Below are 230686 nucleotides of genomic sequence, written 5' to 3' on the forward strand. Positions count from 1 at the left end.
ATCCTGCGCAGCTTCCGCGGCGTGATCGACACGATCCTGAGCGCGCTCTTCGACATCACGGTCGGCGTCTTCGCCGGCAACCTCGCGAACCATGCCGCGGTGGCGCAGGCGATTTCCGCCCGCGATCCCGCAGGGGCGCGCCGGGCGATGGAAGAACTGCTCGGCTACACCCAGCACCACCTTCTCTCCGGCAGCCTGAAGCCGGCGCGAACCGAGAACGACAAACCCTAGGGAGAGCAAGATGAAACTGAAGAGCCTGATGATGGCGGCCGCCTTCGCGGCCACGAGCTTCTCGGCGAGCGCGGCCTGGCCGGAGCGGCCGATCACCCTGGTCGTGCCCTGGGCCGCCGGCGGCGGCACGGACGCGGTCGCGCGCATCCTCGCCGCAGGGCTGGAGAAGGAACTCGGCAAGCCGGTCAACGTCGTCAACCGCACCGGCGGCGGCGGCGTCGTCGGCCATACCGAAATGGTCCACGCCAAGCCGGACGGCTACACGATTGGGCTCGCCACGGCCGAGGTCACGACCTTCTACTGGTCGAACACCGCGCCCTTCACCTATGAGAAGCTGACGCCGATCGCACTGGTGAACTTCGATTCCGCCGCCTTCAACGTCGCGGCGAACTCGCCCTGGGGCGATCTGCGCGCTGCGCTCGACGACATCAAGAAGCAGCCGGCAGGCAAGTACAAGCTCTCCGGCATGGCAGCGGGCGCCGCCTATCACCTCGCCTTCGCGGGCCTGCTCCAGCTCGAGGGTATCGATCCCAAGGCGGTCGTGGTCGTGCCGAGCCAGGGCGCGGCCCCGGGGTTCCAGGAGTTGGCCTCGGGCGGCGTGCAGATCGTCCCGTCCTCGCTGCCGGAAGGCAAGCCGATGTTCGATGCCGGGCGGGTCAAGTCGCTGGCGGTGATGTCGAAGGAGAAGATCGGCGCGTTCCCGGCAGTCCCGACGGTCAAGGACGCAATCGGCAAGGAGTATGAGGGCGGCACTTGGCGCGGCCTTGCGGCGCCGGCCGGCGTTCCGGCCGAGATCGTCGCCAAGCTGGTCGAGGTGGCCGACAAGGTCGCGAATTCCGAGGAGTACAAGAAGTTCCTCGCCGAGCGCGGCTTCGGCCATGCCTATGCCAAGGGCCCGGCCTTCGGCGAGTTCCTGGCCACGCAGCACAAGAACAACGGCGAGATCATGGGCGCGCTCGGCCTGCGCCTGCGCCAGTAGCAGCGAGACCCGCTCGCCTTATCCCTCGCGGAGCGCCGTTCCGGCGCTCCGATCGCTCACCCGGGCAAGTACGCATGAAGTTCAATGATCTCGTCGCCGGCCTCGCCTTCATACTCATCGCCGGGCTGATTGCGGCCGGGGCATGGAGCCTGCCCAATCCCTCGCAGCAGCCGCTCGGCCCTTCGGCCTTCCCGTTGATACTGGCCGGGTTGCTGGCGTTCTGTGCGCTGCTCCTCGCCTGGCAGGGCGCGCGCTCCGTGGAGCGCGGCCCGGCGCTGGCGCTTGCCGACTGGGCCCGCAACCCGGCGGCGCTCGTCCGGCTGCTGCTCGTGCCCGCCGCGGTGCTGTTCTACATCGCGGCCGCCGAGACGCTCGGCTTTCTGCTGACGGCGCCGCTGATCCTGGCGACGTTGTTCCTCGCCGGTGGTGTCCGGCCGCAGCTTGCCCTGCCGCTGGCGCTGGCCGCCGCGCTGGTGATGCACTCGATCTTCTATCTCGGCCTCGGGGTGCAATTGCCCTGGGGGCCGCTCGAACCTTTCCGTTGGTGAGACCATGCTCGACGCCTACATGACCGCGCTGGGGATGGTGCTCGATCCCTATGTGCTCGCCGTCATCACCGCCTCTGCGATCTACGGGCTGGTCGTCGGCTGTATTCCCGGGCTTTCGGCGACGATGGCGACGGCGCTGCTGGTGCCGCTGACCTTCTTCATGCCGCCAGTGCCGGCGATCGCCGCGATCGTCACCACCTCGACCATGGCGATCTTCTCCGGCGATATTCCGGGCTGCCTGCTGCGCATTCCCGGCACGCCGGCCTCCGCGGCCTATGTCGACGATTCCTATCAGATGACGCTGAAGGGTCAGCCCGAGCTCGCGCTCGGCATCGGCCTCTGGTTCTCGGTGCTGGGGGGGCTGTTCGGCACGGCGGTGATGATGGCGGCCTCGCCGGCGATCGCTGATTTCGCGCTCGGCTTCGGCTCGGTCGAGTTCTTCTGGATCGTCATGCTCGGCCTCGGCGGCGCCGTGTTCATCGGCTCGTCGACGCCGCTGAAAGCCTGCATCGCCTTGCTGCTCGGGCTGCTGATCGCGATGGTCGGGATGAACAACCCGGCCGGCCAGCCACGCTTCACCTTCGATTCCACCGAGATGCTCGGCGGCGTCTCGCTGATCCCGATGATGGTCGGCATGTTCGCCTGCTCGGAGGTGATGCGCCACATGATCGCCGACGGCAGCGCGCCGCCGGTCGTGGTCAAGAAGATCGGTTCGATCTTCGCCAATATGTGGCGGCTGACCAAGCAGTATCCGGTGCAGCTGCTGCGCGGCAGTGCACTCGGTACGATCGTTGGCATCCAGCCCGGCAGCGGCGCCGACATGGCGGCCTGGATGTCCTATGCGATGAGCAAGCGCTTCTCGAAGGAGCCGGAGAAGTTCGGCACCGGCCATCCGGAAGGGCTGATCGAGGCAGGTGCTTCCAACAACTCTTCGCTGGCCGGCGCCTGGATCCCGGCTTTGGTCTTCGGCATCCCCGGCGATTCGATCACCGCCATCGCCATCGGCGTGCTGATGATGAAGAACATGGCGCCGGGGCCGACGATCTTCGTCAGCAACCCGCAGAACGTCTATGCGCTCTTCCTCGTCTTCGTCATCGCCAATTTGATGATGCTGCCGCTCGGCTGGGCGATCATCAAGGTCGCGTCGAAAGTACTGACGGTGCCGCGCAAGGTGCTGATGCCGATCATCCTGCTCTTCGCCATCGTCGGCTCCTACGCGATCAACAACTCGCTGTTCGATGTCGGGCTGATGCTGGCCTTCGGCGCGCTCGCCTTCGTGCTGGAGGAGAACGGTTTTCCGGTCGCGCCGGTGATCCTCGGCGTCGTGCTCGGGCCGTTGCTGGAGGAGTACTTCATCAACTCGATGATCAAGTCCGACGGCAGCCTGCTCGGCCTCGTCGACCGGCCGATCGCTGCCGTGCTGGCCGCGATCACCATCGGCATCATCGCCTGGACGATCATCAGCTCGATACGCGGCGGGCCGCGCCGCGAGGTCACGGCGCAGGACCTGTAGGTGGCGCGGGTTGACCATCTCGACCTAAAGCGCGGCGCCGCCCGAACGACGTGAAGCGAGGTCGCTTTTGGTAAACTGCACGGGACCGGCGGCACCGCCCGGTTACGATATCGTGAGTAAGGCCCAGAAATCGGTTCGCGATCTCCGGGCCTTAACTTGTCATGCACCATAGCCGGGCTCATCCTCGTCGGCACTTGCCTTGATTCTGAGTGGGCCTTTCTGGTCCGGGATGTTGCTCCCGCCCTGAGAACCCAGAAGGGTATCGGCACGACGACCGACAGAGGCGGTCACGCGGGAGCAGAGGCGTCCCCGGTCGGAAGGTTCCGGAAATGGAGCGTCCGATGGTTCGCTGGCCTCTGTACGCAGTCTCGGCTCTCTCGGTGTCATTGTATTTGAGCGGCCCCGCCCGCTCGCAGGTCTGTCCTTCTCCGATCGTCGTCAATGGCTCGCCATGCACGGTGACGCCGGGGACGGTGGTGACCGTCACACCCGCGAACGCGATTGGCCTCAGCGCCACCGGAGCGGGCGGACTGATCACCGGCAACGGCATCACCACGAACCTCGCCGCTGCCACGACGACCGGTGCGCGGGCTCAGAACACAGCCGCGATTCTGTTCAACGGCAGCACGCTCGCGACGACCGCGATCACGACCGCGACGGCAGCCGGACAGATCGGCCTCCAGGCTACCGGGACGGGCAGCTCCGTCAGCGCCACCGGCTCCAGCGTTACGCTCGGTCCGGCGAACGGCACGACCGTGGCCAACAACCTGATCGGGGTGAGCGCGCTCTCGGGAGGCGCGGTCACGCTCGTGAACACCAATGTCACGACACTGGGGGCGGCCGGTGGGCTGAACAATAACGCGCTCGTTTCAGATGGTGCCGGAAGCCTCATCAACGTCACGGGCGGAACGATCGCGACGCGCTCGAGAGCGTCCTTCGGTGCCTTCGCCCAGAATGGCGGCAGTATCCTTCTCGACGGCACAGCGATCTCGACGACCGGCGTCGGCACGGCGGTGATCGCCGGAGGCCATGCCCTGTTCGCGACCGGAGCGGGCAGCCAGATCACCGGTACGAACCTCACCCTCGGCACGACGGGTAACTTCTCGAGCCCGGTCCGCATCGAGAGTGGTGGCGCGGTCTCCCTGACCGGCGCGACGATCACGTCGAGCGCCACCTCCGCCGCCGACACCGATCCCGCCGCGGGCGCGCGCGTGCTCAGCGGGGGGCAGCTCAGCCTCACCAGCAGCACCATCACGATGACCGGGCAGCGGGGTACCGGCATATCGATCCAGGGCGCTGGATCGACCGCGACGATCGCCAACACCGGCGTTTCGGCAGCGGGCAATCGTGCCAACGCGCTGTTCGTCGCCGGTGGGGGGCAGGCGAATGTCAGCGGCGGCACGTTGTCTTCTGCCGGGCCAACTTCGGTCTTGGTCCAGGACGCCGGCTCCGCGGTCACGCTGACGAATACGGCGATACAGGGCGTCAGCGGCCCGACGCTGATCGGCTATGGCCTGCGTGTGAATTCTGGCGCGACCGCGACCATGACGGGCGGGTCCTCGACCACGGATGGCCGCGACAGCCCCGGCATCGCGGCCTCGGGCGGCGGCAGCGTCAATGCGACGAATGTCACGGTAACGACCTCCGGCAACGACAACGCCATGGGCGTCATCGCCGACCTCGACGGGACGATCAACCTCACCGACGCCGTGGTCACCACCACCGGAGGCGAGGTCCGGTCGGGAGCCCGTCCGCACGCTCTCACGGCGCGCAACCCCAATGGCATCCTGACCGCGACCGGGACGACGGTGACAACCTCCGGCCTGCTCGCGATGGGTGTCGTCGCGGACGATGGCGGCGTTGCGACCTTCTCCCAGGGCCGGGTCACGACCTCCGGGACCAGCGGCATCGGGCTTTTCTCCGTGACCGAGCAGACGGGGGCGCAATTCGCCGCAAACCTGACGGCCAGCGATCTTTCGATCACGACCAGCGGCAATCTCGCGCATGCCGTCGCGGCCCAGTCGCGCAACGACATTTCCGCGCCGCTGGCCCTCGCGACGGTCAACAGGGCTGTCGTCCTGACGACCGGAATCAATGCCGTGGGCCTGCGCGCCGTGCTCGGCGACTACGGCACCCGGCCGGTCACCGGACGCGGCGAGGCGCGGGTGGTCGCCAACGATTCCCAAGTCCGGACGCAAGGTGCCGGCGCGCATGGCGCGCTTTCGCGCGACAATCCGACTTCGGTGACGATGAACCGGACGGATGTCGTGGCGTCCGGCCTGGCGGCGCATGGCTCGGTCGCCGAAGCGGGCGGTCTGATCGTGGGCAACAATGCAAGCGTGGTCGCAACGGGTGGGGCTTCGGCGGCACTCTTCGTCATCGGCGCGCCCGATGCGGTGTCCAATGCCCGCTTCACCGATAGCAGGCTTGCCAATCTCAGCGGCCCGACGATCGGCGTCGCGGGGAACGGCAATGTCTCGCTGACGAACTCGACGGCAGGCGGAAGCGGGGAGTGGCTTCGCGTCGGACAGAGTACGGATTTCCCGCCACTGATCCAGTCGCCGCCGCAGACTGGCGTGCCCGACCCGCCTGATCCCGATCTTCCGCCTCCGATGGGGCTCCCGCCAATCGGGGCGCCGCCCGGTCTGCCGGTTGTCCCCGGCCTCGCCAATGTGACGCTGACCAACTCGACCGTCATCGGCTCGGCCTTCACCGCGCCCGGCAGTGTCTCGAACGTGACGCTGGTCGACAGCACCTGGATCATGACGGGCAACTCGAATGTCACCAATCTCGTCAACGATCCCAGCCTGATCCAGTACACGCCGCCGACTGGCGACCCGGCGCTGCTCGCCAGCTACAAGACTCTGACGGTCGTGAACTACGTCGGCATCGACGGCCGCATCGGCCTGAACACCTTCCTCGGCGCTGACGCATCGCCATCCGACCGCCTGATCATCGATGGCGGGCAGGCATCCGGACGTTCGCCGCTCCTGATCGCCAATACGATTGGCCCTGGCGATCTGACCATCGCCAACGGCATCCTTGTGGTGGACGCGATCAACGGGGGCACCACGGTGCCCGGCACCTTCACGCTGGGGCATCCGGTGGTCGCAGGCCCTTATGAATACCTGCTCTTCCGCGGCAGCGTCGACACGTCGGGGCCGCAGAACTGGTATCTGCGCTCGCATATCGCGGTGCCGCCGGAGCCGCCGACCCCGACTCCGCCCGAGCCGACCCCGCCGGATCCGGGGCCCGCACCGACGCCGCCGACCCCGACACCGCCGACACCGCGGCCGGCGCCCGTGGTGATCCCGAACTACCGCCAGGAAACCTCGCTCTACGCGGCGCTGCCGGCGATGCAGCTGATCTATGGCCGCACGCTGCTCGACAGCCTGCACGAGCGGGTCGGCGAACTCAGGCCGCCGGAGGCTGTGCCGGTGACCGAGGAACGGACGATCTGGTGCAAGAACCCCGAGAAAAACTTTCGCTGCACTACGATCGTGCAATTGCCGGCGAGCGCGATCGCGCCCGGACGCTCCTATGTCTCGTCGGGTTGGGCCCGGGTGATCGGCCGGCGTGGCGAGCAGGATGGCGGGGCCTGGGGCATTCTGCGCAACGGCCCGAACTTCGACTACGACCTCTATGCCTTCCAGGCCGGGCTCGACCTCTACCGCAGCTACAATGCCGACGGCTCGCGCGACCATGCCGGCATCTATGGCGGGGTCGGCCGGATTGAAGGCGACGTCACGCATTTCAACGGCATCAGGGCCGGGCGCAACACGATCGACGCCACGTCGCTCGGCGCCTACTGGACGCATTTCGGCGCCGCGGGTTGGTATCTCGACGGCGTGGTCCAGGGCACATGGTACGATGCCAAGGCCGATTCCCGGCGCGGCTTCGTGCTCAACCGGGACGCCTTCGGCTTCGCGGCCTCGCTGGAAGGCGGCTATCCGATCGCGCTCGGCCAAGGCTGGATCATCGAGCCGCAGGCGCAGATCGTCTACCAGACGATCTCGAGTGGAACCGCGGCTGATGCCGCGGCCTTGGTCCGCTTCTCCGACGCCGACTCGCTCGCCGGCCGGATCGGCGGGCGGCTCGCCAAGAGCTGGACGCTGGAGGAGCCGGCAACCGGCGGGCGGCCGCGGATGCTGACCGCCTGGCTGAAGGCGAGCCTGTGGAACGAGTTTTTGGGCAACCCCAAGACCTCCTTCTCCTCGGCGACCGGCTTCATCCCCTTCCGCTCCGATCTCGGCGGCAGCTGGGCCGAGCTCAAGGCGGGCGTCGACGCCCAGATCGCCCGCAATGTCGCGCTCTACGCCTCGGCGGGCTACTCCGTCGGCCTCGATGGCCGTTCCCACGCCTATGACGGAAGGCTCGGGGTGAAGGTTTCGTGGTGAGGGCGCTTCGATGTCTTTTCACGGGGCTGCCAAAGTGCCCGGCAGCTGGGCTGCTTTGAAGCCTGCGACAGGTCTCCCTTCGCTCGCAGGCCGAGTCTGTAAGCCTTGCCGTTTGGTGGCGCTCGCCATTGAGAAAGGGGCCTTGAGCTCCGTCGGCTTTGACGCTACAGGGCTGGCATCAGCAGAAGGAAGTTAATGCGCAGAGGCCTCATCTGAACCGCATCTCGCGGTGTCATTAGCCCCCTTGAGGGCTTCTCTGTTTGCATTCCCATCTGCGGAAACATCATGAAAAACGTGGAAACGACGATCCGCGCCTATGAGACGTCGACGGATCTCGAAGCGCTGTCGGCCATCTGGTTCGAGGCTTCGCTCCTGGCCCACCCCTTTATCGGCGAGGAGCGCCTGCGCGAGCAGCGCGTCCTGATCGAGACGAGATATCTCCCCGAGGCCGAGACTTGGGTGGCCTGTCGCGCGGGCGAGCCGGTCGGCTTCGTCAGCTTGCTCGAGCATTTCATCGGCGGCTTGTTCGTCGCCTCCGGCCAGCAGGGGAACGGCATCGGCCGGACCCTGGTCGCCCATGCGCTGAAGCTGAAGGGCGAGCTCATGCTCGAGGTCTACACCGACAACAAGCAGGCCTACGCCTTCTACGAAGCGCTCGGCTTCAAGGAGCTGTCGCGGCGGGCGCAGGACGATGAGGGCCTGCCGTTCGAGAACGCGCAGATGCGCCTGGGGGCCTGACGAGCCGGCAGGGCGGCGCGCGTCGTCCTGCCGAGCCCTGCGAATGCGGCTTCGGCCGCATTCGCTTCCGGCGCGTATCAGCGCTCGGTGATCTTGAACTCGATGCGGCGGTTGCGGCGCCAGGCCTCGTCATTGTTGGCGACGTCGAGCGGCTGGAACTCGCCGAAGCCGGTCGCGGCGATGCGGTCGGCCGGAATGCCCTTGGTGATCAGATACTCGACCACGGCGACGGCACGGGCGGTCGAGAGGTTCCAGTTCGAGGGGAACTGGGCCGAGCGGATCGGCCGGTTGTCGGTATGGCCGTCGACGCGCAGGATCCAGGGCAGGTCGGGCGGCATCTCGCGGCCGAGATCGGCGATGATCGTGCCGAGCTTGTCGAGCTCGGCGCGGCCTTCCGGCTTCAGCACCGCCTGACCGGCGTCGAAGAAGACCTCGGACTGGAAGACGAAGCGGTCGCCGACGACGCGGATGTCCGGCCGCGTACCGAGCACCTGACGCAGGCGGCCGAAGAAGTCGGAGCGGTAGCGCGCCAGTTCCTGGACGCGTTGAGCCAGCGCGACATTGAGGCGCGAGCCGAGCTCGGCGATGCGCGTCTGCGCTTCCTTGTCCTTGGCTTCGGCGGCGCCGATAGCCTCCTCGAGCGCGGCGAGCTGGCGGCGCATGGCGAGGATCTGCTGGTTGACCAGCTCGACGGTGGCCTGGGCCCGCGCCGAAAGCTGCTTTTCGGCCTCCAGCGCCTTCTGGCTCTCGGCGAGCTGGGCCGGGGCATTGCCGTTGACGCTGTCGAGCATGCCCTGGATGCGGCCGCGCTCGGCCTGCTCGGTGGTCAGCGTCGACTGCAGCAAGGCAAGCGAATCCTTGGCATCCTTGCCGGCGGCGCGTTCGAGCGCCAGGAGGTCGGTGAGCTCGGAAAGCTGGCGATTCAGCCGGTCGAGCACCGTGTCCTTGCCGGAGATCTCCTGCGACAGGAAGAACTGCCCGAGCACGAAGACAGACAGCAGGAAGACGATGCCGATCAGCATCGTCGAAAGCGCGTCGACGAAGCCCGGCCAGAAATTGACGTCCTCGCGGCGGTGGGAGCGGGACAGGGCCATGCGCTCAGATGCTCCTCAAGCGGATGCTTCTATACCCCGGTCGTCCCGGCCGGAGCAAAGCGAAGAGCCGGGACCCATGCCTGAACCTCTTTCGGTAAGGCTCCGGCATGGGTCCCGGGTCTCCTTGCAGTCGCCCGGGACGACCCGCGGGAATACGAGCAGGAGATTCGTCATCGCTATCTGTGGCGTGCTCATGGCTCCGCCACCGTATCGGCCGCGAGGCGCTCTATCAGGCGCTTCAGATCCTTTTCGCGCGCGGCCTGGGCCTCGACCCAGTCGCGAATCAGCTGCTGCTCGGAACGCATGTGCTGGACGAGGCCCTGAATGCCCTCGGCGAGATTGGCCATGGCCTGCGCGGCGGCGCGGCTGTTGGCGCCTTCCTGGATCGCGGCATGGAGCTTGTCGAAGCGCTCGCCGAGCCCGTCGAGGCTGGCTGCCTGGCTCGCGGTGGTGCTGGCGCCGAGATAGCCTTCGATCTCGTTGCGGAAGCGGCGCTGGGCCTGCGCCACCTGGAGTTCGAGGAAGCCGAGTACCAGCGAGCCGGCGATGCCGAAGAGCGAGGACGAGAAGGACAGGCCCATGCCGGCGAGAGGCGCAGCGAGGCCGGCCTTGAGCTCGTCGAAGAGAACGCCGGACTCTGCACCGGTGCGCAGGCTCTTGATGACGTTGCCGACCGAGGACACCGTGTCTAGCAGGCCCCAGAAGGTGCCGAGCAGGCCGAGGAAGACGAGCAGGCCGGCGAGATAGCGCAGCACTTCGCGGCCATCGTCGAGCCTGACCGCGATCGATTCGAGCAGGCTCGCGGCCTGGTCGGAGGCAAGGCTGCGGCGCTGCAGCGCCGGCAGGACGGAGGCGAGCGGGCTGATCACCTGCGAGCGGCGAATGGCGGCGTCGGCCGGGCTGGCGGCCAGCCGCGTCGCGGCACGGGCCTCGCTGTCGACGCGCCAGAGCTCGCGCAGTGCGATCAGGACGCCGACCGCGAGCGCGCCGACGATCAGGCCGTTCAGGCCCGGATTGGTCATGAAGGCGGAGCGCAGGCCGGCCTGGAGGATGAAGATCAGGAAGCCGATCAGCGCCAGGAAGACCAAAGCGCGAATGAAATAGCGCAGCGGCCGCGAGAAGCGGAGCGTTTCGGAATGCAGCGCGGACATCGGGGCCGCAGCCGCATTCTCCCGCGCCACGGCCTCCGGGGCCGCTTCGTCATTGGCCATGCGTGGTATTCCGTTCCGGTTTCTCCGCCTCCGGCAATGTCGCCTCCCGCCACGCCGGGATCAAGCGCGAATGCGGCTCGTTCAGATGAAGTTCCTCGGGCGTGGAGTCAGGGGGCTGTCGAGGGTGAGATTGCCTCGGCCCCGCTCTTCATGGGCTCACTCATCAACCAACCTTCGACGGCGTTGCGCAGGTCGCTATAGGCCGCCTTTACAGCAAGTTGCGACGCGATTTGTAGTGCAACGGTAGCCCAGAGCAAATTCGTTACAAGATTTGTTTTCGAGCTGTGAATTTCAGCCAGTTTAGATATTTTGTCCCACTGTCCGGATGCTTGGTTTTGAATCAATTCAAAGACTGAATTGTGATAGTTGAATCCTATTATTAACCAGACAATAATCATAAAAGAAAATGGAATCATGTAAAGAAATGATAGTGTGGTGTATTTTCCAAACAATTCATCAATTTTATGGTTGATATGTGTTCTAGTTTCTTTTTTGGGTAGTTTTTTGGCAGTTTCGATTTCCGTGATTATTGCGTTCTCAAGGCGACCTGCCCGCACCCGCCTGGAGGCGCGTCCTGGCGATGCCGACAGGAAGAAGCGGGCGGCTTTGTTGATTTTCCACAGTTGTCGTACGGCTAAAATTGGCAGTATCGCAAAAATGAATAATGTCGAGTTGAGTAATATGTCAAAAATTCGTATTGGATGAGCATCGAGAATTGTAGGGATGTTGCTTATTATTACAATATGGATTACGGCAAGAGATATAATTACATATTCGTAGAATTGCTGATTTTTGTTATTTCTGCTGTAAAATGCGATGATTTTATCCAGCATATAGGTGCCTTCTGCCCATCTGAGGCAGACAGCCCGGCAAATTCTTGCCGGGCTGTCTTGCGCAACTCAAGATTGAGCAGAAACTCGTTGCAATCTGTTTAAAGCACGGTTTTCAGCGCGGCGCGCAGGGCTGGCTCGCCGGCCTCGTTGCCGCAGATCACGTCATGGGCCGAGGTCGGCTGCTTGCCGTCGAGCGTGCCGAAGGTGCCGCCGGCCTCGCGCACCATCACGGCTGCTGCGCCGAAATCCCAGGTGTTGAGGCCGCGCTCCCAATAGGCGTCCATGCGTCCGGCGGCGACATAGGCGATGTCGAGCGCGGCCGAGCCCATGCGGCGGACATTGGCGAAGCGGCTCATCACCGCGCCGAGCTCTCTCAGGAAGAGCGGGTGGCCACCCTTGCCGATATGCGGCACGCCCATGCCGATCAGCATGTCCGCCGACTCGCGGCGGCCGGAAACGCGCATGCGGCGGTTGTTGACATAGGCGCCCTTGCCCTTCTCGGCGATGAAGAGCTCGTCCTTGGCGGCGTCGTAGACCACGCCGGCGATGAACTGGTTGTCTCGCTCCAGGGCGACCGAGATGTTCCAGTGCGGAATGCCGCGCAGGAAGTTGTGGGTGCCGTCGAGCGGATCGATATGCCAGCGGTTGCTCTCGTCGGTGCCGACGACGACGCCGCTCTCCTCCATGACGAAGCCGTAGCCCGGGCGTGCCTTCTCCAGGGCCGCGCGCAGGATCTCCTCGGCCTTGTGGTCGGCCTTGGAGACGAAGTCGCCCGGGCCCTTGGCCAGAACCTGCAGGTTCTCGACCTCGCCGAAATCGCGCTTCAGCGAACGCGACGCCTTCATCACGGCGTCGGTCATCACGGTCATAAGCGGGGAACGGATCATCTTCAGAACCTCAGGGCGCGGCGGGCGCTACGAAAAGGGGCAGGCTATCAAAGAGCGAGGATGGTCGGCGCCGCCTGCGCGGCGCGCGTTCGGCCGTCACTTGCTCGGTTGGCTCGGCGTCGTCAAGGCCGTGGCCTCGATCCGGTCGGCGGCGAGGCGGGCGACGCGGGCGAGCTGCTCCGGCGAAAGCCGCTCCAGCAGATCGTCGAGTGCCGCGTCGGGAAGGCCTTGGGCGCGGGCCGCCAGGTGCCAGGCGGCGGCCTCGGCGAGGTCGGGCGGCACGGTGCGGCCGAACTGGTAGAGCTTGGCCAGCCGGTTCTGGGCGATGGCGTTGCCCTTGTTGGCGGCGCGGATCAAGAGCCGCGAAGCGGCGCGCTCGTCCTTGGCGACGCCGTCGCCATTGAACAGCATGATCGCGTATTCGACCTCGCCGGCGAGATTGCCACTGGCGGCGGCCTTGGCCATCCACTGTGCCGCCTTCTGGGCGTCGGCGGGACCGCCGCGGCCGAGCTTGCTGAGCACCGCGAGCGCGTGCATCGCGTCTCCGAGCCCGGCACCGGCGGCGAGTTCGAGGCTGGCGATGGCGCGCTTGTCGTCCTCGGGCTTGCCGGTCGCGAGCAAAGCGAGCGCGAGATTGTAGTTCGCGGCCGGGTGGCCGGCGGCTGCAGCCTTTTCCAGCAGGGCGCCGGCCTTGGCCGGATCGCGCGGCGCGCCCTGGCCTTCCAGGGTCGCCATGGCGAGACCGAAGACGGCGTTGACGTCGCCCTTCTCGGCGGCGAGCCGGTACCAGTCGGCCGCGGCGGTCGCGTCGTCGCGCACGCCTAGGCCCTGGCGGTAGATCTCGCCGAGCAGGGTCATCGCGGCGGCGTCGTTCGGGTTGGCCTCCAGCCGCTTCAGCGCTTCCGTCTGGGCGCGGCGATAATGGCCGGCCTGATAGGCGCCATAGGCGAGGTCGGGCTCCGCCGCCCGGGCCGGCAGGGCGAAGGCCAGCGCCAGCAGGGCGAAGCGCAGCCTCATCGGACCCCCTTGCGCGCCGCGTGATCGGCAATCGCGGCATCGGCGGCGCCGACTTCGGCGCGGATGTCGACATCCTCGGCGAAGAGCCATTCGCCGAGCGCGAGGAATTCGGCCCCGGTCTCGACCAGCGCCGGCACGGACTCGGCGTCCGGCGCATAGGCGATGCAGGGCGTCTCGAAGATCTCGGCCCACCAGGAGGCGCGCTCGATCACCGCCGGCAAAGGCGGCAGCGAGCCGTCCGGGCGCGGCTCGCCGAACATCACATAGTCGACACCGGCCTCGCCGGCATCCATGGCGTCATGGCGCGCGCGCAGGCCGCCGACGCCGATGATCCGTTCCTGTCGCAGGCTGGAGCGCGCTTCGGCGATCGCCTCGATGCCCTCGGTGATGTGGACCCCGTCGGCGCCGCCGCGGCTGGCGACCTGGGCCGAGGCCTCGACGACGAGCGCGACGTTCTGGGCCTGCACAGCAGGAGCGAGCGCCTTGACGCGCTCGGTCAGGCTGCGCTCGTCGCCGGGCGCGAGCCGCAGCAGCACGGCGGCGACATCGCCACCGGCGAAGGCCTGCATCAGGCGAAAGGAGATCGCGCCGGGGTCGAGGACCGGAGGCGTGACCAGCATCAGGCGGGTGCGGGGCGGTTGTGTGCTCATGATCGGCTGCGCAAACGGCCCGCGACGTGGTCCAATGTCAAGACCGCGAGGCCGGCAACGAGGCTCCAGAAGGCCGAGCCGACGCCGAAAAGCGACAGGCTCGAGGCGGCGACGGCGAAGGTGACGACCGCGGCGAAGCGCTCCTTGTCGCTGCCCATCGCCTGGCCGAGCGCCCCGGTGAGCGAACCGACGAGGCCGAGCCCGGCGACGGCGACGATCAGCGCCTTCGGCATGGCGAGGATCAGCGCCAGCAGGAGGCCTGCGGTGGCGGCGATGGCAAGCCAGAAGAAAGCATACCAGATGCCGGCCTTCCAGCGCTCCTTCGGATCGGGATGGGTGTCGGCGCCGGTGCAGATCGAGGCGCTGATCGCGGCCATGTTGACCATATGCGCGCCGGTCGGCGCGGTCAGGAAGGACATCAGCCCGGTGACGAACAGGCAGGAGGCGGTCGGCGGGTGATAGCCGGAGGCGCGCAGCACGGCGAAGCCCGGCAGGTTCTGCGCGGCCATGGTGACGAGATAGAGCGGTATGCCGATGCCGAGGATCGCCGTCAGGTCGAGATGCGGGACGATCAGCTCGATATGGGTGAGCGCAACCGGTCCGGCCGGCAATGTCGCGGTGCCGGTGGCGAAGGCAAGGGCGAGGCCTGCGCCCAGCGCCGCGATGACGCCGAGGAAAGGGTTCCACAGCCGCGCCAGCAGGAAAACGACGAGCAGGGTCAGCACCAGCGCCGGCTGCAGGCGCATCTCGTCGAAGACCGCGACGACGAAGCGGAAGATCACGCCGGCCAGCATCGCCGCGGCGATGCTCATCGGGATGCGCTCGACCAGCGCGCCGAGCGGGCGGAAGGCGGCGGTCGCCATCATCAGCGCGGCCGCGGCGAGGAAGGCGCCGACGGCCGAGGCCATGTCGACGCCGCTCGCCGCCGCGATCAGGGCTGCGCCCGGCGTCGACCAGGCGCAGATGATCGGCATGCGGTGCCGCCAGGACAGGATCAGGCTGGCGAGCCCCTTGGCGATGGCAAGGCCTGCGAGCCAGGAGACGGTCTGGCCCGGCGTCGCGCCCAGCGCCTGCGCCGCCGCCAACACGACCGCGACCGAGGCCGCATAGCCGACGAAGACCGCGACGAGGGCCGAGAAGAGCTGCGACATCGGCGCGCCCTTACGAATCCCAGGCGGTCGGCCAGGCCTGATCGAGCTCGGGGCCGATCCTCACCGCCGAAACCGATTTAGCGAGGCCGCTGACGTCGTCGGTCTCGACGGCGATGCCGGAGAGCGTGCCCTGGCCGAGAGCGGCCTCGAGCCTGGAGCCCGGCGTCTTCTGCAGGAAGCGGCGGATCGACTCGTCCTTCTGCATGCCGAGGATCGAATCATAGTCGCCGCACATGCCGGCATCGGACTGGTAGGCCGTGCCGCCCGGCAGGATGCGGGTGTCGGCGGTCGGGACATGGGTGTGGGTGCCGACGACGAGGCTGGCGCGGCCGTCGAGGAAATAGCCCATGGCCAGTTTCTCGCTGGTCGCCTCGGCGTGGAAATCGACCACGACCGCATCGGCGACGTCGCGCAGCGGGCAGGCGGACAGCTCGCGCTCGACCGCGGCGAAGGGGTCGTCGAGGGGGTCCATGAACAGACGGCCCATGACGTTGACGACGAGGACGCGGGCGCCGTTCCTGGCTTCGACCACGGCGGCGCCGCGTCCGGGCGTGCCGGGCGGGTAGTTGGCGGGTCGGATCAGCCGGGGCTGTCGCTCGATGAAGACCAGCGCCTCGCGCTGGTCCCAGGAATGGTTGCCGAGGGTGACGACGTCGGCGCCGGCGGCGAGGATCTCGTCGCAGATCGCCTCGGTGATGCCGAAGCCCCCGGCGGCGTTCTCGCCATTGATGACGACGCAGTCGAGATTCCAGCGCTGGCGCAGGCCGGGGAGGCGATCGAGCACGGCCTGGCGGCCGGCGCGCCCGACGATGTCGCCGAGGAAGAGTAGACGCATTGTCGGGGTCTCTGTGGCAGCAGCGGTCGCTTTCACTGCCGCGATTGCGTCGGCAAATCAACCGCCGTGCGGCTCAGGCGCAGCGTATGGTTTCGTTCTCGGTGACGATCCAGTCGAGACTGCGATCATGCGACTCATCGGGGACGGCCGGGATTTCCTGGGCGGCATAGCCGATGCCGACAGTCGCTATCGGGCGCAGCTCGGTGATGGCGCGGTCGTAATAGCCCTTGCCGTAGCCGATGCGGTAGCCGCGCCGGTCGAAGGCGGCTAGCGGCACGATCAGCACGGCCGGCCGAGCCTCGGCCTCGGAAGGGTGCGGCACCAGCGTGCCGAAGCCGCCGGGGACGATCGGCTCCCAGGGCGCCCAGCGCCGGAAATGCATGCGTCCGCCGACGATCGCCGGCAGGCAGAGCGTCAGGCCGCGTTCATGCAACGCTTCGAGGATCGGGCGCGGATCGGCCTCGGAGCGCATCGGCCAATAGGCCGAGACCGGGCCTTGCGGGAAGGCCGGCAGGGCCAGCACCCGTTCGGTGATCGCCTCGTCCCAGATCAGGCGGTCGTCGAGTTCGAGCGCGTCGCGCCGGGCCAGGGCCTCGGCACGCAGCTGGGCCTTGCGGGGGGAGGGGGCGGGAGAGGCGGCTTCGGTCATGGAAAGTGCGGAGCCACCTCGGCCGTGGAGATTTCGATCCCGGGACACCTACAAAGTAGGTGGGCGCCGTGTGTCCGGGTCCAGGGACCCAGTCAGGGACAGCTCCCTAGGGAGTCGTATGGGCCCGGGAATACATGACTCTCACGCACCAGGCAGCCCCGCACGGACAAGGTAAGGCGCATGCCGGCAAAGCGCCAGAGGGTTCATGCGATCACCCCAGAAATTGTGCGGCGAGCTAAGCTTGCAGCTCAGGCCCCGCGGGCCAGTCCGTGGCGGATCACGCGGTCGATCAGGTCGGGATAGGCGACGCCGCTGGCGGCGAGCGCCTTCGGGAACATGCTGATGTCGGTGAAGCCGGGGATGGTGTTGATCTCGTTGACCAGTACGCTGCCGTCCGGGCGCAGGAAGAAGTCGACACGGGCCATGCCGTCGCAGCCGAGTGCGTAAAAGGCGCGCTTCGCCAGGAGCCGGAGGTTCGCGATCGTATCCTGCGGCAGATTGGCGGGCACCTCGACGCGGGCGCCATCCTCGTCGATGTACTTCGCCTCGTAGGTGTAGAAGCCGTGGCTCGCGGCGGCGGCGATCTCGCCCGGCAGCGAGACGATGGTCTCGCCATCGACCTGTTCCAGCACGCTGAGCTCGATCTCGCGGCCTTCGATGAACTCCTCGACGAGGACGACGCGGTCGTAGCGGAAGGCCTCGCCCAGCGCCACGGCGAAGCCCTCTGCGGTCGTCGCCTTGCTGACGCCGACCGAGGAGCCCTGCCGGGCCGGCTTGACGAAGAGCGGCAGGCCGAGTGCTTCCGTGGCCTGATCGAAGCTCAGCATCTCGCCCAGCCGGACGGTGAGCGAGCGCGCTACGCCCAGCCCGGCCTCCCGCAGCAGCCGCTTGGCAATGTCCTTGTCGAGCGCATTGGCCGAGCCGACGATACCGCAACCGGCGAGCGGGACGCCGGCGACCGCAGCCAGCCCCTGAACCGAGCCGTCCTCGCCGTCGAGCCCGTGCAGCACCGGGAAGAGCACGTCGATCTTCGGCAGGGTCTGCGGCGCGGCGCCGTCCTGCAGGCGCAGCAGGCGCCCGCCGCCGCCGGGCAGCAGGCAGAGCTCGGCGCCGTCCTGCGGGATCGGATCGGGCAGGACGCCGTTCTCAAGTTCGAGTTCGCGCCACAGGCCGGTCTTGGTGATCAGGATCGGCACGACGTCGTAGGCCGCCTTGTCGATCGCCTTCACCACATTGGCGGCGGACATCAGCGAAACCTCGTGCTCGGCGGATTTGCCGCCGAGGAGAATTGCCACCCGGACCCTGTCGCTCATCATCATCGCCCTTATCGACTCGTTCAGCTGCGAGCCTCAGTCGGGGATGATTGAGGAATTGCAAAGGCGGCAGGCTGCTCGCGACGATAGTCCGATCAGCCTGCCGCGGTCGGAAGCAGGCTTCGCGCCACGCCCTCGATGCGCTCGGCCGCTGCCTCGAGCGCATCGGCCGCGCGCTGCTCGATCTCGCCGGCGCGCTGGTCGGCCGAGCCGGCGTCGCCCTGCAGGGAGGCGAGGTGGTCTTCCAACCTGGCGACCTTCCTCTGCAACTCGCTGACCTCGTCGGCGACCATCAGCGCCGCCATGACATGCAGGCGCATATCGCCGATCTCGCCGAAGGCCTGGCGCATTTCCTCGATCTTACCGTCGTAGATGCGAGCGAGATCCTCCAGATGGGGCTCCTCGCCCTCGCCGCAGGCCATTCGGTAGGCCTTGCCGGCTATGGTGACGTTCACCTGCGGCATGTCTTTGTCTTTCTTCAGCTTTCGGCGTCGCCCGGCGCTTCGGCGCGCGCGACCATTTCGTGCAGGGCCGTCATCGCCTTGTCGAGCCGCCGGTCGACCTCCTCGGCGGCGCCCTGGACATGGCCGAGCTTGGCCATGGTACCGTCGAGCTCGACGGCGAGGCGGGCCCGGTCGTCCTGCATCAGCGTCAGCTCGGTTTCGAGATTGGCACGACCGCGCTCGGCTTCGAGCCGCCGGCGGGCGGCCGCTTCGAGCTGGCCGAGCGCGCCTTCGAGGCGCGACAAGGCGTGATCCAATGCTGGAAACGCCACGTTTCTTCCTTTTCAGGCCGGACAAACCGGCTCAACCGATTCGGAATCCTAGTGCATGTCGCCGCACCCCGAAAGATCGGCCTGCGCCATGAGCCATCCCTAAGGCTCTGAACGGCTGGGCGATTCACAGGATTTGTCGGGGTAAGGCGGGTGATCCTTCCCACGCGTAGCGGTGGATTGCGCCGAAATCGCCTGCGCTGATCGAATTGACTCCGCTCGCGGCGAGGGCCTATCGAACGCGCGCCTTTTTCTGCAACCGTTTCCCGCTCGCCGGCCTGTTTTCACGCGTGAGCGGATGTCCCATCCCCCGGAGTGAGCCAATGACGATGCCAGCGATCGACCGCGCCCAACATGAGCGGCTCGCCAACGCCATTCGCTCGCTCGCCATGGACGGCGTCGAGCAGGCCAAGTCCGGCCATCCCGGCCTGCCGATGGGCGCAGCCGACATCGCCGCGGTGCTGTTCTCGCGCATCATGAAGTACGATGCGGCCGCGCCGACCTGGCCCGACCGCGACCGCTTCGTGCTCTCGGCCGGCCATGGCTCTATGCTGATCTACGCGCTGCTCTACCTGACCGGCACGGGCGGCCTCGAGCTCGACGACCTCAAGAAGTTCCGCCAGCTCGAATCGAAGACCCCGGGGCATCCCGAGAACTTCATGACCAAGGGCGTCGAGACCACCACCGGCCCGCTCGGCCAGGGGCTCGCCACCGCGGTCGGCATGGCGATGGCCGAGCGCATGCTCGCCGCCGAGTTCGGCAAGAAGCTGGTCGACCACAAGACCTATGTGCTGGCCTCCGACGGCGACCTGATGGAGGGCATCAGCCAGGAGGCGATCGCGCTCGCCGGCCATCACAAGCTCAACAAGCTGATCGTGCTCTGGGACGATAACGGCATTTCGATCGACGGGCCGCTGTCGATCTCCGATTCGGTCGACCAGGTCGCCCGCTTCAAAGCCTGCGGCTGGAAGTCCGAGCGCGTCGACGGCCATGATCCCGATGCGATCGAGGCCGCGATCCGCCGCGCCCAGAAGTCCAACAAGCCGACCATGATCGCCTGCAAGACGGTGATCGGCTTCGGCGCGCCGAAGAAGGCCGGCACCTCCAAGGCCCATGGCGAGCCGCTCGGCGCCGAGGAACTCGCCGCCGCCAAGAAGGCGCTCGGCATCACCGGCGGACCGTTCGAGGTCGCCGCCGACGTGCTCAAGGCCTGGCGTGGCCTCGGCGCCGCCGGTGCCGCCGCCCACAAGGACTGGCAGGACCTGCTCGCCGGCCTCTCCGAGCGCAAGCACGGCGAGTTCGAGCGCCGTCTCGGCCTGACCCCGCCGGCCAAACTCGGCAAGGCGGTCACCGCCCACAAGAAGGCGCTCGCCGCCAATCCGCAGGCGGTCGCGACCCGCAAGGCCTCGGAGCTGGCGCTCGACGCGATCGTCCCGGTGATGCCGGAGCTGGTCTCCGGTTCCGCCGACCTGACGCCGTCGAACAACACCAAGGCCAAGGGCCTCGAGGACTTCACCCCGAAGACCCCGAAGGGCCGCTACATCCGCTACGGCATCCGCGAGCACGCCATGGCGGCGGCGATGAACGGCATCACCCTGCATGGCGGCTTCCGCACCGCCGGCGGCACCTTCCTGGTCTTCGCCGATTATGCGCGCCCGGCAATGCGCCTCGCCGCACTGATGGGGCTGCCGGTCGTCTACGTGATGACGCATGACTCGATCGGCCTCGGCGAGGACGGGCCGACCCACCAGCCGGTCGAGCATCTCGCCTCGCTGCGGTCGATGCCGAACATGCGCGTGCTGCGCCCGGCCGACGCGATCGAGACCGCAGAAGCCTGGCAGATCGCGCTGGAGCGCACCGACGGCCCGACCGTGCTCGCCCTGTCGCGTCAGAACCTCGCGCCGCTGCGTCAGGACGGCACGGCGACCAACCGTTCGGCCAAGGGCGGCTACGAGCTGCTCGCGGCCGAGGGCGGCAAGGCGCAGGTCTCGCTCTTCGCCTCGGGCTCCGAGCTCGAGATCGCGGTCGCGGCGCGCAAGCTCCTGGCCGAGAAGGGCGTGCGCGCCCGCGTCGTCTCGGTGCCCTCGCTCGAGCTCCTGCTGGAGCAGGACGAGGCGGTGAAGGCGGCGATCATCGGCGAGGCGCCGGTCAAGATCGCGGTCGAGGCGGCGGTGCGCTTCGGCTGGGACGCCGTGGTCGGGGCCGATGGCGGCTTCGTCGGCATGTCCTCCTTCGGCGCCAGCGGCCCCTACAAGCAGGTCTACGCGCATTTCGGCATTACGCCGGAAGCAGTGGCGGAAGCGGCGATCAAGCGCCATAACGCCTGAGTTTCTGTGGTCAGACCATGGATCTGCCATGGTTTGGCCGATTTGCCCGCACTAATGGCGCTGGCTGCGCCGCCGAACGGCGAAGGAGAGGATTGAGATGACGGTCAAGGTGGCGATCAACGGCTTCGGCCGCATCGGGCGCAACGTTCTGCGCGCGATCATCGAGTCGAAGCGCAAGGACATCGAGGTCGTGGCGATCAACGATCTCGGCCCGGTCGAGACCAACGCCCATCTCTTCCGCTTCGATTCGGTGCATGGCCGTTTCCCCGGCACGGTCACCGTCTCGGGCGACACGATCGATGTCGGCCGCGGGCCGATCAAAGTCACTGCCGTGCGCGATCCCAAGGACCTGCCGCACAAGGCGCTCGGCGTCGACATCGCGCTTGAGTGCACCGGCATCTTCACCACCAAGGAGAAGGCGGCCGCCCATCTCGCCGCCGGCGCCAAGCGCGTGCTGGTCTCGGCTCCCTGCGACGGCGCCGACCTCACCGTGGTCTACGGCGTCAACCATGGCGAGCTGACCAAGGACCACCTCGTCGTCTCGAACGCCTCGTGCACCACGAACTGCCTCGCGCCGGTCGTGCGCGTGCTGCAGGACGCGGTCGGCATCGACAAGGGCTTCATGACCACGATCCATGCCTATACCGGCGACCAGCCGACGCTCGACACCATGCACAAGGATCTCTACCGGGCCCGCGCCGCAGCGCTCTCGATGATCCCGACCTCGACCGGCGCCGCCAAGGCGATCGGCCTCGTCATCCCCGAGCTGAAAGGCCGTCTCGACGGCACCTCGATCCGCGTGCCGACGCCGAACGTCTCGGTCGTCGACTTCAAGTTCATGGCGAAGCGCAAGACCACGGTCGAGAAGATCAACGAGGCCATCATCAAGGCCAGCAAGCGCGGGCCGCTGAAGGGCATCCTGGCCGTCACCGACCAGCCGAACGTCTCCATGGACTTCAACCATGACCCGGCCTCGTCGACCTTCGCGCTCGACCAGACCAAGGTGATGGACGAGAAGTTCGTCCGCATCCTCACCTGGTACGACAATGAGTGGGGCTTCTCGAACCGGATGAGCGACACCGCCGTCGCCATGGCCAAGCTGATCTGACCCAGAAGGGTCCCTGAATGGCCGCGCCCGGCGCGGCCATTCCACTTTCACGAACGGGAAAGCCAGAGCCCATGAACAAGATCGAGCCTACCGTCGCGAACCCGTCGCCCGCTCCCGAGGCGATTATTCCGCCCGCCCCGACCATGGCGGAAGCCGCCGCGGCCCGCGCCGCCGAGATCAAGGCCGCCGAACCAACCGTCGCCAGCGATCCGCGCAAGCTCGACCAGCTCTCGCGGATCGAGGAGAAGGCGGCTCGGATCGAAGAGAAGTTCGCCCGCTACGAGGCCGTGTTGACCCGTGCCGAAGCCTCGCTCGAGCGCAGCGCCCAGAAGGTCGACCTCGCCGCCGGCACCATGGATTTCGCCGGGCTGCGCGAGGAACTCTCGACGCTCCGCCAGCGCGTCAACGCGACGCCGCGTTTTGGCGCGCTGTTGCTGACCGGCATCGTGACCGCCGTCCTAACGGTGATCCTCACCGTGATCGTGCTGAAGAACGGCGTCCCCGGCATCCTGCCGCCGAGCCTGCCGCGCTGACGCTGTCACGCTGACCCTGCCACGCCCCGACCTTCGGAAGAGACTGCGATGCCTGCTTTCCGCACCCTCGACGACGCCGACCTCGCCGGAAAGCGCGTTCTCGTCCGCGTCGACCTCAACGTGCCGATGGAAGACGGCAAGGTCAGCGACGCGACAAGGATCGAGCGTGTGCTGCCGACGATCCGCGAGATCTCCGAGAAGGGGGGCAAGGTCATCCTGCTGGCGCATTTCGGCCGGCCCAAGGGCCGCGATGAGAAGAACAGCCTGAGGCAGGTCGTTCCGGCGCTCGCCCATGCGCTCGGCCAGCCCGTGATCTTCGTCGGCGACTGCATCGGCGAGGATGTCGCCAAGGCGGTCGCTGCGGCCAAGAATGGCGAGGTGCTGCTGCTCGAGAACACCCGCTTCCATGCCGGCGACGAGAAGAACGATCCGGAGTTCGTTAAGGCGCTCGCCGCCAATGGCGATGTCTATGTCAACGACGCCTTCTCCGCGGCGCACCGGGCGCATGCCTCGACCGAGGGGCTGGCGCATGTGCTGCCGGCCTATGCTGGCCGCACCATGCAGGCCGAACTCGAGGCGCTCTCTGCCGGCCTCGACAGCCCGGCGCGGCCGGTGCTGGCGATCGTCGGCGGTGCCAAGGTCTCGACCAAGCTCGAGCTGCTTGGCAACTTGGTGAAGAAGGTCGACCTGCTCGTCATTGGCGGCGGCATGGCCAACACCTTCCTCGCGGCGCGCGGCGTCAATGTCGGCAAGTCGCTCTGCGAGCATGATCTCGTCGCGACCGCCCGCGAGATCGAGGAGAAGGCCAAGGCCGCCGGCTGCGAGATCCTCCTGCCGGTCGATGCGCTGGTGGCGCGCGAGTTCAAGGCCAATCCCGGCCACCGCGTCGTCTCGATCGGCGAGGTCGCCGATGACGAGATGATCCTCGATGCCGGCCCGCTCAGCGTCGCCGAGGTCGTGCTGCGGCTCGACAAGGTCAAGACCGTGGTCTGGAACGGCCCGTTCGGCGCTTTCGAACTGCCGCCCTTCGACACGGCGACGGTGACGGTCGCCAAGGCGGTGGCCGAGCGCGCCCGGACCAACCGGCTCGTCGCGGTCGCCGGCGGCGGCGACACGGTAGCGGCGATGAACCATGCCGGCGTCGCCGACGACCTGACCTATGTCTCGACGGCGGGCGGCGCCTTCCTCGAATGGATGGAAGGCAAGGCCCTGCCGGGCGTCGAGGCGCTCCGCAAGGGCTGAGCCCTGCCGCAGCCTGCGGTTGCGTGGCGGAATGTTTATGCTATGTTCTCGTTCATGAGCGAGAACATCAAAGACGTTGTCCCGCAAATCCTGATGAAAATTCAGGAAGATCTTGCTGCGTTTCGTCGCGATGTGACGGAACGCCTCGATCGTCTCGAAGTGATCCAGAAGCAGGAGCGCCGTAACACGGCTGCCATGCTGGTAATGATGCGCGGGACGGCGGGCGTCTATGAGGAGCGACTGAACCAGCTCGAGATCGACCGTATCGTCAAGCTGGAGGACCGGATGGCGGCTGTCGAAGCGCGACTGCGCTGAGCCGGATTCACGCTTTCGTCGGCTTTCGCTTTGCGTCCGCCACAGTTCGATTCTAAACCCTCCGGGTAAAGCAGAGTCCAACCGGAGGATCATCGTGGCCCGTATCACGCTTCGCCAATTGCTCGACCATGCCGCCGAGAACGACTACGGCGTTCCGGCCTTCAACATCAACAACATGGAGCAGGCGCTGGCGATCATGGCGGCTGCGGACGCTACCGACGCTCCGGTGATCATCCAGGCCTCGCGCGGGGCGCGCTCCTACGCCAACGACATCATGCTCAAGCACATGATGGACGCGGTCACCGAGATCTACCCGCATATCCCGGTCTGCGTGCATCTCGACCACGGCAACGAGCCGGCGACCTGCATGACCGCGATCCAGGCCGGCTTCACCTCGGTGATGATGGACGGCTCGCTCAAGGCCGACGGCAAGACCCCGGGCGATTGGGACTACAATGTCGGCGTGACCAAGACCGTCACCGACATGGCCCATCTCGGCGGTATCTCGGTCGAGGGTGAGCTCGGCGTGCTCGGTTCGCTCGAGAGCGGCGAGGGCGAGAAGGAGGACGGCCACGGCTTCGAGGGCAAGCTCAGCCACGACCAACTCCTGACCAACCCCGACGAGGCGGTGAAGTTCGTCGCCGAGACCAAGGTCGATGCGCTCGCCATCGCGATGGGCACCTCGCACGGCGCCTACAAGTTCACGCGCAAGCCCGACGGCGCGATCCTGGCGATGCATGTCATCGAGGAGATCCACAAGAAGCTGCCGAACATGCATCTCGTCATGCACGGCTCGTCCTCGGTGCCGCAGGACCTGCAGGACATCATCAACCAGTATGGCGGCAAGATGCCCCAGACCTGGGGCGTCCCGGTCGAGGAGATTCAGCGCGGCATCAAGCATGGCGTACGCAAGATCAACATCGACACCGACAACCGCATGGCGATGACCGGCCAGATCCGCAAGATCCTGTCCGAGAACCCCGGCGAGTTCGATCCGCGCAAGTATCTGAAGCCGGCCATGGAAGCGATGACCAAGCTCTGCAAGCAGCGCCTGGAAGAGTTCAACACCGCCGGCCAAGCCTCGAAGATCAAGCGCGTCATCACCCTGGCCGACATGGCCAAGCGCTATGCCAAGGGCGAGCTCGACCCGACCTTCGGCGCCAAGAAGGCGGCCTGAGCCCAGTCGCAAGTCCTTGGGCTGCCGCTCGCCGTGGCAGCCAACTCAGTTCCAGCGCCGCCGGGTTTCCGGCGGCGTTTTTCTTTGGCCGATACAAACCCTTGACGATTTAGGTCGTTTGTCCTAATTGAGATTTAGGACGGGTGACCTAGCGAGATGTTCGGTCCGCAGGGAGAACGGGGAGGTCCGGCGTGAGGGCAGCCGCCACCAGGCAGCAAATCGTCGCTGCGGCCGATCAGCTCTTCTACGAGCGCGGCTACGAGCCGACCGCCTTTGCCGACATCGCGGCGGCCGTCGGCATTTCCCGCGGGAATTTCTATTATCTTTTCAGGGCGAAGGACGAGATTCTCGCGGCCGTGATCGCATTGCGGCTGGACCGGACGCGCAGCATGCTGGAGCGCTGGCAGGGAGAGGTCGAGACGCCGCGCGCGCGCATAGGTTGCTTCATCGGCATGTTGACCGCCAATCGCACCAAGATCATGCGCCATGGCTGTCCGGTCGGCACGCTCTGCAACGAGCTTGCGAAACTCGACCATCACGCACAGCAGTACGCGGCCGAGATCTTCACCCTGTTCCGGGACTGGCTCGCGTCGCAGTTCGTCGCGCTCGGCTGTGCGGCCGAAGCGGACAGGCTGGCGATGCATGTGCTGATGCGCAGCCAGGGCGTCGCAACCTTGGCGGCCGCCTTTCACGACGAGGCTTTCATCCAGCAGGAGGTCGAGGACATGTCGGCTTGGCTAGAAGGCCTGAAACCGCTCGAAAACACCCTGTCAGTCGCCTGATCCATTCGCCGGAAAGGTAGCCCTATGTTTGTCGTCGCGCTCCGCTTCTCCGCCAACAAGTCCCGTGCGGCAGTCCTGATGCCGGCCCATAACGACTGGATCAGGCGCGGCTTCGATGACGGCGTCTTCCTGCTGACGGGCAGCCTGAAGTCGGGAGGCGGCGGCATGGTTCTCGCGCACAAGCTGTCACGCGAAGAGCTCGATGCGCGCCTGCGGGAGGACCCCTTCGTCGCCGAGGATGTCGTCGGCGCCGATGTCCTCGAGATCGCTGCCGGACGAGCCGATGATCGGCTCGCCTTCCTGCTGAACTGACGGGCAAGGCGCCGGCAGGATCAGACGCCGATCTTGCCGCCGCCCTTGCGGGTGATCGCGACCACCGAGGGGCGCACCGGCATGTCCGGCTTGAAATCCGGCCAGCGGGTCGAGAGATCCTCGTAATAGGAGCGGCGGCCGAATTCCGGCCAGTCCGGGCCGTCGTCGCCGGGGTGCTGGACCGCGACGAAGGCGGTGGTGTCGTCGGGCGTGAAGCAGGGGCCGCAGAGCTCGGCGCCGTGCGGCACGCGGTAGAACAGTTTTGAGGTGCGGCGTGCCGCGCCCTTCGTATCGACCGCCCAGAGACCGTCGGTGCGGCCGGTCTCCTTGGGGCCGTTGCCGTCGGTCGCGACCCATAGGCGCCCGGCGGAATCGACCACGGCATTGTCGGGCATGCCGAACCAGCCATTCTTGCTGGTCTCGGTCGAGAAGCTCGCGCCGACGGCGGCGACGGACGGGTCGCCGCATTTCAGCAGCACTTCCCATCTGCCTTTGGTCGCGGTGAAGTCGCCGCCATCCTCGATGATCTCGATGATGTGGCCGAAGGCGTTTTTGGCGCGCGGATTGGCGGCGTCGACCTGCTCGTCCTTGCGGCTGGTGTTGTTGGTCAGCATCACATAGACGCGGCCATTGACGCCGTTGGGCGTGATGTCCTCCGGCCGGTCCATCTTGGTGGCGCCCAGCAGGTCGCCGGCGCGGCGGGTTTCGATCAGCACGTCGGCCTGGCTGGCGAAGCCGTTTGCAGCGGTGAGTGGCCCCTGTCCGAAGACCAGCGGCATCCATTCGAGCGTGCCGTCGGCGGCGAATTTCGCGACATGGAGCGTGCCGGAATCGAGCAGGTCCATGTTGGCGGCGCGATCGTTCGGATCGAAGCGCCCGGCGGTGACGAATTTGTAGACATAGTCGAAGCGCTCATCGTCGCCGAGATAGGCGACGACGCGGCCGTCCTTGGCGACGATGTTGTCGGCGCCCTCATGCTTGAAGCGGCCGAGTGCGGTGCGCTTCTTCGGGACCGATTTCGGATCGAAGGGGTCGATCTCGACGATCCAGCCGAAGCGGTTGGCCTCATTGGGCTCGCTGGCGAGGTCGAAGCGCTCTTCGAAGCGGCCCCAGGCATAAGGTGAGGAGGGGATGGCGAGGCGCTTGTAATTGGCCTCCTCGCGATGGCCTTCCGGCAGCTTGCCGGAGAAATAGCCGTGGAAGTTCTCCTCGCCGGAGACGAAGGTGCCCCAGGGCGTCATCGCGCCCGCGCAGTTGTTCAGCGTGCCGAAGACCTTGCGGCCGGAGGTGTCGGCCTTGGTCCTGACGCGCTCCGTGCCGGCGACGGGGCCGGAAAGCTGCATCTCGGTCGCCACCGTGATCCGGCGGTTCAGCTTTGAATCCTTGACCAGCGCCCATTTGCCGTCGGTCCGGCGGATTTCGGCGACGGTCGCGCCATGGGCCATCGCCTCGATGGAGTAGCGCTCCTTGGTCGCGTTCTTCATCACCGGCTTGCCGTCCTTGATCTCGACGACGCCGGGGAACATCAGATGCGGGTTGGTGTATTCGTGATTGACGAAGAGCACGCCATGGGCGGACGGGTCGGCCGCGCCGGGCAGGGGCAGGTAGCCGACGAAGTCGTTGTTGTAACCGAACTGCCTGGCCTGGGCTTCGGGCGTCTGTTTGGCTGGATCGAACTGCGGCGCATCGGGAAAGAGCGGGTCGCCCCAGCGCAGCAGCACGTCGGCGTCGTAGCCTTCGGCGACATGGTGGTCGGCGTCGACGCCGGCCGCGACCTCCTTGAAGGCGAAGGCTGAGCCTTCGCTGCCGCGCGCTTCCGCCCGTTCGGCGGTCGCCAAAGCGGCAGTGCCGACCGTCGCCGAGATCGCCGAGACGGCAAGCGCGCCCTTGAGCAGGCCGCGACGCGAGAAGCGCTGGCCGATCAGCTCACCCATCGTCGGGTTGTCGGTCAGGTTCTGCGGGGCTGCGTCCTCATGCTCGAGCAGGCTCGCGCCGAAGGTCGATTCATATTGGGTATCGTCGCCCATCACCGGCTCTCCATGCCCTAAGCTCGCTTCCGATTGGAACGGTTGCAAGCTAGCTGGAGCGGTTGACAGGCAGGTGACGTCGCGAGCGGCCGGTGCCGGTTCTCAGGCCACGCGGCTGCGACGGGTCAGATTCTCGAAGGCATCGGCCAGACCCTCTGCCTGGCGGGTCAGCGACTGGGCGACGCCGAGAACGTCGCCGACGCTGGCGCCGGCGGCCTGGGCCGACTCGTTCACGGCGCCGATGGTGTGGGCGACCTCCTGGGTTCCCTGCGCGGCGAAGCTGACGCTGCGGGCGATTTCCTCGGTTGCGGCGCGCTGCTGCTCGATGGTGCTCGCAATGGTCAGGGTCGTCTGATCCATGCCGGAGACGAAGCCGGCGATGCTCTCGATGGCGAGGATGGCCTCGCGGCTATGGGCCCGCATCGTCGGAACCTGGGCAGCGATCTCGTCGGTCGCCTTGCCGGTGCGCTCGGAGAGCAGCTTGACCTCCTGGGCGACGACGGCGAAGCCTCGGCCGGCCTCGCCGGCGCGGGCGGCCTCGATCGTCGCGTTGAGGGCGAGCAGGTTGGTCTGCTCGGCGATGTCGCGGATCAGGTCGACGATCGAGCCGATGGTTTCCGCCGACTGCGCCAGGCTCTTGACGATGACCTCGGTCGTTTGCGCTGCTGCACTGGCGTCATGGGTCTTGGTGGTGGCGCCGGTGACCTCCGCCGCGATGTGCCGGAGCGAGATCGAGAGTTCCTCGGCGGCGTTGGCGACGTTGCGGACATTCTCCGACGCCGCATCGGAGGCGCTGGCGGCGGCGAGGGCTTGCATCCCGGTCTCCTGCACGGTGTCGTTCATGGTGCGCGCGAGCGTCTCGATCACACGGGCGCTGCCGGCGACCGAGGCGACGACGTCGCGTACCGTGACCTCGAAGGCGGCGATCTCACCCTGGGACGTCTCGCGGCTCTGCTTCTGCACGAGCGTGTAGGTCTCGAGCAGCAATTCCAGGTCGAACTGGATGGCCTTCAATAGCGCGGCGCGCAGGGCGATGCGCCGGTTGAGTTCCTTGCGTTGCCAGAAGCGCAGGCGGCCGAGCCCCTCGCGCTGCAGCCCGAGTTCGGCGCCGATCGCATTGCCGACGATGGCATGGCAGATGGCGACGCCATGGACGGGTACGCCATGGTCATGGAAGGCGGTGGCGAGCGTACGGGCCGATGCCAGGAAGTCGTCGTCGAGTTCCCCCGAGACCAGCCTGATCCAATGGGCCAGCCGCAGCGCATGGACCTCCGGCTGCTGCATGGCGCGGTGGATCTCGGGCCAGGCTTCGAAACGGTCGTGCAGCCCTTGCAGCAGACCGGGCATGCGCTCGCGCGCAAAGTCACGCTGGCCGTGCAGCAAGGCGAGGTCGTATTCGTCGATACGGAAGGTGCGCAGACGCGCGTCGTGCTGGGCGATGGCGTTGCTCATACGCAACTTCTTGCGATCTCGGCGATGGGCTGACAGGTTCGCGAGGACATTGCGAGGAGTTCGAAAACAAAGGCTTAAGCACGCGCGAAAGGCAGTGCGTCATCGCGAAAAAGCAGTGGCGCGTGCTTGCTTCCTGCCGATCCCGCTGACTATAACCCGCGCCTGCGCGCGGCGCCGGGCTGCCGCAACGATCAGAGCGGAGGCGACCAAGCCATGGCCGGGCATTCCCAGTTCAAGAACATCATGCACCGCAAGGGCAAGCAGGACGCGGTGCGTTCCAAGCTGTTCTCGAAGCTGGCCCGTGAAATCACCGTCGCCGCCAAGATGGGCATGCCCGATCCGAACATGAACCCGCGCCTGCGCATGGCCGTGCTGGCGGCGCGCGCGGAAAACATGCCGAAGGACAATATCGAGCGCGCGATCAAGAAGGCGATCGGCGGCGAGGGCGAGAACTATGACGAGGTCCGCTACGAGGGCTACGGCCCGGGCGGCGCGGCCGTGATCGTCGAGGCGCTGACCGACAACCGCAACCGCACGGCCTCGGCGGTGCGCTCCTACTTCACCAAGTCCGGCGGGGCGATGGGCGAGAGCAATTCGGTCTCGTTCATGTTCAACCGGGTCGGCGAGGTCAGCTATCCCGCCGAAGCCGGCGATGCCGACAAGGTGATGGAGGCCGCGATCGAGGCCGGCGCCGACGACGTTATCAGCGACGAGAACGGCCACACCATCCTGTGCGCCTTCGACGCGCTCAACGAGGTCTCCAAGGCGCTGGAAGCCGCGCTCGGCGCGCCGGCCTCGGCCAAGCCGGTCTGGCGGCCGACGACGACGGCGCCGCTCGACGAGGAGAAGGCGGCGTCGATGATGCGGCTGATGGAAGCGCTCGACAATGACGACGACGTTCAGAACGTCTTCGCCAATTTCGAGATCGCCGACGATGTGATGGCGAAGCTCAGCGGCTGAGGGCCGGACAGTCAATCGCGTCATTGTCGGGCTTGTCCCGACCATCCACGCCTCCTCTCTGAAGGGCGGTGGTCAAGACGTGGATGCTCGCCACAAGGGCGAGCATGACGGCTCTGGCCCGTTATCGCCCGAGCCAGGAATCCCAGAGCGGCAGGCCGGCGATCGCGCTGAGGAAGATCGTCAGATAGGCGATCCGCCGGAAGGTCTGCTCGGAGGCGAGCCCGAAGGCGTGTGTGCCGATCCAGAGGCCGGCGCCATAGATCAGGAAAAGCGGCAGCGCCATCAGCAGGCCGGCGGCGCTGAGGATGCCCTTGATCCAGAGGATGGTGCCGCTGACGATCGTGCCCAGGCCGAAATAGGTCTGCATGTTGGCGCGCGTCTTGTGCCGGTCGTTGCGCTGGGCGCCGAGCCAGAACACGGCGAGCGGCATGCCGCCGATGCTGGCGAGCCCGTTGCAGAGTCCGGACAGGGCGCCGACGCCGAGCGAAAGCGGAATGCCCGGCTGGCCGTGATAGCGCCAGCCGGAACCCAGCAGCGCCACCGTGCCGAGCACGAGCGCGGCGAGGAGCCAGCGCATCGTCGTCTGGTCAAGCCAGATCAGTAAGGCGAGGCCGAGCGGCAAGGTCAGCGTCGCCGCGACCAGGAGCGGAACGACCTCGCGCCATTCGGCCCGCTTCGCCGAGCGCGCTGCCAGCGGCAGGGCGAAGGGCATGTCGATCAGCCAGATCAGGCCTAGCGCCGCGACCGGGCCGAGCACGACCGAGGCGAGCGGCATGAAGACCATGGCGAAGCCGAAGCCGGTGAAGCCGCGCACCAGCCCGCCGAGAAAGGTTGCGAAGAGCAGCGTGGCGATGCCCGAGGCAGAAATGGCGGGAAAGAAGGGGGCTAGGAGTTCGAGCATGGCCTCGGGCGCAATGGCGAAGGCTTCACCTCACCCCAAGCCGTGGCGCGATCAACCCCCGTTGCAGTGATGGCAGCGATGAGCGGCAAGCATCGATCGTCCGGTATCGATCGCCCGGCACGGTTCCACCGCAGGCGGCGGCGCTCTAGTTTGCCGCGATGAATCTGATTCGCATCCTCGGCATCGACCCCGGCCTGCGCAAGACCGGCTGGGGCGTCATTCTCAGCGAGGGGACCAAGCTCAGCTTCATCGCCTGCGGTGTCGTCGAAAGCGAGCCGAAGGCCACGCTCGCCGAGCGGCTACGGCAATTGCACGACGGCATCGCCGGCGTGATCGCCGCCCATGCGCCGGGCGAGGTCGCGGTCGAGGAGACCTTCGTCAATCGCGACCCGCAATCGGCGCTGAAGCTCGGTCAGGCGCGCGGTGTCGCGCTGGTGGTGCCGGCGCTGGCGGGGCTGGAGGTCGCCGAATATGCGGCGAACCTCGTCAAGAAGACGGTGGTCGGCGTCGGCCACGCCGACAAGAAGCAGGTGCAGGCGATGATCCGCGTGCTGCTGCCCAAGGCGGAGACCAGGAGCGCCGACGCCGCCGATGCGCTGGCGGTAGCGATCTGCCATGCCCAGCATCGCGGTGCCCGGGCGATGCTGGCGAAGTATCAGGCCCGGTAGGCGTAGAGCTCGGCATCCGGGTCGCCCTTGCCGGTGAGGCCGGCCCGGACGATCTCGGCGCCGATGCGGCTATAGGTGATGCCGTTGCCGCCAAAACCCATCACGGCCCAGCAATTCTTCCGCCCGGGCATCTCGCCGATCGTCGGCAGCCCGGTGGTCGACGCGCCGAAGGTGCCGGCCCAGGCGAAGTCGACTTCAGTGTCGAGTTCGGGGAAAAGCCCGGCGAGCTTCTTCTGGAGCGTTCCGGTCTTGGCCGCGATCAGCCGGTCGCGCGCCTCTTCATCGACGAAATCTTCGTCCTCGCCGCCACAGATTACGCGGCCGTCGGGCGTGGTGCGCAGATAGAGATAGGGTTCGGACGCTTCCCAGATGAAGCAGCGCTCCGGCCAGAGGCGCCGCGGTTGCGGGACGGTGGCGATCGCCCAGGTCGAGATCGCCTGATGCCCCTTCGGCTCGTGTCCGAAAGGGATCTCGTAGCCGGTGCAGAACACGACATGGCGGCTGCTGATGCGGGCGCCGGCCTTGGTGCGCAGGACGACGGAACGCGGCCTGGCATCGATGTCGACGATCTCGACCGGGCTGGCGAGCCGCGCGCCGCGGGCGATCGCTATGCGCAGGAACGCGGCGGCGAGGGCGCGCGGATCGACCTCGACATTGTCATAGCCGAGCAGGGCGGCCCGGCGCCTGATGCCGAAGCGTTCCTCGAGCGCTGCGGCGTCGAGGAAGGCGGTCTCGAATCCGGCGAGGCGGCGTGCCTCGCCCTCGCGGGACAGGGCTTCGGCATCGAGCAGATTGCCGGCGAGGTAGAGCGAATCGCGTTGGCGCATCGGGGCGAGGGACAGGGCGCGGATGCGGGCGCAAAGCCCGTCCAGCGCCAGCCGCGAGCGCCGCCAGGCCCGGATCGCCGCCTCCTCTCCGATCTGGCGGGAGAGCTTGGTCAGGGGCTGGTCGATCTCGTATTGGAGGAGGGCGGTGCTGGCGACGGTCGAGCCACGGACCGGGCCGCGCCGGTCGACGATCAGCACGTCCAGCCCGGCTTCGCTGAGCATATCGGCGACCATCGCGCCGGAGATGCCGGCGCCGATCACGACGACATCTGCGCTCGCATCGCCCGTAAGCTGCCAGCCCGGCACGGAAGGCGCCCGCTTCTCCTGCCAGACCGAGCGGCCGGTCCGCAGGTCCCTCTTTTTCGTCAGCACGCGGCACTCCCCAATCCTGGTGGAGAACGCATGATCGCCGCGAATGATCCGCGCTGGCTGGAAGGGGCGATCATGCTAACAGGATGGCATGATCGGAAAGCTAAAGGGCCTCATCGATTCGTATGGCGAGGACTTCGTCATCGTCGACGTTCAGGGCGTCGGCTATGTCGTGCAGTGCTCGTCGCGCACGCTGCAGCGCCTGCCCAAGACCGGCGAGGCCGCGGCGCTCTCGATCGAGACGCATGTTCGCGAGGATGCGATCCGGCTCTACGGCTTCCTGTCCGATACCGAGCGCGACTGGTTCCGCCTGATGCAGACGGTGCAGGGCGTCGGCGCCAAGGTCGCGCTGGCGATCCTCTCGACGCTCGAGCCCGGGGCGCTGGCGACGGCGATCGCGACCGGCGACAAGGCGGCGGTGGCCCGCGCATCCGGCGTCGGGCCGAAGCTGGCGCAGCGGATCTGCGCCGAGCTCAAGGACAAGGCTCCGGCCTTCGGCCATATCGATGCCGGCGTCGCCGAGCTCGCCGGTGCGCTCGATGACAAGCGCCTGCCGCAGCCGGTCGCCGATGCGGTCTCGGCCCTGGCCAATCTCGGCTATCCGCAGGCGCAGGCCGTGGCAGCGGTCGCGGCCGCTTCGCGGGCTGCCGGGGAGGGCGCCGGGACGGCGCAACTGATCCGGCTGGGCCTGAAGGAACTGGCGAAATGAGCCGCGCGCCGGAACTGGTCCGCGAGATCGAGGACAAGAGCGCGTTCCTGGCGCTGATGATGCGGCATTGGGGCTCGCATCGCATGATGATCGGGCTGAAGACTTATGACTGTGCCGAGATTCCGCTGCTCGGCCTGTTCACGCCCGCCGGCGAGCCGCTGGCGCTGGCGAGCTGGGCGCCTGATGGCGACACCGCGGTGCTTTGCGCGCTGCATGCGCTGAAGCCCGGAGAAGGCGCGGCCGAGCGGCTGCTCGATGCGGTCAAAGCCGCGGCGAAGGCGCGCGGCGCCGTCAGGCTGCGGGCCATGCTGACCAATGACAACATGCCGGGCCTGGCGTTCTACCAGAAGCTCGGATTCCGCTTCTCGGGGCTTTATGTCGAAGCGATCGATGCCTACCGCTCGGTGATCCCGACGATCATCAAGACCGGCTATCAGGGCCTGCCCGTGCGCGACGCGCTCGAATTGGAGATCGCGTTGTGAGTGAACCCCGCCGATTGGTGACGCCAGAGCGCCGGGACGACGACAGCGAGAGTTCGCTGCGGCCGCTCTCGCTCGCCGATTTCACCGGCCAGGCGGCGGCGCGGGCCAATCTGCAGGTCTTCATCAACGCCGCGCGCACCCGCGGCGATGCGCTCGACCATGTCCTGTTCGTCGGGCCGCCCGGCCTCGGCAAGACGACCCTGGCGCAGATCGTGGCGCGCGAGCTCGGCGTCAATTTCCGCTCGACCTCGGGACCAGTGATCGCCAAGGCCGGTGACCTTGCGGCGCAGCTCACCAATCTCGAAGAGCGCGACGTGCTCTTCATCGACGAGATCCACCGGCTCAATCCGGCCGTCGAGGAAATCCTCTATCCGGCGATGGAGGACTACCAGCTCGATCTGATCATCGGCGAGGGGCCGGCGGCGCGCTCGGTCAAAATCGACCTGCCGAAGTTCACCCTGGTCGGCGCGACGACGCGGGCCGGTTTGCTGACGACGCCGCTGCGCGACCGCTTCGGCATTCCGGTCCGGCTGCAATTCTACACGGTCGAGGAACTGCAGGGCATCGTCGCGCGCGGCGCGCGGGTGCTCGGCGTGCCGATGTCGGATGACGGCGCCAACGAGATCGCGCGGCGCTCGCGCGGGACGCCGCGCATCGCCGGGCGCCTGCTCCGCCGGGTGCGTGACTTCGCGATCGTCGACGGCGATGCGATCGTCACCCGCAAGGTCGCCGACAAGGCGCTCAGCCTGCTTGAGGTCGACGGGATCGGCCTCGACCTGATGGACCGGCGCTATCTGACCATGGTCGCGGTGAATTTCGGTGGCGGCCCGGTCGGCATCGAGACCATCGCGGCGGCACTCTCCGAGCCGCGCGACGCGATCGAGGAGATCATCGAGCCTTTCCTGCTGCAGCAGGGCTTTCTGCAGCGCACGCCGCGTGGGCGCCTTTTGACCGCGCATGCCTTCCGGCATCTCGGCATGGCCGAGCCCAAGCGCGATACGGCGCAGTTCGGATTGTTCGGCGACGAGGACGACGAGGCGTGACCGGCAGGGGTAAGACGCTAACGCTGGCACTCGCCCTTTCCGGGCAGATCGCCATGTCGGCCGCCCCGGTGCGAGCGGACGATGTCTCGCCACGCGGGCCTGTCGCAGAGGCCTACGCGATTACCATCAAGACGCTGAAGGGGGCCGGCAAGCCTGCCTGGCGGCCGCCACACCGGGACCGGCTGATGAGCCGGGAACTTGCCGCACTCTTCGCCCGCGACGATCTCTATCAGGAGGAGAGCGGCGAGATGGGCCAGATCGGCGCCGACCCTTTCCTCAATGGTCAGGACGGCGAGATCAAGAAGCTGAGCCTGGACACCATCCCGGTCGCGCCGGGCAAGGCGACGGTCATTGCCAGCTTCCGCAGCTTCGGCAAGCCCGTCGCCGTCCAGTTCAGGATGGTGCGGGAGAATGGCGGCTGGCGCATCGACGACATCATCGACCAGTTCGACGGCAAGGACTACTCGGTCCGCGAGGCCCTGGCGCAGCCCTATGACTGCGGCTCGTTCATGGGCAAGCCCTGCAAGCGCTGAGACGCGCGGCGGCTTCGTCTACTGGCGCGCGAATTTGGATCGCTGCATGGCCGGAAGCTGGCCGGCATGATCGAGTGCGCCGGACGGCGCTTCGCGATCGCTCTCGATCGGCTGCATGCCCTGGTCGGGGTTGCGACTTTCCGGCCGGGCCGGCTCGGTTTCCGCCTTGCGCTTCCGATCCAGCGCCTTGCGGGCCTTGGCCTGCTGGGCCGCGTGTCGCAGCTTCTCCATCGACTTGGTCTCCGTCCGGTTGCCCGGTGATAACCTGTAGGGATTGGCGAGGTTCCCTTGCGGGCAGGAGCGGGCGGTTGTGGTCGCGCTGCCTTCGGGGCTAAAGCTCGCGGCACGCCCGCGAAAGGAAGCGCGGCTGTGCTCTCTGGAGCCGGCCGCCCGAGAGCCTCAATGACCGAATCGAACGCTGCGCCCGCCGGCCACCGGATTTCCGTCCGCGTCTATTACGAGGACACTGACTTCTCCGGCGTCGTCTATCACGCCTCCTATCTGCGTTTCATGGAGCGCGGCCGCACCGAGCTGATCCGCGCGCTCGGGATCGAGCAGCGCGAGCTGTTCGACGGCGACCAGGCGCTCGGCTTCGCTGTCCGGCGCATGACGATTGATTTCGTCAGGCCGGCGGTGATGGACGATCTGCTGACGGTGGAGACGCGCCCGACGCTGGCGCGCGGCGCCACCATGGAGCTCGACCAGCGCATATTGCGCGGCGAGGAAGTGCTGATCACGGCACAGGTCAAGGTCGCCTGCGTCGGTGGCGGCAAGGCGCGGCGCATCCCCGACGTGCTGAGGCACCGGCTGGGGCTCGAGATCGTCTGAGCGGGGCTGCTCGGACTGGCATCGACCCGGTCCGAGCGCCATGTTAGTGCCCGTAACATGAGCTGGAAACGCGACGAGCCCGGTCAGCCGCGGGGCTATCACCACGGCAACCTCAAGGAAGCGCTGATCCGCGCCGCGCTCGGCCTGATCGGCGAGAAGGGGCCGAACGGCTTCACCTTCGCCGAAGCGGCCCGCATGGCCGGCGTCAGTCCCGCCGCGCCCTATCGCCATTATCGCGACCGCGACGAATTGCTGGCCGATGTCGCGGTGCGCGGCTTCATTGCCTTCGAGGCCGCCCTGGCCAAGGCCTGGGATGGCGGCAAGCCCGATCCGGAAACCGCCTTCCACCGGCTCGGCCGGGCCTATCTCGCCTTCGCGCATGACGAGCCGGCCTTCTATTCGGCGATGTTCGAGGCCGGCGTGCCGCTCGATGCCAGCCCGGAATTGCGGGCCGCCGCCGACCGCTCCTTCCAGCAATTGCGCCAGGCCGCCGAGACGCTGATCGCGGCATTGCCGCAGGGTAAGCGGCCGCCGGCCCTGATGATGGCGCTGCATATCTGGGCGATGTCGCATGGCGTCGCCGCCCTGTTCGGCCGGGCCGATGGCGGCAGGCGGCCCTTGCCGATGTCGGCCTCCGACCTGCTGGAGGCCGGGATGCTGGTCTACCTCAAGGGCCTCGGCCTGCCGCCCGAGCAGGCTGGCTGAACGTTCTCCTCACTTCTTCGGTTCATCGTCATCCCGGGCGCAGCGAAGCGGAGAACCGGGATCCATTCCGGAGCCTTTCTCGGAAAGATTCAGGCATGGATTCCGGATCAGCACCGCTGACGCGGCCTGTCCGGGATGACAAGTCAGGGAAGGTGTCTGCCCAAAAAATTGGAGCCCTCCGTCTTGAAACGCTTGGCAGCTGCGGCCAGATATGTGAATGTGATTTACATTCACACCGTCGGCATCCGCCGATCGGGGAGGTTGGCCGGCAGCGGCATCCGCCGCCGCCATTCAGTTTCGAGAGGGAACGATGCCGATCGTCGCCAAGCTTGACGAATATGGGAAAGGAGCCTGGCTCGCATTCGCAGTGCTCGGTTTCATCATCTTCTGGCCGCTGGGTCTGGCGACCCTGGTCTTTCTGTTTTGGAGTGGACGCATGGGACATGGTTGCGGACAAGAGCGTTACGAGCACCGGATGAGCCGCCTGCAGGACAAGATGGACCGCCTGCGCGATCGCATGGGCGGCGGGCAGGGCTGGGGCCGCTCCGGCTTCGGCGGTTGGGGGCGTGGTCCCTCCAGCGGCAACCGCGCCTTCGACGAGTACCGCGAGGAGACGCTGCGTCGCCTCGAGGATGAGCAGCGCGAATTCCAGGATTTCCTCGGCCGGCTGCGCATGGCCAAGGACAAGGCCGAGTTCGACGAGTTCATGGGCGAGCGCCGCCGGGCTGCGCCGGATGCCGAGGCCCCCGGCAACGCCTGATCGCATCAGCGACCCCACAGCTTTCGCGGCCCGCTTCCCTCTGGGAGGCGGGCCGTTTTGCTTTGGCGACTCGCTAGCCGGCTCCGCGTTCCTGCAACGCCTCGTCACGAGCAAGATCAGGCTGAAGGCGCCTTGGTCGGCAGAGCAGTATCGCCGCAGGCAGGCCGGGTCGGGTGCTTGCCTGCCGGGCGCGCGGCGTCACCTTTCAGCGCTTGGGGCAGGGCGGCCAGGCGTTTGCACCTGTGCATTTACGCCCTTGCGCGCGCCGCCGCTGTTCGCCGCAGGCCCGGCGCCATAACCCGATGTTAACCACGAGGGCTGTTAAGGTTGATCGGGCCTTAATCCGAAACAAGGCCTTTGGCGCGCCGAATATCGCCGTTTGGCCCATCTTTCGCCGGATTCAGCGGCGATTGGTTCTGACGGCATATCCCCGGAGCGCAGATCGGGCGGCGGCGCGAACTTCGCGACGCGTCTAGCGGGCTGTGCGGAGTCGGTCGGATTTCGCATCGGCCAGGCAGAAGGATGACAGGATGAACCCCGCCGCGGAGGTCGCGCAGGTCGCGCCGCAGATCGACATGTCGTTCTGGTCGCTGTTCTGGCACGCCCATTTCGTCGTCAAGATCGTGATGATGGGCCTGCTCGCCGCATCGGTCTGGTGCTGGTCGATCATCGTCGACAAGACCCTGCTCTACCGCCGCACCCGCCGCGACATGGACGCCTTCGAGGAGGTGTTCTGGTCTGGCCGGTCGCTCGAAGAGCTTTATCGCGAGCTCGCCAACCGGCCGGTCAGCGACATGGCGGCGGTCTTCGTCGCGGCGATGCGCGAATGGAAGCGCTCCTTCGAGAATGGCGGGCGCTCGGTCGCGAGCCTGTCGCAGCGCATCGATAAGGTGCTCGACGTCACTATCCAGCGCGAGGCGGAGCGGCTGGAATCGAAGCTGCTGGTGCTTTCGACCATCGCTTCGGCGGCTCCGTTCATCGGCCTGTTCGGCACGGTCTGGGGCATCATGAACTCCTTCACCGCGATCGCGGTCTCCAAGAACTCCTCGCTCGCCGTCGTGGCGCCGGGCATCGCCGAGGCGCTGTTCGCCACCGCGATCGGCCTGTTCGCCGCGATCCCGGCACTGATGGCCTACAACAAGCTCCAGGCCGAGGTCGCCAAGGCGCAGAACCGGCTCGAAGCCTTCGCCGACGAGTTCTCCGCGATCCTGTCGCGGCAGATCGACGAACGGCTGGCGGCTTAAGGGGCGGCGCGGATGGGCATGTCAGCCGCAGCCGGCGCCAAGGCCGGGGGACGTCGCAGCCGCCGCAGACGGCACGGCGCCATCGCCGAGATCAACATGACGCCGTTCATCGACGTCATGCTGGTGCTCCTGATCATCTTCATGGTCGCGGCGCCGCTGATCGCGTCCGGCGTGCCGATCGACCTGCCGCAGACCGGCGCCAAGCCGATCAATGTCGACCAGAAGCCGATCACCATCGCCATCGACGACAAGGGCCAGATCTTCCTGCAGGACCAGCCGACGCTGGAGCCCGATCTCGTGCAGAAACTCCAGGCGATCGCCAAGCAGGGCTTCGACGACCGGATCTATGTCCGTGGCCACAAGCAGGTCGACTACGGCCGCGTCGCCTCGGTGATGTCGACGATCACCAGCGCCGGCTTCAAGCGCGTCGCGCTGGTCACCGAGCCGAGCGCGCGGTGAACGGGGGAGTCTGACGGCGTTGAAGATCTCCAGTTCCGAACCGGGCATGGCGATATCCGCCCTTGGCCACGCGACCTTCCTGGTCGCGGGGCTGCTGGCGTTTTCCTCGCCGAACCCGCTGCCGGAGCATATGGAAGCGATCGCCGTCGAGGTCATCGATCCTTCCGCGCTGAACCAGGTGACGCGCGGCGAGCGCCAGGCCGAGAAGGTGCAGGAGCAGCCGCAGCAGCGCGCCGAGCGCCAGTCCGAGATCGTCGAGCGCAAGGAGGCCGGCGAGGCTAAGCACGACACGCCGGCGCCGCCCTCGCGGCCGGCCGAGCTCAAGGTCGCTGATGAGAATGTCGCGGCACCGTTGCCGCCGTCGCGGCCGACCCCGAAGCCGACGCCGCCGGCCGAACCGGTGAAGCAGCCGCCGCAGAAGACCGAGCAGGCCGCGGCCCGCGAGGCCGAGCAGCGCCGCGAGGAGCTGGCGAAGCTGGCCGAGGAGGCCGAGCGCGAGAGCAAGGCCAAGCAGGCCGAGGAAGAGGCAAAGGCGGCCGCCAAGGCGAAGGCCGAAGCGGAGGCGCAGGCCAAGGCGGAAGCCGCCAAGCTCGCCAAGGCGAAGGCGGAAGCCGAAGCCAAGGCCAAGGCGGAAGCCGAGCAGAAGGCGAAGCTCGCGGCGGAAGCCAAGGCGAAGCGCGAGGCTGAGGCGAAGGCCAAGCGCGAGGCCGAGATCGCCAAGAATTTCAATCCGAACGACATCGCCAAGCTGCTGCAGTCGAAGGAGCAGGCGCAGTCCTCGGGAGCGAGCGCGCCGCAGGTCAACCGCACGGCATCGCTCGGCACCCAGACCGGCTCGTCGCAGAAGCTCTCGCCCTCGCTGCGGGCTCAGCTGATGGGCATCATCCAGGACCAGCTGCAGAAATGCTGGAACGTGCCGATCGCGCTGCAGAGCTCGCCGCGTCCGGTGGTCCCGCAGGTGCGGATGAAGCTCAACACCGACGGCTCGCTGCTCGGCCAGGCGAGCGTGACCAATTCCTCGTCCGACCCGCTCTTCCGGGTCGCGGCGGATTCGGCGCTGACGGCGACGCGGCGCTGCTCGCCGCTGCGTATTCCCGCTCAGTTTGCCGCGTATTATGACGATTGGCGCGATGTCGTCGTCAATTTCGACGCAAGGGACGTGCTGTGACCGCGATCGACCGCTACTCTCTCCCCCTTATCCGGACGGCGCCGCGCGCATCCGGGCTGACGCGCCGCCATGCCCTGGCTCTCGGCGGTGCCGCGCTTGCCGGCACGATGCTGCTGCCGGCCGCGGCTCGGTCCGAGCTGGTCATCGACCTGCGCAAGGGCACCTTCCAGCCGATGCCGATCGCGATCGCGGATTTCGCGGGCGAGGGGGGCATTCAGGTCTCCGGCATCATCACCAACAACTTGAAGCGCTGCGGCTATTTCCTGCCGATCGAGAAGGCGCGCCACCCCGAGAAGAACCCGCCCTTCGACAGCGTCCCGCAATTCGAGGCGTGGAAATCGGCCGGCATCCAGGCGCTGGTGACGGGGCGCGTCTCGCGCGACGGCTCCGGCCGCCTCAAGGCCGAGTTCCGGCTCTGGGACGTGCTGACCGGCGAGCAGATCGACGGCCAGCAATACTTCACCGACCCCAATAATTCCCGCCGCGTCGGCCACATCATCTCGGATGCGGTGTTCAGCAAGGTCACCGGCGTCGGCGGCTTCTTCGACACCCGCGTCGTCTTCGTCGACGAATCCGGCTCGAAGGAGAGCCGGCGCAAGCGGCTCGCGATCATGGACCAGGACGGCGCCAATGTGCGCTACCTGACCGATGGCGCGATCTCGGTGGTGACGCCGCGGTTCTCGCCGGTGGCGCAGGAAGTCACCTACATGGCGCAGCGCACCGGCGAGCAGCCGCGCGTCCATGTCTTGAACATCGAGACCGGCCAGCGCCAGGTCGTCGGCAACTTCCCGGATATGACGACGAGCCCGCGCTTCTCGCCGAACGGCGCGCGCATCGCGCTCAGCCTGCAGCAGGGCGGCAATGCCAATCTCTACGCGATCGACATCGGCTCGCGCACCACGACGCGGCTGACCTCGACCCCAGCGATCGACACCTCGCCCTCCTATTCGCCCGATGGCGCGCAGATCGTCTTCGAGAGCGATCGCGGTGGCTCGCAGCAGCTCTATGTGATGGGCGCCGGCGGCGGGGAGGGCAAGCGCATCTCCTTCGGCCAGGGCTCCTATTCGCAGCCTTCCTGGTCGCCGCGCGGCGATCTCATTGCCTTCACGCGTCAGGGCGGCGGCGCCTTCTCGATCGGCGTGATGCGGCCCGACGGCTCGGGCGAGCGCATCCTCACCGAGGGCTTCCACAACGAGGCGCCGAACTGGGCGCCGAACGGCCAGTACATCATGTTCTTCCGCGACCCCGGCGGCCAGTCGGGCGGCAAGCTCTACATGGTCGACATCACCGGCCGGGTCGAAATCCCGGTGCCGACGCCGGCCTTCGCCTCCGACCCGACCTGGTCGCCGCTTTTGACCGCAGCGCGCTGAGGCTCTGCGGCCGGCCTCGTTCACGAGCCGGTGAGCGAGGCTTCCGCTTCGCGGCCATGACACGTTCTCCTTTCACCGTCGGCGTTGCAACGCCCCGGCCTTGAAGGGAGAGCGGATGGCGCAGACGAGTCCCGACCGCGACGATGCCGAAGACCTAGCCACGCTGCCGTCACGGCGCGGCAGGTGGATCGTGCTCGGACTGCTCTTCGCCATCGTGCTCGGCTACTGGCTCTCGCCCTATGTCGGTGCGGCGCGCCTTGCCCAGGCAGCCAATGCCGGAGCGACGGACGAGGTCCTCACCCGCATCGATCTTCCGGCGCTGCGCATGTCTTTCGCCCGCCAGATCGTCCGCACCTATATCTCCCGCAATCCGCAGGCGCGCGGGCTCGATCCGCTCGCCCGCCAGGTCGTCGCCGGAGCGGCGACGGGCTTCGTCGATGCGATCATTGCCGAGCATCTCACGCCTGCGGCGATAGCCGCATTGCTGACCGAACGAGGCTCGGCGACATCCGCGGGCGAATTCCTGGGGCCGGGGCTGGCGCTGCCCCGGGCCGGTGGGTTCGGCGATGCCTGGACGCTGTTCTGGAATTCCGGATTCGACGGTCTGGCGAGCTTCGCGGTGACGGTGCCCCCGAAGGCTGCGTCCGCGGACGAACAGGACGCCTATCGGCTGCGCTTCGGGCTTTCCGGAATGTACTGGAAGCTGCGCGCGCTCGAGCTGCCGAGGGCGGTGCTCGCCCGGCTCGCGGACGAACTGAAGAGCCGCACCGACCGCGCCTCTTGATGCAATTCTGTCACAGCAACGGGAATGCGGTCATTCGAGAGATTTGGTTAACCATGTGCCGCAATGCCGCCACTTCGCCTTGGTTTGGCAAGGTCTCGTTTAGGTTGATAGATCATTTCTTACTGCACGTGCGATGCCGCCAAGGCGCGCTCTCGCCTTTGAAAGTCCGGAGAACAGACATGCTCGCGTCCCTCGCCGCCAGCGCCCGCACCACGCGCTTCGCCGTCGCCATTCTCGGGGCGCTCGCCCTCGGCGCCTGCGCCAAAGACCAGAATGCCGACGGCTTCGGTGCCGGCGGAGCGGCGACCCCTGGCAGCGCCCAGGATTTCGTCGTCAATGTCGGCGACCGCGTCTTCTTCGAGACCGATTCGACCGATCTGACGCCGACCGCCGTTGCCACCCTCGACAAGCAGTCGGCCTGGCTTGGCCGCTATCCGCGCTACACCTTCACCATCGAAGGCCATGCCGACGAGCGCGGCACCCGCGAATACAACTATTCGCTCGGCGCCCGCCGCGCCCAGACGGTCCGCGACTACCTCGCCTCGCGCGGAATTCCGGGCAACCGGATGCGCACCATCTCCTATGGCAAGGAGCGCCCGGTCGCGGTCTGCAACGACATCTCCTGCTGGTCGCAGAACCGCCGCTCGGTGACAGTGCTCGACGCCGGCGCCGGCGTCTGACATTCTCGATCGATCACGCAAGGACCGGCGCTTCCCGAAAGGAAAGCGCCGGTCCTTTCATATTTTGGCCGTGGTATCGGGGTGTGATAGTTTCCGGTTCCGAATAATGCGGTTTGCTTGATGATGACTGGTTCGAAGCTCTTTGGTTCCGCCTCCAAGCGGCTCGGTGCTCGTTGTGGCGTTGCCGTGACGGCATTGCTGCTGGCGATCGGGGCGGCGGCGCTGCCCGCGTCGGCGCAGGATGCGGCGGACCTGCTGGTGCGTACGACACGGCTCGAGAACCAGCTGCGTCAGCTGTCGGGGCAGATCGAGCAGCTCCAGTTCGAGAACCGGCGGCTGACCGAGCAGCTGCGCAAGTTCCAAGAAGATGTCGATTTCCGCCTTTCGGAGCGCGGCGGCTCGCGCTCCGGCGCGGCGCCGGCCTCTCCGCCGGCAGGCCAGCCGCCGCAGCCGGCGCGCCAGCGTCGCGGCGATGCCTTCGATCCCGCCGCCAATCCCGGCTCCGCTGGCGCTCCGCGCCAGATCGGCGAGGTGATCGACGATGATTTCGCGGGCAGCTCGACCGCAGGGCAGGGGCCGCTCGACATTTCCGGCGTTGGCCGTCCGGGTCCGCAGGGCGCGCTGTCGCCGACCGCGCCGCGCGGTCCGAGCGTCGCCGCCGCAGGCCAGGCTGCCAGCTCGCGCGAAATTTACGACGTCGCCTATGCCCATGTGCTGCGCAAGGAGTATGAGCGGGCGGAGATGGGCTTTCGCGAATTCCTGCAGAGCTATCCGCGTGACCGCCTCGCGCCCGACGCCACGTTTTGGCTTGGTGAGAGCTATTTCCAGCGCCAGCGCTATCGCGAAGCGGCCGAGCAGTTCCTGAAGATCTCGCGCGATTATCCCAAGGCCGGCAAGGGCGCCGACAGCCTGCTGAAGCTCGGTATGGCCCTGAACGGGCTCGGCGCGCGCGACCAGGCTTGCGCGACCTATGCTAAGGTCGGAGTCGACTTCCCGTCGGCCTCGAACGCGGTGCGCAAGGGCGTCGAGCGCGAGCAGAAGCGCGCTCGCTGCGCTTGAGCGCGGTGCAGCCTGCAGCCGCCAAGGCGGTCGCGCTCTCCGAGGCCGAAGCCGAGGCGCTGTTCGCGCCGCTGGCCGCCGAGGAGCGCTTGCTGGTCGCGGTTTCTGGCGGTCCCGATTCCGTTGCCCTGCTCGTTCTGCTCACCGACTGGGCGCGCGCCTGTGCCGGACGGCCGGCAATCCATGCCGCAACCGTCGATCACGGCCTGCGATCTGAGGCCGCTGCCGAGGCGGCGGCGGTCGGGCTCATATGCTCTGGCCTCGCCGTCCACCATGCCGTGCTCCGCTGGGAAGGCGAGAAGCCTGGCTCCGGTTTGCAGGAGCAGGCGCGGCTGGCTCGCTATGAATTGCTGGCCGGGCAGGCGAGGGTGCTCGGAGGCGCCGTGATCGTCACCGCCCATACGCTCGACGATCAGGCCGAGACCCTGCTGATGCGGATGGCGAAGGGCTCCGGCCCCGCAGGGCTCGTCGGCATGCGCGCGCGCACCGTCAAGGAGGGTGTGCCGCTCGCCCGCCCGCTGCTCGGCGTGGCGAAGCAGCGCCTCGTCGCCACCTGCCTGGCGCGCGGGCTCGATCATGCCAGCGATCCGTCGAACGAGGATCCGCGCTTCATCCGGGTGCGCTGGCGCGCGCTGATGCCGCAGCTCGCCGAGGAAGGGCTGACGCCGACCCGGCTCGCTCAGCTGGCTTCACGCCTGGCGCGCGCCGAACAGGCGCTCGACCAGCGGGCTGCGGGCCTGCTTCCGGCCTTGTCGACGCGCGGCGGCGACGGTTTGCGGCTCGATTTCGTCGGCCTGTGCCGCGAGCCCGACGAGATCGTGATCCGCGTTCTGGCGCGCGCGCTGGCGGTGTCGCAGCCGGAGGCCGAGATGCGTCTCGAACGGCTGGAAAGCTGCGCCCTTGCCCTGGCCGAGGCCGCACGACGCGGCGCGGCTCTCCGGCGTACGCTCGCCGGCTGCATGCTCCGGCTTACCGGCGACGGGGCCCTGATGGTTGCACCAGAACCGCCGCGGCGACGCGGTGTTCACCCTGAGGGGGAATGAGGCGAGCAAAACGCAGCCTTCCCTTGGCAAGAAGGGGATAGGCTCCTAGATTAGACCGTGAAAATCTCAGGCTCGTCCGGCATTTCCGCTGGAGAGCGGATCGGAACCCTGATGAATCCGAACTTCCGAAATTTCGCCCTCTGGGTGGTGATCTTCCTGCTGGTCCTGGCGCTCGTCACTCTGTTCCAGAGCCCGAGCCAGCGGGTCAGCACCAACGAGATCCCCTACAGCCAGCTGATCAACGAGTCCGAGGCCGGGCGCATCACCAATGTCGTGGTCGCCGGGCAGGAGATCACCGGCACCTTCACGGATGGGCGCAGCTTCGTGACCTATGCGCCCTATGGCGATCCGGCGCTGCTGAAGACGCTGGCGCAGAAGGGCGTTCAGGTCTCGGCGCGGGCTCCTTCCGAGGGCACGCCCTGGTTCATGGCGCTCCTGGTCAATTCGCTGCCCTTCGTCATTTTCATCGGCCTGTGGATTTTCATGTCCCGCCAGATGCAGAACGGCGCCGGCCGGGCGATGGGCTTCGGCAAGTCGAAGGCGAAGCTCCTCACCGAGGCGCATGGCCGCGTCACCTTCGAGGACGTCGCCGGCATCGACGAAGCCAAGGAAGACCTGCAGGAGATCGTCGAGTTCCTGCGCGATCCCCAGAAGTTCCAGCGCCTGGGCGGCCGCATTCCGCGCGGCGTGCTGCTGGTCGGCCCTCCGGGTACGGGTAAGACCCTGACCGCGCGTGCCGTCGCCGGCGAGGCGAACGTGCCGTTCTTCACGATCTCGGGTTCCGACTTCGTCGAAATGTTCGTGGGCGTCGGCGCCTCCCGCGTGCGCGACATGTTCGAGCAGGCCAAGAAGAACGCGCCCTGCATCATCTTCATCGACGAGATCGACGCTGTCGGCCGTCATCGTGGCGCCGGCCTCGGCGGCGGCAATGACGAGCGCGAGCAGACCCTCAACCAGCTGCTGGTCGAGATGGACGGTTTCGAGCCGAACGAGGGCGTGATCATCATCGCCGCGACCAACCGTCCGGACGTGCTCGACCCGGCGCTGCTGCGCCCCGGCCGCTTCGACCGCCAGATCGTCGTGCCGAACCCGGACGTCGCCGGCCGCGAGAAGATCCTGCGCGTGCATGTCCGCAAGGTCCCGCTCGCTCCGGATGTCGACCTCAAGGTGCTGGCCCGCGGCACGCCCGGCTTCTCCGGCGCCGACCTGATGAACCTGGTCAACGAGGCCGCCCTGCTCGCTGCCCGCCGCGGCAAGCGCATGGTCACGCATCTCGAATTCGAGGACGCCAAGGACAAGGTCATGATGGGCGCCGAGCGCAAATCGATGGCGATGTCCGAGGAGGAAAAGAAGCTGACCGCCTATCACGAGGCCGGTCACGCCATCGTCGGCCTCTATGTCCCGGCCGGCATCCCGGTCCACAAGGCGACGATCATCCCGCGCGGACGTGCGCTCGGCATGGTCAAGTTCCTGCCGGAAGGCGACCGCTACTCGATGAAGTTCAAGGAGTTCACCTCGCAGCTCGCGGTCGCCATGGGTGGACGCGTCGCCGAGGAGATCACCTTCGGCAAGGAGAACATCACCTCCGGCGCCACCGGCGACATCCAGCAGGCCACCAAGATGGCGAAGGCCATGGTCACACAGATGGGCTATTCGGAGGAGCTCGGCCTGGTCGCCTATGGCGACAATCAGGAAGAGGTCTTCCTCGGCATGTCGATGGGCCGCAGCCAGAGCATCTCGGAGTCGACGGCGCAGAAGATCGACAGCGAAGTTCGCCGCCTGGTCAACCAGGGCTATCTCGACGCCAAGGAGATCCTTAGCAAGCACCATGACGAGTTCGTCGCGGTGGCCGAGGCTTTGCTCGAGTTCGAGACGCTGACAGGCGACGAGATCCGCGACCTGATCGCGGGCAAGCGCCCGTCGCGCGACGCGGACGACACGCCGCATGCCCCGCGCGGCTCGGCCGTGCCGAGCGCCGGCAAGGGTCGTAAGCGCGGTGAGCCGGATGCCGGCCTGGAGCCGCAGCCGCAGGCCTGAGGGGCTTCGGAGGCGAGAGATCGGGCGGCCCCACGGGCCGCCCTTTTCTATTGAAGGCGGGGTTTTCCCGCGTTCGCGCATCGCATTCCGCTGCAGAAGCTTGCTGCGGCGCTCGACGGATACGTTTCGTCACAATTTGTGAGAAGCTGGCCGGGCTTTCAGCCTGTATGACCACGCAAGGTAATGTCGAGCCGGCAAGGCTCAAGGGAAGAACTTCGACCATGACACGCAAATACTTCGGCACTGATGGCATTCGCGGCCGCGCCAATGGCGTGATCACGCCGGACCTCGCACTGCGGGTCGGCCAGGCGACCGGTCTTGCCTTCCGCCGCGGCGAGCATCGCCACCGTGTCGTGATCGGGAAGGATACGCGCCTCTCCGGCTACATGATCGAGAACGCCCTCGTCGCCGGCTTCACTTCGGTAGGCATGGATGTTCTGCTCCTCGGGCCGATGCCGACGCCGGCAGTCGCCATGCTGACGCGCTCGATGCGTTCCGATCTCGGGGTGATGATCTCCGCCTCGCACAACGCCTATGAGGACAATGGCATCAAGCTGTTTGGCCCGGATGGCTACAAGCTCTCCGACGAGGTCGAGTCCGAGATTACCCGCCTGATCGATTCCGACCTCGGCAAGCAGCTTTCGGCCTCGCCGGCGCTGGGCCGGGCGAAGCGCATCGAGAGCGCGGATGCCCGCTACATCGAATTCGCCAAGCGCACTCTGCCGCGCAATCTGAGCCTGGAAGGGCTGCGGATCGTCGTCGACTGCGCCAATGGCGCTGCCTACAAGGTCGCGCCGGAGGCGCTCTGGGAGCTGGGGGCCGAGGTCATCGCCATCGGCGTCGAGCCGGACGGCTTCAACATCAACCGCGATGTCGGCTCGACCAAGCCTGATGCGCTCAGCCAGAAGGTGCGTGAGCTGCGCGCCGATGTCGGCATTGCGCTCGACGGCGATGCCGACCGCGTGCTGATCGTCGACGAGAACGGCCAGGTCGTCGATGGCGACCAGCTGATGGGCGTGATCGCGCGCAGCTGGCAGGAGGACGGGCTGCTCTCGGCGCCGGGCATCGTCGCCACCGTGATGTCCAATCTCGGCCTGGAACGCTATCTGGCCGGGCTCGGCCTGTCGCTGGCGCGCACTGCCGTCGGCGATCGCTATGTGCTTGAGCATATGCGCGCCAACGGCTTCAATCTCGGTGGCGAGCAGTCCGGCCACATCATTCTCTCGGACTACGCGACGACGGGCGACGGGCTGGTCGCGGCACTGCAGCTGCTTGCCGTGGTCAAGCGCAAGGAGAAGCCCGTCTCCGAGGTCTGCCACTGCTTCGAGCCGCTGCCGCAGATCCTCAAGAACGTCCGCTACAAGCAGGGCCGGCCGCTGGAGGAGAAGCCGGTGGTCAGCGCCATCAAGGCGGCGGAGCAGATGCTCGGCGAGAGCGGGCGCCTTGTGATCCGGCCTTCCGGCACCGAGCCGGTGATCCGGGTGATGGCCGAGGGCGACGACCGCGATCTCGTCATGCGCGCGGTCGACGAAGTCGTCGACGCCGTGGCGAAGGCTGCGGCCTGATCGCAGGCGTCCGTCCCGCGGGTGCTCCGCAGCTGACCGGCAGTACGGGAAATCATCGCAGCGCCGGAACCTTGCGCAGGGTTCCGGCGCTTCTTCGCAATGCTGGTCGCCCGATCGCGGGTTTTCGATGTCGCCTGATCTGATCAAGGTGAAGTGATCGGGCGCTTAACCTTCCAGTAACCACAGTGCTCTCGTTCATGCAAAAGTAGGGTTAGGTTTTAAGGTTAAGTGTCATTTAAGAAATCAATGGCAGGGTCTTCCCATCGGTAACTCGCGCGAGCTGCGTCCCGCCTGCGCAAACACGAAGGAACCCTGCCATGGGCAGCCTGAAAACCCTTGCGCTTGCCGGCGTCATGGCTCTGGGTGCATCCGCCGTCGCCAAGGCTGCCGATTTCCCGATTGCGGCTCCGCCGCCTCCGCCCCCGGCACCGGAGCTACGCGGCTCGGTCGGCGGCGGCTGGTATCTGCGCGGCGATATCGGCGTCGGCTCGCAAGGCTATGACGAGCTCGATGTGAAGGTGAACAATGCCCCGGTCATCCAGACGGCGGGCGTCACCTCCTTCAGCACGATCAACCCCGATCGCAGCTTCGCCGCCTTCGCGGGCATCGGCATCGGCTACCAGTTCAACAACTGGTTCCGCGTGGATCTGACTGGCGAGTATCGCGGCGCTTCCTTCACCGGCCGCGACCAGCTTTCCTACAATTTCGGCATCCCGATCAACCAGACCAACAATTACCGCGCGGACATCGCGACCTTCGTTGGCCTGGTCAACGGCTATATCGATCTGGGTACCTGGAACTGCCTGACGCCCTATCTTGGTGTCGGTGTCGGCTTCGCCAATCACAGCGTCAACGGTCTGACCGACAACGGCATCAACCAGGCCGTTGGTGCGCCGTTCGCCAACGTCTCCTATGCCTATGGCAACACGGCCAGCGAGACCAGTTTCGCTTGGGCGCTGATGGCCGGCGTCGCCTATGACGTGACCTCGAACCTGAAGCTCGACATCGGCTACCGCTACCTGAACATGGGTGATGGCCCGACCATCGGGCTCGCCGGCGCCAACGGCCTGCTGGTCAATCCGAGTTCGTCGGTTCGCTTCAAGCAGATCGACAGCCACGATATCCGCATCGGCATGCGCTGGAACTTCAACGATCCGAACTGCTGCGGCCCGAAGGAACAGCCGGTCTATGCGCCGGCGCCCCACGTGGTCCGCAAGTACTGATCAGCAAGTACTGATCCCACTCGACATCTGACGACGAGGCTGCGCGAACTCAATTCGCGCAGCCTTTTCGTTTGCGCGGCCGGCCGCACGGCGGCGAGACCGTGGAAACGCTGCTGCCGGCGACACCCAGGCCGGGCGGACTCAGGAGGTCAGCCGGCCTCGCAATGCCGCTGCAACCCCCTCCAGTTCCCGTGCCGGCGGCTGGGCCGGCAGCGTGAATTCCTCGACGCCCTGCTCGAGATAGACCGCGGAGGTGATGTCGTGCCGGTGATGCATCGGTACGAGGTGGGCATGGGCGTGGTTCATATGGATGCCAGTGTAGAGCATGGCGACCCGCTCGACCGGGTAGAGCGCTTTCATCTCGCGGGCGAGGCGCTGCGAGAGCGTCATGATCTTGCCGGCGAGCGCGGGCGGAATGTCCTCGAACCAGGGAAAATGGGCGCGCGGGATCACCAGCGTATGGCCGGGCCGGATCGGATGGATGTCGAGAAAGGCGAGGACATCCTCTTCCTCATGGACGGCGTGGCAGGCGATCTCGCCGCGTGCGATCCGGCAGAACAGGCAATCGTTGGTCATCCCGGCCTCCAGCACACGACCTGGCGAGCGGGTCTGCAGGCCGGGACAAGCTCAAGATTGACATACTCCCCTACAGTATTCTAGGCCTAGGGAATGAAATGCCATGCCGCATAGTCCGGAAGAGAAGAAGCGTGCTGTCGCGCGCCTGCGCCGGATCAGGGGGCAGGCCGAGGCGCTGGAGCGCGCCGTCGAGGCCGGCACGGATTGCAGCACATTGCTGCAGCAGATCGCGGCACTGCGCGGCGCCGCCAACGGGCTGATGGCGGAAGTGCTCGAAGGCCATCTGCGCGAGACCTTCGGCCATGCGCGCGGAGGCTCGCTGGGCGGGCAGGGGGCGGCAGGCTTCGATGCCGATGCCGAGATCGACGGCATCATCAGGACATTGCGTACCTATCTGAAATAGGCGCGCCGGAACCAGTTGAAGGAGGATTTGAGATGAAGACACGCGCCGCCGTCGCCTGGGAGGCCGGAAAGCCGCTGACCATCGAGACCATCCAGATCGGCGGCCCGAGGGCCGGCGAGGTGCTGGTCGAGGTGATGGCGACCGGCATCTGCCATACCGACGCCTACACGCTGTCCGGCCTCGATTCCGAGGGCAAGTTCCCGGCGATCCTCGGCCATGAGGGCGCCGGTATCGTGCGCGAAGTCGGCGCGGGCGTCACGACGCTGAAGCCCGGCGACCACGTCATCCCGCTCTACACGCCGGAATGCCGCAGCTGTAAGTCCTGCCTGTCGCGCCGGACAAACCTCTGCACCTCGATCCGTGCGACGCAGGGCCAGGGCCTGATGCCCGACGGCACGTCGCGGTTCTCGTGCGATGGCGGCGAGGTCTTCCACTATATGGGCTGCTCGACCTTTGCGAACTTCACGGTGCTGCCCGAGATCGCGCTGGCCAAGGTCCGCGAGGACGCGCCCTTCGACAAGATCTGCTATATCGGCTGCGGTGTGACGACCGGCATCGGCGCGGTGATCTACACCGCCAAGGTCTGGCCCGGCGCCAATGTCGTGGTCTTCGGGCTCGGCGGCATCGGTCTCAACGTCATCCAGGGCGCGCGCATGGTCGGCGCCGACAAGATCATCGGCGTCGACATCAACCCCGGCAAGCGCGCCATGGCCGAGAAGTTCGGCATGACCGACTTCGTCAATCCGCGCGAGATCGGCAACGACAAGGTGGTGCAGGCGATCGTCGACCTGACCGGCGGCGGCGCCGACTTCTCGTTCGACGCGACCGGCAACACCGACGTGATGCGTCAGGCGCTCGAGTGCTGCCATCGCGGCTGGGGCGAGTCGATCATCATCGGCGTCGCCGAGGCGGGCAAGGAGATTGCGACCCGGCCGTTCCAGCTGGTCACCGGCCGCGTCTGGAAGGGCACTGCCTTCGGCGGCGCGCGTGGGCGTACCGACGTGCCGAAGATCGTCGACTGGTACATGGAGGGGAAGATCAACATCGACGATCTGATCACCCACAAGCTGAGCCTGGACGAGATCAACCACGGCTTCGACCTGATGCATGAGGGCAAGTCGATCCGCTCGGTGGTGGTCTACTGAGCGGCCGTCTTCTCGCCTCATCGGGCGGGCAAGGAAGTAGGACGTCATTCCGGGACATCGCGCAGCGATGGGCCCGGAACCCAGAAGCGATGTCGTTCGTCTAAAGGCGGATCCCCCACGCCTGCCCGGTTCCGCCTGCGGTCCTGGGTTCCGGGCTCGCCCCTGCGGGGCGCCCCGGAATGACGGCGCGGCCATTCAGAACGCGGGACTGCCCTATGGAACTCGTCTCCTCCTCGAAAGCCTTCGGCGGCCAGCAGCGCGTCTACCGCCATGACAGCTCGGCCTGCGCCTGCCCGATGACCTTCGCGGTCTTCCTGCCGCCGCAGGCGGAGGCGGGGCCGGTTCCCGTACTCTGGTATCTCTCGGGCCTGACCTGCACGCATCAGAACGCGATGGACAAGGGCGAGTATCGCGCCGCGGCGGCGGCCAACGGCGTCGCCATCATCTGCCCCGACACCTCGCCGCGCGGGGAGGGCGTGCCGGACGAGCCGGAGAACTGGCAGTTCGGCTCGGGCGCCGGCTTCTATCTCGACGCGACGCAGCCGCCTTATGCGACGAACTACCGGATGGAGAGCTATATCCGGGACGAGTTGCCGGAGCTCGTCGCCCGCGAATTGCCGCTCGACATGTCGCGCCAGGGCATCTTCGGCCATTCCATGGGCGGCCATGGCGCGATCACGCTCGCGCTGAAGAATCCCGGGCGCTACGCCTCGGTCTCGGCCTTCGCGCCGATCACCCAGCCTTCGACCGCCGGCTGGTCGCGGCCGGCCTTCGAGAAATATCTCGGCCCGGACGAGGCGGCCTGGCGCGCCTATGACGCGACCCTGCTGATCGCCGATGGGCATCGCGTCCCCGACCTGCTCGTCGACCAGGGCACGGCCGACGGCTTCCTGCAGGAGGGGTTGCGGCCGCAACTGCTCGAACTCGCCTGCACAACGGCCGGCATCCCGCTGACGCTGACGATGCGGGAGGGCTACGACCACTCCTACAACTTCGTCTCGACCTTCATGGCCCAGCATATCGCCTGGCATGCCGAGCGGCTGACCGGCTGAGGAACGCTGCCCCTGCTGCGGCGTTGCATGGCTGCATCAGCGGGGGATCGGGCCATGGCATCGGCAGTCTCGCCCGGGAGCGGCAAGCGCTCCCTGTTCACGCGGCTTTCGCAGGCGACGGCGCATTGGGCCGGCAAGCCGCAGACCTTCTTCGTCGCGCTCGCCATCATCCTGGTCTGGGCCGCGTCGGGGCCGTTCTTCGGCTTCAACGACACCTGGCAGCTCGTCATCAACACCTCGACGACGATCGTCACCTTCCTGATGGTCTTCATCATCCAGAACAGCCAGAACCGCGACACCGCCGCGATGCAGATCAAGCTCGACGAGCTGATTGCCAAGGTCGAGGGGGCGCGCGAGGAGCTGCTCGATCTCGAGGAACTCGACGAGGACAAAATCGAGGCGATCCGCGGGGAGTTCGAGGCGATCGCCCGCAAGGCCCGCTCCGGAAAGCGCGGCTAGAGGCCGTGTCGGTGAGGCGCGCGAAGCCCCTGGAGGCAGCACCCGCTGCCTCCGATGGCATCCATGACATTGCCGAGCCCGAACTGCATGCCGAGCTTTGGGTCGAGGACGGTCTCTAGAAACCCTTGGCGGTACGCGAGCTGAGTGCGAGTTTCTCGACCAGTTCGTCAGTGATGGGCTTGCTCAGGGAAAACGTAACTCCGGTCTTGGTCGCCCTTAGCTTCAAGGCGGCGATCTCGTCGGCATGGGCGGCAATTGCGCCCGGGTCGACATAGAGGCCACATTGTTTGCTGAAGGCGGCATAGCCGGCGATGATCGTCTCCTCAATCTGGAAGCCTGGCATGTCGTATTTCATGATTTCCTTGGCGTCCGGCAGCGCCTGCGACAGCTGTGCACGCAGTCGATCCAACATGGCGCGAAACGGTTCCGGGGCTGTGGCAATGTAGGCATCATGGTCGTCGATCTTCGTCATGCTGACACCGTGCCTGTCTGCATGCCCATAAGCAACGAATGGGCGCGAAAACTCCCAATGCGCGCGATCGAGATCTGTCCGCGACGGCCAGCCCCGTCGCCGAGAAGCAGGAATCGCTAGCCCGCCAGCACGAAATCGAAGCGGCCGAGCTGGCCGCCCTCGGCCGGGCGCAACTTCATCAGCAGCCTTGAATCGAACAGGCCGTCGCGGCGATTGCCGGGCTCGTCGGGGAAATAGAGCTGTGTCGTCAGCACCGGGCCCTGCGCGCCGCCGCGCAGCTTGACGTGGAGATGGCGGGTGCGGCCAGGATAGAGCCCGGGGGCGCGGGTGATGAACTGGTAGCGGCCCTGCGCGTCGGCGAAGAGATGGCCGCGGAAGCGGAAGCCACGATTATCGTACTGGCCGGACGGGTCGGCCTGCCAGAAATCGAGCAGCGCACCGGGGATCGGGCGGCATTGGCGTGTCAGCACGAAGCCGCTGAGGACGAGCAGCTCACCGGCCCCATCCTCGCGCAAATCTGAGCGCTGCGGCGACGACGGCGTGAAGTAAGGTCCTTCGGTCTGGCGCGGCGTCGCGGCGGCCTGCGCATCGCAAGCTGGTGTCGCCGGGAGCTCGGCGCCCTGCGCCAGGGCCTCCTCCGGCAGACCGAGGCTGGCGAAGCCGGCGGCCGACAGGCTCGTAATGATGAGGTCGCGGCGGCTCGGTGCATCGGTCATGGCTGGCTCTTCCCTCGCTCTCGTCAGCTTCGCTCTTGCGCCCATTCTTGCAATGCGGCTTCCGGCGGATTTCGGGCAGGAGGCCCAGGCTCGCCGAACCGTGATGCGTGGCACCGACAAGCTCCTGTCCACCACGCGGGTCGGGTCCCGGACGCGGGCGCTGGCGGCGGCTGCGGTTTTTCGGCACAGTCGCGCCAAGGGGAATCGGCCGGCAAGGCGTCCCGTTCGAGACAAGATCAAGGGGACGACATGCCGACCGATATCGAGATCGCCCGCGCGGCGAAGCTGCAGCCGATCGGTGCGATCGCCGCCAAGGCCGGCATTCCCGATGCGGCGCTGCAGCCCTATGGCAAGTACATCGCCAAGGTCGATACCAGCGCCATCGGCGACTTCGCCTCGCGGCCGGACGGCAAGCTGATCCTCGTCACCGCGATCAGCCCGACGCCGGCGGGCGAGGGCAAGACCACGACGACGGTCGGCCTTGGAGACGGGCTGTCGCGGCTCGGCAAGCGCACCATGATCGCGCTGCGCGAGCCCTCGCTCGGCCCCTGCTTCGGCCAGAAGGGCGGCGCGGCCGGCGGCGGCCATGCCCAGGTCGTGCCGATGGAGCAGATCAACCTGCACTTCACCGGCGACTTCCACGCCATCACCAGCGCGCACAACCTGCTCGCGGCGATGCTCGACAACCATGTCTACTGGAGCAACGAGCTCGGCTTCGATGCCCGCCACGTCGCCTGGCGGCGCGTCATGGACATGAACGACCGGGCGCTGCGCAGCCTCGTCACCTCGCTCGGCGGTGCGACCAACGGCTTCCCGCGCGAGGACGGCTTCGACATCACCGTCGCCTCCGAGGTGATGGCGATCTTCTGCCTCGCCACCGATCTCGCCGATCTCGAGGCACGGCTCGGGCGCATCGTCGTCGGCCGTCGGCGCGACAAGAGCCCGATCACCGCCGCAGACCTCAAGGCGCCAGGCGCGATGACCGTGCTGCTCAAGGACGCGCTGATGCCGAACCTGGTACAGACGCTGGAAGGCACGCCGGCCTTCGTCCATGGCGGCCCCTTCGCCAACATCGCCCATGGCTGCAACTCGGTGATCGCGACCCGCGCCGCCCTCAAGCTCGCCGACTATGTCGTGACCGAGGCTGGCTTCGGCGCCGATCTCGGGGCCGAGAAGTTCTTCGATATCAAGTGCCGCAAGGCCGGGCTGAAGCCCGACGTCGCCGTGGTGGTCGCGACCGTCAGGGCGCTGAAGATGCATGGCGGCGTCGCACGCGACGCGCTCTCGGCCGAGAATCTGCCGGCGCTGGAGGCGGGCCTTTCGAACCTGGCGCGCCATGTCGAGAACCTCCGCAAATTCGGCGTGCCGCCGATCGTCGCGATCAACCATTTCATCAGCGACACGCCGGCCGAGCATGCGCTGATCCAGAATTTCTGCCGTAATCATCTCGGCGTCGAGGCGGTGATCTGCCGGCACTGGGCGCAAGGTGGCGCCGGCACGGAAGAGCTCGCGGCCAAGGTCTCTGCGCTGGTCGAGAGCGGCGAGGCCGATTTCGCGCCGCTCTATCCCGACGCGCTGCCGCTGCGCGAGAAGCTGGAGAAGGTGGCGCGCGAGATCTACGGCGCCGCCGGCATCTCGGCCGATGCCAGGGTGAGCGCGCGCTTCGCCGAGCTCGAAGCCGCGGGCCATGGCGACCTGCCGATCTGCGTGGCGAAGACCCAGTATTCCTTCTCCGCCGACCCGACGCTGCGCGGCGCGCCATCCGGCCATATCGTGCCGGTGCGCGAGCTCAGGCTGGCGGCGGGTGCGGGCTTCGTGGTGGCGATCTGCGGGGACATCATGACCATGCCGGGGCTGCCGCGGCAGCCGGCGGCCGAGCGCATCCATATCGACGCGAGCGGGCAGATCGAGGGGCTGTTCTAGGCTGCTCGGGCTTGCTTCCAGTGCCGCTGCGTAAACAAAGCGTAAACTATATCGCCCCATCATCTTCCTTGCCTTCCCATCTCTGGGAGGCAAGGCCGGAGGTGGATACCCTATGCGTGTGCTTGATGCCTGGCGCAGCTGCGGCCTGCAGGCCCGCGTGCTCGTGCTGGTACTGGCCACGCTGATCGGGATCGCGGTGCCGGCCTCCGGCATCTTCCTCTGGATCGTCAACGGCACGGTGGTGAAGCTCGGCACGCTTTTCGCCGAGAAGCAGATCCTGTTCGATCGCTATCGCGGTCTCGAAGCATTGATGCGCGAGGTCTCATTGGCCGAGACGGTGGCGCGCGCGCCGGTCATCGTCGAATGGGCGCAGGACGAGCACGATCCGGAGAAGGCCAAGCGCGGCCTCGCCGAGCTCGAGCACTACCGGCTTTCCTTTACCGACCGCAGCTATTTCGTCGTGCTCGACCGGACCGGGAACTACTACTTCAACGATCGGGACAATAATTACCAGAACGCCCGGCTTCGTTACACGGTCGCGCCCAACGACCCCAAGGATGCCTGGTACTTCAAGACGCGCGCGCTGGGGCAGGGCTGCCACCTCAACGTCAACCGCGACGAGGCGCTCGGCGTCACCAAGGTCTGGATCAACTGCATCATCCAGAAAGACGGCAAGGTGCTGGGCCTGATCGGCACCGGCGTCGACCTCACCCAGTTCATCAAGGAGGTCGTCGAGTTCCCGCAGACCGGCGTGCAGAGCATGTTCGTCGACCTGCAGGGAGCGGTGCAGGCGCATCGCGACCCGCGGGTCGTCGACTTCCACAGCCTCACCAAGGACATCTCGGCGAAAAAGACGATCTTCAACCTGCTCGACCGCGAGGAGGATCGCAAGGCGCTGGCCGGGATGATGAAGCAGGTCTCGCAAGGCGACACGCTCGTGCTCTCGCGCTTCATGCAGATGGACGGGCGCGAGGTGCTTGTCGGCGTCGGCTTTCTCGATCGGCTCGGCTGGTTCAACGTTACGGTGATGGATGTCGATGCGATCATCGACCGCAAGCTGTTCATGCCGCTTGCGGCCTTGATCGCTGCGATCCTGCTGGCCGCCGCGACGCTGATGACCCTTTTGTTCAAGCGCAAGGTGCTCGACCGGCTCGCCTGGGTCGAGCAGGGGCTGGCGCGCCTGCGCGGCGGCGATTTCAAGGTGACGGCGCGTGAGGAGGGTCATGACGAGATCGCCCGCCTGGCGCATGCCTTCAACGAAATGGCGCAGGCAGTCGGCGACAATACCGGGCGGCTCGAGGCGATGGTGCGCGAGCGCACCGAGCAGCTGGAGCGCCTGGCGCAATACGACCCGCTGACCTCGATTCTGAACCGGCGCGGCTTCGACCACGCCTTCGCGCGCGAGCAGAACCGGGCGCGGCGCGAGGGCAAGCCATGCGGCCTGCTGATCGTCGATCTCGACCGCTTCAAGCGCGTCAACGACGAGCACGGCCATCAGGGCGGCGACGAAGTGCTGGTCGCCTGCGTGCAGCGAATGTCTTCGGTGCTGCGCAACTACGATGCCTGCGCCCGCTGGGGCGGCGACGAGTTCATCCTTTTAATCAGCGGCTGCGATGCGCCGGCTCTGTCGGCGATCGCAGCCAAGCTCGGGGCGAACCTGCGCGAGGCGCCGGTCATCATCGCAGGGGGCGGGACGGTCGCGGTGACCGCCAGCATCGGCGCGGTGCTGGTCGGCGAGGACGAGAGTCTTTCCGACGCGACCGCGCGGGCGGATGCGGCGCTCTACGAGGCCAAGCGCAATGGTCGCGACGGTTTCGTACTGCACAAGTCGCCGCTGCGGGCCGCGTAGAGGCTGCTTTACGCCTCGGCCCCCTCAGTCGAAGGCGAGCTGCACCTTCATCGCCTTCGACTTGTCGGCGGCGAGGTCGAAGGCTTCGACAGCGCGCGCGATCGGGATCGAGGCGGTGAGCAGCGGCGAGAGGTCGATCCGGCCCGAACCGATCAGCGCGACCGCCCAGTCGAATTCCTCATGGAAGCGGAAGGAGCCGCGCAGGTCGAACTCCTTGGCGACGACGACGTTCATCGGCAGGGTGAAATTGCCGCCGACCCCGATCTGGACGATGACCCCGCCGGGGCGGACGGCGTCGAAGGCGCCGGTCAGCGCATGCTGGTTGCCGGAGGCCTCGAACATCACGTCGAAGCTGCCCTTGTCGGCGCCGTAATCGGCCTTGAGCCGATCCGGCTCGGCCATGACGTTGATCGCGGTGGTGGCGCCCATCTTGAGCGCGATCGGGAGCGGTCCGTCGACCACGTCGGTGACGACGATCTCGCTGGCGCCGGCGGCGCGGGCGGCGACGACGGTGAGGACGCCGATCGGCCCCGAGCCCGTGATCAGCACGCGCTTGCCGAGCAGCGGGCCGGCGCGCTTGGCTGCATGCAGGCAGACGGCGAGCGGTTCGGCGAAGGCCGCCTGCGCCGCGCCGATATGGGCGGGAAGCTTCACCGCCTGGCGCTCCTCGATGACAAGCTCCTCGCGGAAGCCGCCCTGGACATGGGGGAAGCGCATGGCGCTGCCATAAAACAGCATGTCCAGGCAGTGCTGCTGCTGGCCGGTCTGGCAATAGCGGCAGCGCCCGCAGGAGCGGCTCGGATTGACGGCGACGAGATCGCCGGGCGCGACACGCGAGACCTCGGCACCGACCGCCTCGACTATGCCGGCGATCTCATGGCCGAGGATCATCGGCTCGCGCACCCGGATCGTGCCGAAGCCGCCATGGAGGTAGTAGTGCAAATCCGAACCGCAGATGCCGCCGGCCTTGACGCGAACGCGGACGTCGAGCGGGCCGAGTTCGGGAGTGACGGTCTCCTCGACACGGAGATCCTTCTCGGCATGGATGACGACGGCGCGCATGGAAACTCTCCCTTGGGGACCAGCGGCTATGCGGACCCGGCGATTGTCTAATCGTTTTAAAACGCTTACCCAAGCCGGGACGAGGTGCCAAGCCACGAGACCGGGAGGATAGGATGTCGCTCAATCTGTTCAAGCTCGATGGGCGTATCGCCCTCGTCACCGGCTCCGGCCAAGGCATCGGCCTCGCCATGGCGGAAGGCCTCGCAGCCGCCGGGGCGCATGTCGTCCTGAACGGACGCGACAAGACGAAGCTCGAAGCGGCACGCGATGCGATCGCTGGCGCCGGGCACAAGGTCTCGATCGCCCCATTCGACGTCACCGACCAGAAGGCGGTCGAGGCCGGGGTCGCCGCGGTCGAGGCTGAGATCGGGCCGATCGACATCCTGATCAACAATGCCGGCACGCAGAAGCGCGGCGCCTTCGTCGACTTCCCGGCTGAGGACTGGCATTTCCTCGTCGCCACCAATCTACATTCGGTGTTCTACGTCACCCAGGCGGTGGCGAAGCGCATGGCGCCGCGCAATCGCGGCAAGATCGTCAGCATCGGCTCGGTGATGAGCAAGCTCGGCCGGCCGACCATCGTGCCCTATACCGCGACCAAGGGCGCGGTCGCGCTGATGACGCAGGGGCTCGCCGCCGAGCTCGGCAAGCACAACATCCAGGTCAACGCGATCGGCCCCGGCTACATCGTCACCGAGCTCAACAAGGCGCTGATCGCCGATGAGACCTTCTCCAACTGGGTCAAGAGCCGCACGCCGGTCGGGCGCTGGGGCGAGACCAAGGAGCTGATCGGCGCGGCGATTTTCCTGTCCTCGGAAGCCTCGGATTATGTCAGCGGCCATCTGCTGATGGTCGATGGCGGCCTGACCAGCGTGGTCTGAGCCGGCGCAGCAGCGCCGTCAGCGCCTCGCGGCCACGTAGGGCACGAGCTCGGTCAGCGCCGAAATGGTGAGATCGGCGGGATCGCCGAGCTGCTCGGGCTGCATGCGCAGCGCCTTGAACATAGCGGCGGGGCCGATCGCGCCGCCCGCCAGTTCGGCGCGCAGCGCGGCGGGCGTGATCCGCTCGATACGGGCGACGGTGAGGCCATAGGCCTTGGCGCCGGCAATATCGAAGCCGTTGGAGGAGACGAACAGGATCTCCTCGCGGGAAAGACCGAGCCTGTCCTCGACGAGCCGGTAGCCGCGCGGATCGGGCTTGTAGGCCCTGATCTCGTCGACGCTGATCACCGTCTCCAGCAGGCCGTCGATCCCCGCCTGCTTGGTGAGGTTCGCCAGCATGGACGGGCTGCCATTGGAGAAGATGGCGAGCCGTGTCGGCGCGAGGCCTTTCAGCGCCTCGAGCGCTTCCGGATAGAGGGCGAGAGCGTCATAGGCGGCGGCGATACGGGCGAGGAGCTCGGGCGTCGCTTCGAGCCCGAGCGTCCGCAGCGTGAAGTCGAGCGAGGCCCGGGTGACGCTCCAGAAGTCCTCGTAGCGGCCCATCAGCGAACGCAGCCAAGTGTATTCGAGCTGCTTCAGCCGCCAGATCTGGGTGATTGCGTCGCCATGGCCGGGAAAGGCCGCCTCGGTCAGTCCTGCGACGGACTGTACGTCGAAGAGCGTGCCATAGGCATCGAAGACGACGGCCTTGATCGGCATTGCGCGTTTCCTCTTCCTTATCTCCGGGAGCCCGACACGTCTCCCGCTCCAGCCCTCATCCTGAGGAGCCGTTCCGTCAGGAACGGCGTCTCGAAGGACGTTCCAGGAGGCTCTCGCGCCAGCTGGAGCATCCTTCGAGACGCGCCTGCGGCGCTCCTCAGGATGAGGGCTGAGATGTCATTCGCGCCACCTTAGCGCTCGCCTTGGCCGCGCGGAGCGTGATATCCGCACAAGCACCTTTTCGCAGATGCACAGGTTGCCAAGATGTCCAGCCGCCCCGTCATGCTGATGATCCTCGATGGCTGGGGCTGGCGCGACGACGCGAACAACAATGCCGTCCTTCTGGCGAAGACGCCGAACTTCGACCGGTTCTGGAGCGCCTCGCCGCACGCCTTCCTGCGCACCAGCGGGCTCGATGTCGGCCTGCCCGAAGGCCAGATGGGCAATTCCGAGGTCGGCCATCTCAATCTCGGCGCCGGCCGCGTCGTGCTGCAGGACCTGCCGCGGATCAACCAGGCGATCACGGACGGCAGCCTGAAGCAGGCGCTGGAAGCCAGCGGCCTGATCGGCAAGCTGAAGGCGAGCGGCGGCACCTGCCACCTCGTCGGCCTGGTCTCGCCGGGCGGCGTGCACGCCCATCAGGACCATGCTGTGGCGCTGGCGAGGCTCTTGGCGGAGGCCGGTGTTCCGGCCGTGATCCATGTCTTCACGGATGGCCGCGATACGCCGCCGCGCTCGGCCGGCGACTATGTCGCGGCGCTCGAGGCGGCCCTGCCGGCGCAGGTCAAGATCGCGACCCTGTCCGGCCGCTACTACGCGATGGACCGCGATAATCGCTGGGAGCGGGTCGAGCTCGCCTGGAAGGCGATGGCGCTCGGTGAAGGCGAGCAGATGCCGACCGCAGCCTCGGCGATCGAGGCTGCCTACGCAGCCAATGTCAGCGACGAGTTCATCAAGCCGGCGGTGATTGCGGGCTTTGCCGGCATGAAGGATGGCGACGGGCTGCTCAGCTTCAATTTCCGGGCCGACCGCATCCGCGAGATACTGGCGCCGTTGCTGTTCGCCGAGTTCAGCGGCTTCCCGCGGCCCAAGGCGCCGAAGCTCGTCGCCGCGGTCGGCATGACCTCCTACAGCTCCGAGCTCGATCCGCTGATGCCGGCGCTGTTTGCGCCGCAGAGCCTGGCGAACGGGCTCGGCGAGACGGTGGCTGCGGCCGGCCTGAAGCAGATCCGCTTCGCCGAGACTGAGAAGTACCCGCACGTCACCTATTTCTTCAATGGCGGGCGCGAGGAACCTTATGAAGGCGAGGCGCGCAGCATGACGCCGTCGCCGAAGGTCGCGACCTATGACCTCCAGCCGGAGATGTCGGCGCCGGAGCTGACGGAGAAGGTCGTCGCGGCCATCGAGAGCGGGAAGTACGACCTGTTCGTGCTGAACTTCGCCAATCCCGACATGGTCGGCCATACCGGCGTGCTCTCCGCTGCGATCAAGGCGGTCGAGACCGTCGATGCTGGCCTGGGCAAGATCGCGGACGCGATCCTTGCCAAGGGCGGCGCGCTCTTTGTGACGGCCGATCATGGCAATGCCGAACTGATGGTCGATCCGGTGACCGGCAATCCGCACACCGCGCACACCACTTTCCCGGTCCCGGCGATGGTGATCGGCAGCGGGGCGACGGCGCTGGCTGAGGGGCGCCTCGCCGATGTCGCGCCGACGCTGCTGGCTCTGCTCGGTCTGAAGCAGCCTGCGGAGATGACCGGCGCGTCGCTGCTGCGCTGACACAGGCTGGCGTGCCGGCGGGGTCAGCCGGCTGAGACTGCTGCGCCGCTCTGGGTAAAGAACGAGGCCTGTGCGGCGAGGGCGCGGCTCGCGGCGCGCATTGATTCCGCCTCGCCGCGTCCGATCTCGTCGAAGCGGCCCGCGAGTTCGTCCAGGGCCTGCACGGCTCTGGCGGGTTGCTGTGTCGCATTGGCGATGCGCGCCAGCGCCAGCCTGACGGCGTGCGTCGTGGCCGGCGCGAGATCGGCCTCCGCCAGCATGGCGCGCAGGCGCAGCACTGCCATGCCGACAGCGAACACCGCGACGCCGCCATCCTCGGCGGTGCCGACCCGCTCGCCCGCCTGCTGCGACAGGCGTACCAGCCGCAGCAGCCGGTGATTGAGCCGGGCCCGCCAGGTCGCGGCGCGCAGTGCCGCCTCGGGCGCGCTGCAGAGATCCTGCAGCTCCTTCAACATCATGCCGGCGAGCACCTGCAGGCGCTGGCGCGCATCGGTCGGGAAGATGGTGCGGAAGGCGATCAGCGTCAGGAACGGCGCCGAGACCACGGCGAGCGCGGTGAAGACAGTGCTGGCGAGATCTCCCTTGAGCGGCAAGGCGGGCTGCGACAGCAGCAGCAGGGCCATGCAGTAGTCGATCGAGCCCAGCATCGTGCGCCGGTGCGCCATCGGCAGCGCGCCGAGCATGATGAAGGGCATCAGCATCAGGACGAGTTCGAGTTCGCTCGTCGCCAGCGGCCAGACCAGCCAGCGGCAGGCGAGCGCGGCCAGGGCGCCGCAGGCCTGGCCGACCAGCACCTTGCGCATGATCAGCGCCGGATTCTCCCAGGTCGAGAACAGCGTCACCATCACCGAGGTGCCGAGCAGCAGTAGGGCGCCGGCCTGCCAGCCGGTGACCACCCAGATCGTGCCCAGGCCCAGCATGATGCCGCCGGCGCGCAGCGCTGCCTGGCGGGCGCCGACCCAGTCGCGATGCAGGATGACGGGATGCTCGATGCGGGCGGGCCGGACCTCGCCATCGCTGACGCCGACCCGCTCTTTCGCGGCGGCTTCGAGGCGAAGGATTGCATCCTGGAGGGGCGGATGTTCAGCCGAGAGATCGGCGGCACGTTCGAGCAGGGGTAGAACCTCGGCGACCGGCGCGCCGGCTTCCAGCGCGTCGGCCGCTTGTGCGAGCAGTTGCCTGACCGGTTCGACGCGAAGCGTGTCTGGCGCAGCCCTGAGCCAGACCAGCGTGGAGACGAGGGCGGAGATCAGGCTGCGAATGCTGCGGGCCGAGCGCCGCGAGCGGAGCGAGCCCGCGCCGTGCGGCTCCAGAGCCTCGTCGAGCAAGGCGAGCTGCCGCAGGATCTGCCGCTGCTCCTCGGCGCCGGGCTTCGTCCCCGAGAGCAGGGTCGTGAGCTGCCGCAGCACGCGGATCGCCAGTTGCCGCGCCTCGCTGGCAACGGCGTCCTCGCCCTCTTTCGGTGCGAGGAGAAGGCCGACGACCAGGGCCGTCAGGATCCCGGTCAGCACGGTCAGCAGCCGGTCTGCCGCCAGAAGGAGGATATGGTCGGGGTGGCCGATATCGAGCAGCACCACCATCGCCGCCGAAAAACCGGCGATGAGGGCGCCGTAGGAGACGAAGCCGCGCAGCAGATTGCCGGCGAAGGCGCAGAGCCCGACCCAGAGCGCCAGCCCGAGCATGACCGGGAGCGGCTGACCACCGGAGAGCAGCATCAGGAGGACACCGACCGCAGTGCCGACGAGCGTGCCGACGCCGCGGAAGAAGGCTTTTTCCACCAACATGTTGCGCGCCGGCTGGGCGGAAGCGAAGACGGTCATCGCCGACCATTGCGGGTGCTCGAGCCCGAGCGCCCGGGCGACCAGCAGCGCGAGGCAGGCGGCGAAGCAGGTGCGCAGCGTGAAGCCGAGGCGCCCGGTGTCGAAACCGAGCCTGATGAGGGCGGGAAGGGCGTTCATGGCATGCGGCACTGCATCAGGCTTGCCGCGAGGGGCGGCGGAATCCGCTCCCAGCTTTCCATCACGTCGACGGGTTTGTCACCGCGCTGGGCGGATGCCGCCGGTACACATTGCCGCGTGGCGGGCTCTCAGAAGCTGTAAGCCGCCTTCACCTTCAGCAGATGCTGGCTGAAATTGGTGATGTCGAGATCGCCCGGCTGGCCCTTGGCCTTGCCTGCAAGCTGGATATTGTAGGCTGCCGAGAGCGCGAGGGCCTTGGTCGCCTGCCAGAAGACGCCGGGCCCCGCGAAGGTGGCGTAGCCGACATTGCCGCCGAGGCCGAGTTCGTTTTGGCGGCGCTGATGGCGGACTTCGCCGCTCAGATACAGCCCGTCGACGACCTGCCAGGCGAGCGAGCCGCCGATCGTCAGGGTCGATGAGCGCAGATAGGGGCTCGGGCCGGTCCAGGTCAGATCCTGCGAGAGATTCGCGGCGGCATAGAGCTTGCCGCGGACGAGCGCTGCGTCGGCGAAGAGGCGTAAACCGGTGTTGTAGGTGGTGAACTCGCCGCCGCCGGTCGGGTCGCTGCGGTTGAAGCTGGGATCGACGATGACGGTGAGGCCGATGCCGTTGAGGTCGCGGCCGAGCAGGCGGTACTTCATCTCCAAGCCGGCGCCGAGGCTGCGCGCATCTGCGGCCACGCCGGCGATCGTCGCGTCGGTGTAGCCTCCCAGCAGGTAAGGGCCGATCTCGGCACAGGGGAAGAGGCCGTAGGAGCCCTGCAATTGCAGGCCGTGCGCGGCCTGCCGGCCATCGCGGACGCCGAAGCCGCCGCCATAGCTCAGGCTGGCGCCGAAGGATCCGGGATCGGCGACTTCCGAGCCGGTGGTGAAGCCGAAGGCATCGATCGGGATGCTATCGCTCTCGGTGCAGGCCGAGAGCGTGGGAGGCGCAGCCGGCGCATTCCTGCGCTGTGGCAGGTCGGCGGCGAAGGCGGGGACGAAGGCGGTAGAAGCGACGAGGGCGAGGAGGGCGGACTTGGGCATCGCGGCGTTCCGATTGCATGAAATCAAGTTATGCTAATGCAAACGAATTGCAACAAAGATTCCGAACTTGAACGGCATGCGGCGAAGTGCGCAGCTCATGTGAAGGCGAGCGCAGTTTCTCGATAGCTGCATTTCTATGGAAGCGGGCGCACGGCGGGGTCTTAGCCCGAAGAGGAAATAGTCCGCAGGCGGGCGAAGGCGACCGGTGCGATCTCCGCCAGTTCCGCGACCGGCTTCCAGGCCGCGGCATGGACTTCCTCTTCCTGCGCGACCAGCGGCAGAGCGGGGTCGGCGAGGAAGAGATATTGCAGGTCGTGATGGATATGCGCCGGCTCGCCGCGCGAGGGCTTGCCGGGCACCTCATGGCTGTCGATGGCGAAGGGCAGGTCGTCGCCCCGGTGCCAGGGATGGAGAACAAGCCCGGCGACGCCAGTCTCCTCGACAGCCTCGCGCGCCGCCGATTCGTGGAAGTGCGGCGCCGGCTCGTAATGCCCGCCGGGCTGGAGCCAGCGGCCGATCACGACATGGTCGATCAGCAGGATGCGGGCATGATCCGGCGAGAGCACGAAGGCGCTTGTGGTGACGTGTCCGGGAAAGGTGTCGCGTTCGGCGAGGGCGTGGCGCTCGCCGATCTGCCAGCGCAGCAGGGCGAGATGCTCGCGCGGGCTGGCGACCTCGGTGCGATAGCGCGTCACCAGCGGCTCGAGACGGCCGAGGAAGTTGAGATCGGTCATCGGAAAGCTCAGGGCAGTTGCAGGCGATAGCGCTCGAAGCCGCCATTCTTGGCGCCGTCATAGCCGACGATGACATCGAGCCGGCCGCCGCGCTGCCCGAGGATCGTCACCGCTTCCGCCTTGAGACCGGGACGCTCGGGCAGGTCGCCCAGCAGCCTGGTTCCCTCGGGCTTGATCGGGTCGACCAGCAGAAGAGAATAGGGCAGGGCCTGCTCGGCCGCCGGCCCGACAAGAGCCAGCAGGCGGCCGTCGGGCAGGGCGGCGAGATCACGAATGCCGCGGTCGCGCTCGGCGGGAATGGTGACCACTGTCGGGACGACCGTTGCCGGCGCATTTCCGGGAGCGAACAGGGCATCGACCGGCGCGCCGACCAGGAAGGCTTTTCCGGCAAGCGAGGGCGCGCGCAGGCCGGCCCACAGGATCGGGCCGGTGACGGCGACGCCTTCGAGATTCATGCCGTTCTCGTCGTTCAGCGCCTTGCCGAAATAGGGGGCGGCATCGCCGGCCTGGCGCAGCATGTCGCTGAGCCGGTAGGTCAGCTCGATCTTGCCGGACGGCGTGCCGGCTTCGTCGACCTTGAGGCGAGCGAGATGGAAGGCCGAGAGCCGGAACTCGCCCTTGTTGCGAGAGCAGCCATGGGAGCCGGCGACATAGAAGGCGCCGGCGGAGAAGGTGACGGCCTCGCCGTCCAGCTCGGCGAAGGCGCCGGCCTCCTTGCAGATGCCGCTCGGCGGGGTTCCCAGCGTCGCTTCGGAGGGCTTGTCGCCGATCAGCGGCACGGTCGCGCCCGGCGTGACGCGATTCTCGGCGATCTGGGCGAACTGCGCGAAGGAGCCCTCGTCGTTGATCACGAGGCAGCGCAAGGTGCCGGTCGCCGATGGCATGCAGGCGAGGCCGCTGAGGTCGACAGCCGTCTTGCCGGGCTTCTTGCCGGAGAAGTCGCCATCCGCCCGCAGGCGCTGTTCGGGCTTCAGCGTGACGGCTGCGGCGATGGCAGGACAGAGCAGCGTCGAGGCGAACAGGAGCGAAAGCAGGCGTGACGACATGGGGTGTCCAAGCGGCGGCGGAGAATCAGGCAAGCATATCTGCGAACCCGGGAATGGCTGGCCCGCAGCCTCGCAGATTGCAAGGCTGCGGGCCAGTCTAGGCAGCGAGGTGCGCCAGGGCGAGCCGCAGGACAGGAGAAGTCATGGTCCGCCCGGGCGGTGCTACCCGCGCTTGCCTGCCCATTCTTCGTAGAGTCCGGCCTCGCCTGCGGGTCTCAAGGGGCGCAGCGGCAGCGACTGGGCCTGCGGCGCATGGGCCATCTCGGCATAGACCCTGGCGGTGGAGAGACCGAAAGCTTCGCCGTCTTCGTTGGAATAGGCGAAGAAGGCCGCCTTCACTCCGGTGAGGTGCATGGCTGCGAGGCACATCGGGCAGGGATGGCCGCTGGCATAGATGGTCGCGCCGTCGAGCCGGGGCGAGCCGAGCGCAGCGCTGGCCTGGCGGATGGCCTCGAGCTCGGCATGGGCGGTCGGGTCGTTGGTCTCGTGGATACGATTGACCGCGCGCGCGACGACGATGCCGTCGCGGACAAGGACGGCGCCGAAGGGGCGTCCGCCCTGCACGGCATTGCCGCGGGCGAGCGCCACGGCCTCGCGCATGAAGTCTTCGTCGGACATTGGCTGCTCCCGCTGTTCGGGGACCGGCGGGCGCCGCATCGGCGACGCCTGCCGGAGGATCAGCCGAGCTTGGCGTAAGCGGGGACGGTGAGGAAGTCCTCGAACTCCGGGGCGAGCGAGAGCTTGGAAAACAGCTGGATCGCCTCCGGGAAGCGGCCCTTGTCATAGGTCTCGGCGCCGAGCTCGCCCCTGACACGCTCCATTTCCTCGGGCATGCAGCGCTTGAACAGCTCGGCGCTGACCTTGGTGCCGCCGTCGACCTCGACGCCGTACTGGACGAACTGCCAGATCTGGGCGCGGCTGATCTCGGCCGTCGCGGCGTCCTCCATCATGTTGTAGATCGGCACGGCGCCGCGGCCGCGCAGCCAGGCCTCGAGATACTGCACGCCGACGCGGATGTTCTCGCGGAAGCCGGCTTCGGTGCGGGTGCCCTCATGCACTTCGAGCAGGTCCGCGCGGCCGACATTGACGTCCTCGCGCTTCTTGTCGAGCTGGTTCGGCTGCGGCATCAGCCGGTCGAACACCTCGGTCGCGACCGGGACGAGGTCGGGATGGGCGACCCAGGTGCCGTCATGGCCGTCGCCGGCCTCGCGCTCCTTGTCGGCCTTGACCTTGGCGAAGGCGGCGGCGTTGGCTTCGGGGTTGTTCTTGACCGGGATCTGCGCCGCCATGCCGCCCATGGCGAAGGCGCCGCGGCGATGGCAGGTCTTGATCAGCAGCAGCGAATAGGCGCGCAGGAAGGCCTTGGTCATCACCACCTGCGAGCGGTCGGGCAGGACGAAGGCCTTGTTGCGGGCGAGCTTCTTGATGAAGGAGAAGATGTAGTCCCAGCGGCCGCAATTCAGGCCGGCCATGTGCTCGCGCAGCTCGTAGATGATCTCGTCCATCTCGAAGGCGGCCGGCAGGGTCTCGATCAGAACCGTCGCCTTGATGGTGCCGGGCTTCAGGCCAAGCGCAGTCTGGGCGGCAACGAAGACGTCGTTCCACAGGCGCGCCTCGAGATGGCTCTCGAGCTTGGGCAGGTAGAAGTAGGGACCCGAGCCCTGGGCCAGCGATGCCTTGGCATTGTGGAAGACATAGAGGCCGAAATCGACCAGCGCGCCCGAGGCGATCTCGCCGTCGATCTCGATGTGGCGCTCCGGCAGGTGCCAGCCGCGCGGGCGGATGATCAGGACGGCGGGCTTGTCCCTGAGCTTGTAGGCCTTGCCGGTGGTGGCGTCGGTGAAGTCGATCTTGCCGGCCCAGCGATCCCTGAGGTTGATCTGGCCTTCGACCATGTTGGCCCAGACCGGCGAAGAGGCGTCCTCGAAATCGGCCATGAAGACCTTGGCGCCGGAGTTGAGCGCGTTGACGATCATCTTGCGGTCGACCGGCCCGGTGATCTCGACGCGGCGGTCCTGCAGATCGGCCGGGATGGGGGCGACCTTCCAGTCGCCTTCGCGGATATGCTTGGTCTCGGCCAGGAAATCGGGCGTCTCGCCGGCATCGAAGCGCTTCTGGCGCTCGGCGCGGACCGCCATCAGGCGCTTGCGCGTCTCGTTGAAGCGGCGCTGCAGATCGGCGACGAAGGCGAGCGCATCATGGCTCAGGATCTCGTCATAGCGCGCGGCGAGGGCGCCCTTGACGACGACGCCCTTGGGCAGTGAGAGGCTGGGCGCGGGGCTGGACATGGCAGGCTCCTTCAGGCGTTTGAACGCTTACAGGGCGCCACTATGCTGCCGGATCATTTTCGCCGGAAGCGCAGGAAATTGCCGAGGACCTTTTCCCGATAGGACAAAATAGGTCGCCGCTTGCTTCGGCGGCGACCTGGTTGCCAGCCTATGACTGGTCAGAAGCGGTAGGTGACGCCGGTGCCGAAGATCCAGGGGTCGATCTTGGCCTTGCCGGTGATAGCGCCGCCATTCACCTTGACCTTGGGCTCGAGGAAGATCTTCTTCACATCGAAATTGATGCCCCAGTGCCGGTCGATCATGATGTCGACACCGGCCTGGAGAGCCAGCCCGAACGAATCCTTCAGGTCGAAGCTGCTGAAGCCGCCCTTGGCCTTCTCGTCGAAGAAGACGGTGTAGTTGATGCCGGCGCCGACATAGGGCTTGAAGGCGCCGATCGGGTCGAAATGGTACTGCAGCGTCAGGGTCGGCGGCAGCAGCCAGGCGGAGCCGATGCGGGCGCCCGCCAGCGTTCCCGCGCCCTTCACATTATGCGGGGTGACGCCGAGGATGAGCTCGACCGCGATGTTGCGGGTGAAGAAATAGGTGATGTCGAGCTCGGGCACGACCGAGGTCGAGATCGAGACGTCTCCGCCGACGATCGGCGCGCCGCCGGCCCGCAGGCTGGCCGATTCCTGCGGCATGACGACGAGCGCGCGGCCGCGGATCATCCAGGGGCTCCAGGGATCGATCGCGGTCATCGAGGGCGCGGCCTTGCGCGAGGGCAGATCGGAGGCGGTGGCGCCCAGCGTCGTCGCGCCCAGGAGCGCGGCTGCGAGCGAGGCGAGGGCGATACGAGACGTCATCGGAGGGTTCCTGCACGGAGGGGCCGCATGAGGCGGTGCAGATCGCTTCGACCATGCTGCAGGCCTGCCGTTCTTTGACCTCTGTCAAAGATCGGGGCGGGCGCGGCGGAACCCGGAGGAGTGTGGCATTTTCGTGACAATGCCCAAGCGAAAACCGCCCTGGCGGCGACATGGCTTCAGGGCATGGCTGGCCGGACGCCGGCGCGACGAGATGAAGGATCCCAGAATGACAGCCGCCCGCCTCGGACTTCTCGCCGTCACGCTCGTCGCCGGACTGGCCTCAGGTCCGGCCCTTGCCCAGAATCGCTGCGCCGTGACCGATCCGACCGGCACGCCCCTCAACATCCGCGAGACACCGAATGGCGACATCATCGGCCGCGTCACCAACGGGGTCGGCGTCAGGGTGGTGAATTCGAGCTTCGACGAGCGCGGCCGGCCCTGGGTGCTGATCCGCCCACGCGGCACGAGCCAGGTCGTGGGCTGGGTCTATCGGGAATTTGTTTCTTGTTACTGAAGCGGTCGCAGGGCGGCCGGCTGACACTACAAGCGCGGGGAACCCTCTCCTGTAAGGAGAGGGCAGGGTGAGGTGTAGGCCCTGTGACCAGTTCGGCGAGGCCTGACAGCGCGGTTGGGTTCAGGCCAACGTTTCCGGTCCGAACACCTCACCCCTACCCCTCTCCTTCCAGGAGAGGGGATCCCGCGCCCTATCCTGCCAGCTCGCCGAACCGCTTCAAAAACGCTCCCTGCGCGACTTCCGTCGGCTCGGGCTTCAGCAGGTCGAGGACCTCGCGCGGCAGGGGCTGCGGTCGGCCGAAGAAGCGCAACGCCTCGGCCCGCTCGAAGCCGGCGAGTTCCGTCGCCTCGAGGAAGGCGGCGACGTGGTCGGCCTCCTTGTTCTTGCGCTTCACCAGCGCCGGCGTCGCCGCGGGGAGGGAGAAGCGCAGATGGATCGCCCCGAGCAGGCGCAATTCGACTCCCTTGTAGGCGTCGCCCATCACCGCCTTGAACGGCGAAATCATGTCGCCGATGACGTACTCCGGCGCATCGTGCAGCAGCGCCATCAGCCGCCACTCCCGCGGCCAGTCGGGGTTGAGATGGCCGGCGATAGCCTCGACCAGCAGGGAATGCTGCGCGACCGAGAAGGAATGGGCGCCGCGCGTCTGGCCGTTCCAGCGGGCGACGCGGGCAAGGCCATGGGCGATGTCCTCGATCTCGACATCGAGCGGCGAGGGATCGAGCAGATCGAGCCGCCGGCCCGACAGCATGCGCTGCCAGGCGCGCGGGGGGGCGGGGGAGCGGGTCATGGCGACGATGGCTGCCCAGCCGCTGGTCCCATGCCGGCCCTCATCCTGAGGAGCCGCGAAGCGGCGTCTCGAAGGATGGTCCAGATGGCTCTGGAACCTGCTGGAGCATCCTTCGAGACGCCGTTCCTACCGGAATGGCTCCTCAAGATGAGGGCTGAGAGGAATGACCTCATCATCACGCTGGCCGGCTGTCGCGTGCGAGCGCCGCGCATTCCTGCCAGCGGAAGCAGCCGGTGAGGTGGTCGTTGACCATGCCGCAGGCCTGCATCACCGCGTAGACGATGGTCGGGCCGCAGAAGGTGAAGCCGGCGGCCTTGAGTTCCTTGGAGATCGCCTTCGACACAGCGGTCTCCGCCGGTACGCCCTCATGGGTCCGGAAGGTGTTCTGGGTCGCCCGGCCGTCGAGATGCTTCCAGAGGAAGTCGGTGAAGGGCTGCTTCTCGCTGATCTCGAGATAGGCCCTTGCATTGCGGATCGTGCCCTCGATCTTGCCGCGATGGCGGACGATGCCGGCATCGGCGAGCAGACGCTGGACATCGGCCTCGCCGAAACGCGCGACCTTCTCCGGCTCGAAGCCGGCGAAACCGGCGCGGAAGGCGTCGCGCTTCCTCAGGATGGTGATCCAGGACAGGCCAGCCTGGAAACCGTCGAGCATCAGCTTTTCCCAGAGCGCGCGGGAATCATATTCCGGCACGCCCCATTCGGTGTCGTGATAGGCGAGGTAGAGCGGATCGCTCCCCGGCCAGACGCAGCGATACTTGCCGTCCGGTCCCTGGACCGCCTCGCGCCCGCTGATGACGTCGCTCATGCCGCGGCTCCGAATTCGGGCTCGCCCGGGAAGGGGAAGCGGATGAAGCCGGGCTTCCGCAGGGTGAAAGGGAGGCCGCCGGCATCGAGCCCGTGGCCGGCGGCGAGCGCATCGGCCACCCGGTCCAGCCGGAGCAAGGCAAGGCCGCGGCCCCTGGCGCAGGAGCCGACGCGGCCGAGCAGCTTGCCGCCGGCGCTGGCCTCGACACCGTCCTCCGGGTTCAGGCCCTCGGTGAAGACCACCGGCACGACCCGCGAGCGCGCCGTGCCACGATGCTGCATGCGCGAGACCACTTCCTGGCCGATATAGCAGCCCTTCTTGAAGGAGACGCCGCCGAGCTGGTCGAGCAGCGCCTCATGCGGGAAAGCGTCGCCATAGGCAAAGTCGCGTCCACCATCGGGAATGCCGAGGGCGATGCGGCGGGCGTGATAGTCGTCCATCTCGCCGCCGGCGACCTCATCGACGCCGTCCCGGTCGGTGATCGCCCGGTCGCCGAGCTCCGGCAGGCGCGGATCGGCATAGCGCAGCCCGACCTCCTCGGGCAGGCGGCCGCCATCGCCCGCGACGATGACGGCGGTGCTTTCGGTGAGGTCGTCGAGCGCCACCTTGGCGCGCAGCTTGTAGAGTTTCAGACGCTTCATCAGATCGGCAGTCTGGAGGAGCGGGCAATCGAGCAGGAAGCCGCCGCCATCCTCCTCCGGCACGGCGACGACGAGAAAATCGCCGATGATCTTGCCTTGCGGTGTCAGCAGCGCGCCGTAGCCGGCCTTCCCGGTCGTGACCTCATCCATCTCGTTGGTGACGATGTTCTGCAAGAAGTCGCGGGCATCGCCGCCGCTGACGCGGATGACGCCGCGGTCGACCAGTCTAATCGCCGGCATGTCGGACCTTACGCTTCGTGGTGGCTGCGGCTGGGCGCCGTTCGCAGGGATAGTTAGGTCGCTTCGGCGCGGTCCTCAACCGGCGCCGTGCCGGCAATGCCGATGGCGAGGCGGTTTTCCCTGGGCTCGCCAGGAAACGGGTGCTCTGCGCAGCGCCGGAACAGGGTCGACGGGCTCTCGCACGGCCTGCTGACAATGGCTCCGTTCCTGCCAGAATGCCTTCGTCAGCGTCATGGAGTGCGTGCCATGCCGAAGCCGTCCTTCGATCAAGCCGGGCTGTTCAGCGATGCGGCACGGCGGGCCGCCTCGTTCCGCGAGACCTTGCTAGACCGGCCGCAGCGGCCGCTGGCCGACTATGGCGAGATGCTGCACCGCCTTGCGGCAGCGACCCCCGAAACGGGCCTATCGGCCGGCGAGGTGATCGCGGCGCTCGACGCGCAGATGCAGCCCGGGCTTCACGCCATGGCCGGTGCGCGCTTCTTCGGCTGGGTCATCGGCGCCTCGCATCCTGTCGGCGTCGCGGCCGACTGGCTGACCAGCGCCTGGGGCCAGAATGCCGGCAATCATCAGGCATCGTCGGCGGCCGCAGCAGCGGAGACGGTCGCGGCCGGCTGGCTGCTCGACCTGCTCGGACTGCCGCGGGAAGCGTCCGTCGGCTTCGTCACCGGCGCGACTGTGGCGAACTTCGTTTGCTTGGCGGCCGCGCGCAGCGAGATGCTGCGGCGCGCGGGCTGGGATGTCGAGGCGCGGGGCCTGTTCGGAGCGCCGCCGATCAAGGTGGTGATCGGCGACGACGCGCACACCACGGTGTTCTCGGCGCTGCAATTGCTCGGGCTCGGCCATGACCGCGTCGTCAGGGTCGCGACCGATGCACAGGGGCGGATCGAGGCCGAGGCCTTCGCTGTGGCGCTGAAGGCCGGCGAGGGGCCGGCGATCGCAGTGCTGCAGGCCGGCCAGATCAATACTGGCGCCAGCGATCCCTTCCGCCGGCTGATCCCATTCGCGCACCGGCACGAAGCCTGGGTTCATGTTGACGGGGCGTTCGGGCTCTGGGCCAGGGCCTGCCAGCAGACAGCCGAACAGGTCGCCGGTGTCGAGGAGGCCGATTCCTGGGCGACCGATGGCCATAAATGGCTGCAGACGCCCTATGATTGCGGCTATGCGATCATCCGCGATGTGCAAGCGCATCGCCGCGCCATGACGGCGGCCGCGAGCTATCTGCCAGAAGTTGCGGATGGCGAGCGCGATCCCAGCCATTTCGTGCCGGAACTGTCGCGGCGGGCGCGGGGCTTTGCCAGCTGGGCGATGATCCGCCATCTCGGCCGATCCGGCATTGCGGCGATGATCGAGCGTCACTGTGCCCTGGCGCGCCGCATCGCGCAGGCTCTCGCCAGTGAGCCGGGGATCAAGGTCCTCAATGAGGTCTGCCTGAATCAGGTCGCAGTGCGTTTCGGGGCCGAGCTACCGGCGGCCGAAGGCGATGCGCTGACGCAAGCCGTGATCGCCCGCCTGCAGGCCGACGGAACCTGCTTCGCCGGGGGCGCGAGATGGCGCGGCCTCGCGATCATGCGGCTGTCGGTGATCTCATGGCCGACCGATACCGAGGACGCCGACGCCACGGTGGCCGCGATCCTCTGCGCCTGGCGCGCCTGCCGCGGCTGAGTTTAGCCGCTGCCCTGTCGCGTTCGCAGCGTCCCGAGCGATGTCTCGGCGATCGCGGTTTCGCCTGCTGCAAAAAATTTGCGCCGAGGTCTGAAAAAAGTTCGACGGCCTGTCGATCTCGCCGCGCCTCGTTCGACGTGAAGACAGAGGGCAGGAATTCTCCTGCTCCGGACACCAGGGCAAAGAAAACCCAGAGGCAGGAGAAGACGGATGCGCGTCATGGTTCTGGTCAAGGCCAACAAGGACAGCGAAGCCGGCGTGATGCCGAGCGAGGACATGCTCACCAAGATGGGCGCCTATAACGAGGAGCTGGTGAAGGCCGGCGTGATGCTGGCGATGGACGGGCTTCATCCGAGCGCGAAGGGGCTGCGCATGCGCTTCTCGGGTACGGAGCGGATGATCACCGACGGCCCCTTCACCGAAACCAAGGAGCTGCTCGCCGGGTTTTGGATCTGGCAGGTCCGTTCCTTCGACGAAGCCATCGAATGGCTGAAGCGCGGGCCCTTCGACGGCGGCACCGAGATCGAGCTGCGGCCGGTCTTCGAGATGGAAGATTTCGGCGAGGTGCTGACGCCGGAACTGCGCGAGCAGGAAGAGCGGGTGCGCGCCGAGGCGGCGAAGCTCGCCAGCTGAACTTATCCCACTTTCAAAAGACGGCCGCAGCGCAGCTCGGCCGATCCGTTACCCACTCAAGGAGAAGATCAATGCGCTTCATGGTGATGGTCAAGGCGACCAAGGACAGCGAAGCCGGCGCACCGCCGAGCCAGGAGCTGCTCGAAGCGATGATGGCCTATAATGAGGAGTTGGTGAAAGCCGGCATCATGAAGGGCGGGGATGGCCTGCAGCCGAGCGCGAAGGGCGTGCGCGTTCAGTTCGACGGGCCAAAGCGCGCGGTCGTCGACGGCCCCTTCGCCGAGACCAAGGAACTCGTCGCGGGCTACTGGCTCTGGGAATGCGCGTCGCTCGATGAGGCGATCGCCTGGGTCAAGCGCTGCCCCAATCCGATGCCTGGTCCTTCCGAGATCGAGATCCGTCCGCTCTACGATCTCGCCGATTTCGGCGAGATCGTCACGCCGCAGACCGAGGCGACCTGGCAGCGGCTCAAGAGCGAGATCGGCGACTAAAGCCGCCGAGCCGCCCCACGGCCGGGGCGGCTTGCCAGCCGGCGATCCTGATGCTGTCTATCGCAGCCGATGTCGGCGAGCGATATACACCGCACTATCGAGACGGTCTTCAGGATCGAGGCTCCCAAGCTGATCGCCGGGCTGGCGCGCGTCACCCGCGATGTCGGCCGGGCCGAGGAGCTGGCGCAGGACGCGCTGGTCGCGGCCCTGCAGCAATGGCCGGGCGAGGGCGTACCGCGCAATCCCGGCGCCTGGCTGATGCAGGCCGCCAAGCATCGCGCCCTCGACGGACTGCGCCGCGACAAGATGCTGAAGCGCAAGCACGAGGAGATCGGCCGCGATCTCGACGAGGAGGTCGATCCGATAGCCGAGCTCGAGGAGGCGCTCGATGACGAGGTCGGCGACGATCTGCTCAGGCTGATCTTCACCGCCTGCCACCCGGTGCTCGCGATCGAGGCGCGGCTCGCGCTGACGCTGCGCCTGATCGGCGGCCTGACCACCGAAGAGATCGGCCGCGCCTTCCTGGTGCCGGAGCCGACCATGGCGCAGCGCCTGGTGCGGGCGAAGAAGGCGCTGGCCGAGGCGAAGGTGCCCTATGAGGTGCCGCATGGACCGGAACTCGCCGAACGGCTCGGCTCGGTGCTCGAGGTCGTCTACCTGATCTTCAACGAGGGCTACTCCGCGACCGCCGGCGAGGACTGGGTGCGTCCGGGCCTGTGCCAGGAGGCGATGCGGCTCGGGCGCATCCTTGCCGGGCTCGCGCCGCAGGAGCCGGAGGTGCACGGCCTCGTCGCGCTGATGGAGTTGCAGGCCTCGCGCCTGCGCGCCCGAATCGGCCAGGACGGCCAGCCGGTGCTGCTGCTCGACCAGAACCGAGCGCTCTGGGACCGCCTGCTGATCAATCACGGCCTCAAGGCGCTGGACACCGCACGCAGGCTGGCGCCGGCCCCGGGGCCTTATGTCCTGCAGGCCGAGCTCGCCGCCTGCCATGCCCGGGCACGCAAGGCGGAGGAGACCGACTGGGCCCGGATCGCAGCGCTCTATGGCGCGCTCGGCGCGCTGACGCCCTCGCCGGTGATCGAGCTCAACAGGGCGGTGGCGGTCGCGATGGCCGAAGGACCGGCTGCCGGGCTCGCGCTCGTCGACGCGCTGGCCACGGCGCCGGCGCTGAAGAGCTACCACCTGCTGCCGAGCGTGCGGGCCGATCTGCTCGGCAAGCTCGGCCGCCATGGCGAGGCGCAGGCCGAGTTCATGCGCGCGGCCGGCATGACCAGGAACCGGCGCGAGCAGGACCTGCTGCTGGCGCGGGCGGAGAAGGCGGGAAAGGCGGCCGGCTGAGGGTCCTGCCGTCATTCTCGGGCGGAGCGAAGCGCAGACCCGAGAAACTCATGACGAGAAGGCACGCGCCGGAACCTCCTCCAGCCTGAGATGCTCGGGTCAAGCCCGAGCATGACGTCCTGTATTAGTGGCGCGTGCCGGTCGTGAAGGTGCCGGTGCGGAGCTTTTCCGGCAGGGCCTCGGCGAACACCGCGGTTGCCTCCTCGCCATAGGTCTCGACCAGCGTCCGCATCGCCGCGAACAGGGCGGCGTGAGCCAGCGCGTCGGAATCGAGCCCGTCCTGACGGCCTTCGACGAAGGCGTCCTCGATGTAGCAGTAAGCGACGCGGCGAGCGTCCCTCACATCTTCGGCGAGCAGCGGGTCGAGCGGCAGATCGTCGGAGAGTACGGACATGAAGGCTTCAGAACCCGGCAGGCGGCAACGAGGCGCGGTTTCGATCGGACATGCGATTCGTGCATCTCCAGTTCGAGCGATGGTCCGAAAGTTTATAGGTGGAGCCGCCACTGGGCGCCATCATGGTCTTTAAGAAAGGTTAATTTGCAGGGGAGAGTTTTGAAGATGTGCGGCATTCTGGCACAGAATCAGCCGCCGAACCGCCCCGCCAGAGCTCGGGCCAGCTTCTCCCCCTCGCCGGCAAGCCGACTCGACGCCTCCTGGCTGCCCTCGCTGCAGACCCTATGCGTCGTCGAATAGGCGCGAAAGCCCCGATTATAGGCGCTGGCCAGTCGCTCGCGCCGCTGCGGGCCACGCCCTTCCGATTCGAGCAGCGCCGCCATCCGCTCGCGCCAGTCCTGCGCCTCGCGGGCGCCGCACAACGTGCGCAGATAGGCGAGCGAGCCCATGATCTCGGCGAGCTTGAGCAATTGCGGTTCGTAAGGGGGCGGAGGCGCCTCGGGCTCGGGTGCGGGCGCCTCCTGGCGCTGCGCGGCGGGTGGCGACTGACGCAGCTGATTCGTCTGGCTCAAGGCCGGCCCGCCGGCGAGAAGCGCGCAAAGCAGGACCGTGCCGAGGAGCCGCGCCGTCATCGGCCACCGGTCTCCTTCGCGAAGATGGCGGCGGCGCGGCGCAGCACGTCGCCGAGATCACGCGTCGTCGGAATGCCGCCGAGCCGCAACGGATCGGCCCACATCACGGCGCCGGCTTCCGGGCCTGGCTTCGGTTCGCCGGCGAGCCATTCGCCGACGAAGGAGGCGACGACGAAGTGATGCGTCACGGCTCCCTGAGGATCTCGCCCCATGATCTCGACATGGCGGTTGAAGCCGAGGATCCGGGCGCTGACGCCGACCTCCTCCTCCAGCTCGCGCAAGGCCGCGGCCTCGAGGTTCTCGCCGAGCTCGACCTTGCCGCCGGGCAGCGACCAGAGCTGGTCGGCCGGCGGCTTGGTGCGGGTCGCGAGCAGGACCTTGCCGTCACGGAAGACGGCGACCGAGGCGGCCAGAACCGGCAGGGCCGGCTGCTTGCCCGCCGTGGGGAAGGGGATGACGCGGCCGCCTTGCGCGCTCAAACGTGCTGCCCGCCATTGATGTGCAGCTCGGCGCCGGTGACGTAGCTCGAGGCGTCGGTGCAGAGGAAATAGATCGCCTTGGCGACCTCCTCGGTCTTGCCGAGGCGCTGCATCGGCAGCTTCTCGACGATCTTTTCGGTGCCGGGCGAGAGGATCGCGGTGTCGATCTCGCCGGGTGAGATCGCGTTGACGCGGATGCCGAGCGGGCCGAAATCGGCGGCCATCTCGCGGGTCAGGCTGGCGAGCGCCGCCTTGGAGGTGGCGTAGGCCGCCCCGGCGAAAGGATGGACGCGCGAGCCGGCGATCGAGGTGACGTTGACGATCGTGCCCTTGGCGGCGGTCAGCTCGTCGAGCAGGCCGCGCGCCAGCATGATCGGCGCGAAGAAATTGACCTGGAAGACCTTGTGCCAGTCGTTGAACGAAGTCGTGGCGGCGCCGAGGCGCGCGCCGCCGGCGCCCTTCGGCGAGATGCCGGCATTGTTGACCAGTGCATGGAGCTTGCCGCCTTCCGCCGCGAGGCGCTTCTTGATCTCGGCGATGCCACGCATCGTATCCTCGGGATCGCCGAGATCGATCTGGACATGATCGTCGGCCCCGGACGGCCAGGGGCACTTCTCCGAGAAGGCCTGGCGCGAGCAGGAGAGGATGCGCCAGCCCGCCATGGCGAACTGCATGACGGTGGCGTGGCCGATGCCGCGGCTGGCACCGGTCAGCAGCATGACCGGGCGCTTGCCCGGTTCGGTCTTCGGAAAGTCGAATTTCGGCATCGGCATGTCGTGTGACTTTCCTCAGGGGTAGAGACGGGTCTTCGCCCAGGCCTCACTCGGCGAGGTGCGGCGGAAGACGATGCGGTCGTGCAGGCGGAAGGCGCCGTCGCGCCAGAACTCCATATACACCGGAGTGATGCGAAAGCCCGTCCAGTGTGGCGGGCGCGGAATCTCGCCGACGCCGAACTTCATCGCATAGCTCGCGACCGCTTTCTCCAGGGCGAACCGGCTTTCCAGCGGCCGCGACTGCTGCGAGGCCCAGGCGCCGATCCGGCTGTCGCGCGGGCGCGATTGGAAATAGGCATCGGCTTCGGCATCGCTGACCAGCGCGACAGGGCCGCGGATGCGGATCTGGCGGCGCAGGCTCTTCCAGTGGAACAGCGCCGCGGCCTTGCTCTGGCCGAGCAGTTCCTCGCCCTTCTGGCTCTGCGTGTTGGTGTAGAAGACGAAGCCGTCCGGCCCGCGGCCGTTCAGCAGAACCATGCGGACATTGGGCAGGCCATCGGCGTCGACCGTCGCGAGCGCCATGCCGTTGGGGTCGTTCGGCTCGGAGGTCTTGGCCTCCTCGAACCAGCTCTCGAACAGGGCGAAGGGCTCGCTGGCCTCGGTGAAGTCACCGCTCTTTAACGGATTCACGTGCTTAGTCCTCGATAGTTTCAGGAAGCGTTAGGGCGAGCGCGATCCGTAATGCGGTTTGAGTGGCGAGACATATATAGGCCAGAGCGGCGAGCGGGCCAGAGCCCGTATCAGCGCAGCCCGGTTGCGCGCCGGGCATCCTTCGCCGGTGTGCTGCTGCTGGCGCTGGCTTCAGCCGGCTGTTCGATCTCGTTTCCGATCCTCGGCCTGTCGAGCAAGTCCGAGGACGAGATCGCCATGACCACCTCTTCGGTGCTGCCGGCACGCGGCGGGCCGGAGCACGGCCCGTTGGTGGCGCTTGCGCCCGATCTCGGTCCGGAGGACTGGCGGCGGGCGGAAGGGGCGATGGCTCTGGCGCTCGACCCGCAGGGCAATGGCGCGCCGGTCTCCTGGGACAACGCCCAGAGCGGCATGAAGGGCACTTTCACTCCGGTGGGCGGGCCCTTCCTGAAGGAAGACGAGATCTGCCGGGCCTTCCTGGCCTCGATGGCGCTGCAGAGCGGTCCGGTCAGGCTGCAGGGTACAGCCTGCCGGCCTTCCGGTGGGGAATGGGCGGTCAAGGACGCCAAGATCTGGAAAGGCGCGGCCTGAGCGCAGTCCCCCTGTTGCCAACGCGCCACAGTCACCCCATCTAGGAAGCGCTTCCGGCGCGCCGGGAGACTCAATTCATCTGGGGTGCATGTATGCGTGATCCGTATCAGGTTCTGGGCGTGGCGAAATCGGCGAGCGATGCCGAGATCAAGAAGGCGTATCGCCGCCGCGCCAAGGACCTGCACCCAGACCGCAACCAGGGCGATCCGAAGGCCCAGGACCGTTTCGCCGAGCTGAACGGCGCCTACGAGATCCTCGGCGACGAGGACAAGCGCAAGCAGTTCGACCGCGGCGAGATCGATGCCGAGGGCAAGCCGAAATTCTCCGGCTTCGAAGGCATGGGCGCCGGCCGCGGCGGCGCGCGCCAGGGCGGTTTCGAATATCATTTCGGCCAGGGCGGCTCGCCCTTCGGCCAGGGGGGCGATGCCGGCTTCGATCCGGCGGACATCTTCGGCTCGCTGTTCGGCGATGCGGCGCGCCGCGGCGGCCGGGGCCGCGCGAGCCCGCCGCCGAAGCCGCCGGAGCAGAGCTTTACGCTCGAGGTCGCGCTCGCCGATGCGGTGAACGGCGCGACGCGTCGGGTCAAGCTGCCGGGTGGCCGCGAGGTCGAGGTGACGATCCCCGAGGGCGTCGCCGACGGCAAGGTGATGCGCCTGCGCGGGCTTGGCCAGCCGCACCCGCTGACCGGCGAGAGCGGCGACGTCTTGATGACCATCAAGGTCAAGCCCGATTCGCGCTTCACCATCGACGGCCATGACCTGCGCAGCCGCGTCGCCGTGCCGCTCGCCACCGCCGTGCTCGGCGGGCCGGTCCATGTGCCGACCCTGTCCGGCGCCGTCGAGATGAAGGTTCCGCCGCTGACCAGCACGACGCGGCAGTTCCGCCTGCGCGGCAAAGGGCTGCCGACCGGCAAGAAGGGCGAGTCCGGCGATCTCTTCGTCGCGCTCGACATCGAGATGCCGGCTGAGGATGCCGAGCTCACGGCGCTGATGAAGGCGCGGGCCGGCTGATAGGACAGACCAGCAGGACGCGGGAAGCCGTCGCAGGGGGCCGAGCCTTGCGACAAGTCCCGGCGTGGCGTGATCGCGGCTCTTCCGGAATGCCGATTCGGCGAGAGCATGATTTGCTCTGGAACCGGCGCGCCGCGAAAAGCGGTTCCCAGTTTTCACCGCCTGCTCTAAGAGACCCTCCGGTTCGTCCAGTTTGAAGGTCTCAGATGGCTGATTCCAGCAGCGCCACCCCCACCGCCAACCTGCTCAAGGGCAAGCGCGGCCTCGTCATGGGTGTCGCGAATAATCGTTCGATCGCCTGGGGTATCGCCAAGGCGGCTGCCGACGCCGGCGCCGAGCTCGCCTTCACCTATCAGGGCGATGCGCTGAAGAAGCGCGTCGAGCCGCTGGCGCAGCAGCTCGGCGGCCATGTCGTCGGCCATTGCGACGTCACCGACGGCGCGACGATCGACGCGGTCTTCGCCGAGATCGAAAGGCTCTGGGGCAAGCTCGACTTCGTCGTCCACTGCATCGCCTTCTCCGACAAGGACGAGCTGACCGGCCGCTATGTCGAGACGACCGAGGCGAACTTCACCAAGTCGCTGCTGATCTCCTGCTACTCCTTCACCGCCGTCACCCAGCGCGCCGAGAAGCTGATGACCGATGGCGGCTCGATGCTGACGCTGACCTATTACGGCGCCGAGAAGTGGATGCCGCATTACAACGTCATGGGCGTCGCCAAGGCGGCGCTGGAATCGAGCGTGCAGTATCTCGCCGCCGATCTCGGCCCCTCGAAGATCCGCGTCAACGCGATCTCGGCCGGCCCGATCAAGACGCTCGCCGCCTCCGGCATCGGCGATTTCCGCTACATCCTGAAGTGGAACGAATACAACTCGCCGCTGCGCCGGACGGTCACCATCGAGGAGGTCGGCGAGACCGCGGTCTTCCTCGTCTCCGACATGTCGCGCGGCATCACCGGCGAGATCATGCACGTCGACGCCGGCTACCATGTCGTCGGCATGAAGGTGCCGACGGCGCCGGACATCACGCTCGACAAGGGCGAGTGAGCGCAGGCGCGCAGGTCATTGGGCCGCGCTGAGCCACGCCGACATTGTCCCGGAGAAGCCGCGTAGCGGCGCTGCTCCGGGCCCCCCGGAAAGGCGTCGAGCTTTGTAATGGGCACCCGTGCCCGTTACACCGTTCGCCGACCTAGAGACGCTGTGGCTGGTCGAGCATGGCCTTCAGCCGCGCCGTCTCCGTATCGTCCCGTTTGACGTCGCTATCCGCGGTCGCCGCCAGCAGCGCGCCGACCGTGAAGCCCCCGATCATTTCTTTCGGCGCGATCTCGGCGAGCGGCGCCAGCACGAAGGCGCGCTGGGCGAGGCGGGGGTGCGGGATCTGCAGGCCGGGCCGGTCGATCGCCTGGCCGCCATAGGTCAGGATGTCGATGTCGAGCGTGCGCGGCCCCCAGCGCTCGCGGCGCTCGCGGCCGCTCTCGCGCTCTATGGCGAGGCAGAGTTCCAGCAGGTCGTCGGCCGAAAGCTTGGTCTCTAGCAGCACGGCCATATTGCGGAATTCCGGCTGGTCGAGCTTGCCCCAGGGCGCCGTTCGCCAGACCGAGGAGATACCCGTCAGCCTGATCGCGTCATGGTCGCGCAGGCGTGCCAGCGCCGCGGCGAAGGCGGCGACGGGATCACCGATGTTGCCGCCCAGGCCGAGCGTCGCCTCAAGCTTCACGCTGGAAATCCAGCTTGATGCCAACCGATTCCATCCGTCCGGGGATGGGGGGCGAAGGCTTGCGCAGGGTTACCGAGACGCGGGTCACCGGCGCATATTGCGCCAGGATCGCATCGGCGAGGGCGCGTGCCGCGGCCTCCAGCAGTTTGAAGCGCTTCGCCGAGAAGGTCCGGGTGACGAGCGCGACGACCTCGCCATAGTCGACAGTGTCGGCGAGATCGTCGCTGACCGATGATGCCCGCAGGTCGCAATCGAGGACGAGGTCCATCGAGAAGCGCTGGCCGAGGCGGCCCTCCTCGGCGAAATGGCCGTGATAGGCGTAGAGGTCGAGCGCCTCGATAAAGATCTGACCGGTCGCGCTCATGCCGTCCTCCTGATCGCCGCCCAGATCTTGAGCGCGTCGACATGTTCGTCGATGTCGTGGGCCCGGATGATCGCGGCCCCGCGCATCACCCCGTAGAGATGGGCAGCGAGGGTCGCCGCGAGCCGCTCGGCCGGGATCTTTTTGCCGGTGACGAGGCCGAGCGTCGATTTCCGGGAGGCGCCGAGCAGGACCGGGCAGCCGAGCGCATTCGGCAGACTATCGAGCTTCTCGATCAAGGCGAGGTTCTGCTCCGGCGTCTTGCCGAAGCCGATGCCGGGGTCGAGCACGATCTGGCTGCGCGGGACGCCGGCCGCGACGGCGATGCCGATGGACTTTTCCAGGAAGCGCAGGACATCGGCGAGGATGTCGAGACCGGCATCGATGTCGTCGCGATTGTGCATCAGCACCATCGGCGCGCCGAAGCGGGCGGCGACCTCAGCGATTGCCGGCTCCCGCTGGGCGCCCCAAACATCGTTCACGATCGCAGCCCCGGCCTTCAGCGCAGCCTCGGCGACTTCCGCCTTGTAGGTATCGATCGAAATCGGCACGAGGCTAGTTGTCGCGATGCCGGCGATCACCGGCAGGACGCGGGCGAGCTCGGCCGCCGCATCGAGACGCTCATGGCCGGGCCTGGTCGACTCGCCGCCGATGTCGACGATGTCGGCTCCCTGCTGCGCCAGCTTCAGGCCATGGGCGATCGCGACGGCGGGATCGGCGAAGAGGCCGCCATCGGAGAAGGAATCGGGCGTGACGTTGACCACGCCCATCAGCAGGGGGGCGGATCCGAGGGCGAGCCTGCGGCCGTCCGGCAAGGTTAGAGAGGTGTTCATACGGCGACCTGGAGGGCGAGAGCCGCCTATACACAGGCTGCGCGGCCCGGGCCACCGGAAAGCTCGCATGCGTGTGAGGCAGCCCTGCGGCGCTTTCGCCGCTTTGACGCTGCGGGCGCCAGCGTGCATGAGGCTGCGCATGATGCGCATGTCGATTCCGGGCCGCCTTTTCCTCGTCCGCCATGGCGAAACCGATTGGAACCGCGAGGGCCGTCTGCAAGGCTCGCAGGACATCCCGCTGAACGCGCTCGGCCGGATGCAGGCGGCGGAAGTCGCCGACCGGCTGCGGGCGCTGAAGCCGGAATTCGCGACAAGTGCCTATGTCGCCTCGCCGATGCATCGCGCTCGCGAGACGATGACCATCCTGCGCAACGAGCTCGCCCTGCCGCCCGACGATTATCGCATCGACGAGCAGCTCAAGGAGCTGACCTTCGGCGACTGGGAAGGCTTCACCTGGCGCGAGATCCGCAAGAGCGAGCGCGAGCTCGCCCAGGCGCGCGAGCGTGACAAGTGGGGCTTCGTGCCGCCCGGCGGCGAGAGCTACCGCATGCTGGCCGAGCGCATCCGCCCGTCGCTGGAGGCGATGGCGCCCGATACCGTGATGGTCAGCCATGGCGGCGTGGCGCGCGCCGTGCTGGCGCTGATCGGCGCGGTCGACCCGGCGGAGGCCGCGAAGGTCGAGATCTGGCAGGGCAAGATCCTGGTCGTCGAAGGCGACAAGGCGAGCTGGAAGTAACCGAAAGCTGCGTTCCGTGAGGAGCCCTTAACCGCGTTTCGGCTTGTCCCTCCGGCGTTCATAGGGCATTCATCGCGAACCGAGCAGTTACGCTCGCCGGGGAGCCGCGCGGCTGCGGCGTTCATGGTCAGGGTTCGAGCGGGCGCGGGCGCGAAGGGGATGCGTCCGCATCGGCATGGATGAAGGTGCGGCTTCGCCGCCGGAGGCCGGGATGCGCAGCGGGTTTTCCGGAACCTGGCCGCACGGCGCCGGTGGCTGCCGTTGCGGGGCAGAATGAACGAGATCAGCGCAATTCCGGCCGATGATCCTGCCAAGGGCGCCCGGCCGCTGGCGATGCTGGCAGGCGAGAAGCTGCCCGAGCTGATCCGCGACGAGGTGCTGGCGGAAATTTTCGCCGCGACCGTCGCGAGCCGTCCCGACCATCCGGCGATGATTTCGGGCGCGCGCCGTCTCACCTATGCTCAAGTCTGGGAGCAGGCACAGGCGCAGGCGCGCGGCCTGGCTCTCGCCGGCATCGGCCCGGGCGACATGGTCGGCCTCTGGATGCCGCGCGGGATCGATCTCCTGGTCGCGCAGATCGCCATCACCCTGTCCGGCGCGGCCTGGCTGCCCTTCGATGCCGAGGCGCCGGTCGAGCGCATCACCACCTGCCTCGACGATGCCAACGCCAAGGGGCTGGTGACGCAGGCTGAATGGAAGGCGAGGGCGGCCGCCACCAACCGCACGGTCTGGTCCCCGCAGGAGCTTGCGGCTGCGAGCGACGGCTCCTTGCCGCCGGCCCGCCCGGCCGGGCTGACGCCCGACCATCCGGCCTATCTGATCTACACCTCGGGCTCGACCGGCGTCCCGAAGGCGATCGTCATCAGCCATCGCAATATCTGCCACTTCCTGCGCTCGGGGAACGTGCTCTACGGCATGGGGCCGGACGACATCGTCTTCCAGGGCGCCTCGGTCGCCTTCGACCTGTCGATGGAGGAGATCTGGACGCCCTATCTGGCCGGCGCGACGCTCTTCGTCGCCTCGCCGGAGATGATGGGCGACGCCGAGAAGCTGCCGGCGATCCTGACAGAAGCCGGCGTCACGATGATCGACACGGTGCCGACTTTGCTCGGCATCCTGGCCGCCGACATTCCGTCCCTGCGGCTGATCATTCTCGGCGGCGAGGCACTGCCGCCGGCAGTCGTGCAGAAATGGTCGAAGCCCGGCCGGCGCATCCTCAACAGCTATGGGCCGACCGAGGCCACGGTGGTCGCGACGGCAGCACTCGTCGAGCCCGGCCAGCCGGTGACGATCGGCCGGCCGATCCCGAACTACACCGCCTACATCGTCGACGAGGAGATGAAGCTGACCGGCGTCGGTCAGCAGGGCGAATTGCTGATCGGCGGGCCCGGCGTCGCCAAGGGCTATCACTTGCGGCCCGAGCTGACGGCCGAGAAGTTCATCGCCAACCCGTTCGGCGGCACCGAGGATCCGATTCTCTACCGTTCGGGCGACGCCGTCAGCCTCGACGAGAACGGCAACATCGTCTTCCACGGCCGCATCGACGATCAGGTCAAGATTCGCGGCTTCCGCGTCGAGCTCGGCGAGATCGAGACGGCGCTGTCGGACGAGGCCGGGATCGGCCAGGCGGCGGTGGTGCTGCGCACCGATGACGGCATCGAGCGGCTGGTCGCCTTCCTGGTCGGCGAGCCGGGCGTTCAGATGGAGGGCGCGGTGCTGCGTGCCTCGCTGCGCGAAAAACTGCCGCCCTACATGATCCCGGCGCATTTCGAGCCGATCGGCTCGCTGCCGCGCATGGTCTCGGGCAAGGTCGACCGCAAGATGCTGAAGGCGGCGCCGTTGACGGCGCCGGCGGCGAGCGGCGAGCAGGAGCCGCCGCGCAACGAGACGGAAGCCACGCTGCTCGACGCCGCCAAGCGGGTGCTCGGCGCACAGGCGCTGCCGCTCGAGGCGGATTTCTTCGTCGATCTCGGCGGCCATTCGCTTTTGGCGGCGCGCTTCATCTCGATCGTCCGCGAGACGCCGGCCCTGGCCGGCATCACGCTGCAGGACGTCTATGGCGCGCGCACCTTGCGGGCGATGGCCGAGCTGCTCGACAGCCGCGGGGCGCACGTTGCCGAGAACCTCTCCTTCGCCCCGCCCTCGCTGCTGCGCCGCTTCCTCTGCGGCCTCGCCCAAGCGGCGGCGCTGCCGATCATCATCAGCCTGTCGACGGCGCAGTGGCTCGGCATCTTCGTCAGTTACATGCTGCTCTCGGGCGAGGAACTCTCGTTGACGGGGCAGGTCTTCGCGCTGCTCGGCATCTATGTCGCGATCACCATCTCGACCGGTTTCATCGCGATCGGCCTGAAATGGCTGGTGCTGGGCCGGACCAAGCCGGGCGTCTATCCGCTTTGGGGCGTCTATTACTTCCGCTGGTGGTTCGCCTCGCGCGTCGCCGGGCTCGTCCATATCAAATGGCTGCAAGGCACGCCGGTGATGCGCTTCTACTGGCGCCTGCTCGGCGCCAAGGTCGGGCGCGACGTCATCATCTCCGATTACGAGGCCGGCGCGGTCGATCTGATCGAGATCGGCGACTACACGACGCTCGGCTCCAAGACGACCTTCGCCAATGCCGAGGCCGTCGGCGCCAACCTGATCATCGGGCGGATCAAGATCGGCAAGGACGTCTATGCCGGCTCCTCGGTGGTGTTCGGACATGACTGCGTCGTCGGCGACCATGCCGAGATCGGCGACCTGACGCCGATCGCGCCCGGCCTGAAGATCGGCGAGGCCGAGATCTGGGACGGCTCGCCGGCGCGCAAGACGGGCATGGTCGACGTCGCGGCGCTGCCAGAGCAGGCCAGGGCCAGCACCGGGCGCCGGGCCGCGATGACGCTGTTCTACATCGTCATGCTGATCGTGCTGCCGCCGATCAGCCTCTTGCCGATCTTCCCGGCGTTCTGGCTGTTCGACAGGATCGACAACTGGGTCGCGACCTGGTCCGAGGTCAGTTATCTCTGGTACCTGCCGTTCCTGACCTGGCCGACGGCGATTGGCCTCATCTCGATCACGGTCTTCCTGATCATCGCGCTGCGCTGGCTGATCCTGCCGCGCGTCAATTCCGGCACCTACTCGATCCATTCCGGCTTCTACGCCCGCAAATGGACGGTGGCACTGGCGACCGAGGTGACGCTGGAGACGCTCTCCTCACTGTTCGCCACGATCTATATGCGCTTCTGGTACCGGATGATGGGCGCCGGCATCGGCAAGGGCTCTGAGATCTCGACCAATCTCTCCGGCCGCTACGACATCACCGGCATCGGCGCCGGCAACTTCATCGCCGACGAGGTGATCTTCGGCGACGAGGACATGCGCCGCGGCTATATGCGGCTCGACCTGACCAGGACTGGCGACCAGGTCTTCGTCGGCAACGATGCCGTGGTGCCGCCCGGCGCCGTGATTCCCGACAAGGTGCTGATCGGCATCAAGTCGAAGCCGCCGGCGAACGAGCTGATGTCGCCCGGCGACACCTGGTTCGGTTCGCCGCCGATCAAGCTGCCGACGCGGCAGAAGGTCGATCTCGGCGCCGACTGGACCTACAAGCCGTCGCTCGGCAAGAAGCTGGCGCGCGCCGGCTTCGAGGCGCTGCATACCTCCTTCCCGGCGATGCTGTTCATCACCTTCGGCACCATCGCCGTTGACCTCGTGCTGCAGCAGAAGATCTTCGACCGCGACTGGGTCGGCCTCGGGCTCGCCTTCATGGGCTGCGCGGTCGTCATCGCCATCATGCAGGCGCTGATCTGCGCCCTGATGAAATGGTTGCTGATGGGGGTCTACAAGCCCGTGATGAAACCGATGTGGTCGTTCTGGGCGATGCGGACCGAGGCGGTCTCGGTGCTCTATTGGGGCCTCGGCGGCAAGGTGCTGTTCGACTATCTGCGCGGCACGCCGTTCCTGCCCTGGTTCCTGCGCCTGTTCGGCGCGCAGTACGGGCAGGGCGTCTGGCTCGACTCGACCGACATCACCGAGTTCGACTGCATCAAGGTCGGCGACTTCTGCACTGTGAATGCCCATTCGGCATTGCAGACCCATCTCTACGAGGACCGAGTGATGAAGGTCGGCCGGGTGCATCTCGGCAAGGGCGTCTGTGTCGGCGCCGGCGCGACCGTGCTCTACGACACCCATGTCGGCGACTACGCCCAGATCGGCCTGCTGACGGTGATCATGAAGGGCGAAAACATCCCGGCGAATACGCGCTGGGAAGGCGCCCCGGCCGTGCCGGCCAAGGCGGCGCATTAGGGGGTACCGAAGCCGGCGCAGGGCCGTTCAGAGATTGCCGAGCGGCAGCCTAATCTCCTCTGGTTGCAAGGGCCGCACCGCGCCCTTCGGGAGGTCGCCGAGCGGCAAGGCGCCGATGCCGACGCGGACGAGGCGCTGAACCTTGGCGCCGGCTGCCTCGACGATCCGCCGGATCTGGCGGTTGCGGCCCTCGTCGATCACCATCTCGACCCAGGCATTGCGCTTGCCGTGGCGCAGCAGGGTTGCGGCCCGGGTCGTCAGGCGTTCCTCGCCGTCCGTGGCGCCCGCCCGCAGCCGCGCCAGCATCGCCTCGTCGGGAACGGTATCGATCTGGACGTGATAGGTCTTCTCGACGCCGGAGGCGGGGTCGAGAATGGTCTGCGCCCAGCGCGTGTCGTTGCTCATCAGCAAGAGGCCCTCGCTCGCCTTGTCGAGCCGGCCGACCGGGGACAGGAAGGGTAGGTCGAGCCCCTCCAGGCAGGCATAGACGGTCTCGCGTCCTTCCGGATCGTGGCGCGTTGTCATCATGCCGCGCGGCTTGTTCAGCATCAGATAGACGCGCTGCTCGGCCGCAATCGCCTCGCCGTCCACGGCGATCCTGGCGCGGCCCATGTCGAGGCGCAGCGAAGGATTGCGGGCCGGCCGGCCGTCGACCCTGACGCGGCCGTCGAGGATCAGGCGCTCGGCTTCGGTTCGCGAGCAATAGCCGAGCTTGGAAAGGGCGCGCGCGAGGCTGACGGGTGCCGGACCCGTGCCTGAGAAAGGGGGCATGATCTGCTTTCCGGCCGGGCAGGGCTAGCCTGCCGGCGCCCGCACGAGGCGGGCGGGTCGAGCGAGGTTCGGCGGAGGCGCGCGGATACGGAGCCGGTGCGGCCTTGGCCGATCTGATGCGGAGAGTGGGCGCGTTTGCGACGTTCGTGGGATGCGCGTCGTGGCCGGCCCGGGCCACTTCCCCGAACGCAGCGTCTGTCGGCTGGCCCGGGGCTAGGCGCCCGCGATGATGACACTCCCGGGGCGCCAGGAGCGCGGCAGGGTGCAGGTCTTGCGCTTCATCGGCTTCAAAAGCGTCAGCATCGCCTCACTGTCAACGCGCATGGTGCCGCATGAAGCGAAGCTCGGAAGCGGCGCGGGCCGGTCGTTCGCTCTCTGCGATGCTGACCTAAGGGTTTCGCGCAGGAGCAATCCGGCCTATGAGCCCAAGGCGAAAACACGTCGGGTTACCATGTCGCACAACAGCTTCGGCCATCTCTTCCGCGTCACCACCTTCGGCGAGAGCCATGGGCCGGCCATTGGCTGCGTCGTCGATGGCTGCCCGCCGCTGATCCCGATCACCGAGGCGGAGATCCAGCTCGAGCTCGACCGGCGCCGCCCCGGCCAGTCCCGCTATACCACACAGCGCCAGGAGCCGGACGAGGTCCGCATCGTCTCCGGCGTCTTCGTCGACGAGGCGAGCGGCGAGCAGGTCACCACCGGCACCTCGATCGGGCTGATGATCGATAATGTCGACCAGCGCTCGAAGGACTATTCCGACATCAAGGACAAGTACCGGCCGGGCCATGCCGATTTCACCTATGACGTGAAATACGGCATCCGCGACTATCGCGGCGGCGGGCGCTCCTCGGCGCGCGAGACGGCGATGCGGGTCGCGGCCGGGGCGATCGCCCGCAAGGTCGTGCCGGGCCTCAAGGTCCGCGGCGCGCTGGTGCAGATGGGGCCGCACAAGATCGACCGCGACAACTGGGACTGGGAGGAGGTCTCGCGCAACCCGTTCTTCTGCCCCGATGCCAAGGCCGCCGCCTTCTATGCCGATTATCTCGACGGCATCCGCAAATCGGGTTCCTCGATCGGGGCCGTGCTGGAGATTGTTGCCGAGGGCGTGCCGGAGGGGCTGGGCGCGCCGATCTACGGCAAGCTTGATGCCGATATCGCGGCGGCGCTGATGAGCATCAACGCGGTCAAGGGTGTCGAGATCGGCGAGGGGTTTGGCGCTGCCGAGCTGTCCGGCGAGGACAATGCCGACGAGATGCGCGCCGGCAATGACGGCAAGCCGCTGTTCCTGACCAATCATGCCGGCGGCATCCTGGGCGGCATCTCGACCGGCCAGCCGGTCGTCGCACGCTTCGCGGTGAAGCCGACCTCCTCGATCCTCTCGCCGCGCGCCACGGTGACGCGTAGCGGCGGCGAGGCCGAGATGTTCACCAAGGGCCGCCACGACCCTTGTGTCGGTATCCGGGCCGTTCCGGTCGGCGAGGCGATGGTCGCCTGCGTGCTGGCCGACCATTATCTGCGCCATCGCGGACAGGTCGGGGTGGTCGAGCCGCGCTGGCCGTTCGGGCGCTAGAGCCGTCCGCTTCTCGACCGTCATTCCGGCCGCAGCGACGCGGAGTGCCGGAATCCATCGTAGAGTGCGACGCCCTCAGATGGATTCCGGATCTGCGCCGCGCTGCGGCTTGTGCGGAATGACGATAGCAGTCCCTATTTTTCAGTATCACTGAAATTTATGCGCCGCTTCATTGCAGGCGAAGGTATGGCGTATTAAATAGACGCCATGAGACTCGATGCTTGGCTCCAACAGCAGAAGATCGGCCGGAGCGCTTTTGCGCGCCAGGTCGGCCTGTCGCCCGCGAGCGTGACCGCGCTCTGCAACGACCCCGATGCCTGGATCTCGCGCGAGAGCGCCGAGCGCATCGCCGCCGCCACCGGCGGTGCCGTCACCCCCAATGATTTCCTGGGCCTGCAGGGCCCGCGTGAGGCCGCCATGACCCAGAGCAATGTCGCCGAGACCATCGAAGCCTTCGCGCGCGGCGAGATCGTCATCGTCACCGATGACGATGATCGCGAGAACGAGGGCGATCTCATCGTCGCAGCCTCGCTCTGCACGCAGGAGAAGATGGCCTTCATCATCCGCAACACCTGCGGCATCGTCTGCGCGCCCCTGACCGGCGACGAGGCCCGCCGGTTGCGGCTCGACCCGATGGTCTCCTCGAACGACGCCCCGCTCGGCACTGCCTTCACCATCACGGTCGACGTCAAGCACGGGCTGACCACCGGCATCTCGGCCGAGCAGCGCAACAACACGGTGCGCGCGCTCGCCAACGGCAATATGGGCGCCGCCGATTTCGTCCGCCCGGGCCATGTCTTCCCGCTGATCGCCAAGGAGGGCGGGGTGCTGATGCGCTCCGGCCATACGGAGGCGGCCGTCGATCTCTGCAAGCTCGCCAATCTGCCGCCGGTCGGCGTGATCTGCGAGCTGGCGAACGACGACGGCACGGTGATGAAGGGGCCGCAGATCGCCGCCTTCGCCGAGAAGCACAAGCTGAAGCAGATCACCGTCGCCGACCTGATCTCCTATCGTCAGGCGCGCGAGAAGCTGGTCGAGCGCGTCCACTCCTTCCCGGTCAAGACCGAGTTCGGCGAGATGACCGGCCATGTCTATGTGACGCCCTTCGACGACACCCAGCATTTCGCCTTCGTGATGGGCAAGCTCGGCGATGGCGAGAAGGTGCCGGCCCGGCTGCACCGCGCCAATGTCGTTGCCGATGTGCTCGGCGGTGCCTCCTCGATCCAGTGCGCGCTGCGCCGGTTCCAGAAGGAGGGCCGCGGCGTGCTGGTCTATCTGCGCGATGGTTCGGCCGGCGTGCCGATCAAGAGCGTCGAGGAAGGCTCGGATGCGGTGCGCTTCCAGCAATGGCGCGAGATCGGCCTCGGCGCCCAGATCCTGCGCGATCTCGGCGTCGCCTCGATCGTCAACCTCGCCTCGACCTCGCGCTCCTTCGTCGGCCTCTCCGGCTTCGGCATCGAGATCGCCGAAACCGAACCGCTGGAATAGGGCTCACCGCTGCCAGAAGCCCAAGGGTTCAAGCCCTCATCCTGAGGAGCGGCCGCAGGCCGCGTCTCGAAGGATGATCCAGCTGGTGCCGGAGTCCTCTGGAGCATCCTTCGAGACGCTCTTTGCGGCTCCTCAGGATGAGGCTCTACGGTGTGATCCTGGATGGCGGGGGCGTTCACCCCCGCATCAGCGCCATGACATGCGCGGCGACCGATTTCGACAGGCCCTCGAGATCGTAGCCGCCTTCCAGGATCGAGACGAGCCGGCCGCCGGCGTGGCGGTCGGCCAGCTCCATCAGCTTCTGCGTCGCCCAGGCGAAGTCGGACTCCTTCAGATTGAGGTTGGCGAGCGGGTCGCGCCAATGCGCGTCGAAGCCGGCCGAGATGATCACCAGATCGGGGCGGAAAGCCTCCAGCCGCGGCAGGACCGCGTTCTCGTAGGCATCGCGGAAAACGTCGCTGCCGTCGCCGGCGCGCAAGGGCGCGTTGACGATGGTGCCGTGCTCGCCACGTTCGGAGGCGGCGCCGGTGCCGGGGAAGAGCGGCATCTCGTGGAGCGAAGCGTAGAGCACGCTCGGATCGCTCCAGAAGATCTCCTGCGTGCCGTTGCCGTGATGGACGTCCCAGTCGAGGATCGCGACGCGCTCGGCGCCATGGACCTTCTGCGCATGCCGTGCGGCGATCGCGGCATTGTTGAAGAAGCAGAAACCCATCGCCCGGTCGCTCTCGGCATGGTGGCCGGGCGGGCGCATGGCGCAGAAGGCGTTGGCGGCGCGCGCCGTCATGACTTCGTCGACCGCGTGCACGGCGGCGCCGACCCCGTGCAAGGCAGCCGAGAGCGTGCCCGGCGACATCGAGGTGTCGGCATCGATATGGACCATGCCATTCTGGGGCGAGGCCTCGACGACGGCCTGCGCGAAGCGCGGCGCATGGCAGAGCTCGACCAGCGCCAGCGTGCCCTCCGGGGCCGTGACGCGCTGCAGCGTGGCGAAACGCTCATCCTCGAGCGTGCGCTCGACGGCGCGAATCCGGTCGATTCGTTCAGGATGGCCGGCCGGCGTCGCGTGCTGGAGGCTGGAAGGGTGGCTAATCAGGAGCGTCGTCACGCGCAGAGGTCTCCAGGGCAGGGTATCTTTGGGTCAGCGGACGCCGAAGGCGTGACCATATTGTCACTGCAACGCAGCAAGAAGCCAAATCGCGCCAAAATCCCGGAACTTCGTTGCACGGCCGACGTTGTCGCCGTAAATCTGGGCTCCGTTCCGGGCCTGGCTTGCGTCTGTCGGGTCACCGAATCTTAACGATCCATTCATCATAACAGACGCTGTCCTGGCGTCGTCGGTGGAAGTCATGAAGCGGTCTCTCGTTGCTGTGCTCGGCGTGTCCGTCCTTCTCGGCGCGTGCCAATACAAGACCGTGAATGCGCCCTCGCTCTCGGCCCGAGATGCCGAATACATGGCGCTGGTGCCGAAGTTCGAGACGCAGATCACGCACATGCCTTATGAGATCACCGATCCGACCGGCGAGGCGCCGGGCACGATCGTGGTCGATACGACAGAGAAGTTCCTCTACTTCGTGCTGCCGAACAAGAAGGCGATCCGCTACGGCGTCGCTACCGGCGACGAGGCCTTCGGCTGGACCGGCACCGCCGTGATGCAGCGCAAGGCGGAATGGCCGCGCTGGACCCCGCCGGCCGAGATGATCGCGCGCTGGCCGCATCTGGCGCCGCGCGCCGGCGGCATGGAAGGCGGGCCGGACAATCCGCTCGGCGCCCGCGCGCTCTATCTCTACCAGAACGGCAAGGACACGCTCTACCGCATCCACGGCACCAACGAGCCCGAGACGATCGGCCGCTCGGCCTCCTCGGGCTGCATACGGATGCGCAATATCGATGCGATCGACCTCTACAATCGCGCCGAGGTCGGCGGAAAAGTCATCGTCCGCTGAGGCAAGCGCCTTCGGGCGCGGCCCACACGATCTACGAAATCAGTGAAGCCGGCACCGATCAACCCGATCGGTGCCGGCTTCGCCTTTTCAGTCCTGACGCTCAGGTCTCAGGCCGAACCGATCGGAGCGGCCTTGCACTTCAGGCGCTCAGCCTGACCGGCTCGATGCAATCCTCGCAGACCGCGGCGACATGGCGATGGTCGGTGCCGCAGCAGCCGCCCAGGATGCGCATCGTCGGGAAGCGACGCGTCAGCTCGGCGTAGCGGCGGCCGAAATCGACGGGGTCGCCGGCATCGAGTTCCGTTGAATCGTCGAGCTCGGCATGGCTGCGCGCCGAGGCGTTGGCGCGGACACCATGGATGCGCCGGACCCAGGTCTCGCCGGCTTCCAGGGCCTGCGTGAAATGGCTCGGATGGGCGCAGTTGATCATGTAGTAGGCCGGATAAGCGTCCGTCGCCGCCTCGACCGCCTCGATCGCGCTGCGCAATGTCGCGCCTGTCACGAGCCGTCCATCGGTCTCGACCGTGAAGGAGATGGCACAGGGCATCTGAAGGCGCTTCGCCGCTCCGGCGATGCCGATCGCCTCCTCGACATGATTGAGCGTGTAGCCCGCGACCATGTCCGCCTCCGTCGAAGCAAAGGTCGCGATCTGCGTGGCGTGATAATCCTCCGCTTCGGCGACGCTGGTCCGGTCCGCCCGGTAGCCGTCGCCGCGCGGCCCGATCGCTCCGGAAATCACACAAGGCATGGACGGCGCTTCCCAGAGATCGCGCAACTCGACGAGCATGGCGATCGCGGCCTGGTTCACCGCGGTGAGCCGCGCGGAATCGTAGCCGAGCTTGCGGCCCCAGTCGGGATTGGCACGCCAGGTCGCGCTGTCGAGAACGAAGCCGACGCCGCGGCCGCGCGCCATGGCGAGATACCGTTCGTAATAGTTGCGCAGATGGAAGCGCCCTTCGGGCGTCTCCAGCAGTACGCAGGAGGCGAAGTGGGGAAGCTCCATGCCGTCATGGAAGATGAAGGTCGTCTCCATGCCGCCATCGCTGAGAAAGATGCCGCCGTCGAGCTGCGGCAGTTCGTGCCTGTATCTGGCCATCAAACCCCTCCGTCCGGTCTGGTTTCGGCAACCGGCCAGCCGAACGGGCGGTTGCGTGGAGGGGTTATCGCTCCCGAGGCGGCCCGGGTTCTAGACGTCTCGTGGTCCAGTCGACTGGCGGAGAATTCTCTTCACGCTTTCATGGACTTGCGGTGTTTCGGCCGGCGCGGGGCGCTTTTTCCCTAACCAGCCGCCCGCAAAGACTGTACCCTCGGTACAGCCGAGAGGAGCCGAGCCATGAGCAAAGGCGCCGCTACGCGCGAGAGGATCATCGCCATCGCCGAGGCCGGCGTCCTCAGCAAGGGCTTCGGCGCGACCTCGATCGAGGAGGTGATCGCCGAGGCCGGGATCACCAAGAGCGGCTTCTTCTACCATTTTCGCGACAAGAACGAGCTCGCCCGCGAGATGTTGCGGCGCTATGTCGAGGCCAATGACCGGCTGTTCGACGAGATTTTTGCGCGCGGGCGGGAGCTCGCCGACGACCCGCTGCCGGCCTTCCTGATTTCGCTCAAGCTGCTCGCCGAGCTGATGGACGATTTGCCGAACGGCCATCCCGGCTGCCTGATCGCCAGCATCTGCTACCAGGAGCGCCTGTTCGACCGGGAGGTGCGCGCGATGACGGCGACCTCGGTGCGCAGCTGGAATACCCGCTTTCGGAGCGTCTTGTCGGAAATCTCGGAGCAGCATCACATGCGGGAGCCGGTACCGCTCGACGATCTCGCCGAAATGCTCTCCTGCGTGATCGATGGCGGCATCATCATGTCGCGGACGCTCGGCGATCCGAGCCGGCTCGCCCGTCAGGTGCTGGCCTATCGCGGCTTCGTCAAGCTGCTGTTCGCGCCGGAAAGAGCGCATTGAGGGCAGGGCGTCGCCTAACCGAGCTCGACCAGCACGATCTCGGGCGGGACGCCCAGCCTGACCGGGAGCTTGCTCGTTCCGACCCCGCCCGAGACGATCAGGTTGCGGCCGTTCTCGACGACATGGCCGTAGGCATAGCGGTTGCCATAATGCGAGGGCACGATCGGCGACCAGCCGAGGATGCGGACCTGGCCGCCATGGGTATGCCCCGAGAGCGTCAGGGAGACGCGTGCGGGCATGCGTGCAAAAATGTCCGGCTCATGCGCCATCATGACCACCGGCGCGTCGTCGTCGATCTTGGCGAGCGTGCCGGCAAGATCGTGGATGCCGCGGCGCTGGCCCCGGCGCGGTCGCAGGAAGGCGAGCTGGTCGCCGAGACCGGCGACCCAGAGCGGGCCGGCCCTGGTTTCCAGCCGGAGCGCATCGTTCTCGAGCACGGGAATGCCGACCGCCTCGAGGGCGAGCCTGACTTCGGTCGGGCCGCGATAGTCGCGCTGGGCCCTGTCGTCGTGCCACCAATCGTGATTGCCGAGAATGGCGAAACGGCCGTCGGCCGCCCGCAGGCGGGCGAGTTCCGACGCCCAGGCCGCCTCGGGCGGATCGTCCGGCCGCTTGGCCCGGCTGGCGATGAAATCCCCCAGCAACAGGGTTAGATCGGGCTCCAGCAGGTTCGTCTGATCGACGATCTCGCGCACCCGCGACACCGGCACATGCGGGCCGCCGACATGCAGATCGGAGATGGCGGCGAGACGAAGCGTTCGGCCTTCAGGCCAGCCTGCGGGCTTCACCCGGTAACGCGTCACGCCCTGATGGGCCGGCTCCCAGGCATAGGCATAGCTGCCCAGCCCGAAGGCAGACAGAAAAAGACCGGCGAGAGTTTGAAGAACTCTGCGCCGGTCAGGCATGGAGGGTCTCGGTAGAAGGTCGTGCCGTGGTCAATCTTCAGAACCGCTGCGCAGGATCGCCGGAACGTCCCTGTGCTGCGAGGTCAACGCGGCAGGTGCCCAGCGGGTTCCCGCCAGAATGGCAGGAATTGCGATCGGGCGAAAGCGTGACGCATAGGCCTCACGCGCGGTGGCATCGTGAAAGCTGGCGCTGCGCGGTGCCTTGGACTGTGGCTTTTGCGAAGACATGACTCTCGGTTCCATCTGGGCCTGCCGGCGGTTCCTGGGCCGCCGACTTGGTCAATGTCGCAGCCGATCGGGTCCTGTCGGCGGCGGCATCGTGAAAACATCGTGACGTTTTCTGCATCACAACGAGGCCTTGGTCAGGTTTGGTGCGCTTTCGCCGGAGGCGGCCGATAATTGGTTTCGGGGCCCCTTCGCGTGATGGTCCGGCCTGTTCGCGCCATCCAGTCTTCAGCATGCGAGGGCAGGGCCTGAAACGAAAATGCTCGCCACGGGGCGAGCATTCCGATGTCCAGGTTCTGTCGTTCCGCTTCAGGCGGCGAGCAGGCCTTCGGCCTTGACCCAGTCGAGCGTCCTGCCGAGCGCCCGCTCATAGCGATCGAACATCTCGTCGATCTCCGCCTCGCTGATCACCAGCGGCGGGCAGAAAGCGACGCGGTCGCCGCCCATGGCGCGCAGGATGACGCCTTCCTCCTGGGCGAAGGAAACCGACTTGGCGGCGACGGCCTTCTTGGCCTCGAACTGCGCCTTGCTCGCCTTGTCCTTGACGAGCTCGATGCCGCCGATCAGGCCGACGCCGCGGGCCTCGCCGACCAGCGGGTGCTCGGCGAGCTTGCCGAGGCGGGCGAGGAACTTCGGCGAGACCTGCCGCACGCGCTCGATGATCTTGTCGCGCTGGTAGATCTCCAGCGTCTTGACCGCGACCGCGCAGCCGACCGGGTGGCCGGCATAGGTGTTGCCGTGGCCGAAGGTGCCGATCTTGCGGCTCTGGTCGACCAGCACCTGGTAGATGGGCTCGCTGACCATCACGGCGCTGAGCGGGAAATAGGCCGATGTCAGCGCCTTGGCGCAGGACAGCGTGTCGGCGTTCATCTTGTAGGTGGTGGTGCCGAACATCTCGCCGGTGCGGCCGAAGCCGGTGATGACCTCGTCGGAGATGAACAGGATGTCGTACTTTGCGAGGACGGCGTTGATCGCCTCGAAATAGCCCTCGGGCGGCGTCACCGCGCCGCCGGCGCCCATCACCGGCTCGGCGATGAAGGCGGCGACCGTGTCCGGCCCCTCGCGCTGGATCATCTCGTCGAGCTCGGCGGCGAGGCGCGCCGAGAAGTCGAGCTCGCTCTCGCCGGGATGGGCGAAGCGGTAGTGATGCGGGCAGGAGGTGTGCAGGATGCCGGGGAGCGGCAGGTCGAAATCGGTATGGTTGGCCGGAAGGCCGGTCAGCGAGGCCGAGGCCACGGTGACGCCGTGATAGCCCTTCAGCCGCGAGATGATCTTCTTCTTCTTCGGGCGGCCGAGTGCGTTGTTCATGTACCAGACCAGCTTGACCTGGGTGTCGTTGGCATCGGAGCCGGCCGAGCCGTAGAAGACCTTGGAGATCGGCACCGGCGCGATCTCCTTCAGCTTCTCGGCGAGCTCGATCGCCGGATCATGGCTGCGGCCGGAGAAGATGTGGGTGTAGGGCAGCTTCTTCAGCTGCTCATAGGCGGTCTCGGCGAGCTCCTCGTTGGAATAGCCGAGCGAGGTGCACCAGAGCCCGGCCATCCCCTCGATATAGTCCTTGCCGGCGGTGTCGTAGACGAAGACGCCCTGGCCGCGCTCGAGCACGAGCGGGCCGACCTCGCGATGCGTGGCGAGATTGGTGTAGGGGTGAATCAGCGTCTCGATATCGCGCACGGCGAGGTTGGTCAGCATGCCCGGCTCCGCTTCCTTATGGGATCTTTATGCGAGCATAGCCCCGCAGCCGCGCAAGCGCTGAGCGATTTTCTTGCAGATCGCGGCAGAGTCTGGCGCAGGGCAAACCCGCTGCTCTGGAAACTTGAGGCGGCTCTCCAGATGGAACCTCAATCCTGACGAGGGCTCCGCAGGACCGCGTCTCGAAGGGGGCTTCGGCCAGCGCCGGCGCCTCCCGGAGCATCTTTGGAGACGCCACTGCGCGGCTGCTCATGATGAGCGCCGACGAAAGAAATTGCGCCTGGAACGATTCCAATCATGGCTTGCCAGCGGCAATAGCGATGCGCATGGTTCGGCACCTTTGGAAGAGGCCGGCATGATCGAAACCGTTTCTCTGGCGAACCGACCTGCGCCGGGCCGCGATTGCGGCAGCTGCACGCTGTGCTGCAAGGTCTACGACAATCCGGAGGTCGACAGTCCCGCCGGTTCCTGGTGCCAGCATTGCCTGCCCGGACGCTCCTGCAAGATCTACGCTGACCGGCCGCAGCAGTGCCGCGACTTCTTCTGCCTGTGGATGACCCAGAGCTTCCTTGGCCCGGAATGGAAACCGGATCAGGCGCGTTTCGTGCTGACCATGGACCCCGCGACGAAATGGCTCTTCGCCCAGGTCGATCCCGGCGCGGCGCAGGCCTGGCGCAAGGAGCCCTATCTCAGCCAGATGCGACGCTGGGCGGCCGCCGGCCAGCGTCCGGTCATCGTCTTCGTCGGCAAGCTCGCCACCGCCATCCTGCCCGATCGCGACGTCGCGCTCGGCGTGATCGGGCCGGAGGAGCGGCTGGTCCTGCGCGAGGAGCTGGTCGGCGGGAGGCCGCGGCCGACCGTTACGAAGGTGGCGGCTGGAGCGTGACCGGAGCAGGTCGGCCGATGTTGCATCACCTCTCGCTCGGTGTAGCCGATATCGCGCGTGCCGCCGCGTTCTACGATGCGGTGCTGGCGCCGCTCGGCTATGCCCGTGTTTGGGCGGATCTCAGGCCGGGCGAGGCCAACCAGGCCGTCGGCTATGGCACTCCCGGCGGTGGCGATCGGCTCGCCCTGAAGCACCGCCCGGACGGGCAGCGCCCACCCGGCCCGGGCTTTCATCTCGCCTTCGCGGCGCCGGGCCGTCAGGCGGTCGCGGATTTCCATCGCGCTGCCCTGCTGCATGGCGGGCGCGACAATGGCGCGCCTGGCCTGCGGCTCCATTACGGTCCGAACTATTATGCGGCCTTCGTCGTCGACCCCGACGGCCACAATCTCGAAGCCGTTTTCAACGCGGCGATCTGACCGGCTCGGCACAGGAGCACCCTTTGAGCAAGCGGGCACGTGACCATGGGCTGATCTGCGGCGTGCTGCCGCCAGGCCCGCTCAATGCGATTACCGATGTTGCGGGCGTCTCGGTCGGGCACCGGACGCTGCGCGATGGTGACATCAACACCGGTTTCACCGCAGTTCTGCCGCATCAAGGCGACCCGTTCCGCGAGAAGGTCCGGGCCGGGGTTTCGGTGATCAACGGCTTCGGCAAGAGCGTCGGCTTGATGCAGCTCGACGAACTCGGCCAGATCGAGACGCCGATCCTGCTCGGCAACACGTTTTCGGTCGCGACCGGGATCGAGGCTCTGGTCGGGAGCGCGCTCGCCGCCAATCCGCAGATCGGGCGCAGCACCGGAACGGTGAACTCACTGGTGCTCGAATGCAATGACGGCTTCCTCTCCGACATCCGGGCGCGGCGCCTGAGCGTCGCGGATGCTGAGGCCGCGCTCGATGCCGCCACTGGCGGTCCGGTCGAGGAGGGGGCGGTTGGTGCCGGCACCGGCATGAGTGCCTTTGGCTTCAAGGGCGGCATCGGCACGGCGTCGCGAACGATCGAGTTCGACGGTCGCAGCTTCACCTTGGGCGTGCTGGTGCAGGCCAATTTCGGCAATGCCGGCGACCTCATTCTGCCCGACGGGCGCCGGCCGGTGCCGTCGGCGAAGCGGACGGTGCAGCCGCCGGAGCGCGGTTCGGTGATCATTCTCATCGCGACCGATCTGCCACTGGAGAGCCGGCAGCTCACCCGTATCGCCCGGCGGGGCGGCGCCGGTCTCGCGCGGCTCGGCGCCTTCTGGGGCAATGGCAGCGGCGACATCGCCATCGCCTTCTCGACCGCGAACAGGATCGCGCATGATGAGAACGCGGATATCGTGCCGCTCGCCGCGCTCAACGAAAACCGGATCGACCTGCCGTTCCGGGCTGCCACCGAGGCGACGCAAGAAGCGGTGTTGAACGCCATGCTGGCGGCGCCGGAGACGATCGGCCGCGACGGGAATCGCAGGGCTTCGCTCGCCGACCATCTCTGAAGTTAGGGGACGCCGATCGATCGAGTGCCGGCGTGTCTCCGCACGCGCCGGCCGGACGGGGCGCCCGCGGAGAGGCTTCCAGGAGCCGGCGGCGGCAACCGGGCTTGCCATCTCGATTTATATCCATTAACTTGGATATATGGATAATTCACAAGCCATCCTCGCCCTGGCGGCGCTCGCCCAGCCGACGCGTCTCGACACGTTCAGGCTTCTGGTCCGGTGCGAGCCCGAAGGTGTGCCGGCAGGCGAGCTCGCCAAGCTGCTGGCGGTTCCGCAGAACACGATGTCGGCCCATCTGGCGGTGCTGTCGCGCGCGGGATTGATCATCGGCGAGCGCCAGAGCCGCTCGATCATCTACCGCGCCGATCTCGCGGGGTTTCGCGCCGTGATCGCCTTCCTGCTCAAGGATTGCTGCGGCGGGCGGGCCGATCTTTGCGCGCCGTTGATCGAGGAACTCGTGCCCCGCTGCGCGGGCGAAGGAGCGCGTCGATGAGCGTCGTCATCTACCACAATCCCGCGTGCGGGACCTCGCGCAACGCGCTGGCGCTGATCCGGGCGGCCGGCATCGAGCCCACCATCATCGCCTATCTGCAGACGCCGCCATCGCGAGACGAGATCGTCGCCATGGCGAAGCGCTTGGGGATGCCCTTGCGCGACCTCCTGCGCGAGAAGGGGACGCCGTTCGCCGATCTCGGTCTCGGCGACCCGTCGATTGGCGACGACGGACTGCTCGACGCGATCGCGGCCCATCCCGTGCTCCTGAACCGACCCATCGTCGTTGCGGCAAATGGCGCTCGCCTGTGCCGGCCTTCCGAACTCGTCCTCGACCTCATCCCGGCGATCGATACCGACCAGTTCAAGGAGGATGGTGCAATCGTGGTCGCCGACGCCCCGGTCGGGGCGGATGACGGCGAGCTTCGTGCGGCCCTGAACGATGCCGGGCTTCCCAGCTCCGATCTATCTGAGCCCGGGCGGCGCTTCTTCGCCTTCCGCACGCTTGCCGGAAATCTTCTCGGCCATGGCGGCTTCGAGCTCCATGGTACCGATGCCCTGATCCGTTCGGTCGTCGTGGCACCGGAGCGCCGCGGCAGCGGCGCAGGGCGCGCCATGCTGCCATTGCTGCTTCGCCGTTCCTTCGACCAGGGTGCGCGACAGGCCTGGCTGCTGACCACCGATGCCGCGGCCTTCTTCGAGCGCAATGGCTTTGGCCGTGTCGCGCGGGACGCGGCGCCGGCGGCGATCCTCGCGACGCGCCAGGCCGCTGCGCTCTGCCCGGCCAGCGCAGCGCTTCTCACGCGCAAGATCAATCTCTGAGGCCATTCGATGTCGGCATTCGAACGCTATCTCACCTTGTGGGTGGCGCTGTGCATCCTTGCGGGCATTGCGCTCGGCCATGTCGCGCCCGGGGCGTTCGTCGCGATCGCAGGCATGGAGATCGCCAAGGTCAACCTGCCAATGGCGGCGCTGATCTGGCTGATGATCGTGCCGATGCTGCTGAGGATCGATTTCGCCGCGCTGCGTCAGGTCGGCCGGCACTGGCGCGGCATCGGCGTGACGCTCTTCGTGAACTGGGCCGTGAAGCCATTCTCGATGGCGCTGCTCGGCTGGCTGTTCGTCGGCTGGCTGTTTCGGCCCAATCTGCCCGCCGACCAGGTGGACTCCTATATCGCCGGGCTGATCATCCTCGCGGCCGCGCCATGCACGGCGATGGTGTTCGTCTGGTCGAGCCTGATCAAGGGCGAGCCGCATTTCACCCTGAGCCAGGTCGCGCTGAACGATGCGGTGATGATCGTCGCCTTCGCTCCGATCGTCGGCCTGCTGCTCGGGCTGTCCGCCATAACGGTGCCCTGGAGCACGCTGACCCTGTCGGTCCTGCTCTATATCGTGGTGCCGGTGATCGCGTCGCAGCTGCTGCGCGGCCGGGTGCTCGCGTCCAGGGGGGAGGCGGGATTGCAGCGCTTGCTCGCTGCGCTCGCGCCGGCTTCGCTCGTTGCCCTGCTTGCGACGCTCGTCCTGCTCTTCGGCTTCCAGGGCCAGCAACTCCTGGCGCAGCCGGCGATCATCGCGATCCTCGCGGTGCCGATCCTGATCCAGGTCTATTTCAATGCTGGGCTTGCTTACGGGCTCAACCGTCTCCTCGGCGAACAGCATTGCGTCGCCGGCCCTTCGGCGCTGATCGGCGCATCGAACTTCTTCGAGCTCGCCGTGGCCGCAGCCGTCAGCCTGTTCGGCTTCAATTCCGGGGCGGCGCTGGCGACGGTCGTCGGGGTTCTGGTCGAGGTTCCCGTGATGCTGTCTGTCGTCTGGATCGTGAACCGCAGCCGCGGCTGGTACGAGGCCGGCGCGGGCCGGCCGGGGCCGGCGTCGCGGCCGATGTCGCTACCTGCTGCCGAGGGCACCGAGCCATGACCGATCTCCCCAATGTGGATCTTAACCTGCTGATCGCCCCCGATTCAGGCCGGCTCGAGCCGTCGCAGCGGGCCACCCATCCACCCCGCATCCTGCTGCTCTATGGTTCGCTGCGGGAACGCTCCTACAGCCGGTTCCTGACGCTGGAGGCCGAGCGCATCCTGCGGCATCTCGGAGCCGAGACCAGAGTGTTCGACCCCGCCGGCCTGCCGATGCCGGACAGCGTATCGGTCGACCATCCGAAGGTTCGAGAGCTGCGCGAGCTTTCGCTCTGGTCGGAGGGGCAGGTCTGGTGCAGCCCGGAGCGGCACGGCACGATCACCGGCGTATTCAAGAACCAGATCGACTGGATTCCGTTGTCGATCGGCTCGGTTCGTCCGACGCAGGGGCGCACGCTGGCGGTGATGCAGGTCAGTGGCGGTTCGCAGTCCTTCAATGCGCTCAACACCTTGCGGGTTCTGGGGCGCTGGATGCGCATGCTGACGATCCCGAACCAGTCCTCGGTCGCCAAGGCTTTCCAGGAATTCGACGAGGCCGGGCGGATGAAGCCCTCGGCCTATTACGACCGGGTGGTCGACGTCATGGAGGAGCTCGTGCGCTTCACGCTGCTGACGCGGGATCGCGCAGGCTATCTGACCACCCGCTACAGCGAGCGGAAGGAAGCTGGCGAGAAGATCCCGGTCAGCGCGATCTAAAGCGCAGATCTCCGTTCCTCGACGCCCGGCGAACGGTTCAGCCATTCACGACCGGCGGTACGCGATAGCCGCCGCCCAGCTTTTCCAGCATCGTGCCGACCGCGATGGCGCTGCGGTCCTCGCCCATCGGCGCGATGATTTGCACGCCGAGCGGCATGCCGGCCTGCGACGGGCCGAGCGGCATCGAGAGCGCCGGCAGGTCGGCGCCGGTGGCAAGGCTCGCCCAGCACAGGAAGTCGAGATAGGGCCGCTCCGTGCCGTCGATATCGAGCCTGCGGGCGTGGAAGTCCGGCAGATGGTCATGCTTCAGCGCGCCGACCGGTGCGGGCGGGCAGAGCAGCACGTCGTAATTCTGGAAGAAGCGGGCCCATTGCCGCTTCAGCGCGAGGCGGCGTTGGTGGATCTGCTGGTAGAGCCCGGGCGTCATGCGGGCGCCGCGGGCCTGCAGCGCCTGATGCGAGAGATCGCCGGGAGCGAATTTCGCCGCCTGTGCCTGGATGCGGGCGCGCACCTTCGGCGGCAGGCCGTAGGCGACGACCGCGTGGTTCAGCAGTGCATAGACCTCATAGGCCTCGGTGAAGCGAAAGCCGGGGCGGGCGGTCTCGTCGACCAGCGCACCGGCGGCGGCGAGGCGACGGCCGGCCTCGCGCACCGCCTCGGAAACCTCGCCGGTCACCGGCGCGAAAGGCTCGCTCGCCCAGACCGCGACGCGCAGGCCTTTGGCGCCGGCGTGGCGGAGAGCGGGCAGTGTCGGGCCGGCGACATGGGCGTCGCGCGGACCGGCGAGCACGGGCAGGACGAGGTCGAGGTCCTCGGCGTAGCGGGCGATAGGACCAGCGACCATCAGGTCGACATTGCGCGCCGTGCGCCGCTCGGGCGGCGGCGGCACCGCGCCCCAGGTCGAGACCAGCCCCCAGCTGGTCTTCAGGCCGAGCACGCCGCAGGCCTGGGCCGGCCAGCGGATCGAGGAGCCGAGATCGGAGCCGAGCTCGAAGGCGGCCATGCCGGTCGCGACCGCGATCGCCGCCCCGCCGGAGGAGCCGCCGGGCGAATAGGCCGGGTTCCACGGATTGTTGGCGATGCCATGGGCGGGGTTGTAGCTCTGGAAATCGCCGGAGAAGACAGGGACGATGGTCTTGCCGATGATCACCACGCCGGCGGCGCGCAGGCGCGCGACGGCAGCTGCGTCCTCCACGGGAAGACGGTCCTTGTAGGCCGGCAGGCCGCCGGAGGAGGGCAGGCCGGCGACGTCGAACGCGTCCTTGATGGTGATCGGCAGGCCTTCCAGCGGACGCGCTTGCCCTGCTGCGATGCGCCGGTCGGATTCCGCCGCCATGGCGCGGGCCGCCTCGCGATCCTGCGCAACGATGGCGTTGAGCGAGGGATTCAGCGCGTCGATGCGGGCGAAGGTCGCTTCGAGCAGCTCGCTTGCGCTGAAGCGGCGGGCCAGCAGGCCAGCGCGCAGGCTGGTGGCGGAGACGTTGAGGTCGATCGAAGGCATGGCTGATTCCGGCGGCCGATTGCCAATTCGTAGCCCAGTGCGAAGAGCGATGAAAACGGGCCTTGCCGCACGATGCGGATCGGCATCGCGCCTTATGTGGTCACGGCGCTATCGAGGCCTTGCGGGCTCGCCTGCCTTCCAGGGTCCGGAGGAACGCCTCGCCATCGCGGATGCCGAGCTCATAGGCGAAACGGATGCCGTCCCAGTTGCGGATGGTGAACTGGCTGACCGGGATGGTTTCGGACGGGCCTGTATAGGTCCGGTTCGCGACCTCGGGCACCTCTGCGAAGGGGCGGGTGAGCAGGACGAGCGTCGGTTCGCCTTGCTGCTCCAGCTCGGCGAGCGCCCAGGCCGGGGCGCTGTCGACGAGGCCACCATCGAGCGCGGCGCGGCCCGCGACCAGGCCGCCCGGCATGAAGGGCGGCACCGAGGCGCTCGCCATCAGCGCGGCGACCAGTTCGGCCGGCGTGGCGCAATCGGCGATGCGGATCAGGTCGGGCACGAAACCGAGCCTGCGCCCGGCTGTCGGATGCACGGGGCGACGCAGACGCTTTTCGAGCTGATAGGCGCCGATGCCGAGGGCGGCGGCGACGGGCAGGGGCCAGAAGCGTGGAGGTCGCGAGATCGCGATCCGGAAATCGGCGCTGGACTGTAGCTCGGCCAGGCGCTCCGTGGTGAACAGCTCGGCGAGCATGGACTGGTAGAGCTCGCCGACCGGGAAGAGGCGGCCGCCGCGGCGAAAGGCTGGCCAGTCGACCTCGGAGGTCCGGCCGAGGCAAGCCTCCCGCACCAGCTCGCGCACGGTCGGGCCGAGGCCGAGCGCGGTATAGAGCATGGCGAAGGCACCGGCGCTGGCGCCGACGACACGGCGCGGCTTCAGGCCGATGCGCGGCGCCACCGTCTCGTGGAAGCCGCCCTGCCAGTAGCAACGATTGCCGCCGCCGGCATAGGCCAGCCCCGCGAACATGCGCTTGACCTAGGTCTCGTCGGCGGCGCGGGCGAGGTCGCGCCAGGCCAGCACCAGCCGGTCGAGCTCGACGAGATCGCCTGATGGCAGTTTGCCGAGGGTGGAGGCGACGAAGTCGCGCTGCGTCTGCATGCCGGCTTCCGCCAGCCGCCGGCCCTCGGGCGTCAGGTGCATGGCGTAGGAACGCCGGTCGCCGGCGATGGCGCGGCGCTCGACGAGGCCGGCCTGGACCAGCCGGTCGACCAGGCCGGAGACATTGCCCTTGGTGACGTAGAGCCGCTCGGCGAGCTCGCTTTGGCTGATGCCTTCGCGCTCCGTCAGGGTCGAGAGCAGGTCGAATTGCGGGATGGAGAGGCCGAGCTCGCGGATGCGCGCGGTCATCTGGCCGAGCATGCGCTGATGCAGCCGCATGAAGCGGAACCAGACGCGGTCCGGTTCGACGGGCTCAGGCACAGGGGCCGGGCGGGATGCTGGCAACGGCTCTTTCCCCCGATGGTTCATTCCTGAACTAGCTTATCTTCGGCCGTCGCGCGAGGGCTTTCGCGTCGCCGCGTCCGCTGGCTATGCTGCGCAAAACAGGTAGTACCAACGGGGAGAAGACGCATGCTGGGCTTGATGCAGGACTGGCCCCTGCTGATCCACCGGATCATCGACCATGCCGCGATCCAGCATGGCAATCGCGAGGTGGTCAGCCGCAGCGTCGAGGGGCCGATCCGGCGCACGACCTACGCAAAGGTGCGCGAGAAGGCGCTGAAGCTGGCGAAGAAGCTCTCGGGCAGCGGGGTCAAGGTCGGCGATCGCGTCGCGACGCTGGCCTGGAACACCGACCGGCATCTCGAGCTCTGGTACGGCATCACCGGCATCGGAGCGATCACCCACACCGTTAATCCGCGCCTGTTCCCGGACCAGATCGCCTGGATCATCAACCATGCCGGGGACCGACTGCTCTTCCTCGACCTGACCTTCGTCAAGTTGATCGAGGGCATCCAGGACAAGCTGCCGACGATCGAGCGCTACATCATCCTGACCGATCGCGAGCACATGCCGGAGACCTCGTTGAAGGGCGCTGTCGCCTATGAGGACTGGCTCGCCGGAACGGATGCCGATTTCGCCTGGGCGAAGCTCGACGAGAACACCGCCGCCGGGCTCTGCTACACCTCCGGCACCACGGGCGGGCCCAAGGGCGTGCTTTATTCGCACCGTTCGAACGTGCTGCACGCCATGGCCTGCGCCATGCCGGACTATATGGGCCTGTCGTCGCGCAGCGTCGTGATGCCGGTGGTGCCGCTGTTCCACGCCAATAGCTGGTCGCTGGCCTATTCGGCGCCGATGACCGGGGCAAAGCTCGTCCTGCCCGGCATGAAGCTCGACGGCGCTTCGCTGCTCGAACTCCTGAACGGCGAGGGCGTGACGCTGACGGCGGCCGTGCCGACGGTCTGGCTCGGGCTGCTGCAGCATCTCGAAGCGACGGGCGAGCGGCTCACCAGTCTGAAGCGGGTCGTGATCGGCGGTTCCGCCTGCCCGCGGGCGATGACCGAAGCCTTCGAGAAGAAGTACGGCGTCACCGTCGACCACGCCTGGGGCATGACCGAGACCAGCCCGATCGGCTCCTTCTGCACGATCAAGCCGGACTATGCCGATCTTGAAGGCGAGGCGCTCTACGATCTCAAGGTCAAGCAGGGCCATCCGCAGTTCACCGTCGAGTTCCGGCTGACCGACGACGAGGGCAAGGAGCTGCCCTGGGACGGCAAGACCTTCGGGCGACTCAAGGTGCGCGGCCCGGCCGTCGCCGGCGCCTATTACCGGCACGAGCAGCCGATCCTCGACGAGTACGGCTTCTTCGACACCGGCGATGTCGCGACCATCGATCCTCACGGCTACATGCAGGTCACCGACCGCTCCAAGGACGTGATCAAGTCCGGCGGCGAATGGATATCCTCGATCGAGCTCGAAAACCTCGCCGTGGGCCATCCCGACGTGGCGGAGGCGGCGGTGATCGGCGTCGCCCATCCGAAATGGGACGAGCGCCCGCTCCTGGTGATCGTGCCGAAACCCGGCCGGACGCCCGGCAAGGAGGAGATGCTCGCCTTCATGACCGGCAAGATCGCGAAATGGTGGCTGCCCGACGATGTCGTGCTGGTCGAGGCGATCCCGCACACAGCGACCGGCAAGATCCAGAAGACGGCGCTGCGCGAGATGTTCAAGGAGTACCGTTTGCCGGGCATATAGGCGACGCTGCGGCAAGCGGATCCGGATGGGGACAACACGCCGTCCCGGCGCGCGGCGGGCAAAGCTTCATCCCCTCTTAACCCTGCCGGGGTACGCCTCGAAGCAGTCGTTAACCAGTGTGCCGTGCTTGCTGATGTCCATGCGTCGAGTGAATTGGAATCCCCAGGCGGAAGGCGCTAATTCTCCCCTTCAGCCCCGGTCTGGCCAGCCGGCTTCCGAGCCGGCCGAGGTCCGGTACTGGCGTACGCCGGCGAAGACCGCAAAGGCTCGTATCGAGCCGGAAACTGTCGAGCCGGAAATCGTCGAGGCAGCGGTCGTCGAGGCGGAGACCGCTGAAATCTGCCCTGCCGAGGAGCCGCCTGTTCCGGCGGCCGAGCTCGACCGCGTCCGCTTCTGGCGGACCCCGCGGCATCTGATGCAGCAGGTCTGGGGCGAGGCGCAGGTCGCCGAGATCGCCACTGCCGAAGGCGCTTCGGAAGCGCTCGCCGCGGTGCTCGATGACGAAGCGGCCATGCTCGCGGAGATGACTGTCGTCGCGCAAGACGAGGCGGAGCCGGCCGACCAGGCGATGCCGTCGACGCCTTTCGCCTTCCTGTCCGACGATGCCTTCTGGGAGTTCATCCCGGATGCCGAGCGGTCCGACGAGACCGCCATCGAGACACTCGCCGAGACGTTTCCCGAGCCAGCCCTGCTGACGCCTCCGTCACTGCCGCCGGCTCTGGCCGAAGAGCGGCGGATCGTGCCGCATGCCGACGGCTTCATGGCTACCGCCGCAACGGCGACGCCGTGGAGCGGCATGGGCTGGACGCAGAGCTACCGGCTCGATGTGAGCTTTGCCGTACCTGCTCCGCTTCCTCCCGTGCTGGCACCAGCACCGGTCGAGCAGCCGGTGCAGGAAAGCTCGTCGCCGGTACCGGCGCCGGCGCCGAAGAACGGTGTCTCAGTCCTCAAGGCCGAGCGCCCGCAACGCGCGCCCGAGCCCGATGCGTCCGCACAGCGCGCGAGGCGCCGCGGCGTCGAGATCGCGCCTGCGGTTTCGGTGGTGATCCCCGGTTTCGAACTCCCGCCGATCAACTTCCTGGCCGAGCCGCCGCAGATCGAGAGCGCGATCCCGGTCGAGATACTGCAGCAGAATGCGGGCTTCCTGGAGGGCGTGCTGGAGGACTTCAATGTCCGCGGCGAAGTCGTCCAGGCCTGCCCCGGTCCTGTTGTGACGCTTTACGAGCTTGAGCCTGCTCCTGGGACGAAGAGCTCGCGCGTGATTTCGCTGGCCGACGATATCGCGCGGTCGATGAGCGCGATCTCGGCGCGTGTCGCGGTGGTGCAGGGCAAGAACGCGATCGGCATCGAACTGCCGAACACCAAGCGCGAGACCGTCTTCCTGCGCGAATTGCTGGCGAGCCAGGACTTCGAATCGACCAAGCACAAGCTCGCGCTCTGCCTCGGCAAGACCATCGGGGGCGAGCCGGTGATCGCCGACCTTGCCCGCATGCCGCATCTGCTCGTCGCCGGCACCACCGGCTCCGGCAAGTCGGTCGCGATCAACACCATGATCCTCTCGATCCTCTACCGGCTGAAGCCGGAGGAGTGCCGGCTGATCATGGTCGATCCGAAGATGCTTGAGCTCTCCGTCTATGACGGCATCCCGCACCTGCTGACCCCGGTCGTCACCGACCCGAAGAAGGCGGTCGTCGCCCTGAAATGGGCGGTGCGCGAGATGGAGGAGCGCTACAAGAAGATGTCGAAGCTCGGTGTGCGCAACATCGACGGCTTCAATGTCCGGGTGGCGGAGGCAGCCGCGGCCGGCGAGGTGATCACCCGCACGGTGCAGACCGGCTTCGACCGCCATACCGGCGAGGCGATCTACGAGGAAGAGGCGATGGCGCTCGAGCCCTTGCCTTACATCGTCGTCATCGTCGACGAGATGGCCGACCTGATGATGGTCGCCGGCAAGGAGATCGAGGGCACGATCCAGCGCCTCGCCCAGATGGCGCGTGCCGCCGGCATCCATGTCGTGCTGGCGACGCAGCGCCCCTCGGTCGACGTCATCACCGGCACGATCAAGGCGAACTTCCCGACCCGCATCTCCTTCCAGGTCACCTCGAAGATCGATAGCCGCACCATTTTGGGCGAGATGGGCGCCGAGCAGCTGCTCGGCCAGGGCGACATGCTCTACATGGCCGGCGGCGGGCGGATCACCCGCGTGCACGGCCCCTTCGTCTCGGATGCCGAGGTCGAGAAGGTCGTGGCGCATCTGAAGACGCAAGGGCGCCCGGACTATCTCGACGCCGTCCTCGCCGAGGAGGAGGAGGGGGCCGGAGCCGAGGAGGACGGCGCCGTCTTCGACAAGACCGGCATGGGCCAGGCCGAAAGCGACGACCCTTACGACCAGGCCGTCGCCGTCGTGCTGCGCGACAAGAAGGCCTCGACCTCCTACATCCAGCGCCGCCTGCAGATCGGCTACAACCGCGCCGCCTCGATCATGGAGCGCATGGAGAACGAGGGCATCGTCGGCCCAGCAAACCACGCAGGCAAGCGCGAAATCCTCGTCGAAAGCCTGCCCGAGCGCGAAGGCTAGCCCTCGTCGCCTTCCCGCAGCGCCTCGGCGAGGAAACTGCTGAGCGCGCGGGCCGCGGCGGCTGGACGCCCCGGCGCGAGATGCAGCGCGATCTCCGAGGCCGGCAGTTCGGGCAGTCCGTCGTGCCGTCCGAGCAGGCGCAGGCCGGGCCGGGCGGTGCCGGCCTTGACCACGGTCAGCGCGGCGCCGGCCGCCGCCATCGCCTCGACGGCGCCGATGCTCGAACTCGAAAACAGGATGCGCCAGCCGAGCCCGGCTTCGTTCAGCGCCTCCAGCGCCCATTCGCGATACATGTTCGGCGCCTTGAGCAAGGCGAGCGGCAGCGGGCCGGCGAGCGAAAAATCATGGCGGTCGGAGGCCGCCCAGGCGGTGCGCTCGGTGCGTAGCACCTCGCCGCGCCCGTCTCCGGCGCGCTGGGTGGCGAGCACGAGGTCGAACTCCTCGCCGAGCGCATTCATCAGGTCGCGGGTGAAGCCGGTGGTGACCTCTAGCTCGACTTCCGGATGCGAGCGGGCGAAGCGCGCCAGCGTCTCCGGCAGGACGATGGTGGCGTAGTCGTCCATCACGGCAAGACGGACGCGGCCGGACACGCTCTGAGCGCGGACGACGTCGAGCGCTTCGTCGTGCAACGCGACGATGCGGCGGGCATAGCCGAGGAAATCCTCGCCGGCGCGGGTCAGCAGCACCTCCTGCGGCGAGCGCTGCAGCAGGGTCTGGCCTGCGATCTCCTCGAGCCTGCGCACCTGCGTCGAGATCGTCGACTGGGTGCGGGATAGGGCGGCCGCGGCGCGGGTGAAGGAGCGCAGCTCGGCGATCGTCACGAAGGAGCGCAGCAGGTCGATGTCGATATTGCGTAGAGCCGTCACAGTCCCGTTCCTTTCAGTCCACGGCTTCTCGCTCCGTCCCCGGTCATCCCGGGCGCAGCGCAGCGGAGACCCGGGATCCATGCCGGGCCGCCTCAGGCATGGATCCCGGATCGGCGCGGCTTCGCCGCTTGTCCGGGATGACCCGGAAAATGCGATAGGCTGGCCCGTTCGCGCCCGCAGCATGGACCGCGCCGATGGTCAAAATCGAATAATTCAATTTTGGCTGGTCAGCCGCGGTCGCTAGTCTTAGTCCCAAACACTCTGTTTGGGCGTATGGGCGAAGAGGTCAAGCATGCCGAGGTTGAGATCCGACACCACCACGAAGGGCCGCAACATGGCGGGCGCCCGTGGCCTCTGGCGCGCCACCGGCATGAAGGACGGCGATTTCGGCAAGCCGATCATCGCGGTGGTGAACTCCTTCACCCAGTTCGTGCCGGGCCATGTCCATCTCAAGGACCTCGGCCAGCTGGTCGCGCGCGAGATCGAGCAGGCCGGCGGCGTCGCCAAGGAATTCAACACCATCGCGGTCGATGACGGCATCGCCATGGGCCATGACGGCATGCTCTATTCGCTGCCCTCGCGCGAGCTGATCGCCGACAGCGTCGAGTACATGGTCAACGCGCATTGCGCCGACGCGATGGTCTGCATCTCGAACTGCGACAAGATCACGCCCGGCATGCTGATGGCGGCGATGCGCCTCAACATCCCGACCGTTTTCGTCTCGGGCGGGCCGATGGAGGCCGGCAAGTACATCGCCGAAGGCGTGCTGAAGAAGGTCGACCTGGTCGACGCCATGGTCGCGGCCGCCGACGGCAAGTACTCCGACAGCGAAGTCGATGTCATTGAGCGCTCGGCCTGCCCGACCTGCGGCTCCTGCTCCGGCATGTTCACCGCCAACTCGATGAACTGCCTGACCGAGGCGCTCGGGCTCGCTCTGCCCGGTAACGGCTCGACGCTCGCCACCCATGCCGACCGCAAGCGCCTCTTCGTCGAGGCCGGCCACCTGATCGTCGATATCGCCAAGCGCTGGTACGAGCAGGACGACGCCTCGGTGCTGCCGCGCAATGTCGCGAGCTTCAAGGCGTTCGAGAACGCGATGACACTCGACATCTCGATGGGCGGCTCGACCAACACGGTGCTGCACCTGCTCGCTGCCGCGCACGAGGCCGAGATCGACTTCACCATGGCCGATATCGACCGGCTGTCGCGCAATGTGCCGGTGCTCTGCAAGGTCGCCCCGGCCGTCGCCAACGTCCACATGGAGGACGTGCACCGCGCCGGCGGCATCCTGGCGATCCTCGGCGAGCTCGACCGCGCCGGGCTGATCGACACCTCGCTGCCGACCGTGCATTCCGCCACGCTGGCCGAGGCACTGGAGCGCTGGGACATCAAGCGGACGACCAGCGAGTCGGTGAAGAGCTTCTTCAGCGCCGCGCCGGGCGGCGTGCCGACGCAGACCGCCTTCAGCCAGGATCGGCGCTATGCCGAGCTCGACACCGACCGCGAGACCGGCGTGATCCGCGACAAGGCCCATGCCTATTCGCAGGATGGCGGCCTCGCCGTGCTCTTCGGCAACATCGCGCTCGATGGCTGCATCGTGAAGGCGGCCGGCGTCGACGCCTCGATCCTGACCTTCTCCGGCGCCGCGGTGATCTTCGAGAGCCAGGATGCGGCGGTCGAAGGCATCCTCAACAACAAGGTCAAGCCCGGCGAGATCGTGCTGATCCGCTATGAGGGGCCGCGTGGCGGGCCGGGCATGCAGGAAATGCTCTATCCGACGAGCTATCTGAAGTCGAAGGGGCTCGGAAAGGCCTGCGCGCTGATCACTGACGGGCGCTTCTCCGGCGGTTCCTCCGGCCTCTCCATCGGCCATGTCTCGCCGGAAGCGGCGGAAGGTGGTGCGATCGGCCTCGTCGAGGGCGGCGACGTCATCGAGATCGACATCCCGAACCGCAGCATCAACCTGAAGATCTCCGACGAGGAGCTGGCTCGCCGCCGCACCGCGATGGAGGCCAAGGGCAAGGATGCCTGGAAGCCGGCGGCGCCGCGCAAGCGCAAGGTCTCGACCGCGCTGAAGGCCTATGCGGCGCTCGCGACCAGCGCGGCGAAGGGGGCTGTGCGCGCCATCGACTGAGCGCGTCGCCCGAGCTTCTGCCGGTCATCCCGGGCGAGCGCAGCTCGACCCGGGATCGACGCCGGAGCCTGTTCCGGCGAAGCTCAGGCATGGATCCCGGCTCTGCGCCGCTTCGCGGCTCCGGCCGGGATGCCCCGCCAAGAGGCGGGGGCTGACATCGCCCGCTTGCCTTCCGCCCGGCACTCGGCCACCTAAGAGGCATGCACCGCCGTCTCGTCTTCGAGGAACCGGTTTCGCGTGCGGCGATCTGGAGCCGCCGGCTGGCGCTGTTCGGGCTGACGGTCGTCGTGCTCGCGGTGCTGATCTTCCGCTTCGGCCAGCCTTCGGTGGAGCGGCTGGCGCCGATCGGCGGGGCCTATGTCTTCGTCCTGCTTGCGCTTCTGCTGGCGCTCGCCGCTTTCGTGCGGATCTGGCAGGACGGGCATCGCGGCATCGGCATCGCCGCCTTCGCCTTCGTGGTTAGCCTAGTGCTGCTGTTGCCGGTCGCCTATGCCGGCTTCCAGCTCGCGACCCTGCCGCTGATCAGCGACGTCTCGACCGATATCGACGAGCCGCCGGCCTTCAGCCGCTCGCGCGTCGCACTCGCAGCGCGCCAGGGGCTGGTGCCGCCGGATGTGCCGGCCGAGCGGCGCAAGGCGCAGCGCCAGGGCTACCCGCGCACCTTGCCGATCGTGCTCGAGCTGCCGGCCGAGATCGCCTACGACATTGCCCGCAAGGCTAGCGTCAATCTCGGCTGGCGGGTGCTGGAAGGCGCGGCGCCGGGCGGACGCAGCGGGGCAGGGCGGCTCGATGCGGTTGCGCATTCTCGCGTGCTGCGCCTGGTCGACGACATCACCATCCGCATCCGGCCGCGCGCCGATGGCAGCCGGATCGACATTCGCTCGGCTTCGCGACTCGGCGGCTTCGATTTCGGCGCCAATGCAAGGCGCATCGCTGCCTTCGAGGAAGAGGTGAAGCTGCTGGTGGAACTGCGCTGAGCCTCCGCTCTCACGCCAGCCGGTAGCGGCTCGCCAGCGCGGGCAGGGCTTCGTCGCAGAGCACGATGCCGCGCGCGACCAGGTCTTCGAGCTGCGCGAGGACCGACAGCGAAGCCGCGCCATGCAGCGCCGGCGCCAGATCCAGATAGATCATCGGCACCATCGCGGCGATCGTCTCATCGCCGGCGCGCAGGCGACTGAGGATCGCCGCCTCGCGCAGGCGCCGGTGCTGCACCAGCCCGCGCAGGAAGCGCTGCGGCTCGCGTACCGCGCCACCATGGCCCGGCCAGTACAGCCGGTGCTCCTGGCCGCGCAGTTTCTCGATCGAGGCCATATAGGCGATCATCGAGCCGTCAGGCGGCGCGACGATCGAGGTCGACCAGGCCATGACATGGTCACCGGAGAACAGCGTCTCCTCCTCGTCGAGGGCGAAGGCGAGATGGTTGGCGGTGTGGCCGGGCGTCTCGACCGCCCGCAGGCTCCAGCCCTGGCCAGTAACGGTGTCGCCGTCGGCCATCACGAGGTCCGGCGCGTAGTCCTTGTCGGCGGCGGCGTCGAGCGGGTTGATCTCGCCGAGCGCGAGCTCGCGGGCCGGGCGATGCGGGCCGCAGCCGATGATCGCGGCGCCGGTCGCAGCCTTGACCGCGCGGCTCGCCGGGGAATGGTCGCGATGGGTGTGGGTGATGACGATCTGCTCGACGCTCTCACCGGAGACCGCAGCCAGCAGATTGGCGACATGGGCGGGATCGTCCGGGCCGGGATCGATGATCGCGACCTTGCCGTGGCCGACGATGTAGGAGCAGGTGCCGGTGAAAGTCATCGGCCCGCCATTGCCGGCGACGATCCTTCGGACCAGCGGCGAAAGCTGCACCACCGCGCCGGCAGCGAGCGCCTCGCGGTCGAAGGCGAGCGGCTCGGCCGCCTCGTCGCGGTTGTCGCGCCGCCTGTCGTCGCCTTGCCTGTCGTTCTGGCCGCCCTTGCTCATCGTCGCATCCGGGTTCGTGCATCCTGGCCGGCTGTGGGCCGGTGCCGGGTTTTCTATAGACGGACGAACCGGGCGTCGACGGTGCCCGTCCAGAAGAGGATGAGACGCCGATGGCTCAGTCGCTGCCCTTGCCCGCCGACACCATGGTCGGCTCCCCTCTCCCCGCGCTCGCGCCATGCCATGCTGGCTTCGCCGGCAATCTGTTGCTGGCCGCCAAGGTCAAGGTGCCGCTCTTGTCGGTGCCGGTGACGCTGCAGACGCTGGCTACTCTGATGGCGAGCCTTGTCGGCGCCGGCTGGACGCTGCTGAAGTGCTGCGGCTGAACCCGACGTCCTTGTGGGATGCCGAAACCCGGGGCCGCGCGCGCCGGCCTTTTCTTCGTCGGTGATGAAAGAAGCGCCGCCCTCAGCCGGCGGGCTTGGTGCCGGTGCAGACCTTCTTCACAGGCTGCAGGAACATGTCGAGTTCCATCATGTTGCCGCAGCGGTCGCAGCCGGCGAGCAAGGTGGCGATGCCGAGGATACCAACGATACGAAGAATGCGCGTCATGCCGGCCCGCTCCACTTGCTGGAGCCAACTCTAGAGCAATTCCGCGTTTCGTCGAATCTCGAAAGTGCTCTAGTTCTTTGTTTTATCGCATTTTCTTCATGCGAGCCGGTGCCCGCTTCGCTCGAAAGTGCTCTGGCGAAGCCCGATCCGCAGCGCCACGGGCGTAGCAGGCAGCGATCTCGGGGGGTAGGCAATCGCGTGCCGTTCAAAAGGCCGGCTCTGGGCGAAAACTCGCGCAAAGCCGGAGAGCCGGGGCATCGCATGGCCGGAGTGGCAGGGTGTGTGCTTGCCGCCATCTCAACCGCAACTGATGCATCTACGCCATCCTCATCGAGAAGGTCGCCGCGTTCCGTTCTTCATTGCCGGCCAAGTTTTTTGATGAGGTAGGTGCTGTGGTGCGCCGCGGATTTCAGATTGTGCGCCAGAAACGCTTCGCGCTACGTTGGGTAACAAGCCTGCAATGCTATGCGATTTTGACCTCCAAGGAGCGTTCAATGTCAGAACTCATCTCGCAGTCTGAGCGCTGGGACCGCGAATGGATGCACTATTTTGCGACTGAAGCTCGGTCGACATATTTGGTTCCGCACTGGAAGATGCGTCAGACCTCCGACCTCCGCGGCCTCTCCGCGCCGGAGATTTTCGACGCGGTCGCGTTCGAAGAAAACGGGAGCCCCAATGGTGTGCCGCTGCGAATCTGGGCGGCCGGCGACGATCTCGTCGGCCGCAGTGTCTTGGAGATCGGCTGCGGCTGCGGCTGGTTGGGCAAACGCATCGGGATGATGGGCGGCGATTATCTCGGCCTCGATTATTCTGAACTGGCCTTGGCTATCGCGCGCGGCGTTTCACCCGCGAGTTGCTCCTATGCGCAGATAGAAGACGAGGAGGCCATCGCCGCATACTCCGGTTCCCGCGACGTGATGGTCGGGCGAGAGTTCTTCATCCACCAGAATTTCGAGAACGCGACATGGGTTCTGCAAATGGGTACGCGGCTGCTGCGCCCGGGCGGGCTCATCTCGGCGGACTTCTACCGTGGCGACCCTGCCGTCGAGCAAGGTGTGATCCACCCCGCGAAGTCGCCGCTCGACCCTGTACACGCTTCCTGCGCCTTCGAGTTCTCGGACGATGAGGTGGAAGAGTTGGCGCAGATTGTCGGTCTCAGGGTCGTGAGCAGCGATCGGCACTTGGCGCATCAGCGCCAGTTCGTGGTGTTTCAGAAGACTTGAGTCGGCGGCGCCGGGCCGCTATCCGGCCGTTCTCTGTCTCGCCAAACCTCCTGCCACAACCGGCGGGTTCTTCTCTGTCTGCCTGCCCCGCCGGCGTCAGGGCCACGGGGCTTTTCCTCTGTGGTACGCTGATGCTCGATATGCGGCTCGCGCCACGAGCTTCCATCAGCGTATGACGAGCCCTCGCGCACGGGACTTGTTGGTCATGCGGCATGTACAGCCGGTTCCAACCGGCGCCCGGCTTGCGAGCCTGCACGTCCTTTTCGGTGTCTCGCAGTGGCGCCCTGTCGCCGAGGCCATGCGGCCTTCATCAGCCCCGTAGCGAGGCACGTAGAGGGGATCTCCGGAAGACCCGGGCCTGGCCGATCTCGCCCCGTAGTCGATTGGCGGACCTGCACCGGGAATGCCCCCGCCGTCGGAATGGAGCCGGATGTCGGGCACGTGATCAGTGATGGAGGGCGGCCCAAGACCTTGTCGGGGGCCGCCGGGAATCAGCGGGGCATTGCCCGGCGTGCCCACATATTGAGCGGCGGCGGGAAGCGTCAGTACGACGATCGCCGCGGCTACGGCGCAGGTAACAGCACTCATCTTCATGACCGCTGACCTTCCAGCTGGGAGCAGGGATCACCGGAGTGTAGCATGAAGCACGGCCTCGGCAGGATACGGGCGCTGCCGGACCGGAGGGCGATGGTGCATCGGCTGAAGCCGCTCTGGTGGCGAAGGCCGACTGGCGAGCGAATGGCGTCATCGTCGTCGTCACGCTTGACGGCCGCTGCGGCTATTCCGCCTCTGTCCGGAAAGAGAACGTCTCGGAGGGCATTGCAACCCTTGGTTTCCCGCCAAGCTGGAGCGCGACCGCCAGCGCGATCTTGAGGGCCGGCCGGGGCGATACGATCACATCTGGGAAAGGCGGGTACGCGAAGGTCATGGCTGGGGCCTACTACGCCAAGCAGCTGATCGAAGCGCGCCAGCAAGGTCGCCTCGGTCGCATCGCCGCTGACCTGCTGATGACGATCCGGGCGATTTGGGACATCGGCGGGACTGGTGCGAAGGCGGACGCCTGCTCGATCTGGACAAAGCAGTGGATCGGCCGCGAAATCCGCGTGCTGAACTACTGCGAGGCCAAGGGGCAGCCGCTCGCAACGCATGTCGCATGGCTGAGAGAACACGGTTATCCGGTCTATGCCGCGGCAATGCTCGCGACTGTCTCCGCGACCGTCGCTGCGGGCACGATCACGACACGCGAGCAGATCGACGCGGCGTTCAGCGGCTGATGATGCCCGTCACGATGAGGAAGGCATAGCCGCCTCCAAGCAAAAGCCCCCATCGCAGCACGCGAAGGAGCTTTCCCGCCCATGGATGGTCAAGCGCGGCTTTCGCGACGGAGACGATCCCCCAGGGAATTCCACCGATCACCGTCCCGGCGACGACGAATAGTTCAGTAGTACCGAGACCAAGAAGTCGCATCGGGGATATCTCCGGCCCGCACAACCGCGTGCGACGCAGGATTCCTATAGGGCCGGCATCTGGCCGCATCCCCCGTTTGGGGGGCTGGCATCCTCTCCGCCGCCTTCGGGCGGCTTTTCTTTGTCTGGAGCAACGTCATGAACCTCCGCGAGGTGCAAGCCGCGCTGCTTTTGCTCGCCATCAGTGTCTGAGCGGCCGGCGCCGCCTGCGAACGTCGTGAGCCTGCAGCTGCTGGAGACGGCGCGCGCGATCGACGAGATTATCTGGCACTGCGCCGTGACGCGCGAGGGCCAGGATTTTACCGTCGCGGACATCCGCTCCTGGCACAAGCAGCGCGGCTTCTCTGATGTCGGCTACCACTACATCATCTACCGCGATGGCCGGATCGTGTTTGGCCGGCCTATCGGTCAGCAGGGCGCCTCGATGCTCTGGCTCACGCAGCAACTGATAGCCCGGCATCGCGGCATCAAGCGTGTCACGGGGCACAATCAGTATGCCGCCAAGGCCTTACCCCTCGTTCGACGTCCGCAAGGACGAGCTGGCAAGGCTGGTCTCAATCAACCGGCGCTTCGTCTGTCGCTGTTATCGGCGACGACTACTAGCTTCGATCGGGCAGCATCCTTGCGTGCCTTTTTAAGTGCGATCAGACGCTTCGTCTTCAGCATCTGCTGGATGCTGGAGAGCATTCTTCCTTGTCGTTTCATCAGTGCCTCACGTCATCCCCGCGCTGAGGATTGCCGAGAGCCGCCGATACCGCACCTCCCAAAAGGGGGGCGCGCGCCGAACAGATGTTTCCATCAGCCTGGTGATCACCATGAAGCTATTGGCCTATCTGGGGCACTGGCGCTCGCCTGCGCTGTCGTCATCCTGCTAGCGGTTTCGGCCGAGGCCAGACCGCCATGGCGGACGAAACCCGGTTCGGCCTGTTCCGGCTGCTGCTTGCCGAGCTCGCGATCCTGGCCGTGCTGGCGCTCGCTGGCCGGCTCGGAAGGTTCATCGTCGCGCGGTTGAAGCTGGACAACGAGGGCCGGCACCGAGACGCCTTCCAGACCGCACTGAGCAACGCGGCCGGCATCTACCTGACAACCGGCGATATGCGTCGAGCGGTCGCCTATCTCGCCGGCAGCGCCGCCGAAGCGATGAAGGCGTTTCGTCTGAACGTTGGCGAATTGCCCGAGAAGATCGAGGCAAAGGCCGGCGTGTTGGCAGCTTCCACGAACAAGCCTCTCTGAGCCTGCGCCTCTCGCGTCGGGGAGGTCCTGCGAAGGTGGGAGGGGCTCGTCCAAAATGGATGGGGCAGGGCGGCTACGTAGGTGCTCGGGAGGTCGGTGCAGAAATGCGCCGACCAGGGCGTTTCTGTCGGTACTTCTGTCCGGAAAAGAAAAAAGCCCCGAAGGGCTTGTTTCATAACATCTTGCGATGTCTCGGGAATTTTGGTCGGAGTGGCAGGATTTGAACCTGCGACCCCCTCGTCCCGAACGAGGTGCTCTACCAGGCTGAGCCACACTCCGATCAACTGGTGGGCGGCTTATAGCCAGCCACTTGATGCTGCGCAACAGGCAACCGAGAAGAAAGCGCAATCTTCTGCAGAAAGGTTCGGAGGGCTCCGTGGCGAGGAGAGATCCTGTGGTCCGCGCCGATCCCATATTGCGCGCTTCGCCGCCGCGCTCTAGAACGCAACCCGCATTGGGGCGTCGCCAAGCGGTAAGGCAGCGGTTTTTGGTACCGCCATACGGAGGTTCGAATCCTCCCGCCCCAGCCAAATCTCGTTTGTTGTCAGTCGCTTGGGTTTGTCCCGATGACTCTCAGATGCTCTGGGCGACTCGGAGAAACATTCGATTCTCCCATGGATTTTCCACGAGGTCATTGGCGCTGAAGGGATCCAAAGGCGGTCGATTTCCGGATTCTCTGTGCAATCAAGGTTTAAAGACCCGCGATTCCGGATCATTCCGTCGTTTCGAATTGGGAGTCGCAGCTCGTAGTTCAGCTTCCTTTGTGCTCGTCACAGTTTTGACGAGTCGCATTGGAGCTAGCGAGTGCAAACTCGGAAACCTTTAAAAATCGAGCCGGATGGCAGAAGCTGGTGCCCATGGAAGCGGGCATCCCTTCCTCGAACATGAGATATCTCGACGCTAGGCGTCATAGCTTCTGGCTTTAGCCAACGGAGCCCGCGACCATTGGGCTCGATATGCCGCTGAGCGCATCTTCGTCCCGCGCGGAATTGCCCAGGCTCTTCGCACCACTAGCGAGGAGATCGCGCCCCGCAGGCCTCGGCTGAGACGCGATCCGAAGCAAGGGCGGGATCCGCTCGGATAGGACGCAACGGCGTCTGCGCGCGATGACCGAGATCGTCAACAAGGCCGAGCCGCGCTTCGGCGCGGCTGTGGTGCCTATGCTTGGGATCGCTCCGAAGCCTTGCCGGAGTTCTCCGGTCAGGGGCGGGAGCGGATTGTCGCCCATCGCCGGGCAGCGGACATGCCGGATCGGTCTGCTCAAGACTCAGGCACGGTCGAACGGATCCGTCCATCACCAGCCGCAGCCAGGGCAGACCAGAACAGGCCCGCTCCTTCTGCTGGATCGTCGTGCGTCGATCCGGACGCAAGGAGGAGCTGTCTCCTTGTTTGAACGCTGGATTAATCCGAAAGCCGCAATCCACTTTTCGGGCCGATACTTTAGAAGCTCCAGCGCAAATTGCCCTTGAGGGTGTTGTCGCGGCTAGCCTCGGCGAATTGGCTGGTCCAGGCGACGCCGAGCGAGGCGTTGGGCGCAATGGCGAAATCGAGGCCGGCTTCGGTGACCAGCGCGTCGCGTGCAATCGGTGAGCCCGCCAGCGCGAACTCCGGCCCGCCAGAGTGGAACGCGAGTTTCGCCAACGGCGTGATGTCGCCGAACGCGTGCCGCCAGGCCAACGTGCCGCGCGCCGTCAGCCTGTCCGTCAGCGCCACGACGCCGCGCAGTCCGAACGTCGTGTAGGTGGTGTCGAGCTGCATCGAGCCGGTCGTTGCCGCCACGCCCCGTTCGCTGATGTCGCCGTCGACGCGCACATAGGCGAGGTTGGCGAATGGCTCCAGCGCTCCGCCGGCGAACGCGAAGCTGTGGCCGACCTCGCCGAACAGCTGGGTGGTTTTCGGCGAATTGTCGCCCCGCTCGAGGCTCGCCAGATTGACCGCAACGACCCGACGCGACGTCGTAAGGCCGTTCCACGAGTAGCTCGCGCCGGCACGCAGGCCCCAGGCCCCGATCTGGCCGCCGCCATAGAGCGCCACATGATAGCTGTCGCTGGAGCCGGAAGCAGCAAGGCCCGGTGTGTCGAAGCTGGACCGGGTATAGCCGCCGGCCAAACCCACGCGCCACATGCCGTCAAAGGTGACGTCAAGGCCGGAGATGATGCCACCGAGCGTGTGATCGGTCCTGGGCGCGTTGCGATCCCCCTTCAGCGAGCCCCAGCTGCCGAGCCCTTGTGCCCACATCGCGAAGGCCGGCGCAGCCGCCAGCATCGGAAGCGGCGCCTTGTGGAATGGTGAAGCGGTGTCAGAGGCATACGCCGTGCTCGACGTCCCCGGCGCAAACGACATCACACTGCTGCCCGGAGCCAGCGCGGCGCCGAGGGTAAAACCCTGCCGCGCCCGGTCGATGACAGCATCGCGCAGATAGCGCGACTGCGCCGACAGCACGCCGGCGGCGTTGGCATGGATCGCGGCGCTGCCGAGACTCGTAAACGCGGCGCGCGCCTGGGCTTCGCCGGCACCCACCACCTGCTGCCAGAGCGGGCTGGCAGCTCCCGCCGCGTCCAGCGCATTGGCGAGCGCCTTCTCGTTGCGCGTCGAGGCCAGCTCGGCGAAGGCTCCGGAATTCCGCGACAAGGTCAGATAGGCGTTGTTGGCGTCGCTGCTCAAGGTCAAATTCAGGAACGGAAAGTCGGCGATGGCGTGCTTTGGCGTGCCTCCCGTCAAACCTCCTGCCGCAGTGATCAGCGTGTAGCGCGTGCCAGGCAAGATCGGCGATGTGCTGTCCTTGTCACGGACGATCTCGATGGTCCGGCTTAGAATGTTGGCAGTGCCCCCGACCTCGATCAGATCGCTTGTCGTGCCGTTGATCTCGGCGCGATAGACCGAGCCAGCGTCCATGCTGAAATTGCCGTTGATCCGGAGTGTCCCGACGGAGTTGCCCGGTTCGATCCTGCCCCCCGGCTTGACTGTGGCACTCTTGACCTCTCCATGACCGGCCAGCACGCCCCACACCGTGACATCGGAGCTGGAAAGCGAGCCCTTCACGGTCAGAACGGCCCTTTCGTGCACGTTTGTCGGGCCGGCGAAGCCAAGGCTTCGACCGGTCAGAACTGTCGAGCCATTGTAGAGGTTCAGGGAGCCGGTGCCGGACAGGACCGGCGCGAATTCATATTGGCTGCCACCGTTGTCGTAGTTGAAGTTCAGGTTGCTGCCGGCATCCACTCTGATCTCGGCTGCCGAGATGAGACCCGGAGCGACCGCGTCCCTCGGGTCTGTGGACCCCGAGCCGATGATGATCGTCCCGTTGCGCAACTCCAATGTCCCGCCAATCCTGGCGGCGCCTCCTCCGGTGACGATCAACCTGCCCGAGCTAATGACGACGTCTTGTGCGTTGGACCATTCGGAGCTTCCGTCACGGATGCTGATCGAACTGTCGTATCCTTCCATGCTGGTCGATCTGGAGATGACCTTGCCGCCGCTGGAGACAATCAGCTTTCCAGTGCTGCCATGTTCGCCAAGATTGAGGTTTCCGACGTTCCACTCGGTTTCTCGACCAGTCTCCGTGACAGTGCCAGTACTGCGTGGGCTGAAGCCGATGCTGGCAGAGCTAACGTTCAACGTGCCGCCCTCGAAGCCCCTCTGGACAGAGAGCGTACCGTTCAAATCGATGATCAGCCTGCCGGCGACCAACCCTGGATCGTCAGCGCCCGGTCCTGCACCATAGATGAATACAGTATCGGCCGCTCCAGGAAGCTGGCCGGCAAAGCCGCCGGGAGTTCTCTCCCAGCGACTTTTGTCACCCCACTCCCCCTCTCCCCCGGTCCATCGGAGATCAAATCCCCATGCGCTTCCCCCGGATACGAGGCCGAGAGGGATCGCGGTGAGACAAGCTATTGAGGCGCCTGTCAGCCATGATGCGCGATTGCGCGCGTGGCAATCCTCGCGAGGCGCGCCAGCATTCAAAGCAATCATGCAAATCTCTCGTAAAGGTCGGGCGGAGCCGATGAGGCCGAGTGGGCCGGCAGGATGAGGAGTTCTTCAGGGCCCGATACGTGCTTTGCCCGCGCGCACGGCGTCCACGACCTCGCGGATCGCGTCGATCACCAGTTGCGGCGAATAGGCATGGATGTTGTGGCCGCTGTTCGTGTTCGCGACGAGCCTGGCGTCGAGTGACGTTGCGAGCAGCGTCTCCGACGCCTTCCAGTCCGCGAAGGAGACGCCGCCAGCCGGGTCGCTCTCCGGTTGAGCCGATGGCGGTTGCCATGGCTTGTCGCTGGCAAGCACGATGGCCGGCACTTCGCGCGGTCGCGCGGCAGCGTCGATCTTGGCGAAGGCATCGAGGAGCATGATGGCCTCGGGAGCCGCCGGCACGGACGTCCTGTTGAGTGCGTCCCATTTCGCCACATGCTGCGGGCTTGCCACCTCGCGCATCAGTGGCGTCGCGGCGTCGACCATGACGAGACCGCCGACCTGGTCGGGCCAGGTCCGTGCAAAAAGTGCGGCGATCAGCCCGCCGTAGGAATGGGGGACCAGCACGTAAGGGCCGGGTTCGCCTGCTGCCGTCAGCAGCCGATGGAGATCGTCGGCCGCCTGGTCGGCCGGATGCGGCTGGGCGACCGGCGTGGACTGATCCGGTCCGTCCAGCCTTACCCCAGGCCGGTCATAGGCGCACACGCGAGTGAAGCGCGACACCATCGGAAAGACCGCCGACTCGCTCTTGCGGAGAGTACCTTTTCCCCAGGCCAAGGCGTCATAATCGGCCTTGTGGACCGGGTCGGCGGGAGCGAGAGTTTCGCTCCAGTCGGCAGCGCCGTTCCCCTTGCCCGAGACCAGCACGACCGTCGGCGCCCCGGTGCCTCTGCATTCGAGGTAGATCCTGCGGCCAGCGCCGATGTCGACGGAGCGGGAGAAGCCTTCGGCAGTCGATACGTCCGTAGTGATGAGGAGCGCCGCGGCCACGGAAAGGCATGAGCGGGAGCGTGCTGCAGAGGGCATGACGTTCTCCGGTCGCTTCAATAGCCCTGCTGGATCGCGACGACGACCGCCGCCACATCGGCCCGGGCGGCGGAGTAGTCCTTCAGCGACAGGAAGGGGATGTTGTTGACCATCAGGCTATAGACGAGCCTGCGTCCGCTCTTGGCGGCGATGTATCCCGTCTGGGTGGTGGCAAGCGCGACAAGCTGCCCGGCAGCGCTTCCGGCGACCATGTCGCCGTCCTTTATCCGAACCTGCGCGACCGCCGGCGATCCCGCGCCATTCAGCGCCTGTGAGCCGTCGACACCGAGAACGGCCATGCCATCATGAAAAGCGCTCCCCCAGGGCGTGATCGTTATCTCCCTGAGGAAGGTCGCGAGATCCGACGGCGTCGTCCGGCTGTTATGGCTGCTTCCGGCACCGTCGAAGACATAGGTTCCGGTTGATGAAACGCCATGCCGGGCGAGCAGCTTGAGCATCTCGGCCAGCCCCTCGCCGCAATCACGGCTTCCGGCCTTCACCGCGGCAAGACAGACCATGAGGTCGGCGCCGCGGTTGTAGCTGACTTTCAGGATCACCTTGGCGAATTCGGAGAGCGGCGGCGAGACGTGTTCCGCCACCCGGTTGGCATCGTTGTAGGAACCTGCATCGGGCAGCGACCCGGCGGGGCCGAGCCGACCCGTGGTGACCCTGATCCCGGCCCGCACCAGCGCCTCGATGAAGACGGTGCGCGCGAAGCCAGTGGCATCGGCGATCTGGGACATCGTCAGGATCGGCGGCCCTTCCGACGCGATCTTTCCGCTGACCCGAACCACCCCGCCGCCTTGTGTGGTCACCTCGAGCGGCCCGGCCGTGCCGGCAACCGTGGTGACGTCGTTCTCGACGGTGACAGCAGCGCTCTTCGGACGCCAATCGACCTTGGGTTTCTCGCCGGGTTTCGTCGGCGTCACCATGATGTCGATGACGTTCTCGTTGACCCAGATCGGAGCGATCGGCCCGGACGAGAACCCCCGATAGGTCTCGAAGAGACGATCGTCGATCATCACATCGCCGGTGATTTCGCGGATTCCCGCAGCCTTGACCTGTGCGGCCAGGGCATCGAGCGCCGCGAGCGGATCGCTGTTCCTTACATAGGCACCGCCAGGGAAGCCGGTATAGGTGGTGTTGTGGTCGACCTCCGGCAGGCTGTTGAAGCCAAGCTTGCCGTTGGGCTGCTCGCGGAGCCCGAAGCTGAAATCGCCGGACGCGACGAGGACGAGATCTCCGTGGAGCACGTCGCCCTTGACGGTGCCGAGCCTGTAGACCGGGGTCCGGAAACGGTAATCGGCGCCATAGAGGTCAAGGGCGGTCGCGACGCTGTAGGTCTTCATGACCGAGGCTGGCAGCAGCGACTTGTTCCCAGCCTGATCGATCAACACCTTGCCGGTCGCAAGATCGACGAGGTGGATGCCCCAGCTCATATGGGCAAAGACCGGCTTGGCTTCGAAATCCCTTATGGCCTGGACAACGGAAGACGGAACCTCTCCGGATACCGAAGCGGCAGGATCAGCGATGGCTGCGCCTTCCGCCGACAGTACCGCCACGAGAGCGATCGCGACGCGACTGATCATGGTCATTGCCCGTATCTGCCTCACCAGCCGCGCTGCTGCTTGATCATGCGCTTCTGCGCGTCCTTCTGGTGGCGCCAGTAGTCCATCTGAGCGTCCTGCTGCATTTGATAGTAATCGCGGATCCGCTCCTTCCGGGACGTCGAGTCCCGGTAGCGCTGCCAGTCGTAGTGATCGTCATGGACGTAATTGTCGCCGTCGCCCAGGAAGTCGATGATGCCCTGAAGCGCATTGCGGGCCGGGACGATAAGCCCCTGCTGGCTCATAGACGACGACGGAGCGGAAACAGGGGCTCCGTGAACCGTGGCAGCAGTTGTGCTCAGGGCGAAGGCCAATGAAGCCCGGGCCAGATTGCTGGAGAAAATGCTCATGGGCTTGTCCTCGAGTTGGCGCGAAATGGCCCAGGCCTAATGGCCGTGCTGGCGTGTGAAGGCATGCGGCAGCTCTGGAGCCAGCCAGCGCAGCTGGGTGATGTCGCCGAGGCTGTCGCGCTCGAACCGGATCTGGCTGAAAGGAACATCGCCGGCCATGGCAACGACCGGCTCATAGCCGGCCGTCGCGATGAGCCGTGCCGAAAACAGGTTCGGATCATCCCTGTTCGGTTCGAGCACAGCGACGGCGTCGGTCTGTTCGAGGGTCATCCGCAGTTTCCCCTCGACGATAGCGACCGTTGCCGTGCCGAGAACCGGCGAGACGTAGCTGCCGGCAAGTGCGCTGGCAGAGGCAGATAGCGGCCCCGCGATGAAGGCTGCCGCCTGCTTGCGCTGCAGCTCTTGGTTCGCCCGCAGGGCTGCGGCGGCGAGGGCGATGTTGTCGACCTCCGGATTGCCGAGAGCCCGGTCATAGAACCATTGGGCGAGCGCATCGGCCATCGCCGCGTTGCCGACATTGGTCAGGATCACGATGCCGGTGCGGCCATCCGGCAGGAAGCCGGCATGGGCACCGAAGCCGGCTGTTCCGCCATTGTGCCAAATTACGCGGCCGTTAGGCGTGGCGTTGACGACCCAGCCGACAGCATAGCTCACGCGCTCGCTCATCGCGACGCGGGGCGTCCAGGTCACGTCGAGATTCTCCTCGGAGACGAGGACCTTCCCGCCGAAATGCCCGCGCCCGAGCTGCAGGCGCAGCCATTGCGCCATATCCTTGACGTTGGAATTGAAGGCGCCAGCCGGGCCGTGCGTATAGGGCATGGCTGCGTGGAAGGGGATTGCGACCGGGCGCTCGCCGAACCTGTGGCCGGTGGCATGATCGGCGCTTTGCGTGATGGCTTCCAGGCTGGCGGTCGTCGATGACATGCCGAGCGGATCGAGCAGCGTCTTCTTGACCGAGTCGTACCAGCTTGCCGAGCGGTCAACCTTCGCCAGCACCTCGCCGCCGACCATGTGCGGAATGTTGAGATAGCCGAACTGCGAGCGGAAAATGCCGGTTTGCGGCGCGACGCGCATCGACCGGATCAGCGTCGGCTTGTCGAAGCCCAGGAAGGTCAGGTCGTCATTGACGTAAGGGGTCAGTCCGGCGCGCTGCGCGGCGAGGTCGAGGATGCGGAAATCGCGCGTGACCCAGGGATCGGCCAGCTGGAAAGCGGGCATGTGATCCACGACGGGATCGGTCCATTTCAGCCTGCCGGCATCCACGGCCTGGGCGAGCGCTGTCGCCAGGAACGCCTTGGTCGTCGAGCCAACCTGGAAAATGGTGTCGGACGTGACGCGGTCGGCCTTGTCGATGGTTCTGACACCGAAGCCCTTGCTATAGACCAGCTTGTCGTCGAAGACGATGCCGATGGCGACGCCGGGAACCGAAAGCTCCTTCATCCCAGCGGCGACCTGCTGCTCGAGGCCGGGCAGGAGGGCCTGAAGCTTTTCGCCTGTGATTTCTGCTTTGGACGGTAGAACGGAGGCGAGCGTAAAAAACCCCGCCGCGACAAGACTGCCGAGGTACTTGGTAGTGTTTTTCTTACGATCAAAGCCCTTCGAAGAGTTGCCCTGCATGATCAATTTTCCTGGATACTGAAGCTGGAAGGCTGGGAGGCCGTGGTTGCTTGGCGCTAGTGCCAGGCGGTTGCCTTGTGCAATGGCGCCGGCGGGGCGAGGCGATCGATCATCATCTCGAGCGGCGCGAGATCTCTAAGTTGAACCTCGCAAAGGCTGGAGGACGACGGCGTGCTCAGGAAATCGACGATGCCGGCGCCCAGCGCAGCCCTTGCGGCATCGTCGCGATAGCCGAGCGCGGCCAACTCGCTCTCGACCAGGGCTCCGTCCGCATCGAGATTGCTCGCACGCGCGACCAGGCCCTCGGCCCGGGCGCCAGGCCCCCGCAAAAGCAGGATGCGGCTGGCGGTAGCCCGGGCGTCAGGATCATGAACAGCCGCGCGGCTGAGAACGCCGCCGATGAGATTGGCCGGCGGCTTGGGTACATTCAGCCCCAGAAACGACAGCCGGCGCGTGTAGGAGCAGGTCAGGGCGCTCTGTGCGCTGCGTCCATCGCTCTGCAATGGCCCGCTCATGAGAACCTGACGGCCGGGCAGGCTTTCGCCGTAGCTGATCTGCAGGCGCTGCATCGCGTCGGTGTGGATGCTCACCGCCCCGATGATCAGTCGCCCCGCATCCGCCCGAGACCAGGCCGGCGAGATCGCGAGGTAGGTACCCTCCAACCAATGCCCGCCAGGCTGCTGCTCGCTCCCTCTCGTCAGCGCCGAGATGGCAACGACCTGGGCCGGGCTCCGCGGCAGACCAGCCTCGGCTCTCAGCGCAGAAAGCGCGGTTTCCGGCACCACGAAACGGGTACATACGGCGTCCTGAAACTCTTCGAAGGAGGACGAGGCAAGGAAGGGCGCGGTCAGCGCGCCACCGAGCACCCGTGCCCAATCTTCATAGACGCTGGATGAGCGCGGCATGGCCTTGCCGCTGAGCCATTTATAGGCGTTCTGGGGCACGAACTGCGTCGTCCGATTGCCGGTGGCGAAGCGCGCGCAGAGTTCCTTATGGGTCGAACAGCACAGCACCAAAGAAGTCAGCCTCAGCTTCAGCGCGAGGTGGCGCGAAGCTTCGGCAATCGGTCGCCGGCGACCCATGTCGGCCAGTCGAGCTACGCCGCCGTCCAGTCTGAATTGCTTCACCGCGTTCCCCAACCGGTTGAACTGAACATTGGGCGACTGGTCGAACTGGCTTCCAAACCAAGAGATGAACGCGCCTGCGCGCTGCCCTTCACCGGATGCTGCGGCGGGGTGATCCGCGCCGGCATCTGCAAACCTCGCCACCATGACCGGTCCGATGTCTTCGTCGGCTGCGCCACGCCGCCATGCTCCGACCCGCGTCCGATCGGACGCATGCAGAATCGAGCCTGAAGTTCAGTCGCAGCGATGCGCAGGCAGACGCGGCGCCGGCAGTCGCAAGACCAGGTCTTCTTCCCCCACAAAGCTGCCCGGATCGCCATCAGGCTCCCCATTGCTGCCCTGCATGTTGCCGGTATGTGCCATATCGGACGACGCGGAGGATCACGTGTTCGGTCAGGACCCGATTTTCATTGCCGAATGTGTCGACCCGTTGCCGAAATTGTCTAATGTGGCCTGAAACCGGGCAATCAAGGCCGGAGCTGGGGATGCCGATGGCTGTGCCTTTGATCGATCCCGCCCTGCTCGCGACGTTCGATGTCGTCCGGGCAAGACATTCAGAGGATCTGAGCGGCACCTTCCGCGTGACCGAACGGGTCCCGCAATCAAGCCGCACCTACACCTATCAATTGCAGGATCGCGCGCTGTGGCGCCTGCGCTTCGAACAGCCGATCTTTACGCTCGCGACGCGCAGCGTCGGCTCGATCATCGCAAGCTACGCTGACAGCAGCTTCGCCACCAATGGCTTCGTCGATGGCGACGCCGGAGGTCTGTTTTGTTTCACGACGATGCTCACGGGCCATACGACCCTGGAGCAAAAGGGAAAGTCCGCGACAGCCACAAGTCGATCCGGCCTTGTCTGGAGACCCGCTCCAGGTGGCCGTCTCTCGATGAGCAACGACAACGCGCGAACCAACATCTTCTTCAAGGTGGCGGATATCGAGAGCGCGCTGGAGCACATGCTGGATGAGCAACTGCACGAGGCTCTCGATTTCGAGCCGGGTCTCGATTGGACCACCGGGCTCGGGTTCAGCCTGAAACACCAGCTCGATTTCGTCATGCAGGAGTTTCAGCGGAAAGACGGCGTGACCAGCAGCCCGGTCGCACTGGCATCTCTGACCGACCTGCTTGTCTCGCTGATCCTGCGCGGCGCCGCTCACAACTATACTGACAGGCTAGCAGACACGGCCAGCAGCGCAGTTCCCGTTTATGTTCGACGTGCGGAGGATTTCATGCGCGCTCAGGGCGCGCAGCCGATCCGGATGGCGGATGTCGCGGCAGCCGCCGGCTGCAGTTTGCGGACCTTGACGGCGGTGTTCAAGCATTTCCGCAGCCATACACCCTTGGCCGGGCTGCACGCCATCCGGCTCGATCTGGCGCATGCCGACCTCGTTCTCGGCACCTGCGACGCCGCGGTCGCCACCGTCGCCCGCCGCTACGGTTTCACCAACACGGCGCGGTTCGCTGCCGCCTTTCGCCGCCGGTTCGGCAAGACACCCACCGAAACCGCCCGTAATGCATCCATTCGCATGAAGCCCCGGCCCGGCGGTCCAGCGAAAGATCGCTAGCCCGTGACGGCCCGATCGGGCGTCACCGCCGTGAAATTCTCGTTGCAAATGTCCGCGTTGAGCCAGCTCCGATAACCGGATGCTGAACTCCAAATACCTCACTTGCGCGCAATGCCTTGTCGGTCCCTCTGCCTGACCATGGACAAGCGGCCTGCCAGCCGGGACACCGATGATCGGTGCCGTGCCCGGCGGCATGATACGGCCGCGGAGATGCCGCGGCAGTCTGCGAGTTGTTTCCGAGTGGGCAACCCACCGGCGTTATTCCGAAAGGGCCAATTAGAAGGGTAGGCCGACATAGTTCTCGGCCAGGGCCGTCATCGCGGCCGGCGACGAGACGAGATAGGCGCGCTCGGCCTGCTGGATGCGGCCGCCGAAGCCGTCATGATCGGGGAAATGGTGCATCAGCCCGGTCAGCCACCAGGAAAAGCGCTCGGCCTTCCAGACGCGGGCGAGGGCGCGGGCCGAGTAGGCGTCGATGCCGGCTGACGAACGCTCCGCATAGTGCTCGCGCAAGGCCTCCGACAGATAGTGCACATCGCTGGCGGCGAGGTTCAGGCCCTTGGCGCCGGTCGGCGGCACGATATGGGCGGCATCTCCGGCGAGGAACAGCCGGCCGAAGCGCATCGGCTCGGCGACGAAGGAACGCAGGGGCGCCAACGACTTCTCCAGCGAGGGGCCGGTGACCAGGGCGTCGGCGGTCGCGGGGTCGAGCCGGCGGCGCAGTTCCGCCCAGAAGCGCTCATCCGACCAGTCGTCGACGCGCTCGTTCAGGGCGCATTGCAGATAGTAGCGGCTGCGGCTGTTCGAGCGCATCGAGCACAGCGCGAAGCCGCGCTCCTCGCCGGCATAGATCAGCTCATGCGAGACCGGTGGGACATCGGCGAGCAGGCCGAGCCAGCCGAACGGGTAGACCCGCTCGAAGGTCTTGAGAGCGCGGCTCGGCACGCTGGCGCGCGAGACGCCGTGATAGCCGTCGCAGCCGGCGATGAAGTCGCAGTCGAGGCGCTTTTGCTCGCCGCGGTCGAGATAGGTGACATAGGGGGCGTCGCCGTCGAAGTCGTGCAGGGCGACCTTCTCCGCCTCGTAGACCGTGAGCGCGCCCTGGCCGGCACGTAGCTCCATGAGGTCGCGGGTGACCTCGGTCTGGCCGTAGACGGTGACGTGCTTGCCGCTCAGCCCGGCGAGGTCGATCCGGTGGCGAACGCCGTCGAAGAGGAGGTCGAATCCGTCATGCGGCAGGCCCTCGGCATGCAGGCGGGTGCCGGCCCCGACCGCGTCGAGCAGCCGGACCGTGCCGCTTTCGAGGACGCCGGCCCGGACGCGCGACAGCACATAGTCGCCGCTGCGCTGCTCGAGAATGACGTTGTCGATCCCGGCCGCATGCAGCAGCTGGCCGAGCAGCAGGCCTGCCGGCCCGGCGCCGATGATCGCGACTTGCGTGCGCATTCTGGTTACGTCCTCGGCCGTCCCGGCTCGGAGCTGGCCGGGTACGCGTTCCCCGCGCGCATCCTGCGCGGAGTTCCGAAGCTGCGTCCAGAGTGCCGCCCGCCGGCCTTTCGTCGTAGTTACCGGCGCGGAAAAGGCTCAGAAGCCGGCGGCGTGCCCGTCCTTGCGGAAATCCGAGCCGCCGACATAGCCGCCTTCGATCCGGTGCACGAGCTGCGCGCCACCGAAGCCGAAGCTCGAATCCGGGGACTCCAGAGCGATGCGATGGCCGAGCGCGCCGAGCTTCTGCACCACGGCAGGGTTCATTGCGCTCTCGATGGCGACGTCGAGGCCCTGCATCACGCGCCAGCGCGGCGCGTCGGCGGCGGTCTGCGGATCCTGCCGCCAGAGCTGGGTGCGCAGCATCATCTGCAGATGGCCCTGCGCCTGCATCGGCCCGCCCATCAGGCCGAAGGCCATGATCGGCTCGGAAGGGCCCATGACGAAGCCGGGGATGATGGTGTGGAAGGGCCGCTTGCGCGGGCCGACCTCGTTGGGATGCCCCGCCTGCGTGGTGAAGCCGAAGCCGCGGTTCTGCAGGCTGATGCCGGTGCCGGGCACGACGACGCCGGAGCCGAAGCCGGCATAGTTCGACTGGATATAGGAGACCATCATGCCGTCGGCGTCGCCGGTGGCGAGGCAGATCGTGCCGCCCTGCTTCGGCGCGCCTACGGGGAATTCGGTCGCGCGGCTGCGGTCGATGAGCTTGGCGCGCGAGGCGAGATAGGCCGGGTCGAGCAGATGCGCCGTCGTGATCTCATGCATGCTGCCCTCGTCGGCGACATAGGTGTCGACGTCGAGGAAGGCGAGCTTCATCGCCTCGATCTGGAGATGCAGCGCCTCGGCGCTGTCGGGCGCGAAATCTCCGATATCGGTCTCCCTGAGCATGCCGAGCGCCATCAGCGCGGCGATGCCCTGGCCATTGGGTGGGATCTCGTGCAGTGCGGCCTCGCCGAAGCGCTGGCTGATCGTGCCGCACCAGTCGTTGCGATGAGCGGCGAGATCGTCCTCGGTCAGCGCCGCGCCATGCTCCCGGGCGAAGGCGGCGATCTTGCCGGCGAGTTCGCCGCGATAGAAAGCCTCGCCGCGCGTCTCGGCGATCAGGCGCAGGCTCCGCGCCATGTCGGGCGTGCGGAAGATCTCGCCGGCGAGCGGCGCCCTGCCGCCCGGCATGAAATGCTCGGCGAAGCCGGGCTGGGCGTGCAGCAGCTTGGCGCCGCGCTGCCAGAGCTCGCCGATGATCGGGGTGACGTGGAAGCCGCGCGAGGCGTATTCGATCGCCGGCTCGAACAGGGTCTCGAAGGGCAACTTGCCGAAGCGCTGCGACAGCTCGGCCCAGGCCGAGACGGCGCCTGGCACGGTGACGCTCTCCCAGCCGCGCTGGGGCAGACCCGCCTGGGCGGCGAAGCGCTCGGGCGTCCAGGCGGAAGGCGAACGGCCGGAGGCGTTGAGCCCGTGCAGCTCCTTGCCGTCCCAGAGGATGCAGAAGGCATCGGAGCCGAGGCCGTTTCCTGTCGGCTCGACCACAGGCAGGGTTATCGCCGCGGCGAGTGCCGCATCGAGCGCGTTGCCGCCCCTGCGCAGCATCGACAGCCCGGCCTCGGTCGCGAGCGGATGCGAGGTCGCGACGAGGTTGCGGGCGAGGACGGGAGAGCGCCGGGACGGGTAGGGCGCGTCGATCGGGAACTTCATGGCAAGGCTTTCAGCGGAGTTCTTCGCGCGCCGGGCGCAATGGGGCGGAGGGAGCGGCCGGCCGGACGAGCGACAAGGTCCGGGGGGCGGCCGGGAATGGGCGAGCGCCCAGACCCTGCCGCGAAGCGCTGGCTTCGACAAGCCTTCGCGGCTGTGTCCGAGGCTGACCGGCTATGCCTTGCGCGAAGCCGGGATCATGATCGCGCCTGAGGCTGCGACGACGAGGGTAAGGCCGAGCCAGTCGGTCGCTGTCGGGCGCTCGCCGAGGAGGAGCACCGAGCCGAGTACGCCGACAGCCGGCACCATCAAGGTGCCGAGGCTGGCGATGCCCGCCGGCAGGCGCGCGACCACGACGAACCAGAGGAAATAGGCGAGCGCCTGCGCGCCGAGGATGTGGAAGCTCAGTGCCGCCACGACCTTCGGCGAAAGCAGCTTGGGCACGGGCAGGCCCTCGAAGACGAGCATGCCGAGGCCAGCCGCGGCGCCGCCGACCAGCAATTGCCAGGCGGCGATGGTGAGTGCCGGCGCCGCGACCGGCCAGCGCTTGGTGACGATGGTGCCGAGCGCCCAGCTCAGCGCGGCGAGCAAGGCGAGCGCCAGCCCGGGCGAGAGCTGGCCGCTGCGGATCAAGGGCAGGCCGAGGCAGGCGAGGCCGGAGATGCCGAGACCGAGGCCGAGAAGGCGGCGCCGGTCGAAGCGCTCGCCGAGGATCGGCAAGGCGAGCAACGTCGCCCAGATCGGCATGGTGAAGGTCAGGATCGCGGCACGCGAGGTCGGCGCCATCAGCTGGGCGAAGGCGAGCAGGACGTTGAAGGCGGCGATCGAGAGGAAGCCGGCGATGATCAGCCGCGGCCACTGCTCCCTTGGCACGGCGAGCGGGACGCGGCGGGCGAGCGCGATCGCGACGAGCACCAGCCCGGCGAAGGTCATGCCGGCGGCGCGCAGCGTCCAGGGCGCGATCTCGGTGAGCGATATCCGCACCGCCGGCCAGTTGAAGCCCCAGAGCAGGCCGAGCAGCGGGACGAGCAGGAGCGAGCGGGACGGGGCGGGCGGCATGGCAGGACTATGCGGGATGGCGGGGCGCGGGCGTCATGTCATTTCGGTGGAGGCTCGATGCGCGAACAGTGCACGCGGGCTGTGACCAATCGCAACGTCATCCCGGCCGAAGCGAAGCGTAGAGCCGGGATCCATGCCTGAGGTCTTCCGAAAGAGGTTCAGGCATGGGTCCCGGGTCTCCCGTTGGTCGCCCGGGACGACCAGCCATATCAGCCAGCCACCGGCTCCACCCCGCACCATTCGGCGACGAACAGCGCCATGGTGCCGGTGATGCGCTTCAGCGAGGCGAGGCTGACGCGCTCGTCGAAGGCGTGGATGTTCTCCGAGATCGGCCCGTAGCAGAGCGCCGGGATCTTGTCGTAGAGGGCGTAGACGCGGGTATCGAGATAGCCCGGGGTCATGAAGCTCTTGAGCGGCTTGCCGGTCGAGGCCTGGTGGGCACGGCCGAGCACGGCCTCGGCCTCGCTGCCGGGCTCCAGCACATAGCCCTCGGAATAGAAGCCGTTGAAGCTGAGCTTGGGCGGGTTGTTCGCGAGGAACTTGTCGCCGCGCGCATAGGCAAGGACCGCCGCCTCGATCCGGCGCGCCAGTTCCTCGGCAATGACGCCCGGATAGAGCCCGATGCGGCAGTCGATCCTGCACCAGCATGGCACCGAGGAGGCCCAGTCGCCCCCCTCGATCTTGCCGATGTTGAGGTTGATCGGGTGGGCGATCTCCTCGAAATGCTCGCGCCCGGCCTTTTCGCGGTTGAGTTCCTCCTCGAGCCCGCGCAGCGCACCGATGACGCGATAGGCGGCGTCGATCGCATTGGCGCCGGCCGCCATCTCGCGGACATGCATCGGCACGCCGCGGACCTCGACCTGGAACCAGAGCACGCCGGTATTGGCGCGCACCAGCATCTCCTCCTCCGGCTCCGGGATCAGCACCGCATCGGCCTTGTAGCCACGCAGATGGGCCATCAGCGCACCATTGCCGGTCGATTCTTCCTCGACCACCGACTGGACATAGACGGTCGCCGCCGGCTGCAGGCCGATGCGGCGGAGCGCGTCGAGGCAGAAGAGGTTGGCTGTGCCGCCCGCCTTCATGTCGGCGCCGCCGCGGCCATAGAGCCAGTCGCCTTCGATGACGGGATCGAAGGGCGGATGCGTCCAGGAATCGGCCGGGCCGGCCGGCACCACGTCGACATGGGATTGCAGGATGAGCGAACGGCCCTTCTCCTCGCGGGGATGATGGATGCCGACGACGATCGGGGCCTCGGAGTGGGTGTCCGAGAAGGGCGCGCCGCCGGGATGGGCGGTGATCGCCTCCCGGTTCATGGCGAAGCGGTCCATGGTGAAACCGCGTGCCTTGAGGGCGCGGAAGACGAAATCCTGCACGGTGTGCTCCTCGCCGCGCACCGAACCGAAGCGGATCATCTCCTGGGTGAAGGCGATCTGTTCGGCGAAACCGGCCTCGACGGAGGCGAGGATGCGGTCGCGAAGGGCGGGATCGAGCGGCATGGAAGGGGGCTCCGGTAGATCGTAGGGCTATGCCGTCATGCTCGCCCTTGTGGCGAGCATCCACGTCCTGAACACGGCCTGCGGCGAGTGAAGACGTGGATGGTCGGGACAAGCCCGACCATGACGAGGGGGGTTACCGCCCGAACCATTTGCCGCCGGGGACGGCGGCGAGGAGCTGGCGGGTATAGTCGTGCTGGGGCGCGGCGAAGAGCGCGGCCGTCGGGCCGCTCTCGACGATCTTGCCGCGCTGCATCACCGCGATCTTGTCGCAGATCTGCGCGGCGACGCGCAGGTCATGGGTGACGAACAGGATGGCGAGGCCGAGGCGCTGCTGGATGTCCTTGATCAGGGTCAGGATCTGCGCCTGAACGGAAACGTCCAGCGCCGACACCGCCTCGTCGGCGACCAGTACGTCGGGTTCCAGAGCGAGCGCCCGCGCGATGCCGATGCGCTGGCGCTGCCCGCCGGAGAATTCGTGCGGATAACGGTCGATGGCATTGGCCGAGAGACCGACCAGCTCGAGCAGCTCCTTCGCCCGCGCCAGCGCCTGGGAACGCGGCGTGCCATGCGCGACCGGCCCGTCCGAAATGATGCGGCCGACCGTCTGGCGCGGATTGAGCGAGGCGAACGGGTCCTGGAAGACCATCTGGATGCGCTTGCGGTGCTGGCGCAAAGCGGCGGCGCCGAGATCGCTGAGCACGAGGTCTCCGAGCGTGATCCTGCCGCCATCGGGCTCGATCAGGCGCAGGCAGCAGCGCCCGACCGTCGACTTGCCCGAGCCGGATTCGCCGACGAGCCCGAGCGTCTCGCCGCGGGCGAGGGTGAAGCTGACATCGTCGGCGGCCTTCACCTCCCGTCCGGGACGGAAGAGTGAGCGCTTGCGATAGACCTTTCCGAGCTTCTCGACGGTCAGCACCGGCTTGCTGTCGGGAAGCGCCGGCCGCTCCGGCGGCGTCAGCGAGGGCACGGCGGCGAGCAGCTTCTGGGTATAGGGATGCCGGGCTGCCCCGAGCACCTCATCGACCGTGCCTTCCTCGACCAGAACGCCCTTTTCGAGCACGGCGATGCGGTCGGCGATCTCGGCGACGACGCCCATGTCGTGGGTGATGAACAGCACTGCCGTGCCGTGCTTGTGGCGGAGATTGTCGATCAGCTTCAGGATCTGGGCCTGCGTCGTCACGTCGAGCGCGGTGGTCGGCTCGTCGGCGATCAGCAGCTTCGGTTCGAGCGCGAGCGCCATCGCGATCATCACGCGCTGGCGCTGGCCGCCGGACAGCTCGTGCGGATAGGCGCGCGCCAGCCGCTCGGGCTCGGGCAGGCCGACCTCCGTCAAGAGCGCGACGGCTCGCGCATAGCGCTCGGGCTTGGCGAGCAGGCGATGCGCCTCGAAGGTCTCGACGATCTGGTCGGCGACCCGCATCACCGGGTTGAGCGAGGTCATCGGCTCCTGGAAGATCATGCCGACCTCGCGGCCGCGCACGCCTTCCATCGCCGTCTCGTCGAGCGAGAGCAGGTCGCGCCCGGCGAGCCGGATCGCGCCGCCGGCCGGCTTCACCGCCTTGGGCAGGAGCCCCATCACGGCATGGGCGAGCATCGACTTGCCGGAGCCGGACTCGCCGACGACGCAGAGCGTCTCGCCCGGCGCGATCGAAAGCGTGACATCCTCGACCGCAAAGGGCCGGTCGGCGAGGGCGGGGAGGGCGAGCCGCAGCCCTTCGACGGCGAGAGCCGGAGCCACCATCATTCCCTCTCCCGGGCAAGACGCGGGTTGAGGGCATCGTTCAGCCCTTCGCCGGCAAGGTTGAGGGCGAGCACGGTGAGGAAAATCGCCAGGCCCGGGAAAAAGCTGATCCACCAGGCGTCGAGCAGCCGGGTCCGCCCCGCGCCGACCATGTAGCCCCAGCTCATCAGATTGGGATCGCCGAGGCCGAGGAAGGAGAGCGAGGATTCCAGCAGGATCGCCGAGCCGATCATCAGCGAGCCCATGACGATGATCGGCGCCAGCGTGTTGGGCAGGACCTGGCTGAAGATGATGCGCGGCGTCGACTGGCCGATGGTGACGGCGGCCTGGACATATTCGCGCGTCCGCAGCGAAAGCACCTCGCCGCGCACCAGCCTCGCCACCGGTGGCCAGGAGACGACGCCGATGGCGAGCACGATCGAGCCGAGCTGCGGCTGCAGGATCGCGACCAGCACGATGGCGAGCGCGAAGGAGGGGATGGTCTGGAAGAACTCGGTGAAGCGCATCAGCGCGTCGTCGACGAAGCCGCCTGCATAGCCGGCGACGGCGCCGAGCGGCACGCCGATCAGCAGCGCGACGAGCGTCGAGACCACGCCGATCATCAGCGAGACGCGGGCGCCGTGGACGAGTCCGGAGGCGAGGTTGCGCCCGAGCGTGTCGGTGCCGAGCGGGAAGCGCTCCATCACGAACGGCGCAAGGAAGGGGCGGCCGACCGTCCGCCAGGGCGATTGCGGGTAGAGCCAGGTCGCGAGCAGCGCGAAGGCGATCACGACGAGCAGGATCAGGACGCCGATCAAGGCGCCGCGATTGCGGGCGAAGCGCTTGAGGAAGCTCATGTCGAAATCCTCATGAACCGGCCTCGATACGGGGATCGACCAGGCGATAGACGATGTCGGTCAGGATGTTGAAGCCGACGACCATGGCCGAGGAGATGAAGAAGACGCCGAGCAGCACCGAATAGTCGCGCTGGACCAACGCGTCGAACATCAGCCGGCCGATGCCCGGCCAGGCGAAGACGGTCTCGGTCAGGACGGCGCCGCCGACCAGCTGGCCCGCCTGCAGACCGGCCAGCGTCACCACGGGGAGGATCGCGTTGCGGGCGACATGTCGGCGCGAGACGACCGCCGGCGACAGCCCCTTGGCGCGCGCGGTCTTGACGAAGTCGGCGCCCGCCACTTCCAGCATCGAGGCGCGCATCATGCGGGCATAGAGCGCGGTGAAGAACAGGCCGAGCGTCAGGGCCGGCAGGATGAGGTGGCGGCCGATGTCGAGCGCGCGGGCAAGGCCGGTATAGTTCGCGCCGATGGTCTCGTAGCCGACATTGGGAACGAGGCCGAGCTTCAGCGCGAAGGCGATCTGGCTCAGAAGCGCGACCCAGAACAGCGGCGTCGCGTAGAAGACGAGCGCCAGCGTGGTGATCAGGCTGTCCTGCCAGCGCCCGGCCCGGCGGGCGGCGAGCGCGCCCATCAGGGTGCCCAGCGCCAGCGAGACAATGAAGGCGGCACCGGTCAGCAGCAGCGTCGCAGGCAGGCGTTCGAGGATCAGGTCCAGCACCGGGCGCTGCTGGCGATAGCTGAAGCCGAGATCGAGCGAGGCATAGCCCTTGAGGTAGATCCAGAGCTGCTGGAGCAGCGGCTGGTCGAGGCCGAAGCGCTCGCGCAACTGCTGCAGCAGCACCTCGTCGGCGGCGCCGGCCTCGCCCGCCAGCACCTGCGCCGGGTCGCCCGGCGCGGCTCGGATCAGGAAGAAATTGAGCACCGCGATGGCGAAGAGGACGACGATCCCCTTCGCGAAGCGGCCGGCGAGGAACTGGGGCAGGTTCATTCAGGTTCCGCTGGCGTCATTCTCGGGTGGTGCGAAGCGCAGACCCGAGAATCTCTTTGCAGGAGATGCTCGGGTCAGGCCCGAGCATGACGTGATCCTGTTGGATCACGTCACTCCTTCCAGGCATCCCGGAAGCCGTCGTTGACGCCGACGCCGGTGGTGACGAGGTTCTTGACGTTGCAGCGATAGATGGTCGGGAAATCCATCTCGAGCAGCCAGAGCACCGGCAGTTCGTCGGCGAGCAGCTTCTGCACCTTTGTATAGAGTTCCTGCCGCTCTTTGTCCGAAGGCGCGATCGCGGCCTCGGCGAAGAGCTTGTCGACCTCCGGATTGGAGTAGCCGCCGACATTGGCGAAGGGATTGCCCTTGGCGATGTTGGACGAGATGTAGCTGCGCGCCACGCCCATTGCGGGGTCGCCGAGTTGGTAGAGGAAGTTGAAGTTGAGATCGAAGTCCCAGTTGCTGGCCTTCTGCGTCCAGCCGGGAACGTCGGTGTTCTCGATCTGAACCTTTACGCCGACATCCTCGAGGTTCTGCTTGATCGCTTCGGACCAGCGGCTCCAGGTCTCGCCATAGGGCAGGTTGAGCAGCTTGATCGTCTCGCCCTTGTAGCCGGAGGCCTTGATCAGCTCCTTCGCCTTCTTCGGGTCGAAGTCGTATTTCGGCACGTCGGCGGAATAGAAGCGCGTCTTCGACGAGATCGGCCCGGTCGGCAGCTTGCCGAGGCCGCCCCAGACCACTTCGCGGCCGAATTCGCGGTCGATCGCGTGCATCAGGCCCTGGCGGAACTGCTTGTTGCCGAGGATGCCGTTGCGGACGTTCGGCGTCAGCCAGGCATGGGGAGCGAACATCTCCCAGCCCTTCGTCGTCATGCAGGTATTGGGCAGCTTGGAGAGGCGGGCGACGTCGTAGACATCGACCGAGCCGCCGGTCAGGACATCGACCTTGCCGGTCTCGTAGGCGACGGCGCGGGCGGCCGCATCGGGGATGATCTGCCAGTAGATCTCGTCGATGTTCGGCTTGCCCTTCAGCCAGTAGTTCTCGTTCTTGACGAGGTGGATGTAGGAGCCCTTCTTCCACTCCTTGAACTTGAACGGGCCGGTGCCGATCGGCGTGTTGTTGGCCGGGTTGGCGCGGTAGTCGGTGCCGTCATAGATGTGCTTCGGGATCATCGGCGCCGAAGCGACTTCCTGCGTCATGATCAGCGGCCCGAAAGGCTGCTTCAGCGTGATCTTGACGGTGAGGTCGTCGACCTTCTCGATCTTGTCGACCTGGGCGTTGACGATCGGGCGCCAGCGCGGATGGACCTCGCGCAGGAACTTGTCGAGCGTGAAGACGACGTCGTCGGCGGTGAAGGGCTTGCCGTCATGCCAGGTCACGCCCTCCTGGAGCTTGAAGGTGTAGACCTTGGCGTCGGGCGAAATCTCCCAGCTCTTGGCGAGCGAGGGCTGCGGCTCGAGCTTCTCGTTATAGCGCAGCAGCGATTCGTAGATGTTGCCGGCGACCATGTTGGTCGGGCCGTTCTGGTTCAGGCCCTGCATCAGCATCGGCGGCTCGGGCTGGACCACGACATGGACGGTGCCGCCCTTCTTCGGTTCCTGCGCGGTCGCGGCGCCGAGCGCCAGCACCGACACGGCGAGGGCGAGTCCCAATCTCGATACCGTCATCGTCGTTCTCCGTTCCCCGTGGCCTGCTCTCGGCTGGGACCAAAGCCCTGCCGAGGCGACCTCTGTTTCGACCTGCTCTCTCAGCCTGAAGGGATCGCACCCGATCATGCGCCGATTGGCAAGCTCCATGCCATTGAAAGCGAGAGTCAAAATTCGTGTCAATGATTGACATGCCGTGTTGTCAGGCGACACGATCAGGTAGTGATGGTGGACCGCTCGTGAGCACAGCTGACAGGGTGAAGGAGGGGCGGGCTGCCCGCCTGCCGCCGGGCGTCCCGATCGTGCGGGCGGTCGACCGCGCGATCGCGTTGCTGCGTGCCTTTCGTCCCGACCAGTCGCGACTGGGCCTCAGCGAGCTCGCGCGGCAGGTGGGACTCGACAAGGGCACCGCGCGGCGGCTGTTGCAGACGCTCCAGCTCAACGAGCTGGTCGAGCATGACGAGCGCACGCAAACCTATGCGCTGGCGGTCGGGCTCGCCGAGCTCGGCAGCGCGGTCACCACGGGACGTGAATTGCGCGATATCGCCGGTCCCTATCTGACCGAGATCGCCGAGAGGACCGGCGCGACCTCGTTCCTCTGGGTCCATGTTGCCGGGCGCGGCCTCTGCGTCGACCGCGTGCGGGCTTCGCTGCCGCATGTCGATGCGACCTGGTTCGCCGTCGGGGCGCAGGCGCCCTTGAATTGCGGCGGCGGCCCGCGCGTGCTGCTCGCCTATCTCGATGACGAGCAGCGCAGGCTCGCGCTGTCAATCGAAATGCCCCGGCGTGCGCCGGCGAGCCAGACCGATCCCGAACTGCTCTGGCGCGAGGCCGAACGGATACGCGCGCAGGGCTGGGAGCTGGCGGCGGATGATTTCTTCATCGGCCTGACCGGGGTGGGCGTGCCGATCTTCGACCGCTCGGGCGCGCTGGCAGGCGCGCTCAGCATCTCGTCGCTGACCTCGATCGTGGCGCCGGAGGGCCACCCGGTGCATCTCGAAGCCCTGTTCGATGCGGCCAAACGCATCGGCAGCAGGCTCCTGCCGGCCTGAACGGGCTTGGCGGCTCCGGCCTTGGGCTGTATCAGCCAGCCATGGAACTGAGGCACCTGCGCTATTTCGTCGTGCTGGCCGAGCAGCGCCATTTCGGCCGTGCGGCCGAGATCCTGCACATGGCGCAGCCACCGCTGTCGCAGCAGATCAAGGCGATGGAGGAGGAGCTGCAGGTCACGCTGTTCGACCGCAGCGTGCGCCCGATCGAACTGACGCCGGCCGGCAAGACCCTGCTGCGCGAGGCCCGCCAGATCCTGCAGCAGATGTCGCGCGCCCAGGCGATGACCAAGCGCGTCGGCCGCGGCCAGGAGGGCAGCCTCGTCATCGGCGTCACCGGCTCGGCGGCGGCGGAGTTCCTGCCGCCCATCCTCGAAGCCTTCTACGAGCGCTGGCCGGATGTGACGCTATCGCTGCGCGAGATGTCCTCGCCGGCCCAACTCCTGGCGCTGGAGAAGGGCGAGATTCATCTCGGCTTCGTGCGTCCGCCGATCCTCGACGATAGCCTCGGCATCCGCCTCGTCCATCAGGAGCCTTTCCTGGTGGCGCTGCCGGACAGTCACCCGCTGGCTGCCTCGCCTGCGGTCCGCCTCGCCGACCTCAACGGGGCGGCGCTGGTGATCTTCGACCGCGACGAGGCGCCGGGCTTCCGCGACCTGATCATGCATCTGTGCCAGAGCGCCGGCTTCTTTCCCGGGCGCGTCCAGGAAGCGCACCAGATGGTGACGATCCTCGCTCTGGTCGCGGCGCGTGTCGGGGTCGCGCTGGTGCCACGCTCGGCGAGGCACCTTACGCCCGAGCGCGTCGTGCTGCGGCCGATCCTCGACGACACGCCGCTGATCGAACTCTACGCCGCCTGGCCGCGCGACCGGCACTCGGTGCTGATCGAGGAGTTGCTGGCGGTGATCGACGAAGCGCGCATCACTCAGGCAGTCGATCTCGACCCGACACCGGTATAGCCGTCGGCCAGCGCGATATGCGCAGCACTATAATAGGATAGAAACTCGATATTGGACCGTGGTCCGAGCCGCCAACTAGCCTCACCCCGTCGGTGTTGCCTCGATAATCATATCGATCCCAGCGCCTTCAGCGATGAGAGGCCGAGGCGTGAGCAATTCCGTAGATCCGATCACCCGATCCGTCGTCCAGCACCGGCTGATTTCGATCGTCGAGGAAATGGGCGAGGCGATGCTTCGCACCTCCTATTCGCAGATCCTCAACGCCAGCCGCGATTTCTCGATCGGCATCTGCGATCCGCAGAGCCGGCTGATCGCGCAGGCCGACCATATCCCGATTCATGTCGGCGCCCTGACCTGGGCGGTGCGCGCGGTTGAGGAGAAGTTCGGCGACGCGGTCCAGCCGGGCGATGTCTATTTGCTCAACGACCCCTATTGCGGCGGCAGCCATCTGCCTGACGTCACCGCTTTCGTGCCGGTCTATGGCGACGGCAAGCGCCTGCTCTGGAGCGTCGTTCGGGCCCATATGGGCGATATCGGCGGCGCGACCCACGGCGCCTACAATCCGCAGGCGACGGAGATCTGGCAGGAAGGCCTGCGCATCCCGCCGATCCGCCTCGCCGAGGCCGGGCGCATGCGCGAGGACATCCTCGACATGCTGGCGCTAAACGTTCGCTTTCCCCGCGATTTCCGCGGTGACCTCGCGGCGATGATCGGCGCTGCGCATCTAGGCGAGAAGCGGATCGGCCGGCTTTTCGCCGATGTCGGCACTGAAACCGTCTCCGACGCGATCGAGGCGATCCTCGACGGCGCCGAGCGCCAGTCGCGCGCCATTGTCGAAAGCTGGAAGGACGGCGTCTATCACGGCGAGGCGCTGCTCGACGATGACGGGCGCGGCCGCACCGACATCAAGGTGGTCGCCAAGGTCACCAAGCGCGGCAGCGATCTCGAGATCGACCTGACCGGCAGCGATCCGCAGTCGAAGAGCTTCGCCAACTCGCCCCATGCCAACACCCAGGCGGCGGTGGCGATGGCCTTCGCTTATCTCGTCGACGCCGAGATCCCGAAGAACGACGGCTGCTTCCGGCCGCTTTCGGTGAAGCTGAAGCCCGGCACCATCGTTTGCGCCGATGACAATGTGCCGGTGACGCTGTGCACCACCCATCCCGCCAACGAGATCGTCGAGGCCGTGATCCGGGCTCTGAGCCAGGCCTGCCCGGACCGGGCGATGGGCGGCTGGGGGCGGCGCTTCCGGATCTCGATCACCGGCGACAATCCGCGCACCGGCAAGCGCTTCATCTGGCACATGTTCCACGCAAGGCCGGGAGGCGGCGGCTCGCCGCGCGGCGATGGCTGGTCGGCGGCCGGCGAATGGCATTCGGTCGGCGGCATCAAATTCGGCAGCATCGAGGTCGCCGAGGCGCGCTTCCCCTTGCGCTTCGAGAGCCATGAGTTCCGTCCAGGCTCCGGCGGCGATGGCGAGCATCGCGGCGGGCTCGGCACGAGCATGAACCTCGTGGTCGAGGTGCCCGCCTATGCCCATACCGCCGGCGAGGGCGCCAAGCACGGTTCGGCCGGCATGCTCGGCGGCAAGGATGGCGCGCCGCATGACTACCGGATCGTCTCCGGAGAAAGCAGCCGTGCCTTGAAGACCAAGGAGTTCGGCATAGGCATCGCGGCGGGCGACCGGCTGGAGATCCGCTCCTCCGGTGGCGGCGGCTGGGGGGCGCCGGAACGGCGCACCGCGGAAGCGCGCCAGCGCGACATCGACACCGAATTCACGAGCGCCTGAGGCCCACGCGTCATGACCAAGCTTTTCCGCGTCGGCATCGATGTCGGCGGAACCTTCACCGATCTCGTCGCCATCGACGAGTCCGGCGTCACCACCTTCACCAAGTCGCCCTCCACCCCCGAAGATCAGTCGATCGGCGTGCTGAACGGGCTCGGCGATCTCGCGGCGCGCGTGGGCCTCGATTTGGCCGGCTTCCTTGCCGCGATCGAGCGCATCGTCCACGGCACCACGGTCGCGACCAATGCGCTGCTCGAAGGCAAGGGCGCCAAGGTCGGCCTGCTGACGACGCAGGGCCACCGCGATGTGCTCGAAATGCGCGAGGGGCTGAAGCCCGAGCGCTACAACCTCCTGCTGCCGCCGCCCGATCCGCTGGTGCCGCGCCAGCTGCGGCGCGGCGTCAAGGAGCGTATCGCCTTCGACGGCAGCGTCCCCGTGCCGCTCGACAAGGATTCGCTCGACGCGGAGATCGCGCGCCTCAAGCAGGAGGGCGTCACCTCGGTCGCGGTCTGCTATCTGCATTCCTACCGCAACGCTGCGCATGAACGCGAGACGGCGCTGGCGCTCGCGGAGGCTCTGCCGGACGCCTTCATCTCGCTGTCGAGCGAGGTGCTGCCGCAGATCAAGGAATACGAGCGCGTCTCGACGACCGTCGTGAACGCCTATGTCGGTCCGGCCGTGCGCAAATATCTGCAGAGTCTCGAGACGCGGCTGGAGCAGGCGGGCTTTGCCGGCTCGCTCTTCATCATCCTCTCGCATGGCGGCATGGCGCCGCTGCAGGAAGCCGCGCGGCTCGCTGCTGCGACCGTGCTCTCCGGCCCGGCCGGCGGCATTGCCGGCTCGCGCCGCGTCGCCGAGCTGATCGAGACCCGCAATCTCGTGCCCTTCGACATGGGCGGCACCAGCACCGACATCTCGCTGATCGAGGATGGCGATATCGCGCTTTCGGCCGAGCGCGGCCTCGCCGGCCAGCGGATCGCGCTGCGCAGCCTCGACATCGCCAGCATCGGCGCCGGCGGCGGCTCGATCGCCTATGCCGATGCCGGCGGCACCTTCCATGTCGGCCCACGTAGCGCCGGCTCGGTCCCGGGCCCGGCCTGCTACGGCAATGGCGGGGAGGAGCCGACCGTTACCGACGCGAACGTGCTGCTCGGCTATCTCGGCGCCGAGACCTTCATGGGCGGGCGCCGCAAGCTCGACACCACCGCGGCTGAAGCTGCGGTCGATCGGCTCGCCGCCCGCCTCGGCATCGACCGGATGCACTGCGCCGCGGGCATCTACCGGCTGATCAACCTGAAGATGGCCGACGGCATCCGGCTGATGACGCTGCGCCGCGGCGTCGACCCGCGCGGCTACACCCTGCTCAGCTTCGGCGGGGCGGCGGGCCTGCACGCCGTCGAGGTGGCGCGCGAGATGGAGATGCGCCGGGTCGTGGTGCCGACCGTCGCCTCGGTGCTCTCGGCCTGGGGCATGCTCGCCAGCGACCTGCGCTACGAGGTGACGCGCAGCCATCTCGGCGACATGGCGCAGCTCGACGGCAAGACGCTGCGGGCCGCGTTCGAGGCGCTCGCGCGCGAGGCGTCGGAGCATCTGACGGCCTGGTTCAATGGGCCGCTGCGGATCGAACGCTCGGCCGAGATGCGCTATGGCGAGCAGATATTCGAGGTCGACGTGCCGCTCGACGGGCTCGATCTCGACGATGAAGGCGCGATGACCGAGCTGGTCGAGCGCTTCCACCGCCGCCATGAGGAGCTCTACACCTATTGTTCGCCCGGCCAGGAGGTGGTGCTGGTCAATGCCCGCGTCGCGGTCGTCGGCCTGGTCGAGCCGCCGCGTGACGAGCCGCGCGTCGCCGCGGCCGGCGGGGCACCGGAGCCGGCGAGGATGCGGCGTGCCTTCTTCGGCGAATGGCGCGAGGTCCCGGTCTTCCGTTTCGAGACGCTGGGCCCCGGCAACGAGGTCGAGGGGCCGGCGATCGTCGAGGCGGAGACGACGACCGTGGTGCTGAATGATGGGGACAGATTGAGCGTCAACGGGCTCGGCTGGCTCGATATCGCGCTGAAGCCGCGGCCGGGTGCTTGAAACCCGGCCAGTTCGCCGCTTTCGGCGGCATCATATGCGCAGGCTAATAATCGCATACGAACTGGGTATTTGACGGGCAAACTGTCGAAATTTCAGGGTATTCCGCCAAGAACTCGGAAGACTTCAACCAAGAAGAGGGGTCGTGTCATGTCCGTCCTGAACTGGCTCGGGGGAGCCTTAATCACTGCGGCCGTGGCCGTAAGCGGCCAGGCCGCCGCGCAGACCAGCCTCAAGGTCGTGGCGCCCTGGTCGAACCTCAACGCCTATGGCAAGGTCGAGCAGCCCTTCTGGTCGAAGAAGTTCGGCGAGCTGACCGGCGGGCAGGTCACGGCTCAGGTCACCTCCTATTCGGAGCTCGGGCTTTCCGGCGTCGAGCTGCTCCGCCTCGCCAAGCTCGGCGTCTTCGACATCGCGCATATCGTCGTCGGCTACTCGGTGGCTGACGACCCGGTGATTGAGGGCCTTGAGCTCTCGACCCTGATCCAGGACATTCCGACCGGCCAGAAGGCGCTGGACGCCTACCGTCCGGCGGTGGCCGAGACGTTGCTGAAGAAGCACAACCTCGTCCTGCTCGGCGCCTATCCCAATCCGAGCCAGGTGCTCTACTGCCGCGAGCCGGTGAAGAGCCTCGCCGATCTGAAGGGCCGCAAGGTCCGCTTCTACGGCGCCAGCATGAACGACTTCATCTCGGCTGCGGGTGCCGTCGGCGTCAGCGTGCCGCTGGCCGAGGTCGTGCCGTCGCTGCAGCGCGGCGTCGTCGATTGCGGCATCACCGGTACGCTGACCGGCTATTCGTTCAAATGGCCGGAGGTGACCAAGAACCTCTATGGCATGCGCTTCGGCTGGGGCCTGACCCTGATCGCCGCCAGCAAGGCTAAATGGGACGCGCTGCCGAAGGACCGGCAGGAGGCGACCCGCAAGGCCGTCGGCACGCTCGAGCTGGAACTCTGGGCCCTGGCGGCCTCCGACGACAAGGCCGGGCTCGACTGCAATACCGGTCGCGCCGCCTGCTCCTACGGTACCGCTGCCGCCATGACGCTCGTCGAACCCTCGGCGGCCGACGAGGCCGAGCGCAAGCGCATCCTCCAGGATGTCGTGCTCAAGAAGTGGGCGGCGCGCTGCGACAAGGCCTGCGTGGAGCAGTGGAACGCGACGGTCGGCAAGGTCGCCGGCGTGACCGCAGCTCCCTGATCGTTTTCTCGCCCGGTGCGTCAAGCGCCGGGCGAGATTGTTTGTGGGAGCCGGCAGGCGGGCATTGCCAGAAGGGCCGCGATCCGGTCTTTCGCCCTGGCGCCGACCGCCCGGTTTGCGCGCCCCCGCCAATCGCATCGCAGTGCTGCTGACCCGATGCGAGCTCAATCAGCACGAGGGAAGAGATTGATGGATCCGGTAACGCGCCCCGGAGGGCGAGACCGCGGCGTATTGGACCGGGCTGACGATGCCCTCCGGTGGCTCGCGCGCGCAATGCTGCTGGCGGCAGGCTGGGGTCTGCTCCTGCTCGGTCTTCTGGTCACGGTCGACGTCGCCGCCCGCAATGCGATCGGCCAGAACATCGGCGGCGTCGACGAGATCGCCGGCTATATCTTCGCGATCGGGATCTCCTGGTCGCTGGCCGAGGCGTTTTACGCCCGCAGCCATGTCCGGATCGACTTCCTCTACCAGAAGGCGCCTTTGGGCCTCCGTTCGCTGCTGGACGTGCTGTCGATCCTGGCTCTGGGCTTCGCCGCCGCCTTCCTCGCCTTCAGCGGCTGGCTCGTCGTCTCGGGCTCCTGGAGCATGAGCTCGCGCTCGGCGAGCGTGCTGCAGGTGCCGCTGGTCATTCCGCAACTGCTCTGGTTCGCCGGGATCCTGGTCTTCCTGGCGGGCCTCGCCGTCTCGTCGCTGCAGGCCTGCATCGCCCTGGCTGCCGGGCGCAATCGCGAGCTGGCCGTGCGCTTCGGGATCATGTCGGCCTCCGAGGAAGCGCAGGAGGCCCTGGGCCCGCGCGAGGAGAAGCGCTGATGCTGACGAACGCCTCGCTCATTCTCGCCTTCTTCATTGCCAGCAGCCTGCCGATCGCGGCGACGCTGATCATCACCGCGCTGATCCTGAGCTTCATCTATTCGCCGTTGCCGCTTTTCCTGGCGGCCTCGGAGATCTTCTGGAAGGTCTCGACCGAGTTCACGCTGACCAGCATTCCGCTCTTCGTCCTGCTCGGCGAGATCCTGCTGCGCTCGGGCATCGCGGAACGGATGTATGGTGCCGTCGCGATCTGGCTCAACCGGTTGCCCGGTGGATTGCTGCACGCCAATATCGGTGCATCCACCCTGTTCTCGGCGACGTCGGGCTCGAGCGTTGCGACCGCCGCGACGATCGGTACCGTGGCCCTGCCGGAGATCCGCCGGCGCGGCTATAATGAGCGCCTGTTCCTCGGCAGCCTCGCCGCCGGCGGCACGCTCGGCATCCTGATCCCGCCCTCGATCCACCTGATCATCTACGGGATGATCACCAACACCTCGGTGCCGAAGCTCTATTTGGCGGCGACCATTCCCGGCCTGCTGCTGGCTGCGCTGTTCTCGCTGCTGATCGTCGTCATCTGCCTGATCAAGCCGGGCTATGGCGGCGAACGGATCGAGGCGACCTGGCGGCAGCGTTTCGCCAGCCTCGCCGATCTCATCCCGATCATCCTGCTCTTCGTCGTCGTGATCGGCTCGATCTATACCGGCTTCGCCACGCCCACCGAGGCGGCCTCGCTCGGCCTCGTCTTCGCGCTGGCCCTCGCCTGGTGGTATGGCCGCCTCTCGCTGGCGCTGCTGCACGAGTGCTTCATCGGAGCGATGAAGGCCACCGCGATGATCATGCTGATCGTGCTGGCCTCCTACTTCCTGAACTTCGTGCTCTCGGTGATCGGCCTGTCGCAGCAACTGACGAGCTTCATCTCGGGGCTCGGCCTGTCGCCGCTGCAGACCATGCTGGTGATCATCGCCTTCTTCGTGGTGCTCGGCTGCTTCCTCGAATCGCTGTCGATGCTGGTGACGATCACGCCCCTGGTGGCGCCGATCGTGATCGGGCTCGGCTATGATCCGATCTGGTTCGGTGTGATCCTGATCATCCTGCTGGAGGTGGCGTTGATCACCCCGCCGGTCGGCATCAATCTCTATGTCGTCCAGGCGATCCGCGGCCGCGGCAGCATCCAGGACGTCATTGCGGGCTCGCTGATCTTCGTGCTCAGCATGTTCGCCCTGATCGGCTTCCTGCTCGCCTTCCCGGAGATCGCGATGTGGCTGCCGACGCGCTTCGGCGAGTAGCCCTGCCGATCCGGACACACGCTGCGTCCTCGCCGCCCGCAAAAGCGGGCGGCTCCCCACATTGCCGCGTGCGCTGGCAGGCGCCGCTCAGCCGTGCGCGCGCAGTGTTTCCGGCATTGTCCGCCGCATCATGTCGCGCAGGGCGTTGGGGCTTTGGTATCCCGCCGCGCGCGCCGCCTCGCGCAGCGTCATGCCGTCCGCCTGCAAGGTCAGCGTGTAGAGCATGCGCAGGCGCCGCCGCCATTCGGCGAAGCTCAGGCCGGTTTCCGAGCGGAAGCGCCGGGTGAAGGTCGAGCGGCTTACGCCGACCGCGTCGGCCCAGCCATCGAGATCGAGGTCGAGCGCCGGCTTCTGAACCATGTCGCGGCAGAGCTTCTTGAAGCGGGGATTCTGCGGCATGGGCAGGGCGATCTGGATTTCCGTGGCGTCGCGGATCTCCTCGACGACGAGGGCCGCGAGATGGCCGCCGCGTCCTTCGACGTCGTAGAGTTCCGGTCCGCTGGCGAGCGCGCGCAGCGCGACGTCGAGCAGCTCCGAAACGGCGATGACGCGGCACTCGCTCGGCAGCGCGGCACCCAGGGCCTCGTCCATCAGGAAGGCGGCACGCATCTCGCAGCAGCCATAGCCGGCGAGTTCATGCGGGACGTTGGCCGGAACCAAAAGCGCATGCCCCGCCGGAGCGGTCCAGGTCCCGCTCTCCGTATGCAGCACCAGTAGGCCGCCCGAGGCGTGCAGGATTTCCGTCCGCCGGTGGCTGTGCCAGCGGGTCCGCGCCCCGCTGTGGAAGGCCTGGTGGAAAGCCACGACGGCGCGCGGAGCTTCCTCGTAAAGCGGCAGGCGATCGACTGTCGGAAGCACGTCCTGACCCGATCGCGGTGATTTTGCTGAAATTGGCACCTGAGCGACAAAATTTGACCCGATCCCGATCGACTCTGAGCCACGGTCGAGAATGGGGCGAGGTTATAATATTAGTGGTTCGACCCAGTTTAAAACTCATCTAAATTAGGTCTGTTCCAAGAATAATGCAGCGATAGCGAAAGCAACTCAAGCGTGATTGGGACGAAAGAACTTATGGCCGGCGGATTTGGATCAAGGCGCATTTCAGGCCGTTCGATGCAGTCGCGCCTTGCGGGGGCATATGGTGCGTCCATCGCGGTACTGTTCGTCTTGTCGATGAAGCCGGCACAGGCGCAGGAGGCTTCTGGGCAGATCCGGCTCGACACCATCGAGGTCCAGGGGCAGGGCGAAACCGGGACCGGCCCGGTGAACGGTTATGTCGCGACCCGCAGCGCGACCGGCAGCAAAACCGACACGCCGATCCTGGAAGTGCCGCAGACGATCAACGTCGTCACCGCCGACCAAATCCGGGCACAGGGCGCGCAGAGCGTCAGCGAGGCGTTGCGCTACACCGCCGGCGTGCGGGGCGAGCTCTATGGCGGTGCCTCGCAATTCGACAGCTATACCCAGATCCGCGGCTTCAAGGGCGACCTTTTCCTCGATGGCATGCGCCTGCCGGACGGCGCGGCGACGGCCGACTGGACGACTTCGGTGATCGAGCCCTACGGGCTCGAGCGTATCGAGGTGCTGAAGGGGCCGTCGTCGGTGCTCTATGGCCAGAGCGGGCCGGGCGGTCTCGTCAATATGGTCAGCAAGCGCCCACTGGCGATCCCTTTCCGCGAAGTCCAGTTCCAGACCGGCAGCTATGGCCGGGCGCAGGCGGCCTTCGACTTTTCGGGGCCGATCGATCCGCAGGGCCAATTCCTCTACCGCCTCACGGGGCTCGGGCGAATCTCGGAAACGCAGACCGATTTCATCGACGATCATCGCCTCTTCATCGCGCCGGCCTTCACCTGGCGACCGAGCACCGACACGACGCTGACCGTGATGGCGCAGTACCTGCGCGAGCGCGACGGCAAGACCAGCTTCAACTACCTGCCGAGTTCCGGCACGCTCTACCCTAACCGGGTCAACGGCCGTCTGCCGTGGAACCGCTATGCCGGCGAGCCCGGATTCGACCGTTTCGACCGCGATCAGGGCTCGATCGGCTATGCCTTCGAGCATCGCTTCAACGACAGCCTGAGCTTCAGCCAGAACCTGCGCTATACGCAGAACGACATCTATCTACGCGCCGTCAACCGCAATGGCGAATTGCTCGCCGACAACCGCACGCTCAACCGCGCCGCCTTCCGGATCGACGCCGCCGCGCGCGCCCTGACCCTCGACAACCGGCTGGAAGCGAAATTCGGCACCGGGCCGCTTTCGCATACCGCATTGCTCGGCCTCGATTACCGTAACGAGACCAGCGAGTACGATGTCGGCCGCGGTCCGGCCGCTTCGATCCAGATCTTCAATCCGGTCTATGGCGCGGCGATCGCCGACCCCGGCATCAACTTCCAGCGCAAGGATGCCGAACTGCGCCAGCTCGGCTTCTATCTCCAGGACCAGATCAAGTTCGATCGCTGGGTCGCCACGCTTTCCGGCCGCTACGACATCGCCGATATCAGGACGCGCACGCAAACGCTGACGACCAGGACGATGGTGCGTTCCAAGACCAGCGACCGCGCCTTCAGCGGCCGCGCCGGCCTGAGCTATGTCTTCGACAACGGCATCGCGCCCTATGCCAGCGTCTCGACCTCGTTCCAGCCGACGGCCGAGACAGATTTCTACGGCAACGCCTTCAAGCCGCTGACGGCGACGCAGTACGAGGCTGGCATCAAGTACCAGCCGAGCTGGATCAACGCGTCGCTGACCGCTGCGGTGTTCGACATCCGCCAGCAGAATGCCCCGAGCGCCGATCCCAACCCGGCCCACTCCTTTGCCCGCGTGCAACTCGGGGAGGTCTCGGTGCGCGGCTTCGATATCGAGGCGCGCGCGCAACTGACCGAAGGCCTCGGCCTGATCGCGTCCTACGCCTTGCTCGACCACGAGATCACCAAGAGCACGGTAGCCGCCGATATCGGCAAGCGCCTGCCGGCGACGCCGATGCATCAGGGCTCGCTCTGGGCCGATTACACCTTCCAGGGCGGGGTGCTTGCCGGGCTCGGACTCGGTGGCGGCATTCGCTATGTCGGCAGCACCTACGATCCCAACAACACGGTCCGGATTCCGTCCTACACGCTCGTCGACGCCAGCCTGAGCTATGATCTCGGCAAGCTCGCGCCGGCGCTGGACGGCGCGAAGCTCGCGGTCGTCGCCAAGAACCTGTTCGACCGCTATTACGTCTCGCAATGCGGCAACGTGCCGGGCTGCACGCTCGGCTCGCGCCGCAGCGTATTGGCGACCCTGACTTATCGCTGGTGAGGTCATAAGCGAGATTCGTGCCCGGGCCATGTGGGCAGCGTGGGGCAGGCGGCTTCCGCACGTGATCATGCTGCTCGTGCTGCTGGCCGTCGCCTTGGTGCCGGCCAGCTGGCCGCTGGCGCAGGAAGCCGCGCCCGGCCCGATCCGGGTCACCGATATCGCCGGGCGCGAGCTCGTGCTGGCGCGGCCGGCGCAGCGCATCGTGCTCGGCGCCTGGGTCAGTTTCGACGCGCTGTCGCTGCTGCATCCCGAGCCGGTCGGCCTGCTCGCCGGCTGGGCCGAGGGCGGCGCCAATGCGATCCAGCCGACGCTCCTGCGGGAGCGCTTTCCCGCGATCGACAGGGTTCCGGTGATCGGCCGCGGTTCCTTCGAATCGATCTCGGCCGAGGCGGTGATCGCGCAGAAGCCCGATCTCGTCCTGCTCAGCCGCTTCGACGCCTTCCGCTATGGCGCGGAGGCACCGCCCGCCATCGCCCAGATCGAGGCGGCCGGCATACCGGTCGCCATCGTCGATTTCTTTCTCGATCCGCTGCGCAACACTGCGCCGAGCCTGCGCATCCTCGGCAAGCTGCTCGGTCGAGACGAGCAGGCGGAAGCCTTTCTGGCCTTCTATGGCGAACGCCTCGCCGCGATCGAGATGCGCTTGCAAGCTGCTGCCACGCCTCGCCCATCGGTCTTCCTGCATGCTTTCGCGGCGCGGCCGGAATGCTGCTTCTCGGCCGGGCCGGGTACGATCGACGGCTTCATCCGGCTCGCCGGCGGCCACAACATCGGTGCGGAGAAGATCAGTGCGCCGGTCGGCCAGCTCAGCCGCGAGTTCGTGCTGACGCGCGATGCCGATCTTTATGTCGCGACGGGGATCTCGGAAGGCGCCGATAGCAGCGGCTTCGTGCTCGGCCCGGGCGTCCCGGCCGAGCGTGCGGCCCGGGGCTTTACAGCGCTGCTGGAGCGCAACGATCTTGCCGCGCTCGGAGCGGTGTCGCGCCGGCAGGCCTTCGGGCTCTGGCACCTTTTCGTGCATACGCCCGTCCACATCGTCGCGATCGAGGCGCTGGCGAAATGGACGCATCCCGATCTCTTTGCGGGGATCGAGCCCCAGGAAACGCTCGACGAGATCAATCGCCGCTTCCTTGCCGCCCCGCTGCGCGGGACGTTCTGGACCGGCCCGGTGAGGCCGGCTCCGTGAAGCGAGTTCCGGCGCCCATTGCGCCGGAACTCATGGGGCCAGCGTCAGATGACGCGGGCGCGGACCACCGAGGTGACGAGCTCGGTCACGACGACGACGGCGAAGATCACCACGAGGACGAGTCCGACCTGATCCCAGTAGAGATTGTCCATCGCCGCCTGGAGCGCGACGCCGAGGCCGCCTGCGCCGACGAGGCCGAGCACGGCACTCTCGCGGACATTGATGTCCCAGCGGAACAGGCTGACGGCGAGGAAGGCCGGCTTCACCTGCGGCCAGAAGCCCTTGAGCAGCACGGCGCGGCGCGGCGCCCCGGCGGCGCGCAAAGCCTCGATCGGGCCGGGCTTGGCCTCCTCGATCGCCTCGGCCAGGAACTTGCCGGTGAAGCCGATCGAGTGGACCGCGACGGCCATGACGCCGGCGAGCGCGCCCGGGCCGAAGACCGCAACGAAGAGCAGGGCCCAGACCAGGGTATGGACCGAGCGGGTCGCGACCAGGATGAAGCGGCCGAGCGTGTTGACCCAGATCGAGGTCGAGACGTTCCGGGCGCACATCAGCGCGACCGGCGTCGCCAGCAGGATCGCCAGGATCGTGCCGAGCGTCGCGGTGTGCAGCGTCTCGACCAAAGCGGTCTGCACCGTGCTGCCATAGTAGCTCCAGTCGATCGGCCACATCCGGGCGAACAGGTCGGCCGTCTGCTGCGGCGCGTCGTAGAGGAACTCCGGGATGATCTCGATGGTCTGGAACGACCAGCCGAGCGCCAGCGCGGCGATGCCCCAGAAGGCGAGCCGCAATGTCCGCTCCGTCGTGGTGAAGCGGTGCCAGATCGGGCCGGTGGGGCCGCGCTTGACCTCGCCCGTCGGCGCCTCGTCCTGGTAGATCCGGCGCATGAAGGCCGAGAGCACCTCGCCCGCCATCACGGCCGCGATGATCGCGATAATGATGGTCAGCACGAAGTCGTAGTCGAAGCGCTGGAAGGCGGTGAACAGGGTCGCGCCGATGCCGCCGCCGCCGACGAGGCCGACCAGCGCCGAGTTCCTGAGGTTGGAATCGAGCTGATAGGCGGCAAAGCCGATGAAGCGCGGCAGGACCTGCGGCACCACGCCCATGATGACCACGGAGAGGAACGGAGCGCCGGCGGCGCGCAGCGCCTCGATCGGCTTCATCGACATTTCCTCGATCGCCTCGGCGATCAGCTTGGCGATGAAGCCGAGCGTCGCGACGATGAGGGCGAGAATGCCGGCGAGGGCGCCGAAGCCGACGGCCTTGACGAACAGGATCGCGACGATGACCGGATGGAAGGTGCGGCAGAGCGCGATCAGGCCGCGGGCCAGCACGGTGACCGGCAGCGGCATCAGGTTGCGGGCGGCGAACAGGCCGAGCGGCAAGGCCAGTAGCACGCCGGCGCCGGTCGCGATGATCGCGATCTGCAGCGATTCCAGCATGCCGTCGAGCAAGAGCTGCATCTTGTCGGCGGCGGTGTTGGGCGGGAACATCCGCCCGAGGAAGCGGGCGCCGTTGTCGAGCCCTTGGACGAAGCGCTCCCAGCGGATGTCCAGGATCTGGGCGGCGTAGGCGACATAGGCCAGGAACAGCACCGCGGCGATGCGTAGCGGCCAGTTCGGCGGAAAAGCACGGCTGCGCAGGCTGCCGGTGGCGGGAAGCGCGCTCATTCCATCCAGCCTTCGCCGCCATAGATCTCGGCGAGATGGGAATCCTGCAGGCCGGCGGGCGGGCCGTCATAGACGATCAGGCCCTTGGACATGCCGATGATGCGGCGTGCGTAGCGCTTCGCCAGCGCGACATTGTGGATGTTGACGAGGACCGGGATGCCGCGGTCGCGGCCGACCTCGGCGAGCAGCTCCATGATTTCGACCGAGGTCTTGGGGTCGAGCGAGGAGGTCGGCTCGTCGGCGAGGACGAGATCCGGCTCCTGCATCACGGCGCGGGCGATGCCGACGCGCTGGCGCTGGCCGCCGGAGAGCTGATCCGCGCGACGTGTCGCGAAATCGCCGAGGCCGACGGATTCGAGCAGGGCGAAGGCGCGGGCGATGTCGGCTTCCGGGAAACGCCGGGTCCAGCTGCGCCAGACCGGGACATAGCCGAGCCGGCCGCAGAGCACGTTCTCGATCACGGTCAGCCGCTCGACGAGGTTGTACTCTTGGAAGACCATGCCGAGGCGGCGGCGCGCCTGGCGCAGCGCATCGCCCTGGAGCTTCGCCAGATCGACGCCGTCGAGCATGATCGAGCCGGAGGTCGGGTCGACCAGCCGGTTGATGCAGCGGATCAGCGTCGACTTGCCGGTGCCGGACGGGCCGATGATGGCGACCGTGCCGGGCTCGTCGATGGTCAAGGAGATATCACGCAGGACGGGCTGGCCAGCCCGGTATTCCTTGACGAGATTGCGGATGATCAGCGTCCGGCACGTGCCGGACGCTTCGTTTGGCAAGGCGCTCATGAGATGCGGCTGCTTTCCGGTCAGGGAGCCTTGGCCGGCGCGGGCTGCGCCTTCTTCTTGGCGGCGGCATCGGCCTCGCGCTTCGACTCGGCGTCGTAGGCGGCCTTGTTATAGGGCGTGCCCGACTTCTCGGCGACATCGCGCACGATCGCCCAGTCCTTCTGGTAGGTGATCGGCAGGAAGCGGTCGTCGCCGTTGAACTCTTTGGTCATCTCCGGCGTGAACCGGAAGGAGAAGAAGCATTCGGTCAGCTTCTTGGCGAGCTCGGGCTTCAGGTCGTGGGCATAGGCGAAGGAGGAGGTCGGGAACACGGCGCTGCGATAGATCTCGCGCGTGTCGTCCTTCTTGATCGTGCCGCGCACGATCATGCGCTCGTAAACGTCGCCGGCGACGGCGCCCATGTCGTAGTCGCCCGAGACGACGCCGAGGATCGACTTGTCATGGCCGCCCGACATCAGCGGCTTGTAGTCCTTCTCGGCCTCTAGGCCATGCTCGGGGAAGAGCACGCGCGGGGCGAGGTTGCCCGAGTTCGACGAGGGTGAGGTGTGAGCGACCTTCTTGCCCTTGAGGTCGGCGAGCTTCTGGTAGGGGCTGTCCTTCTTGACGACGGCGACGAGGTTGTAGCCGCGCACGCCTTCCGCGGAGCCCTTGGCGGCGAACGGGATCGCGCCGGCGAGGTTGACGGCGAAACCGGTCGGGCCGGTCGAGAAGCCGGCGAAATGCAGGCGGCCCGAACGCATGGCCTCGATCTCGGCCGAGTTCGACTGGACCGGATAATAGACGATGCGCTTGCCGGTGCAGGTCGCGAGATGGTCGGTCAGCGGCTTGAAGATGTTGGCATAGACCGCGGGGTCCTCGACCGGCGTATAGGCCCAGACCAGTGCCGAGGGGTCCTTCAGCTTCGAGGCGTCGGTCGGGACGTCGGCGACGAGATCGTTGTTCGCATCGCAGTAATTGGTGTCGAGCTGGCCGCGGTTCGCGCAGGCATCCTGCGCCTGGGCGGGGACGGCGGTGGCCGCCATGAAGGCGAAGGCGAGCGGGGCCGCCGCGGCGAGGCGGGCAAGTTTCAGATCGAACAAGGCGTCTTCTCCCATTGGATGGGCCCCTCGCGGGGCCCTGAGAACAGTATGTGACACAAAATCGTCATAATCCAGCCAAGGCCGGTAGCTCAGGCGGCGAGCCACATCAAGGCGTGCCGGGGCAGCGTCAGCGTCGCATCCGTGCCGATCTCGTGGAGATCGCTGCCCGACTGGAAGGGCAGATCGACCGAGACCTCCGAATTGCCGATGCGGGCGCCGTAGCGGACGCTGGCGCCGAGGAATTCGCGATGGACGACGCGGCAGGGCAGGGCGATCAGGCCAGGCGCGGCCGTGCCGGCTGCGACGAGGCCGGCATGCTGCGGGCGGAAGACCAGACGGGCGCCCTCGGGCACCGTGCGGTCGGCCGGGACCGGCACGGAGAAACCCCCTTCGATCTCGAAGGCGCGGGTCTCTCCGGCGCCTTTGACCTTGCCTTCCAGGATGTTCGCCGTCCCCAGGAAATTGGCGACGAAGAGGTTGGCGGGGCGCTCATAGAGCTCCATCGGCGTGCCGACCTGCTGGACCACGCCGTCGCTCATCACGGCGATGCGGTCGCAGATCGTGTTGGCCTCTTCCTGGTCGTGAGTGACGAAGATCGTCGTCAGCCCGAGCCGCTGCTGCAGGTCGCGCAGCTCGCGGCGGACCTGGACGCGCATCTTGGCGTCGAGATTGGAGAGCGGCTCGTCGAGCAGCAGCACCTTGGGCTCGACAGCGACGGTGCGCGCCACCGCGACACGCTGCTGCTGGCCACCGGAAAGCTGGGAAGGCCGCCGGTCGGCGAGATGGGCGAGCCCGACGAGGCCGAGCGCGGCCTCGACACGCTGCTCGACCTCGGCCCGCTTCACGCCGCGTTCCTCGAGGCCGAAGGCGACATTGCGGCGGACCGTCATATGCGGCCAGAGCGCATAGGACTGGAAGACCATGCCGACATCGCGCTTCCAGGGCGGCAGGCCCGAAATGTCCTTGCCGCTGAGCCGGACCTGGCCGGTGTCGGCCTGGTTGAAGCCGGCGATCAGGCGCAGCAGCGTGGTCTTGCCGCAGCCGGACGGGCCGAGGAAGGCGAAGAATTCGCCCGGCCGGATCGCGAGGTTGACGTCCTTCAGCACATGGTTGGTGCCGTAGGACAGGTTGACGCCTTCGATGTCGACGGAGACGGCGGGTGTGGTCAGAGAGACGTTTGCGTTCATGGTCAGTGGCCCATTCCCTTGGCCTTCTGGCTGCGTTCGATGATGAGATGAGAGAGGAAGGTGCAGGCGGCGACGAGGAGGACCGCGACGACGCCGAGCGCAGCGCCGGGCCCCCGGCCGGCGGCCGACTGCATGAAGACGTAGAGTCCGTAGGCGAGCGGCGCGTCCGAGTTCGACTGCACCAGCATCAGCGTCGCCGAGAGCTCGACCGCGGCGGTCGAGAACGAGGTGACGAAGCCGGCGAGGATGCCGCCGGCCATCAGCGGCACGACGATGCGGCGCACCGTGCGCGACTTGGTTGCCCCGAGATTTTCCGCGGCTTCCTCGAGCGAGACCGAGATCTGCTGGAGCGCCGCATAGCAGGCGCGCAGCGCATAGGGCAGGCGCCGTATGGCGAGCGCCAGCACGATGGTGATCCAGAGCGACGCCAACGGCGTGCCGTCAGGCAGCGTCACGCCGTAGAAGGTCCGCAGGTACCCGATGCCGAGCACGACGCCGGGGATGGCGAGTGCGGCGGTTGCCATCCAGTCCAGCCATTCGCGGCCGACGAGCTTGGTGCGCAGGACGAGATAGGCGATGGCGACGCCGAGCACGATGTCGATGCCGCCGGCGAGGGTGGCATAGATCAGCGTGTTCTTGATGTAGATCGAGCTCTCGCCGAAGACGCGGCCGTAATGCGCGATGGTGAAGGCGTCGGGCAGCGGCGAATACGACCAGATCGTGGCGAAGGAGAGCAGCAGCAGGCCCATATGCGGAGCCAGCACCAGCGCCAGGATCAGGAAGACGGTGCCGTAGCCGAGCACGGCCTCCCAGCGCGTCATCTCGCGCTTGGCGAGCCCGCCGCCTCCGCGCTGGGTGGTGGCGTAGTCACGCCCCTTCAGCGCCCTTGCCGAGAGCCACATGGCGGTGACGGAGGCGACGATCAGCACGACGGAAATGACGTAGCCCATCGGGTCGGCGATGCCGATCGAGGTGACGCGCAGATAGGCCTGCGGCGCCAGCATGTCCTTGACGTTGAGCAGCAGCGGGGTCGCGAGGTCGTCGAAGACCTTGACGAAGACCAGTGAGGCGCCGGCGAGATAGCCCGGCATGGCGAGCGGGAAGACGATGCGCCGGAACAGTCGGAAGCCCGAGGAGCCGAGATTCTGCGCGGCCTCTTCCATGGCGCGGTCGATATTGCGCAGCGCCGCCGAGAGGTTGATCAGGATGAACGGGAAATAATGGACCGACTGGACGAAGATGACGCCGTTCAGCCCTTCCATGAAGTCGATCTTGAAGCCGAACCAGTCGTCGAGCAGCAGGTTGATCGAGCCGTTGCGGCCGAAGAAGAGCTGCATCGCCACCGCGCCGACGAAGGGCGGCATGATCAGCGGCAGGAAGCCGAGCGTCTGGACGATGGCGGCGCCGCGGAAGACGAAGCGCGTCGTCAGATAGGCGAGTGGCAGGGCGAAGACCGAGGCCCAGACCACCGACATCGCCGAGACGTAGAAGGAGTTCCACAGCGAGCGCATGAACAGCTCGGTGCGGAAGAAATCGTAGAAGTTCACCAGCGTGAAGTTCGAGGTGCCTTTCTCGGTAAACGCGACGTAGATCACCGTCGCTACCGGCAGCACGAGGAACATCAGCAGAAAGGCGGCGATGGCGAGCGCGAGCGCGATCTGGCCGGGCGTTGCCGCCAGGCGTCGGGCACGGGGAGCCGAGGTCGGGATTGCGGTCATGGTGATCCTGATCGTCGACGAAAGGGCGCAGCGTCATCCGGGCCGCCGCCGCATGGGCCAGCCGGGATCCGGGCGCGGCTTGCCGCGCCGGGTTGGACCCCGGACCGGCGCGGCTTCGCCGCGGGTCCGGGATGAGTTTGCGGTCGGAGGGCCTTACTTGGCGGCCTTGAGCGCTTCTTCCGCCTTGACCTTGGCCTTGGCGTAGTTGTCGCGGGCGAAGCTCGCCCACTGCGCCTCGATCTCGGCCTGACGCGCGCCCTTCTCCTTGCCGCCGGTGAAGGCGCCGCGCAGTTCGGGGCTCGCGGCCTGGATCTGCGTCACGGGGAGCGCGGCGATCAGGGCGCGGGCCTCGTCGGCGAGGGCCTTGGCCTGCGGGTTGGGCTTCTTGGCGAGCGCGGCATCGACCTCGTGCAGCGTCTTGGTGACGCCCTTCAGCGCGTCGAGCTGGAAGGAGATCAGCTGGTCGAACAGCGTGTCGACGACGGCGGTGCGGGCCTCCGACTTGTCGACGTCGAAGCCGATCATCTTCTGGAAGCGCGGATCGGTGAAGGGGTTCGGGTAGTCGGCGCCGGCCTTGGCGTAGACTGCCGGGTTGACCGGCAGGCGGCGGATGCCGGGCTCGAGCAGCACTTCCTGGCCGGTCGGGGAGAGCAGGAACTCGATGAAGGCCTCGGCCGCCGCCTTGTTCGGCGGGTTGGCGATGATGCCGACATTGGCCGGGACAACGGTGGTCACGCTCGGATAGACGAACTTGACCGGGAAGCCCGAGGCCTGCGCCGAGAGGGCGAAGAAGTCGATGACGATGCCGACGCCGACCTGGCCGGAATTGACCGCCTCCGGCACGCCGAAGGAACGCTCGGTGATCGAGCGGAAATTGCCGGCCATGGTCTTGATGGTGCGCCAGCCATTTTCCCAGCCTTCGCCCTGGAGGATGGTTTCGATGGTCAGGTGCGTGGTGCCCGACCGTGCGGGCGCAGCGATCGAGACATGGTCGTAGAAGGCCGGCTTGGCGAGGTCCTGCCAGTCCTTCGGCTCGGGCAGCTTGTTGGCCTTGGCGTAGCGGTCATTCCACATGATGCCGTAGCCGGAGGCCGCGAAGCCGAAATAGAAGCCCTGCGGGTCGTTGATCGGATAGGAGCCGATCTTCTCGGGGATGCCGGTGGCCTTGGGCTTGTAAGCGGTGAGGAGCTTCTTGCCCTTCAGCACCTCGAAGGCGTCCGGCGCCGAGGCCCAGAACAGGTCGACCTGATTGTTGGCCTTGGTCTCCTCGACATATTTCACGCCGGCATTGGTGTTGCGGTTCTGGACCTCGAGGGTGACGCCCGGAACCGCCTTCTCGAAGGCCTTCTTGATCGGGTCGGTGACGTCCTTGGAGAAGGAGGTGACGACCGTGACCTTGCCGGAGGGGGCTTGGGCGATGGCGATGGTCGCGAACGACGCGCTCAGCGAAAGACCGAGGGTGGCCGCCAGCGCGGCCCTGCGATTGAGCATGGTTTCCTCCAGGACAATTTCTTCAGCTCGACCTTGAGGTCGATGCGTCCTGGACAGCAACTGTGATGCCAACCGCGGGTGCTGTTGAATCCATTGCGGAATCCGACGGGATGTTACCGGGCGGGCCCAATTCCGGGGTCGCTCCGGTAACCTGTCGGAGGGGCGATGGGTCAGCGCGGTAACATCAGCGCGGCAGCTTGGCCGCGTCAGTCGGCGAGGGCTGCGGAGCCGCCCAGCGCGTAGCGCCGCATCTTCAGGTAAAGCGTCTTGCGGGTGATGCCGAGGGCCGCCGCCGTGACGCCTATGCGTCCGCCATGGCGCTTCAGCGCGGCGCCGATCGCCTCGGCCTCGGCGAGCGCGATCTCCTCCTCCAGCGTGCGCTCGACACCGCCCGGCGCAGCCACGGCGGCATCCTCGAACTCCTCGTCCATGCCGAGCAGGCTGCGTTCTGCGGCATTGCGCAATTCGCGGACATTGCCCGGCCAGTCCTGCCGCGACAGGCGCTGCAGGAGATCGCGCCCGAGCGGCGGCGCGGAACGGCCGACACGGGCCGCAGCCAGCGCCAGAAAGTGCCGGAACAGCATCGGAATGTCCTCGCGTCGGTCGCGCAGCGGCGGCAGGCGCAATGTCACGACGTTGAGGCGGTAGACCAGGTCCTCGCGGAAGCCGCCCGACTTGGCGAGGGTCGCAAGGTCGACCTTCGTCGCCGCCACGATGCGGATGTCGACTGCGATCTCGCGATTGGAGCCGAGCCGCTCGATGCGGCGCTCCTGCAGGGCGCGCAGCAGCCGGACCTGCGCAGCCATCGGCATGGATTCGATCTCGTCGAGGAAGAGCGTGCCGCCGCTGGCATGCTCGATCTTGCCGATCCGGCGCTCGCGGGCGCCGGTGAAGGCGCCGGCCTCGTGGCCGAAGAGCTCGCTCTCGATCATGGTTTCGGGGATGGCGCCGCAGTTCACGGCGACGAAGCGGCCGCCGCGGCGCTGGCCGAGATCGTGCAAAGCGCGCGCCGCAACCTCCTTGCCGGTGCCGGTCTCGCCGAAGAGCAGCACGTCGGTGTCGGCATCGGCGAGAAGCGTGAGCCTTCCGCGCAGCTTGGCGATGGCCGGTGAATTGCCGACCAGGCGGGCGGCCCAGGGGTCTTCCGGCGTGACGCCGGCGCGCAGCGAGCGGTTCTCGATGATCAGCCGGCGATACTCGCTTGCGCGCCTGACGGTCTCGATCAGCAGGATCGGGTCGGCCGGCTTCTCGACGAAATCCCAGGCGCCGTCGCGGATCGCCTTCACCGCCATCGGGACATCAGCATGGCCGGTGATCAGGACGACCGGGATTTCCGCGTCGATCGCGGTCACTGCCGAAAGCAGCCCGAAGCCGTCGCGGCCGGGCATGCGGACATCGCTGACGATCACGGCTGCGCTGTCGCGGTTGAGCAGGGCGAGCGCGGCGTCGCCGGAGCGCTTGGCGACGACCTCGAAACCGTCGAGCTCCAGCGTCAGCCGCCAGGCTTCGAGGACCTCTGCATCGTCATCGACGAGGATGACCTTCGGGGCGCTCATGCGTTCGTATCCAACGGGGCCATGACATGGGTGGTGGTGCCCTCGAGCGTGATCAGAAAGCGCGTGCCCTTCGGGCTGGTTTCCGCCACGGCAAGAGTGCCGCCCAGGTCCTTGATGATGTTGTAGGAGAGCGAGAGACCGAGCCCGAGGCCGGAGCCGACCGGCTTGGTCGTGAAGAAGGGATCGAAAATCCGCTCGACATGCGGGCGGTCGATGCCGGGGCCGTTATCCTCGACCCAGAGTTCGACGCTGCGGCCACGCCGGCGCGCGCCGACCGTCAGCGTCGCGCCGGACCGGCCGGCGACAGCGTCGAGCGCGTTGGCGACGAGGTTGACCAGCACCTGCTCCAGCCGGATCTCCTCGGCGTGGACGTAGAGCCGGTCGCGCGGCAGCTCGCGCTTCAGCGCCACGCCTTCGGCTTCGAGGCGCGGCTCGAACAGGGAGAGGGCGGTTTCGACGACCTCGCCGACCTCGACCGGGGCGAGCACCACGCCGGGCTTGCGGGCAAAACGCCTGAGATGTGCGATCAGCTCGGCGGCGCGGGTCGTCAGGGCCTGGATGCGGGCGAGAGCCTGGCGTGCATCCTCCGGCCGGTCGCGCTCGAGCAGCAGCGCGCCGTTATGGGCATGGGAGCGGATCGCGGCGAGCGGCTGGTTGAGCTCATGGCTGAGGCCCGCCGCCATCTGGCCGAGGGCCGCGAGCTTGGCGGCTTGGATCAGGTCGTCGCGTGTCTGGCGGAAGACGGCGAGCGCGCGGGCGAGATCGCCGAGCTCGTCATTGCCGGCCTTGGGCAGGACTGCGGAGGATTGGCCGCTGGCGATACTGGTCGCGGCCTCGGTCAGGACGCGCAGCCGCGCCACGAGATGGCGGCGGACATAGAACCAGCCGATCAAAAGTGCGCCGAGCAGCGAGGCGGCGGCGATCGCCAGCAGCAGATTGCGCCCGAGCAGGATCGCCTGCGCCGAACGCTCGGCGGCGGCCTTGGCCACGGCCTCGGTGCGTTGGACTTCCTGGGAGACAAGCGTGCCGAGCTCGGTGACGAGGCGCCGGCTCTCCGAGATCAGGCGCTGCGCATCGGCCATCGCGGCCAGTTCGGCCCGCTTGATCCCGGGCAGGCCGGTCGTCGTGTCGGCGAGGCCGATCAGGCGCTGGGTGATCTGCCGGATGGTGATGGTGTCGGGCCAGCCGGCGAGCGCTTTGGCCTCAACCTCGAGCTGGTCGACGGCCTCGCCGATGACATGGCCGGTCTGCTCCATGTCCTCGCGGGTCCGCACTGCGCCCAGGCGGCCGAACAGCCCGACGATCAGGTTCGCCTGGGCGTTCAGCGTCATCAGGGCTTCGCTTTTGCGCGTCTCCTCGCGGATGGCGTTGGGACGGCCGGCTTCTGCCGCAGCCGTATTGGCCTGGCCCAGGGCGGTCTCGATGTTGAAGCGCGCGTCATCGGTCAGCGGCTCGATCTCGTCGAGCAAATCGGCCTGGAGCCAGCGCAGTTCCTCGCCGATGGCGCGGTTACGCTCGCCCAGTGGGAAACGGCGCTCGGAGACGGCGTCGATCGCCGCGAGATTGTTGCGGATCGCGGTCGCGACCGCCGTCAGCGCCGGCACGTCGAAGCCGCCCTGCTTGCGTTCGGAGAGGACGCGGTCGAGCTCGTCCAGGCGCTCGCCGACGGCGCGCCGACCGCGCTCATAGACGTCGCGCCGTTCGGCATTGGCGAGTTCCGGCATCGCCGAGATCACGCGCGCGCTCGCTTCGGCGAGCCGCGCCGCCGAGGCGAGGCCTGGCAAATGGTCGCTGGCGATGGCGGCGAGTTCCTTGCTCAGCCGCTCATAGGAGATGACGCCGACGATACCGGCGCCGACGGCGAAGAGGCCGACGCCCAGAAAGGCCGCGATCAGGCGGCCGCCAATGCCGAAGCGCCTACCGGGCCAGATCCCGCTCACGGCCGCCCTCCCGCAAGGCCGTCTTCGGCGCCGGTCCAGCCAAGGGCGGCGAGCCGCTCGGTCGCCCGCCGCAGCGCATCGGCAGCCTCGGCGGCATGGGAGGCGATTGCGGCGCGGATCTGCGCCTCCAGCTTCGCCTGCGCTTCGGGGGCGGCGACCCCGCGCGGAACGCGCACAAGATCGCGGAAGCGCTCGGGCTGTTCCAGCTCGACCGCGGTGACGGGCGGGCGGGTCAGCGCGGCACGAGCCTGGGTCAGGAGCCGGGCCGCCTGCTCGGAGGGATGGCTGAGCAGCGCCGCTTCCATCGCCTGCAGGCTGCGCCACAGCCTCGCATGCTCGGCGCGGCGGAAGGTGATCCACTCGTCGAAGATGATGTTGACGAGCTCGTAGCGGCTCGCCGAGAGGCCGGCGTCGAAGCGGGCCTTGCTGAACAGTCCCGTCGCATCCGAGAGATGCGGCGGCGTTTCGTCCGGGCCATAGGCGGCGGGCGAGACGGCGAGGCGGCCGATCTTCGGCTCGCGCAGCAGCCTTTGTCCTTCCGGCGAGAGGACGAAGTCGACGAAGAGCTCGGCCTCTTTGGGATTGGGCGAGGTCGCGAGCCGCGCAATGCTGGCTGGCGCGAACAAGGTTTCCTCAGGCAGCACGAAACGGTTGGCCTCGCCGTCGGCGGCGCCCGTTTCCGTCAGGAAATCGATGGAGATGCCGATGCCGAAGCGTCCGCGCGCGACGCCAGCGGTGACGCCGAAGCTGCGGGCGGTGAGCGTCGCGAGATTGCCGCCGATCGCCGACCAGAGCGCCCAGCCGCGTTCCCAGCCGAGCGACTGAAGCAGCGCCTCTACCATCAGATGGGTGGTGCCGGACCGGGCCGGCGAGGTCAGTCCGATATGGCCGGCATAGGCAGGGGCGGCGAGATCGGACCAGTTGCGCGGCACCGGCAGATTGCGGGCAGCGAGATAGCCGGGATTGTAGACCAGCCCGTAGCCGGAAATGGCGAAGCCGAGATAGCGGCCGGCGGGATCGTTGACGGGATAGCCGGCAATGGTCTCGGGGGCGCCGGTCGCGCGCGGCTGCAGCTGCGCCAGCAGTCCGGCCTGCTTCAAGAGCTCGAAGGCATCGGGCGCCGAGGCCCAGAACAGATCGGTCTCCGGCCGCTTCTGGGCGTGGATGTCTGCGAGCGCGGCGGTCGTCTTGCGCTGGACGATCTCGACTGAGATGTCGGGATGGCGGGCGCGAAAGGCGCTGCGGAACGGCTCGAAGAAGGAGGGCGGGAACGAGGTAATGACCTGGACACGGCGCGCCTCCGCCGGCCCGGCGGCGAGCCAGCCGAAGACGGAAAGGGCAAGCCAGAGAGAAAGGGCGCGGCGGCTCATCGAACCGTCATATAGCCGGGAAATCGGCCCGCATAGACCGGCAGCGCGGCCGCCCGGCGGGAGGAAGGGCCGCGGTCGGCGGCCCTTCGATCATGTCGCGCCTGTCACTTCACGTGCAGGAGAACGGCGCCTTCCATCACGGTGGGAGCGCCGACGCCGGTATTGGCGGCGTGCTCCTTGATCCACTCCTTCGCCACTTTCAGGCTTTCATCGGTGCCGGCCTTGTCCTTGCAGACCGTGACGGAAACCCCGCCATCGGCGGTGCGGATCAGCGCGTAGTTCGAGAAGCCCGTCACTGTCCGCATCAGCTTCTCGACGTCGGCCTTGCGCTTCTCGAGCAGGTCGAAAAGCTCCTTGGCTCCCTTGCCGGAATAGGCTCTGACGATTGCGTGCATGGCCAGTCCTCCCTTCAGGGCCCCGCCAGCCGCGATAGCTATGCGCCTCCGCGTAACGCTTGCCAATTCAAGATGACGCAAGGGAGGGGGGCTTTGGCCCCGGCCCGCCTTGCTCCGGCGAGGTAACCCATTCGCTCCACACAGGGCGGCAAGGCGAAAGAACGGGTGAGACAGCGCAGCATGCAGTTGCGGCAGTCATGAAACTGTCACACAAGCTGCCGGCAATTCGGCTTGTTTTTCGCTGTTGGCGGCGAGGCTGGCCGTGCGATCACGACGAGGTGCGCGGTGCTCGGCTGGTTCCAGAAGCTGCTTCCGAAAGAACCCAAGTTCTTCGATCTGTTCGAGGCGCATGCGGTCCCGCTGGTGGCTGGGGCGAAGGCGCTGGATGCGCTGCTCTCCGGGCGGATGCCAGTCGAGGCCGGCTGTGCCGAGATCTTCAAGCAGGAGGATCTGGCCGACGAGGTCGCTGGCGAGGTCATGCTGGAGACGGGGCGCAGCTTCATCACACCGTTCGACCGCGGCGACATCGAGGAGCTGATCGGCTCGATGGACGATGCCATCGACCAGATGAAGAAGACCGCCAAGGCGATCACGCTCTACGAGGTCGAGGCTTTCGAGCCCGGCATGGCCGAGCTCGGCGCGGTGATCGTGAAGGCTTCGGAGCGTGTCTCCGTCCTGCTGCCGATGCTGCGGGACATCAAGAAGCATGCGATCGCGATCGGAGCCCTCGCGAAGGAGATCGGCGCGATCGAGGAGCATTCCGACGAGATCCATGGCGACGGCCTGAAGGCGCTGTTCCGGGCGCATCGGGGCGGCGACGCCATGGGCTTCATCGTCGGTGCCGAGATCTACGACCATCTCGAGAAGGTGGTCGACCGGCTCGAGGATGTCGCCAAGCGGGTCAGCCGCATCGTGCTCGAACATCTCTAGGCGGCACGCGCCGTGGACCTTTCGAGTGTCGCCACCGCCCTGATCTTCCTGATCGCCGTCGCCCTGCTGTTCGACTTCCTGAACGGCCTGCACGACGCGGCGAATTCGATCGCCACCATCGTCTCGACGCGGGTGCTGGCGCCGCAATGGGCGGTGTTCTGGGCCGCCTTCTTCAATTTCATCGCCTTCATGTTCTTCGGGCTGCACGTCGCCCAGACCGTCGGCTCGGGCATCATCCAGGCGGCGATCGTCGACGACCGGGTGATCTTCGGTGCGCTGACCGGCGCCATCGCCTGGAACGTGCTGACCTGGATCGCCGGCATCCCGTCGAGCTCATCGCATGCGCTGATCGGCGGTCTGGTCGGGGCGGGCCTCGCCAAGGCGGGCTTCTCCTCGATCGTCTGGTGGGGGCTCGGCAAGACCTTCGTCGCGATCTTCATGTCGCCGGCGATCGGCTTCGCGCTGGCGCTGCTGCTGGTGCTGATCGTCTCCTGGAGCTTTCTGAAGGTGGCGCCAATTAAGGCCGACAGCACCTTCCGGGCGCTGCAATTCGTCTCAGCCTCGCTCTACTCGCTCGGCCATGGCGCCAATGACGCGCAGAAGACGATGGGCATCATCGCCGTGCTCTTGTTCTCGCACGGCATGATGGGCGACACCTTCTCGGTGCCGTTCTGGGTGGTGATCTCCTGCCAGGCGGCGATGGCGCTCGGCACGCTCTGCGGCGGCTGGCGCATCGTCCACACCATGGGCTCGAAGATCACCAGGCTGACGCCGCAGCAGGGCTTCTGCGCCGAGACCGGCGGGGCGATCACCCTGTTCATGGCGACCTATCTCGGCATCCCCGTCTCGACCACGCACACCATCACCGGCGCGATCATCGGTGTCGGCGCGGCCCGTCGGATGGCTGCGGTGCGGTGGGGCGTGGCGCGCGGCATCGTCTTCGCGTGGATCGTGACGATGCCGGCGGCCGGTGCGATTTCGGCCATGGCCTATTTCCTGTCCGGCTACTTCCTGACCGGGCGCTGAGGGCGGCCCGGCACCGCGAGCCTCAGGGCAGGTTCTCGCGCAGCACGATCTCCGTGCTGGGCCGGCTCGTGCCCTCGGTCGCCGGTCGCCCGGCCCGGAGATTGGCGAAGATCGAGACGCAGGTCATCAGCGTCGCCTGCGGGTGTTGGGTGATCACCGCGTCCATGGTGCCGTCGATCAGCAGAGCACGGGTGTCCGGCGTCAGGCCATGGCCGACGAAGACGACCTCGTGCTGGCGTACCGTCTCCTTCAGGGCCCGGCCTATGCCCTCGGCGCCGCCGCCGATATTGTAGATGCCCGCGAGGTCCGGATGCTGCGCCAGCAGGGTCTTTGTCTGCCGGTAGTTCTGGCCCTCGTCGTCATGCCCTTCGCGCAGGCCGACGACCTCGATCGCCGGATAAAGCTCCTGGAACAGGTGAAGGAAGCCCATCTCGCGCTCCTCATGGGCGCGATAGCTCAGGCTGCCGGCGATCATCGCGACCTTGGCCGGACGGCGGCCGATGAAGCGCGCGACGAGATAACCGGCGGTGCGCCCGGCCGAGCGGTTGTCGAGGCCGACATAGGCGACGCGGCGGCTGTTGGCGATGTCGGAGATCAGCGTCACCATCGGCACGCCGCGCTCGGCGAGGCCGTCGACCGCCTCGCGCACGGAAGGGTGCTCCAGCGCCATGAAGGCGATGCCGTCGACGTCGCGTCCTGCCTGGCGCAAATGCTGGGCGAGAAGCTCGGGCTTGAAGCTCTCGATGTATTCGACGCGGGCGCGCATGTTGAAGGAGGCGAGCTGGTCCTGCGCACCGGCGATCTGGCGGCCGAGCAGGCTGAGGAAGCGGTTGGTGCCGGCCGGCAACAGGAAGGCTAGTCGGAGCGGCCGCAACGCGCTGGCGGGGAGGGCGCCTTCCATGACGTAGCCGAGCTCTCCGGCCGCCTTGAGCACGCGCTGTACCGTTGCGGCCCGCACGCCCGGCCGCTGGTTCAGCACGCGGTCGACGGTCGCGGTCGAGACGCCCGCGAGCTTCGCGACATCTTCGACCCGCGCCATCTGGCGCCGGCGTGGAGCGGCCTCCGAGTTCGCCTCCAGAAGCTGTGCGGGCGTCGAAACCGGGATGTTCATTCCATCAAAAACCATCACAAAATGATCTTGATGACCATCAGACGTGATTTCTATCCTGAGTGCAAGACGATCAAGAGCAATCAAATCGCATCAAGCGAACCTGGGAGGACATCATGACCGGACTGACCCGCCGCGCTGCGTTGCAGAGCCTCGCCGCCGTTCCCGCTGCTTCGCTGATCGGCATGCCGATGATCGCGCGGGCCGCCGAGATCGAGCTGAAATACGGCAACAACCTGCCGCTCAGCCATCCGCTCAACATCCGCGCCCAGCAGGCGGCCGAACGCGTCGCCAAGGAGACGAACGGCCGGGTCGAGATCAAGATCTTCCCCAACAACCAGCTCGGCGGCGACACCGACATGCTGAGCCAGGTCCGCAATGGCGGCATCACCTTCTTCACGCCGTCGGCGCTGGTGATCGCGACGCTGGTGCCGGTAGCGGCGATCAACGCCGTTGGCTTCGCCTTCGCCGACTATGATCAGGTCTGGAAGGCAATGGACGGGCCGGTCGGCGCGCATGTCCGCGCCGCCATCGAGAAGGTGAACCTCTATGCCTTCGAGAAGATGTGGGACAACGGCTTTCGCCAGATGACCACCTCGGGCAAACCGATCGAGCAGGCGGCCGACATGGCCTCGCTGAAGATCCGCGTGCCGGTCTCGCCGCTCTCGATCTCGATGTTCAAGGCGCTCGGCGCTGCCCCCGCCAGCCTGCAGTTCTCGGAGGTCTATTCGGCGCTGCAGACCAGGGTGGTCGACGCGCAGGAGAACCCGCTGCCGATCATCCAGGTCGCCAAGCTGTTCGAGGTGCAGAAGCACTGCGCGATCTCGAACCATATCTGGGACGGGTTCTGGTTCATCGCCAACGGGCGCGCCTGGCGCGGCCTGCCGCCCGACATCCAGAAGATCGTGGCCTCCGCCATCAACGATGCCGGCGTCGCCCAGCGCGGCGACATCAAGAGCCTGAACGAGACCGTCCAGGCCGACCTTCAGTCGAAGGGGCTTTCCTTCAACAAGACCAATCCGGACAGCTTCCGGGCCAAGCTGCGCGAAGGCGGCTTCTACAAGGAATGGCAGGAGCGCTTCGGCGCCGAGGCCTGGGGCCTGCTCGAAGGCGCGGTCGGCAAGCTCGCTTGAGCGAGTCGACCCATCGGATCAAGGTCATCCCGGGCCTCCTGTAATCCCCGGGATGACCGCGAATAGGAAATGAAGGAAATCGCCATGGCCGGGCATATCGCCATGATGCCGTCGCACGCTTTGCCTGCGACGGGCCTTGGACGCTTCGTCGGCCGGCTCGACCATGCGGTCGGCTCGCTGGTCGAGGCGGTTGCGGCCGTGCTCGTCCTGACCGAGATCGTCATCCTCGGCGCCGGCGTCACCGCCCGGTACGCCTTCCACGCCCCGCTGGTCTGGTCGGATGAACTCGCCTCGATCCTGTTCCTCTGGCTCTCCATGCTCGGAGCCGTCGTCGCGCTCCGGCGCGGCGAACATATGCGGATGACCGGCCTCGTCAGCCGCGTCGGGCCGCAAACGCGGCTCCTGCTCGAGGCGCTCGCCATCACCGCCGCGATCGCCTTCCTGGTGATGATCCTGCCGGATGCGCTAGACTATGCCGAGGAGGAGCGCTTCATCGTCACGCCGGCGCTGGAGATCGCCAATAGCTGGCGCGCCGCGGCGCTGCCGATCGGCATCGTCTTGATGCTGTTCGCCGCCTTCTGCCGGCTGATGCGCTTCGGCTCCTGGAAAACCGTCGTGCTGGCGGCCGGGATAACTGCGGCGCTGGTCGCCCTGTTCTACGTCGTAGGCCCCGCGCTGAAGCCGCTCGGCAAGCTCAACCTCTTGATCTTCTTTGTCGGCATCGTCGCAGCCAACGTCTTCGCCGGCGTTCCGATCGCATTCTCCTTCGCGCTCGCCACCTTCGGCTATCTCTCGCTGACGACCTCGACGCCGATGATCGTCATGGTCGGCCGGCTCGATGAGGGCATGAGCCATCTCATCCTGCTCGCCGTGCCGCTCTTCATCTTCCTGGGCGCGCTGATCGAGATGACCGGTATGGCCCGCGCCATGATCCAGTTCCTGGCGTCGCTGCTCGGCCATGTCCGGGGCGGGCTCTCCTATGTGCTGGTCGGCGCGATGTATCTGGTCTCCGGCATCTCCGGCTCTAAGATCGCCGACATGGCCGCGATCGCGCCGGTGCTCTTCCCGGAGATGCAGAAGCGCGGCGCCAAGCCGGGCGATCTCGTCGCGCTCCTCTCGGCGACCGGCGCGCAGACCGAGACGATCCCTCCCTCGATCGTGCTGATCACCATCGGCTCGGTCACCGGCGTCTCGATCGCGGCCCTGTTCACCGGCGGCATGCTGCCGGCCGTCGTGCTCGGCATCGCGCTCTGCTTCGTCGTCTGGCGGCGCAACCGGGGTGAGGACCTCAGCCATGTCACCAAATACTCGAAGCGCGAGATCGGCCGACTCTGCCTGATCGCGGCGCCCGCCATCGCGCTGCCCTTCGTGATCCGCGCTGCGGTGGTCGAGGGCGTCGCCACCGCGACCGAGGTCTCGACCATCGGCATCGCATATGCCGTGCTGGCCGGCATCCTGATCTATCGCCAGTTCGACTGGCGCCGGCTCAAGGGCATGCTGGTAGACACAGCCTCCCTCACGGGCGCGATCATCTTCATCATCGGTTGCGCGACGGCGATGGCCTGGGGGCTGACGCAGTCGGGCTTCTCGCAGGACCTCGCCAAGGTCATGGCGGCGGTGCCCGGCGGCACCTGGGGTTTCCTCGCCATCTCGATCGTCGCCTTCGTCATCCTCGGCAGCGTGCTCGAGGGCATCCCGGCGATCGTGCTGTTCGGCCCGCTGCTCTTCCCGATAGCCAAGCAGATCGGCGTGCACGAGGTGCATTACGCGATGGTGGTGATCTTCGCGATGGGCATCGGGCTTTTCGCGCCACCCTTCGGCGTCGGTTACTACGGCGCCTGCGCGATCTCGAAGATCAATCCCGACGAGGGGCTGAAATATATCTGGGGTTATGTGCTCGCCCTGCTGGTCGGCCTCGTCATCGTCGCCGCCGTGCCGTGGATCTCCATCGGCTTCCTCTGATTCCCCTCTCGAAAGCGAAAGACCAAAGCCATGAGCCGCTTCTTCGGCCAGATCCGCCAGGCCGGCTATGTCGTCCCCGATATCGAGGCGGCGATGGACTACTGGAGCCGGGTGCTCGGCGTCGGCCCGTTCTTCTACAATCCGAAGGTGCCGATCAAAAACTACCGGTACAAGGGCGAGGAGTACGAGCCGCATAATTCAGTGGCACTCGCCAATTCCGGACCGTTGCAGATCGAACTGATCCAGTGCCGCAACGCCGTGCCGTCCATGTACAAGGACTTCACCGATGCCGGGCATACCGGCCTGCAGCATGTCGCCTACTGGACCTCGGACTACGATGCAGACATGGAGCGGCTGCTCGCCGAGGGCTTCAAGCCGGTGATGTCGGGCGAGGTCGGCGAGCGCGGACGCTTCGTCTATTTCGACACCCACTACCATCCCGGCACGGTGATCGAGCTCTCCGAGGTCGCCGGCCCCAAGGGCGAGATGTTCCGCCTGATCCGCGAGGCCGCGGAGACCTGGGACGGCAAGGACCCGGTGCGGCCGTTTCCGGATCTCAGCAGGCTCGCCGCTGCAGCGGGTTGAAGGCGCGCGGCATACAGTGCGTCATGGCCGGGCTTGACCCGGCTATCTCGGAAACCAGCGCTTCTGGTCATGAGATTCTCGGGGCGAGCCCGAGATTGACGCCCTCCGGGAACGACCAGGATTGCGCAGATGACGAACAATCGCTTCGAAGCCTCCTATCTGATCGAGACGCCGCTCGACCCGCGCAAGGTCGCGGAGGTGATGGCGGGCGAGCAATCCTGCGGCACGTTCACCCGCGTCGCCGGCGAAACCGATGCGTTGCGCGAGCGGGCGCGGGCCGTCGTCACCAATGTGGCGGTTCTCGAAACAGCGGACGAGCCGAGCCTTCCCAATGCCTGGCTGGCGCGCAAGGGCGTCGCCGGGCCGTGGCGGCGGGCGCGCGTCACCATCTCCTTCCCGGTCGACAATGTCGGTGCCAATCTCGCGACGCTGGCCTCGATCGTCGCCGGCAATCTCTACGATCTCGGCGAGGTCACGGGTCTTCGGCTCGACACGATCACGCTGCCCTGGTCGTTCCGACGGCGCTTTCCGATGCCGGCGCAGGGCATCGCGGGAACGCGCCGGCTTGCCGGGGTCGCCAGCGGGCCGCTGGTCGGCTCGATCATCAAGCCCAATGTGGGCTTGAGCGCAGATGAGACGGCCGAGCTGGTCGCGGGGCTCTGCGAAGCCGGGCTCGACTTCATCAAGGATGACGAGATCTGCGCCGATCCGGTGCATGCGCCGCTGGCGCAGCGCGTGCCGGCGGTGATGGCCGCGGTCAGGCGCCATCAGGACAAAACCGGCAAGGCGGTGATGATCGCCTTCAACATCACCGACGAGACCGACGCGATGCGCCGCCATGCCGACCTCGTGGCGCGCGAGGGCGGCACCTGCGTGATGGCGAGCCTGAACTGGTGCGGCTTCTCGGCCATCGAGACTCTGCGGCGCTCGACCGACCTCGCCCTGCACGGGCACCGCAACGGCTATGGCGCGATCTCGCGCCACCCGCTACTCGGCATCTCCTTCCAGGCCTATCAGACGCTCTGGCGCCTCGCCGGTGTCGACCACATGCATGTCCATGGCGTGCAGGGGAAGTTTGCTCAGGAGGACGAGGAGGTCGTCTCCTCGGCACGGGACTGCGTGACGCCGCTGACCGACGGCGCCGACGACCGGGTCATGCCGGCCTTCTCCTCCGGGCAATGGGCCGGCACGGCCCAGCCGACCTTCGACGCGATCGGCCATGCCGATCTGCTGTTCATGGCGGGCGGCGGCATCCTCGCCCATCCCGGCGGTCCGGCGGCCGGCGTCGCCAGCATCCGCCAGGCCTGGGAGGCGGTGGCTGGCGGGGTGCCGGTCGCGGAGGCGGCGCAGCAGCACCCGGAACTGAAGCAGGCGCTCGCCTTCTTCGGCGCGGCGGCGGGCTGAGCTGTCATGGCCGGAGCGCTGCCTCGCTACGCCTGGTATGGCGACGATTTCACCGGCTCGACCGATACGCTCTCGGTGCTGGCCGAGGGCGGGCAGCGGGCGCTGCTCTTCCTAGGCATTCCGACGCCAGAGCAGCTCGCTCGCGCCGGCGACCTCGACGCGCTCGGAATTGCCGGCGCGACGCGGGCGATGGCTCCCGAAGCAATGGCGGCCGAGCTCGACCCGGCCGGGCGCTTCTTTGCCGAACGCGGCATCGGCCTGCTGCATTACAAATGCTGCTCGACCTTCGACAGCGCGCCGCATCTCGGCAGCATTGGCGTGGCGGTGCGGGCGCTGCAACCGCATTTCGCCAACAGCCTGCTGCCGATCATCGGCGGCCAACCCAATCTCGGCCGCTACTGCCTGTTCGGGAACCTGTTCGCCGCCGCCGGTAGCGGCGGCACCGTGCACCGGATCGACCGGCATCCGACGATGAGCGTCCATCCGGCGACGCCGATGGGCGAGGCGGATTTGCGCCTGCATCTCGCGGCGCAGGGGCTCGGCGAGATCGGGTTGGTCGATTATCTCAGTTATGGCGATCCCGATGGCCTCGCGGCACGTCTCGCCGACTGCGCCGGCCCGCTGCTCTTCGACATTGCGCGCGTCGAGGATCTCGCCGTGGCCGGAAGGGCGATCGCGGGGCGGGCGGCGTTTGCTCCGATGCTCGTCGTCGGCCCGAGTTCGGTCGCGCAGGCGCTGTCGGGGACGCCGCTGCTCGGCCGTGGCGGGGAGGCGAGGGCCGCCGTAGCGACGCCGAAACCGGCCGGACCGGTGCTCGCTCTGGTCGGCAGCCTCTCGCCGGTCACGCGGGCGCAGGTCGAGGCCGCTTCGGGCTATGCGCGGATCGCGGTCGATCCCGCCCGTCTGCTCGGGGAGCCCGGCCATGTGGCGGCGCTGCGCGACGAGGCGCGGCGGTTGCTAGGCGAAAGCGACGTCATGCTGGTCACCGACCGGCCTGCCGGCGCGCCGGGCGATACCGCCAGTGTCGCCAAGGCCACGGGCGAACTCTTGCGCGCCATCGTGGCGGAGGCTGCGATCGGGCGGCTGGTGGTGGCCGGCGGCGACACCTCGACGCTGGCCGTGCGCATGCTCGACATCTGGGGGCTGTCGCATCGCGCAGCCCTGGTGCCGGGCGCGCCGCTCTGCCGCGCCCATAGCGACGATCCTCGGCTCGACGGGATCGAGATGGTGCTGAAGGGCGGCCAGATGGGGCCGCCCGACTTCTTCGCGTTGGTGGCCGGGCGCTGAAGCGCGCCGCTCAGGTCACTCAAGCATCCCGGGTCTTCCGGAAACCCCACCGTCATCCCGGACAAGCGGCAGAGCCGCGCAGATCCGGATCCATCGTAGAGCGCGGCGCCTTACGATGGATCCCGGCGCTTCGGCCGGGATGACGAGGTGTTTCCGTGCAAACTTAGCAGGCCCTAGAAATTGACCTTGTCGGCGCCCTTGAGCTGGAGCTGCTCGCGGGCATCGTCCGGGGTCGCGATCTCGAGGCCGAGGCCCTCGACGATCTGGCGGGCAGCGCGGACCTGATCGGCGTTCGACTTGGCGAGCTGGCCCGGTCCGAGCCAGAGCGAATCCTCGAGGCCGACGCGTAGATTGCCGCCCATCGAGACCGCCATCGCCGCAATCGGCAGCTGGTGGCGGCCGGCGCCGAGCACCGACCAGTGATAGTCGTCGCCGAAGAGCCGGTCGGCCGTGCGCTTCATGTGCATCACGTCTTCCGGATGCGGGCCGATGCCGCCGAGCAGGCCGAATACCGACTGGACGAAGAAGGGCGGCTTGACCAGCCCGCGGTCGACGAAATGCGCCAGCGTGTAGAGATGGCCGATATCGTAGCACTCGATCTCGAAGCGCGTGCCGTTCTCGGCGCAGGTGGTCAGGATGTTGGCGATGTCCTTGAAGGTGTTCTTGAAGACGCGGTCGTCCGAGCCTTCGAGATACGGGCGCTCCCAGTCGTGCTTGAACTCCTTGAAGCGGTTCAGCATCGGGTAGAGGCCGAAATTCATCGAGCCCATGTTGAGCGAGGCGACCTCGGGCTTGAAATGGGCGCAGGGCTTCAGCCGCTCCTCGACCAGCATGGTCGGGGCGCCGCCGGTGGTGATGTTGATGACGCAGTTCGAGCGCTGCTTGATCACCTTGAGGAAGGGCTCGAAGGCTTCCGGCGACTGGTCGGGCTGGCCGGTCTTCGGATTGCGGGCATGGACGTGGACGAGTGCCGCGCCGGCCTCGGCTGCGCCGACGGCGGCATCGATGATCTCATCTGGTGTCACCGGCAGGTAGGGCGACATGGAGGGCGTGTGGATCGCACCGGTGACGGCGCAGGTGATGATGACTTTGCGGTTCTTCGCCATGCGATACGTCCTTCGAGGCTGATTGGTCTTGAATTCAGTCCGGCTTGTGCTGTGAGGCGCGCTTGTGCGCCTGCAGCGCGGCGAGGCGGCTGTCGCGCCAGTCGCTCAGGCGCTTGACGCGCTCGGCCTCCTGCGCGCCGCGCCATTCGCGCATGACTTCGGCGACCGTCTCCGGCTTGAACGGGTTGCCGAGCCCTTCCGAGGATTTGACCATGCGGTCGAGCGACTCGGAATAGCGGGCGCAGTAGTCCGGGATCCCGCCCGGCGCGTTGAGCTCGATGGTCTCGAACGGGCCCATGAAGGACCAGCGCAGGCCGAGCCCGTCGCGGATCGTCTTGTCGACATCCTCGGCGCTGACGACGCCTTCGCCGACCAGGCGGAAGGCCTCGGCCAGCAGCACCGCCTGCAGCCGGTTGAGCACGAAGCCGGCCTTCTCCTTGCGCAGGGTGATCGGCACCTGGCCTGCCTGCTCGTAGATCCGCTTGGCCTCGGCGATGACAGCGGCGTCGGTCCAGGGCGCCGGGGCGAGCTCGACGATCGGCACCAGATGCGGCGGGTTGACCGGATGGGCGACGAGGCAGCGGGCGCGGCCGGGCAGCGCCTCGGAAAAGGCCGAGGCCATGATGAAGGAGGTCGAGGAGGCGAGGATGGCGCCGGAAGGCGCGAGCCGGTCCATCTCGGCGAACAGCTCGCGCTTCGCCTCGACCGTTTCGGGACCGTTCTCCTGGGCGAGGGCGATGTCCTTCAGCGCATCGGCGAGGCCGGCCGCGACACGGATGCGGGCGAGGGCGCCCTTGGGATCGTCGACCAGCCCGTGGCCGGCGAGTTCCTCCAGATTGTTGCCGATATGGGCGCGCGCTGCCTGCGCGGCCTCGTGCTTGAGATCATAGAGCGCGACCTCGAAGCCATGGCTGGCGAAGACGGTAGCCCAGGCGCGGCCGATGAGGCCCGAGCCGACAATGGCGATCTTGGTCATGCGAAAAGAGTTCCGGTTGAGGTCGTTAGGCATCTGAAAAAGCGGTTGTCTCGGGCCAGACCGTCATGCTCGCCCTTGTGGCGAGCATCCACGGCTTGAACACTGCGCTCGACCGAGGAAGACGTGGATGGTCGGCACGAGGCCGACCATGACGGGGGAGGGTGTTTATGGACGCCGAGTTCACAGCCACAGCACCTGCCGGCGCAGCGCGAGATCCTGGCTCAGCGCCCGCGAGGGGCCGGTATGGGTGACCTGGCCGCGCTCGAGCACGACGGTGCGGTCGGAGAGCGCAAGCGCGAGATCGAGATGGTGGTCGACGATCACGATGGCGATCTCCTTGCGCAGCTTGTCGAAGGCCTCGAACAGCTCCTCGACGACGGCGGGCGCCAGCCCCTCGAAGGGCTCGTCGAGCAGCAGCACCCTGGTGTCGCCGGAGAGGGCCCGGGCCACCGCTACCATCTGCTGTTCGCCGCCGGAGAGGTAGTCCGCCGGCGAATGCCAGCGCTGCTTGATGCGCGGGAAGAAGGAGAAGATCTTCTCGTCCTCCCAGCGCACGCCATTGCCGGTGATCCGGCGCAGGCGGCCGAGCTCCATATTGTCCTTGACGCTCATGCCGGCGAAGAGGCCGCGCCCCTGCGGCACATAGGCGATGCCGGCCCGCGCGATTCTGGCCGGCGGCAGGCGGGCGATGTCGTCGCCGGCCAGCACGATCGAGCCCTGCGCCGGCGGAGCGATGCCGGTGATCGTCTTGAGCAGGGTCGACTTGCCGGCGCCGTTGCGGCCGAGCAAAGCGACGATCTCGTTCTCGTGCACATCGAGCGAGACCTGCCGCAGGATGTGGCTCTTGCCGTAGAAGGTGTCGACCTTGTCGAGGCCGAGCAGGACCTTGGAGCCGGCGGCACTCTCGCGGGGCTTCTCGGCGAGCGCATGGGCACCGGAGCCGATATAGACTTCCTGCACCCTCGGCGAGGAGCGGGCATCCTCGACCGTGCCGTCGACCAGCACCGAGCCCTCGTTCATCACCGTGACATGGTCGGCAATGGCGAATACGCGGTCGATGTCGTGCTCGACGAGCAGCACCGGCAGGTCACGCGAGATCGACTTGATGAGGTTGCCGACACGCTCGCGCTCGGCCGCGGCAAGGCCGGCGAGCGGCTCGTCGAGCAGGAGCACGCGCGGGCTCGTCGCCAGGGCGAGGCTCATGTCGAGCAGGCGCTGGCCGCCATAGCTGAGCGAGCCGGCTTCCGCCGCCTCGATGCCGGAGAGGCCCATGGTCGAGATGACCTGGCGGGACTCGTCGTTGACCTTTTCCAGCTCTCCTGCCGCGCGCCAGAAGCCGAAGCGCTCGGGTGCCCGCGCCTGCACGGCGAGGCGGACATTCTCGGCGACCGAGAGTGTCGGGAACAGGTTGGTGATCTGGAAGGCGCGGCCGATGCCGGCCTGGGTTATCGCTTCCGGCGAGAGGCCGGCAATATCGCGCTGGCGCAGGCGGACCTCGCCGCGATCGGGCGGGAACAGGCCGGAGATCAGGTTGAAGGCGGTGGTCTTGCCGGCGCCGTTCGGGCCGATCAGCGCATGCAGCTTGCGGTCGCGCATGGTGATGTCGACATTCTCGACCGCCTTGATGCCGCCGAAGCTCTTGGCGAGGCCGCTCGCGGCGAGGATCGTGCCGTCGCCGGCATCGGCCGGCTTCATGAAGGCCGGGAGCTCGACCGCGCCGGCCTTGCGCGCCGACATTGCGGCGTCCTCGGCCGGCGCCTTGCGGAAGGGCTTCAGCAGGCGCTGGCCGACGCCGACGAGACCGTCCGGCGAGAAGACGATGAAGGCGACGAAGAGCAGGCCGAACCAGAACAGCCAGTTCTCGGTGGCGCTGGAGAGATAGTCGCGGAAGACGACGAAGAAGAGCGCGCCGAGCGCGGGCCCGAGGAAGGAGCGCATGCCGCCGATCACCACCATCGCCAGCAATTCGCCGGAGAAGGCGACCGAGATCGGCTCGGCCGAGGTCATGCGGTTGTTGAAGAGGAGGAGCGTGCCGGCGAGGCCGGTCAGCACCGCCGAGAGCGTGAAGGCGACGAGCTTGTAGCGGGTGGTGGCATAGCCGAGGAAGCGGGCGCGCTGCTCGTTCTCACGGATCGCGACGAGGACCGTGCCGACCGGCGAGCGGTGGAAGCGCCAGAGGCCGTAGACGACGCAAAAGCCGATGGTCGCGACCAGCGCGTAGAAGGGCAGGGCGGTCTCGAAATCGATGCCGGCGAAGAGCGGGCGCTTGATGCCGCCGAGCCCGTCCTCGCCGCCGGTGACCGAGGTCCAGCGGAAGGCGACCGAATAGACCATCGCGGTTAGCGCCAGCGTCAGCAGCGAGAAGTAGACGCCTCTTCGCCGCAGGATCAGCGCGCCGAAGGTGACGGCGACGAGTCCGACGAAGACCAGCGCCAGCAGGATCGGCAGCGCGAACTGGCCGGGCAGCCAGTTGCGCTGGATCAGGCCTGCGGCATAGGCGGCGAGGCCGAACCAGGCGCCATGGCCGAAGGAGACCAGCCCGGTGGTTCCGACGAGGATGTTCAGCGCCATGCAGGCGATGGCGAAGACGACGACCTCGGTGGCCGAGGTGGTGCCGAGCCCGATCGCATGCATCAGCGAGGGCAGGGCGGCCAGGCCGATGGCGGCGATGGCGAGCGGGAGATAGTCGCGTGCGGTCGGATTCATCGCGGCCTCACTCGAAGCGCTGGATGCGCTCGCCGAACAGGCCGCGCGGACGGAAGAGGAGGACGAGCAGCATCATCAGGTAGATCACCGCGGTCGACCATTGCGTGAAGCCGAGGCCGATGGTGATGCCCTTGACGAGGCCGACCATCAGGGCGGCGACGACGACGCCCCAGAAGGAGCCGAGCCCGCCGATGACGACGACGACGAAGGCCGGGGTGATGATCTCCTGCCCCATGGCGGGATGGATCGAGTAGATCGGCGCCAGGAGCACGCCGGCGAGGCCGGCAAGGCCGATGCCGATGCCGGCGATCGCCATCATGTAGGGCTGCAGGGAGATGCCGAGCGCGCCGACCATGTCGGGGTTCTGGACGCCAGCCCGCACGACGCGGCCGAAGGCGGTGCGCTGCAGCAGGAACCAGAGGCCGATGACGCAGGCCGCCGCGATCAGCAGCAGCAAGGCGCGGTAGCGCGAATAGATGAAGTCGCCGACGAAGATCTGGCCGCGCAGCTCCGGCGGGATCGAGAAGGAGAGCGGCGGCGCGCCGAAGATCATGCGCAGGGTCTGCTCGGCGACCATGGCGAGACCGAAGGTCAGGAGCAGGGACAGGATCGGGTCCGAGCGGTAGAAGCGCTGGAATAGGCCGCGCTCGATGACGATGCCGAGCAAAGCGACGAGCACCGGCGAGGCGATGATCGCGCCTCCGAAGCCGATATGTGGCGCCAGCACGATCGTAAGATAGGCGCCGATCGCATAGAAGGCGCCGTGCGCGAGGTTGACGATGCCGCCGAGCGAGAAGATCAGCGACAGGCCGAGCGCGATCAGGAGGTAATAGACCCCGTCGAGCAGCCCGTTCAGCACCTGCTGGATGAAAAGGGTGAGCAAGGGAATGCCTTTGCTTAGTGCGGTGTTCAGCAGGTTGGCGCGAACGCGCTGTCGACCTGGGCGAAGAGGGCGTCATGCTCGGGCTTGACCCGAGCATCTCAGGCCGGAGGAGGCGCCGGCAGGCGCCTTCTCGTCATGAGGTTCTCGGGGCTGCGCTTCGCTTCGCCCGAGAATGACGTGAGCGGCGTCAGCTCATCTTGCAGACGGCTTCGTCGCCCTGGGTCGCGATGACCTCCATGCTCTCGTTCGGGCCGGGGATCGGCGGCGAAGAGGTGAAGAGGTCCCACTGGTTCTTGACCTTGGCGGCCGGCAGCGCGGTGATCGCGTACATCTCGCTGATCAGCTGATGGTCGGAAGCGCGGAAATAGCCCTCGCGCGTCTTCAGCACGTCGAACTTGGCGCCCTTCTCGAGATGTTCGAGGATCTTGGCGGTCTCGGCGCTCTTCAGCTCGTTCATCGACTGGGCCATCATCTTCACGGCCATGTAGTCGCCCCAGGCCTGGTTCTCCGGGGGCTTGCCGTACTTCTTGGTGAAGGCGGCGACGAAGGTCTTGGTGCCGGGGGTCTCGATGAGATGGTGCCAGACGCAGGGCCAGATGCCGCCGAAATTATCCTTGCCGGCGGCCCAGGCGAGCGCGGTGTCGAAGCCGAAGCCGGCGACCGGGAAGGTCAGCCCGAACTCGGAATACTGCTTAAGGAAGTTGGTGATCTGGTTGCCGGCGAGGTTCGAGATCACCATGTCGGGCTTGGCGGCACGGATCTCGAGCAGCAGGGCCGAGAAGTCGGTCGCGTCGGTCGGGACCAGCTTGTCGGCGGCGAACTGGCCGCCATTGGCCTCCATGAAGCGCTTGGCGACCTTGAGCAGATCGTGGCCGAAGGCGTAGTCGGCAGTGAGCGAGAACCACTTCTTGCCCTTGACCAGGCCCTGCTCCATCAGCGCGCGGCCGCAGCTCTTCACATACATCGAGTTCTGATGCTCGACATGGAACATGTAGCGGTTGCAGTTCTCGCCGCGCAGCGCGTCCGAATTGGCGCCGGTGTTGACGAAGAGCGTCTTGGTCCGGCCGGCGACCTGCGCGATCGTCAGCGCCGAGGCCGAGGAAATCTCACCGATGATACAGGCGACCTTGTCGCGCTCGACCATGCGCTCTGCCTTGGTCGAGGCGGTCTGGGGATTGACCGAGTCTTCCTTCAGCAGTTCGAGCTTGCGGCCGTTGATGCCGCCGGCGGCATTGATCTCCTCGGCGGCGAGGTCGGCCGCCATCACGCCGTATTCGCCGAGCGGGCCAAGGAAGCCAGTGCGCGGCGTCAGGTGTCCGAAGCGAATCGCGTCCGGCGTCTGCGCCAGGATGATCGACGGGCTGGCGATCAGCCCCGTCGCGGTGACGCCGAGGCCGGCCAGCGCCTGACGACGCGAAAGGCCGGTTTTCTTTTGATCTGACATTTGGTTCCTCCCAGAACGCATGCCGCGCCTCTTGGCGTCGGAGTTTTGCTGTCGTTCGTCTCGTTTGCGGTCTTTGTGCCGCTTGTCGTGATCTGTGATCACAGTTAGGTTGGCAGACATGACCGCCCCTGTCCAGTCCTCGCGCCGTTCGCCCACGCTGGGAGTCGCAGCCGCCGCTCCCGCGGGGCCGGAGGGCGGCGCCCTCGACGAGATCGGCTCGCTGGCCCGCGAGACGCTGGGCGAACGGGTGACGGAGGAACTGCGCTCGCTGCTGGTTTCGGGGCGGCTGGCGCCCGGCGAAAAGCTCTCGCTGCGCCGTGTCGCCGAGGCGCTCGGGGTCTCGATGATGCCGGTGCGCGAGGCGGTGAACCGACTCGTCGCCGACAAGGCGCTCGAGGTCCTGCCGGGCCGGGCGGTGCGGGTGCCGGTGTTGACCCTGGCGCAGTTCCGCGAGTTGACCCGGGTGCGCCTCGTCGTCGAGGGCTTTGCCGCCGAGGAGGCGACGAAGATCGCCACACCGGATCAGATTGCCGTGATCGCCAGCCATGAGCAGGCCTTTCGCAAGGCGGCGAGCGCCGATCCGCCGGACCTCGCGGGCGCGGTCGCGGCGAACCGGAACCTGCATTTTGCGCTCTACGAAGCGGCTGGGATGCCGCTTCTGGTCGAGACGATCGAGCGCCTCTGGCTCAAGGCCGGGCCGATCCTCAATCTCGACATGCGCGCCGAGGCCCGCCGGCTCGACCGCGGCAGCGCGGTGCTGATGCATGCGGCGCTGGTCGTCGCGCTGCGCGAACGCGACCCGACGGCGGCACGCGAGGCGCTGGCGGAGGATATCCAGCAGGCGGCGGACCATATCGAGGGCACGGGAAGGCTGGCCTCAGGCTAGGGCCGGAAAGTGATCGCAATCACGGCCGGCAATGACCGGCAAACGACAAAAGGCAAAGGGACGGAAACGATGGATCTGACGATCAAGGGCCTGCGCGTGCTGGTGACGGCGGGTGCCAACGGTATCGGCCGCGCGACGGCGCGGGCCTTCGCGGCGGAGGGCGCCAAGGTCCATATCTGCGATGTTGACGAGAAGGCGCTCGCGGCCATGGCCGAGAGCGATCCGGCGATCACGCGCTCGGTCTGCGACGTCTCCGACCGCAAGGCAGTGGCGCGGCTGTTCGAGGAGACTATTGCGGCGCTCGGCGGGCTCGATTGCCTGGTCAACAATGCCGGCATCGCCGGACCGACCGGCCGAGTCGACGAGATCGCGCCCGAGGACTGGGATTCCTGCGTCGCCATCGACCTGACCGGCCAGTTCAACTGCACGCGGCTCGCGGTCGAGCATCTCAAGCAGTCGAAGAACGCCTCGATCGTCAATCTCTCGAGCCAGGCCGGCAAGCATGGCTTCCCGCTACGCTCGCCCTATGCGGCGGCGAAATGGGGCGTGATCGGCTTTACCAAAGCGCTTTCGGCCGAACTCGGCGAATTCGGCATCCGCGCCAACGCGATCTGCCCCGGCTTGGTCGATGGCCCGCGCATCCAGAGCGTGATCGCCAACAAGGCGCGCTCGCTCAACGTCTCGCATGAGGAGATGACGGGGCGGCTCTTCGCCGGCGTCTCGATCAAGCAGTTCGTCGACCCGAACGATATCGCCAAGCAGATCGTCTTCCTGGCCTCGCCCTTCGCCAAGACGATTTCGGGACAGGAGATCTCGGTCTGCGGCGATACGCGCATGCTGAGCTGAGGTGCTGGCGTCATGCTCGCCCCTGCGGCGAGCATCCACGCCTTGAACACCGCATTACCCGAAGGAAGACGTCGACGGTCGGGACAAGCCCGACCATGACGGCAGGGCTTGCGGCCCGCTTGCCCTGTACCTTCGCCCCTTAATCGCCTAGAGGATGCCGCCTGAACAGGAGTGGCGGTTTGGCCAAGGGCGTGCATCACGAATTCGGGGCCGGGGCCGGCCATGACGATGGCGAGGGATCGAGCGATCGGTCGTTCGGCTTCGTCTTCGCGGCGGTATTCGCGCTGATCGGCCTCTACAATGCCTGGCATTCCGGCAAGGCCTGGCCCTGGCTCGCGCTCGTCGCAGCCGGCTTCCTCGCCGTCGCGCTGGTCCGGCCGGTCCTGCTGGCGCGGCTGAACAAGCTCTGGATGAAGTTCGGCCTGCTGCTGGCGATGATCATCAATCCGATCGTGCTCGGCATCCTGTTCTTCCTCGTCTTCACGCCGATGGCGCTGGTCGCCCGGCTGGTCGGCAAGGATTTTCTCAAGCTCAGGTCTCAGCCGGAGGCGAGGAGCTACTGGGTCGTCCGCGATCCGCCGGGGCCGGAGCCGGTCTCGATGAAAGACCAGTTCTGACAGGGAAACACCGATGTCGTTCCTGCGCGAGTTCTTCCGCTTCATGGCGGCGCGAAAGAAGTTCTGGCTGGCGCCGATCCTCCTGATGTGCGTGCTGCTCGGCGGCCTGCTGTTCCTGACCAAGGGCAGCGCGATCGCGCCCTTCATCTACACGCTGTTCTGAGCCGCAAGCGCATGCGCATTCTCGGCATATCCGGGCTCTATCACGACAGCGCGGCGGCGCTGGTCATCGACGGGCGGATCGAGGCGGCAGCGCAGGAGGAGCGCTTCACGCGCCGGAAGCACGACGCCGAGTTCCCGAAACATGCGGTCGAGTACTGCCTCTCGGTCGCCGGCTGCGGGCTCGACGCGCTCGATGCCGTCGTCTTCTACGACAAGCCCTTCATCAAGTTCGAGCGCCTGCTCGAAACCTATCTCTCTTTTGCGCCGCGCGGCTTCCAGTCGTTCAAGATGGCGATGCCGCTCTGGCTGCGCGAGAAGCTGTTCCAGAAGCAGATCATCGCCAAGGAGCTGAAGAAGCTCAGCCCCGGCTTTGACGTCGAGAAGCTGCTGTTCACCGAGCATCACCTCTCGCACGCCGCGTCAGCCTTCTATCCCTCGCCCTTCGAGGAAGCGGCGATCCTGACCATGGACGGGGTCGGCGAGTGGGCGACGATGACGCTCGCCATCGGTAAGGGAAACGATCTCAAGGTTCATAAGGAGCTGCATTTCCCGCATTCGCTCGGGCTGCTCTACTCGGCCGTGACCTACTACATCGGCTTCAAGGTCAATTCCGGCGAGTACAAGGTCATGGGCCTCGCGCCCTATGGCGAGCCGCGTTTCGCCAAGCTGATGCTGGAGAAGCTCGTCGACCTCAAGGAAGACGGCACCTTCCATCTCGACCAGAGCTACTTCAACTACGCCGTCGGCCTGACCATGACGAACGACAAGTTCGCCGCGCTGTTCGGCGAACCGGTGCGTGGTCCCGAGCAGTTGCTGACGCAGTTCCACATGGACATGGCGGCTTCGATCCAGGCGGTGACCGAGGAAGTCGTGCTGCGGCTCGCCCGTTCGGTGCGGGCCGAGACCGGCATGAAGAACCTCTGCCTCGCCGGCGGCGTCGCGCTGAACTGCGTCGCCAATGGCAAGCTGCTGCGCGAAGGCATCTTCGACGGCTTGTGGATCCAACCGGCGGCGGGCGATGCCGGCGGTGCGCTCGGGGCGGCGCTCGCAGGCTACCACCTCTTCCACGGCAAGCCGCGCGAGGTGCCCACCAAGGGCGACGCGATGCGCGGCAGCTATCTCGGCCCGGAATTCAGCCAGGCCGAGATCGAGGCAGAGCTGACGGCCGCCGGAGCGAAGTTCGAGGTCCTGGACGATGCCGCGCTGGTCGAGGCGACGGCGCAGGGCCTCGCCGACGGCAAGGCGGTCGGCTGGATGCAGGGGCGGATGGAGTTCGGCCCGCGCGCACTCGGCGGCCGCTCGATCCTCGGCGATCCGCGTTCGCCGGCGATGCAGAAGACGCTCAACCTCAAGGTGAAGTACCGCGAGAGCTTCCGGCCTTTCGCGCCGTCGGTCCTGCGCGAGGATGTGGCTGACTGGTTCGATCTCGTCGGTGACTCGCCCTACATGCTGCTCGTCGCCGATGTCCGGGAAGAACTGCGCCGCGAGATGACGGCGGAGGAGAAGGCGCTGTTCGGCATCGACAAGCTCAACGTGCCGCGCTCCAGCATTCCGGCTGTGACCCATGTCGACTACTCGGCCCGGATCCAGACGGTGCATGAAGAGACCAATCCGCGCTATCACCAGCTGATCTCTCGCTTCAAGGCGCTGACCGGCTGCCCGGTGCTGGTCAACACCTCCTTCAACGTCCGCGGCGAGCCGATCGTCTGCAACGCGACCGACGCCTTTCGCTGCTTCATGGGCTCGGAGATCGAGCTCCTGGTCGTCGGCAACTGCATCCTGCGCAAGGAGGATCAGGACCCGGCGCTGAAGCTCGACTACAAGGAAGCTTTCGAGCTCGACTGAAGGGAGCGCGGGGATAAGATCGCAATCGATCCCCGCAGCTTTTGAAGCCCGCATAATCGGCCGGCATGGCGCGCCTTCCCGCGTGCCGATCCGACCTTGTGAGGCTCCATGAGCGAAACCCCGCGTCTAAGTCTGCCCCTGCTCGCCGCCGGGCAGGCGCAGAAGCATGTCACCCACAATGACGCGCTGATGCGGCTCGATGCGCTGGTGCATCTCGTCGTCGCGAGCCGGACGCAGAGCGTGCCGCCGGCCGCACCGGCTGAGACCGCAGCCTATATCGTGCCGGTGGGTGGTGCCGGCGCCTTCGCCGGCCATCAGGACGAGCTCGCCATCTTCGAGGACGGTGCCTGGAGCTTCCTTGCGCCGCGCTCCGGCTGGCAGGCCTGGGTGAGCGACGAGGCCGAGCATCATGTCTGGACCGGCACGCAATGGCGTCGTTCGCAGCCGGAGAGCAGCCTCGGCGCGGCGCTCTGGGGGGTGAACGCGACGGCGGATACGACGAACCGGCTCGCCGTTTCCGCTGACGCCACCCTGTTCAACCATGCAGGCACAGATCACCGGCTCAAGCTGAACAAGGCGAGCGCGGCGCGGACGGCGAGCCTGGTCTTTCAGGACGGTTTGTCCGGCCGGGCCGAGATCGGCCTTGCCGGCGACGACCAGCTCCGGATCAAGGTCAGCACCGACGGGACGAACTGGACCGAGGCGCTGGTCGTCGACCGGGCGACCGGCCTCGTCAGCTTGCCGGCGAGCAGTTGGGCGCGCGACGTGCCGCGGCCGAACCTGCTGATCAATGGCGACTTCCAGATCAACCAGCGCGGCTTTGCCGGTGGGGCGCTGTCGGCGGGCACGTTCGGCTATGACCGCTGGCAGGCGCATAGCGGCGGTGGAACGCTCAGCCGCAGCGGCTTCGATCTGACGCTGAGCTCCGGCGCGATCCGGCAGGTCGTCGAGCCTGCATTGTGGGGGGTGGCCTCTTTCGCAGCGACGCCATTGTGCCTCTCCGTCGAGGGGCTCAGCGGTAGCAATCTCGATGTGACGATCGGCAGCGTCTCGGGCACGATCACTTCGGGCAGCGGGCGCCGCTTCGTGGTGTTGACGCCGGGCGCCGGAGATCTCGGCAACATCACCGTGCGTCTGGCGCCGGCCGCGGGGGCCGTGACATTCCGGCGGATCAAGCTGGAGGCCTGTACGGCGCCGACACCGTGGGAGCCACGCAGCTCCGTGGAAGAGCGTCGGCTTTGCGAGCGTTATCACTGGCGGCCCGGCACGGTGATGCTGCTCGAATGCTATCAGGCCGCCAACGGCTACCTGCAGCACTACCTGCCTTTCCCGACCTCGATGCGCGCTGTGCCGGCGGCCAGCTTCTCCGTGACGCAGGAGCTCAATATTTACAGCGGTGAGCGTTCGATCGCCGCCTACTCGTCTTCGATGGCGGTCGCCTCGATCCGGGCTGCCAGTTCCGGCAGGACCTATGCGCTGTTCGGCGACATTGCATTCGACGCGGAGATATAGACCTGCGGTCGCTTCGGGGCGCGCCCGCGCGCTGCCGCCTTTCCCCGATGGCCGCGCTCGGATAAGAGGGCCGTTCCTAATGGAGAGAGACTGCGCGGATGTGCGGGTTGTTTGCTTCTGTGGGCTTCGAGCCTGACTCCGCGCGCATCGACATCGTTGCGCATCGCGGACCGGATGGCGGCGGCTGGCAGACCTATTCCAGCCCTGCCGGCCCGGTTGCGCTAGGCCATCGGCGGCTTGCGATCATCGACGTGTCGGATGCCGGACTGCAGCCCATGGCGGACGCTTCGGCCCGCTATCACCTCGTCTTCAACGGCGAGATCTACAATTACATCGAACTGCGCGAGGAGATGCGGGCAAAAGGCGAGATCTTCGCCAGCGCGTCCGATTCCGAGGTGCTGCTGCGCGCCTACATGCTGTGGGGCGAGGCGGCGCTGCCGCGACTGCGGGGCATGTTCTCCTTCCTGATCTGGGACGACCGCGACAAGACGCTCTTCGCGGCGCGCGACCGCTACGGCATCAAGCCGCTCTATCTCGCGGCGACGCCGCGCGGCGTCGCTTTCGGCTCCGAGATCAAGCAATTGCTTGGCTTGCCCGGCTTGTCCGGGCGGATGAACATTCCCCGTGTGCATGACTTCCTCGCCTCGGGCATTTCGGACCACACCTCCGAGACGATGTTCGAGGGCGTCATCCAGCTACGCGGCGGCGAAAGCGTCATGATCGACGCCAGCCGCGGCGGCGCGCCCGCCGCGCCGGTTCGCCGCTGGTACCCGACGACGGCCGGCGAGACCGTGATCGGCGAGGGCGAGGCTGCCGAACGCTTCCGCGCCTTGCTCACCGACGCCGTCAGGCTCCATCTGCGTTCGGACGTGCCGGTCGGCTCTTGCCTGTCCGGCGGGCTCGATTCTTCCAGCATCGTCTGCCTGATGTCGCAGATGATGGGGTCCGACGCCGGTGGGGCGAAGGTCAACACCGTGTCGGCCTGCTACTCCGAAAAGAGCGTCGACGAGAAGCCGTTCATGGATGCGGTCGTCGCGCATGCGCATACGCAGCCGCATTTCATCTTCCCCAAGGCGGAGGAGGTGTTCGCCCGCGCCGCCGACATCACCTGGCACCAGGACGAGCCTTTCGGCTCGACCTCGATCTTCGCACAATGGTGCGTGTTCGAGGAGGCGCGCCGCGTCGGCGTCAAGGTGATGCTGGACGGGCAGGGGGCCGACGAGCAGCTCGGTGGCTATCATCACAGCTTCTCCTTCCATCTGGCGGGGCTGATCAAGCAGCTCAAGCTCGCCGAAGCGCTGCGCACCATGCAGGAGCGCCAGGCCTGGCATGGGGTGCCGATCGCCCAGCAGGCGAAGCATGCGTTGATCCCGCTGCTGCCGATCGGTCTGGCCGGCATGCTGCGGAACCGGCACAGGGCGATGACCCAGCACGACTGGCTCGGTGGCGAACTGCTGCAGGCGCAAGGCTCCGATCGGACCGCCTTCGAGCGCGCCCGTATCGAGCTCGGCCTGCCGCCGGTCACCGATCTGCGCACGTTGTGCATGAACCTGACCTATGGCTCGAACCTGTCGATGCTGTTGCATTGGGAAGATCGCAATTCGATGGCGCACGGGATCGAGGCGCGCGTGCCGTTCCTCGACCATCCGCTGGTGGAGTTCAGCCTGGCGCTCGGCAACGACCACAAGATCGTCGGCGCCGACACCAAGCGGGTGCTGCGCCGCGCCATGGAGGCGATCCTGCCGCCCGCAGTGCTGCAGCGGCGTGACAAGCTCGGCTTTGCTACCCCGGAACAGGCCTGGTTCCGCGGACCGTTGAAGGGGATGATGACCGAAGGCGTCGAAGCGACGCTCGCGCGCTACCCTGGGCTGTTCAATGCCGACGGCGTGCGCGCACTTGCGGCCGACATGCTGGAAGGCCGCAAGCCGGTCGACTTCCTGCTCTGGCGGATCGTCAATCTCGGGATCTGGGGCCAGCGCATGGGCGCAACGCTCTGACCAGCCTCGGGACAGGGCCGGCATGACTGACCTCGCAGCGTCGTTTTTCGTGCTCGGCCAGGCCGTGCTCGCGTTGGGGCTCGGCTCGGCCGTGCTCTCGATGCCACGGCTGCTGCCGCTGCCGGCCTATGGCCGCCTCGCCTTCGGCGTCGCGGCGTCACCCTTCGTCACCGGCTCGCTCCTGCTTGGGCTGACGCTGGTCGCACCGGGCCTGCCGCTGGTGTGGCATGCGCTCGCGCCGGGAGTTCTGGGCCTCGGGCTGCTGCTCGCCTCGCGGCGGCGCGGCCCTTCCTTCCTGCGGACGATCCGGCGGATCGACCCGCGAGACCCGGTGTTGTGGGCGAGCATCGCCGCGGCCGCGATCGTCATGGCCGTGCTGGCGCCACGGGTGGGCTATTATCTGGCTCAGCCCATCGGCAATTCCGATGCCCTGCAATATCTGGCGCAGGCGGATCATCTGGTCTCGCACCGCAGCTTCTTCATGATCGCCGGCATCGAAGGACTTGCCGACGCGACCTTGCGTGGCGATGCGCATGGCCCGCTCTGGATCGCCTATAATGCGGCCGCGCTGGTGTGGTCCGAGTTCGCCGGCTCCGACCCCGGGGCGCAGGCTGCACCACGCCTGGCCTTTCTGCTGAGCATGCTGGCCTGCCTCGCGGGCGGCGTCGCGGTCGCAAGCGCCGCCAGGATGCGCGGACTGGCGCTGCTGGTCGTGCTGCTGATCCTCGTTGTGCCGCAGTTTCCGGGAGTCGTGATCGGCGGGGATCGCGACGCCTTTCGGCTCACGGCCCTGCTGTTGCTCTGTGCCTTCCTAGCGGCGCAGGCCGCCTCGCGGCTCCGCCGGTTCGGTTTTGCCGCGGCGCTGCTTGGAGCCGTACTTGGCGCCTGGGCGATGCAGGGACATGCATTGTCGCTGGTGCTGGTGCCGGTGATCGTGGCGTCCTGGACCCTGTTCATGCTGGTGCGTGGCGAAGCGGGTCGGGTGCGTACGATGGTCTTGACGAGCGCCGTCGCGTTCGGTTTCTGTCTGGGCGCACTCCATGTCGGCATCGCCTATTATCGGACCGGTTCGCTCTCGGGCGACAATGTCGATTCCGCCAAGGTGATGGCCGGGACCGTCTACGCCCTCGGGCATGCAGCGCGCGAAGAGGCCAGGATCGGAGAGGGCGCGATTCTGGTCAGCCGGCTCAGGATCAGCATCGAGCGCGACGGCGGATGGCCCAGCCTGGCGGCTATCCTGCTCGCCACGGTTCTGGCCTTGCGCCTGGGCGCGCGCGCGCTGGCCCGACAGCCGCGAACACCCCGCCTCCACCGATCCGGCGAGATGATGGGCGGCCTGACCGCGGTCTGGTTCGTCGGCCAGAGCCTATTGCTGCTGGGCCTGTTCGACACTGCGTCGTATCGGCTGTCGGACTGGACGGTGTTGAACTCACGCTATGCGATGCAATGGTATGTGTTCGCTGCCCTGCTGGTGGCGTGGGGCCTTGCCGCAGCGGCCAGCCTGCTGTCGAACCGGTTGCGGCAGACGCGGCGCGGAGCATTGGCGGTGACCGTGCTGCCCGCGACGCTCCTCCTGACGAGCGCCGTCAGCGCGGCCATCCTGGCGAAGCGATGGCTCTATTATCCGACGGGCGCCTATGCGGTGGTCTCAAGCAAGCTCAACGCGACGGTCGCTGCCTTGCCGCCTACCTGCCGCGCGGTATCGGAGGATACCGGTCTCGGCTTCCATGCCGACCGGCCGGTCCTGCAGCTCTACAGCAAGCATCTGCGCGAGCTGGTGCAGGAGACCGATACGGAGACGCTGCTGCGTAAGCTCGATGACCGGCACATCTGCGCCGTCGTTCTCTATAACGGCCTCTATGTGGATACTGCGGGGCCTGGTACGCCTTTCGCCAAGCTGCTGAACAGTCCGGCTTTTCAGCTCCGGGATGCAGCGCCGTGGCGCATCTATGTGCGCACAGGGCTCGAGCGTACGAGATAGCCGCCGGAGGCGGGAGCCGGGCTCGCAGGCACATACGGCGCTGGAGCGACGCACGGGTTTCGCCGTGCGAAGAAGTCCACTTAAGCACGCGTGGATAGATCATCGTGATCCGCGTTCGGGAGGACGTGGAAAATCTTCTAGGGAAATCCCCTGTCGAACTGGTCCATCAGCCAGTCGGCGAGGTTGACCTTCTCGGCGAGCGCATGGGCGCGGCGCCGGGCCATGATGCTCTCCGTCTCCGGATCCTCCAGCAAGGTTCGGACGAGCACGAGCAGTTCCTCGAACTGCGCCGGGCGAAAGCCCCAAGCCAGCTGGTAACGCTCTTCCAGCTCGGTGATGACCGAGCAGCGGCCGACGAAGCTGTTGCAGCGGATGGCGGGGCGGCCCAGCAGCGCGGCCTCCATCGTCATGGTCTGACTGTCGCTGATCAGCATCGTCGCATGCGCCATGATGCTGTGCATGTGTTCGGGCGGCGCCCGGAAGGCGTAGGGCTTCAGCCGCTCCGGCATGTTGCCTTCCGCATTGACGAAGACGCGGCCATGCGGCTCCAGCAAGGCGATCAGGCGTCCGACCTGCTGCTCGGACAACCCTTCCTCGCCGGCGTCGTGATGCGCTGTGAGCGAGACCAGCCTGAGGATGAAGAAAGGTTCGCCCGGCGCCACGCCGAGCAGCGAGAGCGCGTCGGGGTCGGGCGTGAAATGGTCCGGGTGGAGATAGGCAAGCTCGTGATAGCTGTTGTGCGTGCGGACCTTTGCCGTCTTCTCGTCCCGCAGGATCTCCGGGATCACCACCCGGGTCGCAAACGGGTAGGTGATCTTGGTGAAGAGGGGGACATAGTCGGCGTCATCCTCGTTGAGGACGATCGACGGCCTGCCGATCAGCCGGCCGACATGGGCGACCGAGACGGAGGTTCCGACCAGAAAATCGGGACGATCCGGGAGCGCCGCCTTCAGCACCTGCCAATTGTGGATGGCAAGCTCAAGGGCGCTACCGGCGAGGCCGGTCCGCGGCGTCGACGCGATCGTATAGGGCAGGCCGTAATGATCGAGCAGGCGGCCGATGATGCCGCGATCGCGGATGGTGACGGTGACCTTGTCGCCGCGCGCCTGCATCCGCTTGGCGACATGGCGGAAGAGGTGCACATGGGCCGGGTGGCCGATGTCGAACAGGACATGCATCGGGCGAGGCTCAGGCCTTGCCGGGGTAGAGCGTCGGAATCTCAGCGATCCTCTGCAGGACCTCGCTCGGATCCAGCCCGATCACGCTGCAGTACCAGGCGATCGATTCGAAGCGCGGCGCGTTCTCCGTTTCAACCAGGCGCAGCGCCGTGTCGCGGTCGATCATGCCCTCGCGGATCTGGTTCGAGCGGAAGGTGTCGTTCTCGCTGAAGCCGGCGACCCGATAGTAGATGTAGTTGTAGAAGGCTGCGGTACCGTCACCTATGCGCCAGGTCGAGCGCGTGTCGCTCGCCGTCTCCCAATCGTATTGGTCGAGCAGGGTGTCGTTGACCTCGCTTTCGACCCAGGGGATGTAGTCGAACAGGCGTAAGTAGTCGTGCTTGATCGAATAGTAGCTCAGGAAAGCGCCGGTGGTGTCGACCAGCGACTTGTTGAAGTAGCTGGGGTTGAACAGGAATTCCTTGCCGTAATAGGCGGCCATCTGCAACTGCGCGAGGCGCGAGGGGCGATGGCCCAGGGTCGGCGGCACACCGCAGAAGCCGGCCTTGAAGTGGGTTTTCTCGAGGGGGTTCGAGGCGAGCACTGTGGCGTCGAGGTGCAGCTTCTTCGCCAGGTCGTTGGCGTGGTAGAAGTACTGCTTGTCGCCGGCCATGAAGAGCGGGATGATGCCGAGCGCAGGGCGCTTCAGCCAGGCGGAAACGTTGCGGCGGATATTGTCCCGCTTGTCGGCGATATCGGCCGAGACGAGGATGTGCTCGACCTTGAGAGCCCCGCACATGCGCGCCTGGTTGCGGCGGGCGAGGTCGGTGATCATGCCCCAGTCATAGGTGTAGGCGATCGGCTTCAGGCCGAGTTCCTTGACGGCATAGTGGATGCCGTAGCTGCTATCGCGGCCGCCGCTCAGCGTGATCAGGCAATCGGCGGCGGCGCCGCCGCGGCGCATCTTGAGCTTCTCGGCCTCGGCTGCGAGCGCCGCGCGGCCGAGATAGGTCTTCGGCTTGTGGCTGTTGCAGAAATTGCACACGCCTTTCTCGTCGAAGGCGATGAAAGGCACCGTCTCGGGCAGGACGCAGCTTGTGCAGCGCCTCAGCGCCCGGATCGGTTCCCGGTCGATCTCGAAGCGCGAGAAGTCGGCCTGCCTGACTTGTGGTGCAGAGTTGAAGCCGGCGTGATCACGCGCTTCGGTCGGGGTCTCGTCGCGGATATCGCGATGACGCGCGGCGATCTCCGGCGCTTCGGAAGCCTCTTCGGCCAGTCCGATCGCATGGTCCGTGAGCGCGCCGAGCTCGATCAGCAGGGCATTGTCGGCCTCGATCTGGCGGATGGCGTCCGGGCTCGCCGGCCAGTTCAATCCGGCGGTGCCGAGGAACTCCTCGAGGATATAGCGCTCCGAGGCAAACACCGTCGTGCCGTCGGCGGCATTGCGCGCGACATAGAGCGAGCCGTTGTTCGTGGCGAGGGCGATGCAGTCGAGATCCTCGAAGACCAGCGCCGTCGAGACCGTGCCGAGGAGTTGATGGAAGGTCGAGCGCAGGGCGGCAGGAAGCGGCTCGCCGCGACCGAGGTGCCGGCGAAGGAGCTGCAGCATGACCTCGGTGTCGACCTCGGCCGTGCGCTGCGCATCGTTCATCGTGCGCCAGAGCGCGCCGTCGTTGACGATGATGCCGTTGTGGACGCCGAGGATGCCGCCCGCGAGCACCGGCTGATTGTTGGCGTGCAGGTTCTGGGCGCCGTTGGTGACGAGGCGTGAATGCCCGAACATCGCAAAGGGTTCGCCGGTGCGATAGACCGCGTCGACTGCCTGGCGCAGGAACGGAGCGAAGCCGGGCGACGCGATGAAGTCCCGCGGGCGTTGGGCGCTCTTCTGGAAGGTGATCGCCGCCGGGCCGGCGATCGCAAGACCGGCCGACTCCTTGCCGCGCGTCTCGGATAGCAGGAACAGGCGCGAAACCGCCTGTTCAACGATCCGGCGCTCGAGCGCGCCCGGACGCGCGATCACTCCGAAAATGCCACACATCGCCTTCTTCCGCTGGCTCGACTTATTTCAAGTGCTTGTTCATTTCCATGTCGAGCCACATGGCGAACATGACCGATTGCCAGCCCATCAGGATGAGAAAGGCCGTGAAGAGCGGCGTGTTGTCGCTGACCGAACCGACGAACAGGCGGTGGATGATGACATATAGGCCGGTCAGTGCGCCGAAGAAGAGGAGCATGAAGCCGGTCAGGTAGAACATCAGCAGCGGGTGGAAGTCACGGATGACGTATTTGTGCAGCATCCGGTAGCCGAACAGGCGCAGCAGCAGGAGCGAGAGCTTCGGCACAAGGCGGATCGGCTTGATGCCGGACTTCTCGCCAATGCCGTAGATCGGCTTGATCGGGATGTCGCGCACGCGGAAATCGTAGATGTTCAGCTTGACCAGCACGTCGTTGGGCATGCCGTAGCGCTTGTAGATGCCGTCCAGGTCGAGCGTCTTCAGGACCTTGTGGGTCGCGACGGTGTAGCCGGTCTGGGAGTCGGCGACATGCCAGTATCCGGAGGCGATCTTGGTCAGCAGCGAGAGCAGGCTGTTGCCGATGTAGCGGACACGCGGAATGATCTTCCAGGCCTCGCCGGTGAAGAGGCGGTTGCCCTTGGCGTAGTCGACCTCGCCGGCTACGACCGGGTCGAGCAGCGCGGGCAGGTCGTCCGGATCCATCTGCGCGTCGCCCGCCATCACCGCCGTCGCGTCGATGCCGTTGTCGCGCGCCCAGCGATAGCCCGCCGCGATGGCGCCACCAACGCCTTCGTTCTGCGGCAGGCGGATCAGGACGACGCGTCCCGGCTGTGCCGCCGCATGACCTTCCACGATCTCGACCGTGCGGTCGCGGCTCTGGTCGTCGACACAGACGATGTGGTCGACGAAATCGGGCATGGTCTCGATGACGCGGCTGATCAGCCTTTCTTCGTTGTAGCAAGGCACGACAACGGCGACAGTCTTGGACTTGTACATCTCGCTTCCCGTGGCGCGGTCTCAAATATCGTCGAATCGGCGGATAGTCCGCGCCAACCCCTCAACTGCGCGGGAATCGGGAGGAATACCCGAGCCGGGCGACCATGCGGAGCGACGCGCTCCTATCCGACATTCCGCTGCGATCGGCAACTGCCTTTCGGATGTGATGCTCGTGATGGCGGTCGCTTCTTGACTTGCTCGGCGTGAAAATTCCCTTCCATTTTACGCAACTTCCTCTAGTGAAAGTCGAAATTGCCTATCAGCCATGCAGATGCGGATCCGAAGCCATGAACGATGAGACCCTGCGCTTCTACGACGAGCAGGCGAAAGGTTATTCGGAGATTCGCGCGCGTCCGATCCAGATCTATACAGATCGTCTGGAGCGCGAGGCAATGATGCCTCTGGTCGCCGAGGCGCGCGATATTCTCGATCTTGGCTGCGGTGAAGGCCGCTTGACCCGCTGGATCGCGGCGACCAAACGTCAGCAGGGCGGTGCCTTTGCGGTACATGGTGCGGATTTCAGCCCAGAGATGATTGTGCATGCAGAGGCCCAGAACGGCGATCTGCCGGCGACCTATGGCGTCGGCGATGCCATGGCGTTGCCGTTCCCGGACAATAGCTTCGACCTGATCGTCTCCTGCACTGCGCCGAACAATTTTCCCAGCCTCGACGGCGCGCTCGACGAGATCCGGCGCGTCCTGCGCCCAGGCGGCATCTTCTGCGCGACAATCATAAACGGCGAGGAGACGGCGCGGTTCGCGCGCTATCTGTACTACTCGCCGTACTACCTCGCTCAGCTCGCCAAGCGCCTGGTGGGCGGTGCCTCCGGCTATCACCGCGTGCTGTTCTCGCGCGACGAGCTGGCCAGCCTGCTGCGTGGACGGTTCGACGTGATGGAGCTCACGGGAATGCGGGTGATCCCGGATTTCATTCCTGAGTTCCCGCTGAATATCTGGCCGCCGCTGTTCCCGGTGATGAACGGGTTGGTGCGAGCGACGGAGGGGCTCGACCGGCGCCTGTCCCGCCATCCCCGGGCCGGGCGGCATGCGCGTTTCCATCTCGTGATCGCGCGGGCGCTGAAATGAGCCTCGGCGAGGCGCGTCCGCAATTCGTCGTCACGGTCGATGTCGAGGACTTCTTCGAGCCGCGCCCGCCGATGGATACCTATCGCGGCCGCATGGGCGGCCGCGATCATGCAACGCCGCGCATCATGGATATCGTCGAGCGCCATGGCGGTCGCGGCACCTTCTTCGTCGATGTCCAGAACCGGCGCACGGTGAGCGAGGAGCTCGTCTCCGGCATCACCCGGGAGATCGCCGAGCGTGGCCATGAGGTCGGGCTCCACACGCATCCGGCCTTTCCGGAAGGCCGGCGCGGCTACGGCATGGCCCAGACGATGAAGGTGCTCGACCGCGAGGCTCAGACGGAGTTTGTCCGCCAGGGCGCGGAGCTGATCGAGGCCTGGACGGGGCGGCGCCCGGTCAGCCACCGGGCGGGCGGTTACGGTGCCAACTACGACACACTGGCCGCGCTCGAAGCCAACGGCATCACGATCGATTCGAGCGTGTTCTGGGGGTATCCTTATTGCGGGCTGAACGAGCCGCCGCTGACGGTCAATGCCGCGGTACGGCACGGGCAGGTGCTGGAAATCCCGGTTTCGGTAACGCGCTGCGAGCTTGCATTGGGTAGCTTCTCGCGCGCGCCGCGGCTGTTCTCGATGATCAAGAAGCTCGACCCCGACTGGTGCAGTCCTGGAGAGCTGCGCCGCCAGATCGAGACGCTTCTGGCGCAGGGCGAGCGGACCATTATCCTGTTCCTGCACTCCTACTCGCTGATCGATATCGAGCGCGGCTTCAAGCCGGACGAGCGGGCCTGCGAGGTGCTGGATGCCCTGATGTCGGATTGCGTCGGGCGCTATGGCGGCGAACTGGTCACGCTGGAGCAGGCGGCGCAGCGGGCCATGGTGGTCTCCAGCCAGGAGGCGCTGGCAAAGCCGCCGCCGGTGGTCCGCTCGGACCTGCTCCTGCGCCACATCGAGCTCACGGGCTGGCTTCTGCGCAAGGTCAAGCCTCGTCACCTGCAGGCGATCCTGACCAAGCGCTGATTTCCAAACTGACACGGCTCGCGCGGACCCTTATAGCTGTGCCCGAATTCCAATCGAGTACACAGATGAAACAACAACGCGTGGGCGGCCCAGCACCAGATGCCGAGCTGCTGAAAAGGGTCGGCGAGGCGGTCGTCTGCCTGGGCAACTGGCTGGAGCGACAAGGCTATGCGGGCAACGATCCATATCAGCTCGACCACCTGATCTCGCGGGTTGGCGACAGGCCGCTGATCGGCCCTCTGATGGGCTTCGCGCGGCGAGTGCTGAAGCCGTATCACGCCCTGATTCCGAAGCGTCTGTTCCAGGCCGCACCTGCAACGGTGATCCCGCAGGCCCTTGGAGACGCCCTCTCGGGCGAGGGGCTCCTTCCCGTCAGCGAGCAAACGCGCCGTCGTGCGGAGCGCCTGTTCGGCCTGATCCGCCAGAGCCGCTCGCCCTTGGCGCAAAATGCTGGGTGGGGACTGCCTTTCTACTGGGGCGGGACGGCCAAGCACCCTCCCCACTGGCCGGCGACGATCACCACCACGATCGTTCTGCAAGGGCTTCTCGATGCTCTTCACTTGCTCGACCGTGATGAGGTGCTTGCTCTGGTCGAGTCCGGTGTGCGCTTCATGGTGGACGAGTGCGGGGTCGCGGAACTTCCGGAAGGCGATTGCATTTTCTATGGCCCGAAGGACACCAGACTCATTCTGAACGCGAGCATCGCGGCCGGTGCGATGATGGCCAGAGCCGCCGTCGAGCTTCAGAGGGATGATTTGGCTGCACTTGCAGCGCGCACAGCGCAGCTCCTGGTGCATCATCAGAATCCGGACGGATCCTGGTATTATTCGCCGGCTTATCGCGAGCACGCCGTCGATACCATTATCGACGGTCGGCATACCGGCTATATCCTCGAAGCACTGATCGCGATCAACGCCGAGCGCCAGGATGCCGGTGTAGCCGAGGCGATCGAGCGTGGCTGGGCCTATTCGAAAGAGCATTTGATCGACGGCGAGAAGCCGCGCTGGAGCCCCGACCAGACCTGGCCGGTCGACGCCCACGACGTCGCTCAGGCGATCATGACGGCCCTGGTGTATGGCGATCACGATCTCGCCCAGCGGCATATGGCCTTCGCCATGGACCGCTTCTATGCCGGGGACGGCAAGTTTCGCTACAAGGCCTTCGAGAACGGCGACAGCAACAATGCCGTCTTCATCCGCTGGACGCAGGCCCCAATGTACAAGGCCATGGTGCGCTATCTCGCCATGTCCGCGCCGGACGCCGCCTGACGACATGCTGCTGCCGCGTGCTCTCGACTTGTCTGGCAGGCTCGAGACCGCTCGGGCGATCCAACTCAGGCTCGGCCGATGTCTCCTGCACTAACAGTCGCCTGGCATCTGCAGCTCGTGCTGGTTGGCCTCTCAGTGGGACTGATCGCGACCTGCCTCCCGAAAGCGATACCGCTTTCGCGCTCCGCGCGGTTTGTCGCGGGCGTCTGCCTGGCGCCTTCCATCGTTGCGCTGACGACGATCGTGTTCGCGCATCTTGTCCCGCGAAGCCCACTGCGGCTCTTCGCCTTCGTGCCCCTGCTGGTGATCGTTCCCGCCGCACTGGCGAGTTTCCATTTCTTGCGGCCGAGCGCGTCCCTGGCGTCTCCAGGGCGGCTCGTCGGCATCCGGCCTGGCTCTCTGCAGATCACCTTGCTCGGGCTCTTCGCCATGGCGGGGGTCGGCTCCGTGCTCTATTTCGCGGGGCACGTCTTCGCCCACAACTTCGTCAGAACGCCATCGGGCGGCGATGCGACGCAATACCTGGCACAGGCTTTCCACTTCGCCAGTCATCGGGATGGCTGGCGAATCATTGGCGGAGCGGGGCTGGCGGACGGCTCCCTGCGCGGCGATCTGCATGGCCCGTTCTGGACGGCCTATCTCGCTTCGGCGATCGCGGCGACTGGGGCCCGCCCAAATGGGGCCAATCTGGCCGCGCCCGGTGCGATCATCGCGACGGTGCCACTGCTGTTGCTAAGCCTGGCCCTGCTGTTCCAGCGCGTGCGCGGCGTCTCGCCTACCCTTCTGACGATCATTCTGCTCTTCAGCATTCCCGGCCTCGGCTACATGGTTTCGTCCCATAGCCGCGATGCGTTTCGACTGATCCCGCTCCTGTGTCTGATCGCCCTGTTCGTCGGCTGCTGTGCGTCGCCGATCCACAGCGCGAGGCGCATTCTGCCGGTCGCGGCCAGTTTCGCGGCGGCGGCATTCTTCACTGCCGGCGGCCATTCGCTCGCGATCTTCCTGGTGCCGCTCACGGCGCTCGGCGGTTGCGCCGCACTCCTGCTGTCGCGCACGCAAGGCCGCTATCGCTTTGGGCAACGTTTCCGGCTCGGGCTGTGCCTCGGCATCGCGACCGGCCTTGGCGCGGTGGTCGGTTTCGGCCATCTGATCGTGAACCTGGTCCGGACGGGCTCGCTGAGTGCGGGTAATGTCACCAGCGACGAGGTCCTGGCGGGTACGCCCTACGCGCCGCTTCTGAAGCTCTACAACGACAAGCGCGTCATCTCCGAGGATCTGCTCCACAATCCGATCCTGACGCTGTTCACCCGCGATCTCGGACCTGTTCAACAGATCCTGGCCTATTGCGGCTTTTCGGTCGCGATCATCTGCGTTGTCCTGGCGCTGGTGCGCTTCATCCGTCGCAGGCCGAGCTCCCCGGTGGCTATGATCCTGATCTGCCTGAGTCTGATCCTGATCATGCAGTCGGTTCTTTTTTCGGGCTGGCTCGATTTCGGCGGCCATGCGGTCTCGCAATGGCTGGCGATGAATTCGCGCTATACGCTCCAGACCTATGTCCTGCTGTCGGCCATCTGCGCGTTGGTCGCTACGACGGCCTATGCGAGGCTGAGCGGCCGCGACATCGCGGCGCCGGGCGCGCCCGGCGAAAGGCAGGTCCCGGCCCTGCCGATCCGGCTGGCAGCTGGGGCGGCGGCCGCCGTCCTCGTCGTTGCGCTATCGCTGCAGGCCAAGGCCAATATCGGGCGCACCTTCTTTCCGATCTATACGCCGGGCTTGCGGGATCCGATCGTGGCCTTCGAGCAGAAATTGTCCGGCTACGGCGAGGATTGCCGCTACCTCAGCGAGGTCGATCAGCTGTCCTACCATTGGGCGAGGCCGCGGCTCATGATCTTCTCGGCGGTCAATCGCGAGCTCTTCCTGTTGAAGACAGCCGAGGAGATCGACCGCTATCTGCAACGCAACAACATCTGTGCAATTGCGGTCTATTCGAATTTCATCATGGCTTCGATGCCGACGGGCTATCCGTTCAAGGACTATCTGAGCGACCCTGATTACATCATCAACGGTACGGATCCGAGTTCCTATCTATGGCTCTTCGTCCGGCGCAAGGCCTTGAGAGAGTCGTAGAAATGCCGCTCGCGACTGCGCTGCCTGTTTTCGAACTTCGATGCCGCCATGAGCTGCCGCGCCGCTTGCGGAGCCCGGCGTGAGCAACCTTCTGACGCGCAAGCGCCTGCTCTGGGGCGCAGGGCTGCTGGTTGGAGGCGCGGCGCTCTTCTATCTCTCACGCCATGTCGACTGGCGGGTCCTCGCGGCGCTCGGCCCCGGGACGCTGCTGGCATTGTGTGCGTCGACGATCCTGATGATCGTCCTGCACGCGGCCGGGGCAGCCGCCTTGCTCCATGGCATGCGCTATCCGGCACGGGTCGCCGACGTGATGACGGCGATGCTGGCCGCCGGTACCGTCAGCCTGGCGGGAGATCCCAAGCTCGGCGTGCCCGCGCGGCTTGCCTTCTACAAGATGCTGGCGAACATCCCCGTGAGCGTCGGCGCGGCGCAGACGACCATCGAGAGCCTCCTCTGGCTATTTCTGATGGGCGCGATCATGGTGATTCCCGGGCCGCTCGCCGGCGACCGCGCGCTGCCGCTTTCGCTTGCTGCCGCCGCGATGCTTGCGGTCGGGGTCGGGGCGGTTGCGCTCGGGCCCCCCGTGCTCGACCGGCTCTGGGGGATCGGGCGCCTGTTCCAGGCCTCCGGACCGATCCGGCGGTTTGTGCTGGAGCTGCGCAGCGCCATGCTCGGATTGCGGCCGGGCGCACTCGCGCTCGCGACGCTCTGGCTCGCCCTGACCTACGTCGTCGACGTCGCGTCGATCTGGTATCTCGGGCGGGCCTTGGGAGCCGACATCGCGCCGGCGGCCATCGGCCATGCCGTGGTAATCTCCTACCTCGCCGGGGCGGTCTCACTGCTGCCGCTCGGGCTGGGGGTCAGGGACGTCACCTTCGCGCTGCTGCTGCAGCAGGCCGGAGCGCCGCCCGAGGTCGCGGCCGGCATCGTCCTAAGCCATCGTACCTTGCGGACCGTGCTGCCTCTCCTGCTGGGGGTGGCTCTGACGCCCTGGGTCCTGCGCAGGGCCCGGGAGCCGGGTCCGGATCGCCGCCCGAGTGGCGAGAGGGCGGGCGATTAAGGCGCCGAAGCAGACCGCCCCCCGAGCCACCCGGCCGGGAGCTCGCGATCGATTTGCTTGTCAAGGCATCCGATTCTTACGTAAAGCGGGCTCATTCTGTGGCCCGGTGCTTTGAGCGGGCCATCAAGCAAACCGGATGTGTGATGCCTTATTTGCAACGGCCGCCGCTGCTCGTGCTGTATCATCTGCGCGGCACGGCGCAGCTGCCTCTGCGAACCGCTATCGCCGATCATTTGCAATGCTGGCGTCGGCATTCGCAATTTCCGGTCATCTACCACAATTACGCTTTCGGTTTCGATTGGGCCGACTATGCCGGCCTGCCGCTGTCGGGCGTGATCCTCGACACGCTGGCGTTGAACCTGCGCTGGTCCCCCGAGCTCTTCCGGGCCCGGACGAAGCCGTTGCTGGCCTTGCGGCAGTTCAAAGGGCCGAAGATCGCCATGCCGCAGGACGAGTTCATCCACACTGACGTGCTGTGCGAGTTCCTCGCCGCGATCGGCGTCACCGATCTCCTCAGCGCCGGTTCCCGCGAGACGGCGGAGCAGATCTACCGCGAGGCGCTTCCCGATGTGCGGCTGGGCCAGAAGCTGACGGGCTATCTCGAGGATGAGACGCTCGATCGCATCGAACGGTCGGCGCGCGAGATCGGCGAGCGCGACATCGATGTCAGCTACCGCGCCTGGCATGCCGAGGCCTGGCTCGGAGAGCACGGCCGCCTGAAGGTCCAGGTGGCGCAGGAGACGATGGCGGCCAGCCCGGACTACCCGCAATTGCGCTTCGATGTCTCGACCAGCGAAAGCGACGTGTTGACCGGGGACGACTGGTACAGGTTCTTGCTGCGCTCCAGATGTGCGCTCGGGGTGGAGGGAGGCGCGAGCGTTCTCGACCGTGACGGCGCGATCGCGGCGCGAACGCGCGCCTACGTTGCCGAGCATCCGGAGGCGGATTTCGAAACGGTCCGGGAGGCCTGCTTCGCCGAGCACGAGGGAACGCTGGCGTTGTTTGCGATCGGCCCTCGCCATCTCGAAGCCTGCGCGACCCGCACCTGCCAGCTCCTCGTCAAGGGCGAGTATCAAGGCATTCTGAGAGCCGGCCAAGACTATATCGCGATCAACCGGGATTTCAGCAATCTGCCCGACGTTCTGGATCGCGTGGCGCGCCGGGATCCGGCGCTGGCGGCTGCTGCCGAGAGTGCCTATCAGCGTGTCGTCGCGTCGGGCGACTACACCTACCAGGCTTTCGTCCGTCGCGTCGAAGCTGACATTCTCCTGCCGCGCTTGGGTTTCTTTTCGCGGGTGCTGTCGCCCTCCACGGCCAGGCGCATCGAGAGGGCGATCGGGCGTCACAAGCTGATCGAGGACTTCGCCCTCGCCGAGGCGCTTGAATTCCTGCCGCATCGATACGACTACGAGCACAGCCAGGAGCCGGCCTGGCAGGCTGCGCGGGAGAGGGCTCGGAAGCTCGCCGAAGAAGAAGGGCTGCTCCTCGATCCCGACTGGCAGTGAGCCGTGCTGCGCCGCAACGGCATGACTCTGAGTGGCCCGATCTTGCAGGCGCGTGGGGCTGACAAGGCCGTCGTTGCCTGTTAAAGCGCCCCTTCCGCCAGCCGTCGCTCTGGCCGGCATCGGGACTATTCTCGAAGGAGTTCGTTTCACATGTGCGGAATCGCTGGAGCAGCATCGCTGTCCCGCTCCCCGATTGTGCGTCTGGATCGCGCTCTAGCGGCGATGAGCCACCTGATCGCGCATCGCGGCCCCGATGGGCACGGCTTCTGGCGCGCGGCTGACGACAGTTGCGGCTTGGCCCACAGGCGGCTGGCGATCATCGATCTGTCTCCGTCGGGACATCAGCCGATGACGGCGCCGAACGGGACGGTGCTGACGTTCAACGGCGAAATCTACAATTACCGTGAGCTCATGGAGGAGCTGCGCGAGGGCTGGACGTTCCGCTCCAGCTCCGACAGCGAAACGATCCTCGCCGCCTATGCCCGCTGGGGCACGGATTGCCTGACGCATCTGCGCGGCATGTTCGCGTTCGCGATTCATGACGGCAAGCGCCTGTTCGCGGCGCGCGATCGCTTCGGCATCAAGCCGTTCTACTATGCCGTGGTCGACGGAACGCTGTATTTCGCATCGGAGATGAAGGCGCTCTTGCCGCTTCTTCCCGAGGTCGCGACCGACCCGGACGCGCTCGCCGAATACATGACCTTCCAGTACACGATCGGCGAGAAGACGCTGTTCCGGCATATCCACACCCTGTTGCCGGGGCATGCGCTGACGGTCGAGAACGGCGAGCTGCGCATCTTCCGCTACTGGGATGTGCACTACGACGTCGATTTCGATCACTCGCCGCGCTGGTTCGGCGAGGAGATGCGCTCCAGGCTCTCCGACTCGGTGAAGATGCATCTGCGCTCGGACGTGCCGGTCGGCGCCTATATCTCGGGCGGCATCGATTCCAGCCTGATCGGTATCCTGGCGGGGCGCGAGGAGGCCTCCGGCCGGATCGGCTTCCACGGCAAGTTCACGGATTTCCCGGGCTACGACGAGAGCAATTACGCAGAGGCAGCTTGCCGCGACGGCGGCATCGAGTTGCATCAGATCGAGATCACCGCGAACGATTTTCGCGATAACATCGAGAAGGTGCTCTTCCATCTCGACACGCCGGTCGGTGGCCCCGGCTCGTTCCCGCAATACATGGTCTCGGAACTGGCGGCACGCCATGTCAAGGTCGTTCTCGGGGGGCAGGGCGGTGACGAGATCTTCGGCGGCTATGCGCGCTACCTGATCGCCTATCTCGAGCAGGCCCTAAAGGCCTCGATCGACGGGACGCAGCGCAATGGCAACTTCGTCGTCACGCCGGAATCGATCATTCCGCATCTGACCGTTCTGCAGGAATACAAGCCGCTGATCCGGCAGCTCTTCTCCAAGGGTCTGTTCGGGCCGCTCGACGAGCGCTATTTCCGGCTGATCGACCGTTCGGCCGACATGGGCGACGAAGTCGACTGGTCGGCGCTTGATCTCGCCGGCGTCTTCGCGCGCTTCCAGGCGATCTTCAATTCCGAGCGCAATGTGCGCAAGGAAGCCTATTTCGACTCGATGACGCATTTCGACTTCAAGTGCCTGCTGCCGGCGCTGCTGCAGGTCGAGGACAGGATGTCGATGGCGCACGGCCTGGAGTCACGCGTGCCGCTGCTCGACCATTCCGTGGTCGAGTTCGCCGCGACGATACCGGCCGACATCAAGTTCAAGGGCGGCCAGATGAAGCATTTCATCAAGTCGACCTTCGCCGCCGACCTGCCTCAGGAACTGGCGCAGCGTCGCGACAAGATGGGCTTCCCGGTACCGCTCAAGGAGTGGTTCTCCGGCGAGCTCAAGGGCATGGTCTCGGACATCTTCGCGACCCAGAAGACCCGGCATCGGGAGTTCTTCAACTCCGACGTCATCCTCGCCAATTTCGACAAGGGCGAGCGTTTCTCGCGCAAGACCTGGGGGCTTCTCAGCCTCGAGCTCTGGCACCAGATTTTCCACGACCGCGCCGCCGACTACAGGCGGATGCTCGACGAGGTCGAGCCGGCGCGCGTCGCGGCCCAGTAAACCAGCGCTTACAGGATCAGCGGCATGAAGGTCTTCATTACCGGCGGCTCCGGCCAGGTCGGCTCGACTGCGGCGGACATGTTCCTCGCACGTGGCGATACCGTGATGTCGCTCGAGAATTTCTCGACCGGCCGACGGGACAATCTGCTCGACCAGGAGCGCCTGACCCAGGTCGAGGGCTCGATCACCGATTGGAAGCTGGTCGACCAGCTGTTCTCCGACTTCAAGCCGGACGTCGTCGTGCACACCGCCGCATCCTACAAGGATCCGGAGGACTGGGAGACCGATGCTCTGGTCAACGCGGTCGGTGGTGCCAACATCGCCAAGGGCTGCAAGCTCCACAAGGTCGGCCGGCTGATCTACTTCCAGACGGCGCTGTGCTACGGCACCAAGCCGCTGCAGCAGCCGATCACGCTCGATCACCCGATCAGCCCGGTCAATTCGAGCTATGCGATCTCGAAGACCGCGGGCGAGCACTATGTCCAGTTCTCGGGCGTCGACTGGGTGACCTTCCGGCTCGCCAACGTCATCGGCCCGCGCAATGTCTCCGGGCCGTTGCCGATCTTCTATGGTCGCCTCGCCGAAGGGAAGAAGTGCTTCGTCACACCGGCGCGGCGCGATTTCTGCTATGCCGGCGACCTCGCCAAGGTCGTGGTCCAGGCCGCCGACGGCAAGGGCGACGGCACCTATCACTTCTCGTCCGGCAAGGACGTGGCGATCAAGGAATTGTACGACGCCGTCGTCAAGGCGATGAAGCTCAACGACTATCCCGAGCCCGAGGTCAAGCCGCTCGGCCCGGATGATGCGGCCTCGATCCTGCTCGATCCCTCGCGCACCTTCGCCGATTTCGGCGATGTCGAGTTCACTCCGCTCGACGAGATCGCGCGGCTCTCGGTCGAGCGTTGGGAAAGGGAGGGGGTCGTCGGCGGCTACACCCATCTCAAGGAGGCTCGCGCCGACATCAAGACGGCGGCCAAGGGCTGAGGGGTTCCATGCGTATCCTGATCACCGGCGGGGCGGGCTGCCTCGGCTCCAACCTGACCGAGCGTTATCTCGACGCCGGCCACGAGGTGCTGGTACTCGACAATTTCGCCACCGGGCATCGCGGTTCGCTGCCGGAGGTGCATCCGGGCATGCGCCTGGTCGAGGGCAGGGTCGAGGACCGCGCGCTGGTCGACCGGCTGTTCGCGGAGTTCAAGCCGAGCCATGTGATCCATTCGGCCGCGGCCTACAAGGATCCGGACGACTGGATCGAGGATACGCGCACCAATGTCGAAGGCACGATCCATGTCGTCGAGGCGGCAAAGGCGGCAGGCGTAAAGCGCTTCGTCAACTTCCACACCGCGCTCGGCTACGGCCGGCCGGAGCGGCTGCCGATTCCTGCCGATGCGCCGGCGCGTCCGTTCACCAGCTATGGCATCTCGAAGCAGGCTGGCGAGAACTATCTCGCCATGTCGGGGTTGCCCTTCGTCTCGCTCCGGCTCGCCAACGTCACCGGGCCGCGGCTGGCGATCGGCCCGATTCCGACCTTCTATACCCGGTTGAAGGCGGGCAAGGGCTGCTTCTGCTCGAAGACGGTGCGCGACTTCATCGATATGGATGATTTCTTCTCGGTGATGGACGTCGTGATGGCGGAGGGCGCGCCGACCGGCGTCTTCAACGTCTCCACCGGCACCGGACATACGATCAAGGAAATCTTCGACATCGTCGTCGATCACCTCGGGATCACGCTGGCGGAACCGGTCCCGGAGGTGGAGCCCGGTGCCGACGACGTGCCCGCCGTCGTGCTCGACCCGTCGAAGACGATCGAGACCTTCGGCTGGCAGCCGCGCTACTCCTTCGAGCAGACCATCCGGCGCATGCTCGGCTGGTATGACACGCACGGCGTCACTGCGATCTACAGCCACCTGAAGGCGCCTCCGGCGAAGGCTTGACGCCGTCACCGGGGCCCATTGCCGCCCACTTTCCGAACGGACCCATTCGATGACAGAGAGCTTTTCTGGCAAGAACGTGCTGGTCGTCGGCGGCGCCGGCTTCGTCGGCTCCAATCTGGTCAAGCAGATCCTGAGCGAGAAGCCGCGCAAGCTGACGATCGTCGACAACTTCCTCTCGGCCGATCCGGTCAACGTGCCGAACGACCCGGTCGTGAAGCTCGTCTCCGGCCCGATCACCAGCGACCGCATCCTGGCCGAGCTCGATGGCGACCTCGACTACGCCTACCATCTCGCCTGCTTCCACGGGAACCAGTCGTCGATCCATGACCCGCTGATGGATCACGAGAACAACACCCTGACGACGCTGAAGCTCTTCGAGCGGCTGAAGGACATCAAGACGCTCAAGAAGGTGGTGTATTCGGCGGCCGGCTGTGCAGTCGCCGCCAAGACCTTCGACGGCGCCACGGCGACCGACGAGGACGCGCAGGTCTCGCTCTTCCACGACAGCCCGTACTCGATCTCGAAGCTGATCGGCGAGATGTACGGCAATTACTATTTCACCCGGCACGGATTGCCTTTCGTCAAGGCCCGCTTCCAGAACGTCTACGGCCCGGGCGAGATCCTGGGCGCGGGACGCTGGCGCGGCACGCCGGCGACCGTCTGGCGCAACGTCACGCCGACTTTCATCTGGAAGTCGCTGCATGGCGAGGCGCTGCCGGTGGAGAATGGTGGCATCGCGACCCGCGACTTCATTTTCGTCGAGGACATGGCGCGGGGCCTGATGGCCTGCGGCCTCAAGGGGGAGCCGGGAGAGATATACAATCTCGGTTCCGGCGCCGAAGTTTCGATCCGTGAGCTCGCCGAACGGATCAATGCCGCGACCGGCAACGCGACGCCGATCGCGCTGACTCCGGCACGTGACTGGGACCGCTCCGGCCAGCGCTTCGCCGCCACGGAGAAAGCCCGCGAGAAGATCGGCTTCGTGGCGCAGGTCCCGCATGAGGAGGGCATCCGCCGCACTGTTGCGTGGACGCAGGCCAATAGGGCGACCGTCATGCGCTGTATGATGAACCATGCGCATTTCGTCCCGGAGGTGCGTGCCTATCAGCAGGCGGGCTAGGTCGCCACGATCCGGCTGGGCGAAGTGACGATTCATCCTTTCGTCACGGCGCCCGGTTCATCGGAGAAGTGAGTTTCGCTTTTCGGCCCCTTGCTCTAGGGATGTCGTCTGAGTCCGAGCGCCACGGCGCCTTCCGTCTTCGGGCGGAATTCACAGGTTCCCCGTTTCATCGCAGCTTCGGCAGGCGAGCCGGTATCCGCCTGATCCGAAGCTGCTCTGTTCCTTCGTTTTATCGCATTTTCTTCATGCGAGCGGGTGCTCACCTCGCTCGAAAATGCTCTTGAGGTATCTCGTGTCGAGAGGCCAGGTCAGCGCCGTCGGGAGCCCAGCCGCCGATCCGGAGGATCGACGTTCGGCCGTCGTGATCTCGCTCTCCCACATCGCCAACGATCCTCGGGTCTGTCGTCAGCTCAGGGCACTGAGCGATGCCGGCTGGTCGGTGACCTCGGTCGGCTATGGCGCAGCTCCGAAGGGCGATCCGAGCTGGCGCCATGTGCAAGTGCCGGAGCTGGAGCATGACGCCAGGCCCTTGCGGCGCGGGTTGCGAGTGCTCGGCTTGCTGGCGGCACGCCTGTGGCCGGGGATGGCGTTGCCGATCTGGCACGGGCAGCCGCGCCATCGCGCCTTGATGGAGGCCGTGGCCGGCCTGCCGGCCGCGGAACTCATCGTCGCGAACGACTATACCGCCTTGCCGGCGGGGACCGCGCTGGCCGCTCGAACGCAGGCGCGCCTGGTCTACGACACGCACGAATACGCGGCGGGAGAGCGCGACGAAGAGGCCCGCTGGCGGTTGCTCTATCCAGCCTACATCCGGGCGATTGAACGGAGCGGCATCGAGGCAGGCGCCGCGGTCACGACAGTGTCCGAAGGGATCGCAGTGCGGCTCGCGGCCGACTACGGCATCACGCAACCGGCGGTCGTGCGCAATCTGCCATTCTACCGGTCGGTGCCGGGGCGCAAGGCGGCTGCCGAGCCGCTCGTCCACTACCATGGCGTGATCGTGCCGGGCCGCGGTCTGGAAACCTTGATCGACAGCGTGCGCTTGTGGCGGCCCCAGTTCCGGCTGAGGATCCAGGGGCCGAGCGCGCCGGATTATCTGGAAGAGCTCAAGGCGAGGGCACAGCAGAACGGCGTGATGGACCGCATCGTGTTCGCTCCGCCTGCGCCCGCCGATGGACTCGTCGCCTCCGCATCCGAGGCGGATATCGGCATCCATGTTCTGCCCGGTTTCAGCCATCAGAACAGCTACGCGCTTCCGAACAAGCTGTTCGAGTACCTGATGGCGGGGCTCGCAGTCGTCGTGACCGATCTTCCAGAGATGCGGCGCATCGTGGCCGGCAGGGGCGTCGGCGAGCTCGTCGAAGGAGAGAGAGCCGATGCGGTCGCCGCAGCCGTCAACGCTATGGGAGCCGCCGAGATCGAGGGGTATCGGCAGGCTGCCCTGGCGAGCGCCCGCGAACTTTGCTGGGAGCGCGAGAAGGACAGGTTCCTCGCCGTCTGCGGGCCTGTTCCGTCGAAGCGGGGCTGACATGCCGTGACAAGCGGCGGGAAGTTTGTTAGTGACCGCGCCGGCCGCATCGCGCCAGGAGGGTGCCCGGCTTTGCTGACGGCGCCCCGGCATTACCTATGCAAGCATCGAAATGGACGGTCGAGACAATGCGCTTGTGCGTGATCGCGGAGCGGCCATGAAAGTCCTGATGCTGTCACCCGATGCGCAGATGATCGATCGGCGCATCTTGCAGGAAGCTCGCACGCTGCTTGCAGCCGGCCACGATGTCGACTTGCTGAGCGGCTTCGAGTGCCGCGAGCCAGACGCCTATGAGGACCGCGGATTGCGGGTCAAGCGCTACCGGTACGACTGGCAGGACAGGCGCCGCGAGCGCTTGCGCACTCAACTTGGCCCGGTAGCAGGCCAGATCGCTTGGCCGTTCGTGCGGCTTGCGAACCGGGCCCTGGATGGCGCGAACGCGTTCGAGGCCTTTGTGCTGGAGAAGGTCCTGCAACACAGTTTCGACGTGGTGCACGTCCATGATTTCCCGATGCTACGCACAGGGGTCATGGCAGCCAAGGCACGCGGCGTGCCGGTGATCTACGATTCGCACGAGTTCTACCCGGTGCAATCTTGCTTCTCGCCGGAGGACCAGAAGCGTTACCTGGCGATGGAGCGAAAGCTCGTCCGGGATTGCGCGCAGGTGATCACCGTCAACCCCTATATCGCACGTATGCTCGCCGAGGCCCACGATACGCCGGAGCCCGAGGTCATCCTCAACGCCTGCGAAGTTCCCGAGACCACGTCGAACGATCTCGACAGCGAGGAGCGCAGGCGACGGCGCGTGGAGAAGGGCCTGCCGCCGGACGCATTCATCTTCGTCTACCAGGGCTGGCTCTCGCCGGAGCGAAACCTCGAGCCGATGATCGAGGCGATGGCGGCGCAGCCGTCGAGTGTCGCCCTGCTCGTGGTCGGCTATGGCGACTATCTCGCCACGCTGGAACAGCTCGCGGAGACGCACGGCGTCCGTGACCGCGTCATTTTCTACGGCCGCGTCGAAAGCGACGATCTGCCGGCTCTGACGCAGCTCTGCGACGTCGGGATCATCCCCTATCGTGCCGTCGACGAGATGCATCGCTACTGCAGCCCGAACAAGCTGTTCGAGTTCATCTCGGCCCAGATCCCGATGCTCGCCAGCGATCTGCCCTATCTGCGCGATGTGATCGCCGGCCATGAGATCGGCTGGCTGGGCAACCTCGAGGAGCCTCTCGGCTTTGCGCGGTTGATGCAGCAGGTCATAGCCGATAAGACCGGCATCGCCGCGGCGCGACGCAACCTGCCCAAAGCAGCGGCCGAGCTGAATTGGGACGTGGAAGGCCGTAAACTGGTCGCGATCTACGACCGGCTCGCAATGATGGCGAAGACAGAAAAAGTCGCGAGCAGATGACCGGCCCGATCAAGCTGATATATGACTATCGCCATACCTTGTACGCCACCACGCTGAACGATGTGCGTGGGCGCTATATCGGTTCGACGCTCGGCTTGGCCTGGATGGTGCTTTATCCGTTCCTGTTCCTGTCGATCTATGCGGTGGTCTTCACCGTGATCCTGCGGGTTCGGCTGGAGCAGTACACCTCGATCGATTATGTCCTGATGATCTTCGCGGGACTGATCCCCTTCATCGGCTTTTCAGAAGCGCTGAGCGCCTCGACCTCGGCCGTGATCTCGAACAAGGGCCTGCTGCGCAACACCATGTTTCCGATCGATCTCATCCCGGTGAAAGCCGTGCTGGGCGCGTCGGTCACCATGAGCGTCGGCCTGATTGGCTTGATCCTGTCGCTCTGGATCAGCGGGCGCTTCTTCTGGACGCAATTCCTGATCATTCCGATCTTCCTGCTGCAATTGATCTTCTCGATCGGAGTCGGCTGGCTGATCTCTGCCCTGACAGTGTTCTTTCGCGATCTCGTGCACATCATCGGCGTCGTGATCATGTTCCTGATGCTGGTGTCGCCGATCGGCTACACGCGCGAGATGATCCCGCCTGGAATGAAGCCGCTGATGGCCGTCAATCCGCTCTACTACATGATCGACGTCTATCGCGGTGTGCTGTTTTTCGGTGAGGTTCCGGTCGGAAGCCTTTTGATGCTGACCGTGCTCGCCTTCGGCTTCTATCTGCTGGGCTTCTTCTTTTTCAATCGGCTCAAGCCCGTGTTTGGCGAATATGTCTGAAACTGCGATCGAAGTTACGAACGTCTCGCGGGTCTTCCGGCGCTACCAGCATCCGCGCTACCGGATCATGGAGCTTTTCGGCCTGCCGATTCCGAAAAGCGGATATGACGAGTTCCAGGCGCTCGGCGACATCAATCTCACGGTCAACCGTGGCGAGCGCGTCGCTCTGATCGGGCGCAACGGTGCCGGCAAGAGCACCTTGCTGAGCATCATTTGTGGCCGTCTGCTGCCGTCGTCCGGGGATGTCCGCGTCAATGGCCGCATCCAGGCGCTTATGGAGCTCGGCACGGGATTCCACCCCGACTTCACGGCGCGCGAGAACGTCATCGCCACCTTGGCCATGAACGGGATCACGGGCCGCAAGGCACGTGGGATGGTCGACGATGTCATCGATTTCGCCGAGCTCGAAGACTTCCAGGACCAGCCGGTCAAGACCTTCTCTGCCGGCATGTATGCGCGCCTCGCCTTTTCGGCTTCGACGGCGATCGAGCCCGACATCCTCATCATCGACGAGGTTCTAGGGGCCGGCGACGCCTATTTCGCTTCCAAGAGCGCCGAGCGCATGCGCCGGCTGACGATCGATACCGGCGCTACTGTCCTGTTCGTCAGTCATGACATGTCCAGTGTCGAGCGCTTGTGCGAGCGCGCGATCTGGATCGATCATGGCCGCAGCATCATGGAAGGCAGCGCACTCCAGGTCAGCAAGGCCTATTACGCCTCGGTGCTGAAATACGAGGAGGAGCGGCTTTCGGTTCGGACGCAGCAGGCCAAGAAGCGTATCCGGAAACGCGCGGAGACCCGGCCGGCTGAGGATGTCGAGATCGCCTTCCGCCGGGACGGCTCGGACGGTGAGGCCCCGGCGATCGCCCGCATTGTTCTGCGCGAAGGCGAGGGGGAGCTCGCGGTCCTCGATTTGGGGCAGGCCGAGCAGCAAGAATCGATGAATGGCTTCCAGGTTGCAGCTTGGGGGGAGGCGACCACGGTCGACGGGCTTGCCTGTCGGAAGCTGGCGCCTGCGACCGCTGCCCCCGCTCCGTCGATCGCCCTGCGCATCCCAGAAGCCGTCACCGAACCGCGATTGGAGGTGCTGTACCGGCCGGGATCAGCTTCTTCAGTCCAGGTCGTTCTCAAGCGGCAGGAAACGGAGACGGAGCTCGGCCGGATCGAAGCGAATACCGATGCCGGCTGGCAGACCGTGGACTTCAGCGCGGGGATTTCTCAGCCCGCCGATGCGGATACGGAAGCAGATTCGCAGGATACGGCGGACGATCGATGGGAAACGCCGGACGGGCGCATCATCGATATCGTGCCCGCCGATGCGGCAGGGGAAGAGAAGTTCGTCTTCGGCTTGCGCGAGCCCGTCTTCTTCAGGATCGATTTCGACTCGGGCGCTTCGTTAGATCGCTTCTGGCTTGCACTGATCATCTACGACGCTAAAGGGAACCGCGTTTATTTCGATGCGCTGGAAGCCCCTGCGATCGAGAAGGGCAAAGGTTATCGATATCTTGCCGGAATTCCGGATTTCTGCCTTCGCCAGGGCGATTACGTTTTGAGTGTCGATTTCCTCAAGGAGTTTTCGTTCCAGACCGTTCCCGGCGTCCGGTTTCCCTTCATCGCGCATTGGGACCGGTCCGTCTTTTTCAAGGTTGACGAAGGGTATCGCGGTATTGTTGATCTTGGCTTGGTGGCCATGAAAGCCAGTGTTAAAGTCGAAGAGAGACAGTAAAGATGCGGCGCGTGCTTCTCCTGTCGCATGTCCGTCCCGGACATGCGAACACCTCTTTCGAGCACGAGGCTGCGCTGGCTAATCATAAGGACGTTGATGTCCTTGTTATCAGTCCGCTGGATTTTCGCTTTCTTCCAGATGAGATACGTCAATTTGACGTATTGATCATACATTATTCGATTATCAGTTTTTCGCGTAACTATCTCAGCAAGGAAACCCGCGATGCTATTCGTGGCTTTCCGGGGCTGAAGGCCATCTTCATTCAAGACGAGTACCGTTTCGTCAACGACGCGGTCGATGCGATGATCGATCTCGGTGTGGATGTCCTCTTCACTTGTGTGCCCGAGCCTGCCGTCCCTCTGCTCTACGGCCGCCTGCGCAAGCGCGGGGTTCGTATCGAGCAGACTCTCACCGGCTATGTGCCGGACGACCTGATCGGTCGGGACAAGCGGCCTCTGCGAGAGCGCACCTTGGATCTGGTCTATCGTAGCCGCCCGCTCCCGGCGATCCTCGGAGCGCTCGGCTTCGAGAAGGTGCAGATCGCAAAGGGGATTCGGGAACTCGCCCCGCGGTACGATCTGAAGGTGGACGTCGACTGGCGGGAGGAGGCGCGCATCTATGGCGAGGGCTGGAACGCTTTCATGGCCTCGGGGAAGGCCGCGCTGGGAACCGAGAGCGGCGCCAGCATCTGCGATCTGACCGGGGATCTCGATGCCGCCATGACGTGGTATCTCGCGCGCAACCCCACTGCCGGTTATCCCGAGGCCCATCGCGATTTCCTTCATCCGTTCGAAGGTAACGCGGTCATCAACACGATCTCGCCGCGCGCTTTCGAAGCAATTGCGCTCGGAACCGTTCTCGTACAGTTCCCCGGTACCTATTCCGGTATTCTGGAAGCCGACGAACATTATATCGTTCTCGAAAAGGACTTTTCGAACTTGGACGAGGTGTCCGAGCGGCTGCGGGATGTCGACGATCTGGAAAGAATGGCGACCCGCGCCTATGACGATATCGTCCGCTCGCGGGCCTATTCGTACGATGCATTTGCGGAGCAGGCTTACGCGGTCCTGCGCGAGGAGTGGGAAACCCGGATCTATCGTGCGCCGGTGCCGCTGCCCGCATTGCCGGGCTGGCAGCGCCCTGCGACGTCAGTGCCCGAGCGGGATTTGCCTGAGGACTGGCGTGCAGCCATGGCCAGCGTGTTTACGCGACCGGTCGACTTGGCCTTGGCGAATGCCGGCGCGAGCTTGTCGTCGACCGCCGCCTTTTTCCCGCGGCCGCACGATCTCGACTACCTTCTGCGCGAAGGAACGGGCGATGGCTATGCCGCGGCCTTGCCGGATCAGGCACTTCCCCAGTCGCTGATGCTCGATCTCGGACGGGCTGCCGCGATCTCCTCGATCGAGATCGATTGGTACAACGAGGAGAACCGCCCGGCTGCGCTGTCGATCAAGGTTGCCGATGAAGACCAGGATTTCTCGATCGTCCTCGAGGACGAGCAGGTTCCGGTAGAGACCAAGCTGCGTTTGGGCGGGCGGACGACGCGGTGGGTGCAGATCACGGTTCACGCCTTTCATGGCCAGGGGCGCCTTCTGGTCAAAGGTCTGCGCGTCTTCGAGGCCGGCGGCCACCTGGTCGATTTCGGTGTTGCGTCTCTCAATTCCGTGGGACGTCGCCCCTAGCACGCCGGTGGCGAACGCAATGGCGCCGACGCTATCGTTTTCGCAGGCTACCCGGGTATGAGCAGTAAGCTGCTGTCGGCGGCGTTTCCAGTGTCAGCCTAGGCGAGGAAGAACATGGGTACCGGTCTGGTGCGTGGTGCGATGCGGCTGGGGCGCCGGGGCGCGGAGGCAGTGCTCTCGCGGGTTCTCCAGACGCCCGTCCGGCTGGTCGTGCAGCCCGCAGAGCCTGCGCTATCGGATACGGGCGTCCTCACCCTGTCAGCGCCGCAGTCCGAGCTCGTCGAAGCCGCTGCTGCTGACCTTGCTCCCGTTCCCGAGGCGCAGCGCGGCGCCGGCGAGGCGGCGAGCTCCCCGCGCACCGAGCAGGCCGACGATGCGCCGATGAACTGGCTCGCGCGCCGCGAGCCGAGTCGGCCCCGCCGCGAGCCGAGTCGGCCCTTGCGCGCGCTGCTCGACAACAGCCATTACCGGCTCGCCGCCGATCGTCTGGGCCGGCTGGTCTTTGAAACCGCGGACGGCGGAGCGTCGATCGTCCCGGCGCTTACCCTCGTCGTCGAATGGGCCAGCCCGTCAGGGCTTTCGCGCGAAGCGGCCCCGATCAAGCTCAACTCCCAACGCAAGCGGGACGAGGAGGCCTGGACCGCTTTTGCAGGAGCGGCGACCGGCAGTGTCGAGTGCGCCCTGATCCTGACCGGTCATCGCACATCGCCGATGGTGAATGTGCACGGACGCTGCGTGTTCCTGCAGCCGCCGCCAGGTCACGAGCTGGTGAGGCTCGCACTGGTGATCGATGTCGAGCCCGAGATCACCGAGCTGTTTTCGAAGAACCGCCAGGTGCTCCATCCGAGCGGCCCCGAGCGGCATTGGCTAGACCGCCAGGGGCTCGCGATCGGCGCCGGCAAGGCGGCGGCCGTGATCTACCATACCCCTGCCGTCTCGTCGTTGCAGGCCGACACCGGCGAGCGCCGCGTCATCGTCAATTTCGATCTCTCCGACGACCATCCCCAGATCGTCGACGATCCGAACGGGAGCTATCGCAACGCGTCGCGGGCGACCATTCGTCCGCTGCAGGCGTTGACGGGGCGCTTCGACCTCTGCCTCGGGGCCCGGCCTAAAGCCATGCCGCGGATCATGGCGCTTCCCGACGGATTTACCGCAGCCCATGTCTGGACGGAGCACGGCTGCTATACTTCCTATGGGACACATTACGCGCTTTATCTCGGCTCCGACCGCATCACCGATGTGACGAAGGCGAAGGGCGGGTTCGTCAAGCATGGCATCAAGACGACGAAGAGCGTCTTCTTCGATAATCTGGTCGGCGCCCTAAATGACGACCAATCGGAATTGTTCAAGGGCGACGTCGCGTCGATCAAGGGCAACAAGGCGTTCGAAGACAACCTGATCCAGCTCGACAAGCTCGGCTACGAGATCTGCCTGCACTGTCCGCAGGCGGCGAGCTCATCGCCCGAGGTGGTCGAGGGAGCGGTCTCCTACATGAACAAGGTCTTCAATACGAGGACCTGGATCGATCACTTCTGGTATCGGCCGGACGGCGTCAAATCGGGATGTTTCGAAGCCTTCTGCAATTGCGGCCTCATCACGCCGACGATTCGCCGGCTGTGGCGGGACGAGCAGACCCGCTTCTTCTGGAACCCGGCCTATGAGTATCTGCAGACGCCGCATCGTCGCGATCCGGACGATGTCGTCAACCACTGGAACTGGGACAGGGCATTGCCCAACCCGGTCTACTGGCGTCATCCGACTGTCGGGCTAGAGCAGGCGGAACTGGCCTCCACGGCGAGCCCGTTCGTCTCCTGGGCGACCTGGGATTCATGGTACCCGCGCGAGGGCCAGCCGCGTTATGACGCCGCGTCGCTCGAAGCCCTGGTCGCCAATTGGGGCATCGGCATCGCCCATGTCTACCCGACCTATGTCGGCGAGGCGAACCGGGCTTGGCGCCGGACGGATGACGGCGAAGTCGTCGTCTCGATGGAGTTCGAAGACATTCTGGCCCGCATGGCCAGGCTGGAACGCCAGGGCCTGCTCTTGAACACGACGATCAAGGATCTGCTCGGATACTGGCTGAAGCTCGAACGGGTGACGTGGCGCTACGAGCCGGAGACAGCGGCGCTGGTCTACGAAAATCTCGGGGACGAGGATATTCCCGGCTTCTCGGTCGCATTTGACCTCGTCGGCGAGGACGATGCCATCCTGTTGGATGGGCTTCCCGTCGAGAGCAGGAAAAGGTCGGGTAGCCGCGTCGTCAGTTTCGACCTTCCGGGAAGAGGGCGACGCACCTTGTCCGGCTTTGAGCCCAGTTAACCTGCTTGCGACAAAGTCCGGTTCGCCGGAGACGCTCTGTTTTCATGTCTCGACGCAATTTCGGATACAACCTCGATCCATGTTGCTGTCGAGACCGCTTTAGGCTGCGAGAATACTGATGTCCTATCCAATTCCGGTCTCCGACATTCTCGGCACGCTTCACGATCTCGGTGTAAGGCGGGGCGATAGCCTGTTCATCCATTCGTCGTTCCGGTCGCTGTACCGTGGCGCGGCGGTCGAGACGATGCCGGCGCTGTCGAGCGAAGCCTATGCGCGCCTGCTGATCCAGGAACTGTTGAATCATGTCGGTCCGAAGGGATCGCTGATGATGCCGACCGAGTTCCTGGCCGACTATCATCTCAGCTCGTTCCGCAAGGAGCTCATCGATATCCGCAAGGTCGGGACCAATCGCGGCTTCCTCACGCAGATGCTGCTGTCCTGGCCGGGAGCGGTGCGCAGTGCCCACCCGGTCTACAACGTCGTGGCAGTGGGCGAGACCTTGGCCAAGTCCGTCGCCTCCCACCATACCTTGCCTTACAGCATGGATGTCGGCTCCCCATGGTGGGATTTCAAAATGGCCGGGGGGAAGATCGTCTATCTCGGGGCTAGCCTCGAGTCGAACTCGTTCATCCACATGCCGGAGTATGCCCTCAAGAACGACTATCCCCGGCCTGTGTTTTTCAACCGGCCGCACGGATTCGACATCATCGACCAGTCCGGTCGGCCCGTTTCCATGGAAGCCTGGGTTCACGCGATCCGCTGGCCGGGCGGGACGGTGACGCGCTTCTGCAACTATCTCCAGCTTCAGTACGGCATCTTCAACCATGGCATGGTCGCGGACACGTCGGTCATCGTCGTATCTGCCGCGGCACAGTATGACGCGCTGATGCAGGAACTCGATCACGGCACGTCATGGTATGACGCCATCGGCTGGGCCTAGACTGCCGTGACGATCTAAGGAAGCGTCCGGGCGCGGATCGAACGCGGCGCCAATGGAAGCGGCGCCAATGGAAAGAGCCCAAGCCAAGGCTCTTGGCCGGTCGCGCGAGGGCTCCGGCACGGCCATCACGGACCGCTACGACGCTGACAGCCTTCGCGACATCAGTCGCGGCGAAAGTGGCGTCCATCCCCCCGCCACGGCGCCATCGGGCGTATCAGCATCGCTGCGATGAGATCGCCGGGCGCCGGCGCATAGAAGGCTTCTTCGCGAAGATCAAGCAGTGGCGGGACATCGCAGCAGGATGCAACAAGCGAACCCCCAGCTTCATAGGCTTCGTCGAAGCGCCAACATCATGACGTGGCGCCAATGTTTAATTCGCCGCCGTCGGCTAAACATTTGCACTGATTTTAAAGCTCTTGCTACGACGCGAAATTAAATGCAGCCGCGTTGGAATCGCGTTAAGGCGTGTTTGTCATCCTGGCTGAACAACGGACATCGACGGATTTTTCGATGAAGCTTCTTGTCGTTTCGAATATGTATCCTTCAACCGCCAATCCGGTCGGGGGTATCTTCGTTCACGAACAGGTCAAGGCCTTGCGGCGTGCCGGGATCGATGCGCGCGTGGCGTCGGGCAAGCCGCTCTGGCTGTCGGGGCGCCGGCCCCGGAATACGTTGCGGGTCGTCCGCAGCGAGTTGAGCACGAGGCGCAAAGGGTTCGCCTGGGTCGACTACGATGGCGTGCCGACGGTTTCGTTCAATTACTTCGCCGGCGCGTTCGCGCGGCCCTGGCTGTATCCCTGGATCTATCGCTCGGCGCTGATGGACGTCATCCCCAATCTCGCCGGCGACTTTCCCTATGAACTGGTCCACACCCACACGGCTTTTCTCGACGGGCGGGCCGGCGCCGCTGCGGCGCGTTTCCGTTCGGTGCCGATGGTCCTGACCGAGCATACGGGGCCGTTCTCGCTCGTCACCGATGACTGGCGCTTTCGCCAGCACACCCTCGCCGGCATGAACGGGGCCGACCGCATCATTGCGGTGAGCAGCGCCCTGCGCACGGAGATCACACGGCGCTTGCCGGCGATCGGCGAGAGCCGGATCGATGTCGTGCCGAACGGCGTGGACACCCGCTTCTTCGACCCTGCCATCGCAAACGCAGACGCCTCGCCCGATCCAGCGTGCGATTGGGCGAATGCGCTCGCCAGGTCCAAGCGCGAGCTCGTCTTGTACAAGTTCATCGCAGGCTTCCGCCTCGCGATGCTGGAGAGGGGAGAAGAACCCGTCTCCGGCAGCGAGGTCGCGCGCGCCATCGAGCTGGCGCTGCTCGCCGGAGTCGGCGAGGGGCCCTATGCCGACGATATCGAGGGCACGGCGCCGACGCCGCTTTCAGGCGATGCGCAGGATGAGGACTGCGTCAATGTGCTTTGGGTCGGGCATCTCGTCGACGTCAAACGGGTCGATCGCTTGCTCGAAGCCTTTGCGATCGCCCAGCGACGGGTCCCCGCCCTTCGCCTCAGGCTGGTCGGAGGCGGAGAGCTGGGGGCTTCGCTGAAACAACAGGCCGGAGACCTCGGGCTCGGTAAGGTCGTAACCTTCGTTCCGACCAAATCCAGGCAGGGCATCCGCAAGGAGATGGCGGCTGCCGATCTTCTCGTCATATCGAGCGAAACCGAAACCTTCGGCGTGGTCGGAATCGAGGCGATGGCGATGGGGCTGCCGGTGTTGACGACCGATTGCGGGGGGCCGGCCGACTATGTGAATGAGCCGCGCTATGGCGAGCTCGTGCCCAACAACACCGAGGACCTCGCGATCGGCTTGCAGCGTATCGCCGCGCGTATCGCGGGCTTCGACAAGGCGGAGTTGCGCCGGCACGCGGTCGAGAACTTCGACTTCGACCTCGTGGCCCGTAAGCTCGCGGGTATCTATCGGGAGATGTTGCAGCGCGAACCGCTGCAACGGGCGGCGGCCTGACGGGCAGCCGGGCCGGAGCTGACCGGGCAGTCCCAGCCAGGGGATGCGGACGGGCGATGTGCGCATCCGGTCGGCCCGGGCAGGCCCGAGAGCCTGCCCGATAGAACGCAGATCAGGCGGCCTCTCGCAGCAGCTTTGCGATGAGCCCGCTCGCCTCGCCGGTGCCATAGTCGGGGATATCGCGCCGAGGCTTGTAGGCCTCTTCCGTCCAGAGGCGGTTCCAGCCGGCCTCGATGGTTTCGACCCATTCGGTCTCGTCGCGCAGGGTCACGCAGGGCACGCGGTGGAAATAGGCCTCCTTCTGGAGCCCCCCGGAATCGGTGAAGACACCGGCCGCATGGTGCGTCAGCAGAGCCATGTCGAGATAGCCGAGCGGGGCGATCATGCGGATATTGGCCGGTACGATGCCGCGGGCCTCCATCAGCTTGCGCGTGCGCGGGTGAACCGGCATCACGATCGGCGTCTCTTCTCCGGCCTTCGACAGCCAAGCGGCCACGCGGTCGAAGCGCTCGGGATCGTCGGTGTTTTCTGCCCGGTGAATGGTGGCCACGGCATAGCTCTTCGGCGCGATCCCCAATTCGTCGAGAATGCTGCGGCGGCCTTCAGCCTGGCGCACGGCGTGAAGCGCGACATCGTACATGACGTCGCCGACCTGGTGGACGCCCTTGGTCAGGCCCTCGCGCGCGAGATTGGTCACGGCCGTCTCGGTCGGGCAGAAGAGCAGCGCGCTCACATGGTCGGCCATGACCCGGTTGATCTCTTCCGGCATG

The 230686-nt window shown here is 66.7% G+C and carries 200 protein-coding genes, 2 tRNA genes, 1 other RNA gene and 3 pseudogenes (2 of these 206 only partly in view); 115 read left to right on the forward strand and 91 right to left on the reverse strand.

The window, feature by feature from the left end; genetic code table 11:
• The 6 genes from DK26_RS19720 to DK26_RS19745 all read left to right on the forward strand — a co-directional run.
• A protein-coding gene (locus tag DK26_RS19720; protein WP_066476036.1) for an FCD domain-containing protein crosses the window boundary here: on the forward strand, positions 1-231 show its final stretch. The gene continues 495 nt to the left of window position 1, outside the view; 231 of the gene's 726 nt are visible here — the last part of the coding sequence; its start codon lies off the left edge, out of view; it ends in the stop codon at positions 229-231.
• Positions 232-241: 10 nt separating this feature from the next.
• Positions 242-1210, forward strand: a complete 969-nt coding sequence (locus tag DK26_RS19725; RefSeq protein ID WP_066476037.1) for a tripartite tricarboxylate transporter substrate binding protein — start codon at positions 242-244, stop codon at positions 1208-1210.
• Between the two features lie 74 nt (positions 1211-1284).
• Positions 1285-1758, forward strand: a complete 474-nt coding sequence (locus tag DK26_RS19730) for a tripartite tricarboxylate transporter TctB family protein (RefSeq protein ID WP_066476039.1) — start codon at positions 1285-1287, stop codon at positions 1756-1758.
• A gap of 4 nt (positions 1759-1762) precedes the next feature.
• Positions 1763-3271 carry a tripartite tricarboxylate transporter permease gene (locus DK26_RS19735; RefSeq protein ID WP_066476041.1) on the forward strand — a complete coding sequence of 503 codons (1509 nt, stop codon included), beginning with the start codon at positions 1763-1765 and terminating at the stop codon, positions 3269-3271.
• A gap of 476 nt (positions 3272-3747) precedes the next feature.
• Positions 3748-7668: an autotransporter outer membrane beta-barrel domain-containing protein gene (locus tag DK26_RS19740; RefSeq protein ID WP_157089741.1), complete on the forward strand. Its 3921-nt coding sequence runs from the start codon at positions 3748-3750 to the stop codon at positions 7666-7668.
• Between the two features lie 285 nt (positions 7669-7953).
• Positions 7954-8406: a GNAT family N-acetyltransferase gene (locus tag DK26_RS19745; protein ID WP_066476045.1), complete on the forward strand. Its 453-nt coding sequence runs from the start codon at positions 7954-7956 to the stop codon at positions 8404-8406.
• A 77-nt stretch (positions 8407-8483) separates the two neighbouring features.
• On the opposite strand, the gene DK26_RS19750 is transcribed toward DK26_RS19745, so the two are convergent.
• The 13 genes from DK26_RS19750 to DK26_RS19805 form a co-directional block, all read right to left on the reverse strand.
• Positions 8484-9500 (reverse strand): peptidoglycan -binding protein, encoded by a 1017-nt coding sequence (locus DK26_RS19750; RefSeq protein WP_066476047.1) that lies wholly within the window; start codon positions 9498-9500, stop codon positions 8484-8486.
• A gap of 191 nt (positions 9501-9691) precedes the next feature.
• On the reverse strand, positions 9692-10711 hold the full coding sequence (locus DK26_RS19755) for a flagellar motor protein MotA (protein ID WP_248310043.1): 1020 nt from the start codon (positions 10709-10711) through the stop codon (positions 9692-9694).
• Between the two features lie 107 nt (positions 10712-10818).
• Positions 10819-11544 carry a hypothetical protein gene (locus DK26_RS29110; RefSeq protein ID WP_157089742.1) on the reverse strand — a complete coding sequence of 242 codons (726 nt, stop codon included), beginning with the start codon at positions 11542-11544 and terminating at the stop codon, positions 10819-10821.
• 98 nt (positions 11545-11642) lie between these two features.
• Positions 11643-12431 carry an inositol monophosphatase family protein gene (locus DK26_RS19760; protein WP_066476049.1) on the reverse strand — a complete coding sequence of 263 codons (789 nt, stop codon included), beginning with the start codon at positions 12429-12431 and terminating at the stop codon, positions 11643-11645.
• A 96-nt stretch (positions 12432-12527) separates the two neighbouring features.
• Complete coding sequence (locus tag DK26_RS19765; protein ID WP_066476050.1) at positions 12528-13448, reverse strand: tetratricopeptide repeat protein; 921 nt, start codon at positions 13446-13448, stop codon at positions 12528-12530.
• Entirely contained in the window at positions 13445-14098 is a 654-nt protein-coding gene (locus DK26_RS19770) for a thiamine phosphate synthase (RefSeq protein ID WP_083533385.1), read from the reverse strand. The genes DK26_RS19765 and DK26_RS19770 overlap by 4 nt, the downstream gene beginning before the upstream one ends.
• On the reverse strand, positions 14095-15249 hold the full coding sequence (locus DK26_RS19775; protein ID WP_066476057.1) for a benzoate/H(+) symporter BenE family transporter: 1155 nt from the start codon (positions 15247-15249) through the stop codon (positions 14095-14097). The genes DK26_RS19770 and DK26_RS19775 overlap by 4 nt, the downstream gene beginning before the upstream one ends.
• Positions 15250-15259: 10 nt before the next feature.
• Entirely contained in the window at positions 15260-16084 is an 825-nt protein-coding gene (locus DK26_RS19780; RefSeq protein ID WP_066476059.1) for a TIGR00282 family metallophosphoesterase, read from the reverse strand.
• A 73-nt stretch (positions 16085-16157) separates the two neighbouring features.
• On the reverse strand, positions 16158-16733 hold the full coding sequence (locus DK26_RS19785; protein ID WP_066476061.1) for a 5-formyltetrahydrofolate cyclo-ligase: 576 nt from the start codon (positions 16731-16733) through the stop codon (positions 16158-16160).
• A 6-nt stretch (positions 16734-16739) separates the two neighbouring features.
• Positions 16740-16895, reverse strand: a non-coding RNA gene (gene ssrS, locus DK26_RS19790) — 6S RNA.
• Positions 16896-16981: 86 nt separating this feature from the next.
• Positions 16982-18046: a D-alanine--D-alanine ligase family protein gene (locus DK26_RS19795; RefSeq protein WP_066476447.1), complete on the reverse strand. Its 1065-nt coding sequence runs from the start codon at positions 18044-18046 to the stop codon at positions 16982-16984.
• Between the two features lie 95 nt (positions 18047-18141).
• Complete coding sequence (locus DK26_RS19800; RefSeq protein WP_066476063.1) at positions 18142-18510, reverse strand: cell division protein ZapA; 369 nt, start codon at positions 18508-18510, stop codon at positions 18142-18144.
• A 14-nt stretch (positions 18511-18524) separates the two neighbouring features.
• On the reverse strand, positions 18525-18794 hold the full coding sequence (locus DK26_RS19805) for a DUF4164 family protein (protein WP_248310044.1): 270 nt from the start codon (positions 18792-18794) through the stop codon (positions 18525-18527).
• Positions 18795-19147: 353 nt separating this feature from the next.
• Between DK26_RS19805 and tkt the strand changes: the two genes are divergently transcribed.
• The 8 genes from tkt to DK26_RS19845 all read left to right on the forward strand — a co-directional run bounded on the left by tkt (position 19148) and on the right by DK26_RS19845 (position 26614).
• Positions 19148-21145, forward strand: a complete 1998-nt coding sequence (tkt, locus tag DK26_RS19810; protein ID WP_157089766.1) for a transketolase — start codon at positions 19148-19150, stop codon at positions 21143-21145.
• A gap of 97 nt (positions 21146-21242) precedes the next feature.
• On the forward strand, positions 21243-22253 hold the full coding sequence (gene gap / locus DK26_RS19815; protein ID WP_066476067.1) for a type I glyceraldehyde-3-phosphate dehydrogenase: 1011 nt from the start codon (positions 21243-21245) through the stop codon (positions 22251-22253).
• Positions 22254-22324: 71 nt separating this feature from the next.
• Positions 22325-22786 (forward strand): hypothetical protein, encoded by a 462-nt coding sequence (locus DK26_RS19820; RefSeq protein ID WP_066476069.1) that lies wholly within the window; start codon positions 22325-22327, stop codon positions 22784-22786.
• Positions 22787-22834: 48 nt separating this feature from the next.
• A complete protein-coding gene (locus DK26_RS19825) occupies positions 22835-24028 on the forward strand; it encodes a phosphoglycerate kinase (protein WP_066476071.1) in 1194 nt (397 codons plus the stop codon).
• 54 nt (positions 24029-24082) lie between these two features.
• A complete protein-coding gene (locus tag DK26_RS19830) occupies positions 24083-24343 on the forward strand; it encodes a hypothetical protein (RefSeq protein ID WP_157089743.1) in 261 nt (86 codons plus the stop codon).
• 94 nt (positions 24344-24437) lie between these two features.
• A complete protein-coding gene (gene fba / locus DK26_RS19835; protein WP_066476075.1) occupies positions 24438-25520 on the forward strand; it encodes a class II fructose-bisphosphate aldolase in 1083 nt (360 codons plus the stop codon).
• Positions 25521-25711: 191 nt separating this feature from the next.
• A complete protein-coding gene (locus DK26_RS19840; protein WP_066476077.1) occupies positions 25712-26302 on the forward strand; it encodes a TetR/AcrR family transcriptional regulator in 591 nt (196 codons plus the stop codon).
• 24 nt (positions 26303-26326) lie between these two features.
• A complete protein-coding gene (locus DK26_RS19845) occupies positions 26327-26614 on the forward strand; it encodes a hypothetical protein (RefSeq protein WP_066476078.1) in 288 nt (95 codons plus the stop codon).
• 20 nt (positions 26615-26634) lie between these two features.
• On the opposite strand, the gene DK26_RS19850 is transcribed toward DK26_RS19845, so the two are convergent.
• Together DK26_RS19850 and DK26_RS19855 are read right to left on the reverse strand one after the other, a co-directional pair.
• Positions 26635-28641 (reverse strand): PhoX family phosphatase, encoded by a 2007-nt coding sequence (locus tag DK26_RS19850; protein ID WP_066476079.1) that lies wholly within the window; start codon positions 28639-28641, stop codon positions 26635-26637.
• A 102-nt stretch (positions 28642-28743) separates the two neighbouring features.
• Entirely contained in the window at positions 28744-30093 is a 1350-nt protein-coding gene (locus tag DK26_RS19855) for a globin-coupled sensor protein (RefSeq protein ID WP_066476080.1), read from the reverse strand.
• A 213-nt stretch (positions 30094-30306) separates the two neighbouring features.
• Between DK26_RS19855 and DK26_RS19860 the strand changes: the two genes are divergently transcribed.
• A complete protein-coding gene (locus DK26_RS19860; protein WP_066476081.1) occupies positions 30307-31053 on the forward strand; it encodes a YebC/PmpR family DNA-binding transcriptional regulator in 747 nt (248 codons plus the stop codon).
• A 121-nt stretch (positions 31054-31174) separates the two neighbouring features.
• On the opposite strand, the gene DK26_RS19865 is transcribed toward DK26_RS19860, so the two are convergent.
• Positions 31175-31954 carry a sulfite exporter TauE/SafE family protein gene (locus DK26_RS19865; protein ID WP_066476082.1) on the reverse strand — a complete coding sequence of 260 codons (780 nt, stop codon included), beginning with the start codon at positions 31952-31954 and terminating at the stop codon, positions 31175-31177.
• 158 nt (positions 31955-32112) lie between these two features.
• Here DK26_RS19865 and ruvC point away from each other — a divergent pair, with 158 nt between their 5' ends.
• A complete protein-coding gene (gene ruvC, locus DK26_RS19870; protein ID WP_066476084.1) occupies positions 32113-32622 on the forward strand; it encodes a crossover junction endodeoxyribonuclease RuvC in 510 nt (169 codons plus the stop codon).
• Here the strand turns inward: ruvC and DK26_RS19875 are convergent.
• Complete coding sequence (locus tag DK26_RS19875) at positions 32610-33821, reverse strand: FAD-binding oxidoreductase (protein ID WP_349236330.1); 1212 nt, start codon at positions 33819-33821, stop codon at positions 32610-32612. The genes ruvC and DK26_RS19875 overlap by 13 nt on opposite strands.
• Before the next feature lie 88 nt (positions 33822-33909).
• Here DK26_RS19875 and ruvA point away from each other — a divergent pair, with 88 nt between their 5' ends.
• The 4 genes from ruvA to DK26_RS19895 are packed head-to-tail and all read left to right on the forward strand — an operon-like array spanning position 33910 to position 36585.
• Positions 33910-34527, forward strand: coding sequence for a Holliday junction branch migration protein RuvA (ruvA, locus tag DK26_RS19880; protein WP_066476085.1), 618 nt, complete (start codon positions 33910-33912; stop codon positions 34525-34527).
• Positions 34524-35009: a GNAT family N-acetyltransferase gene (locus tag DK26_RS19885; protein ID WP_066476087.1), complete on the forward strand. Its 486-nt coding sequence runs from the start codon at positions 34524-34526 to the stop codon at positions 35007-35009. The genes ruvA and DK26_RS19885 overlap by 4 nt, the downstream gene beginning before the upstream one ends.
• The gene (gene ruvB, locus DK26_RS19890) at positions 35006-36052 is read left to right on the forward strand and encodes a Holliday junction branch migration DNA helicase RuvB (RefSeq protein ID WP_184231715.1); all 1047 of its coding nucleotides are present in this window, start codon (positions 35006-35008) and stop codon (positions 36050-36052) included. Before DK26_RS19885 ends, ruvB begins: the two co-directional genes overlap by 4 nt.
• Positions 36049-36585, forward strand: a complete 537-nt coding sequence (locus DK26_RS19895) for a DUF3828 domain-containing protein (RefSeq protein ID WP_066476090.1) — start codon at positions 36049-36051, stop codon at positions 36583-36585. Before ruvB ends, DK26_RS19895 begins: the two co-directional genes overlap by 4 nt.
• Before the next feature lie 18 nt (positions 36586-36603).
• Here DK26_RS19895 and DK26_RS19900 read toward each other — a convergent pair whose 3' ends face one another.
• Positions 36604-36816: a hypothetical protein gene (locus DK26_RS19900; RefSeq protein WP_066476091.1), complete on the reverse strand. Its 213-nt coding sequence runs from the start codon at positions 36814-36816 to the stop codon at positions 36604-36606.
• A 171-nt stretch (positions 36817-36987) separates the two neighbouring features.
• On the opposite strand from DK26_RS19900, the gene ybgC reads away from it, so the two are divergent.
• The 14 genes from ybgC (at position 36988) to DK26_RS19970 (ending at position 51510) form a co-directional block, all read left to right on the forward strand.
• Complete coding sequence (gene ybgC, locus DK26_RS19905; RefSeq protein WP_066476093.1) at positions 36988-37413, forward strand: tol-pal system-associated acyl-CoA thioesterase; 426 nt, start codon at positions 36988-36990, stop codon at positions 37411-37413.
• Between the two features lie 57 nt (positions 37414-37470).
• The gene (locus tag DK26_RS19910) at positions 37471-38118 is read left to right on the forward strand and encodes a TetR/AcrR family transcriptional regulator (protein WP_066476094.1); all 648 of its coding nucleotides are present in this window, start codon (positions 37471-37473) and stop codon (positions 38116-38118) included.
• A gap of 310 nt (positions 38119-38428) precedes the next feature.
• A complete protein-coding gene (locus tag DK26_RS19915) occupies positions 38429-38878 on the forward strand; it encodes a DUF2852 domain-containing protein (protein WP_066476096.1) in 450 nt (149 codons plus the stop codon).
• A 530-nt stretch (positions 38879-39408) separates the two neighbouring features.
• Entirely contained in the window at positions 39409-40122 is a 714-nt protein-coding gene (tolQ, locus tag DK26_RS19920; RefSeq protein WP_066476097.1) for a protein TolQ, read from the forward strand.
• 12 nt (positions 40123-40134) lie between these two features.
• Entirely contained in the window at positions 40135-40581 is a 447-nt protein-coding gene (tolR, locus tag DK26_RS19925; RefSeq protein WP_066476098.1) for a protein TolR, read from the forward strand.
• Positions 40582-40627: 46 nt separating this feature from the next.
• The gene (gene tolA / locus DK26_RS19930) at positions 40628-41749 is read left to right on the forward strand and encodes a cell envelope integrity protein TolA (protein ID WP_066476100.1); all 1122 of its coding nucleotides are present in this window, start codon (positions 40628-40630) and stop codon (positions 41747-41749) included.
• 107 nt (positions 41750-41856) lie between these two features.
• The gene (gene tolB / locus DK26_RS19935; RefSeq protein WP_083533411.1) at positions 41857-43119 is read left to right on the forward strand and encodes a Tol-Pal system beta propeller repeat protein TolB; all 1263 of its coding nucleotides are present in this window, start codon (positions 41857-41859) and stop codon (positions 43117-43119) included.
• Positions 43120-43234: 115 nt separating this feature from the next.
• The gene (locus DK26_RS19940) at positions 43235-43903 is read left to right on the forward strand and encodes a DUF2939 domain-containing protein (RefSeq protein ID WP_066476101.1); all 669 of its coding nucleotides are present in this window, start codon (positions 43235-43237) and stop codon (positions 43901-43903) included.
• A 179-nt stretch (positions 43904-44082) separates the two neighbouring features.
• A complete protein-coding gene (pal, locus tag DK26_RS19945) occupies positions 44083-44583 on the forward strand; it encodes a peptidoglycan-associated lipoprotein Pal (RefSeq protein ID WP_066476103.1) in 501 nt (166 codons plus the stop codon).
• Positions 44584-44769: 186 nt separating this feature from the next.
• On the forward strand, positions 44770-45642 hold the full coding sequence (gene ybgF / locus DK26_RS19950; protein WP_248310045.1) for a tol-pal system protein YbgF: 873 nt from the start codon (positions 44770-44772) through the stop codon (positions 45640-45642).
• Positions 45643-45647: 5 nt separating this feature from the next.
• Positions 45648-46685, forward strand: coding sequence for a tRNA lysidine(34) synthetase TilS (gene tilS / locus DK26_RS19955; RefSeq protein ID WP_083533413.1), 1038 nt, complete (start codon positions 45648-45650; stop codon positions 46683-46685).
• Positions 46686-46796: 111 nt separating this feature from the next.
• A complete protein-coding gene (gene ftsH / locus DK26_RS19960) occupies positions 46797-48722 on the forward strand; it encodes an ATP-dependent zinc metalloprotease FtsH (RefSeq protein WP_066476107.1) in 1926 nt (641 codons plus the stop codon).
• Between the two features lie 221 nt (positions 48723-48943).
• Complete coding sequence (glmM, locus tag DK26_RS19965; RefSeq protein WP_066476111.1) at positions 48944-50287, forward strand: phosphoglucosamine mutase; 1344 nt, start codon at positions 48944-48946, stop codon at positions 50285-50287.
• Positions 50288-50604: 317 nt separating this feature from the next.
• Complete coding sequence (locus DK26_RS19970) at positions 50605-51510, forward strand: outer membrane beta-barrel protein (protein ID WP_066476112.1); 906 nt, start codon at positions 50605-50607, stop codon at positions 51508-51510.
• 141 nt (positions 51511-51651) lie between these two features.
• Here the strand turns inward: DK26_RS19970 and DK26_RS19975 are convergent, their stop codons facing one another.
• Positions 51652-52086, reverse strand: a complete 435-nt coding sequence (locus DK26_RS19975; protein WP_066476113.1) for an HIT family protein — start codon at positions 52084-52086, stop codon at positions 51652-51654.
• A 103-nt stretch (positions 52087-52189) separates the two neighbouring features.
• Here DK26_RS19975 and DK26_RS19980 point away from each other — a divergent pair, with 103 nt between their 5' ends.
• The 4 genes from DK26_RS19980 to DK26_RS19995 all read left to right on the forward strand — a co-directional run bounded on the left by DK26_RS19980 (position 52190) and on the right by DK26_RS19995 (position 55145).
• Positions 52190-52489 carry a metal/formaldehyde-sensitive transcriptional repressor gene (locus tag DK26_RS19980; protein ID WP_066476115.1) on the forward strand — a complete coding sequence of 100 codons (300 nt, stop codon included), beginning with the start codon at positions 52190-52192 and terminating at the stop codon, positions 52487-52489.
• Positions 52490-52521: 32 nt separating this feature from the next.
• Positions 52522-53634 (forward strand): S-(hydroxymethyl)glutathione dehydrogenase/class III alcohol dehydrogenase, encoded by a 1113-nt coding sequence (locus DK26_RS19985; RefSeq protein ID WP_066476117.1) that lies wholly within the window; start codon positions 52522-52524, stop codon positions 53632-53634.
• A 215-nt stretch (positions 53635-53849) separates the two neighbouring features.
• A complete protein-coding gene (gene fghA, locus DK26_RS19990; RefSeq protein ID WP_066476118.1) occupies positions 53850-54686 on the forward strand; it encodes an S-formylglutathione hydrolase in 837 nt (278 codons plus the stop codon).
• A 54-nt stretch (positions 54687-54740) separates the two neighbouring features.
• Positions 54741-55145 carry a low affinity iron permease family protein gene (locus DK26_RS19995; protein WP_066476120.1) on the forward strand — a complete coding sequence of 135 codons (405 nt, stop codon included), beginning with the start codon at positions 54741-54743 and terminating at the stop codon, positions 55143-55145.
• A 115-nt stretch (positions 55146-55260) separates the two neighbouring features.
• On the opposite strand, the gene DK26_RS20000 is transcribed toward DK26_RS19995, so the two are convergent.
• Positions 55261-55617, reverse strand: a complete 357-nt coding sequence (locus DK26_RS20000) for a DUF1801 domain-containing protein (RefSeq protein WP_066476122.1) — start codon at positions 55615-55617, stop codon at positions 55261-55263.
• Between the two features lie 116 nt (positions 55618-55733).
• Positions 55734-56333 (reverse strand): intradiol ring-cleavage dioxygenase, encoded by a 600-nt coding sequence (locus DK26_RS20005; protein ID WP_157089745.1) that lies wholly within the window; start codon positions 56331-56333, stop codon positions 55734-55736.
• 249 nt (positions 56334-56582) lie between these two features.
• On the opposite strand from DK26_RS20005, the gene DK26_RS20010 reads away from it, so the two are divergent.
• On the forward strand, positions 56583-58256 hold the full coding sequence (locus DK26_RS20010) for a formate--tetrahydrofolate ligase (protein WP_066476126.1): 1674 nt from the start codon (positions 56583-56585) through the stop codon (positions 58254-58256).
• Positions 58257-58368: 112 nt separating this feature from the next.
• The gene (locus DK26_RS20015) at positions 58369-60105 is read left to right on the forward strand and encodes a diguanylate cyclase (protein WP_066476128.1); all 1737 of its coding nucleotides are present in this window, start codon (positions 58369-58371) and stop codon (positions 60103-60105) included.
• Positions 60106-60129: 24 nt separating this feature from the next.
• Here the strand turns inward: DK26_RS20015 and DK26_RS20020 are convergent, their stop codons facing one another.
• Positions 60130-61167, reverse strand: coding sequence for an L-idonate 5-dehydrogenase (locus DK26_RS20020; protein WP_066476130.1), 1038 nt, complete (start codon positions 61165-61167; stop codon positions 60130-60132).
• A gap of 113 nt (positions 61168-61280) precedes the next feature.
• On the opposite strand from DK26_RS20020, the gene DK26_RS20025 reads away from it, so the two are divergent.
• Positions 61281-62048: an SDR family oxidoreductase gene (locus DK26_RS20025; RefSeq protein ID WP_066476132.1), complete on the forward strand. Its 768-nt coding sequence runs from the start codon at positions 61281-61283 to the stop codon at positions 62046-62048.
• An 18-nt stretch (positions 62049-62066) separates the two neighbouring features.
• Here the strand turns inward: DK26_RS20025 and DK26_RS20030 are convergent, their stop codons facing one another.
• The gene (locus DK26_RS20030) at positions 62067-62807 is read right to left on the reverse strand and encodes a haloacid dehalogenase type II (protein WP_066476134.1); all 741 of its coding nucleotides are present in this window, start codon (positions 62805-62807) and stop codon (positions 62067-62069) included.
• Between the two features lie 264 nt (positions 62808-63071).
• Here DK26_RS20030 and gpmI point away from each other — a divergent pair, with 264 nt between their 5' ends.
• Complete coding sequence (gpmI, locus tag DK26_RS20035; protein WP_083533386.1) at positions 63072-64586, forward strand: 2,3-bisphosphoglycerate-independent phosphoglycerate mutase; 1515 nt, start codon at positions 63072-63074, stop codon at positions 64584-64586.
• Between the two features lie 23 nt (positions 64587-64609).
• Here the strand turns inward: gpmI and DK26_RS20040 are convergent, their stop codons facing one another.
• From DK26_RS20040 to DK26_RS20070, 7 genes are all read right to left on the reverse strand, one after another.
• The gene (locus DK26_RS20040; protein ID WP_066476139.1) at positions 64610-66544 is read right to left on the reverse strand and encodes an FUSC family protein; all 1935 of its coding nucleotides are present in this window, start codon (positions 66542-66544) and stop codon (positions 64610-64612) included.
• Positions 66545-66672: 128 nt separating this feature from the next.
• Positions 66673-67569 (reverse strand): hypothetical protein, encoded by an 897-nt coding sequence (locus DK26_RS20045; protein ID WP_066476141.1) that lies wholly within the window; start codon positions 67567-67569, stop codon positions 66673-66675.
• Positions 67570-67730: 161 nt separating this feature from the next.
• Complete coding sequence (locus tag DK26_RS20050; protein ID WP_066476142.1) at positions 67731-68303, reverse strand: NUDIX domain-containing protein; 573 nt, start codon at positions 68301-68303, stop codon at positions 67731-67733.
• An 8-nt stretch (positions 68304-68311) separates the two neighbouring features.
• Positions 68312-69349: a DUF3616 domain-containing protein gene (locus tag DK26_RS20055; RefSeq protein ID WP_066476144.1), complete on the reverse strand. Its 1038-nt coding sequence runs from the start codon at positions 69347-69349 to the stop codon at positions 68312-68314.
• A 162-nt stretch (positions 69350-69511) separates the two neighbouring features.
• The gene (locus DK26_RS20060; RefSeq protein ID WP_066476146.1) at positions 69512-69967 is read right to left on the reverse strand and encodes a nucleoside deaminase; all 456 of its coding nucleotides are present in this window, start codon (positions 69965-69967) and stop codon (positions 69512-69514) included.
• A gap of 59 nt (positions 69968-70026) precedes the next feature.
• A complete protein-coding gene (aceB, locus tag DK26_RS20065; protein WP_066476147.1) occupies positions 70027-71637 on the reverse strand; it encodes a malate synthase A in 1611 nt (536 codons plus the stop codon).
• A 158-nt stretch (positions 71638-71795) separates the two neighbouring features.
• Complete coding sequence (locus DK26_RS20070; RefSeq protein ID WP_066476149.1) at positions 71796-72482, reverse strand: OmpW family protein; 687 nt, start codon at positions 72480-72482, stop codon at positions 71796-71798.
• A gap of 226 nt (positions 72483-72708) precedes the next feature.
• On the opposite strand from DK26_RS20070, the gene DK26_RS20075 reads away from it, so the two are divergent.
• Positions 72709-72996 (forward strand): SH3 domain-containing protein, encoded by a 288-nt coding sequence (locus DK26_RS20075; protein ID WP_157089746.1) that lies wholly within the window; start codon positions 72709-72711, stop codon positions 72994-72996.
• A 190-nt stretch (positions 72997-73186) separates the two neighbouring features.
• Here the strand turns inward: DK26_RS20075 and DK26_RS20080 are convergent, their stop codons facing one another.
• The 3 genes from DK26_RS20080 to DK26_RS20090 form a co-directional block, all read right to left on the reverse strand.
• Positions 73187-73786, reverse strand: coding sequence for an HD family hydrolase (locus DK26_RS20080; RefSeq protein WP_066476150.1), 600 nt, complete (start codon positions 73784-73786; stop codon positions 73187-73189).
• A gap of 175 nt (positions 73787-73961) precedes the next feature.
• Complete coding sequence (locus tag DK26_RS20085) at positions 73962-74594, reverse strand: DNA-3-methyladenine glycosylase I (RefSeq protein WP_066476152.1); 633 nt, start codon at positions 74592-74594, stop codon at positions 73962-73964.
• Entirely contained in the window at positions 74591-75475 is an 885-nt protein-coding gene (locus DK26_RS20090; RefSeq protein ID WP_066476153.1) for a folate-binding protein YgfZ, read from the reverse strand. The genes DK26_RS20085 and DK26_RS20090 overlap by 4 nt, the downstream gene beginning before the upstream one ends.
• 246 nt (positions 75476-75721) lie before the next feature.
• Here DK26_RS20090 and DK26_RS20095 point away from each other — a divergent pair, with 246 nt between their 5' ends.
• From DK26_RS20095 to DK26_RS20110, 4 genes are all read left to right on the forward strand, one after another.
• On the forward strand, positions 75722-77137 hold the full coding sequence (locus DK26_RS20095) for an aspartate aminotransferase family protein (protein ID WP_066476158.1): 1416 nt from the start codon (positions 75722-75724) through the stop codon (positions 77135-77137).
• Positions 77138-77347: 210 nt separating this feature from the next.
• The gene (locus tag DK26_RS20100) at positions 77348-77770 is read left to right on the forward strand and encodes a YciI family protein (protein ID WP_066476159.1); all 423 of its coding nucleotides are present in this window, start codon (positions 77348-77350) and stop codon (positions 77768-77770) included.
• Positions 77771-77841: 71 nt separating this feature from the next.
• The gene (locus DK26_RS20105; protein ID WP_066476161.1) at positions 77842-78261 is read left to right on the forward strand and encodes a YciI family protein; all 420 of its coding nucleotides are present in this window, start codon (positions 77842-77844) and stop codon (positions 78259-78261) included.
• 69 nt (positions 78262-78330) lie between these two features.
• A complete protein-coding gene (locus DK26_RS20110) occupies positions 78331-79599 on the forward strand; it encodes an RNA polymerase sigma factor (RefSeq protein WP_066476163.1) in 1269 nt (422 codons plus the stop codon).
• A 124-nt stretch (positions 79600-79723) separates the two neighbouring features.
• Here DK26_RS20110 and DK26_RS20115 read toward each other — a convergent pair whose 3' ends face one another.
• From DK26_RS20115 to pdxH, 5 genes are all read right to left on the reverse strand, one after another.
• Positions 79724-79993 carry a hypothetical protein gene (locus tag DK26_RS20115; RefSeq protein ID WP_066476165.1) on the reverse strand — a complete coding sequence of 90 codons (270 nt, stop codon included), beginning with the start codon at positions 79991-79993 and terminating at the stop codon, positions 79724-79726.
• A gap of 188 nt (positions 79994-80181) precedes the next feature.
• Positions 80182-80625, reverse strand: a complete 444-nt coding sequence (locus DK26_RS20120) for a TIGR02301 family protein (RefSeq protein WP_066476168.1) — start codon at positions 80623-80625, stop codon at positions 80182-80184.
• Positions 80622-81104, reverse strand: a complete 483-nt coding sequence (locus DK26_RS20125; RefSeq protein ID WP_210312361.1) for an NUDIX hydrolase — start codon at positions 81102-81104, stop codon at positions 80622-80624. Before DK26_RS20125 ends, DK26_RS20120 begins: the two co-directional genes overlap by 4 nt.
• Positions 81101-81823 carry an SDR family oxidoreductase gene (locus tag DK26_RS20130; protein ID WP_066476462.1) on the reverse strand — a complete coding sequence of 241 codons (723 nt, stop codon included), beginning with the start codon at positions 81821-81823 and terminating at the stop codon, positions 81101-81103. Before DK26_RS20130 ends, DK26_RS20125 begins: the two co-directional genes overlap by 4 nt.
• A gap of 69 nt (positions 81824-81892) precedes the next feature.
• A complete protein-coding gene (pdxH, locus tag DK26_RS20135; protein WP_066476169.1) occupies positions 81893-82507 on the reverse strand; it encodes a pyridoxamine 5'-phosphate oxidase in 615 nt (204 codons plus the stop codon).
• A gap of 237 nt (positions 82508-82744) precedes the next feature.
• On the opposite strand from pdxH, the gene DK26_RS20140 reads away from it, so the two are divergent.
• From DK26_RS20140 to fabI, 3 genes are all read left to right on the forward strand, one after another.
• Complete coding sequence (locus tag DK26_RS20140; protein WP_248310046.1) at positions 82745-83098, forward strand: RT0821/Lpp0805 family surface protein; 354 nt, start codon at positions 82745-82747, stop codon at positions 83096-83098.
• Between the two features lie 92 nt (positions 83099-83190).
• The gene (locus DK26_RS20145) at positions 83191-84108 is read left to right on the forward strand and encodes a DnaJ C-terminal domain-containing protein (protein WP_066476171.1); all 918 of its coding nucleotides are present in this window, start codon (positions 83191-83193) and stop codon (positions 84106-84108) included.
• 206 nt (positions 84109-84314) lie between these two features.
• The gene (gene fabI, locus DK26_RS20150; RefSeq protein ID WP_066476173.1) at positions 84315-85154 is read left to right on the forward strand and encodes an enoyl-ACP reductase FabI; all 840 of its coding nucleotides are present in this window, start codon (positions 84315-84317) and stop codon (positions 85152-85154) included.
• 142 nt (positions 85155-85296) lie between these two features.
• On the opposite strand, the gene folK is transcribed toward fabI, so the two are convergent.
• Genes folK through folP form a run of 3 tightly spaced genes read right to left on the reverse strand, consistent with a single transcriptional unit; the run spans position 85297 to position 87018 of the window.
• Entirely contained in the window at positions 85297-85824 is a 528-nt protein-coding gene (gene folK, locus DK26_RS20155; RefSeq protein ID WP_248310047.1) for a 2-amino-4-hydroxy-6-hydroxymethyldihydropteridine diphosphokinase, read from the reverse strand.
• Positions 85814-86188, reverse strand: coding sequence for a dihydroneopterin aldolase (folB, locus tag DK26_RS20160; RefSeq protein WP_066476174.1), 375 nt, complete (start codon positions 86186-86188; stop codon positions 85814-85816). Before folB ends, folK begins: the two co-directional genes overlap by 11 nt.
• Positions 86185-87018, reverse strand: coding sequence for a dihydropteroate synthase (folP, locus tag DK26_RS20165; protein ID WP_066476176.1), 834 nt, complete (start codon positions 87016-87018; stop codon positions 86185-86187). The genes folB and folP overlap by 4 nt, the downstream gene beginning before the upstream one ends.
• Positions 87019-87157: 139 nt before the next feature.
• Between folP and DK26_RS20170 the strand changes: the two genes are divergently transcribed.
• Together DK26_RS20170 and DK26_RS20175 are read left to right on the forward strand one after the other, a co-directional pair.
• Positions 87158-87754, forward strand: a complete 597-nt coding sequence (locus tag DK26_RS20170) for a histidine phosphatase family protein (RefSeq protein ID WP_349236331.1) — start codon at positions 87158-87160, stop codon at positions 87752-87754.
• A gap of 273 nt (positions 87755-88027) precedes the next feature.
• Positions 88028-92035 (forward strand): Pls/PosA family non-ribosomal peptide synthetase, encoded by a 4008-nt coding sequence (locus DK26_RS20175; protein WP_066476177.1) that lies wholly within the window; start codon positions 88028-88030, stop codon positions 92033-92035.
• Between the two features lie 27 nt (positions 92036-92062).
• Here DK26_RS20175 and DK26_RS20180 read toward each other — a convergent pair whose 3' ends face one another.
• Positions 92063-92806 (reverse strand): pseudouridine synthase, encoded by a 744-nt coding sequence (locus DK26_RS20180; RefSeq protein ID WP_066476178.1) that lies wholly within the window; start codon positions 92804-92806, stop codon positions 92063-92065.
• Between the two features lie 451 nt (positions 92807-93257).
• Between DK26_RS20180 and aroC the strand changes: the two genes are divergently transcribed.
• Both aroC and ribB read left to right on the forward strand, forming a co-directional pair.
• Positions 93258-94376, forward strand: coding sequence for a chorismate synthase (gene aroC, locus DK26_RS20185; RefSeq protein WP_066476474.1), 1119 nt, complete (start codon positions 93258-93260; stop codon positions 94374-94376).
• Positions 94377-94793: 417 nt separating this feature from the next.
• Positions 94794-95864, forward strand: a complete 1071-nt coding sequence (ribB, locus tag DK26_RS20190) for a 3,4-dihydroxy-2-butanone-4-phosphate synthase (protein ID WP_066476476.1) — start codon at positions 94794-94796, stop codon at positions 95862-95864.
• Between the two features lie 175 nt (positions 95865-96039).
• On the opposite strand, the gene DK26_RS20195 is transcribed toward ribB, so the two are convergent.
• Complete coding sequence (locus DK26_RS20195; RefSeq protein WP_066476179.1) at positions 96040-96969, reverse strand: histone deacetylase family protein; 930 nt, start codon at positions 96967-96969, stop codon at positions 96040-96042.
• Between the two features lie 241 nt (positions 96970-97210).
• Between DK26_RS20195 and DK26_RS20205 the strand changes: the two genes are divergently transcribed.
• A complete protein-coding gene (locus tag DK26_RS20205) occupies positions 97211-97807 on the forward strand; it encodes a L,D-transpeptidase (protein WP_066476183.1) in 597 nt (198 codons plus the stop codon).
• Positions 97808-97946: 139 nt separating this feature from the next.
• Here DK26_RS20205 and DK26_RS20210 read toward each other — a convergent pair whose 3' ends face one another.
• Positions 97947-98903: a homocysteine S-methyltransferase family protein gene (locus DK26_RS20210; protein WP_066476185.1), complete on the reverse strand. Its 957-nt coding sequence runs from the start codon at positions 98901-98903 to the stop codon at positions 97947-97949.
• A gap of 237 nt (positions 98904-99140) precedes the next feature.
• Here DK26_RS20210 and DK26_RS20215 point away from each other — a divergent pair, with 237 nt between their 5' ends.
• A complete protein-coding gene (locus DK26_RS20215; protein ID WP_066476187.1) occupies positions 99141-99761 on the forward strand; it encodes a TetR/AcrR family transcriptional regulator in 621 nt (206 codons plus the stop codon).
• Between the two features lie 14 nt (positions 99762-99775).
• On the opposite strand, the gene DK26_RS20220 is transcribed toward DK26_RS20215, so the two are convergent.
• From DK26_RS20220 to DK26_RS20225, 3 genes are all read right to left on the reverse strand, one after another.
• Complete coding sequence (locus DK26_RS20220) at positions 99776-100666, reverse strand: metallophosphoesterase (RefSeq protein WP_066476188.1); 891 nt, start codon at positions 100664-100666, stop codon at positions 99776-99778.
• A 30-nt stretch (positions 100667-100696) separates the two neighbouring features.
• Positions 100697-100894, reverse strand: a complete 198-nt coding sequence (locus tag DK26_RS29115; protein WP_157089747.1) for a hypothetical protein — start codon at positions 100892-100894, stop codon at positions 100697-100699.
• A 306-nt stretch (positions 100895-101200) separates the two neighbouring features.
• On the reverse strand, positions 101201-102583 hold the full coding sequence (locus DK26_RS20225; protein WP_066476189.1) for an aminotransferase: 1383 nt from the start codon (positions 102581-102583) through the stop codon (positions 101201-101203).
• 355 nt (positions 102584-102938) lie between these two features.
• Here DK26_RS20225 and DK26_RS20230 point away from each other — a divergent pair, with 355 nt between their 5' ends.
• The 8 genes and pseudogenes from DK26_RS20230 to arsH all read left to right on the forward strand — a co-directional run bounded on the left by DK26_RS20230 (position 102939) and on the right by arsH (position 108041).
• Entirely contained in the window at positions 102939-103469 is a 531-nt protein-coding gene (locus DK26_RS20230; RefSeq protein WP_066476190.1) for a hypothetical protein, read from the forward strand.
• Between the two features lie 17 nt (positions 103470-103486).
• The gene (locus DK26_RS20235; protein WP_066476191.1) at positions 103487-103885 is read left to right on the forward strand and encodes a VOC family protein; all 399 of its coding nucleotides are present in this window, start codon (positions 103487-103489) and stop codon (positions 103883-103885) included.
• A gap of 23 nt (positions 103886-103908) precedes the next feature.
• Positions 103909-104937: a P1 family peptidase gene (locus DK26_RS20240; RefSeq protein ID WP_066476193.1), complete on the forward strand. Its 1029-nt coding sequence runs from the start codon at positions 103909-103911 to the stop codon at positions 104935-104937.
• 139 nt (positions 104938-105076) lie between these two features.
• Positions 105077-105430, forward strand: coding sequence for a helix-turn-helix transcriptional regulator (locus DK26_RS20245; RefSeq protein ID WP_066476195.1), 354 nt, complete (start codon positions 105077-105079; stop codon positions 105428-105430).
• Positions 105427-105819, forward strand: a pseudogene (gene arsC / locus DK26_RS29980) (arsenate reductase (glutaredoxin)); the annotation flags it as partial. The gene DK26_RS20245 and the pseudogene arsC, both read left to right, overlap by 4 nt.
• A 36-nt stretch (positions 105820-105855) precedes the next feature.
• A pseudogene (arsN2, locus tag DK26_RS29985) lies at positions 105856-106251 on the forward strand (arsenic resistance N-acetyltransferase ArsN2); the annotation flags it as partial.
• 9 nt (positions 106252-106260) lie between these two features.
• A complete protein-coding gene (gene arsB, locus DK26_RS20255) occupies positions 106261-107346 on the forward strand; it encodes an ACR3 family arsenite efflux transporter (protein ID WP_066476197.1) in 1086 nt (361 codons plus the stop codon).
• Complete coding sequence (gene arsH / locus DK26_RS20260) at positions 107343-108041, forward strand: arsenical resistance protein ArsH (protein ID WP_066476199.1); 699 nt, start codon at positions 107343-107345, stop codon at positions 108039-108041. Before arsB ends, arsH begins: the two co-directional genes overlap by 4 nt.
• 37 nt (positions 108042-108078) lie before the next feature.
• Here the strand turns inward: arsH and DK26_RS20265 are convergent, their stop codons facing one another.
• From DK26_RS20265 to DK26_RS20275, 3 genes are all read right to left on the reverse strand, one after another.
• Positions 108079-109542 (reverse strand): amidase family protein, encoded by a 1464-nt coding sequence (locus tag DK26_RS20265; RefSeq protein ID WP_066476200.1) that lies wholly within the window; start codon positions 109540-109542, stop codon positions 108079-108081.
• A gap of 100 nt (positions 109543-109642) precedes the next feature.
• A complete protein-coding gene (locus DK26_RS20270) occupies positions 109643-110509 on the reverse strand; it encodes a patatin-like phospholipase family protein (RefSeq protein WP_066476201.1) in 867 nt (288 codons plus the stop codon).
• Positions 110510-110518: 9 nt separating this feature from the next.
• Positions 110519-110920 carry a MarR family transcriptional regulator gene (locus DK26_RS20275; protein WP_248310048.1) on the reverse strand — a complete coding sequence of 134 codons (402 nt, stop codon included), beginning with the start codon at positions 110918-110920 and terminating at the stop codon, positions 110519-110521.
• Between the two features lie 192 nt (positions 110921-111112).
• Here DK26_RS20275 and DK26_RS20280 point away from each other — a divergent pair, with 192 nt between their 5' ends.
• Together DK26_RS20280 and DK26_RS28655 are read left to right on the forward strand one after the other, a co-directional pair.
• A complete protein-coding gene (locus tag DK26_RS20280; protein WP_066476203.1) occupies positions 111113-112738 on the forward strand; it encodes a long-chain-fatty-acid--CoA ligase in 1626 nt (541 codons plus the stop codon).
• 148 nt (positions 112739-112886) lie between these two features.
• Positions 112887-115316, forward strand: a complete 2430-nt coding sequence (locus tag DK26_RS28655; protein WP_248310049.1) for a DNA translocase FtsK — start codon at positions 112887-112889, stop codon at positions 115314-115316.
• Here DK26_RS28655 and DK26_RS20290 read toward each other — a convergent pair.
• Positions 115313-116182 (reverse strand): LysR substrate-binding domain-containing protein, encoded by an 870-nt coding sequence (locus DK26_RS20290; RefSeq protein ID WP_066476204.1) that lies wholly within the window; start codon positions 116180-116182, stop codon positions 115313-115315. The two genes, DK26_RS28655 and DK26_RS20290, sit on opposite strands and share 4 nt — an antisense overlap.
• 292 nt (positions 116183-116474) lie before the next feature.
• Here DK26_RS20290 and ilvD point away from each other — a divergent pair, with 292 nt between their 5' ends.
• Positions 116475-118316, forward strand: coding sequence for a dihydroxy-acid dehydratase (gene ilvD / locus DK26_RS20295; protein WP_066476205.1), 1842 nt, complete (start codon positions 116475-116477; stop codon positions 118314-118316).
• 200 nt (positions 118317-118516) lie between these two features.
• Entirely contained in the window at positions 118517-119293 is a 777-nt protein-coding gene (locus DK26_RS20300) for a DUF1499 domain-containing protein (RefSeq protein ID WP_066476206.1), read from the forward strand.
• A 10-nt stretch (positions 119294-119303) separates the two neighbouring features.
• Here the strand turns inward: DK26_RS20300 and DK26_RS20305 are convergent, their stop codons facing one another.
• Complete coding sequence (locus DK26_RS20305; protein ID WP_066476207.1) at positions 119304-120278, reverse strand: MBL fold metallo-hydrolase; 975 nt, start codon at positions 120276-120278, stop codon at positions 119304-119306.
• A 110-nt stretch (positions 120279-120388) separates the two neighbouring features.
• Here DK26_RS20305 and DK26_RS20310 point away from each other — a divergent pair, with 110 nt between their 5' ends.
• The gene (locus DK26_RS20310; RefSeq protein ID WP_066476208.1) at positions 120389-120601 is read left to right on the forward strand and encodes a hypothetical protein; all 213 of its coding nucleotides are present in this window, start codon (positions 120389-120391) and stop codon (positions 120599-120601) included.
• Positions 120602-120683: 82 nt separating this feature from the next.
• On the opposite strand, the gene DK26_RS29120 is transcribed toward DK26_RS20310, so the two are convergent.
• Positions 120684-120827 (reverse strand): hypothetical protein, encoded by a 144-nt coding sequence (locus DK26_RS29120; RefSeq protein WP_157089748.1) that lies wholly within the window; start codon positions 120825-120827, stop codon positions 120684-120686.
• A 494-nt stretch (positions 120828-121321) separates the two neighbouring features.
• On the opposite strand from DK26_RS29120, the gene DK26_RS20315 reads away from it, so the two are divergent.
• Both DK26_RS20315 and DK26_RS29750 read left to right on the forward strand, forming a co-directional pair.
• A complete protein-coding gene (locus DK26_RS20315) occupies positions 121322-122050 on the forward strand; it encodes a class I SAM-dependent methyltransferase (protein WP_066476209.1) in 729 nt (242 codons plus the stop codon).
• An 865-nt stretch (positions 122051-122915) separates the two neighbouring features.
• Positions 122916-123225 (forward strand): annotated as a pseudogene (locus tag DK26_RS29750) (PBSX family phage terminase large subunit); the annotation flags it as partial.
• An 88-nt stretch (positions 123226-123313) separates the two neighbouring features.
• On the opposite strand, the gene DK26_RS20325 reads toward DK26_RS29750, so the two are convergent.
• Positions 123314-123517 carry a hypothetical protein gene (locus tag DK26_RS20325; RefSeq protein ID WP_066476212.1) on the reverse strand — a complete coding sequence of 68 codons (204 nt, stop codon included), beginning with the start codon at positions 123515-123517 and terminating at the stop codon, positions 123314-123316.
• Between the two features lie 180 nt (positions 123518-123697).
• Positions 123698-123976 (reverse strand): hypothetical protein, encoded by a 279-nt coding sequence (locus tag DK26_RS29125; RefSeq protein WP_157089749.1) that lies wholly within the window; start codon positions 123974-123976, stop codon positions 123698-123700.
• Positions 123977-124416: 440 nt separating this feature from the next.
• On the opposite strand from DK26_RS29125, the gene DK26_RS20330 reads away from it, so the two are divergent.
• Positions 124417-124749 (forward strand): hypothetical protein, encoded by a 333-nt coding sequence (locus DK26_RS20330; protein ID WP_066476214.1) that lies wholly within the window; start codon positions 124417-124419, stop codon positions 124747-124749.
• 202 nt (positions 124750-124951) lie between these two features.
• Here the strand turns inward: DK26_RS20330 and DK26_RS20335 are convergent.
• Positions 124952-125028: transfer RNA gene (locus tag DK26_RS20335), tRNA-Pro, on the reverse strand.
• A gap of 176 nt (positions 125029-125204) precedes the next feature.
• Here DK26_RS20335 and DK26_RS20340 point away from each other — a divergent pair.
• A tRNA-Gln gene (locus DK26_RS20340) sits at positions 125205-125279 on the forward strand.
• A 910-nt stretch (positions 125280-126189) separates the two neighbouring features.
• Here DK26_RS20340 and DK26_RS20345 read toward each other — a convergent pair.
• From DK26_RS20345 to DK26_RS20370, 6 genes are all read right to left on the reverse strand, one after another.
• Entirely contained in the window at positions 126190-128436 is a 2247-nt protein-coding gene (locus DK26_RS20345; protein ID WP_184231717.1) for an autotransporter domain-containing protein, read from the reverse strand.
• Positions 128437-128784: 348 nt separating this feature from the next.
• On the reverse strand, positions 128785-129741 hold the full coding sequence (locus tag DK26_RS20350) for an alpha/beta hydrolase (RefSeq protein ID WP_066476217.1): 957 nt from the start codon (positions 129739-129741) through the stop codon (positions 128785-128787).
• 17 nt (positions 129742-129758) lie between these two features.
• Complete coding sequence (gene dacB / locus DK26_RS20355) at positions 129759-131336, reverse strand: D-alanyl-D-alanine carboxypeptidase/D-alanyl-D-alanine-endopeptidase (protein WP_066476219.1); 1578 nt, start codon at positions 131334-131336, stop codon at positions 129759-129761.
• A gap of 14 nt (positions 131337-131350) precedes the next feature.
• Positions 131351-131698, reverse strand: a complete 348-nt coding sequence (locus tag DK26_RS20360) for a hypothetical protein (protein WP_157089750.1) — start codon at positions 131696-131698, stop codon at positions 131351-131353.
• 36 nt (positions 131699-131734) lie between these two features.
• Complete coding sequence (locus DK26_RS20365) at positions 131735-133315, reverse strand: serine hydrolase domain-containing protein (protein ID WP_066476225.1); 1581 nt, start codon at positions 133313-133315, stop codon at positions 131735-131737.
• Positions 133316-133371: 56 nt separating this feature from the next.
• Positions 133372-134586 (reverse strand): hypothetical protein, encoded by a 1215-nt coding sequence (locus DK26_RS20370; protein WP_066476226.1) that lies wholly within the window; start codon positions 134584-134586, stop codon positions 133372-133374.
• A gap of 338 nt (positions 134587-134924) precedes the next feature.
• Between DK26_RS20370 and DK26_RS20375 the strand changes: the two genes are divergently transcribed.
• Positions 134925-136004: an AraC family transcriptional regulator gene (locus tag DK26_RS20375; protein ID WP_066476227.1), complete on the forward strand. Its 1080-nt coding sequence runs from the start codon at positions 134925-134927 to the stop codon at positions 136002-136004.
• Between the two features lie 276 nt (positions 136005-136280).
• On the opposite strand, the gene pobA is transcribed toward DK26_RS20375, so the two are convergent.
• The 8 genes from pobA to DK26_RS20415 form a co-directional block, all read right to left on the reverse strand.
• Positions 136281-137450, reverse strand: a complete 1170-nt coding sequence (gene pobA, locus DK26_RS20380) for a 4-hydroxybenzoate 3-monooxygenase (RefSeq protein ID WP_066476228.1) — start codon at positions 137448-137450, stop codon at positions 136281-136283.
• 138 nt (positions 137451-137588) lie between these two features.
• Positions 137589-139181, reverse strand: a complete 1593-nt coding sequence (locus DK26_RS20385; protein WP_066476230.1) for a gamma-glutamyltransferase family protein — start codon at positions 139179-139181, stop codon at positions 137589-137591.
• Between the two features lie 171 nt (positions 139182-139352).
• Complete coding sequence (locus tag DK26_RS20390) at positions 139353-140237, reverse strand: DMT family transporter (RefSeq protein ID WP_066476231.1); 885 nt, start codon at positions 140235-140237, stop codon at positions 139353-139355.
• Between the two features lie 209 nt (positions 140238-140446).
• Entirely contained in the window at positions 140447-141736 is a 1290-nt protein-coding gene (locus tag DK26_RS20395) for an ArgE/DapE family deacylase (protein ID WP_066476232.1), read from the reverse strand.
• Between the two features lie 133 nt (positions 141737-141869).
• Complete coding sequence (locus DK26_RS20400; protein WP_066476233.1) at positions 141870-143477, reverse strand: ABC transporter ATP-binding protein; 1608 nt, start codon at positions 143475-143477, stop codon at positions 141870-141872.
• Positions 143477-144313: an ABC transporter permease gene (locus tag DK26_RS20405; protein WP_066476234.1), complete on the reverse strand. Its 837-nt coding sequence runs from the start codon at positions 144311-144313 to the stop codon at positions 143477-143479. Before DK26_RS20405 ends, DK26_RS20400 begins: the two co-directional genes overlap by 1 nt.
• 10 nt (positions 144314-144323) lie before the next feature.
• Complete coding sequence (locus DK26_RS20410; protein ID WP_184231726.1) at positions 144324-145295, reverse strand: ABC transporter permease; 972 nt, start codon at positions 145293-145295, stop codon at positions 144324-144326.
• A gap of 116 nt (positions 145296-145411) precedes the next feature.
• Positions 145412-146968 carry an ABC transporter substrate-binding protein gene (locus tag DK26_RS20415; protein WP_066476236.1) on the reverse strand — a complete coding sequence of 519 codons (1557 nt, stop codon included), beginning with the start codon at positions 146966-146968 and terminating at the stop codon, positions 145412-145414.
• 218 nt (positions 146969-147186) lie between these two features.
• Here DK26_RS20415 and DK26_RS20420 point away from each other — a divergent pair, with 218 nt between their 5' ends.
• From DK26_RS20420 to DK26_RS20450, 7 genes are all read left to right on the forward strand, one after another.
• Positions 147187-147999, forward strand: a complete 813-nt coding sequence (locus DK26_RS20420) for an IclR family transcriptional regulator (RefSeq protein WP_184231719.1) — start codon at positions 147187-147189, stop codon at positions 147997-147999.
• A 41-nt stretch (positions 148000-148040) separates the two neighbouring features.
• Positions 148041-148955, forward strand: coding sequence for a LysR family transcriptional regulator (locus DK26_RS20425; protein WP_066476240.1), 915 nt, complete (start codon positions 148041-148043; stop codon positions 148953-148955).
• A gap of 148 nt (positions 148956-149103) precedes the next feature.
• Positions 149104-150744 (forward strand): hydantoinase B/oxoprolinase family protein, encoded by a 1641-nt coding sequence (locus tag DK26_RS20430; protein WP_157089752.1) that lies wholly within the window; start codon positions 149104-149106, stop codon positions 150742-150744.
• Between the two features lie 12 nt (positions 150745-150756).
• Positions 150757-152823, forward strand: coding sequence for a hydantoinase/oxoprolinase family protein (locus DK26_RS20435; RefSeq protein ID WP_066476244.1), 2067 nt, complete (start codon positions 150757-150759; stop codon positions 152821-152823).
• A 147-nt stretch (positions 152824-152970) separates the two neighbouring features.
• Entirely contained in the window at positions 152971-154014 is a 1044-nt protein-coding gene (locus DK26_RS20440) for a TRAP transporter substrate-binding protein (protein ID WP_066476245.1), read from the forward strand.
• Positions 154015-154287: 273 nt separating this feature from the next.
• Positions 154288-154824, forward strand: a complete 537-nt coding sequence (locus tag DK26_RS20445) for a TRAP transporter small permease (RefSeq protein WP_066476248.1) — start codon at positions 154288-154290, stop codon at positions 154822-154824.
• Positions 154824-156110: a TRAP transporter large permease gene (locus DK26_RS20450; RefSeq protein ID WP_066476250.1), complete on the forward strand. Its 1287-nt coding sequence runs from the start codon at positions 154824-154826 to the stop codon at positions 156108-156110. The genes DK26_RS20445 and DK26_RS20450 overlap by 1 nt, the downstream gene beginning before the upstream one ends.
• 87 nt (positions 156111-156197) lie before the next feature.
• Here DK26_RS20450 and DK26_RS20455 read toward each other — a convergent pair whose 3' ends face one another.
• The gene (locus DK26_RS20455) at positions 156198-156968 is read right to left on the reverse strand and encodes a helix-turn-helix transcriptional regulator (protein WP_066476254.1); all 771 of its coding nucleotides are present in this window, start codon (positions 156966-156968) and stop codon (positions 156198-156200) included.
• A 315-nt stretch (positions 156969-157283) separates the two neighbouring features.
• Here DK26_RS20455 and DK26_RS20460 point away from each other — a divergent pair, with 315 nt between their 5' ends.
• Positions 157284-159410, forward strand: coding sequence for a TonB-dependent siderophore receptor (locus DK26_RS20460; RefSeq protein WP_248310054.1), 2127 nt, complete (start codon positions 157284-157286; stop codon positions 159408-159410).
• Positions 159411-159477: 67 nt separating this feature from the next.
• A complete protein-coding gene (locus DK26_RS20465; protein WP_248310055.1) occupies positions 159478-160596 on the forward strand; it encodes an ABC transporter substrate-binding protein in 1119 nt (372 codons plus the stop codon).
• A gap of 44 nt (positions 160597-160640) precedes the next feature.
• Here the strand turns inward: DK26_RS20465 and phnE are convergent, their stop codons facing one another.
• The 10 genes from phnE to DK26_RS20520 all read right to left on the reverse strand — a co-directional run bounded on the left by phnE (position 160641) and on the right by DK26_RS20520 (position 173787).
• Positions 160641-162266 carry a phosphonate ABC transporter, permease protein PhnE gene (gene phnE, locus DK26_RS29760; RefSeq protein WP_248310050.1) on the reverse strand — a complete coding sequence of 542 codons (1626 nt, stop codon included), beginning with the start codon at positions 162264-162266 and terminating at the stop codon, positions 160641-160643.
• Positions 162263-163051, reverse strand: coding sequence for a phosphonate ABC transporter ATP-binding protein (gene phnC / locus DK26_RS20480; RefSeq protein ID WP_066476257.1), 789 nt, complete (start codon positions 163049-163051; stop codon positions 162263-162265). The genes phnE and phnC overlap by 4 nt, the downstream gene beginning before the upstream one ends.
• Positions 163052-163071: 20 nt before the next feature.
• Positions 163072-164073, reverse strand: a complete 1002-nt coding sequence (phnD, locus tag DK26_RS20485; protein ID WP_066476480.1) for a phosphate/phosphite/phosphonate ABC transporter substrate-binding protein — start codon at positions 164071-164073, stop codon at positions 163072-163074.
• Positions 164074-164219: 146 nt separating this feature from the next.
• Positions 164220-165317 carry an ABC transporter ATP-binding protein gene (locus tag DK26_RS20490; RefSeq protein WP_066476259.1) on the reverse strand — a complete coding sequence of 366 codons (1098 nt, stop codon included), beginning with the start codon at positions 165315-165317 and terminating at the stop codon, positions 164220-164222.
• Positions 165318-165319: 2 nt separating this feature from the next.
• Positions 165320-167035 carry an iron ABC transporter permease gene (locus tag DK26_RS20495; protein WP_066476261.1) on the reverse strand — a complete coding sequence of 572 codons (1716 nt, stop codon included), beginning with the start codon at positions 167033-167035 and terminating at the stop codon, positions 165320-165322.
• 153 nt (positions 167036-167188) lie between these two features.
• A complete protein-coding gene (locus tag DK26_RS20500; RefSeq protein ID WP_066476262.1) occupies positions 167189-168526 on the reverse strand; it encodes an extracellular solute-binding protein in 1338 nt (445 codons plus the stop codon).
• Between the two features lie 206 nt (positions 168527-168732).
• Positions 168733-170082 carry a sigma-54 dependent transcriptional regulator gene (locus tag DK26_RS20505; protein WP_066476264.1) on the reverse strand — a complete coding sequence of 450 codons (1350 nt, stop codon included), beginning with the start codon at positions 170080-170082 and terminating at the stop codon, positions 168733-168735.
• Entirely contained in the window at positions 170079-172022 is a 1944-nt protein-coding gene (locus DK26_RS20510) for an ATP-binding protein (RefSeq protein WP_248310051.1), read from the reverse strand. Before DK26_RS20510 ends, DK26_RS20505 begins: the two co-directional genes overlap by 4 nt.
• On the reverse strand, positions 172019-173392 hold the full coding sequence (locus DK26_RS20515) for an extracellular solute-binding protein (RefSeq protein ID WP_066476265.1): 1374 nt from the start codon (positions 173390-173392) through the stop codon (positions 172019-172021). Before DK26_RS20515 ends, DK26_RS20510 begins: the two co-directional genes overlap by 4 nt.
• 104 nt (positions 173393-173496) lie before the next feature.
• Positions 173497-173787, reverse strand: coding sequence for a hypothetical protein (locus DK26_RS20520; RefSeq protein ID WP_066476266.1), 291 nt, complete (start codon positions 173785-173787; stop codon positions 173497-173499).
• A gap of 231 nt (positions 173788-174018) precedes the next feature.
• On the opposite strand from DK26_RS20520, the gene DK26_RS20525 reads away from it, so the two are divergent.
• Together DK26_RS20525 and DK26_RS20530 are read left to right on the forward strand one after the other, a co-directional pair.
• Positions 174019-174717, forward strand: a complete 699-nt coding sequence (locus tag DK26_RS20525; RefSeq protein WP_210312364.1) for a DUF47 family protein — start codon at positions 174019-174021, stop codon at positions 174715-174717.
• 12 nt (positions 174718-174729) lie between these two features.
• Positions 174730-175743 (forward strand): inorganic phosphate transporter, encoded by a 1014-nt coding sequence (locus DK26_RS20530; RefSeq protein WP_066476268.1) that lies wholly within the window; start codon positions 174730-174732, stop codon positions 175741-175743.
• 22 nt (positions 175744-175765) lie between these two features.
• Here DK26_RS20530 and DK26_RS20535 read toward each other — a convergent pair whose 3' ends face one another.
• The gene (locus tag DK26_RS20535; protein WP_248310052.1) at positions 175766-176869 is read right to left on the reverse strand and encodes a LacI family DNA-binding transcriptional regulator; all 1104 of its coding nucleotides are present in this window, start codon (positions 176867-176869) and stop codon (positions 175766-175768) included.
• 98 nt (positions 176870-176967) lie between these two features.
• Here DK26_RS20535 and DK26_RS20540 point away from each other — a divergent pair, with 98 nt between their 5' ends.
• From DK26_RS20540 to DK26_RS20560, 5 genes are all read left to right on the forward strand, one after another.
• A complete protein-coding gene (locus DK26_RS20540) occupies positions 176968-177984 on the forward strand; it encodes a TRAP transporter substrate-binding protein (protein ID WP_066476270.1) in 1017 nt (338 codons plus the stop codon).
• A gap of 102 nt (positions 177985-178086) precedes the next feature.
• Entirely contained in the window at positions 178087-179946 is a 1860-nt protein-coding gene (locus tag DK26_RS20545) for a TRAP transporter large permease subunit (RefSeq protein WP_248310056.1), read from the forward strand.
• Positions 179947-179976: 30 nt separating this feature from the next.
• Positions 179977-180531 (forward strand): VOC family protein, encoded by a 555-nt coding sequence (locus tag DK26_RS20550; RefSeq protein WP_066476272.1) that lies wholly within the window; start codon positions 179977-179979, stop codon positions 180529-180531.
• Between the two features lie 129 nt (positions 180532-180660).
• Positions 180661-181935, forward strand: coding sequence for a ribulose-bisphosphate carboxylase large subunit family protein (locus DK26_RS20555; protein ID WP_066476273.1), 1275 nt, complete (start codon positions 180661-180663; stop codon positions 181933-181935).
• A gap of 6 nt (positions 181936-181941) precedes the next feature.
• On the forward strand, positions 181942-183222 hold the full coding sequence (locus DK26_RS20560) for a four-carbon acid sugar kinase family protein (protein ID WP_066476274.1): 1281 nt from the start codon (positions 181942-181944) through the stop codon (positions 183220-183222).
• Between the two features lie 173 nt (positions 183223-183395).
• Here the strand turns inward: DK26_RS20560 and DK26_RS20565 are convergent, their stop codons facing one another.
• The 5 genes from DK26_RS20565 to DK26_RS20585 form a co-directional block, all read right to left on the reverse strand.
• Complete coding sequence (locus DK26_RS20565; protein ID WP_066476278.1) at positions 183396-184328, reverse strand: 3-keto-5-aminohexanoate cleavage protein; 933 nt, start codon at positions 184326-184328, stop codon at positions 183396-183398.
• Between the two features lie 34 nt (positions 184329-184362).
• On the reverse strand, positions 184363-185304 hold the full coding sequence (locus DK26_RS20570) for a 3-hydroxyacyl-CoA dehydrogenase (RefSeq protein ID WP_066476280.1): 942 nt from the start codon (positions 185302-185304) through the stop codon (positions 184363-184365).
• Between the two features lie 180 nt (positions 185305-185484).
• Complete coding sequence (locus DK26_RS20575; protein WP_066476282.1) at positions 185485-188010, reverse strand: branched-chain amino acid ABC transporter ATP-binding protein/permease; 2526 nt, start codon at positions 188008-188010, stop codon at positions 185485-185487.
• A 7-nt stretch (positions 188011-188017) separates the two neighbouring features.
• Positions 188018-188899, reverse strand: a complete 882-nt coding sequence (locus tag DK26_RS20580) for a branched-chain amino acid ABC transporter permease (protein WP_184231727.1) — start codon at positions 188897-188899, stop codon at positions 188018-188020.
• A gap of 181 nt (positions 188900-189080) precedes the next feature.
• Complete coding sequence (locus DK26_RS20585; RefSeq protein WP_066476286.1) at positions 189081-190337, reverse strand: ABC transporter substrate-binding protein; 1257 nt, start codon at positions 190335-190337, stop codon at positions 189081-189083.
• Positions 190338-190455: 118 nt separating this feature from the next.
• On the opposite strand from DK26_RS20585, the gene DK26_RS20590 reads away from it, so the two are divergent.
• The 7 genes from DK26_RS20590 (at position 190456) to asnB (DK26_RS20615) (ending at position 198202) form a co-directional block, all read left to right on the forward strand.
• On the forward strand, positions 190456-191223 hold the full coding sequence (locus DK26_RS20590) for a GntR family transcriptional regulator (protein WP_083533404.1): 768 nt from the start codon (positions 190456-190458) through the stop codon (positions 191221-191223).
• Between the two features lie 69 nt (positions 191224-191292).
• The gene (locus tag DK26_RS20595) at positions 191293-192069 is read left to right on the forward strand and encodes an SDR family oxidoreductase (protein WP_066476288.1); all 777 of its coding nucleotides are present in this window, start codon (positions 191293-191295) and stop codon (positions 192067-192069) included.
• Positions 192070-192248: 179 nt separating this feature from the next.
• Complete coding sequence (locus DK26_RS20600) at positions 192249-192686, forward strand: SxtJ family membrane protein (RefSeq protein WP_210312365.1); 438 nt, start codon at positions 192249-192251, stop codon at positions 192684-192686.
• Positions 192687-192699: 13 nt separating this feature from the next.
• Complete coding sequence (locus DK26_RS29420; RefSeq protein ID WP_184231721.1) at positions 192700-192849, forward strand: DUF5989 family protein; 150 nt, start codon at positions 192700-192702, stop codon at positions 192847-192849.
• A gap of 11 nt (positions 192850-192860) precedes the next feature.
• Positions 192861-194693 (forward strand): carbamoyltransferase, encoded by a 1833-nt coding sequence (locus tag DK26_RS20605; RefSeq protein WP_066476290.1) that lies wholly within the window; start codon positions 192861-192863, stop codon positions 194691-194693.
• A gap of 108 nt (positions 194694-194801) precedes the next feature.
• Positions 194802-196205 (forward strand): DUF2793 domain-containing protein, encoded by a 1404-nt coding sequence (locus tag DK26_RS20610; protein ID WP_066476292.1) that lies wholly within the window; start codon positions 194802-194804, stop codon positions 196203-196205.
• Positions 196206-196312: 107 nt separating this feature from the next.
• Complete coding sequence (gene asnB / locus DK26_RS20615) at positions 196313-198202, forward strand: asparagine synthase (glutamine-hydrolyzing) (RefSeq protein WP_184231722.1); 1890 nt, start codon at positions 196313-196315, stop codon at positions 198200-198202.
• Between the two features lie 2118 nt (positions 198203-200320).
• On the opposite strand, the gene DK26_RS20625 is transcribed toward asnB (DK26_RS20615), so the two are convergent.
• The 3 genes from DK26_RS20625 to DK26_RS20635 are packed head-to-tail and all read right to left on the reverse strand — an operon-like array spanning position 200321 to position 204351.
• On the reverse strand, positions 200321-201361 hold the full coding sequence (locus tag DK26_RS20625) for a DUF354 domain-containing protein (protein WP_066476295.1): 1041 nt from the start codon (positions 201359-201361) through the stop codon (positions 200321-200323).
• Positions 201362-201371: 10 nt separating this feature from the next.
• A complete protein-coding gene (locus DK26_RS20630) occupies positions 201372-203378 on the reverse strand; it encodes a hypothetical protein (RefSeq protein WP_066476308.1) in 2007 nt (668 codons plus the stop codon).
• A 22-nt stretch (positions 203379-203400) separates the two neighbouring features.
• A complete protein-coding gene (locus DK26_RS20635) occupies positions 203401-204351 on the reverse strand; it encodes a glycosyltransferase family 2 protein (protein WP_066476310.1) in 951 nt (316 codons plus the stop codon).
• A 287-nt stretch (positions 204352-204638) separates the two neighbouring features.
• Between DK26_RS20635 and DK26_RS20640 the strand changes: the two genes are divergently transcribed.
• The 18 genes from DK26_RS20640 (at position 204639) to DK26_RS20725 (ending at position 229916) form a co-directional block, all read left to right on the forward strand.
• Complete coding sequence (locus DK26_RS20640; RefSeq protein ID WP_066476312.1) at positions 204639-205436, forward strand: class I SAM-dependent methyltransferase; 798 nt, start codon at positions 204639-204641, stop codon at positions 205434-205436.
• Positions 205433-206455: a polysaccharide deacetylase family protein gene (locus DK26_RS20645; RefSeq protein WP_066476313.1), complete on the forward strand. Its 1023-nt coding sequence runs from the start codon at positions 205433-205435 to the stop codon at positions 206453-206455. Before DK26_RS20640 ends, DK26_RS20645 begins: the two co-directional genes overlap by 4 nt.
• Before the next feature lie 65 nt (positions 206456-206520).
• Positions 206521-207723, forward strand: a complete 1203-nt coding sequence (locus tag DK26_RS20650) for a hypothetical protein (protein ID WP_157089755.1) — start codon at positions 206521-206523, stop codon at positions 207721-207723.
• Positions 207724-207801: 78 nt separating this feature from the next.
• Positions 207802-209850, forward strand: a complete 2049-nt coding sequence (locus tag DK26_RS20655) for a hypothetical protein (RefSeq protein ID WP_066476330.1) — start codon at positions 207802-207804, stop codon at positions 209848-209850.
• Between the two features lie 79 nt (positions 209851-209929).
• Positions 209930-210910, forward strand: a complete 981-nt coding sequence (locus tag DK26_RS20660) for a lysylphosphatidylglycerol synthase transmembrane domain-containing protein (protein WP_066476332.1) — start codon at positions 209930-209932, stop codon at positions 210908-210910.
• A 53-nt stretch (positions 210911-210963) separates the two neighbouring features.
• On the forward strand, positions 210964-212415 hold the full coding sequence (locus tag DK26_RS20665) for a hypothetical protein (RefSeq protein WP_157089756.1): 1452 nt from the start codon (positions 210964-210966) through the stop codon (positions 212413-212415).
• A gap of 150 nt (positions 212416-212565) precedes the next feature.
• On the forward strand, positions 212566-214503 hold the full coding sequence (gene asnB, locus DK26_RS20670) for an asparagine synthase (glutamine-hydrolyzing) (protein ID WP_066476336.1): 1938 nt from the start codon (positions 212566-212568) through the stop codon (positions 214501-214503).
• Positions 214504-214527: 24 nt separating this feature from the next.
• A complete protein-coding gene (locus tag DK26_RS20675) occupies positions 214528-215487 on the forward strand; it encodes an NAD-dependent epimerase/dehydratase family protein (protein WP_066476338.1) in 960 nt (319 codons plus the stop codon).
• Between the two features lie 8 nt (positions 215488-215495).
• On the forward strand, positions 215496-216437 hold the full coding sequence (locus DK26_RS20680; RefSeq protein WP_066476341.1) for an NAD-dependent epimerase/dehydratase family protein: 942 nt from the start codon (positions 215496-215498) through the stop codon (positions 216435-216437).
• A 49-nt stretch (positions 216438-216486) separates the two neighbouring features.
• Positions 216487-217557 carry an NAD-dependent epimerase/dehydratase family protein gene (locus DK26_RS20685; protein WP_066476343.1) on the forward strand — a complete coding sequence of 357 codons (1071 nt, stop codon included), beginning with the start codon at positions 216487-216489 and terminating at the stop codon, positions 217555-217557.
• A gap of 439 nt (positions 217558-217996) precedes the next feature.
• On the forward strand, positions 217997-219085 hold the full coding sequence (locus DK26_RS20690; protein ID WP_184231723.1) for a glycosyltransferase: 1089 nt from the start codon (positions 217997-217999) through the stop codon (positions 219083-219085).
• A gap of 157 nt (positions 219086-219242) precedes the next feature.
• The gene (locus tag DK26_RS20695; protein ID WP_066476353.1) at positions 219243-220493 is read left to right on the forward strand and encodes a glycosyltransferase family 4 protein; all 1251 of its coding nucleotides are present in this window, start codon (positions 219243-219245) and stop codon (positions 220491-220493) included.
• Complete coding sequence (locus DK26_RS20700; protein WP_066476356.1) at positions 220490-221275, forward strand: ABC transporter permease; 786 nt, start codon at positions 220490-220492, stop codon at positions 221273-221275. Before DK26_RS20695 ends, DK26_RS20700 begins: the two co-directional genes overlap by 4 nt.
• Complete coding sequence (locus DK26_RS20705; RefSeq protein ID WP_066476358.1) at positions 221268-223001, forward strand: ABC transporter ATP-binding protein; 1734 nt, start codon at positions 221268-221270, stop codon at positions 222999-223001. The genes DK26_RS20700 and DK26_RS20705 overlap by 8 nt, the downstream gene beginning before the upstream one ends.
• A gap of 2 nt (positions 223002-223003) precedes the next feature.
• Positions 223004-224683 carry a hypothetical protein gene (locus tag DK26_RS20710; protein WP_157089757.1) on the forward strand — a complete coding sequence of 560 codons (1680 nt, stop codon included), beginning with the start codon at positions 223004-223006 and terminating at the stop codon, positions 224681-224683.
• A gap of 114 nt (positions 224684-224797) precedes the next feature.
• Positions 224798-227005 (forward strand): hypothetical protein, encoded by a 2208-nt coding sequence (locus tag DK26_RS20715; protein WP_157089758.1) that lies wholly within the window; start codon positions 224798-224800, stop codon positions 227003-227005.
• A 118-nt stretch (positions 227006-227123) separates the two neighbouring features.
• Positions 227124-227945, forward strand: coding sequence for an AAC(3) family N-acetyltransferase (locus DK26_RS20720; protein ID WP_066476366.1), 822 nt, complete (start codon positions 227124-227126; stop codon positions 227943-227945).
• 510 nt (positions 227946-228455) lie between these two features.
• A complete protein-coding gene (locus DK26_RS20725) occupies positions 228456-229916 on the forward strand; it encodes a glycosyltransferase (protein ID WP_066476371.1) in 1461 nt (486 codons plus the stop codon).
• A gap of 112 nt (positions 229917-230028) precedes the next feature.
• On the opposite strand, the gene wecB is transcribed toward DK26_RS20725, so the two are convergent.
• Positions 230029-230686: the 3' portion of a UDP-N-acetylglucosamine 2-epimerase (non-hydrolyzing) gene (gene wecB / locus DK26_RS20730; protein ID WP_066476374.1), read on the reverse strand. The gene runs 386 nt beyond the window's last position; only the last 658 of its 1044 coding nucleotides appear in the window; its start codon lies off the right edge, out of view — the gene reads right to left on this strand; it ends in the stop codon at positions 230029-230031.

It is taken from the genome of Allobosea sp. WAO (genome assembly GCF_001509835.1).
Lineage (GTDB): Bacteria > Pseudomonadota > Alphaproteobacteria > Rhizobiales > Beijerinckiaceae > Allobosea.

Coding starts and splice junctions, on each gene's coding strand:
- DK26_RS19885 (WP_066476087.1), top strand. CDS start 34,524: ATGAGCCGCGCGCCGGAACTGGTCCGCGAGATCGAGGACAAGAGCGCG.
- DK26_RS19970 (WP_066476112.1), top strand. CDS start 50,605: ATGGGCAGCCTGAAAACCCTTGCGCTTGCCGGCGTCATGGCTCTGGGT.
- DK26_RS20605 (WP_066476290.1), top strand. CDS start 192,861: ATGCGCATTCTCGGCATATCCGGGCTCTATCACGACAGCGCGGCGGCG.
- DK26_RS20385 (WP_066476230.1), bottom strand. CDS start 139,181: ATGAAGTTCCCGATCGACGCGCCCTACCCGTCCCGGCGCTCTCCCGTC.
- DK26_RS20655 (WP_066476330.1), top strand. CDS start 207,802: ATGTCTCCTGCACTAACAGTCGCCTGGCATCTGCAGCTCGTGCTGGTT.
- DK26_RS20220 (WP_066476188.1), bottom strand. CDS start 100,666: ATGCCTGACCGGCGCAGAGTTCTTCAAACTCTCGCCGGTCTTTTTCTG.
- DK26_RS19755 (WP_248310043.1), bottom strand. CDS start 10,711: ATGGCCAATGACGAAGCGGCCCCGGAGGCCGTGGCGCGGGAGAATGCG.
- DK26_RS20590 (WP_083533404.1), top strand. CDS start 190,456: ATGACCGCCCCTGTCCAGTCCTCGCGCCGTTCGCCCACGCTGGGAGTC.
- DK26_RS20020 (WP_066476130.1), bottom strand. CDS start 61,167: ATGCGCGCCGTCGTCATCCATGCCGAGAAGGATCTCCGTGTCGAGGAG.
- DK26_RS20070 (WP_066476149.1), bottom strand. CDS start 72,482: ATGACGTCTCGTATCGCCCTCGCCTCGCTCGCAGCCGCGCTCCTGGGC.
- DK26_RS20215 (WP_066476187.1), top strand. CDS start 99,141: ATGAGCAAAGGCGCCGCTACGCGCGAGAGGATCATCGCCATCGCCGAG.
- DK26_RS20575 (WP_066476282.1), bottom strand. CDS start 188,010: ATGAATCCGACCGCACGCGACTATCTCCCGCTCGCCATCGCCGCCATC.
- ruvA (WP_066476085.1), top strand. CDS start 33,910: ATGATCGGAAAGCTAAAGGGCCTCATCGATTCGTATGGCGAGGACTTC.
- phnC (WP_066476257.1), bottom strand. CDS start 163,051: ATGAGCGCCTTGCCAAACGAAGCGTCCGGCACGTGCCGGACGCTGATC.
- DK26_RS20715 (WP_157089758.1), top strand. CDS start 224,798: ATGGGTACCGGTCTGGTGCGTGGTGCGATGCGGCTGGGGCGCCGGGGC.
- DK26_RS20225 (WP_066476189.1), bottom strand. CDS start 102,583: ATGCTGACCAACCTCGCCGTGCGCGATATCGAGACGCTGATTCACCCC.
- DK26_RS20700 (WP_066476356.1), top strand. CDS start 220,490: ATGACCGGCCCGATCAAGCTGATATATGACTATCGCCATACCTTGTAC.
- DK26_RS20560 (WP_066476274.1), top strand. CDS start 181,942: ATGGCCGGAGCGCTGCCTCGCTACGCCTGGTATGGCGACGATTTCACC.
- DK26_RS20440 (WP_066476245.1), top strand. CDS start 152,971: ATGTCCGTCCTGAACTGGCTCGGGGGAGCCTTAATCACTGCGGCCGTG.
- DK26_RS20010 (WP_066476126.1), top strand. CDS start 56,583: ATGCCGACCGATATCGAGATCGCCCGCGCGGCGAAGCTGCAGCCGATC.
- DK26_RS20565 (WP_066476278.1), bottom strand. CDS start 184,328: ATGGCGAAGAACCGCAAAGTCATCATCACCTGCGCCGTCACCGGTGCG.
- ribB (WP_066476476.1), top strand. CDS start 94,794: ATGACCCAGAGCAATGTCGCCGAGACCATCGAAGCCTTCGCGCGCGGC.
- DK26_RS19745 (WP_066476045.1), top strand. CDS start 7,954: ATGAAAAACGTGGAAACGACGATCCGCGCCTATGAGACGTCGACGGAT.
- DK26_RS20000 (WP_066476122.1), bottom strand. CDS start 55,617: ATGACGAAGATCGACGACCATGATGCCTACATTGCCACAGCCCCGGAA.
- dacB (WP_066476219.1), bottom strand. CDS start 131,336: ATGACCATGATCAGTCGCGTCGCGATCGCTCTCGTGGCGGTACTGTCG.
- DK26_RS20365 (WP_066476225.1), bottom strand. CDS start 133,315: ATGCAGGGCAACTCTTCGAAGGGCTTTGATCGTAAGAAAAACACTACC.
- DK26_RS20490 (WP_066476259.1), bottom strand. CDS start 165,317: ATGAACGCAAACGTCTCTCTGACCACACCCGCCGTCTCCGTCGACATC.
- DK26_RS29125 (WP_157089749.1), bottom strand. CDS start 123,976: ATGCCGGGCTATCAGTTGCTGCGTGAGCCAGAGCATCGAGGCGCCCTG.
- DK26_RS20585 (WP_066476286.1), bottom strand. CDS start 190,337: ATGTCAGATCAAAAGAAAACCGGCCTTTCGCGTCGTCAGGCGCTGGCC.
- DK26_RS20350 (WP_066476217.1), bottom strand. CDS start 129,741: ATGCCCTCTGCAGCACGCTCCCGCTCATGCCTTTCCGTGGCCGCGGCG.
- DK26_RS20500 (WP_066476262.1), bottom strand. CDS start 168,526: ATGCTCAATCGCAGGGCCGCGCTGGCGGCCACCCTCGGTCTTTCGCTG.
- folP (WP_066476176.1), bottom strand. CDS start 87,018: ATGAACACCTCTCTAACCTTGCCGGACGGCCGCAGGCTCGCCCTCGGA.
- ilvD (WP_066476205.1), top strand. CDS start 116,475: ATGCCGAGGTTGAGATCCGACACCACCACGAAGGGCCGCAACATGGCG.
- glmM (WP_066476111.1), top strand. CDS start 48,944: ATGACACGCAAATACTTCGGCACTGATGGCATTCGCGGCCGCGCCAAT.
- DK26_RS20030 (WP_066476134.1), bottom strand. CDS start 62,807: ATGCCGATCAAGGCCGTCGTCTTCGATGCCTATGGCACGCTCTTCGAC.
- DK26_RS20465 (WP_248310055.1), top strand. CDS start 159,478: ATGCTGCTCGTGCTGCTGGCCGTCGCCTTGGTGCCGGCCAGCTGGCCG.
- DK26_RS20100 (WP_066476159.1), top strand. CDS start 77,348: ATGCGCGTCATGGTTCTGGTCAAGGCCAACAAGGACAGCGAAGCCGGC.
- DK26_RS20235 (WP_066476191.1), top strand. CDS start 103,487: ATGTTGCATCACCTCTCGCTCGGTGTAGCCGATATCGCGCGTGCCGCC.
- DK26_RS19735 (WP_066476041.1), top strand. CDS start 1,763: ATGCTCGACGCCTACATGACCGCGCTGGGGATGGTGCTCGATCCCTAT.
- DK26_RS20405 (WP_066476234.1), bottom strand. CDS start 144,313: ATGAGCTTCCTCAAGCGCTTCGCCCGCAATCGCGGCGCCTTGATCGGC.
- DK26_RS20495 (WP_066476261.1), bottom strand. CDS start 167,035: ATGACCGCAATCCCGACCTCGGCTCCCCGTGCCCGACGCCTGGCGGCA.
- DK26_RS20305 (WP_066476207.1), bottom strand. CDS start 120,278: ATGAGCAAGGGCGGCCAGAACGACAGGCAAGGCGACGACAGGCGGCGC.
- DK26_RS20710 (WP_157089757.1), top strand. CDS start 223,004: ATGCGGCGCGTGCTTCTCCTGTCGCATGTCCGTCCCGGACATGCGAAC.
- DK26_RS20060 (WP_066476146.1), bottom strand. CDS start 69,967: ATGTCCGACGAAGACTTCATGCGCGAGGCCGTGGCGCTCGCCCGCGGC.
- DK26_RS20435 (WP_066476244.1), top strand. CDS start 150,757: ATGACCAAGCTTTTCCGCGTCGGCATCGATGTCGGCGGAACCTTCACC.
- DK26_RS19770 (WP_083533385.1), bottom strand. CDS start 14,098: ATGAGCACACAACCGCCCCGCACCCGCCTGATGCTGGTCACGCCTCCG.
- DK26_RS20120 (WP_066476168.1), bottom strand. CDS start 80,625: ATGACGGCGCGGCTCCTCGGCACGGTCCTGCTTTGCGCGCTTCTCGCC.
- DK26_RS19785 (WP_066476061.1), bottom strand. CDS start 16,733: ATGACCGAAGCCGCCTCTCCCGCCCCCTCCCCCCGCAAGGCCCAGCTG.
- aceB (WP_066476147.1), bottom strand. CDS start 71,637: ATGTCCAGCCCCGCGCCCAGCCTCTCACTGCCCAAGGGCGTCGTCGTC.
- DK26_RS19910 (WP_066476094.1), top strand. CDS start 37,471: ATGAGCTGGAAACGCGACGAGCCCGGTCAGCCGCGGGGCTATCACCAC.
- fghA (WP_066476118.1), top strand. CDS start 53,850: ATGGAACTCGTCTCCTCCTCGAAAGCCTTCGGCGGCCAGCAGCGCGTC.
- DK26_RS19845 (WP_066476078.1), top strand. CDS start 26,327: ATGTTTGTCGTCGCGCTCCGCTTCTCCGCCAACAAGTCCCGTGCGGCA.
- gap (WP_066476067.1), top strand. CDS start 21,243: ATGACGGTCAAGGTGGCGATCAACGGCTTCGGCCGCATCGGGCGCAAC.
- DK26_RS20400 (WP_066476233.1), bottom strand. CDS start 143,477: ATGGTGGCTCCGGCTCTCGCCGTCGAAGGGCTGCGGCTCGCCCTCCCC.
- arsH (WP_066476199.1), top strand. CDS start 107,343: ATGACCGATCTCCCCAATGTGGATCTTAACCTGCTGATCGCCCCCGAT.
- DK26_RS20595 (WP_066476288.1), top strand. CDS start 191,293: ATGGATCTGACGATCAAGGGCCTGCGCGTGCTGGTGACGGCGGGTGCC.
- DK26_RS20370 (WP_066476226.1), bottom strand. CDS start 134,586: ATGGTGGCGAGGTTTGCAGATGCCGGCGCGGATCACCCCGCCGCAGCA.
- DK26_RS20280 (WP_066476203.1), top strand. CDS start 111,113: ATGCTGGGCTTGATGCAGGACTGGCCCCTGCTGATCCACCGGATCATC.
- DK26_RS20275 (WP_248310048.1), bottom strand. CDS start 110,920: ATGCGGCTGCATCAGCGCATGCTCGGCCAGATGACCGCGCGCATCCGC.
- DK26_RS29115 (WP_157089747.1), bottom strand. CDS start 100,894: ATGTCTTCGCAAAAGCCACAGTCCAAGGCACCGCGCAGCGCCAGCTTT.
- DK26_RS20245 (WP_066476195.1), top strand. CDS start 105,077: ATGGATAATTCACAAGCCATCCTCGCCCTGGCGGCGCTCGCCCAGCCG.
- gpmI (WP_083533386.1), top strand. CDS start 63,072: ATGTCCAGCCGCCCCGTCATGCTGATGATCCTCGATGGCTGGGGCTGG.
- DK26_RS20505 (WP_066476264.1), bottom strand. CDS start 170,082: ATGAGCGCCCCGAAGGTCATCCTCGTCGATGACGATGCAGAGGTCCTC.
- DK26_RS19995 (WP_066476120.1), top strand. CDS start 54,741: ATGGCATCGGCAGTCTCGCCCGGGAGCGGCAAGCGCTCCCTGTTCACG.
- DK26_RS20675 (WP_066476338.1), top strand. CDS start 214,528: ATGAAGGTCTTCATTACCGGCGGCTCCGGCCAGGTCGGCTCGACTGCG.
- DK26_RS20375 (WP_066476227.1), top strand. CDS start 134,925: ATGCCGATGGCTGTGCCTTTGATCGATCCCGCCCTGCTCGCGACGTTC.
- DK26_RS20170 (WP_349236331.1), top strand. CDS start 87,158: ATGATGCGCATGTCGATTCCGGGCCGCCTTTTCCTCGTCCGCCATGGC.
- DK26_RS19860 (WP_066476081.1), top strand. CDS start 30,307: ATGGCCGGGCATTCCCAGTTCAAGAACATCATGCACCGCAAGGGCAAG.
- DK26_RS20015 (WP_066476128.1), top strand. CDS start 58,369: ATGCGTGTGCTTGATGCCTGGCGCAGCTGCGGCCTGCAGGCCCGCGTG.
- DK26_RS20130 (WP_066476462.1), bottom strand. CDS start 81,823: ATGCTGCTGACCGGTGCCAGCCGCGGCATCGGCCACGCCACCGTCATG.
- pobA (WP_066476228.1), bottom strand. CDS start 137,450: ATGCGCACGCAAGTCGCGATCATCGGCGCCGGGCCGGCAGGCCTGCTG.
- aroC (WP_066476474.1), top strand. CDS start 93,258: ATGTCGCACAACAGCTTCGGCCATCTCTTCCGCGTCACCACCTTCGGC.
- DK26_RS20630 (WP_066476308.1), bottom strand. CDS start 203,378: ATGTGTGGCATTTTCGGAGTGATCGCGCGTCCGGGCGCGCTCGAGCGC.
- DK26_RS20270 (WP_066476201.1), bottom strand. CDS start 110,509: ATGTTCGCGGGGCTGGCCTATGCCGGCGGCGGCAATCGTTGCTACTGG.
- DK26_RS20230 (WP_066476190.1), top strand. CDS start 102,939: ATGATCGAAACCGTTTCTCTGGCGAACCGACCTGCGCCGGGCCGCGAT.
- DK26_RS20570 (WP_066476280.1), bottom strand. CDS start 185,304: ATGACCAAGATCGCCATTGTCGGCTCGGGCCTCATCGGCCGCGCCTGG.
- DK26_RS20555 (WP_066476273.1), top strand. CDS start 180,661: ATGACGAACAATCGCTTCGAAGCCTCCTATCTGATCGAGACGCCGCTC.
- DK26_RS20310 (WP_066476208.1), top strand. CDS start 120,389: ATGGCTCAGTCGCTGCCCTTGCCCGCCGACACCATGGTCGGCTCCCCT.
- DK26_RS19760 (WP_066476049.1), bottom strand. CDS start 12,431: ATGATCCGTTCCCCGCTTATGACCGTGATGACCGACGCCGTGATGAAG.
- DK26_RS20210 (WP_066476185.1), bottom strand. CDS start 98,903: ATGGCCAGATACAGGCACGAACTGCCGCAGCTCGACGGCGGCATCTTT.
- DK26_RS19855 (WP_066476080.1), bottom strand. CDS start 30,093: ATGAGCAACGCCATCGCCCAGCACGACGCGCGTCTGCGCACCTTCCGT.
- DK26_RS20550 (WP_066476272.1), top strand. CDS start 179,977: ATGAGCCGCTTCTTCGGCCAGATCCGCCAGGCCGGCTATGTCGTCCCC.
- DK26_RS20075 (WP_157089746.1), top strand. CDS start 72,709: ATGACAGCCGCCCGCCTCGGACTTCTCGCCGTCACGCTCGTCGCCGGA.
- DK26_RS19795 (WP_066476447.1), bottom strand. CDS start 18,046: ATGAGCGACAGGGTCCGGGTGGCAATTCTCCTCGGCGGCAAATCCGCC.
- DK26_RS19730 (WP_066476039.1), top strand. CDS start 1,285: ATGAAGTTCAATGATCTCGTCGCCGGCCTCGCCTTCATACTCATCGCC.
- DK26_RS20725 (WP_066476371.1), top strand. CDS start 228,456: ATGAAGCTTCTTGTCGTTTCGAATATGTATCCTTCAACCGCCAATCCG.
- DK26_RS20445 (WP_066476248.1), top strand. CDS start 154,288: ATGCTGCTGGCGGCAGGCTGGGGTCTGCTCCTGCTCGGTCTTCTGGTC.
- tolB (WP_083533411.1), top strand. CDS start 41,857: ATGCTGCTGCCGGCCGCGGCTCGGTCCGAGCTGGTCATCGACCTGCGC.
- DK26_RS20325 (WP_066476212.1), bottom strand. CDS start 123,517: ATGCGACTTCTTGGTCTCGGTACTACTGAACTATTCGTCGTCGCCGGG.
- DK26_RS19900 (WP_066476091.1), bottom strand. CDS start 36,816: ATGGAGAAGCTGCGACACGCGGCCCAGCAGGCCAAGGCCCGCAAGGCG.
- DK26_RS20205 (WP_066476183.1), top strand. CDS start 97,211: ATGAAGCGGTCTCTCGTTGCTGTGCTCGGCGTGTCCGTCCTTCTCGGC.
- DK26_RS20055 (WP_066476144.1), bottom strand. CDS start 69,349: ATGTCGTCACGCCTGCTTTCGCTCCTGTTCGCCTCGACGCTGCTCTGT.
- DK26_RS19780 (WP_066476059.1), bottom strand. CDS start 16,084: ATGCGTCTACTCTTCCTCGGCGACATCGTCGGGCGCGCCGGCCGCCAG.
- DK26_RS20085 (WP_066476152.1), bottom strand. CDS start 74,594: ATGAGCGACGTCATCAGCGGGCGCGAGGCGGTCCAGGGACCGGACGGC.
- DK26_RS20175 (WP_066476177.1), top strand. CDS start 88,028: ATGAACGAGATCAGCGCAATTCCGGCCGATGATCCTGCCAAGGGCGCC.
- DK26_RS20515 (WP_066476265.1), bottom strand. CDS start 173,392: ATGAGCCGCCGCGCCCTTTCTCTCTGGCTTGCCCTTTCCGTCTTCGGC.
- DK26_RS20360 (WP_157089750.1), bottom strand. CDS start 131,698: ATGAGCATTTTCTCCAGCAATCTGGCCCGGGCTTCATTGGCCTTCGCC.
- folB (WP_066476174.1), bottom strand. CDS start 86,188: ATGAGCGCGACCGGTCAGATCTTTATCGAGGCGCTCGACCTCTACGCC.
- DK26_RS20090 (WP_066476153.1), bottom strand. CDS start 75,475: ATGCCGGCGATTAGACTGGTCGACCGCGGCGTCATCCGCGTCAGCGGC.
- DK26_RS20330 (WP_066476214.1), top strand. CDS start 124,417: ATGGCGGACGAAACCCGGTTCGGCCTGTTCCGGCTGCTGCTTGCCGAG.
- DK26_RS20535 (WP_248310052.1), bottom strand. CDS start 176,869: ATGGTTTTTGATGGAATGAACATCCCGGTTTCGACGCCCGCACAGCTT.
- DK26_RS20720 (WP_066476366.1), top strand. CDS start 227,124: ATGTCCTATCCAATTCCGGTCTCCGACATTCTCGGCACGCTTCACGAT.
- DK26_RS20635 (WP_066476310.1), bottom strand. CDS start 204,351: ATGTACAAGTCCAAGACTGTCGCCGTTGTCGTGCCTTGCTACAACGAA.
- DK26_RS19915 (WP_066476096.1), top strand. CDS start 38,429: ATGCCGATCGTCGCCAAGCTTGACGAATATGGGAAAGGAGCCTGGCTC.
- tkt (WP_157089766.1), top strand. CDS start 19,148: ATGCCAGCGATCGACCGCGCCCAACATGAGCGGCTCGCCAACGCCATT.
- DK26_RS20640 (WP_066476312.1), top strand. CDS start 204,639: ATGAACGATGAGACCCTGCGCTTCTACGACGAGCAGGCGAAAGGTTAT.
- DK26_RS20625 (WP_066476295.1), bottom strand. CDS start 201,361: ATGCATGTCCTGTTCGACATCGGCCACCCGGCCCATGTGCACCTCTTC.
- DK26_RS20265 (WP_066476200.1), bottom strand. CDS start 109,542: ATGCCTTCGATCGACCTCAACGTCTCCGCCACCAGCCTGCGCGCTGGC.
- DK26_RS20540 (WP_066476270.1), top strand. CDS start 176,968: ATGACCGGACTGACCCGCCGCGCTGCGTTGCAGAGCCTCGCCGCCGTT.
- DK26_RS20180 (WP_066476178.1), bottom strand. CDS start 92,806: ATGCCCCCTTTCTCAGGCACGGGTCCGGCACCCGTCAGCCTCGCGCGC.
- DK26_RS20300 (WP_066476206.1), top strand. CDS start 118,517: ATGCACCGCCGTCTCGTCTTCGAGGAACCGGTTTCGCGTGCGGCGATC.
- DK26_RS20105 (WP_066476161.1), top strand. CDS start 77,842: ATGCGCTTCATGGTGATGGTCAAGGCGACCAAGGACAGCGAAGCCGGC.
- DK26_RS20705 (WP_066476358.1), top strand. CDS start 221,268: ATGTCTGAAACTGCGATCGAAGTTACGAACGTCTCGCGGGTCTTCCGG.
- DK26_RS29420 (WP_184231721.1), top strand. CDS start 192,700: ATGTCGTTCCTGCGCGAGTTCTTCCGCTTCATGGCGGCGCGAAAGAAG.
- DK26_RS20115 (WP_066476165.1), bottom strand. CDS start 79,993: ATGTCCGTACTCTCCGACGATCTGCCGCTCGACCCGCTGCTCGCCGAA.
- DK26_RS20450 (WP_066476250.1), top strand. CDS start 154,824: ATGCTGACGAACGCCTCGCTCATTCTCGCCTTCTTCATTGCCAGCAGC.
- DK26_RS20680 (WP_066476341.1), top strand. CDS start 215,496: ATGCGTATCCTGATCACCGGCGGGGCGGGCTGCCTCGGCTCCAACCTG.
- ybgC (WP_066476093.1), top strand. CDS start 36,988: ATGACCGAATCGAACGCTGCGCCCGCCGGCCACCGGATTTCCGTCCGC.
- DK26_RS20080 (WP_066476150.1), bottom strand. CDS start 73,786: ATGACCCGCTCCCCCGCCCCCCCGCGCGCCTGGCAGCGCATGCTGTCG.
- DK26_RS20315 (WP_066476209.1), top strand. CDS start 121,322: ATGTCAGAACTCATCTCGCAGTCTGAGCGCTGGGACCGCGAATGGATG.
- DK26_RS20025 (WP_066476132.1), top strand. CDS start 61,281: ATGTCGCTCAATCTGTTCAAGCTCGATGGGCGTATCGCCCTCGTCACC.
- DK26_RS19725 (WP_066476037.1), top strand. CDS start 242: ATGAAACTGAAGAGCCTGATGATGGCGGCCGCCTTCGCGGCCACGAGC.
- DK26_RS20460 (WP_248310054.1), top strand. CDS start 157,284: ATGAAGCCGGCACAGGCGCAGGAGGCTTCTGGGCAGATCCGGCTCGAC.
- DK26_RS20040 (WP_066476139.1), bottom strand. CDS start 66,544: ATGAACGCCCTTCCCGCCCTCATCAGGCTCGGTTTCGACACCGGGCGC.
- tolA (WP_066476100.1), top strand. CDS start 40,628: ATGGCGATATCCGCCCTTGGCCACGCGACCTTCCTGGTCGCGGGGCTG.
- DK26_RS19765 (WP_066476050.1), bottom strand. CDS start 13,448: ATGAGGCTGCGCTTCGCCCTGCTGGCGCTGGCCTTCGCCCTGCCGGCC.
- DK26_RS20390 (WP_066476231.1), bottom strand. CDS start 140,237: ATGCCGCCCGCCCCGTCCCGCTCGCTCCTGCTCGTCCCGCTGCTCGGC.
- pal (WP_066476103.1), top strand. CDS start 44,083: ATGCTCGCGTCCCTCGCCGCCAGCGCCCGCACCACGCGCTTCGCCGTC.
- tolR (WP_066476098.1), top strand. CDS start 40,135: ATGGGCATGTCAGCCGCAGCCGGCGCCAAGGCCGGGGGACGTCGCAGC.
- phnE (WP_248310050.1), bottom strand. CDS start 162,266: ATGAGCGCGCTTCCCGCCACCGGCAGCCTGCGCAGCCGTGCTTTTCCG.
- DK26_RS20140 (WP_248310046.1), top strand. CDS start 82,745: ATGACCACCTCTTCGGTGCTGCCGGCACGCGGCGGGCCGGAGCACGGC.
- DK26_RS19940 (WP_066476101.1), top strand. CDS start 43,235: ATGGCGCAGACGAGTCCCGACCGCGACGATGCCGAAGACCTAGCCACG.
- tolQ (WP_066476097.1), top strand. CDS start 39,409: ATGAACCCCGCCGCGGAGGTCGCGCAGGTCGCGCCGCAGATCGACATG.
- DK26_RS29110 (WP_157089742.1), bottom strand. CDS start 11,544: ATGCTGGATAAAATCATCGCATTTTACAGCAGAAATAACAAAAATCAG.
- DK26_RS20045 (WP_066476141.1), bottom strand. CDS start 67,569: ATGCCCAAGTCCGCCCTCCTCGCCCTCGTCGCTTCTACCGCCTTCGTC.
- DK26_RS19850 (WP_066476079.1), bottom strand. CDS start 28,641: ATGGGCGACGATACCCAATATGAATCGACCTTCGGCGCGAGCCTGCTC.
- DK26_RS20095 (WP_066476158.1), top strand. CDS start 75,722: ATGCCGAAGCCGTCCTTCGATCAAGCCGGGCTGTTCAGCGATGCGGCA.
- asnB (WP_066476336.1), top strand. CDS start 212,566: ATGTGCGGAATCGCTGGAGCAGCATCGCTGTCCCGCTCCCCGATTGTG.
- DK26_RS19830 (WP_157089743.1), top strand. CDS start 24,083: ATGAGCGAGAACATCAAAGACGTTGTCCCGCAAATCCTGATGAAAATT.
- DK26_RS20610 (WP_066476292.1), top strand. CDS start 194,802: ATGAGCGAAACCCCGCGTCTAAGTCTGCCCCTGCTCGCCGCCGGGCAG.
- arsB (WP_066476197.1), top strand. CDS start 106,261: ATGTCGGCATTCGAACGCTATCTCACCTTGTGGGTGGCGCTGTGCATC.
- fabI (WP_066476173.1), top strand. CDS start 84,315: ATGGCTGATTCCAGCAGCGCCACCCCCACCGCCAACCTGCTCAAGGGC.
- DK26_RS19800 (WP_066476063.1), bottom strand. CDS start 18,510: ATGCCGCAGGTGAACGTCACCATAGCCGGCAAGGCCTACCGAATGGCC.
- ruvC (WP_066476084.1), top strand. CDS start 32,113: ATGAATCTGATTCGCATCCTCGGCATCGACCCCGGCCTGCGCAAGACC.
- DK26_RS20685 (WP_066476343.1), top strand. CDS start 216,487: ATGACAGAGAGCTTTTCTGGCAAGAACGTGCTGGTCGTCGGCGGCGCC.
- DK26_RS29120 (WP_157089748.1), bottom strand. CDS start 120,827: ATGACGCGCATTCTTCGTATCGTTGGTATCCTCGGCATCGCCACCTTG.
- DK26_RS20545 (WP_248310056.1), top strand. CDS start 178,087: ATGATGCCGTCGCACGCTTTGCCTGCGACGGGCCTTGGACGCTTCGTC.
- DK26_RS20110 (WP_066476163.1), top strand. CDS start 78,331: ATGTCGGCGAGCGATATACACCGCACTATCGAGACGGTCTTCAGGATC.
- DK26_RS20650 (WP_157089755.1), top strand. CDS start 206,521: ATGAAACAACAACGCGTGGGCGGCCCAGCACCAGATGCCGAGCTGCTG.
- DK26_RS20050 (WP_066476142.1), bottom strand. CDS start 68,303: ATGACCGATCTCAACTTCCTCGGCCGTCTCGAGCCGCTGGTGACGCGC.
- DK26_RS20520 (WP_066476266.1), bottom strand. CDS start 173,787: ATGCACGCAATCGTCAGAGCCTATTCCGGCAAGGGAGCCAAGGAGCTT.
- DK26_RS20645 (WP_066476313.1), top strand. CDS start 205,433: ATGAGCCTCGGCGAGGCGCGTCCGCAATTCGTCGTCACGGTCGATGTC.
- DK26_RS19750 (WP_066476047.1), bottom strand. CDS start 9,500: ATGGCCCTGTCCCGCTCCCACCGCCGCGAGGACGTCAATTTCTGGCCG.
- DK26_RS19975 (WP_066476113.1), bottom strand. CDS start 52,086: ATGACCAACGATTGCCTGTTCTGCCGGATCGCACGCGGCGAGATCGCC.
- DK26_RS19985 (WP_066476117.1), top strand. CDS start 52,522: ATGAAGACACGCGCCGCCGTCGCCTGGGAGGCCGGAAAGCCGCTGACC.
- DK26_RS19820 (WP_066476069.1), top strand. CDS start 22,325: ATGAACAAGATCGAGCCTACCGTCGCGAACCCGTCGCCCGCTCCCGAG.
- DK26_RS19980 (WP_066476115.1), top strand. CDS start 52,190: ATGCCGCATAGTCCGGAAGAGAAGAAGCGTGCTGTCGCGCGCCTGCGC.
- DK26_RS19865 (WP_066476082.1), bottom strand. CDS start 31,954: ATGCTCGAACTCCTAGCCCCCTTCTTTCCCGCCATTTCTGCCTCGGGC.
- DK26_RS20425 (WP_066476240.1), top strand. CDS start 148,041: ATGGAACTGAGGCACCTGCGCTATTTCGTCGTGCTGGCCGAGCAGCGC.
- DK26_RS20415 (WP_066476236.1), bottom strand. CDS start 146,968: ATGACGGTATCGAGATTGGGACTCGCCCTCGCCGTGTCGGTGCTGGCG.
- DK26_RS20145 (WP_066476171.1), top strand. CDS start 83,191: ATGCGTGATCCGTATCAGGTTCTGGGCGTGGCGAAATCGGCGAGCGAT.
- ftsH (WP_066476107.1), top strand. CDS start 46,797: ATGAATCCGAACTTCCGAAATTTCGCCCTCTGGGTGGTGATCTTCCTG.
- phnD (WP_066476480.1), bottom strand. CDS start 164,073: ATGGCGGCCACCGCCGTCCCCGCCCAGGCGCAGGATGCCTGCGCGAAC.
- DK26_RS19825 (WP_066476071.1), top strand. CDS start 22,835: ATGCCTGCTTTCCGCACCCTCGACGACGCCGACCTCGCCGGAAAGCGC.
- DK26_RS20395 (WP_066476232.1), bottom strand. CDS start 141,736: ATGCCGCTCGATCCCGCCCTTCGCGACCGCATCCTCGCCTCCGTCGAG.
- DK26_RS19775 (WP_066476057.1), bottom strand. CDS start 15,249: ATGTCGCAGCTCTTCTCGGCCCTCGTCGCGGTCTTCGTCGGCTATGCG.
- DK26_RS20005 (WP_157089745.1), bottom strand. CDS start 56,333: ATGACCGATGCACCGAGCCGCCGCGACCTCATCATTACGAGCCTGTCG.
- DK26_RS20695 (WP_066476353.1), top strand. CDS start 219,243: ATGAAAGTCCTGATGCTGTCACCCGATGCGCAGATGATCGATCGGCGC.